Source organism: Pseudomonas sp. ATCC PTA-122608 (assembly GCF_001952855.1).
Lineage (GTDB): Bacteria > Pseudomonadota > Gammaproteobacteria > Pseudomonadales > Pseudomonadaceae > Aquipseudomonas.
On sequence record NZ_LPNO01000002.1, the window covers coordinates 172,346 to 403,031 of the forward strand.

Genomic DNA, 230,686 nt, shown 5'->3' on the forward strand with positions numbered 1-230,686 from the left:
GAGCGCGACAACGCGATACCGGGTTGGAGTGCCGGGTCGAAGCGTGATTGCACCATGAACAGGTAGTTATCGCCGGACTCCGGGAAAATATGCCCGGCCTCACGCTGGATCAAATCCCCGAGGATGTCGTTGGGCACGCGCCCGCACAGGCAGCCGAGCACCCTGCCCTCGCGGGTTAACGGTTGATAGAACATCAGGGTCACTTCGTCATGGAAGCGCGAGGACGAAGGGCCGATCTGCAGGGTCAGCGGGTCGGCGTAGGGACCGTGGAGAAATGGCGCCTTGAGCCCAGCGGCCAGGGCTTGTTGATTGAGTGCGCGGTGACCGGCCTGGCTCCAGGTGGTTGCCAGTAGCTCGCCCTTGGGGTCGACGATAAACAGCTCGGAGAAATCCCCGGCCTGTTGCAGTTTGTCCAGCAGCAGGCTGTTGTCGGTGAGCACGGTGTCGCGGGTCAGCACGCTGGCGAGTTCGCCCAGGTGTTCCCACTGTTCGCGGGTCCAGGTTTGCAGGAGTTTGACCCGGGTTTCGGCGATGGCTTCGAAGGTTTGCTCCATTACCGGGTACACCGCGCGGTTGAGATGGCAGGACCAGCCCATGGCGAACTTGCCGGTCTTGCCCCACCAGGGCAACCAGCTTTTTTCAGTGGAAGATAATTGCATCGTGCTGCTCGACAGGCTGCTCATGGCGCACTCCGGGAGTGATGTCTAATTGCCATATTCCAAGGCAATTAATGCGCCAATTAGCTAGCTTGCTATTGATTAGGTTGCTTGGGCTGCTGTGCGGTCCTACGGGAGGGAGCTTCCTCGCCACAAAAAGCTGCGTGCAATCAAGAACATGCACCAGGGTGTGGCAGTGAGATCGCTTGTTGGGTGAAGCTGCCCCTGTTCACTACGCGGCTTTTTGGCGGCATATCCGTTATTTAGGTAACGGCCGCGTATGGTTCCGCTCTTACAGCGGCTCACTTTGGAAAAGCCCCAAAGTAAGCAAAGGGCTCTGCCCCGCCTGTCGGCACCTCGCCTAGGCTCGGTGTTCCCTCACTCCGGCACCGCGAAGCGGGCCGCCGCGACGGGCCATCCATGGCCCGGCGCGGCTAAACCGGCGTCCTGCCGGTTTACCCGCTCCGCAATACCTACGTTCGGCCTCGGGCTGAATGGGGCAGTAAGATCAAAAGCAGATCAAAAGCAAAAGCACAGCGGCCTCACGGCCGGCTTCCTTCTCTGTAGGAGCGAGCTTGCTCGCGAAAAACCTGAGAACGCCGCGTTCATCCAGAATGCCCACGTCATCGTTAACGACCTTCGCGAGCAAGCCCGCTCCCACATTTGGATCGTGCCCGCTTTAGCTTTTGCTGTTGCTTCACCACACTCAAGCCGGCCTGTAGGCCGCTGTGCCCTTGATCTGCTTTTGATCTTGATCTTAGGCGCCCCGTTAAACCGCGCTGGCCGAACGCAGGCTTTGGAGCGTGGGTAACCCGGCAGGACGCCGGGTTAGCCGTCCTGGGCCAAGGATGGCCCATGACGGCGGCCCACGGTCCAAAGCCGGAGTGCGGGCACACCGAGCCCAAGCGAGGTGCCGAGTGGTGGGGCAAGAGCGTTTTGCTTACTTTTGCGCTGTTCAAAAGTGAGCCGCTGTAAGAGCGGAACCCATAGCAGCCATCACAAAAACAACGGATATGTACACCCCCCGCTAAGGATCCAACACCCCCCCGCTGTAACCCTCAGACAACCGCGTCCCAGTAAACTTGGCCACCACCGAACCCTGTGACACCAACCGCTCCCGATGCCCCGTCACCATCCGCCCGGTTTGCGCCGCATGCAGTACAACTTCAGAAGACGAATCCCCAGGCCGCCGAATAATCCGTGCAAACCGCTCACCCTCTTCAACCTGCTCACCCAACCCTTTTTCAAACACCAACACCCCGGCACACGGCGCCAGAATGGTCTCCATACACCCCATGTCCACAACCTGCCCCTGCCAGTCGGCAATCACCGGCGCCTCATCAATCACCCCACTGGCACAAAGCCAAGCCCAGATCCCATCACCATCCCGCCCGGCCAAGGCATCACTCACATCCGCCTGCCCACGCAACTCAATCGTCGCCGCCAACCGCGGCTTCCCGTGATCAATGATCGTCTCTTCAAACGACCCATCACCGCCCTCATCCCAGACAATCACCACATCCACCTGCAACGCCGCCGCCAACACCTGGCCCTCTGGCCAAAAGCTGCGATGGATATACAGATAAGGCAGCGCCTCATCATCCGTGTGCAGATCCAGCACCAACTCCGCATCAGCCGCCAACTGCACCAGACTTTTCTGCCATTGCGCCAAGTTGCTCGCCGGCCGCTCCATGGCCAACGAATGATCAAACGCCCGGTTAAAATTCTGCCCGGTGGCCTCATGAAACCGCCCCAACAACCGCCCCTGGCGAAACTGCCCAATGCCAAACGGATTAGCCTGAGGCACCACCGTCACCGAGCCCTTGAGTTGCCCCCGGTCCTGGCACGCCTGCAAACGCGGCAGCAGTTGATGCAACACCAGCATCCCGGCAATTTCATCGGCATGCACACCCGCTTGCAGGTGCACCCGAGGCCCGCTGCCGTCACCCTCGAAGCGCCAGGCGCCGATGTGCAGGGTGTTCCCGGAATCCCCGGGGACTTGCCACGAAAGGTCTTTTGCCATGCCGCTGCCCTCCTCTTGTTGGTTCTGCAGGTATATATTGAACACACGTTCAACCATCTGGGATGTGCCTGTGACCGAAGACCGTCGCGACCTGTTGATTGCCGCCACCCTCACCAGCCTCGCCCGAGACGGGCATGCCGGCATTTCCGTGCGGCGCATCTCCGCTGAAGCCGGGGTTTCGGTGGGATTGCTCAATCACCATTTCGGCAGCATCGATGCATTGATCGCCGAGACCTACCACAAGCTGGCCAGCGAATTGACCACCGCCCTCTGGCAGGAAGTCGACCAGGCCGAGGGCCCAGCAGCGCGGCTGGATGCATTCCTCGCCGGTTCGTTTTCCTCACGGGTCATGGACCCGAAACTGTTGGGCGTGTGGGTGGTGTTCTGGAGCCTGATCCGCCACTCCCAGCACGTGAATGACTCCCATGAAAAAAGCTACCGCGCCTACCTTGAACTGATCCGCCAACTGCTCGACGACCTGGCCCAGAGCGAAGGCTTCGTGATCCACGACACGCGCCTGGCCGCCATCGGCTTATCGGCGATGCTCGACGGACTCTGGCTTGAGTGGTGCCTCAACCCCGGCACCTTCAGCCCCGGCAACGGGCTGCACATCTGCCGCTGCTGGATACAGGGGCTGCGTCACGGAGCATTCGGCGCCGACCACGTCTTGTGAAACAGGGTGCCGGGCGCTGAGCATGGCCAGGGTGCCACTGACGGCGATCAGCGCGGCGCCGAAGATCAGCGACACGTCCATCAAGGTGCCCCAGATCAGGCTCGACAACAGGAAGGCCCAGATCAACCCGGTGTATTCAAACGGTGCCAGCAGCGTCGCCGTGGCCCGGCGGAAACTCGCAAACAGCAGGAACTGGCCAATTCCGCCCACCAGCCCGGCACCGAGCATGCCCAGCCACGCCGGGGTCGGCGACGGTGTGTGGGTCCAGGGCAGCGTCACCGCCATGCAGATCACAAACACCACATTGGTGATCAGCATCTGCTCCAGCACCGAGGTGTTGTTGTCCACCTGGCGCAACTGGATATAGGTGAATGCCCAGCACAACGCGGCGGCCAATGTCAGGGCGATCGGCAGCGGGTCGACCATGCTGCTGGGGCGACAGGCGATCACCACGCCGACAAAGCCGATGATCAGCGAAATCCACTGGCCGCGACTGGCGCGTTCCTTGAGGATCAGCGCCGCCAGCAACGTGACCATGATCGGCGCAGAGAAATACAGGGTGGTCATTTCCGCCAGGGTCAGGTCCTTGGCGGCGGTGTAGTACAGCAGCCACGCCAGCAGCGACAGCAGGCCGCGGATGATCAGCAGCTTGCGGCTGACCGAGTTCCAGGCACGCTTGAGCAAGCCCAGGCGCCCGGCAATTACACACGCGGCGACCACCACCAGGCTGCGCCAGAACAGGATGGTGAACACTGAATAGTCGGCCACCAGCCATTTGATCGCGGCGTCCTGCAACGCCAGGAACGCATAGGCCAGCGAGCACAGGGCAATCCCTTGCAACGAGCGATCGGTTTTCATCCGGCAGACCTGCGCAACGGTGTACCGCGTCGCTCGGCAATCGCGTACAGGGCTTCAATCAAAAAGGTCAGGCACAGGTAGACCCCGGCCACCAGCAACAGCGGCTGGTAGATCTGCAACGTCTGGGCGCGCACCACGTTGGCGGCGCCGAGCAGGTCGACCACGGCGATGGTTGAAGCCAGTGCGGTGGACTTGAGCAACATCACCGTCTCCCCCGCCAGGGTCGGTAACAGCAGGCGCATGGCCCGTGGCAAGCGCACTCGCAACAGTGCCTGGCGCGGCGTCATGCCAAACGCCGAGGCGGCTTCCATCTCGCCCTTGGGTACCGCCAGCAGGCCGCCACGAATCACTTCGCCGACATACGCGCCCACCGACAACACCAGGGCAAACACGATGTACCAGTAACCGTCCCGCAGGAACGGCCAGAGGAAACTCCCGCGAATCATCGGGAACTGGGCAAACAGACTGCCCAGGCCGTAGTAGAAGATGTAGATCTGGATCAGCAATGGTGTGCCCCGCAGCACACTGGTGTACCCCAGCGCACAGCGGGCCAGCCACTTGCGCCGGGACAGCCGCGCCAGGGCTACCAGCACCGCCAACGCGAAGCCGAACACTGCCGAAATCACCAGCAACGACAGGGTCGTCTGCAAGCCTTTGACGATCAGTCCTGCGTAATAACTTATCCACTCAGGCATGTGCGGCTCACTCGACAACCGGCATCCAGCGACGAATACGTCGTTCCAGGCGCCCGGACAGGTAGTTGGAGGCCAATGTCACCAGGTAATACAAGGCGGCGGCCGTGAGGTAGAACAACAGGTAATGCCGGGTCGAGCCCGCCGCCTGTTTGGCGGTGTACAGCAGTTCGTTGGTGCCCACCACGCTGATCAACGCGCTGTCCTTGATCAGGTTGATCCACAGGTTGGACATGCCGGCCAGGGCATACGGCGCCATGATCGGCAGGGTTACCCGACGGAACAGGCCAAAGCCGCTCAAGCCAAACGCCCGCGCCGCTTCGATCTGGCCGTGGGGAATCGCGAGGATCGCCGCGCGGAAAATCTCCGAGGCGTACGCGCCTTGCACCAGCCCCAGTACCAGGACGGCTACCAGCGGGCCGCTGATGTTGAACTGCGCAAACCCCAGCCACAGCATCAGCGCGTTGAGGCCCATGGAGCCTGCGTAATACAGCAGCAGGATCAGCAACAACTCGGGCACTGCGCGAAATACCGTGGTGTAGCCGCGCATCAGCAGCGCAATCGGGCGCGGCGCACTGAGCTTGGCGCAGGCCACCACCAGGCCGATCAGCAGCCCCACCGCAAACGAACCGGCGGAGATCTGCAGGGTCATCCATAACCCCTTGAGCAATGCATTGCCCCAGCCTTGCTCGCTGAAGTTGAGTAGATCGAACATCGCGGCTCCCTATTTCGATGACACGCAGTGAACCTGTGGCTAGGGAGCTTGCTGTGGCGAGGGAGCTTGCTCCCGCTGGACTGCGCAGCAGGCCCATTTTTTGGGGGTGCTTCGCACCCCAGCGGGAGCAAGCTCCCTCGCCACAGGCACTCCCTTTCTACCGGGTTAGTTTGTGTAGGGGCTGTCGCAGACTTTGCTCACATACGCCGGTGTGTCGGCGCGTTTGCACGGGCTGACCGATACCCCAAACACGCTCTGGGACAGGTCAGCGTAGTCCTTGCTCACCAGCAACTCTCCAATGGCCTTGTCCAGGCGGGCCTTGAGTTCGGTGTCTTCCTTGCGCAGGCCGGCCCCCACGCCACGGCCGATGATCGGGTCGTAAGGCACTTCGGCGATTTCCGCCAGGCCCTGGGCTTCAGGGGTCTTCACCATCATGGCGATGGCGACACCGTCGGCCATCATCAGGTCGGTGCGCCCGGCTATCAGGTCGGCGTTGGCCGATTCCTGGGTGTCGTAGTACTTCAGGTCAGCAATGTTCTCGTAGTACTTCTTCAGGTAGTTGGCGCTGACCGTGGAGATCTGCACGCCGATGATCTTGCCCTTCAACCCCGCCGGCGTGACCTCGACGGTGGTGCCCTTGGGGCCGGCAATGCCCAGCAGCGAGTCGTAGTAGGCGCGGCTGAAAGCGATCTGTTTTTCGCGCTCGTCGGTGACCGACATCGAGGAGAAGATCACGTCGATTTTCTTCGCCAGCAACGACGGAATAATCCCGTCCCACGCCACTTCCTTGATCTGACACTCAGCCTTCATCAAGCCGCAGAGCTTGTGGATCAGGTCGACTTCAAAGCCTGTCCACTCACCGTTGCCGCCCTTCACCGTGAACGGTGGGTAGGGTTCCGCCGCCACTGCGAACACGATAGGTTTCTCCGCCGCCAACGCCGTACCTGCCGCCAGCATCAACACTGCACTGCTCAACCACTTTGCCAATCGTTTGGATTTCATGATCTTGCCCCGTCTTTTTTGGAGTTAGCGAGTTTGATGCGCGTTGACGAACTGCCGGCAACGCTCACTGCGTGGGTCGATAAACACTGAGTCTGGCGAGCCGGTTTCCTCGATCAGGCCTTGATGCAAGAACGCGACTTTGGATGACACATCCCAGGCGAACGCCATTTCATGGGTTACCAGGATCATGGTGCGGCCCTCTTCCGCGAGGGAGCGGATCACCCGCAGCACTTCGCCCACCAGTTCCGGGTCGAGGGCCGAGGTAGGTTCGTCGAACAGCATGACTTTGGGGCGCATGGCCAGGGCGCGGGCGATGGCCACCCGCTGTTGCTGGCCGCCGGAGAGGAACGCCGGGTATTCGTTGCGCTTGGCGGCCAGGCCAACCCGGTCGAGCAAGGCTTCGGCGCGCTCGATGGCTTCGGCGCGGCTTTCGCGCAGCACCTGGATCGGCGCTTCGATGAGGTTTTCCAGGACCGTGCGATGGGGCCACAGGTTGAAGTTCTGGAACACCATGCCGAGTGTCGAACGAATCCGCACCAGCTGTTTGGCGTCTGCCACCAGTGGTGCGCCGGGGCGACCGTAGTTGAGCTTGATGCTTTCACCGTCGACGTGAATGCTGCCCTGGTCCGGCACTTCGAGCATGTTGATGCAGCGCAGCAAGGTACTTTTGCCCGAGCCGCTGGCGCCGATCAGCGAGATCACTTCGCCTTCGTGGGCCGTCAGGGAGATGCCCTTGAGCACTTCGATATTGCCAAAGCGTTTGTGCAGGTCGAGCACCTCGATCATCTTCTTCGCCGCAACCGGCTGCACGCTGATGATTTTCGCCGCAGGCGCTATGCGTGGTTCACCGGCGAGCTTGGCGACGAAGCGGCTGATACGTTCACAAGCTTCGGCCAGCCGCGTTTCACCCAAGGTGAACGACAGCCGCACAAAGCCCTGGGCCGGCTCACCGAAAGCTGCGGCATCCAACACGGAAACCCCCGCTTCGCGAAACAGGCGCCAGGCGAAATCCAGGGAGCTGAGGCCGGTGTCCCGCACGTCCACCAACACGAACATGCCGGCTTGCGGAGCGCGTACGTGGATGCCCGGGCAACCGCTGAGACCCGCCACCACCAGGTCACGGCGCCGACGGTAAGTTTCACGCATGCCGTGGGTGACTTCATCGTGGGCCAACACGGCGGCAGTCGCGGCTTCCATCACAAACCCTGGCAAGCCGTAGAGCATGCTCAACACCAGGGTTTCAGCGTGGGCCACCATGGCAGGCTCGGCGACGATCCAGCCGATTCGCCAGCCGGTCATGGCGTGGGATTTGGACAGGCTGCCAATCACGATGCAACGCTCGGCCATGCCCGGCAGCGCCGCCAGGCTGTGGTATTCGCCATCGAACACCAGGCTTTCGTAGACCTCGTCCACCACGACCCACAGTTCATGCTCGATCGCCAGGTCAGCAATCGCTTGCAGCTCCTGGGGATTAAGCACCACGCCGGTGGGGTTGTTGGGGTTGGAAAAGAAAATCGCCCGGGTTCGGGGCGTGATCGCGGCAGCGAGTAACACCGGATCAAGGCGAAAACCCGAGTCGGCCGAACACGGCACGCGCACCAGCGTCGCGCCGCTGGCCTTGAGCGTGGCTTCGTAGGTGACGTACATCGGGTCGAGGACGATCACTTCATCACCGGCTTGTAACAGGCACAGCGAAGTGACGAACAAGGCGTTCTGCGCACCGGCCACGGTGATCACGTTTTCAGCGTTCAGCGGGCGATCCAGGGATTGGCTGTAGCGGGCGGCGATGGCATCGCGCAGTGCCGGGCGGCCGGGGATTTCGGTGTAGTGGGTGTCGCCCTTGCGCAGCGCCTCGACGGCGGCGTCGGTGATGAACGAGGGTGTGGTGAAATCCGGATCGCCCACACTCAGGATAATGATGTCTTCGCCTTTGCTGCTGGCCTGGAAGGCGGCGTGGTGAATGTCCCAGGCGGCTACGCCCTGCCCTGCAATTCGCTCAACAAAGGGTGAAAACCGCATGCCAGTGCCTCTCGTTCAATCAGAAAAAGCGCAAGCCCGCCTGTTACCAGGCAGGGGGTGCAGCCAACATAATTGAAACTGAACACTCGTTCAACGGCAAATTTCACCGGATGTCGTTAACAGCTAAAACAGGTCGTTGTGGTGGTTTGCCCATCAGGTTGCACTGGTGGTCTTGCAGCTCTTCGGCAGACGCCAGGTTCCATTCCTTGAGCGTCAACCGCGTCGTCAACAGCACGAAGTTGCCGTTCGCACCCGGTGTCAGCAGCAAGCTGTAGCTGGCCATGGCGTCGCCCTGGGCCTGCGCGTACTCATTCAAGATCGCCAGCGGGTCGCGCAGGTCGAAGTCCGCCGCCGACAAGGTGCGGGCACTGTAGGTATGTCCCAATAGTTTTACCGGCAGGGTTTGCCATTGCTCGTTGAGGGTCGCGGCACGTTCGTTGAGGGCGTTGAACACGTCGGGCCGCAGGCAGGCGATATGGATGTGCAACTGGTTTTGCGAGCGGCCATAACGCGAGTTGATCGCCAGCGACACAAAGCGGTCGGCAATCGGCGTTTGCAGGCCGGCGGAGAGAACATCGTGGTTTTTCCAGGCCTGGGCAAAGTAATGCGGCAGCAGGTTTCGGGTCAGCGCGATGTCTTCGATGCCGGTGACTTTATCGGTGGGAATCAGCAAGTCCTGATACGGGCCGTTGAGGTCCTTGAGCAGTGCAAAGCCTTTCTCCGGGTCGACCTTGAGGCACGGGCTGGGGTTGTGGTGCTGGTTCTGATCAGGCACGCATTGGCGGCTGACGATCTGCCACAGCACATCAGGATTGCCCCGCCATTTCCAGGCGCCCGCCAATGCCACCACACACAACACACCACCGACAGTCTTGAATACGGTACCGCGCTTCATGCCAAAAACCTCAACGCCAAAGGGATGTCTTCTGTTGTTTTGCAACCGCAGACATCCCTGTCGCAAAGGCTAACGCTTGCCAGGGGCCATGAATTCCGGCCCTACCGGATCTTTTATCGTGCTGGCGAGAATACGGTCGATATGTTGCAAGTCGTCGGCGCTCAGTTGCCAGCCGAATGCGTCCTCGATGCCTTTCAGTTGCTCCGGGCGCCGGGCGCCCCACAGCGCAATCGTCGGGCCCTGGTCCAGCACCCAGCGTAATGCCAGGGCCAGCACCGACTTGCCGTGGCATTCGCGGGCGTACACGTCCAATGCCGCCACCGCTGCCAGGTATTGCTCAAAGCGCGGCGCCTTGAATTTCGGGTCGAGCTTGCGCACATCGTCACCGTTAAAGCGCGTGGCGGCGTGCATGCTGCCGGTCAGCAGGCCCCGGCACAGCGAACCGTAGGCCAATACCACCAAGGCGTTTTGCTTGGCGTAGGGCAGGATGTCGCTGTCGATCGCCCGCTCGAACAGGTTATAGGGTGGCTGCACCGTATCCAGGTGAGTGTACTGACGGAAATCGTCCATTTGCGCGGGTGAATAATTGCTTACGCCCACCGCGAGGATCTTGCCTTCGCGGCGCAGTTTTTCCAGCTCACAAGCCGTCTCTTCCTGGGCCACCAGCGGGTCAGGCCAGTGAATCTGGTAGAGGTCGATGTAGTCGGTTTCCAGGCGCAGCAGCGAGTCTTCGATTTCCTTGCGGATGCGTTGGGCCGTGGCGTTGCGGCGCACGGTGCCGTCGTCCCATTGCAGCCCGGCCTTGGTGGCGATCACGGCGTTATGGCGCACACCGTGCAGGGCGCGGCCGATCAGTTCTTCAGACAGCCCGAGGCCGTAGACCGGCGCGCTGTCGATAAAGTTGATGCCGCTGTCCAGCGCATGGCGAATGGTCTTGATCGAGACCTCATTATCGGCACCGCCCCACATCGAGCCGCCCATGGACCAAGTGCCCAGGGCAATCCGCGAGACGGCCTTGTCGATGCCCGGGATCTTGATGGTTTCGATACTCATGAAAAAAGCCTCCGCCAGAAACAATCAGTAAAAAAACGATTACTCTAGATCATCCGAGGTTGAATCGGGCTCAACGGCGCGTGCAACCCAAACCCCACAAAAGGTGCTTGATATGGCTGCGTTCAACCGTTCCGAATTGGCCGACCTGAATGTGTTCATGGCGATCATCCGCCGCCGCAGTTTCCGGCATGCCGCTCATGAACTGGGCGTCACCACTTCGGCCTTGAGCCACGCCATGCGCAACCTGGAAACCCGCCTGGGGGTCAAGTTGCTCTACCGCACCAGCCGTGCGGTGGAGCCCACCGACGCGGGCGTGGTGCTCGCGGAAAAACTCAGTGCCGGCTTCGCGACGATTCAGGACGGCCTCGATACCCTTGAACTGTACCGCGAGGCGCCGATTGGCCGGCTGCGCCTGAACGTGCCCCGGGATGCGGCGGTGTTGCTTGTCTCGCCAATCCTGGGTGAGTTCACCCGCGCTTACCCGCAATTGCGCCTGGACGTGATGATTGATGACCGCATGCTCGACATCGTTGCAGAAGGCTACGACGCGGGTATCCGCTATGGCGCCACGGTGCCCCAGGACATGGTGGCCGTGCCGCTGACGGGCGAGCTGCGCTGGATCATGGTCGCTTCCCCCGCGTATCTCAAGCAGGCCGGAACGCCTTCGGTACCCAAGGACTTGCTCGCGCACTCCTGCGTGCGCATGTACCTGGGCGACAAGACCACCTACAAGTGGGAGCTGGGCAACGGCACTCGCCAGCAGCGCCTCGACGTGCCTGGCCACTTCAGTGCGGCTGACACCCAGACCATCGTCGACGCAGCGCTGCAAGGCGTGGGCATCGCCTACTGCCTGGAGAATCGCGTGCTGTCGGAACTGGCAGACGGCCGCCTGGTACAGGTGTTGCCCGATTGGGTCTGCATCGGCGCGCCGCTGTGCATGTACTACCCCAGCCGGCGCCAGTCGCAGCCGGGGTTACGGCAATTGATCGACATGATCCGCCTGAAAACCACCGGCTCGCCGTGGCTGGAATCACATTGAACCTGTGCCTGGCCGTGGTCCTCAAACCGGGATAGACCACGGCCTGGTGCACCCGCAATGACTTTTATTTTATGGATGGCCGTACTCGGCGCAGTGTTGCTCATCCTCGCCCTCACCTCCTCCTACCTGCGCTGGATGCCCGTCACCACCTCGGCTGTCTGCCTGCTGCTGGGTATCTGCATTGGCCCGCTGGGCATGGACCTGCTGCACCTGGACATCAAGGGCTCAGCCCGTTGGATGGAACACCTGACGGAAGTCGCGGTGCTGTTTTCGCTGTTTGTCAGCGGGCTGAAGCTGCGCCTGCCACTGAAGCACCGAACCTGGCGCATTGCGTTTGGCATGGCCGGGCCGGTGATGCTCTTGACCATCCTCGGCACGTGCCTGGTGCTGCATTGGCTGCTGGATTTGTCGTGGGGCGTTTCGCTGTTGGTGGGGGCGATTCTGGCACCGACCGACCCGGTGCTCGCGGGCTTGGTTCAGGTGAATAACGCTCAGGACTATGACTCGCTGCGTTTCGGCCTTTCAGGCGAGGCAGGACTGAACGACGGCACGGCCTTCCCGTTCGTGATCTTTGCGCTGATCTTCATGCAGCACGGCGGCTTCGACGGTGACTGGCTGGGCGGCTGGGTCCTGAAAAACCTGCTCTGGGCCGTACCTGCCGGGCTGCTTGTGGGGTACTGGATGGGACGGGGCATCGGTCGCATCACCCTGAAGATGCGGATCACCAATGCCGACAGCACCCTGTCTCCCAATGACTACCTGACGCTGGCCCTGATCGCCCTGGCCTACGTGGTGGCTGAAGCCATCGGCGGCTATGGTTTTCTGTCGGTGTTTGCCGCCGGCCTCGGGCTGCGCCAGGCCGAGTTCAAGTCCACCGGCAACTCACAAACTCCGGCTGAACATTTGGCGCAACCGGTGGTTGGCCACATGGAAGTGGAGCCGGAGCATGCGTTGCACGGTGACGTCGGGCAACTCCAAGACACGCAGATCGCCGCCGGGGTAATGATGGGCGACATGCTCGCCTTTGGCGGCCTGGTGGAGCGTTCGATGGAAGTCTTCCTGGTGACCCTGCTGGGCGTGGTGCTGGTCAGCCATTGGGACTGGCGGGCACTGGCGGKGGGCGCGTTGCTGTTTTGCGTGATCCGACCCCTCAGCGTGCTGTCGATACCCTGGGGCACCTTGCTGAATCGCCATCAGCGCGGGTTGGTAGGCTGGTTCGGAATTCGCGGGATCGGCAGCATCTACTACCTGTTCTATGCCATCAACCATGGACTGGTGGGCACCAGCAGTGCGGTGGCGGTGAACCTGACGCTGTCAGTCATTGCCCTGAGCATCGTCGTTCATGGTCTCAGCACCCAGCCGATGCTGGCGTGGTATGAACGACGTGCCCAGGCACAACAATGACGTCTACTCCTGATTTTCGGTGTTGTCGACGTCGGCGGCATCATCCAGGTCGTTAAGCGGTACTTCGGCATCATCCATCAATGAACCCGGGTCTTCATTGCCCGGGTCATTGAGTTCATCGTCTTCGTCTATTTCAACTGACATGACCGTCTCCTCTAACCGCCTTGGGTATCGATATCGGCATCGGTTTCAGGCTTGGGCTCGCGCTCGGGCTTGAAGTCAGGACTGTAGTCGTTTTCCTTGGCCTTTGGGTCGCTGGCAGGCTTCGGGTCTTTCGGCGCGTCGGCTGCGGTGCCTGGGGCCGGTTCGCCACCGTCGATGGCGGGATCGTTACGGTTGCTGGTTTGCGGGTCGTTGTCTGTGCTCATGGCTCACCTCTGTTGGAAAACGCAGACTGCGTAAAGCTAAGGTCCTGTGCGGGTGGGTGAAGTTCCAATTGCTTATGAGCCGGGATTGTCCACCTGGATATAGAACGCATAGGCCCCCAGGATCACCCAGAACACCATGAACAGCCACGGCGCCCGCATCGAGAACAACAGCGACTTGCGATAGCCCTTGTGGGACGACTCCATCTCGGAAAACAGCGGCGACTCATCATAGGCCATGCCCATCACCGGCTCGCTGCGCAGCAGTTCGCTCTGCTTGTAGTGCCAGTGATCAATGATGTCGTAGGCCGCCCGAATACCCGGCCAGGCGTTCAGGGAGCTGAGGATGCCCAGCAGCGCGAGGAACACCGGCACCACCAAGGTGAACAGCTTGCCCCATTCCGGGTTGAGGTTGCCCATGCCGGAAACGAAGGCGATCACCAGGAACGACTGCGCCGTGAGGTAGGCGTCGGTACGGTTGGCCAGGATGCTGGTTTCGTACTGGATCTCGCGCCGGTAGAAATCGAGACGGTCCTTGGGCGAACCGAAAATCTTCGCGTTGTGTTCGCTGTGGTCCGTCAGGCTCGATTCCGGGGTGTCGGGTGAAATGATTCTGGGCACATCCGTGCTCCGTGCTGGACTGAGACCCTTTAGAAGAATCAGGCCGGCGCGAAGTTCAAGTTTGTTCATGCGCCAATTTGGAGCACGCCCCGCCCCCTGTAGGAGCGAGCTTGCTCGCGAAGGGCGTCAACGATACCGCCGGCATCCTGACTGAATGGGGTGTTCTCAGGTTTTTCGCGAGCAAGCTCGCTCCTACAGGGGTTTCGGCACAGGCATTGCTTTATGCATTCATCTGCCCAAATCCAGGAGCAATCGTTACCCCCCGACCCAGAGCCCACCCCAAAAGAAAGTAAGGACCAGGTCTGCTGGCACCATCAGCCACGGGCTCATAAAAAAATGCGTTTTTTAAAGCGGCAGTGCCACCGCCCAGCAGTTTCCCGGGGCACTGACAAGGTACTGGAATGGCTCGATCTTTCTTTGATGAAATGAATGACGCACAAGGCGTTTGCCGTGCGCACTATCAGGAATTCTCCCGCTGGCTGGCCAATACGCCGCCAGAACTGCTGGCCCAGCGCCGCCGTGAAGCCGATCTGCTGTTTCACCGCGCCGGGATCACCTTCACCCTCTATGGCGACGAGCAAGACACCGAGCGCCTGATCCCCTTCGACATCATTCCCCGCAGCATTCCCGCCAGTGAGTGGAGCGTCATTGAACGCGGCTGTATCCAGCGGGTGAATGCGCTGAACATGTTCCTCGCCGATATCTACCATGACCAGCGCATCATCAAGGCCGGGATCATTCCCGCCGAGCAAGTCCTCGGCAACGAGGGTTACCAGAAAGCCATGGTCGGCCTCGACCTGCACCGCGATATCTACTCGCACATCTCCGGGGTCGACCTGGTGCGCGATGGCGACGGCACCTACTACGTGCTTGAAGACAACCTGCGCACTCCCAGCGGTGTGAGCTACATGCTCGAAGACCGCAAGATGATGATGCGCCTGTTCCCGGAGGTGTTCGCCAAGCAACGCATCGCTCCGGTGGACCACTACCCCAACCTGCTGCTCAAGACCCTGAAAAGCGCCAGCCGCCTGGACAACCCCAACGTGGTGGTGCTGACGCCAGGCCGCTTTAACAGCGCGTTTTTTGAACATGCGTTCCTGGCCCGGGAAATGGGCGTGGAACTGGTGGAAGGCGCCGACCTGTTCGTGCATGACCTCAAGGTATTCATGCGCACCACCGATGGGCCCAAGGCCGTTGATGTGATCTACCGTCGTATCGACGACGCCTTCCTCGACCCGCAAGCCTTCAACCCCGACTCGATGCTCGGCGTGCCTGGCCTGGTCGCGGCCTACTGCGCGGGCAACGTAGTCCTGGCGAATGCCATCGGCACCGGCGTGGCGGATGACAAGTCGATCTACCCGTATGTGCCGGAAATGATCCGGTTCTACCTGGATGAAGAGCCGATCCTGCAAAACGTGCCGACCTTCCAGTGCCGCAAGCCGGATGAACTGTCCCACGTGCTGGCCCACCTGCCGGAACTGGTGGTCAAGGAAACCCAGGGTTCCGGCGGCTACGGCATGCTGGTGGGCCCCGCTTCCAGCGCGGCCGAGATCGAGGACTTCCGCCAGCGCATCAAGGCCCGGCCCCACGCCTACATCGCCCAACCGACCCTGAGCCTGTCCACCTGCCCGACCTTTGTCGAAAACGGCATCGCGCCGCGACATATCGACCTGCGGCCCTTCGTGCTCTCGGGCAAGGAAACCCGGCTGGTGCCCGGTGGCTTGACCCGCGTGGCACTGCGCGAAGGCTCATTGATCGTCAACTCGTCGCAAGGCGGCGGAACCAAGGACACCTGGGTGGTGGAGGGCTGAATATGCTGAGTAGAACCGCCGCAGATCTGTATTGGATGTCCCGTTACCTGGAGCGTGCCGAGAACCTGGCCCGCATGCTCGAAGTCAGTTATTCACTGTCGTTGATGCCCCAGGCCGGGCGCAGTGACGGGCTCGACGAGTTGGCCATGTCGCTGCTCAGCAGCGGCACCCTGGAAAGCTACCTCGAGCGCCATAAGCAGTTGGACGCCGAGCGCATGTTGCACTTCTTTGCCCTCGACGAAGAAAACCCGGCCAGCATCTACAACTGCCTGCGGGCTGCGCGGGGGAATGCCCATGCCGTACGCGGACGGATCACCGCCGACATGTGGGAAAACCTCAACGCCACCTGGCTGGAGATGCGCAGCATTGCCGCCGGCGGCCTGGCGCGCCATGGCATCAGCCACTTTTGCGACTGGGTGAAGCAGCGTTCGCACCTGTTTCGTGGGGCGACCTCCGGGACGATCATGCGTAATGACGCGTATCGGTTTATCCGGCTCGGCACCTTTGTCGAGCGGGCGGATAACACCTTGCGCCTGCTGGATGCGCGGTACGAGATGTTTGGCGAAGAGTCCGAAGAGGTCAGCGACCTGTCGGCGCGCGGCTATTACCAGTGGAGCGCGCTGCTGCGGGCGTTGTCGTCGTTCGAGGCGTATACCGAGCTGTACCCGAATGCGTTGAACGCGCGGTCGGTGTCGGAGTTATTGCTGTTGCGCAGCGATGTGCCGCGCTCGTTGCATGCGTGTATTGAAGAATTGAGCCATATCCTGGCGGACTTGCCGGGAAGTTATGGGCGTACGGCCCAGCGTTTGGCGGCCGAGTTTGAGGCGCGACTGAGGTATACCGGGATTGATGAGATTCTGGAGGACGGGTTGCACAGCCGCCTGACGGAATTTATCGATACCGTGCGGGAGTTGGCGCGGGCGATTCATAGCTCGTACCTGGAAGTCGTCTGATGTGCGACTCAATCATATAACTGTCATTTTGGATCATTGATCCGGCCTTGGTGCCGCTCTTATGTTGGTGGGGTGCAACGCCCCGCCAATCATAAGAACAGGTGCAGATGATGTCCGACGAATTGAAGTTATCTCCGCAAGCTGCCCACAGCCTCAAGCGCTGGCACGCCATGCTCGTTGCCGGTGACCTCAAGGCCCTTCCCGAATTGCTGGCCCCCGACGCGGTATTCCGCTCGCCCATGGCCCACACGCCCTACCCCGGCGCGCCTGTGGTGTCGATGATCCTCAACACCGTGTTCAATGTATTTGAAGACTTCACCTATCACCGTGAGCTGGCGACCGCCGACGGCCAAAGCGTGGTGCTGGAATTCAGCGCGCGGGTAGGTGACAAACAGCTCAAGGGCATCGACTTGATACTCTTTAACGAACAAGGGCAGATCATCGAGTTTGAAGTGATGATCCGCCCCTTGAGCGGGTTGCAAGCCCTGGGTGAGGAAATGGGCCGACGCCTGGCGCCCTACCTGGCGAAACTGTAGGAGCGAGCTTGCTCGCGAAAAATCCGCAGGCGCCGCTCCCATCCAGACAGCAAGCGTTATCGTTAACGACCTTCGCGAGCAAGCTCGCTCCTACTGTTTTTTTACCAGCACCGGTTCTGCGCGGTATTGTTCGGGGAACAGTTTTTTCAACTGTGCCACCTTGGGCAGGTCGTTGATCACGATGTACGGGTAGGACGGGTTTTCCGTCAGGAAATCCTGATGATAAGACTCCGCCGGGTAGAAGGCCTTGCCCGCTTCGATCTGGGTCACGATGGGCTTGTCGAAGGCCTTGGCGGCGTCGAGTTGGGCGATGTAGGCCTGGGCGACTTTTTGCTGTTCGGCGTTCTGGGCAAAGATCGCCGAGCGGTACTGGGTGCCGCTGTCCGGGCCCTGGCGGTTGAGTTCCGTGGGGTTGTGGGCCACCGAGAAGTAGATCTGCAGCAGCTTGCCGTAGCTGACCTTGCTCGGGTCGTAGGTCACAGAGACGGATTCCGCGTGGCCGGTATCGCCGCCGCTGACGCTGTCGTATTGGGCGGTGCTGGCCGCGCCGCCGTCATAGCCGGAGACGGCGTTTTTCACCCCTTGCACGTGCTGGAACACGCCCTGCACACCCCAGAAGCAGCCGCCGGCGAAGACTGCGGTTTGCAGGTTGTTGGAGTCTGCGGGCAGGTCCATGGCCGGTGGCGCAATCACCACCGCGTCGTCGGACGGGCCGAAGGAGAATGCCGAGCTGTGGCCAACAAAGGCGGCGAATGCCAGGGCCGGTAAGTACTTAAGCAGTTTCATCTCATTCACTCCGAAACATCAGAATAAACACGGTCAATTGTGGGAGCTGGCTTGCCTGCGATGGCGGTGGTGAATTCAACAACGCTATCGCAGGCAAGCCAGCTCCCGCATTGATCGGGTTAACCATTCAAAATTTCGCTATGGGTTAGCCGAACGTGAAGGCGTAGGCCGCCACTTGCGGATCAAGAAACTCAATGGTGAAGGTCCGGTCCTTGACCGCGCCCGGCTGACGCACAAGCTGGTACAAGCGCTGTTCGGTCACCGTGCCACTGCCATCCGGTGCGATGTCGGTACCGTGGGCATCCCCCGGCGCCTGGCCGTCAATAGTCACTTTGAAGCGCACCGGCTTGCCGTCGGCGCCAGGGCCCAGCACCAGATGCAGGTCACGGGCATGGAAGCGGTAGACGATCTTGCCGTTGGCCGCCGCGAGGGTGGCTTGCTGGCCGCCGACGTTCCATTGGCCTTCGAGAGTCCAGTTATTCAGCGCGAGATTGCCGGCTACCGGGTAGTGGGCGACCTTGTCGGTAGCCAATGTGCCCGTTGAGACAAAATGCTCGGCACGCTGGAAGCCCAGGTAGGTTTCCGGCGATTGCACTTCGTTCATGTCCGGTGCGGCCTGGATGCCCTTGGCGTCGGCTTCGATCAAGCCGCCTGCGACCTTGGTGGCGCCGGCTTCACGCAGCAGTTGCTGGATAACCCGCTCGGACTCGGCGTAATCACCCTCGCCAAAATGGTGGTAGCGAATCTGGCCCTTGGCATCGGCAAAGTAGTGCGCCGGCCAGTACTGGTTGTTGAAGGCGCGCCAGATCTTGTAGTTGTTGTCGATGACCACCGGGTAGGTGATGCCCAAGTCCTTCATGGCCTTGGTGACGTTGTTCACATCGCGCTCGAAGGCGAATTCCGGGGCGTGCACACCGATCACCACCAGGCCCTGGTCGCGGTACTTCTCGGCCCAGGCCTTGACGTACGGCAAGGTGCGCAGGCAGTTGATGCAGGAGTAGGTCCAGAAATCCACCAGCACCACCTTGCCCTTCAACGCCTCGGCGGTCAGTGGCTCGGAGTTGAGCCATTGCACGGCGCCGTCCAGCGCCGGCAACTGGCCTTCCACCGGCAGCGTGTCGCTGTGGTTGGCAGCCATCATCGCGCCGCCGGCCATCATCGTTCCGCTCTTCTGTTCAGGCTTGGCGCTGAGTTTTTCCACCAGGCTTTGCTCCAGGCCACCGGTCGACGCCGTCGACAAGCGTGCAAGGATGCCAGTGTCCAGGCCCAGGGCAATCGCCGCCACACCCGCCAGCATCAACGCACCCAGGCCACGGCGCAGCCATTCACCGGCGCCCAGCGAACGCTTCATGAAGCCAAAGACTTTACCGCCGACCAGCAGCGCCAAGGCCAGGGAGGTGGCAGCGCCTGCCGCGTAGGCCAGCAAGAGCAAGGTAGTGCCGATACTGGCGCCTTGCAGCGCGGCGCCCGTCAGCACCAACCCCAGGATGGGCCCGGCGCACGGCGCCCACAGCAGCCCGGTGGCCACGCCGATCAGGAACGAAGCGCCCGGCCGTGGCCGCGAATCGGCCCCGGCGGCTTCCGACAGGCGACTGCCCGCCGCCACCAGTGGCCGGGTCAGTCGTTCCGACAGACTTGGCAGCAGCAAGGTCAGCCCGAATAGCGCAACAAACAGCAACGCGAGCCAGCGACCGTACTGATTGACTTGCACCACCCAACCGCCGCCCACCGCCGCGAGCGAGGCGACCAGGGCGAACGTCATCGCCATCCCCAGCAGCAGCGGCAAGCCACTGCGCAAAAACGGCTGCCCGGTGCGAGCGAAGACAAAAGGCAGAACCGGCAGGATGCACGGGCTGACAATCGTCAGCACGCCGCCCAGGTACGCGAGAACCAAAAGCCACATGGGGTATTCCTTTATAAGAAGACATCGAATTAAGCCGCGGTGAACGTCATGGCTGCGCCGTTCATGCAATAGCGCAGGCCGGTGGGAGCCGGGCCGTCATCGAACACATGGCCCTGATGACCGCCGCAGCGCCGGCAATGGATTTCCTTGCGTTCCACACCGAAGGAAGTGTCGACGTGGCTGGCCACAGCGTTTTCCAGGGGTTGCCAGAAACTCGGCCAGCCGGTGTGGCTTTCAAATTTGGTGGTTGAGGCATACAGCGGCAATGCACAACCGGCGCAGGCGAAAATGCCGTTGCGGTGTTCACTGTTGAGGGCACTGCTGTAGGGGCGTTCGGTGCCCTGCTCCCGCAGGATCGCGTATTGCTCGGCGGTCAGCAGGGTGCGCCATTCGGCGTCGGTGTGGCTGACGTCGAAGTGTTCGGCGGCTTCGGCTTCGGCGATCAGGGCGGGCCCGGCGTTGATTTTTTGCAGCAGGCCACCGGCGATTACCGCAAGCCCGAGGCCGCCGCCGGCCAGCAGCATTTGTCGACGCGTATACATGACTTTCTCCTCACACGAGTGCTGATGGCTGGCGAACCCCCTATGGCTGACAAACAGTCTGTGGCGAGGGAGCKTGCTCCCGCTGGAGTGCGCAGCGCTCCCGGTTTTTTAGGGCCGCTTCGCGACCCAGCGGGAGCAAGCTCCCTCGCCACAATGGGGTTGCGTGCTTTTTTGCCATTGCGATGTGTGAAGGTTAGGCCCCGGCTGGTCGCGGAATCCTCACGCAGAGTTAAACAATTCGTGATAACTACACTGTTGCAAAACCCGCACAATGCGCGAATCACGAGAAAAGGTTTTGCCAATGGATCAGCCCAAACGTGTCCTGGTGGTCGAGGACGATGCGCACATTGCCGATTTGATCTGCCTGCACCTGCGGGACGAGCAGTTCGAGGTGGTGCACAGCGCCGACGGTAACGAGGCCGTGCAACTGCTGGAGCAAGGCGGTTGGGATGCGTTGATCCTCGACCTGATGCTGCCCGGTGTCGACGGCCTGGAGATCTGCCGCCGCGCCCGTGCCATGACGCGCTACACGCCGATCATCATCACCAGCGCCCGCTCCAGTGAATTGCACCGCATCCTTGGCCTGGAGCTGGGGGCCGACGACTACCTGTCCAAACCGTTCTCGATGCCCGAACTGGTGGCACGGGTCAAAGCCTTGCTGCGCCGGGTAGATGCCATGGCCCGCAACCTCAAGATGGACGCCGGCAGCCTCGACCTCGGCCAGTTGTTCATCAACCCCCTGACCCGCGAAGCCACCCTGCAAAGCCAGCGCCTGGACCTCACGCCACGGGAGTTCGACCTGCTGTATTTCTTCGCGCGCCAGCCGGGCAAAGTGTTCTCGCGCATGGACCTGCTCAATGCCGTGTGGGGCTACAGCCACGAGGGCTACGAACACACGGTCAACACCCATATCAACCGCCTGCGGGCCAAGGTCGAGACCGACCCGGCCAACCCGGCGCGCATCCTCACGGTGTGGGGCCGTGGCTACAAGTTCGCCGAGCAAGCGTCATGAAACTGACCCTCACACAGCGCCTGTCGCTGGTGTTTGCGTTGTTGCTGCTGATTTGCAGCGGCACCTCGGCCTGGTTGCAAGTGCGCTCCAACCACATGCACGAACTGGAGGTGGTACAAGGCCTGTCCCGCGACCTAGCGGCACACATCGCCCGCGACACCCAATTGATGGACGCCGACGGCCTCAAGCCCGATGCAGTGCGCAACCTGTTCAGCCAGTTGATGCTGGTGAACCCGAGTGTCGAGGTGTACCTGCTGGACATCAATGGCCGAGTGGTGGGCAATGCCGCGCCCAGCGGGCACTTGCGCCGTGACCAGGTGAACCTGGAACCGATCCGCCGATTCCTCAGCGGCGCCCGGTTGCCGATCGTGGGCGATGACCCGCGCAGCGTCGACGGGCTCAAGGTCTTCAGCGCCGCGCCGCTCAAGGTCAATGGCCAGCAAACCGGCTACCTGTACGTGGTGCTGCTGGGCGAGGCCCACGACCTGTTCGACGCCCAGGACGCCACCAGCGTGGCCCTGAATATCGCGCTGTGGTCCATCGCCCTGGTAGCGCTCCTGTGTCTGCTGGCCGGGTTGACCGCCTTCGCCTGGATCACCCGGCCCCTGCGCCTGCTGACCGAGAAAGTCGGCCAGTTCGACATCAACGGCGCGCCAAAAGTCGAGCAGCCCGTGGCCACTGCCCCGTCGAGCCAGGACGAAATTGCCGTGCTCGACCAGGCCTTCAACCAGATGGAAAACCGCCTTGGCGAACAATGGCGCGCCCTCACCCACCAGGACCAGGAACGTCGCGAGATGGTCGCCAACATCTCCCACGACCTGCGCACACCGCTGGCTTCGCTGCATGGCTACCTGGAAACCCTGTCGCTGAAAGATGCGAGCCTGAGCCCGGAAGACCGCCGACGTTACCTGGGCATTGCACTGGACCAGAGCCGTAAAGTTGGCGGCCTGGCGCAATCGCTGCTGGAACTGGTGCGCCTGGAGCACGGGTTTGTGCAGCCGGTGATCGAAGGGTTTTCCCTGCCGGATTTGGTGCAAGACATCTTTCAGAAATTCGAACTGACGGCTGAGGCGCGCGGCATCACCTTGAGTGCCAGCTTGCCACCGCAGGTACCGACGGTGTTTGCGGATCTGGGGTTGATTGAGCGGGTGCTGACCAACCTGCTGGATAACGCGTTGCGGCATACGCCGGTTAAGGGGGATATCGAAGTGACACTAATTCCCAAAGGAGACGGTGTTGAAGTCACCATCAGCGACAGCGGGCCGGGGATTGATGCGGAATTGCGCGAAGGTTTGTTTTTGCGGGCATTTACAATTGGTGGTGCCCGCCGTGATGGCGGGCTAGGGCTGCGGATTGTGCATCGGATATTACAGTTGCACGGACGCGACATTCGGTTGGTGGATGTGGCTGGGCGTGGGGCGACGTTTAGGTTTTCTCTTTCACGCCAAAGTTAAAGCGGCCTGGACCAGGCCGCTTTTCACTTACGTCACAAAGGAGTTAAACACCATGCGGGTAAATATTGATCTCGAGCCATACCGAAATAAAACTGACCTCTGTGCAGGAACGCAAAGTGCTCAGGCAACCAGCCAATAGAGCATAACCAATAAAAGTGCTCTCGAAACGGAAGTGGCTGATAAACGCGTCCAACATCATAGCCAACCGTATAAAAAATAGCATCATATATGGAAGTCCCTCCTATTGATTCCATCCATTCGATCGACTCGGGGGCGGTCATCAGTGTTTCATTAATATTTAAACGCCATACGTTACTCACCTCCACCGAGTACGTTAGTTCAGCCGCATTACTATCACTTACCGTCACAATAACCGACCCATTTCTATTACCCGTTACTTTTCCTGTCACGGAGTCGACAGACGCAATAAAAGTATCGCTTGATGAATACTGATAAGGCGGCACTCCCCCGCTGGCAGTACGTGTTCGTGTGTTGTTAATAGAGTCCTCCCCTGTTTTCGGCCAATCAGGCACTTTCAGCGAGAAACCATTCAAGTGCATTTGCGTTTGCTCGATGACCAACTCAGTCCCTGCCACCTGCACTTCCAGACGCAGCGACTCCTGGGGGAGTTCATTTGGCCTGGTGAGGACGTAATACACCTGTGTGAGGTAGCCATCAAACCGCCGTAGCTCAGCGGTGTACACCGTGAAGAGCATATCCCCGTCGCCAGTGGGCGGGATATCGTTGACCTGGCGCCCCAACCGATGTTCGATCGTTCCATCAGGCCCGCCCGCCAGAAACACCACTTCAAGCAACGCCTCGTCCGGCCAGCTTTCCTGAAACGGAAAACGCACAGTAGCTTCCGCCAAGTACGGGTCGAGTTGCTCGTCAATGGCTTCATCAATCGTGGGCGCCGGCCATTTGACAGACTCCCCCTTAACCTCCAAGTGCAAATTATCCGAACGCTTGTCCGGCACCCCTGCGCCTTGCAGCAGGTAGTGCACAACAACCGTTCCCTGGGCAATGGCCGCGACCAGCGCATGGGGAATATCGAAATCATAGGTCCGGTTGGAACCTGCCACGATCGTGATGCTGGGGGTATGTGGAACCGAGACGCCATCACGGTCTGTACCGGCCCAGATCAGGGTTAGCACGCTATAAGCAGAGGCGTTGGCGCGGCCCACATGGGTTGAAATGATGACGTCCCGACCTCCCAGTTGCTCCAGGTCGATCTCCCGTTCAGTAACGGGAAACTTAACCCAGGGAGGGTCAAGCCGGTCACTGTCGGCATGCACATCCACCCATTGCGCCGCCGACCAGCGCGCCCATTCGTCCGGGTAGTTTCCGGTAGGCCCCATGACTTGGAAGGCCACAGGTAGCACATCGCTGTTGCCGGCGAGGGCAATGGTTGTAGGGTCAACAATGATCCGAATGTCGTTGCCTACTTCGTCTGGCTGAACCCAACGCGTAATGATCTGGGAGCCCCAGGCAAGCGTGATGCGGTCGTAGGCCGCCATGTTCTCCCAATACCGGAAAGTAGCAATAACGCCTTGCGTGGCACGTGTTTCGTCAATCCCGTCCAGCAGCACATCGGGTGGCAGTTCAAATACCAGCCCCTGATGGCCCGGCACCTTATCGTCAGGATCGCGCCCACCGGGGCGTTGCAGGTTCACCCGAACCCGCAACGGCAAGGTCTCGGAAAGATTGCCGCCGTCACGGATCACCCTGGCGAACACAGGGTCGGCCCAGAACTCTTGAATACGGTCCTGGGTGACGGTAAACGGGATGCGTGTCAGCCCAGCGTCCCCCTCCCCCAGAAAATTGAACGCTGCTGGCTGGGTGAGACTGCCCCAGAAAAGCTGAAAGAAGGTGCCTGGTGGCGTGGCATCAGGACGGTCGATATACACCACCAACGGATGTTCGACGTGCCGCAAGCCGATACCGCAATCGGCGTTGTCCGCATCACCGGGAATGGGTGGCTGACTCAGCGAAATCTCAACGGGGGGTAACAGGTTGGTGGTTACGCCGGACTGGGGCATGGCAAAGGTCCTCGATGGAGCACTCGGTATGGTGACTCCAAGCAAATACCCAAATGCAGCCTTTGCCTACTGTCAGAATTAACAGGTGGCGTCGCTACCTGTTAATTCTGACAGTAGGCAAACCTGTGCTGCAGGTGTCTGATAACGCTCACGGACGCCACCGTATTCCGACGAAGCGCCAAGGCCCGATCAGGAGATACACCATGCCCAGCAAAAGCACGACAGAGAACCCCAACGCTCTCAGCGAGAAGCAACCCAAGAACCTCGACCGGCTGATTATTCCCGGTATGTCCCAAGGCGTCTCGGGTTACGACGGCGGGGTGCCCGCGTGGTTGCTGGCCAGTGGTCTGACAGTACAGGTCGATAAAAACTGGGCGGCAGTTGAAGGCGACATCATTACTGTGGCCGATATCAGTGATCCATCGAACACCAAGCCCCTGGCGATCAAAAAACTGCAGCCCGGAGAGCAGGAACAGAACCGCTATTTCCTTACACTGCATAAAGCGGACCTGCCTGACGGCGACATACAATTGGGTTACGCGGTGTACTACGGCGGCGGCAAGGAATACGACGTTTCCTCCCCACTGCATGTCTTGATCAAGACCGACATTCCCGCAGGGGACGACAGTGGCTTTCCTCCAGAAGGGCATCCTGCGCTCAAGTTCAGTTTGTCGACGTATGAAGTCTTTCCCCCGACCGCTCCCCTTGGTGTGACAGCGACCATTGAGCCTTATCCGAATATGCACGCAGACGATAAGCTCCATTTGAATTGGGGCCAGACAAGGATCACCCAACAGGTCGCAGGCATAGGGCAACCCACAGAAATCACCGTCAGCCACGAGCAGATTATCGACGCCGGTGACGGCTACGACTTGCTGGTGGATTTCTACGTCGTCGATGTGGTTGGCAACCGTTCGCATCGCCGGTCGAAGTACCTGAAAGTACTGGTAAGCCTCGATGAATCCACGCCCGACGGACCGGGCATCATTACCGATGACCCTGTCGGATATATCGACCTGGAACGGCTCGCGGGGACAGATCTGAAAACCGGGTTGTTCACGGATCGCAATACCGGCTTGGTCGGCGATATGTACGACTTCACCTTCCGCGCGTACCCGCAGTTAGGTGGGGTGATTGTGTACCGCGCTTTCGAACCCGTCGTGCAGCGAGGGGTTCCGGTGAATATCTATGTTCCTTACGGCGTTGTACGTGCCGCTGCGGGCGGGAGGATAGAGACCCGGTTTATCTTGAGGAAACTGCAAGCGCCCTTTGAAGTGCCTTCGAAGAAAACTTCGGCCCAGGTGGTGGGTTCGATCGTACGCCTCGACGCTCCCTACTTCGAAAATTACCCTGACCATGTGATAGACCCGATTCCGGATTTTGCGGTGATGGTGGTGCCCTGGTACGAATGGCGTAGGCCGGACGATGAAATCACCATAATCGTGCGTTTCGTGAAATCTTCCAACGACACTATCGTCTTCGCCGAGCCCCGAGTGGTGGGTAGTTCGTGGCCCGCCGGCTCGCCCGTCAAGCGGCTCATCTACCGCAAGGATCTTGAGCAGTTCGCGGGCTACACCCCGGAGGTCTATTACGTGTACCGGGCCTCAGGTGTTCTGGCCAGTTCAGCAGACCTGAATGAGTCCTTGCGCCAAGTCGTGCGGATCGGCTGAAGCACTCATGTCGGATTCGTCCGCTCGCGATATTCCCGGGGAGAACAGGCCATCACACGCTTGAAAGCATTGCTGAAGGCGCTGTCTGACTGATAACCCAGGGACTGGCCGATCGTGGACACGCTGTTGTCGCTGGCCTTCAAGGCCTGCACTGCCAGGTGCATGCGCCATCGGGTCAGGTATTCCTGTGGCGCCAACCCCACCCGTTGTTTGAAGTGCAAGGCAAAGGTGGAGCGGGATTGGCTCGCAAGCCCGGCCATTTCACTCAACGTCCAGCGCCGGGCTGGTGCTGCGTGAATTTCCCGCAGCACCGGCGCCAACCTTGGGTCGTTTAACGCTCCCAACCAGCCCGTGGTATGCGCGCCTATGGAAGATTGATAAAGCCGCAGGATCTGCACCAACATCATTTGCGCCAAATGCTCGGTCATCAGCGCCGCGCCCTGTAACGGACTCGCGTATTCCCTGGCCAGGCGGTCCAGGCACCAGCGCAATACCGCGGCCTGTTCGGAGTTGGCGCTCACCCGCAGCACCGGCGGCAGGCTATCCAGCAACAGTCGGGCGTCGTCCCCGTAGATAAATCGTCCGCCGATCAGGAACAGATCCACCGTGGCACCCACCGTGGCGATGCCTCCCACCGCATCGGCATACACCTCACGTGCATCGAGCCCTTCAGGGGACAGATTGCTGGACAGCCTCCACGGGCGTGCCTGGGTCAACAGGAAACAATCCCCCTCATACAAGCGTATCGGTACTGCCAGCCCTTCCACTTCCAGCCAGCAACTGCCCTCCACCACCGCGTTGAACTTGATGCCATCCGGCGCCGCAAAGTTGATGGCCCAGGTGCCTCCAGCCTTCAGGCCGGCGAAGGTCGAGCGATGGCTTTTTAACAGTGCCAGCACATCGGAAAGGGTATCCATAAAAAAGCTCCGGACGATCGCGACAGAAACACGGACTCTAGGGCATTCCGCGTCCGGGCTCCAGCGAGAGACTCTAGGCCTCCCATAAGGAGATCTTTCATGGCTGACAAACAAACCCCAATTGGCAGCGGCTTCGATGCCGGCGCTACCGCCCAGCAAGCCTTGGCGGGCAGCGATTTGCGGGGCAAGACGGTGATTGTCACCGGTGGCTACTCCGGCATTGGCCTGGAAACAGTGCGCGTGTTGGTCGACGCGGGTGCGCAGGTGATCGTTCCCGCGCGGGATCCTGAAAAGGCCGAACGCAACCTCTCGGGCATCATCGGTGTTGAACACGCCAGCCTGGATTTACTCGACCCGATTTCCATCGACCGTTTTGCCGAAAACTTCCTCGCCAGCGACCGGGCATTGAACCTTCTGATCAATAGCGCCGGAATCATGGCCACACCACTGCAACGGGATGCGCGAGGTCTCGAAGCGCAGTTCGCCACCAACCACCTGGGCCACTTCCAGCTAACCGCCCGGTTGTGGCCGGCGCTGCGTGAGGCTAATGGCGCACGCGTGGTTTCGGTATCGTCCCTCGGCCATCGTCTCAGCCCCGTGCATTTCGATGACCCGCAATTTGAACGCCGCCCCTATGACAAGTGGCTCGCTTACGGCCAATCAAAAACCGCCAATGCACTGTTCGCGGTAGCACTGGACCGACGAGGTAAAGCCGAGGGGGTGCGCGCATTTTCCGTGCACCCGGGAGAAATCCTCACCGACTTGATCCGTTACCTGAACAAGGACGACCTGGCATTCGTCGGCGCACTGGATGAGCACGGCAATATCCGCCGCGCCAGTCACTACAAGAGCCCCGAGCAAGGCGCCGCGACGTCGGTGTGGTGCGCTGTCAGCCCGCAACTGGAGGGCATGGGCGGACTCTACTGCGAAGATTGCGATGTGGCCGCTTGGTCGCAGGATGACACCAGCCGTAACGGCGTATGGCCCTGGGCTGTCGACTCGGAGCAGGCCGAACGCTTATGGGCACTGAGTCAGCAGTTGTGCAATGTCACGTTGTAGTCCGGGACCCCAGCGTTCATATTTGGCAGTCATGCACTGCCAATGAGCGACCTGAACCATGCAGCCTCCTGCCAGATACCTCGTGCCCCTTGCCGCCTCCCTTTGCGCCACCCTCGCCTGCGCCGACAGCCACGACCCGCTGCTCGCCAAGCGCGTGGATGCGGTGGTCGACAGCGCCATTGCCGACAATCGCCTGGTGGGCACCGTGGTGCTGGTGCTGCGGGACGGGCAGCTGGTTTATCACCGTGCTGCCGGCCTGGCGGACCGCGAAGCCGGGCGCCCGATGACAGAGGACACGATCTTTCGCCTGGCATCGGTGACCAAACCGCTGGTCTCCGCCGCCGCGATGCACCTGGTGGAACAAGGTCGCTTGGGCCTGGACGATCCGGTCAGCCGCTGGCTTCCCGACTTCAATCCCAAGCTGGCGGATGGCACTACCCCGGTGATCACCGTCAGCCAGTTGCTTAACCACACCGCTGGCCTGAGCTATGGATTCCTGGAAAGTACACGAGGCCCCTACCGTACCGCCGGGGTTTCCGATGGTTTGGGCGAGCCCGAGATCAGCTTTGCCGAGAATCTGAAGCGCATCGCCAGCGTGCCCCTGAGTTACCCACCGGGCAAGGGCTGGCAGTACTCGATGGCCACCGATGTGCTGGGCGCGGTACTGGAAAAGGCGTCAGGCCAGAGCCTGCCGGTATTGGTCCGCGAGTCAGTGACCGGACCGCTCGGGCTAATCGATACCGAGTTTTCGGTGACGGATATCAAACGCCTCTCTGCGGCGTATCAGGACGGATCACCGCAGCCGCTGCGCATGGTCGACAAGGCCACCATCACCTCGGGCAACAGCACTGCGCTGTTTGATGTGCGGCGAATTCTCGATCCGCATGCCTACCCTTCCGGCGGCGCCGGCATGGCCGGGACGGCAGGTGATGTTGCGCGGTTCCTGGAAACCATTCGCCAGGGCGGCGCACCGATACTGTCTGCACAAAGCGTGCAGTTGATGGTCACCGATCACGTCGGCGCCAAGGTGCAAACCCAGGACCCGGGTTGGGGCTTCGGTTATGGCTGGGCCGTGCTGAATGCCCCCGCGCTGACCGGCACACCGCAATCCCGGGGCACCTTCGAATGGGGCGGCGCCTACGGTCACAGCTGGTTCGTCGACCCGCTGCAAAAGCTCACGGTGGTTGCACTGACCAATACGGCTTATGAAGGCATGTCCGGTCTGTTCACCCACCAACTGCGGGATGCGGTGTATCCGCCGCAGTGATCGACCACCAGCGCGGCAACAGCTGCCGCACCCGTGCCTCGCCAAAACGGTCATCGATCAGCATCACCACGCCCCGGTCCTGCTGGCTGCGAATCACCCGCCCCGCGGCCTGAACTACCTTCTGGATACCCGGGTACAAATAGGTGTAGTCGTAACCGGCACCGAAAATCGCGCCCATCCGCAGTTTGAGCTGCTCATTCACCGGGTTCAGTTGCGCCAGGCCCAGGGTGGCGATAAACGCGCCGATCAGCCGGCTTCCCGGCAGGTCGATGCCTTCGCCGAATGCGCCGCCCAGCACGGCAAAACCGATGCCCTGGCTGTGCTGGGTGAACTGCTCGAGAAACGCCTGTCGTTCGGCCTCGGGCATGCCCCGGGACTGCTGCCACAGCGGAATATGCGGGTGTCGCTCAGCGAGCAATTGCGCCACTTGCTGCAAGTAATCGAAGCTGCTGAAGAACGCCAGGTAGTTGCCCGGCTGCTGCGCAAACTGCCCAGCGATCAGCTCGACGATAGGTTCCAGGGACGCCTGGCGATGCACAAACCGGGTGGAGATCCGGTCGACGATATGCACCTGCAACTGCTCGGCCTTGAACGGCGATTCCACATCGACCCACGCGGTGTCGGGCGGCATTCCCAGTAAGTCCGCGTAGTAATGCCGTGGGCTCAAGGTCGCGGAAAACAGCACGCTGCTGCGGGCCGCCGTCAGCCGGGGCCGAATGAATTCGGCAGGCACCACGTTGCGCAGGCACAGGTTCGATGCGCTGCGTTTGCCACTGAGCTCGCGTTTGCTGATGTCGAAGATGAAGTGTTCGTTGAACAGCTCGGCGACCTTGGCAAACTGCAAGGCCTCGAAATAGAACGCCTGCAGCTCACCATTGAGCGCTTCGGGATGTTCGTTGAAATATTCGCCCATGGCGCTGGTGCACAGGCTCAGCGCGTGCAGCAGTTTGTCGGGCTTTTGCGCGTACGCCTGATACGGCGCGACTTGTTCCTTGTGCAGGGCGTTCCACTCACGATTCAGGCGTTGCAGGGACTTTTTCAGCGGCTCGGGCGCAATCTCCCGCAGGGTCTTGAGCGTGTACTGGTCGAGGGCCGCGCTGTACATCGAACGGCCGCGCTCCACCAGGTTATGGGCTTCGTCCACCAGCACCGCGATCCGCCACTGGTTGAGCTGCGCCAAGCCGAACAGCATCGCGCCAAAATCAAAGTAATAGTTGTAGTCGGCGACCACCACGTCGGTCCAGCGCGCCATTTCCTGGCTGAGGTAATAGGGGCAGACGTCATGGGCCAGGGCGACTTCCCGCAGGTTGCGCTGGTCGAGCAGGCGCACCTTGGATGCGGCTTCACGGGCAGCCGGCAAGCGGTCATAAAAACCCTTGGCCAGTGGGCACGAGTCGCCGTGACAGGCTTTGTCGAGATGCTCGCAGGCCTTGACCCGCGCCACCAGTTCCAGCACCCGCAGCGGCAAGTCCGGGCTGCTGTCGTACAGCACTTGCGCGGCGTCCAGCGCCAATTTGCGGCCCGGGGTCTTGGCCGTGAGGAAGAACACCTTGTCCAGTTGCTGGGGCGCCAGGGCCTTGAGCATCGGGAAAATCGTGCCAACGGTCTTGCCGATACCGGTGGGCGCCTGGGCCATCAGGCAGCGGCCGGTGCTGACGGCCTTGTAGACGGTTTCCGCGAGGGAACGCTGGCCGGGGCGAAACGCTGCATGAGGAAAGCCCAGGGCCGTTGCCGCCGCGTTGCGGGCTTCGCGCTGGTGCATTTCCTGTTCGGCCCAGCCGAGGAACAGTGTGCATTGCTGGTTGAAGAAATCCTGCAGCTCAGCAGCCTGAAAGCGTTGGCTAAGCAGCGTTTCGTGCTCGCCAACAATGTCGAAATACACCAGCGCCAGGACAATCTCCGACAACCCGAGTTTCTGGCACATCAACCAGCCGTAGACCTTGACCTGGGCCCAGTGCAGTTGCCGATGGTTGGCCGGCTGCTTGTCGAGGTCGCCACGATAGGTTTTCACCTCTTCCAGCTGGTTGCGGTCCGGGTCGTAGCCATCCGCCCTGCCCCGCACTTTCAACTGCTGGTATTCACCTTCCAGCGCGACTTCATTCTGGTAGTGGGCGCTGCGCCGCGAAGCCACCGTGCGGTGGCCGACGATCCCTTCCTGGGCGCTGGGAGACGGGGTAAAACGCAGGTCGAGGTCGCCGACCTTGGCTGTGAATTCACACAGCGCACGCACCGCGACGCTGTAGCTCAAGCCGCCTGCTCCGTCCAGCGCACATAACACACGGTCACGGGCATCTGGTGTTCGCCGCAGAACTCCAGCCAGCGCAGCTGGTTGTCTTGCAGGCGATCGCCGGGGCCTTTGACTTCGATCATGCGGTAGGTTTTTTCCTCAGGCCAGAACTGGATCAGGTCGGGCATGCCGGCGCGGTTGGCGCGGATATCCAGCAACAAGCGCTCGAACCAATGGCGCAGGTGTGCGGCGGGCAGGCAGTCGAGGGCCTGGTCGAGCAGTTCTTCGCTGAGTACGTTCCAGAACACGAAGGGCGACTGAATACCCCATTTGTCCACGTACCGCTGGCGGATGGTGCGCTTGTAGCGCTCATCGCCCAGTTGATCCAGGCACTCGGCAAACAGCTCGGCGCGCCGCTGATGAAAGTCTTCGCTGTGCAGGTCCACGGGGCCGCGCTGGAACGGGTGGAAAAACGACCCCGGCAACGGCGCGAAAATCGCCGGCCAGCACAGCAGTCCAAACAACGAATTGATCAGCGTGTTCTCGACGTAATGCACCGGCGCACCGTGGTCGCTCAAGTGGGCCTGCACGCAATACTCCACCGACATCAGCGGGTCCGGGGCCGGCAGCTCAAGGTCCAGGCGCACGATAGCCCGGGGTTTTACCTTGGGCATCGCCGGCTCGCCAAGTTTGCGCCGCAGCCTGGGTATCACACGCAACAGGTGCTGCTGCTCGGCTGCGCTCTCCGGAGCCAGCTGTGCTTCACGGGCCAGGCGCATCGCCTGGGCGAAGTTTTCCTGGCGCTCCAGCACCCGGATCAGGCGTGCGCGTGCGCCGGGATAGGTGCAGCCTCGGTAGATCGCCTCGGCAATGGCAAGCTCGGCGCTGCGCTCGCAGTACTGGCCCACTTGGAACAATAGCTTGGCCCGACGTTTTTCCAGCCAGGGGTTATCGGTGTGCAGAGTAGCGATTTGTTCCAGCACGGCATCCAGTGCCTCGCCCGCTTCAAAAGCCTGTTGGCACTGGTGCAGAAACAGAAAGCCGTGCACGTCGTCACGGCTGCGCAATCCACGGGATTCGGCGCAGAACTCGACCTTTTCGTAAGTAAAAATCCCCAGGTCCGCCAGCACAAACTCCGACCAGTCCTGATAGAGATTGCCGAAAAACATCAGCCGCAGGCGGTCGCACAGGTCCATCACGGTGAGGCTGTAAAGCTGATCGGCCAGGTCCGGGCACCAGTGCTGGAAGTGACGCGGTTCACAAAACTGCGTTGACAGCGACTCCAGCCAATCTGCCTTTTTGGCCCTGGGTTGCTCGATCCAGGGTTTGAACGCCGCCAGAATTTCCGCCTTCTGCAACAGGCCAAACAGCTCGCCAAACGACAACAGGCATTGATCCGTCACCCAACCCTGCTCCAGCAACGGCAGCACCGCCTCGTGCACCGCGCCGATTTCGACATAATTGAGCTTGCCTGCCCGGAAATGCTCGCCCTTGCGCATCACCATGCGCACCAGCAAGGCCTGGGACGGCTGGGGCAAGCTGTCAAATTGCTGAATGAAATGCTCTTCGTCCGGGGCCAGTAAATCGGCATACCGCTGCCCCAGCCAATCGAGTACTTGGCGGAAGTTATGCAGGTAATAGAGCGGGTCTTCAAGGGGATTGGACATGTCAGGCACGGGATCAAACACTGGTTATGCATACAGAGTGCCGTCCCTGGCCGGCTGTTGCAATCAGTAATAGATCAAAGGCACACGCAACTTTTTGCGTAATAATGATCAGATGGCTGTCAGCCACATAAAATATGTTTCCCCCGACCGCTCAGGCGCGGGGTTTTCGAAGGATCAAGGTAAGGGTTATGAGCATGAAGAATTTGGGTCTGGCGGTGGGTATGTTCACGTTGCTGGCATTGGCCGGTTGCTCCACACAGACCGTGGTGACCTTGCAGAACGGTACCCAATATTTGACCAAGGACGTGCCCAACGCGAAAACGGCCGATGGTTTCTACGAATTCACCGACATCGCCGGCAAGCGTATTCGCGTCAAGGCCGATGACGTCGCGACCGTTATGAAGGAGAAATAAAAAGTGGGAGCCAATTGGCTCCCACCTTTCTTTGCAATGCACTGCCCTGTGGGAGCCGGGCTTGCCCGCGATGCAGGCAACTCGGTCTGCCAGGTACACTGTAGCGATCCCATCGCAGCCTCGCCAAGGCTCGACAGCTCCCACAGAAGCAGCGCTACTTAGCTGATGGAAATGCCATCGCCCCCAACCCCGGCTAATCCAACTCCGACCAGCGTCACCGAATCCGCGCCAAAACTCAGCACCGTATCGCCCCCCACCACCTTGGCATGGTCACGCCAGTCCGCACTGCCCTCCACGTCCCGGAACACCAGCTTGTCGGTAGACTGGTAACCGATCACCCGGTCCTGCCCAAACTGCCCGCCGAACAGAAAGGTGTTATGCCCACTGTTGTCGCGGATCGTGTCATTGCCCTTGCCGCCTTCAATAAAGTCCACACCCTTGCCACCCTGAATCAGGTCATTACCGTCGCTGCCAATGATGAACGTGTTGCCCTTGTGGGGCTCGGCGTTGCGGTTGAGGTCCTGCACCCAGGTATTGGCCCGTGCCGGGTCCGACAGGTTGGCCACGATAATCGTCGAGTCCCGGCTGGTCAGGTCGTAGAACTTCGAGTCCAGGACACGGGTCAAGCCATCGCCATAGCCAGTGGGCAAGTGAGAAAGCCAGGTGGGGACATTGACGATGGAAAACGGCAGGACATTCCACAGTGTCGACGCGTAGTGATCGTTGAAGCTGACGATATTGTCGGTGGTCGACTCATGAGGCTTGTCGTGCACGCCCAGGGACGAGAAGTTGAACGACGAGCCGTCCAGCGCGCGAAACACCGGGTCGTTTTCATAACCGATGTTCAGCACCTTGTCGCCGCTGCTTTGGGTTGGCGAGGCATACGCCACATAGTTGGAGTCCTTGTAGAACCCCGACCATTTATTACCGCTCAAATCCGCCATGCTGTTGACCGCCAGGCCACCCAGGCTATGACCGCTGACCACCACGTCCTTGCCCGTCAAGCCATGACTGCCGGCATACGCCGCGACATCCTTGAGCAAGGTGCCAAAGGCTTCGCCCGCGTAGTTTTTCGCATAATCCTTGGGCCCCAGCGCTGCCAGCAAATCACTGACCAAATCGCCAATGGAGTCGGTGATCAAGGTTTCCCGAGGCCCCGAAGTCCCGCGAAAACCAATGCCGATTTCCAGCAGTTTGCCGTCGCCATCGTACTTGCCCAGCACCTCCACCTGCGCGGTGGTGTAGCCGGCCTTTTCACCGAAGAACGTGCCCCGGGCATCCACCTTGCCGCCATAGCCCAGGGTACTGGCGCTGATGGGCGTCCAGCCGGCCTTGTTGACCGCTTCGAGGGCTGCCTTTTCCGAGTCCGGGTTCCAGGGAATTCCCGGAATTACCCCTTGGGAATCTGTACTGCCCAGCAGTGCACCCACCAGGGTTGCCGGCAGCCCCAGGCCAAAGCCGTTGTGCTGATACCCCACGGCAAAGCCGTTATCCAGGTTGTGATAAGAGTACAAGGTGATCGCCATGGCATCGGCGAACAACGCTTTGGAGCCCTCGGTCCCGAGGTTTTTATAGTCGAAAACACCCATGGTATTGCCTCTCTTTTGTTGGAATTGTCGAGAAAGCCAAATCTGCACAAATGGACGATTGGAACCGGATCAATGTGGGAGCGGGCTTGCTCGCGAAAGCGGTGGTTCAGTCAACCCATCCACCGACTGGCACACCGCCTTCGCGAGCAAGCCCGCTCCCACATTTCGAACTGCAGTGTTTAGAAAGCCCAGTCCAGGCTCAAACCCACCCCATGGACTTTCTCTTTGCTGGCCAGCAGGCCGTTGTAATCCAGGTTCACCTTCGCATCCTTGCTCAGCGCCAGACTCACCCGCGCGCCCACCAATGCCGCATCACGCACCATCGACGAACTCTCCACCGAGAACGACGTACCGCCCGACGCAAACGCCAGGTGCCGCTCGGAATCGACGCTGCTCAGGTTGTGCTGCCAGCCCAGGGTGCCGGAAAGCTCCAGTTGCTGATGGTCGTTGATATTCAAGGTTTTCAGCGCTCGAGCACCCAGGGTACTCAACACAACATCGCGGCTGTCATCCCGGCCCTTCAAGGCCGCCGCATCGCCCTTCTCGGTAAACCCATCGGCGTCCAGATGCACATACGCCAGGTTGGCGAACGGTTCCAGGGCCAGGGGTTGCAGGTTCAAGCGATAGGCCGCTTCGGTAAACACCTGGGTGCTGCGGGCATCCACCTTGGCTTTCTGTTTGCCAGCGACTTCACCGTATTGCAGCTCGCGTTTCACATCGGCGCGGTGCCAGCTGTAGGTCGCCCCGCCGCTCAAACGCAAGGCACCGATCTCGTGCCCGGCATAGGCACCCAAGTGATAGCTGTCTACCGACGCCCGGGAATGGGTGTCGCTGCCCATGTTCAGTGACGTGTCGCTGTACCCCGCTACCAGGCCCACACGAGTGTCGTCATCCAGCGCGCCGTCCACACCCGCCAGCATGCCGCCGATGGAGGTGGTGTAGCCCGCCGTATCACTGCCGCTGTTGGTCTTGCCCCAGGCGCCCAGCGCCTTGACCCAGACGTTGCCACGGCTGTCGACGGTCTGGCTCGATGCGCCCATTTCCCCTTGCTGCAAACGCTCGCCCACGGCTTCGCGCAGGTAGCGGTTGTCATTGACCAATGCGGTTTCCAGCGCCGGGTAGATTTCCCCGGACAACTGCTGGAACGCACCTTGGGCCGAGGCCGCATTCGGCGCCAGCAACAGGCTTTCATAGACGGCGTTGCCCGCACCCAATTGCTCGGCGGCGGCTGCCACCGAACGTTGGTTCGGGGTGGCGGCCACACTGGCAAAGGTGTTGGCGTTGCGCCCCACATCCAGTTGCACGCCGTTGGCGGCGTAGTTCAAGGTGCCGCCGATAAACAGGTAGTCAGGCAGTACCGAACCGAAGCTGCCGGTGATCCCGCCTGCGGCCTGCAGGATGTTGTATTGGCGACCGATCAGGCTTTCGGCCTGGGTCTGGGTCAGCAGCGTCGGGCTGTTTTCCAGGGCCAGGGTCACCGTGCCGCCGCTGAGGGTGGCCTTGCCACCGGCGACGATGCGGTCACTGCTGGTTTCCGACAGTTCCACCGCGTAAGTGGAGCCCGCCGCAAAGCTCACGTCGCCGGCCACGTTCAGCGTGCCGATGGAGTTACCCGGCGCCACGGTACCGCCGCTGTTCGCCGTCAGCGAACCAATGCGTCCGGAACCGCCCACTACACCGCTGTTGCTGACGGTGACGTCGGAGGTGATCGAGCCATTGATTGCCAGCAACCCCTGGTTGACCAGGGTCGGGCCACTGTAGGTGTTGGTGCCGGTCAGCACCAATGCACCAATCCCCTGCTTGGTCAGGCCGCCGTGCCCGGAGATGTCGTTGCTCCATACATCCAGGCCGCAATGCACGTCGGTGCAAATGCGCTGGGTCGGTTTGCCGGCATCCACCACGGCGCCAATCCCTGGCAGGTCCGCGACGAATTGACCGGAGCCGTAGGCACCGTCGATACGAAACTCGGCCGGGATATCCTCAGCCGTCACAAACATCCCCGGGCCGTTGATCGCCTTGCCCAGGTTGATCATGCCCCAGCCGTACAGCGAGTCGATGCCCGGTGCGCCGAGGTCGGTCGCGGTGGTTTTCAGCAGCGTGGAAATCTGGTCGCCACTCATGTACGGGAAGCGCTCCATCAACACCGCCGCACTGCCCGCCACATGGGGCGCGGCCATGGAGGTGCCGTTGAAGTTGGCGTAGTCGGTGGTCAGGTTTTCCAGGGTGGTGCCGTTGATCACCGAGCTGTAGATCTTGGTCCCGGGCGCCGCCACGCAAAAGCTGGCGGCATAACCGCAACGTGAAGAGAAGGTGCTGATCACGTACGGATCGGAACTGGCGGTGTCGGGGTTCTGTTGCAACGCCGCCACCGACAGCCAGTTGGGTGCAATCTCCGGCACGAAGTACGCCAGGCCCGAGATCGCATCCGGGTTGTTGCGGTTGTAGTCGTTGCCGGCGGCAAAGATCGTCAACACGCCGCTGCGGGCCGCATCGATGGCGCCTTGATAAGCGCCGCCGGCGATGGTGCCAAGGATCGGCCGGATGTTATTGAACTGCGCCTGGGCTTCATTGACCGTGAAGTTGGGAAACGCCGGATCGCGCCCGCCCTTGGCGTACTGGTCACCGATACCGATGCCCCAGCTGTTGTTGATGATGCGTGCACCGCTGGCCACCAGCGCGTCCCAACCGGCTTTGTACACCGCGCCGTCGTTGCCCAGGATGATCCCGTCTTCGGGGCCCGGGTCACCGTTTTCGGCGCTGATGATCTGCGCATCGAACGCCACGCCATGCATCGGCCCGCCGTCGCGGTTACCGGCGGCAATCCCGCCCACGTGGGTGCCGTGATTGCCGAGTTTGCCGTTGGAGCCCAGGGAGGGCGTGCCGTCATAGCGAAACGCATCCCCGGCCTTCACCGGGATGTACGGGTCGGTGTATTGGCGAATGCCTTCGGTCACGATCGTGACCACTTTGCCGGGGCTGGCGAATTCCGGATGCTGGGCATACACCGGCTGATCGAAGATCCCCAGCTTGACGCCCTTGCCGGTGTAGCCGGCGGCGTAAGCAGCGTCTGCATGCACCGCGCCCAGGCCCCAATCGGCCTTGAACTCATTGCTGCGCCAGCTGGCAGCATCCCCCAGTTTTCCGCTTTCCACGTAGGGTGCGGCCTGGGCGGTACCCAAGCTGGCCAGGCAACACAGCAACGCGCCATATGGCACGCAGCTCAAGGCCTTGAGCGGGTAGCCCGGGCCTGTTGGGATGGCGGAGTGAAACCCTCGTTTTGTTTTTTTCACGGTGGACTTCCTTGTAGGAGCGAGCTTGCTCGCGATGGTCGTTAACGATGACTCGGGCTTTCTGGATAAATGCGGTGCCTTCACGTTTTTCGCGAGCAAGCTCGCTCCTACATGAAGAGGGCACCGTTTAGAACTGCCAGTTCAGGCTCAACCCCACGCCCTGGACTTTTTCCCGTCCAGCCAATTGGCCCGTGTAGTCGAGGTTGACCCGTGTGCTTTTGCTCAACGCCAGGCTGGCCTGTACACCCACCAGTGCCGCATCGCGCATCAACGGCGAGCTTTGCACCGCGAACGACGGCCCACCGGCGACAAACGCCAGGTGCTCTTCGGATTCAACGGCACTCAGGCTGTGCTGCCAGCCCAACGAGCCGGAAACGTCCAGTTGCTGGCGGTCATTGAGAGGGAAGGTTTTCGATGCCCGAAGGCCCAGGGTGCTCAGCACTGCATCGCGGCTGTCACTGCCACGCTGAAGTGCAGCGGCGTCGCCTTTCTCGTGAAAGCGTTCGTTGTCCAGGTGCACGTAAGCCAGGTTGGCGAACGGCTCCAACGCCATCGATTGCAGGCTTAAACGGTAGGCCGCTTCGGTAAATACCTGGGCACTGCGCGCATCCAGTTTGGTCTTCTGCTTGCCGCTGACTTCGCCGTACTGCAAGTCACGTTTCACGTCGCCGCGATGCCAGCTGTACGCGCCTCCGACGCTCAAGCGCCAGTTGCCCAGCTCGTGCCCGGCATAGGCGCCGAGGTGGTAGCTGTCGATAGACGCCGAGGAGTGAGTGCCGCTGCCCATGTTCAGTGAGCTGTCGCTGTAACCGGCCACCAGACCGGCGCGGGTCTGCTCATCCAGCGCACCGTCGACACCCGCCAGCATGCCGCCCAGTGAGGTGGTGTAGCCCGCCGTTTCGCTGCGGCTGTCGGTCTGGCCCCAGCTGCCGAGCGCCTTGACCCACACATTGCTTTCACCAGCGACCGGCGTATGGCGCAGGCGCTCGCCGACGGCATCACGTAGTTGGCGACTATCGTTGATCAGCATCGTGTCGATGGCCGGATAGATTTCTCCCGACAGTTGCTGGAAGCCTTGTTGCGCACTGGCCACGGAGTCTGAACGCAGGATGCTTTCGTACACCGGGTTGCCCGCGCCCAACTGCTCGGCGGCCGCCGCCACCGAGCGCTGGTTACGGTTGGCGCCGACACTGGCAAAGCTTGCATCACTGCGGGCAATGTCCAGCTGCACGCCGTTGGCGGCATAGTCGAGGGTGCCGCCGAGGAACAGGTAGTTGGGCAACACCGCACCGAACTGCCCCTGAATCCCGCCCGCCGCCTGGAGGATGTTGTACTGACGCCCCAGCAGGCTCTCGGCCTGTTGCTGGCTGAGCAAAGTCGGGCTGTTTTCCAGGGCCAGGGTCACGGTACCTCCGCCGAGGATTACCTTGCCGGTGGCGACAATCTGGTCGCTGCTGGTGGAGGTGAGTTCGACCGCATAGGTTGAGCCGGCAGCGAGGTTCACGTCCCCAGCCACCTGCAAGGTACCCACGGAGTTGCCCGGCGCCACGGTGCCGCCGCTGTTCACTTGCAATGCCGCGATACGGCCGGAACCGCCCAGTGTGCCGCTGTCATTGACCGTCACTGCCGACGTCAGTGAGCCATTCACCGCCAACCGACCGCCATTCACGGTGGTCGGGCCACGGTAGGTGTTGTCACCCGTGAGGATCAGGCTGCCCGCGCCGGATTTGATCAGGCTGCCTTCGTAGATACGCTGGGCCGCCGCTGCCGCCCGGGCGGTGCCAACGGCATAGTCCGTCTGGTCCTGCTGGCTCGCGCCGGCGCCCACGCCGTTTTCCCAGCCCTTGTCGCGCAGGGTTTGCTGCCAGGCCAGGGTTTCGGCGCTGTCTTCGGCCTGGCGCTGGATCAGCGCCTTGTCGGAGATCGCGTTGCTCCACACATCGCCCTGCCCGGCCGCCAACGTGACATTCATCGGCCCAAGCAGTTGCCCGGGCCCGTGCATCGCCCGGCCAAGGTCCGGCACGCCCCAGCCAACTTGCGTGGTCGGTGCATCGGTAACCGCGCCATTGAGTTGAGTGGCCGTGGTCAACAACACCTGCAAGGCCTGCTCGTTGTTCAGGTACGGGTAGCGCTCCATCACCAGCGCCAGTGCGCCCGTGGCATGGGGCGCCGACATCGAGGTGCCGGACTTCACCCCATAACCGCCGTCGGGAATGGTGCTGTTGATCAACGCCCCAGGGGTGGAAATGCACCAGTACTTGGCGATGCCGCACTGGTTGTATTTCTGGTTATTCGCCTTGTCCAGACCCGACACCGCCAGCCAGTGGCCTTCCAGTTCCGGCTGGAAATACGGCAAGGCCGAACGCACGCTGGCGTTGGCGTAGCCGCTGTTCCCGGCACTGAACACGTTGATCACCCCGGCCTTGGCCACATCCGCAGCAGCATCTAGCCAGGTGTTCTGGTTGTAGTGCTGGGCATAGGCCGCGTGCAGGTCGCCCAGGGTCTGGTAGCTGACGTCCTTGGGCTGGCTGCCCCAACTGTTGTTGATCGCGCGCACGCCGGAATCCACCAGGGCGCTGTACACCGCCTTGAAGTACTTGGGATCCGGCGTGGGGCCAAACAGGAAGCTGTCATTGGCGTTGGTGTTACCGACGTAGATCTGCGCGTTGTACGCCACGCCGTGCATGCCCACGCCATCACGGGCCGCGCCCATGGTGCCGGTGACGTGGGTGCCGTGGGAGTCGTTGCTGAGGTTGAGCGCGCCGGTGGTGCTGAACGTGCTGCCGTCGACGTAGGTGCCGCTGGCGGTGACCGCGTGATAGCGGTCCTTGGAGGCTTCGGGATGGTTGGGGTCGAAACCCGAGTCGAGGGCGCCGATCTTCACGCCACTGCCGGTGATGCCGCTCGCGTAGGCCTCGTTGGCTTTCATCCGGTCCAGGCCCCAGTCACTCTGGAACTCGGCGGAGCGCCAACTGGCGGGATCGCCCGCTTTGCCGGTTTCGATGTACTGCCCGTGGGCTGCCACGGACAGCAGCAACAAGGAGCCTGCGGTGAAGGGTTTGAAGCGAGGTGAATCAGTGATCATGAAGAGTCCTTTTTCTTATTGTTGAAATACCAGTGGCGAGGGCAATTGCTGTGGCTTGGGAGCTAGCTGTGTCTTGAAAGCTCGCTGTGGCTTGGGAGCTTGCTGTGGCGAGGGAGCTTGCTCCCGCTGGAGTGCGCAGCGCTCCCAAGGTATTGGGGCCGCTACGCAGCCCAGCGGGAGCAAGCTCCCTCGCCACAGCAAGCTCCCCCCCACCACAGCAAGCTCCTTAGCCCCACCATCAGCGGCTCATAGGACCAAATGCCTCATCCACCTTGGCCAGGTCGGTGTCGCGCAAGTTGCCCGCGTAGTAATGCAATTTGGTCCAGGCCATCAGGTAGTCGTACCGCGCCTGGGCCAGGTCGCGACGAGTGCTGTACAGCTGCTGCTCGGCGTTCAGCGCATCGAGGTTGACCCGCTCGCCGCCGAGGATGCTTTGCTTGGTGGAGACCACCAGCGCTTCGGCGGAGGTCAGCGCCTTTTGGTAGGCGCGCAGCTTGCTCACCCCCGACAGGCAAGCGCTGAACTGGCGCCGCAGTTCGATCAGGGTTTCGCGGGTCTTGCCTTCCAGTTCGTACTCGGCCTGCTCCATGGCCCGGCTGGCCTGGCGGGTGGACGCCGAGACGCCGCCACCGGCATACAACGGCATGCTGACTTCGATGCCGATGGTGTTGGTGTCGTAGCGCTGGTTGTAGGTGTTGCCGCTGTCGGACTCCTGCTGGCGCGAGCTGGCATAGGCCGTGACCCGTGGCAGGTGCCCGGAACGGTTGCGCTCCACTTCATAACGCGCCACTTCCACGGACTGGCGCTGCGAGGCCAGGTTGGGGTTGTTGGTCAGCGCGAGTTCGTGCCAGGTGTCGTAGTTGGCTGGGGTCAGGGTGAAGGCGGCAAATCCCGGGTTCAGCGGCGCCAGGTCATTGATGTTGACGCTCTGCACACCGATCAATGCGCCAAGCTCTCGCAGCGACGCGTCTTGCTCATCCAGCGCCTGGATTTCCTCGGCGGTAGCCAGCTCATAGCGCGATTCCGCTTCCAGAATGTCGGTGCGGGTGCCTTCGCCCTGCTGGAACAGATGCTGGTTCTGCTGGAACTGCTGCTCGTAGGCCTTTTTCTTGGCGCGGGCAATGTCGATCTGGTCCTGGGCAAACAACGCCTGGGTGTAATAGGTCAGCACCCGCACCAGCAGCGCCTGACTCTTGTCGCGAAAACTCTCGTCGGCAAACAGCGCCTGAGCCACGCCCTTGCGATAGTTGGCATAGGCTTCATAGTCGAACAAAGGCTGTTGCAGGGTGAAGGTGGAGCCGTAGCTGTTGTAGTTGCGGTCATCGTGATAATTACCGCCGCGCCCGTCGGGCAAGGTGGCCTGGGAGTTGTTGCGGCCCTTGTTGTAGTTGTACGACAGCTTGGGCAGCAGGCCGGCGCGGCCAATGGTGCGGTTTTCCAGGCCGGCGTCACGCTCCTTGATGGCGCCGAGGAATACCGGGTCGTTGCGCAGGGCCTGTTCGTAAACATCGAACGGCCCCATGGCAGCCTGGGCGCTGCTGCAGGCGAGTAACAAGGCGATGAACATCGGCTTCATGCTCATTCCTCGGTCAACGCCGAGCCGGCGCGGTCCAGCAGCGGCTTGAACAGGTAATTGAGCAAGGAGCGCTCGCCGGTACGGATGAACATCTCGGCGGGCATCCCCGGCTTGATCACCAGGCCATGGAGTTTTTCCAGGGCGTTGCTGCTGACGACGGTGCGCAACACGTAGTACGGCATGCCGGTTTTTTCGTCGAGCATCTGGTCGGCGGAGATCAGGCTCACCTCCCCTGGCACCCGCGGCGTGCGGCTCTGGTTGAAGGCGGTGAAGAGGATGTCCACCGGCAAGTGGGCGCCGACCTTGTCCACCAGATGCACCGGCAAGCGCCCTTCCACTTCCAGGCGGGTGTCCTGGGGCACGATTTCCAACAGGGTTTCACCGGCACGCACCACAGCGCCTTCGGTGTGCACGCCCAGGTTGACCGCGATGCCATCGGCAGGCGCATTGATTTCGCTGTGCTGCAGGTCGAAACCAGCGGAAGTCAGTTGCTGCTCCAGGGTCAGGCTGCGCAGTTGCGCATCGGCCAATTGGCTGCGGACTTCCTTCTGATATTCCTCGCTGTGCTGCTGCAACTTGAGGCGCGATTCAAGGATGCCCTGCTCCACCCGGCCGCTTTCGCCGGTGTTCTGCGCCAGGTCCTGTTGCACCTGGGACAGTTGGCGCTGGTACTCCATCAGCCGGTTGCGCGGGATGTAGCCGTTGTCGGCCAGGGGTTGCAGGTTGTTCAGTTGGTCACGCAGGGATTGCGCCTGGGCGGTCAGGTCGCTGCGGGCGCGGCGCATGCCGTTCAGCTGTGCGGTGGCGCCTTCGATACTCGCGCGAATCCCGGCCTGTTCCCGGGCAAAGGCTTCACGGCGGCTGCTGAACAGTTGGCGCTGGCCTTCAAGGACCAATGCCAGGGCTTGATCGGGGTTGGTGCTCAGCTCCGGCGGAAAGGTGATGGTTGGCTGGTTGTCGCGCTCGCTCTGCCACCGCGCCACGCTGGCCCAGGCCATGCGGTATTGGGCTTGCAGGGAGTGCACGTCGGCCTGGTTCTGTGTCTGGTCAAGACGGAACAGCGGCTGGCCCTGCTTCACCGCCTCGCCTTCACGCACCAGAATCCGGCTGACCACGCCGGGGCTCAAGGTTTGCACGGCCTTGCGCTTGCCCGACACCACCACCGTGCCTTGTACCGGAATCCCTTGGTCCAGCGGTGCCAGGCTGGCCCACAGGAAAAACCCGCCGGCGCCGACCACTGTCAGCAGCCAGCCCATGCGGGCAAAGAAGCGCGCATCGTGTTCGGGGTGAGTCTGTTCGTAATCGCGGTTGATTTGAATGCTGCTGTCGCTGCTCATGCGCCTGATCCTTGCGGCTTGTTAAAAAACTGTAGGAGCGAGCTTGCTCGCGAAAAACCTGAGACCGCCGCGTTCATTCAGGATGCCCGCGTCATCGTTAACGACCTTCGCGAGCAAGCTCGCTCCTACAGTTGGGCTGTTCCCGCTGGCCGGACAGTGCCCTCAGCACGTCCTGGCTCGGACCAAATGCCTGCAACCGGCCTTCGTTCAGCACCAGCAGCTTGTCGGCCTGGGCCAGCGCGGAGGAACGGTGAGTCACCAGCACCACCGTGCTGCCCTGGGCTTTCATCTGCATGATCGCGCTGGCCAGGGCGGCTTCACCCACGGTGTCGAGGTTGGAGTTGGGCTCGTCGAGCACGATCAGGCGCGGCCCGCCGTACAGCGCGCGGGCCAGGGCGACCCGTTGTTTCTGGCCACCGGACAGGCCGCTGCCTTCGTCACCGAGCACGGTGTCGTAGCCGTGGGGCAAGCGCAGGATCAATTCGTGCACGCCCGCTTGTTGGGCGGCCTGCACCACGAGTTGGGGATCGGCTTCGCGAAAGCGTGCGATGTTGTCGGCGATGCTGCCGCTGAACAGTTCGATGTCTTGGGGCAGGTAGCCAATATGCGGGCCGAGGTCGTCGCGGTCCCAGCGATGAATATCGGCCCCGTCCAGACGCACGGTGCCCGCCAGGGTTGGCCACACGCCTACCAGTACGCGGGCCAGGGTCGATTTGCCGGAGCCGGAAGCACCCAGCACGCCGAGCACTTCACCCGCAGTCAGGTTGAAACTGACCTGATGCAAGGTGGGCACACGCCGCCCCGGCGGGCCCGCGCTGACCTGCTCGAAACTCACATTGCCCCTGGGCGCCGGCAAGGCCATCTGCTCGCCCTGGGGCGGAAACTCACGCATCAGGCCGTCCAGGCGCTGATAAGCCAGCTTGGCCGAACTCCATTGCTTCCACACGGCGATCAACTGGTCGATGGGGCTCAACACCCGGCCCATCAGGATCGAACCGGCGATCATCATGCCCGCCGTCATGTCGCCCTTGATCACCAGCAACGCCCCCAGGCCGAGCACCAACGATTGCAGGCACAGGCGCAGGGATTTACTCAGGGAACTGATGATCGAGCCGGTATCGCTGGCCTTGTTCTGCAAGCCCAGAAACTGCGAATGCACCTTGAACCAGCGCTTGCGCAATGCGCCGAGCATGCCCATGGCCTGGATGGTTTCGGCGTTGTGCAGGTGGCTGGTGGCCAACTGGGTGGATTGCTGGGAAAACCCGCTGGCTTCACCCAGGGGCTTTTTGGTCAGGTATTCATTGAGGCACGCCAGGGCAATCAGCAGCACTGCACCGGCGCTGGCCAAGACACCCAGCCAGACGTTGAACAGGAAGATCACAAACAGGTAGATCGGAAACCACGGCGCATCGAAAAACGCGAACAGCGCCGGCCCGGTGATGAATTGGCGGATGTGGGTCAGATCCCCCAGGGATTGCCCGCCATGGCCTTCGCCCCGTTGCAGGTTGCGCTCGAAGGCGGCCTTGTACACCCGCAGGTTGAAGCGGCGCTCCAACTGGCTGCCGATGCGAATCACGATAAAGCTGCGGATCACCTCCAGCACGCCGATAAAGGCGAAGAACCCCACCACCATCAGCGTCAACATCACTAGGGTGGTTTCGTTCTGTGAAGACAGCACGCGGTCGTAGACTTGCAACATATAAATCGACGGCACCAGCATCAATACGTTAATCAATGCCGTGAAGCAGCCAATACTGATCAGAATACTTTTGTAGTCGCCGAGTGCCTTGAACAGTGGTGCAACGGGAGTGGTCTTCGCCATGTTGCCTGATCTTCCCTGAGCCGAATGACGCGCAATAGTTTGCCAGGCGCCCCATTAAGAGGCGGGCAAACATTAAAATCGGGTTATATCGTTATAACGAACTATTAGGGTGCACGTTGTAATATCAATACCGCGCCAGATTTTACGCGGCCTTCATATTCGCCTTCTTTCTGGCGATTCAAATGGGTAATGCCGGTGCCTTCGGCATTCATCAACCAAATACCGTCGGGAGTTGGCGTCCAACTAACAGGGGCTTCACCCAGCCATTGTCCCGCGCACTCCACATCGCCCCCCAGAGCGTTGGCGTGTTCAACCAGATCCAGCGCACACACCTGCTCTTGCTGGTGCAGCGTCCAATGCCCGGCCAACTGCGCGGACGTGGGTAAAACCAGACTGCTTGCCATTGCTGTGGCTCCTGCCGACATAAGCAACGCCTGGAGACACCAGGCAACTGTACTGCGAAATAGCGTCATCACCTTCGCCCGTTCAAAGGGTGGATGCAAGGGCAGAGGGCGGCGCGTGTGCGCCACCCTCCTTTACACCTGAATCAAGCCACGATGTCGCTGACCGCTGCCTGGCCCACGGTGGTGACGAGGAAATCCGCCACGCCGTGACCGGAGAAGTCCACTGCCAATGTGCCCAGGTTGGTACCCGAAGCGTAGGACAGCACCGCGTCGCCGGCGTGACCGGTAAACGCGTTGACGAAGGTCAGGCCTGCACCTTTGGTGATGCCGGTGAGGTCGATCTTGTCCGAACCCGAGGTGAAGTCGAAGATCTTGTCGGCCGCCCCTGGCTTGGAGTCCGAGCTGGCGCCGAACACGAAGGTGTCGTTGCCTGAACCGCCCCACAGCTGGTCTGCACCGCCGCCGCCGAAGAGGATGTCGTTGCCGGCACCGCCTTTGAGGACGTTGGCTGCTGCGTTACCGATCAACAGGTCGTTACCCGAACCGCCGATGGCGTTCTCTACGGTCACGCCCTTGGCGATGGAAACGTTGCCCACCAGGCCACCCACGTCGGAGAACGAGGTCTCATTGAGGTTGATCTTCTGGTTCTGGGTAAAGCCGGAGAAGTCCAGGGTGTCGTTACCGCCACCGTCCCACACCGAGAACACCAGCTTGTCAGCCGATGAAGTGGCGCTGAGGAAATCACGCCCGGTGTTGGAGTTGAAACCGTAGGTGGTGTCGCCGGCGCGGGTGTTGTAGTTGGCGCCGTAGAGCTTCTGGATCGCGGCGATGTCGTCGATCAGCGGGCCGGACGAGTAAGCCTCTACCCCGCCTTTGCTGAAGTTCTGGTTGGTGTTGCTCTCGCTCCAGTAACTCATGACGCTGTAGCCGCGCGTGTCCTGTCCATAGTCCGCGTCTTTGTACGAAGGGTTGCCGGTCCCGGCGTTGTAGTCGCCAGGGTGGTCCAGGCCCAGGGTGTGGCCGATTTCGTGGGTCAGGGTCTGCCGGCCATAGTTGTTCAGGTCCGGCGTTTTGTTCGGCGTGTAGCTGTTGTTGGTCAGGTACCAGGAAGTGCCGTCAAGCCCGCTTTCGTTGTACTTGGCGTTGGTGCCTGGCAGGTAGGCAAAGGCCGCTGCGCCGTCCTGGCCGCCGCTGTAGTTGCCGAAGGTCATGTGGAAGTCACCGCCCGAGGCTTTCTCGGTGAAGGTGACATTGGCCACATCAGCCCAGGATTGCATGGCCAGTACGGCCTGTGCTTTCTGCTGGGTGTTGAACTGGCTGAACCCGGTGATCCCATGTTTGTTCATGGTCGAGTTGGAAGCCGACGTCAGGAAGGTGTAGGTAAGATCGATCTTGCCATTGCCGTCCACGTCGCGGTACGCGGCGTTCTCACGCAGCAGGTGGTCAGCGGCCTGGTCAACGGTGAACGAAGGTTTGCCATTGACCGTGAGGTTGCCGCCGCGGTCGTATTGATGGCTAAAGCTATCGATTTGCGTATAAGCGGTACTTGCTTGAGCCGCCGATACAATAGCTTTGTCTTTTACTTTTGACATAAACGTACTTCCTTGTTTGCAAGTGGAACAGTTTTTGTCCGACCGGACCCACTCTGGCGAGTAAGTTCGATCACTCGCCCCTTTTGAAGGCGAAAGAAAACTGACACAACCTGAAATCATTCGTCCAGCGGTTTTTATCCAAGGAAAAAGTTGGGCTGACGAACAAAACCTGCAAACATTGGCAAATAGCGCCTTATAAAATTCCAGCTATTTAAATATTAAATACTCCTAAAGACATTTAATGAGGAATGGATCCAAAGTATTGCTTGAGGTGCACTAAGAAAGTGTCACCGTGTCATTGTTAGTATTGAATGGCCACTACTTAAGTGCTTGTCCCGTATTACCGGGACAAGACTTAGTTTATTTATTGCGCGCGCCAGCCTGTTTGACGCAATGCTTGCAGGAGTGTTTGCGAATCCAGCCCCGGCACTCGCACACCGTCGTCGGTGAGCATATCTTCCCCGGCCACTATCGCATTAATGATCGCTTCCTCGACCGCCTCCGCCGCCGCGCTGAACAAGGGCGAAATATGGTCGTTATTGACCATGTGCAGCGACGTGCTAAGGGGCAAGCCCTTGCGCCCGTAGTCGGCCACCGGCAAATCCTGATTGCCGGTGGCAAACGCGAGGAACAGGTCCCCGCTGGAGTCCTCGGTACCGCCGCCCGTGCGCGCAATGCCGATGGACGCCCGTTGGGCCAGGCGCTGGCACTGATGGGGCAACAATGGCGCATCGGTGGCGATGATCACCACGATGGAGCCCATGCCGGGCGTACCGCGGTCAGCAAACGGTGACGGGATTTCCATCAGTTGCCGACCTACGGGGTAGCCGTCCACCCGCAATTCCTGCCGCTTGCCATGGTTGGCCTGCACCAGCACACCGACGGTCCAGCCACCCTGCTCCGCCGACAAGCGCCGCGAGGCCGTGCCAATCCCGCCCTTGAACTCATGGCAGATCATTCCGGTGCCGCCGCCCACGGCGCCCTCCGCCACGGGGCCGGATTCGGCGTTGGCCAACGCCTCGCGCACATGCTCCGGGCCGACATGCTGGCCCCAGATGTCGTTGAGTAACCCGTCGTAGGTCTCCATCACCACCGGCATGCACCAGTACACCGCCGGGTCTGCCAGGCTTTCGCGCTCCAGGGCGATCAGGGTGTCGCGTACCACGCCGATGCTGTGAGTGTTGGTGATCGCCAGTGGCGTGGTCAGCAGGCCCGATTCACTGATCCACTCAAGCCCCGTGGCGTCGCCATTGCCGTTGAGTACGTGGTAGCCGGCAAAACACGGCTGATACCGCGCGGCACCGGCCCGGGGCTGGATCGCCGTGACGCCGGTCCGTACCTGTTTGCCATTGATGCGGGTCTTGATCGTGCTGTGGCCGACCCGAACCCCTGGAACGTCGGTGATGGCATTCAACTCACCGGGCGTGCCCAGCCCCAACGTGATGCCCAATTGACGTGCGCGCATAACCACTCCTTACAATTTCTGAAACGCCGGACTCAACCGGCCACTGATGCAATACAGGATCACCGACAGTGCCAACAGGCCGATGATAATCATGATGTCCCGAACCGAAGCGGCCATCGCCAGGGTTACCAACAGGTAGCCGGCCCCGAGTACCGCCAGCAATGCCGGCACTGGCCACAACGGCATGCGATACGGATGCTCGCGGTCACGCAGCAACACCCGGCTCATCAACGCGCTCAACGCCACGATCAGGTACACCAGCATGATCAGCAGCACGCTGAAGGACGTCAGGTCCGCCAGGTTCGAGCTGAAGCTGAGCAACGCCGAAGGGATTGCCAGGAACAGCGTAGCCAACCACGGTGAATCCCAGCGCGGATGAATCCGGGTGAAGAGTTTATTGATGGTTGGCGTCCACAGCGCGTCGCGGCCGCTGCTGAACACTACCCGACCAATCTGAATAACGATGGCGACAATCGCATTGAACACTGACAGGAAAATCCCGGCACTCACCAACCGTGACAGGGTTTCATTGCCGTGGCTGGTCAGCAGGTAGCCGATCGGGTCGGGGCTGCTGATCATCGCGCTGAGGGATGGCGCACCGATCAACAACGCGGTGATCGGCACCAGTTCGATAACCACCACCAGGCCCAGGGACCACAACACCGCCTTGTGCACGCCCTTGCCGCCGCACTTCATGTCTTCCGCCAGCAACACTGCAGGGCCATAGCCATTGAAGGAGAACAGGCCAATGCCCACTGCGCCGATCACCAGCGCCCAGGGCGCCAGGTGCAGCACGCCGTTTTCGACGATTTGCGGTTGCAGCAGCACGCTGACCGGCTGCACCGGGTTGCCGAAGCCGATAAACACGATCACCAGCAACGCCGCCACTTCCAACAGCAGGCAGGTGCCGGTGATCCAGGCATTCAGCTTGATATTCAGAATGCCCAGGGCGTAGCTGCACACCACGATGACCAGGGCCACGGTTTGCGAGTCGAATTTTGTGCCGAGGGCGTTATTCAGGTAAGTCGCCGCCCCGGTGGCCAGCACCGGCGGGATAAACAGCAACATCACCAATACCGTGAGGAACGTCGCATAACCGGCCATGCCGCCGAACACCCGCTTGGCGTACACGTACTCACCGCCAGCACTGTTGTGGGCGCGGCCGAGTTCGGCGTAGCAAAAGGCGAACATCAGCGCGAGCAACGCGGCCATCACAAAGGCCAGGAACACCCCGCTGCCGGCCTGCTGGATGGCAAAGGGCGCAATCACGAACACTGAACTGGCTGGGGTCACCGCCGAGACGGTGATGGCCACCACGTCGAACACACTCAAGGTGGGTTTCAGCACGCCGTCGGGCGTGGAAGGAGCACTCATATCGTTATCCTCTTGATTGTTCTTGGTTTGAGGCAGAAACGAAAAGGTGGAGCGGCGCGGGGTATGTTCCCCGCTGACTGACGGCAAACTTAAACGCTGCGGGTAAGGCGGCCAATTCCCCTATTGGAGTACTCCCCTTGACGGCAACCGGCAAAAGTCGAACCCTTGCGGCCTGAATCCTTTGCGTGGAGCTGCACATGAGCCTGTTCAGTGAAGTCGGCATGCACGCAGGCCTGGGCCGCACCGTCGCACAAATCGGCACCGGGCGTTTCTGGAAACAACTGGTGCTGTTGTTGCACCAATGCGTGCCCTTCGACAATGCCCTGGCGATCTTCTACCCCGCCGACGGCCCGCCCCAGGCGCTGGAGGAGTACGACGCGCAACCGAGTAGCAAGCCAGCGTCGATGCTGGTTTACCTCAATGGCTTGTACTTGCTGGACCCGTTTTTCCAGGCCTGCCGAGAAGGCTATGCCAGTGGCGTGTACCGCCTTGAAGAAGTGGCGCCGGATCATTTTCGCCAGAGTGAGTACTTCCTCAACTACTTCCACGACAACGTGCTGGAAGACGAGGTGCAGTTCATCCTGCAATTACCGGGTACGGGGACGTTGTCGCTGTCGTTGGGGATGCAGCGGTTGTTTACCGGCGAGGAAACCGGGTTGATGACCACGCTGGCGGCCTGGGTGTTGCCGTTGATGCAGCAGCATTGGCAGCAGAGCACACAGCGGGTGGCCGCGCCTGCCGAGATGGCCAGCCAGATCCGGGATGCGCTGAGTCATTTTGGCTGTGGGGTGTTGTCGGAGCGGGAGTTGGAAATTGCGCGGTTGGTGTTGCGTGGGTTTTCGTCAAAAGCCATGGCTGAACGGCTGAATATCTCGCCGGATACGGTCAAGGTTCATCGTCGGCACCTGTATGCCAAGCTTGATATCTCGTCGCAACCGGAGTTGTTTTCGTTGTTTATCCAGTCGTTGGGGCATGACTTGGAGAATCCTTAATTCCGCGGTGTGGCTACGCAGCCTCGCTGGGGCTCGACAGCTGCTACGGAGGTGAGATCGCGGCGTAGCCACCAAACATCCCAAAGCGAATCACGCCCCCACCTCACGGCGTAGCAGCTGTCGAGCCCCAGCGAGGCTGCGTGAGGCCCTCAAAGCCACCAAACATCCCAAAGCGGATAATCATGCACGCGCCTCACCAACCCCGCGCGAATCGGATTACACACCACGTAACGGGCGAAATCCTTCAAATCCTCCTCACGCCGAACACCCCTATCGTGATACCCCTTCTGCCAAAGCCGGCCCCTGCGCCCAAGCGTACGATTGACCGTCAAACTGCTGCGGGATTTTATCCGGCACATCAACTCGGCCAACGACTTGTCACGCAGTTGAACCAGCCAGTGAAGATGATCCGGCATCACCACAAACGCGAGTGAGTTCGCCCATTGATCTTCATGGGCCTGCCGAAATTCCCTTACGAGCAACCGCCCGAGCCGCCAATCACTGAAGATCGGCAAACGCCGGTCGACCACAGCGGTCAACAGGTACACCCCGCCAACCTCTGAGGCCCTTCCAATCCGCAATCGTCCAGACTTGTTTGATACAGGCATTCCTTGCCTCCAAATCAACATTAGGAGGCGAGGAATTTAGAAGGAGCAGGGCCTGAAAGCAGTCATTGATGAGCCACCAAATATTACCCATCAACGCCCGGTACGAATGGTGTTCCACACCCGCGTACGAATCCGGTCGATGTTCAGCGGCATCGCTTCCAGGGCAAACAACTTGCCCATCATTTCCGGGCTTGGGTACACCTTGGTGTCGCTCTTGATCGCCGGGTCCACCAGACTATCGGCCGCAGAGTTGCCGTTGGCGTAGTGCACGTAGTTGGTGATGCTGGCCATGACTTCCGGGCGCAGCAGGTAGTTCATGAACGCATAGCCGGCTTTTTCATCCGGGGCATCAGCGGGCATGGCGACCATGTCGAACCAGATGGCGGCGCCTTCCTTGGGAATGTTGTAGCCGATGTTCACACCGTTCTTGGCTTCCTTGGCACGGCTTTCGGCCTGGAGGATGTCGCCGGAGAAGCCGACGGCCACGCAGATGTCGCCGTTGGCCAGGTCGGCGGTGTATTTCGATGAGTGGAAGTACGCCACATACGGCCGTACTTTCATCAGCAGGTCCTCGGCCTTTTTGTAGTCTTCCGCCTTCTTGCTGTGGTGCGGCAGGCCCAGGTAGTTGAGCGCCGCTGGCAGCAGCTCCGGGCCGTTGTCGAGGATCGCCACGCCGCATTTCTGCAGTTTCTGCATGTTCTCGGGCTTGAAGATCAGGTCCCAGGAATCCACCGGGGCGTTGTCGCCGAGTACCGCCTTGACCTTGTCGATGTTGTAGCCGATGCCGGTGCTGCCCCACAGGTACGGGAAACCGTGGGCGTTGCCCGGGTCGTTGTTTTCCAGGGCCTTGAGCAGCACCGGGTTGAGGTTCTTCCAGTTGGGCAACTGGCTCTTGTCGAGCTTCTTCAACGCCCCGCCCTGGATCTGCCGGGCCATGAAGTGGTTGGAGGGGAACACCACGTCGTAGCCGGATTTGCCGGTCATCAACTTGCCGTCGAGGGTTTCGTTGCTGTCGTACACGTCGTAGGTGAAGCCGATCCCGGTTTCTTTCTGGAAATTCTTGGTGGTGTCGGGGGCGATATAGTCCGACCAGTTGTAGATCTTCACCGTCTCGGCGGCTTGGCTGAGGGTGGCGACAAATACCAGCGGCAACAGGGCAATGGGTCTCATGGTTCGATTTCCTGGCGGTTTTAGGGCTGTTTTTATGGCAGGCGATCAAAGATCAAAGAATCAGAGGATCAGTACATAGGTCTTGCGCACGGTTTCCTGGATATCCCAGATACCCGTGCTGTTGGCCGGCAACATCAGTGCGTCGCCGGCTTCTATGTGGAGCATTTCTCCGTTGTCGGGGGTGAAGGTGCAGCGTCCCTGGATAAAGTGGCAAAACTCCTGGGCTTTGATCTGCCGGCGCCAGCGCCCGGGCGTGCATTCCCAGATGCCGGTTTCGACGCCGTCGCTACGCTCCACGCTCAAGGTCGAGGCCACCGCCACCGGTGTGCCCAGTGGCGCGGCAACGGGGGAAGAGTCCGGTAAATGGGCGCTGAGTGTGTCTTTGAACTGGGTAATGCTCATGTTCATACCTGTGGTGATTGAAACGACTTAGTGCATGAAACCTTCCATGAACCCGGCAACCCCGCTGGCCAGCTTGCGGCGCCACGGCGCGGTGTTAGGGTTCGCCAGCACCTGGTCTTCGTGGACGAAGCTGCGAATGATCGCGTTGTAGCCCAGCCAGCGGCAGGGTTCCGGTTCCCAGGCCTTGAGCCCGTCCAGCCGGCCCGGCTGAATGACCCATGGCTGCGTGACCAGCGGCGTGTCGAGCCCCAGGATCAAGTCGGCCAAGGTACGCCCGCCGAGGTTGCTGGCCCCTACTCCCTCGCCGCCATAACCACCGGCCAGGGCGATGCCCGCCGCGTGATCGCACAGCATGTGCGGCTTGAAGCGCCGGGACATGCCGAGGTTGCCGCCCCAGGCGTGGGTGATCCGGACTTTCTTGAGTTGCGGGAACAGTTCACCGAACAGGTAGCGACGCAGTTCGACTTCGCTGTGGGTGAGGTCGAAGTTGTGCCGCAGCTTGCCGGCAAACTGATAACCACCACGGGCGCCGAACACCAGGCGATTGTCCACCGAGCGCTGGCCGTAGGTGACCTGTCGACTGCTTTCGCCGAATGCCTGGCCACGGTTCAGGCCGATTTCGTCCCAGGTGCTGGCGGGCAACGGTTCGGTGGCGACAATCAGGCTTTGTACCGGCAACTGATAGCGGCCCAAAGGCGCCAATGTGGTGGCATACCCTTCCACCGCCGGCACCACCCATGACGCGCGTACTGAAGCTTTAGCCGTGCGCAGGCTGCCGGACTGCCAATGGGTGACGGGGCTGTTTTCATAGATCGTGACGCCCATCTGCTCCACCACCCGCGCCAGGCCACGCACCAGCTTGGCCGGGTGAATCGTGGCAACGTGAGGTGCATAGATGCCGCCATAAGGCTTGGCAATGCGGATTTGCTCGGCCAACTGCTGCGGGCCGAGCCAACGGTAGTCGTCGTCGGTCAGGCCCTGAGCGTGGAGTTTGGCCAGGTAGGCCCGCAGGCTGGTTTCCTGCTCGGGATAACGCGCGGCGCAGTACAGCACGCCACCCTTGCGGTAGTCACAGTCGATGCCTTCGCGCTCGATCACCTGGGCCACTTCATCGGGAATGGCGTGCAGCAGGTCGAACGAGGCCCGGCGCTGCTCCGGGGACAAGCCGGCCAGCAGCCGGTCTTCCCCCAGCAGGTTACCCATCAGCCAGCCGCCGTTACGGCCCGAGGCGCCGAACCCGGCGGTTTGCGCCTCGATGATGGCGATTTTCAGCTCGGGCGCCTGGCGCTTCAGGTAGTACGCAGTCCACAGCCCGGTGTAGCCGGCGCCGATAATGGCCACGTTGACGTCCAGGTCGTGCTCCAGGGACGCACGCGCCACCAGCGGCTCGTCCAGCTGGTCCATCCATAAACTGATATTGCGCCATGCAGGCATGCCAAGCTCCACCACCACACTTCGATGGCGGTGATCCTAGAGCCTGGCCTCAGGGGCTGTCTTGCGCGCGTGCACGCAGGGAAATTTGTTTGACGTAGGCCTTGGGCGACTGGCCGGTGTGCTGGCGGAAGCAGCTGTAGAAGGCCGACGTCGAATTGAAGCCCGCGGCAAACGCCAGTTCGTCTATGCGGATCGGCGGCGTGGCCTTGTCCAGTGCGGCCAGCAAATGCTGGAGCCGCGCCTGGTTGACGTAGCGGTAAAAGCTTTGGCCCAGCACCTGGTTCAGCAGGTAGGAGATCTGGTTGCGGCTGTACCCGCACTCCTTCGCCACCCGTTGCAGATCCAGTTCGGGGTCCAGATAGGGTTGCTGGCGCTCGAAGTACTGCTGCAGGTCCTTGGCCATGTAACTCAGTTGCTGGGGCGACAGGCCCAGGCGGCTGACGGTTGGGCGCGTGGTCTCGCTGCGGCTGGCAGATTGCTCGTGCACCAGCGAGGCGTATTCGTTGACCCGCCAGATCAGGCCGTCACGCACGGTGATGGCTTCGCTGGTGCGAAACGACACCAGGCCCTGGCCGCCGCGCAAGGTAATGCGGTACTGGATGAACGCGGTGTCGCCGTCGGCGCGGATGCGGTCGGTGTGCTCGATGGCCTCGTCGGCGCCACGGGGCATGCTGGCTTGCAGATACTCGCGCAGATCGTCTGCGCCTACTACGCGGTTCTGGAAGAAATCGTGGTACTGGATGTCCGGGTGGTAGTACGACATCACGCCGTCCAGGTCCCGGTGTTTCCAGCATAGATGGTGACGCAGCACCAAGTCTCCGGTGGCCTGGGTTTGCTGGGAGTCATCCGGGATGAAGTCGGGCATGGAGCGCTCTAAGGCTGGGGCAGCCTGCGAGCTTGCCCAACTTTCCGGGTGGGTTCAATGGCCATTTGACAGTTATGCCTAATGGCCTTTCGCCCATTTCCACGTAGTACATGACCTACGTCAAACTTCCTGAAAACAACCGCCGAACGGAGCGAAAAAACTCCCATGCAGGATGCGAACGAATGCTATTTTTAAAGCTCACGACGGCCAGGACCAGTGACGGTCATGGCGCCCCTGCAGCGAGCTAAAGGAAGTGCTCAATGAACAAGGTGGGCAAGATGAACAAAGTGACATTCCCCAACGCCTGCCAGCTGATGCGCTGGCATTTTCATCCACTGGGCTTTGAGGCGAGCATGGATGCTCCCGGCAGCATGATCGCCCGCCTGTTCGACCGCGCCAGCGGAGAAACCCTGATTGCGATTGCCGGCATCCCTTGTGCCACGGTGATGAATGCCGCTGATGTGGAGCGGATCATCGAGGCCGTAGAGGATGAGCTGGAGTCGTTTGTGCCGCCGCTGTCGCTGCGGGCTTGATCTGGTGTGGCGAGGGAGCTTGCTCCCGCTGGGCTGCGTAGCAGCCCCAAAATTCTAGGAGCGCTGCGCACTCCAGCGGGAGCAAGCTCCCTCGCCACAGGATTCAACGTCACCCCTTATGATTTGCTGATGCGCTGATCATCAAAAAACGGCTTGTCCCCGGCAACCCGATCCGAGGCCTTCGGCACATTCACCCCTTGGCCATCCTGCGCGTCGACATACCAGTAGCAATGACTCACTGCCCGGGTAATCCCCACATAGGCCAGGCGCAGTACTTCGTCTTTTTGCGCGCTGTCGTAAGCGTCGGTATCGCCATCCTTGCCCAGGCCCGCCATGCGGTAGACCTGGTTCTTGTACGGCGAACTGGTCAAGTGCTGGCAGTCGCCCAACAGGAATACCGCATCCGCTTGCAGGCCCTTGGCGCTGTGATAAGTCAGTTGCTTCAGACGGCGATCGTCATACGGCAAGCTAGAATCCAGATTAACTACAGCCTGAATATGCTCTTGCATCAATGACTTATCGCTACTTTTTCGATACAGCATTAATACCGAATCACCTTTTTGATAGTGCGCCAGCAGTTGCTGGCCCAGCGCCGCATCGTCACGATCACGCACGCTGACCGGCACCAGTTCCTTCGCGGTTCCACTGGCCTTGGCTTTCTTGCCGCTGATGGCCGGAGCAGCACGCACGATGTGCTCGGCAGCATCGATCACGTGCTGATGGCTACGGTAGTTCTCGCCCAGCATCACCCGCGTGGTGGTGGGTGACGGGAATTCCTTGTTGAACTCCATGAAGTACTTTGGCGAACTGCCCCGCCAGCCATAGATCGACTGCCAGTCATCCCCCACGCACAACAGCGAAGAACGCTGGGCGCCACGACCTACGTGCATGGCCGGGCCACGACTGCGAATTTCCCGCAGGCTGGCACGGATCCACGAGACGATCTGCGGCGACACGTCCTGAAACTCGTCGATCATCAGGTGCGACATCGGCCGCAGCAGGCCGTCGCTCAGGAGCTTGAGGTTTTCCGGGGTGTTTTCGCCAAACAGCGAGAACATCCGGTTGTAGGTCATGACCGGTGGCGACTGATCCAGCAAGTGATCTTCGAGGGCTTTCCAGAAAATGCTCAGCGCCTCGAAGTAAAAACGGTCTGGATCGTCCTTGGCAAAGCTCATCTTGCCCACGGCGGTGGGCACATCCAGCCCCAGGTTCTCGATAAACCCGGCGGCGGCGACAAAGCTGTCCAGCAGTGGCGCCGAAGCCAGCTCGCCCTTGACCTTGTAATCGAAGCCCGGGCCCGCTGTTGCATCGCCGGCCAAGCTGCTCAGAAGACGCCTGGATGACTCGTAGTTATCCAGCCATATCAGTGGCTTACGGCAGAAAGCTTGAAACAGGGTGCGCTTTACCGCCCACTCTGCACGCACGGACAGCTTGGCGCCGGGACGACTGGTTTGGGCATTTTCCCGAGGGTCGAAGCCCAGCACTACCCAGGCATCCAGCTCGGCAATGTAGCCATGGCAGTGAAACTGCGCACCGTTGATATCGAAGGTCTGGCGATTGGGCTCGATGCCCTTGATCGGCCAGGCGCCGGCGCGAAACCACAGGTCTTCGATCACATCACAGAGTTCTTCATCGCGCTTGGCGGCCAGCTCGGTAACGGCCACGCGTTTCTGCACGTCAGGGTGATCCCGCTCCAGCTCCTTGAGTTGCAGGGCGTGGCGCGCCAACGGGGCAATCAGTTCGCGGAAGCGTTCGTGACGACCATGCAACTGGTGGTAGCAGGCATTCAGTTGCTGGCGCTGGACGTCGTTGATGCGCAATTCAAAGGGGTTGCTGTCGGCTTCATCAAAACCCGCTTCGGTGCGCGCGTTGAGGTTCTCAAACGCTTGCAGCCGCTCCAGGCCCGGCAGGCTGCGGACCATCGGCAGAATGCGCGAGTGAAAGGTGCGCACCACGGCTTGGGCTTCTTTCATACCAAGGGGTTGACCCCACAAGGCGAGAATTTCCATGAGCTTGTTGATGAAGTCCTTGCGCGATTCGCGGGTGAAGGTCACCACCGTCATCGAGCTCAGCTCAAAGCCCAGGTAATGGGTCAGCAGCAGGATACGCAGCACCAGCGAGGTGGATTTACCGGCGCCGGCGCCGGCAATTACCGAGGTGGACGGCGTGTCGCTGAAGATCATCTTCCACTGGGCCGTGCTCGGCTGGGCATGGGCTGGCAGCAGGCGCGCGACGTCGGCCTTGATACGTTTTTTCAGCTCGGCGGTCAGCGGCAGGCGCCAATCGTCGAACAAGCTGTCGTCGACACCCGGCGCGGTGTGTTCATCCGGCCGGAAGTCACGGATCAGCAAGACCTGGCGGCCTTCTTCGATACCCTCTGCCTTGCCTTCCTTATAGCCATACTCCAAGCCGGCCGTGTGGCCACTTCGAAAGCCATCGGCCTGGCCATGCAACCAGGAAAACCGGTGCTGGGCACGCAAGCGCGTCAGGCCATGTCCGAATAATCGGGCGGCGAGCCGTTTCAACAGGGGCATTTCGGCCAGTGGCCGCAGTTCGGGAGGCAGATCGGGGGTGTGTTGCGGCACGCGGACTCCTGCGAGGCTTTAACTCGGACTAGAGCGCTATGTTCGCCGCAAATGCCCCTCAGTTCCAGCCAATTGCTTTGGGCTCATGCAGTTAGGCGATGAGGTGAAGATACGTCTTGAGCATCGGCATCGAAGCATTCGATAGGAATCCTGCATTTTTTACGCTTTTTATCGAATGGGTGCTGCTGGATCATGGCTCCCATCCACAGGAGACGATCATGCTTGAACTTCGACCTTTCAACACCCTGGGCGGCGCCAATCACGGTTGGCTGGACGCTCACCACCACTTTTCCTTCGCCGAATACCACGACCCCAAGCGCATGCACTGGGGCAACCTGCGGGTATGGAACGATGATCTCATTGCACCGGGCACCGGCTTCCCGCAACACGCGCACCGGGACATGGAAATCATCACCTATGTGCGTGAAGGCGCCATCAGCCATGCCGACAACCTGGGCAATAAGGGCCGTACCGAGGCCGGCGACGTACAGGTGATGAGCGCCGGCACCGGGATTGCCCACAGCGAATACAACCTGGAAGCCACGCCGACCAAGATTTTCCAGATATGGATTATTCCCAATGAGGCGGGGTTGCCGCCGTCATGGGGCGCCAAGCCGTTTCCGAAGGGTGACCGCGAAGGTTTTGTGACCCTGGCCAGTGGCAAGGCTGGCGACAGCGAAAGCCTGCGCATTCGTGCGGATGCACGCCTGGTGGCAGCCAACTTGAAAGCCGGTGAAAGCGCGGAGTATCGCCTGGACAGCGGACGCCGGGCGTACCTGGTGCCGGCGACCGGAGTGATTGAAGTCAACGGCTTGCGTGCACAAGCTCGAGACGGTGTTGCGGTTGAGGATGAGCAGGTATTGCGGGTGACGGCGGTCGAGGACAGCGAGATCGTGTTGGTCGACCTCGCCTGACGCTAAACACCCCTGTAGGAGCGAGCTTGCTCGCGAAAAACTAAAGAGCGCCGCGTGTTTTCAGAAAGCCCGCGTCATCGTTAAAGTCCTTCGCGAGCAAGCTCGCTCCTACAGTTGTTACAGCTCTAGTTAGCCGAGATCGCCCCGTCCACCAACACCTGCGCCTCTTCCACCAGTTGCTTGAGGTGATCCTCGCCAATAAAGCTCTCGGCATAGATCTTGTAGATGTCCTCAGTACCCGATGGCCGTGCGGCAAACCAGCCGTTTTCAGTCATCACTTTCAGCCCGCCAATCGCCTGGTCGTTACCCGGCGCGTGGCTGAGGATCTGCTGGATGCTTTCCCCCGCCAACTGCGTGGACGTCACCTGGTCCGGCGACAGCTTGCCCAGCAAGGCTTTCTGCACGGGGGTGGCCTTGGCGTCCACACGAATGGCGAACGGTTCGCCCAACGCGTCAGTCAGCCCACGGTAGATCTGGCTCGGGTCCTGGCCTTTGCGGGAAGTCATCTCTGCGGCCAGCAGCGCCGGGATCAAGCCATCCTTGTCGGTGCTCCACACGCTGCCGTCCTTACGCAGGAACGAAGCCCCAGCGCTTTCTTCACCGCCAAAACCGAGGGAGCCGTCGAACAGGCCGTCGGCAAACCACTTGAAGCCCACCGGCACTTCGTACAGGCGACGGCCAATGCGATTGGCCACGCGATCAATCAGGCCGCTGCTGACCACGGTCTTGCCCACGGCAGCATCAGCACGCCACTCAGGGCGATTCTGGAACAGGTAATCGATAGACACCGCGAGGTAGTTGTTCGGCGCGAGCAAGCCACCGGATGGCGTCACGATGCCGTGGCGGTCGTGGTCCGGGTCGCAGGCGAAGGCCACGTCGTAACGGTCCTTGAGGCCGATCAAGCCTTGCATGGCGTAGCTGGAGGACGGGTCCATGCGGATCTGGCCGTCCCAGTCGACGCTCATGAAGCGGAAGGTGGAATCGACTTCGGTGTTCACCACGTCCAGGTTCAGGCGATGGTGCTCGGCAATGGCCGACCAGTAGCGCACCCCTGCTCCGCCCAGCGGATCGACGCCCAGTCGCAGGCCTGAACTGCGGATCGCATCAAAGTTGATGACGTTGACCAAGTCGGCCACGTAGGTGTTGAGGTAGTCGTGACGATGGGTCGTGTCGGCCTTCAAGGCCTGGGCGTGGGTGATGCGCTTGACCCCGGACAGTTTATTGGCCAGCAATTCATTGGCCTTGGCTTCGATCCACTTGGTGATGTGAGTGTCGGCCGGGCCGCCATTCGGCGGGTTGTACTTGTAGCCGCCGCTTTGCGGCGGGTTGTGGGACGGCGTGATCACGATGCCGTCGGCCAGGCCGCTGGTGCGGCCACGGTTGTAGCAAATAATGGCGTGGGAAATCGCCGGTGTCGGGGTGTACTCGTCGCCCTCGGCCAACATCACCTGTACGCCATTGGCGGCCAACACTTCCAGGGCGCTGGCGCCGGCTGGGGTGGACAGCGCGTGGGTGTCCAGGCCGACAAATAACGGGCCGTTGATGCCTTGGGCTTCACGGTAAAGGCAAATAGCCTGGCTGATGGCAAGCACGTGCCATTCGTTGAAGCTCAAGTCGAACGAGCTGCCGCGATGCCCGGAGGTTCCAAAGGCGACGCGCTGGGTGGAGATCGCTGCATCAGGCTGGCCGGTGTAATAGGCCGTTACCAGTCGCGGGATGTCTACCAGCAGTTGAGCTGGTGCCGGCTTGCCCGCAAAAGGACTGAGAGTCATGCATAAACCTCTGAAAGAGAAGGATTCGGAAAAAAGTGCAGTTTACTGAGAGTTGGACTGCTCCGCGACGTTATAAATCCTACAACAATCAGGGAAATTTCATTCGGCGCTGGTCTGTGTCTGCCTCAGCGCCTGAGCCAGCTCACCCAGGGCGTTCTCCAGGTTATGCGCCCCGTCGAAGGTATGGCTCAGCCGCAAATGCTGGCGGTGCAGGCCACTGACGCTGAACAACTCACCCGGCGCGATCACCACCTGCCGGCCGAGCAGGCGCTGGAACACCTGGCGCATGTCCACCGCCGCCGTTGAGCGCAACCAGAAGGTGGCGCCAGCGGCAGGCATTTGGTAGCTCACTTGATCCCCCAGATGCTCGTCCAGGCGCAGGCTCATCAGCCGGGCCTGCTCTTTGAGTTGCGGGCGTAACTCCCGCAGATGCTGGTCGATCCGCCCGCTCAGGTAGAGCCGCGCAATCGCCCGCTGGCGGATAGAGGACAACCGGAACTCGCGGAGCAGGAACAGGCGTTGCAGCTCGCCGCTCAAGTGCCGGGACAGCAAATAACCAAACGGCGCTTCAGGCCCGAGCACTTTCTCGAAGGTGGAAAACACCATCAGCCGCTCGGGGTTCGCCAGGTCCCGCAAGGCAGTGGTTGGCTGCTCGAAGCCCAGTTCGCCATGGCTGTCATTTTCTAACAACCAACAGCCATGCTGGTTCAGCAACCGTACCAAGTGCAGGCGGTCATGAGTGGACAGGACGATGCCTGACGGCTGGCTGATGCCCGAGGAGAGCAACGCCAGTTGAACCGGTTCATTGCTGAGCAATTGCTCGAGCAACCCTTGATCCAGGCCGCCGTCCGCCGTGAACGGTAGTTCCAGGACCTTCACGCCTGCGCCCTGCAACAACCGCAGAATCAACCAGTCACAGGGTGATTCCACAATAACGGCAGCGCCCTTGAGCCCCAGCACCTCAATCAGGATTTCCAGCACTCCGCGCAGATCGGCGCCGATGTACACCTCATCCGCCTGCCAGCAGCGGGTTGGAGACGAGGTGTAGCGTGCCGCGAGTGCCGCGCGCAATTCCCAGACGCCGCACGGCTGCGACCATGGCTGCAAATGGCGCGGGTAGTGACGCAACAGTTCGCGCTCCAGCAACAACAACGCACCGTCCAGAGACGCCCCCAGTGCCGGTTCATCGGCGCTGAGCACCAGCATGCCGGGGCGTCGTGCACTGGCATAGAGGCGCTCCAGCAGGTCACCACTGCTACTGGGCGGCTTATTCAACACCGGCCAGGCGTAATAGCCCGACTTGGCCACCGAATAGACCCGCCCTTCCTTCTCCAGCAACGAGTAAGCGTATTGGATGGTCGAGATCGACACATTCAGGCGCTGAGACAATTGCCGCAATGACGGCAATTTTACCCGGGCGTCGGTGCCGACCTCACTGATGAGGTTGATCATGTAGCGATAAACCGCCTGGTAAGCGAAGTCGGTTTGGCTGTCGTCCTTGAGGTTCATCGCTGTTTACCCGTCGTCACCCCCTCAACGCCCTGCCAGTTGGCAGGTTGCCAGGGCGGGCGCTTCTTGCTGCGGCCCTGCGGCCACACACGCAGCCGCTATGGCAGGCCGCTTGCGATACAGATGTTGCAACAGGTCGATCGGCAATCCGCTGATGTCGATCGCCCATTGCATGAGCATCTCGGCCACCGGCTTGCCTTGCAGCGCCTTGTGCAGCTCGGGCAGTGCCACCAACATGCCGGGGTGGCACTGGCGCAAAAAGCTTTCGAGGCGCTCGCCATGACGGATGAACGGCGAAAACATCAGGCAGTTCAGTTGGTTTTCATCCAGCCCGAACAGCGCCTGGGCGTAGTCGGCCGACAAGGCGCGGCCATCCTGGCTGCCGGCCTGGGCTATCAGCTGCTCGGGAATCTGCTTGCGCCGCATAAACAACGTGGCCTGCTGCACAAAGCCCAAGGCGCCCTCTTCATAGCTCAGTTCCCGCAGGCACTCTGCCTGCAAGCCGCGCAGATGGGCCATCAGCAATGGGTTCGCGTAGGCTGGATGACTGAAGTGAAAGCCAAACTCTTCCGGCTGATAAGCCAGGAACTGCCGCAACAACGGGCCGGACGGGTATTCGACGGCTTCCATCAGGTCCGCAATGCCGATGTAGGCCAGGGGACGGTCGGTGTCCTTGTCGGACGCATCGACGGCGACATAGTGCTCGCCGTAGACATCGGAGTAATAAGCGCTGCTCCACTCGTCCATGCGCGCGAACAATCCGCTGAGCACCATAGGCTGCCGCGCCGGAACCGCTGCACCCGCCGCCAGCGCAGCCTTTTTCAACCACGCCAGGTACTCGCGTTGCTTGCGTGGGGAATCACCGCTGACCATCGCGTGCACGCCGCCATCCCACGTGCTCACACGCTGATAGAAGTCGCCAAGTGCCAGGTAGGCGTCGTTGCACAGGGTTTGGCGCAGGTCTCCCGAGGTCAGGTGCCCCACCATCAGCATGTTGCGCCGACTGGTATCGCGCGCCGTGGCGGAGGCCGGCCGCAGGTGGTTGAACGGCAACACTTCCTGGTTTTCCACCATCAGCAGTTCCACACGCGGGTCGTCATGCACAAACAGCGCGCTGTAGCCGCGATGCAATGTATCCAGCGCCGTTTGCGTCATGCCTGCGTGGCGCAGTGTGGCGACGCGTAATTGAAAGGTGCGAGGCGCCCGGCCCGCGAGTGTCAGCTGCGCCGCACGCAGCAAGGTCAAGGCGTAGCTGCTGCCAGCGCCAGCGCCGTGAGCGACCAGCACCCTGTATTCACCGATCCGTTCCATGCCGCCTGCCGCCACCACGATTCGTTGAATCAATAATTGAAGCGAGGTGCGTTCTGTTCGAGAAAAATGTCCAACCAAGCGTTGTAATACTTGTTGATAGACATAGTTCATGGCTTGTTCGTGAATAGCGCTCATAGTTCTACTACCTGAGTTGAAATATCAGTGTCGGGCAACCGTTAACTAACGGTGTTTGCTTGACTGTTGTTTCTGTAGGGGCGTTGCAACATGTGACATTCAATGGAGATTAGCACCGCACCCTGCCTGCCAATGGGCGCTTCGGGGCTTCCAGTCCCGGAAACGCGGCACGCTTCGAGTCGGCGGTGCTAACACCGGCGGTCTTAGGATTGTTCTGACAACTTCCTACACCGTCTTAACTTACAAACTAAAGAAGCATCTGACGCAACCAACTTAAATAATGGTTTTTCGCCTGAGCGGGCATACAGCGCTTTATTGGATTTAATGAACGCATGGGGTGACTTCAGATATTCAATCATTGCTCAATCCTTGAGATGAAAGTGAGGGAGCAATTATCAGCGCTTGAATCCTGATTAACAGATACAGAACCGGGCCTGAAACCAGTTCAGATGAGCGCAGGCATCGGGTATCGACCCCCCAGACACGACAACGCCGCACTGGGATTCAGGGCGGCTTGAGGGGCAGCAAGGTGATTTATCGGGCTAAAACGCTGAAGTCCCGATTAAAACGGTGGGCAGGTTAAATCCTGTCAAATGGCGCATTTGCCCCATGCGCCCGGGGGAAGGAATACTCGCTTGAGAATATTCCCACAGATCAAACAGCTTCTACCTGCAAGGCGACGCGCTCACGGCACGGACATTCGTCCATATAACGGTGCGCTTCAACGAACTGGCTGAACGGAAACACCGTGGTCTTCAGCGGTACCAGCACCTTGTCGGCGGTCAGTTGGTTGATGTCACGCAAGGCTCGCTGCAAGGCCACCTGGTCCTGGATGATGCCCAGTTCCGGTTTGCCGGTGAAGTTGCCGATGCAGTGCACAAAGAACTGAATGTTCTTCTGGAACGCCGCGCAGGCCGGAAATGGCGTCTGGTTGCCACCTTGCAGGCCGTACAGCACCAGGCTGCCACGGGGCGCCAACACATCGCCCAGCAGCGACATCTGCGGGCCACCCAAACCATCGAACACCACGTCAACGCCGCGGTTGTCGGTGAACTTGTTGATTTGCATCAGCAGGTCCTGCTCTTCGGTGACGATGACCTTTTCTGCCCCGAGGGACAGCAGGTATTCGCGCTCATCACTGGTCTTGGTGGCGGCAATCACCCGCACACCGAGGGCTTTACCCAGTTGCACAAACGATGGGCCGGCACAGTGGCTGGCGTCCGTCACCAGGGCAAACTGCCCGGGTTTGACCCGCGCCAAGTCCATGTACGCAAAGTACGCAATCAGCAGCGGCGTGTAGTGCACGCTGGCTTCAATCGGGCTCAAGACGTCCGGGTAACGGGTCAAGGCCGAACGGGGCAGGACGATTTGTTCGCCATACACCGGGTAATCATTCGGGCTCTCGGCCGGGAAGCTGGCGACCTTGTCACCCACCGCCAGGTCGTCGACACCCTCGCCTACGGCCACAACCACACCGGCCATTTCATGGCCCAGGCCTGATGGCAGACGGGCATGGGACGACGCCAGGTTCTGGCGCCACAGAATGTCGTACCAACTGATGCCAATCGCTTCGACGCGCACCTGCACTTCGCCCGATGCGGGCTTAGCGGCTGCATGCTCTTCGCATTTGAGCACCTCGGCCGGACCAAACTTGTGAAAACGGATCGTGCGGGACATCGCAAACCTCGTCAAAGTAACCTCTATTGCCATGAACTCTATCTGGGCTTTCGGAGCAAGGCCACCGGTCGCCATTAATAGTCGACATGCCTGTCATTGATTCCGCACATACGGAAAACGCACCAAGCCATGTAGGAAAACTGAATTAGCCGGTGCAGAGTACCAGCCTTTCCCCGTAAGATTCATGCCGGTCATTGTTCTTATATGACCGCTCCCGTCAAGTTTACTGACGCCGCCTGGGACACAAGATGAACCGTAACGACCTGCGTCGTGTCGACCTCAACCTGTTGATCGTATTCGAAACCTTGATGCATGAGCGCAGTGTGACCCGCGCTGCCGAGAAATTGTTCCTTGGCCAACCGGCCATCAGCGCGGCGTTGTCACGCCTGCGCGGCCTGTTCGACGACCCGTTGTTCGTGCGTACCGGGCGCAGCATGGAGCCTTCGGCCCGTGCGGTCGAAATCTTCGCCCTGCTCTCCCCGGCCCTGGACTCGATTTCCACGGCCGTCAGCCGCGCATCGGAGTTCGACCCGGCCACCAGCACCGCCGTATTCCGCATCGGCCTGTCGGACGACGTCGAATTCGCCCTGCTGCCACTGCTGCTCAAGCGCCTGCGGGCCGAAGCCCCCGGCATCGTGCTGGTGGTGCGCCGCGTCAACTACATCCTGATGCCCGGCCTGCTGGCCTCCGGGGAAATCTCCATCGGCGTGAGCTACACCACCGATTTGCCGGCCAACGCCAAGCGCAAGGTCCTGCGCCGCAGCAAGCCGATGCTGCTGCGGGCCGACAGCATGCCGGGTTCCATGAGCCTGGATGACTTCTGCGCCCGGCCCCATGCCCTGGTGTCGTTTGCCGGGGATTTGAGCGGGTTTCTGGATGAAGAGCTGGAGAAGCTTGGCCGCAAGCGCCATGTGGTACTGGCTGTGCCGCAGTTCAATGGACTGGGGACGTTGCTGGCGGGTACCGATATTGTCGCGACCGTGCCGGACTATGCGGCTGAGGCGTTGACTTCAGCGGGTGGCTTGCGGGCGGAAGAGCCGCCGTTGCCAGTGCGTACGTTTGAATTGCACATGGCGTGGCGTGGGTCTCAGGACAATGATCCGGGGGAACGGTGGTTGCGGTCGCGGATTCAGATGTTTTTTGGCGACCCTGAGAGTCTTTAGGCGTCGTCTGGCAGGCTGTTCATCTGATCATTTCTGCCTTTCCACAAACCATGGAGCTCCATTCACTTCCAGTGGATTGCTACATTGGGGGCACATCTGAGGGCATGCTTTGGATGGTTTGAAAAGGATGCCCCCAGCCTGAGGACGAGTGGACTATTGATGAGGAGAACTCCGAGCGGGCCGGACTTGGAAATCTTTAAAATGGTACAAACGCGCCCCTCGGCACATAGCTTTGAACTTGCATCGAGAGATGAGTCACCTCCGCTTTAACGGCAAAGTGATGCTTGACCATAAACGGTATTTAATCTTCACCAGCTTCGACTCTCCGGGGATAGCGTAGCGCTTCCACTAAAAGGCTGAACGCAGGTGAAGATTGAAGGCGACTGGGGTAATACAGGTGAAACCCGGCGAACGGCGGGCACCAATCCTGCAACACTCGAATCAAGTCACCACTGTCGATGTGCTGTTGAACAAGTGTTTCTGGTAAATATCCCAACCCTGCCCCGCTCCGGCAAGCATCGAGCGTTTGATAAACTCCATTGACGACGAGTTGTCCACTTACCTGCATATTCTTGGTGATACCTTCTTTTTCGAACTCCCAAGCGTAGATTCCGCCATGGGTGGGGAATCGCATGTTGATGCAGTTGTGGCTGCCTAGCTCGTGGAGTTCTCTAGGCGGCACATGCAACCTAAAGTAGTCTGGCGTTGCTACGACGGCCATCCGCATGTCAGGGGCAATTTTTGTCGCGATCATCCCCTCCCCCACAGTGTCACCGTATCGCACACCTGCGTCGTAACGTTCCGCTACGATGTCGACCAGTCGATAGTCACAGTTGACCTCCACGTTGATGTCCGGGTATTTCGCCAAAAAGCTTTCCAGCACTGGCCATAACACAGTGTGAAAGCTGAAATCTGCTGCGCTGATCCGTATCGTACCGGCGGGTTTATCTCGAAGGCCCAGCAGTGTCTGAAAATTGGCTTCCATTGCCTCGAAGTGCGGGCTCATGCTGTCGTAAAGCGCCTGCCCGGCATCAGTCAATGTGACGCTTCGCGTGGTGCGGGTCAAAAGCCTGAGGCCTAACCTTTCCTCGAATGCCTTGATGGTATGACTCATCGCAGATTGAGAGACACGAAGCTGTGAAGCCGCTTTCGTAAAACTTCTTTCCCGCGCTACTGCAATGAAGACCAGCAGATCGTTCGCATTCTCGCGCAGCATTTGTCGACTCCCTGACTATTGCGCCGATACGCCCTCAATCAAATAGACGTCTGTCTTGGCTGAACGCTGGCGGACTTTTCTCAGTTCGGTGTACTCCGCAGAGTTGTACCAAGCCTGAGCTTTTTCGACACTCGCAAACTCAATGACAACACTTCGACGCTTAGGCGCTTCACCTTCAAGCGAAATGGTCTTGCCACCACGCACAATGAAATGCCCTCCATAGGGTTTGAAAGTTGCCTCTACCTTTGCACTGTAAGGCTTCATTCCTTCGGGATCAGTGACCTCAAACTCGGCGACATAGTAGGCCGGGGGCGTTGCCGAAGGAGCCTCGGATGCAATTACCCGGCAGCTGCCTGCCCCGAAAAACGCCAGACCCATCATCGCAAACGCCAACACCTTCACATTTTTCATCACTTTCCTCCATTGAAAAACCAATCTGTTCAGCACGCATACCTGGCAATGACTAGCCCTCACAGAAAATCGTGTCATCGACCACGCTGAGTGCTGAGTTGAACCGGTTCGGTTTCGGTTAATACTCTGGACAGGATCATCGACTGCGTCGTTTTCACGTACTTTCGAAAATGCGCAGACGCAATATGGCTTCGATACGCCGCCTCATCCGCATAGATTTCGAAGAAGTGCAGCCGATTCGGATGATCTTTTTCTGCAACCGAATAGATCGCTATTACACCCGGCTCAAGGCGGACGGAATCGGCCATTTCCTCTTTGACCGCAGCTTGATAGGCCGCCAGTTGCGCCGGATCAATCACAAGCTGCGCAATACGCACGACTTGCTCTGCTGGTGGCACAGCAAACACTGCCCCCACCCAGAAACAGCCCATGACAACAGTGGCCAGCAGAGCTGATATCCGCATACTTAGTTCTCTCAGGGTTATTGGCGAAGTCATGCTACAGCCCACATTCGATGAGCACTCATGAGTAAATCAGATAACTGTTATGAGTGCATGCAACCTCGCTAGCGAGCTTGTCCAACTTGGGAGGGTGATCCCTGCCCACACGGGGTAATTCCTTAGATTGCTGAACACCGCTCATGGATTCATTCTGAAAACGCCAGTTATCAGCAACAACACAGTGCCATAGGCTCCCATGATGGACAGTCCGGCAACATTGCTTCTTCAAGCCGCGCACTCGCCGTGAGAGATGTGCAACGCAAAGGAATCATCTAGGAGCACCCGGCCTCAGCCACCCACACTGCGAATGGAGACGTTGATGAACCCTGGAAACCCCACCGCACCCGGAGCTGGAATAGAACTGTCGCGACGACAAGTGCTGATCGGCACCGCAGGTACTGCAGTCACAGCCGTTTTAGCGAAGACCGATGATGCCCAAGCCACTGCCAACACCAAAACAGCAGTGCAGAGCCCGCCAGGAAGTCATGTGACGTTCACCCTCAATGGGCGGCGAGTTGCCTTGGACGTCGATAACCGCACCACGCTCCTGGACGCACTTCGAGAAAGGCTGCATCTGACAGGAAGCAAGAAGGGCTGTGACCATGGCCAGTGCGGAGCATGTACGGTGATCGTGGAAGGCCGACGAATAAACTCATGCCTCACGCTTGCGGTCATGCACGAAGGTGACAGCATCACCACCATTGAGGGGCTCGGTACGCCGGACAACCTGCACCCAATGCAATCAGCGTTCATCAAGCATGACGGCTATCAATGCGGTTACTGCACACCCGGGCAAATTTGCTCGGCAGTCGCGATGCTTGACGAGATAAAGGCCGGCATACCCAGCCACGTCAGTAGCGACTTGATCGCCAGCAGTACGGTCACAGCCGCTGAAATCCGCGAGCGCATGAGCGGAAATATCTGCCGTTGCGGGGCGTACTCCAACATCGTTGATGCCATTCAAGAGATAGCCGGGGGTGAGGCATGAAATCCTTTACGTACGAGCGTGTCACCTCTCTAAAGCAAGCGGTTGACGCCGCTGCCCAAAATCCAGGCGCCCGATTCATCGCCGGCGGCACCAATTTGCTGGACTTGATGAAACTGGAAATAGAAATCCCCCAGCACCTGATAGATGTGAACGGACTGGCGCTCGATGAAATCACCCCGACCAAGGACGGCGGGCTAAGGATCGGCGCCATGGTGCGTAATACTGACTTGGCCGCTGCGCCTCAGGTGCGTCAAGACTACGCCGTACTATCCAAGGCACTGCTCGCGGGAGCGTCAGGGCAATTGCGCAACAAAGCCACAACGGCAGGCAATCTATTGCAACGCACCCGGTGCGCCTACTTTTACGATACCAATCAGCCTTGCAATAAGCGCCGTCCGGGTGCTGGCTGCTCTGCAATCGGTGGAGCCAGTCGGCAACAAGCAATCATCGGGGTCAGCGATGCCTGCATTGCCAGCCATCCCAGTGACATGGCTGTAGCGATGCGAGCATTGGGCGCAAGGGTAGAAACACTCAACTCGAACGGCCAGGTCAGAACGATTGATCTCGCCGATCTTTACAGCGCACCGGGGGCCACCCCCCATATCGAGAACATCCTGAACAACGGCGAACTGATTACCGCCGTGACGCTACCTAAACCTTTAGGGGGCGAGCATATCTACTACAAGGTTCGTGACCGCGCCTCCTACGCTTTCGCGCTGGTGTCTGTCGCTGCGATCGTGCAGCCAGACCGTACGGGGCAACTCGCCCTGGGAGGCGTGGCGTACAAGCCTTGGCGAAGTGAAGAGGCCGAAGCTTATTTGCCTGACGGCGCGAAGGCCGTAGCCACTCGTTTACTGGCTGGCGCTAATCCTACCGCGCAGAACGCCTTCAAGATCAAACTAGCGCAACGGACGATTGGCCTTGCTCTTTCCACTGCATCTTCCTAAGCAACATCACCGGTATTGCACGGTAGCGGTCGATTGACCAGGAGTAAGCCTCATGAAGTTTGATACGCCTGCGAGCACCAACCCCATCGATCAAATGAAGGTGATTGGTCAACCCAAAGATCGAGTTGAAGGCAAACTGAAAACAACCGGCACGGCCACCTATGCTTACGAACAACAGGCCGCTGTGAGTTCCCCCGCCTACGGCTATGTAGTCGGTTCAGCAATCGGCAAAGGCCGAATTTCCTCAATTGATTCGAGCGAAGCACGCCAAGCCAACGGCGTGATTACAATCGTCACCTATGAGAATGCGGGCCAACTGGACAGGGGCGAATTTTACGTTGATCGCGCACTTGCCGGCCCAAAAATCGATCACTATCACCAGGCCGTAGCCATTGTCGTCGCACAGACGTTTGAACAAGCCAGGGCCGCTTCGGCTCTGCTTCGGGTCTACTACGTAAGAGAGCCTGGCGCCTACGACCTCGCCGCACAAAAAGCGTCAGCCATGACGCCCGCGCCGGGTGCGTTCGGCCCTCCTCCGCATACAGCAATCGGGGATTTCGAAGGCGCGTTCAAGCTGGCAGCGGTCACCCTCGACGGTCATTACACGACCCCGGATCATGCCCACGCGATGATGGAGCCTCACGCTACCATCGCTCAGTGGCAGGGAGACAAACTGACGCTATGGACATCCATTCAGCAGATGAACTGGGGTGTCAGAGACCTTGCAAAAACACTGGGTATATCCAAAGACAACATTCACCTGATCTCGCCCTACATCGGCGGTGGTTTTGGGGGAAAAGGCACCATCCTGTGCGACGCCGTATTGGCGTCTCTTGCCGCTAGAGCGGCCGGCCGGCCGGTGAAAGTCGCACTCCCCCGCCCGCTCATGTTTAACAACCTGACCCATAGACCCGCGACGATTCAGAGAATCCGGCTCGGTGCAAATGCGGATGGCACCCTCACTGCCATCGGCCACGAGAGCTGGTCGGGCAATCTGCGCGGTGGTCGCACAGAAGCCGCCACCGCATCGACCCGAACCTTGTATGCCGGCGCAAACCGCATGACTCGCTTGTATCTTGCCGAACTTGACCTTGCCGAAGGTAGCGCCATGCGCGCGCCTGGTGAAGCACCAGGCATGATGGCACTGGAAATTGCCATGGATGAACTGGCTGAGAAGCTGGCGATGGATCCTGTGAAGTTTCGCGTCATCAACGACACCCAGGTAGACCCGGAGCAGCCGGATCGCCGGTTCTCTCAGCGCCAGTTAGTCGAATGCTTGAATACGGGAGCCGATCATTTCGGCTGGGCTCGACGTAATACCCATCCGGCTAAAGAACTGCATGACGGCTGGTGGATCGGGTTGGGGATGGCGTCCGCGATTCGAGGTGCACCCACGACGAAGTCAGCTGCTCGCGTACGGCTTGATCGCAAAGGCATGGTCACCGTCGAAACCGACATGACCGATATTGGCACCGGTTCTTACACAATCATTGCTCAAACGGCTGCGGAAATGATGGGCGTGGACATGGACAAGGTGAACGTCTACCTGGGCGACTCAAGACTTCCGGAGTCATCGGGTTCAGGCGGCCAATGGGGCGCAGCCTCATCCACGGCGGGCGTCTATGCTGCTTGTGTGAAACTTAGAGAAGCGGTCGCAACCAAGTTAGGCCTCGATCCGACAAAAGCCGAATTTATCGATGGCCACGTCCGTGAAGGGTCGAAAAACCTACCATTGGCACAAGCGACAAGAGACGGCGACTTGCAGGCCGAAGACGTCATGGAGTTTGGCGACTTGGCTAAGCAGTATGCCCAACAAACCTTTGGCGCTCACTTCGTAGAGGTTGGTGTAAACGCGGCCACAGGAGAAATTCGCATTCGTCGCCAGTTGGCAGTGTGCGCAGCAGGCAGAATACTCAACCCCAAAACAGCACGTAGTCAGATCATCGGGGGAATGACCATGGGCGCGGGTGCAGCACTTATGGAAGAAATGATTGTGGATCACCGCTTGGGCTATTTTGTTAATCACGATCTGGCTGGCTACGAAGTACCGGTGCATGCCGACATCCCCCACCAGGAGGTTATTTTCCTGGATGAAGTTGACTCCTATGCGACTCCGCTGAAGGCTAAAGGTGTAGGCGAACTCGGTATTTCAGGAGCGGCAGCGGCGATTGCCAACGCTGTTTATAACGCTACCGGCATAAGGGTTCGTGATTACCCCATTACGCTCGACAAGTTGATTGACCACTTGCCCGCTGTGGGCTGACCTTACCGCTTTTGCTTCGGAGTCATCAATGCAACTGAGCCGCACGAACCTGGCAGATATTGTTTATTTCCTTGCCATCGCTCGGCATCAAAGCTTCAGAAAGGCGGGGCTGGACGTGGGCATCAGCGCGTCTGCGCTGAGCCATGCCATGAAAGGTCTGGAGACACGGCTTGGCGTTCGACTGCTCAATCGCACCACCCGAAGCGTGACACTCACGGCGGCTGGCGAGGAACTGCAAAGCCTCATCAGCACTCCCGTAAATGATATCGGGCAGGCGCTGGAGACACTGAACCGGCTACGCGATGAGCCCGCCGGGCGTATCCGCCTGAACGTGTTGAGCGACGGAGCAAAACTACTGCTCGGCCCCGTTCTTCCGGTTTTCATTGATCGCTATCCGGACATCGAGGTTGACCTCACCGTAACTAACCGTATGGTCGACGTTATCGGCGATGGCCATGATGCAGGGATTCGATTCGGTGGGACGGTGCCCGAAGACATGATCGCTCAACGACTCTCTCCCGATGTGGCATGGGCCGTCGTTGGAGCGCCTGATTACCTAGAGCGATTCGGTACCCCACTACATCCGGAAGAGCTGTACCAACATCGTTGTTTACGCGTGCGCCTGGGGAATGCACGAATCTACCACTGGCAATTCTCGAATGAGGACCAACAGATGGAGATAGACGCGCCGGGCGCCATCACTATCGATGAGACCCGGGTCGGTGTAGCGATGGCAATGCGCGGCGCCGGCTTAATGTATGTGCCTGCGAAGGTAGTCGAACGACAGATCGCGGAAGGCTCCCTGCGGCGAGTCCTTGAGGACTGGACTCACCATGACCCAGGTTTTCACATCTATTACTCAAGCTTCAGACAGGTTCCCGTAGGCATTCGCCTACTGATTGACCTTATCCGCGAGCTCGAACCCATGGGGCCACTCCCCTAGCGATTTCAGCTCGCCTGCCGCTTCGTGAAGACATCACTAAATACCGGCACGGCTGAGAAGGCGTTAGGCCAGCCAGCATAGAACGCTAGATGCGAAAGCAACTCGGAAGCCTCGGTCTGCGTCAGGCCATTGTCCATAGCACGATTGAGGTGGTAACCGATCTGCGCAACCTGACCGTTTGCCACTAACGTCGTAACAGTAATCAGACTACGGTCTCTGGGCGCAAGGCCCGGCCGCAGCCACAGATCGTTGAATAACGCACTGGTGGTGAATTTCACTAACCCAGGCGAAACCGGGCCAACAGATTTGTCGACGGCCGCGACGCGTGCGTCTTCGGCAACCTGATCGATAGGCAGTAGCACGGGCGACACCGGCGCCAGTTGGTCAGAGGTTATGCTGTGCTTGCTAAACACCTCTTTGGCAATCGGCGCTGCTCCAGCAGCGTTACCCCAACCTGAATAAAACGCGAGATGGTTGATGGTTTCGGACAACTCCAAAGGCGTCACCCCATTCTTCAATGCCAGATCCAGGTAAGCCGACAGCTCCGCTGTCTGACCTCGTGCAATCAAGACGGCGACCGTTGCCAGGCTCCGGTCGCGCGGAGACAACTCTGGGCGTTTCCAGACCTCACCGAGCAGTAATGTGTTGACGTTGTGAGCCATTACCGGTGATGCGGCTTGTATATCCGCTGAAGTTGGCATGTGCGAAATCTCCTTGGTCAGCGCTCCCTCGGGGGTGGCGCATGCAGACAAACACATCGCCAGGCTTGCTGCTGAAAATGTGCGAATAATCATAATGAAGCACCGAACTGGGCTTCGGTAACGGGCTCGAGCCACTGGACATTTTTGCCGTCAAGCGCTTCTTGAATGGCCATGTGGGTCACGCTTGTTGTACTCGTTGCGCCGTGCCAATGCTTGACGCCAGGCGGCGTCCATATCACGTCTCCAGGCTTGATGACCTGTTTCTGGGCTCCCTCTTGTTGAACCCATCCGGTGCCCATCGTGACCACCAACATCTGCCCCAGCGGATGGGTATGCCACATCGAGCGCGCCCCTGGTTCAAACGTCACATACCCTGCCGATACGTTCGACGGCGCCGGTACGGCGAAGAGAGGGTCAATGCGTGCATGGCCGACGAAATTTTGGGGCGCTCCGATTACTGATGCCCGCTCACCATTTCTCACGATAGTCATGGATTGTGCAGAGCGCGCATCAGCAGCACAGACATCAAATGCGACGGTGGCCAACAGGGCGACTCCTGGCATGGCTGCTCTTGGGCGCATCGGTAGCTCCTTGCTGAATGAGTAGAGTTGCGACCAACCTAATGGATGTCTCTACGTGCAACTACCGGCTGTTGGGTTTATGAACCGATGAGCAAAACTCAGCAATACCCCAGTGCCACCTCAACAATTCTGCTCAGTTAGCATGTTGCCGATTCATGAGCACAGCTCAGTGGTACGTCCTGATCGGCCATATTTTTCTCTGGCAGCCATTGCATTAGGCTGAACGTCCAACTAACGCACCTGAATGAGAGCTTCAATTTTTCTCCATGAATCAACTGGACGTAACATCCCAAAATCCCGGGCAACTGGAATCACAAGAGTCGGATACACACCAGGATCACGGTCTGAGTATCTTGTTGATTCTGAGCCTGTTGATGGCGTTCGCCTCCATCTCCACCGACTTATACCTGCCAGCCATGCCGCAAATGGCAAAGGCACTAAATGTAAGTGGCGGTACTCTGCAATTTACCGTCACGGGCTACCTCATCGGGTTCAGCACGGGGCAGCTATTCTGGGGGCCAATCAGTGATCGCTTCGGCCGAAAACTACCCGTTGCTATCGGGCTGATTCTTTTCATCATTGGCTCGGCAGGTTGCGCACTGGCCACGGATGGCAGCCATATTATTTTCTGGCGCGTCGTGCAAGCGCTGGGGGCATGCGCAAATGTCGTGCTGGCGCGTGCGATGGTACGAGACCTTTATCAAGGCCGCAAAGCGGCTCAGAAAATGTCTACGCTCATGACGATCATGGCCGTAGCCCCGCTCGCGGGGCCGACAGTGGGTGGCCAAATTTTACGGTTCGGCTCATGGCAAGCCATTTTTTGGAGCCTGGTGTTCATCGCCATGGTGACATTGATCAGCCTCTTCAAGCTGCCGGAAACCCTGCCACATCAGCGACGCAGCCCTGCCTCGCTCAAGCAAATTATCAAACGGTATGGCAGTTTCTTTCGTGACAGTCGCTTCTTGGGCTACACAGCAGCCGGCGCGTTTTTTTACGCGGGAACATTCGCATACATCGCCGCCTCTCCCTTTGCGTACATCACCTATTACCACGTTTCACCGCAATTTTACGGCCTGCTATTTGCAGCAGGGATTATCGGTATGATGGTCACCGCCCAAATAAACGCGAGGCTCCTGAAGCGCTACGACACAGAAACGATGATGCTGGTAGGGGCATCACTGTCAGCCTGTGCCGGCTTGATACTGTTGGTTAATACCTGGGCAAATTGGGGTGGGCTGCCGTTGATGATCTTCGCTTGCCTGCTCTTCGTTGCAGCGACAGGGGTGGTGTTGGCCAACTCGGTGTCGGGAGCCCTGAATTGCTTTCCAGACGCCAGTGGTTCCGCATCTGCATTGATTGGTGCATTGCAATACGGCTGTGCCATGCTCGGATCAGCAGCAGTGGCGTTTTTTGCCAATGGCACGCCTCTACCGCTGGGTTCTGTAATGGCTGTCTGCGGTGCAGGTTGTTTGCTTTGCGCATTCTGGGTGTCAAGAACCCGAGCCTCGCGCTTTGACTAAGCTGACTGTCAAACCTTCCATGACTGGATAGTAAGTCCACGTTGAAGAAGAACTGCCCAAAAAGGCAGTTCATAGGCTGAGTTTAATTACGCGTATTCATAAGCTCAAACATAGCGTCTCCCATTTGACGCGTTTTTACCGAAACCCCGACCAGAACCTCATCTTTACCCGCCCCGAGTTGGGCAAAGGTTTCACTGACGAAATCATCCGCTGACATCATCATATGGCTGGCTGCGCCGGCACTGCGAGTACCGCCACCGAGTCCGGTATCGACCAATGGCGGAGCAATTTCAATGACGCGGATGTTAGATGACTTCAGTTGGTGCCTCAGGCTCAGCGTGAAAGAGTGAATAGCCGCCTTGGTTGCGCAGTACACCGGTACGTCAGCCATAGGCGAGTAAGCAAGACCCGAGCTAATGTTGAGAATGTAAGCCTTGTGTTGCCGTTTGAGGCTTGGCAGCAGCTCTGCAATCAGATGGATAGGCGCAGTGAAGTTAACGGCGACCTCTGCATCAAGCGAATCCATATGCGGGTCGCTGTTGAAGTCACGTTGGCTCTGAACACCTGCATTGTTGATCACAACGTTAAGGTCTGGATGGGTGGATTTAAGCCATTTAACCATCGCACGGCGACTGTCAACGTCGGCCACATCGCATGCATAGGTGATTAACGTTGAAACATCATCTTTAGCCCGCTGCAACATGGCCTCATTACGGCCGCAAATGATCACCGTATTGTTTTCGGCGAAGCGTTTGGCGAGGGAGAAGCCGATGCCGGTGGCACCGCCAGTGATCAGAATTGTATTGCCATCAAGTTTCATGAGCGCGTGTCCTACATTAGTAAGAAGGTGCGCTGCAATAGAAGAATATCCGCAGGCACACCTTTGCAACCGGCATGCCGGGCTAGGTGTCGCGGATACCCATTAGGGAGGAGTTGGCGTTCTGGGGAACGATGACCGGGCTACCATCCGGCCTGCACTCTTTCGACTTACAATTTTTACCAAGCTTTTATGCGGATCACAACCGGTGTCGCTAGATACTACTAATAAATATCATGGCGAAATATCGGGTCAGATTTCGCTCGGGCTTGATCCGGCACTCCAAGTCATCCAACTGCCGTGACATCTAGCTCATCGGCTGCTGGCTTTCCAAGCTTCTTGGAAGCTCAAGTGCCAGCAAATCGATTGCAAGGCGAGATCTTAATGGAAGGTGCTGAGCGTCAGGCCACACAACATTACATTCCATCGCCGCCCGAGGTCGGTCGCCCCAAATCTCGATGAGCTCACCGCGTTGAATACGTGCTCGAATCAGCCAATACGGAAGCCACGCAATACCCATGTCAGCGGCAGCAGCATCCGCGACCATTTCGAGATCATCCAAACGTATTCGGGAAGAAATAGGAACCTCGACCAATACCCCATTTTCCTCGGGTAGCCGCCAAGGAAGGGCCTGTCCGTTCCGGCAGTAAGGCAGTAGCTCATGACTCGACAGATCTATCAATGAGTCCGGCGTCCCATGTTGATTAAGGTATGAAGGGGAAGCACACAATAACTTGGGTTGGCTGACCAGTCGGCGTGCACGCAGGGTGGCGCCATTCCCTAAAGAGCCACTGCGCACAGCGAGATCGAACCCGTCAGATACCAAATCTATCTGACGATCGCTAAAACTGAGTTCGATCTCCAAGCCAGGATGCTCGCGAGCAAACCTGAGCAGAATCGGCGCAACGCAGTACCTACCAAATAGTACCGGAAGCGAAACGCGCAACCTTCCGACCACTTCACGGCGCCCCGTCTCCAGCATGATCTCGCCGGCGCGGAGCTCCTCAACAGCTCGCAGACAACGCTCATAATATTGCTGACCGTCTTCAGTAATGCATTGTGTCCTTGTCGTGCGCTTAAAAAGCTGGACACCCAACCGCTCCTCCAGACGCGCGATTGACTTTCCGACTGCAGAACGCGTGAGTGATAAACGCTCGCCAGCCTTGGCAAAGCCACCCGACTCCACCACCTCAACAAACAGTTGCACACCATCGAACATATCCCGCATAGCACGTCCTCAAAACTTCGAAACTGTAGAATTTTTGGAACCACTAATGAGACCAACCGCCACCAATGAGTATCAAAATTCTACTTTATAGTAAGTAGGAGATGAGCAAGAAATGCTTTTAAATTTAATGTGCTGCGTGCCGGTATCACGTTGCTGAGCCAGGCGCGTCGTGCAATCAAGGGCGGCAGATGATTATTACAATCGTATATGACAGTGGCTATGGACACACCGAACGCGTTGCTAAGTACGTAGCTCAAGGTGCGTCTGAGGTTGCAGGAACAGATGTAAAGGCTATTTGCGTCAATGAAGGATTCACGGATTGGGAGCGCCTTGAAAATAGCGATGCGATTATTTTCGGCTCGCCTACGTACAACGGTCTTATCAGCGCGAAGCTGAAGCAGTTTTTCGAAGACTCCACCAAGGCAGCCTGGACTCAGCAGAAGTGGCGCAACAAGATCGCAGCCGGCTTCACGAACTCCGGTGCCCAACACGGAGACAAACTGAACTCCCTTATGTCGATGGCCTTGTTCGCAGCACAGCACGGAATGATTTGGGTCGGGCTCGACTTGATGCCCGGCAACAGCAGTAGCACTGGATCAGCCACCGATCTGAACCGTCTAGGAAGTTGGCTAGGCGTGATGACGCAAGCAAACACTGACGAGGCCCCAGAACTCTCGCCGCCAGACAGCGACCTGCGCACAGCCGAATACTTTGGGCATCGCGTGGCTCAAATTGCGGCTCGATTCTTACCAGTTTGACGCTCATACCATCAATTAAGGAGACATATCATGAAGCTGCTTTGCTTAGACATCCCTCAGCCTGGCGCCACCTTTGCTCAGTATGAGCCACACATGAAGGATGAAGTCCGTCATAGCTGGGAGCTTTACAAGGAAGGTGCGATCCGTGACATCTACTTCCGTCAAGACCGGCCAGGAGTTGCCATCATCGCCGAGTTTGAGTCTGTTGAGGCAGCCAGGAAGTCTCTTGCCGAGTTCCCTCTTACCTTGGCTGGTTTGATTGGTTGGGAAGTAATCCCATTGGGGCCATTTACAAACTGGGAATCGCTGTTTTCCTCCGAGAACGATTGAGTATCTCTCAACTGCGCTTGAAACCCTCTTCCACACAGATGGAGCACCAAGCGCTTTAACAGGATCATCAGCATGAAAGTATTGGGCTTCGCAGCGCACTCGGCAACGGCCTCACTCGAGCCGTTTTCATTTACAAGGCAAGACACACGAGATGACGATGTCGTCATCGACATATTGTATTGCGGCGTCTGCCACACAGACTTGCACCTTGCTCGTAACCATGGAGGCTATACAACGTATCCAATCGTCCCAGGACACGAGATCATCGGCAGAGTGCGGCAAGTTGGAGCACAGGTATCACGCTTCCAAGTGGGCCAGTTAGTCGGCGTAGGCTGCATGGTTGACTCTTGCCAGCAATGCCAGCCGTGTCAACACGGATGGGAACAGAACTGCCTGGAGGGATCGACCTTTACCTACAACAGTAAAGACAGACGCGACGGCAGTGTTACCTTTGGTGGTTATTCTCAATCCATCGTAGTCCGGGAAGCGTTCGTGCTATCCGTACCCGCCGGACTCGACCCTGCTGGTGCTGCCCCCTTATTGTGTGCGGGCGTCACTACATGGTCACCACTGCTGCACTGGAATGTTGGCGCCGGCAGCAAGGTCGCGGTTATTGGCCTTGGCGGGCTTGGTCACATGGCCTTGAAGCTGGCAAAGGCATTGGGTGCAGATGTCAGCCTGTTCACTCGAACTGAGGGCAAATCAGAGGATGCATTTCGATTGGGCGCCGATCATGTGGTGGTGTCGAGCGATCCAGAACAGATGAGCGCGGTGAAGGGCCAATTCGATGTGATTATCGATACCGTGCCCTACGATCACGACATCAATCCGTACCTACCCATCCTTGCCTTAGAAGGAGTATTGGTTCTTGTGGGCTACATGGGCCCACTGTCTACAGCGGTCAACGCGGGCATGCTGGTCAGCGGCCGCAAGGCTGTAACCGGCTCTTTTATCGGAGGGCTGAAAGAAACGCAGCAAATGCTGGATTTCTGCGGCGAGAAAGGGATCGTCTCTGACATCGAAATAATCCCGATTCAAAAGATAAATGAGGCCTACGATCGGATGTCGCGGAGCGCTGTAAAATACCGGTTCGTCATCGACATGGCATCCTTGAACATCTAACGCAGATGCTCCTGGGAAATGCCAAGCGCATCCCCAGGTAGCTAAGACACGGTGCGGCCGACAGCGGCCGCCTCGTCAGATTGAATCCAGGCGGAATGGCTTCGTTGCAAGCGCCACAACGTCCAGATCGATCAACTCTAGAGACTGGACGATACCTGCGACCTCCGCCTTGTAGTGTCTGAACGACTCCGTCTCAAGATGTGCCTTATACGCCTCATCATCGCGATAAATTTCGACAACGAAGAAGCTGCCTGGCACATCGCTTTGCTCCAATGCGTAAAAAGCCAGAACGCCAGGCTCTTGGGCTACCGACTCCTCCACAATACGCCTGGAGGCATCCCGGTATTGCTCCAACTGCTTTTGGTCTACCTGGATCTGGGCAATACGAATAAGGGGCGCACATCCCTTGTGACCAGGTTCAGTTTGAGCAATTAGTTCTGTGGCATCAGGTTTGGCAGACATCTTAAAACCTCGATGATTTCTGGCGCGGGGTTACGTATAGACAATCCCGGACTCAAAGCCTGAATAGCTTCTCGGCATTGCCGTGGGCGATCAGCGCTTTCTCCGTCTCGCTGATTGGAAGATTCTCAATAAATGCGCGGGCGCCGTCCAAACTCTGGTAGGGGTAATCGATGGAGTAGAGGATGCGTTCTGCCCCCATCAACGAGTATACAAACTGAAAATGCGGCAGGGTGAGCATACCGCTGGGCGAAACATAGACATGTTCACGATAGGTCTGAACGATTGGGCGGTTAAGCCCCGAGGCTTCTTGTGGAATCGAATCCTCCAAGCGCTGCAGGAAAAAGGGCACCATTTCCCCCCAGTGACCACTGATGACTTGCAGTGAGGGATAGCGGTCAAATACACCCGCCAAGAGCATACGGATTACCTGGATCCCCGCTTCGTTGTGCCAACCCCACGCAAACATGGAAAGCCGAGCACTCAGCTCACGATCAAAGCCACCATAGTACGGCGCTTGTACGGCGGGCAGAGGCAAACCTGGATGCACGTACAACGCAACATTCAACTCATTGAGAGCACTCAGTATCGGTGCATATTGCGGGTCGTCCAGGAAGGATTCGCCTGGTCGACCGTTAATCAATGCGCCTTTGAGGCCCAACTGCGTAACCGCCCTCTCCAGCTCAATCGCTGCCGCCTCTGGAGCCTGCCATGGAAGTGTGGCAAAGCCTGAAAAGTGAGCGGGATTGGCATGCGCCGCCTTGGCCAGTTTATCGTTCGCGGCACGGCACACATCAACAGCCTTTTCCGCTGATAGCATTTGAGGGAAGCCACCATAGGAGAGCACTTGCATACCGATGCCTGCGGCATTCATGTCGGCAAGCCTTGATGCTCCCATGTCTAGGCCTTTGCGCGCTGATTCGGCAGGTGCAATTACATGAGGCCGACTTGTATCAGTGCTTGAGTTTACGCCATCCACAACTCGGCTGCCCCAACCCGAAAGATAAGGAGCCTCTGCACCGACAAGCGCCTGGCAGGCAGCACCTGTTGCTGGATCCAGAACGTGTTCTTCTACACAAATCAGCTTCATATGCCCTGTCCTTTGTCTGAAGTTAATGCTTATGACGCCAGCAATGCGTCTCTTAGCGCTTCTCCCAGGCTCGAAGCAGACTGCGGGTTCTGACCGGTGATAAGTCGACCGTCGACAACGACATTATCTGCCCAGTTAGCTGCATGTTGATGAAGAGCCCCGCGCGATGTGAGCGTCGCAGCGAGCAAGAAAGGAACCACGTGAGTGGACTCCACCTCCTCTTCCTCTTCGTCGGTAAAAGCAGCCAGATGTTTGCCCGCAATCAAAAGGGTTCCGTCTGTGCGGCGAGCATTGACGAAGGCCGCCGGGCCATGACACACAGCAGAAACAATTCCACCTGCGGCATCAATCTCTCGGATTGCTCTTTGCACGGAAACGTTTTCAGGAAAGTCCCACATAGTGCCGTGGCCACCGGCGAAAAAAATGGCAGAATAGTGTGAGGGATCAATCTCATCGATTCTCAAGGTATTGGCCAATGCCTGACGAAAATCGCTATCCGCCCAAAAATGAGCAATTACCGGATCCGCCATATCTTCCATGCCGTCGAGAGGTGCAGCGCCTCCTAATATCGAAGCAAGTTCAACGCGAATACCCGCCGCCTGTAGCTTTTCAAGTGGGTGAGTGACCTCCGCCAAATTGAATCCAGTAGGAATACCTGTTTCCCCCTTCACCGCGTTACTGGTCACCACGAAAAGTACGGGTTTTACTTCTGATACCTGATGGTTCATGTTATCTAAACCTTTGAACTAAGATTGAGGATAGATGGAGTGCTCGACACTTAGACATCGCAGAGCACCAACCTGCAATAAAGTAGAAACCACTTATAGACCAGTCCGATCTCAAACTATGAGCAGCCTTCCGCGCCTCATAGATATTTCTGCAATTCGCTAGGAATGACTTTAAAATAGAAATCGATTCAGTATTGGAGAAATATCCTCCTATCTCTGTAGACCGTCAGTAGCCAATCGCACCGTGTATCCGTATGAAAGACCAATAATTAATACTGGAAAGGTGAGTTCGACATAAAATGCCTCTAGAAAAATGGCAACTCGATCGAATGGTGACAAAAACTGTCCACATAGCCTTATAGAGTCGTCTCCGTGACTACCTCAGTCATTTTTGGAGCTTGGAGACGCATGATGAAACGCATTCAGTACGAAAACTACGGCGGGCCGGAGGTAATGCGGATTGCCGACTTTAACCTACCCACCCCGGGCAAAGGTGAGGTAGGAGTAAGGGTCAAATTTGCAGCGATAAATCCGATTGACTGGAAGTTGCGCGCCGGGCAAATGAAGATCGTCACCGGCAAGGCATTCCCTCGCGCTATGGGTATGGATTTCTCTGGCACAGTTATATCGGTCGGCCCAGGCGTCACCCGCCTGAAGGTAGGTGATCCCGTCTTCGGACTTGCCCGTTTCAAGGAGAGCGGTGCGTTTGGCCAAGCCGTCATCACAAAAGAAGCATTCCTAGCACATAAGCCTGAGGATGTTTCTTTCGAGGATGCCGCGTGCCTGGGCACACCGGGTATAACCGCATGGAACGGACTAATAGACAAAGCGAAGCTGCAAGCTGATCAGCATGTCTTCGTAATCGGTTGTGCTGGTGCTGTCGGCGAAGCCGCCGTTCAAATAGCGCTGATGCATGGCGCTGTCGTCTCGGGAAGCTGCAGTGCAAACGACATACCCCGAGCAAAATCGCTAGGGGTGCAGACAGTCTATGATTATAGGAACACACAGGTATCGAGTATCACCACCCGATTCGATGTGGTTTACGACACTGCCGCGACGCTACCGGTTTCGACAGGCGTTGCAATGTTGCGAGCCGGAGGCGTATTTCTAGATCTGAATCCAGATCTCGGCAAGTTTATTCGAGCTATTTTTGATCGCAGACTTAAACCAATTATCGGGTCGCCGCGCGCTGACATTCTGGATAAGCTTGCAAAAGCTGCCAGTGAAAGGATCTTCAGGATCCCGGTAGGAAAAACCGTTTCCCTAATCGATGCAATTCAACTGATCGGGGAGCTCGAAAAAGGTCAAAAACTCGGCGGTAAGGCCGTTATTGAGATGGAATAGGCATGGCCAGAAGTGACCGGTTGTTTGAGCTAATGCAAGTGCTCCGCCGACATCGCAGAACGGTATCGGGGCGAACGCTTGCTCAGGAGCTTGGGGTGTCACTTCGCACCATACGTCGCGACGTTTTGACGCTACAGGGGATGGGCGCTGACATCGACGGTGAGCCAGGGCTCGGTTATATTTTGAAGCCTGGCTTTCTTTTACCCCCACTGTCGTTCACAGAAGAAGAAATACAGGCGCTTGTAGTAGGAGCCCAGTGGGTCAGTCGACAGACAGACGATAAATTTGCCTTCGCAGTGAAGAACGCGCTGGCCAAAATTAACGCCGTTTTGCCTTTGGATATGCGTAACACCTTCGAAGATGAGACATTCTACGTAGGCGCCCACTCCCCACCCTCCATTTCAATCGATCTAAGTGAAGTCCGGTTTGCATTACGAGAACAACGTAAACTTTCGATCAATTTGTCGATGGCCCATGCACCTTCGGATAAACAATTTATATGGCCGATTATGTTGGGTTTTATTGATTCAAAACGCTTTCTAGCGGCTTGGTGCGAGGCAGACGATCAATTTAGAGTAATTTCCTTGGAAGACATCGCACAGCTAGAGGTGCTCGACGAGCGCTACTTTCGTAACCGGCGCCAGCTTATTAAAGAATGGCGTGCTCAGGAGATCTTACCTTGTAATGGCCGTGGTGAGATTTGCTAATGGGGGTAACGGATTTAGTTTCAGCCATAAGAGAGGTCGCGTCTGGACGAGCGCCTTATTTTACTGTTTTTCAATGAAGAATATCTAAGCCTTGTCGACCAACGCTTGCGCTGATCGCGAATGAGCCGACTCAACCGCATCTCGCGAATGAAATGCAAAAAGGGCCCCGTCAGGGCCCTTTTGTGCTCAAACACAAATCACTTGGCAGCCAGGACTCGACATTATCGGAGCCGTATTTCGCTTTCCCCTTCAGTCATCTAAATTGCACTCCAAGTGCCGGAGAAATCATATTGACTTCAGAAAAGCCATTTAAAATACATATAAACGGCTGGGGTTTTCGACAAGAATTCGCCGGCGCAGGGATTCGGTCGGTGCGACTGGGGGCAAAATTGGGGGCATGCAAGATAAATTTAAGGCTAAAAACCTTGTTCTAGAGCCAAGTCAAAATGTTTTTTGGGGATCCGGACAGCCTCTGACCCATGACTTAACCATCCGTAGAACGCGTCAGCGCCTCCCACTGATCGATATCCCGCAGGGATTGCCGCAGTTTTTCCCGCACATAACCCAGCGCATCACTGCCCAGCAGCAAATGCGCCGGTGGGTGGTCGCTGGCAATCAGCGTCAACATCGCCTGCGCGGCTTTTTGTGGGTCACCCAATTGATGGCCGCTTTTTTCTTCCCGCGCCTTGCGCACCGGATCAAAGCTCGCATCGTAGTCGGCAATGCTGCGTGGCGTACGCTGCATGGACCGCCCGGCCCAATCGGTACGAAACGAACCCGGCGCCACGGCCGTGACAAAGATGTTGAACGGCCGGAGTTCTTTGCTCAGGGTGTCGGAGATGCCTTCCAGCGCGAACTTGCTCCCGCAGTAGTAGGCGATACCCGGCATGGTGATCGTGCCGCCCATGGACGTGATGTTGATGATGTGCCCACGGCGGCGCTGGCGGAAGTACGGCACGAAGGCCTTGGTCACGGCAACGGCGCCGAACACGTTGACGTCGAACTGACGGCGCATGTCCTCCAGCGGCGACTCTTCAAAAATCCCCTCATGGCCGTAACCCGCATTGTTCACCAGGACGTCCACCGGGCCGAAGCGGGTCTCTACCGCGGCGACGACGCTGTCGATCCGCTCAAAGTCCGTGACGTCCAGAATTACGCCATGGGCGCGTTCCGCCGATAACGCTTCGAACGCCTGCAGGGCTGTCTCATTGCGCACAGTCCCGATGACTCGGTGGCCGGCAGCCAACGCCTCTGCTGCCAGCGCTTTGCCAAAGCCGCTGCTGATGCCGGTGATGAACAGTGTTTTTTGAGTACTCATGAAAAATGGCTCTCGGTGGATGTGCCCCCATGGTAGTCAGGTAAGCACTGTCGACCTATGCCGGTAACTCTATGAGGTTTGCCTATTCCTATTAGCCTCGGGGAGCCTCAATCACGTTCACCTGCTCCGCCAGCAACACCGGCAATTGCAGCTGCAAAAACGCGACCCACGTGCGCACCTTGGCATCCAAAAAACGCCTCGACGGATACACCGCGAAAATGCTGCGCTCCCTTAGCCGATAGTCGGGCAACAGCCGTACCAGCGAACCTTCCCGCAGTGCCGCGCTTGCACTGAAAAACGGCAACAAACTGACGCCCATTCCTTCCTGCGTCGCCTTGACCATCGCATCCGCCACGTTGGTCCTGAAGGTGTCCCCCGGCGCAATCGCAACCTCGCCCTCTTCACCTTTGAACACCCAGGCATCCTCCTGGAAATCCTGAAGGTGCAGGCGTCGGTGCTGCATCAGTTGCTGCGGACTCTCGGGCACGCCGTATCTGGCCAGATACCCCGGCGCCGCACACAGGACGCTGAACAACTGCCCCACCGTCTGGCTCACCAGCGCTGAATCCGGCAGTGAATGGGCGATGGAGATCACCACGTCGTGGCCCTCTTCAAGCGGGTCCGGGTTGTGCTGTGACAGGGTCAGCTCGATGGACACGTCCGGGTATTGCTCGCTGTAGCGGGCAATCAACGGGGTGATCAGCACGCCAAGCCCGCTCATACAATGCAGCCGCAACCGCCCGCGCGGGTTGAGGTGTGCGCCGCTGGCCTCCGCGGTGGCTTCCCTCACGTCCTCAAGAATGTCGCGACAGCGCAGCAGGAACCGCTCGCCTGAGTCGGTAAGGCTCAGGCGTCGGGTGGTGCGTTGCAACAGGCGGGTCTCAAGGTGTTTTTCCAGCTCGGCGATCAACCGCGACACGTGTGCGCCGGACATGTCCAGAGCCTCGGCCGCCGCAGCAAAGCTGCCTGTGTCGACAACCCGGGCAAACACCTGCATGCCATTGAGCAGATCCATCAGTGTTGCCCCTCGATTGCTACCTGATACGTACGAGTCATTCACCTGTTCCTGTCTTTATCCCGCTGTGGCGATCACTAAAATGAACCCTACTCACAGAGGGACTCATCATGAATATCAAATGGCTCAGCTTGATCCTGCTCTTCAGCGCCACCGGCGCCATGGCGGCCGGCAGCAGTGAAGCGCCGGATATCCAGCGCGTTGTTTCACTCACACCCGTGCCCGGCAGTTGCCAGGTAGAACCGGCGACGATGGTTTATCTCGACAGCCAGGGCGTCAGCCACACCGTCAACTACCAGGTCATGGGTACTTGCCAGGGCGGGGTTTAAAGCAGCTTCCAGGTGTAACTGAGGATCAGCCGGTTCTCGTCGATATCGCTGCGATAGTTTGAACGGGCCATGACGTTACGCACCCGGATGCCCAGGCCGCTCAGCGTGCCGCTTTGCACCACATAGCCGATATCCAGGTCGCGCTCACGATCCTTGCCTTCGTAACCGGCGCCGGTCGTCACGTTATTACCGGAGATATAGCGCACGGTGGTGGTCAGCCCCGGAATGCCCAACGCCGCGAAGTCGTAGTCGTACCGCGCTTGCCAGGAGCGTTCGTCGGTGTAGGCGAACTCGTAGGTGGGCACCTCGTTGCCCAGTGGCGAAATGTTGGCGAAGACCCGTGGGAACGCACTGTCGCCGTACATGGCTTGATAGCCGACGTAGAAGATATGGCCGCCATGCTTGGCCGACAGCAGCGAGAAAAACGCCTGGTTGTCGATCTTGCCGAGCAGTTTGTCGCCGTCTTCCCGGGCATCGTAGTAGCCGAGGTTGGCGCCGAGTATCCAGTTGCCCATCGGCTGGCTGTGTTTGAGGCCGACAAAGTCCTGGCGGTAGATGTCCTTGAGTTGGCCATGCCAGTAGCTGACGCTGGTGCGGTTGGTGTTGAAGGTGTAGTCGCCGCCGACATAGTTGAACGCATCACTTTCTGCCCCGCGTTGCGGCACATGGCCGAGCATGGCGATCATCTTCTCGTCGCCGGCTTCGTTGCGCAGGCTGGTGGTGGTCAAATGCCCGGCCTGTAGCGTCAGGCCCGCGATTTCGCCGGAGCTGACACTCACGCCCTGGTAGCTGGGCGGCAACAGGCGAATGTCACTGAAGGCCAATACCGGCAGGTTGGGTTGCAGTTCGCCAACCTTCAATTCGGTTTTGGAGAGTTTCGCCTTGAAGGTCAGGCCCAAACGGCTGTAGTCGTCCGGGGCACTGCCATCGCCCTTGACCGGGAGCAAGCCGGTATTGGTCCGGTCCGGGCTGCTGTCGAGTTTGAGCCCCAGGGTGCCTAGGGCATCCAAACCAAAACCCACGGGCCCCGGGGTATAGCCGGATTTGTAGGTCAGGATAAAACCCTGGCCCCACTCCTGCGCCTTTGATTGCTTGTTGGCGCCCACGATGTCCGAAAAGTCGCGGCTGAAATAGTAATTGCGGGCCTGCAAGGTGGCTGTGGAGTCTGCGAAAAAACCACCCTCAGCCGCCGTCGCCGCAAGGGGCATGCCCAACAGGGACAGCCAGATACGTTGTGTATTCATGTCGTTGCTCTTAGTTATTGTTATCGACAGTTATTGCGCCGGGGCGGCGACCACCTCTGGCCGGCCTCGACGTTCATTCAGGGCGTACCCCGTCATCGCCAGCACAGCGATAGCCCCAGGAATGGCAAAGGCCATGAAGTTCAGGTGCAGGGGCAACTCAATGCCCATCAGTGCGCCGCCCAACAGCGGACCTACGATGGCGCCCGTGCGGCCAATACCGGAAGCCCAGCCGAGGCCAGTGGCTCGAATGTTCAAGCCATAGAGTTGTGCGGCACCGGCGTACAGCAGGATCTGTGTGCCGATGGTGGTGGCGCCCGCAAAAAAGATCAGCAGATACAAGACCGGCATCGGGCTATTGATCCCCAGCAGGCTGATGGAAACCAGCGCGGCGATGAAGAAGCCGATCACCACCTTCACCAGGTTAAGCCGGTCACACAGCCAGCCGCCGACGAGCGCCCCGGCAATGCCACCAAAGTTCAGCGCCAGCAGGAAGGACAGGCTCGACCCCAAGCTGTAACCGGCACCCGCCATCAGCTTGGGCAGCCAGGAACTCAAGGCGTAAACCATCAACAGGCAGCAGAAAAACGCGACCCAGATCGCCGCCGTCCTCAGGCCCAGTCCATGGCGGAACAACTCCAACACGGAGGCACCTTTGCCTTTTCCGGTGCTGATGTGCAGCTCATCTTCCGGGTTGATCGAAATGTGCGGCGACAGGCGCTTGAGCAGCGCACGCGCCTGCTCCTGTCGGCCCTGACGGATAAGGAACCCGATGGATTCGGGCAGCCAATACACAATCAATGGCATGAGCAGCAGCGGGATGGCCGCCGCGAAGAACATGGACGGCCAACCGAAACGCGGCAACATGAAAATCCCGACCCCGGCCGAGAGCATGCCGCCCAGCGAATAACCGCCGAACATCACTGCCATCAGGATGCTGCGCATTTTCTTCGGCGCGTATTCAGTAATCAGTGCGGCCGCGTTGGGCATCAGCCCGCCGCAGCCAAGCCCGGCGATAAACCGGCAAATACCAAATTCAGTCGGGCTGCTGGCAAAACCGTTAATCACGGTGGCGACGCTGAACAACGCAAAGCAGATGGCGATGCCTTTGCGGCGACCAAACTTGTCCGCCAGGCTACCGAAGATCAGCGCTCCGAACATCATGCCAAACAGGGCGTAACTGCCCAGCGCGCCGGCCTGTAAGGGCGTCAGCCCCCATTCCGTCATGATCGATGGCAAGACCACGCCATAGATAAACAAGTCATACCCGTCAAAGATCAACAGCAAGGCACACAGGCTGACTACCAACCAGTGGAAACGGTTGAAACGGGCGTTGTCGATAATCGAATTAACGTCATGGGTACGCATGGCAATGCTCTCTTTATTGTTGTTGTGAGTCAGTGTCTGCAGGTACAGCGATGGGTCAGCCGAGGTCGCCGCCTCCTACCGGCAAGGTGACGCCCGTGATGTAAGAAGCCTCATCGGAGGCGAGAAACAGAATCGCGCCGGCTTGTTCGTCGATGCTGCCGTAGCGCTTCATCGGGCTGCTGTCGAGGGTCTGGTCGACAATCTGTTGGTACCAGACGCGCTCTTGGTCGCTCTGGGGCTGTCTGTTGCGCGGGATCCGGCGCGGTGGTGCTTCGGTGCCACCCGGCGCGGTGGCATTGACCCGAATGCCGCTGCCGGCGGTCTCCAGGGCCAGGCATGCGGTCAGGGCGTTCACGCCGCCCTTGGCCGCGCCATACGGCACGCGGTTCACCCCACGGGTGGCGACGGACGAGACATTGACGATGGCGCCGCTGCCCTGCTCCAGCATGTAGGGCAGCACGCAATGGCAGCACCACAGCGTCGGAAACAGCGAACGACGCACTTCAGCCTCGATTTCGTTCTCGGCGTAATGTTCGAACGGCTTGGCCCAGATGGTCCCGCCGACGTTGTTGACCAGAATGTCGATACGCCCGAATCGCGCCTTTGCGGCGGCCATCACGCGCGCGCATTCGGCGTGCTGTTCAAGGTCGGCAGTGAGGACCAGCGCCCGCTCATGCTGCAACTCATGCACGAGCTCCGAGCGGTCGACCGCCACCAACCAGGCGCCCTCTTCCAGCAAACGCTCGGCGACACGCCGGCCGATCCCCTGGGCGGCGCCGGTCACCAGCGCGACCTTGGTGTTGAAACGTGGGTTCATGGGGCTTTCCTCAGGCGGCGTCGCCGGTGACGATGGCGTTGGGTGTGAACTTCTCGTAATGGAAGCTGGCGGGCGTTACGCCCTGGTTCTTGAAGTGCTGGCGTACTGCATCGACCATCGGCGGCGGCCCGCACAGGTACACATCCACGTCGCCGTCGTTCAGCACGTCGTCGGCCATGTGTTGGGTGACATAGCCCTGCTGCGGATGCGCTGTCTGTGGGTCGGCCACGCAGCTGACAAAACTGAAATTGGGCAGGCGTTTGGCGAAGGCTTCCAGCACGTCGACCATCACCAAATCCTGATCCCGCGTCACGCCGTAGATCAGCCTGACCGGCCGGGTTTCCCCACGTTCGGCCAGCACTTCGAGCATCGACAGGAACGGCGCCAACCCGGTGCCGCCCGCCAGCAACAACAACGGCCGCGCCACTTCACGCAGGTAGAAACTGCCCAGTGGTCCGGTCATCGGTACGGCGTCGCCCGGCCGGGCGCGGTCCAGCCAGCCACTCATCAGCCCGCCGGGCACATGCTTGATCAGGAAGCTGGCGCGTTTGTCACCGGGCTTGCTGCTGAAGGAATAAGAGCGGGTCTGCCCGCTGTCGGGCACGCCGATATTCACGTATTGGCCCGGCAGGAACACCGGCGCCTGGTCCAGCTCGAAACTCACCTCCAGGGCGGCATCGGCATGCCGGGTAATGCTCGCCACCGTCGCGGCAAACTGCGCGGTGCCGGTCTTGCACGCACCGGACGGCACCGGCACGGCAATCACGCAATCGGATTGCGGCACCATTTGGCAGGTCAGCACCTGGCGCTCGCCGGCTTCATCCTCGCTCAGGGCGTCTTCGATATAGTCGTCGCCCAAGTCATAGGCGCCGGTTTCACAGCGGCATTTGCAGGTGCCGCACACACCGTCCGAGCAGTCCATGGGCAGGTTGATACGTTGGCGAAAGGCCGCGTCGAGGACCTTTTCACCCACCTTGCAGTCGATGAAACGGGTCACTCCGTCCTCGAAGTTCAGGGCAATGGAGTACGTCATGGGCGTGTCCTCAGATGTGGTAGATATCGATGACCTGATGGATGTAGTCGTTTTTCAGCACCACCTTCTTGCGCGTGATCAGCGGCTGTTCGGCGCGGATGTCCAGGCGATAGAACGAGGTGCCGAAGTACGTATCCGTGGTCTTGTAGCGATGGCTGAGGGTTTGCCAGTTGAAACGCAGCTCCACGTGTTGCCCGTCATCGGCCAGCACTTCGAGGTTGGTGATCAGGTGCGCGGTGCGCGGCTCCGGGGTGCTGGCGCTGGAGCGCTCGGTCTTGATCCGGAACACGCGGTCTTCCAGGCCGTCGCGGCTGGGGTAATAGATCAGCGAAATTTCGCTCTGGGGGTCTTCGGTCAGGGTGTCTTGGTCATCCCAGGCCGGCATCCAGTACTCGACCTTGGGTGAATAGCATTCGAGCCATTCGTCCCACTGGCGGTCATCCAGCAGGCGCGCTTCGCGGTACAGAAAGTCCAGCAGGCGGTCGCGGGAAGCACTCATGACAGCACCTCCTTGTCCGTGGCGATCAAGCCTTGCTGCTCACGCTCGATAGCGCGTTGCAGGCTCTGGGCCCAATGGGCGTGCTGGCGGACGAACAGCCCTTCGTCCTCAGTTTTGACGCCACTGAGCTGCGGGTTCATGCCCATGGCCTTGGCGTTTTCGTCGGCGCCTTCCACCCACTGTTTGGCGCCGCGGCTTAGGTCATTCCACAAGGTGGTCGCGCCCTGGTAGCCGGTCTGGCAGGCGCGGAACTCTTCCAGGTCGTCCGGCGTACCCATGCCGCTGACGTTGAAGAAGTCTTCGTACTGGCGAATGCGCGTGGTGCGTTCCTGGGCACTTTCGCCCTTGGGCGCCATGCAGTAAATCGTGACTTCGGTCTTGTCCACCGCAATCGGCCGCACCACGCGGATCTGCGTGGAGAACTGGTCCATCAGGTACACATTCGGATAGAGGCACAGGTTGCGGGTTTGATCGACGATAAAGTCCGCACGTTCCTGGCCCAGACGCTCGGCCAGCGCTTCACGGTGAGCATGCACCGGGCGCACTTCAGGGTTGAGCAGCCGCGTCCAGAGCAGAATATGCCCGTGCTCGAAGGCGTAGACGCCGCCCAGGCTTTTCGACCAGCCATTGGCGTCGACGGTGCGCGTACCTTCGGCTTCGTAGTTGCGGCGGCCCATGGTCGCCGAGTAGTTCCAGTGCACGGAGCTGACATGATAACCGTCGGCGCCGTTTTCGATCTGCAGCTTCCAGTTGCCGTCATACACATACGACGAACTGCCCCGCAACACTTCCAGGCCCAGCGGTGCCTGGTCGACCATCTGGTCGATGACCACCCGGGTTTCGCCCAGGTAGTCGCTGAGTTCCGGTACCGTCTCGCTGAGGCTGCCGAACAGAAAGCCGCGATAGTTTTCGAAACGGCCAAGGCGCTTCAGGTCGTGGGAGCCGTCACAGTCGAAGCTGTCGGGATACGCGCCGGTCTTGGCGTCTTTCACTTTGAGCAGTTTGCCGGCGTTGCTGAAGGTCCAGCCGTGGAACGGGCAGGTAAACGAGCCTTTGTTGCCTTGTTTACGGCGGCAGAGCATGGCGCCACGGTGGGCGCAGGCGTTGACCAGGCCGTGCAGCGTGCCTTGCTTGTCGCGGGTGATGACCACGGGCTGGCGGCCAATCCAGGTGGTGAAGTAGTCGTTGATCTCTGGCACCTGGCTTTCATGCGCCAGGTAGATCCAACCGCCTTCGAAAATGTGCTTCATCTCCAGGGCAAACAGGTCGGGGTCGGTGAAGATGTCGCGGCGGCAGCGGAACACCCCGGTGGCGGGATCTTCCTGGACGGAGTCGCGCAGTTGTCGGGCGAGTCGGTCGAATGTGCTGATCATGGGGTAGGCCCTCGGTTGTTCTTGTATCAGGCCCCACCACCTTATGTGCTTGCCCTACCCCTCAATATCCGCTGACTGCAATTCGCTATCCGCCTGGCGCAAGCCGACGCTTCCATGTCTGCGAGGGCAACTCGCCGAAGCGTTTGCGATAGGCTTCGGAGAACCGCCCGAGGTGTACAAACCCGTGATCCAGCGCCACCTCGGTGACGCTGCGCGCCGTGGCCAGTTGCAGCATGGTGTGCACCCGCTCCAGCTTGCGTTGGCGCATGTAGTCCCGGGGCGACAGGCCGACCTGGCGTTCAAACAAGGTATACAGCGACCGCTCGCTGACCCTGGCGATGGCCATCAGTTGTTCGACGCTGATGTCGTCCGTCAGGTGCTCCTCGATAAACTGGCGCACCGCTTCAAAGCCGCCGCCTTGATCGGGCCGCGGGATCACCCGCAGGACGTTACTGGCCAGCAGCGCCAATAACTTATTGGCGACGATGCGCTCGTACAGGCCCTGCACTTCCGGTTCGGCAGCGTTTTCGGCCTCATGGCAGATCAGCCCCAGCAGTTGCAGGAACCCGCCCATTTCAGTGAGTGCATGGCGCGGCGCCGCGAAACGGATGCCCGGCTGCGGTAACGTCCAGTGCTGTTCAAGGCAGGCGTTTTCCAGCAGGCGAACCGGCACTTTGACGATGAATTTTTCGCAGTCGGCGGAATAGGTCAGGTCCACCGGGTCATCCGGGTTGATCAGCAGCACTTCCCCCGGGCCCAGCACCTGCTCTTCGCCACGGGAGTTCGAGCGGCAGTGGCCGTGCAGCAGGATTTGCAGGTGGTAGATGGTTTCCAGCGCCACCGACGTCACCCGCACCGGCGCACCGTAGCTGATGCGGCACAGGTCCAGGCTGGAGAAGGTCCGGTGACTGATGCTCGCCTGCGGGCGGCCCTTGGGGGGCAGGCGGATGCAGTGGCTGCCTACGTGCTGGTTGACGTAGTCGGACACGGCATAGGCATCTGCACGATCGAAAATCTGGCTGCGCTCACTCAATAGCACGGTCATGGTTGCGCCTTTTATTGTTATGGGCCCTGCGTGTGTACTTCACCGCAGAGTGATGCGGGGGACGCAAACCGTCCAATATTCAATAGGTGTTGCTTCATACCCCGAAGGTATCGTGGGTTCACTTGCGTTGCAGTACCGACTCCCCGGCCTGAGGCGGCAAGCGCAGGTTATCCAGCAACGCCACGCCGGCAATCACCGCTACCAACAGAAACGTCAGCTGGAAATCGGCGGTTGCGGCCTGCCCGGTATTGCCGTGAAAAATCATGGCAAAACGTAACAACAGCGCGCCAATCGCCACGCCCATGGCCATGCTCAGCTGGAAAAACATACTGAACAAGGTTGAAGCATCGCTCATCTGCGCCTTGGGTATATCGGCAAACCCGAGGGTGTTGAACAAGGTGAACTGCATGGAGCGTGACAGGCCGCCCACGAACAGAATGAACAGGATCAGCGCCCAGCTCATGCGCTCATCCAGCAACGCACAGGCGGCAATCGCCAGTACGCCAAGGATGCCGTTGATCATCAACACCGGACGAAAACCCCAACGTTGCATCACCCAGGTGGTGAACGGTTTCATCGCCAGATTGCCGGCAAATACCGCGAGCACCAGCAATCCGGCATCGAAGGCCGAGAGACCGAACGCCAGTTGAAACATCAACGGCAGCAGGAACGGCAGCGTGCTGATGGCCACCCGGAAAATCGACCCGCCACACAGGCACACACTGAAGGTGCGCACGCTCACCACACCCAACGCCAGTAACGGCTGGGCATGCCGGCGCATATGGCGCCAGGCAAACGCACCGAGCATCACGCCTGCGCCACTGAGCAACAGGCCCTGCAACAAGCTGCCACGGCTTTGCCCGAGCAGTTCGACACCGTACAACAGCGCCGCGCTGGCGACGCCCACCAGCAAGAAACCGCTGAAATCGAAGGTGCGGGCAGTGACCTCGTCGTGCTTGGGGATCAATACCAGCGTGGCAATCAACGCCAGCAGGCCCAGCGGCAGGTTGAGGTAGAAAATCCACGGCCAGGACGCGTGGGTGACGATAAACCCGCCCACCGGCGGCCCGAGTATCGGCGCCACCAGGCCGGGCCAGGTGATAAATGAAATCGCCCGCACCAGGTCTTTTTTCTCGGTGCTACGCAGCACCGCCAGGCGCCCCACCGGCACCATCATGGCCCCGCTGATGCCCTGCAACACGCGCGCGGCAACGAAGGTTTCGAGGCTGTCACTCCAGCCGCACAGCAATGACGACACGCTGAACAGCACAATCGCCGAACCGAATACCCGCCGCGAACCAAAGCGGTCGGCCAGCCAGCCGCTGATGGGAATAAACACCGCAACGGCGAGCATGTAGGCGCTCATGCCGATATTCACGTCCACCGCCCCCACCCCGAAGGTTTTGGCGATGTCCGGCAACGCAGTAGCGATCACCGTGGCGTCCAGGTTCTCCATGAAAAAGGTGACGGCGACCAACAAGGCAATCAAGGTTGAGCGGCGTTGGGAGATCGACGTCATTGCTGTTCACTCAGGGTTTCGTAGCGGCACTTTATCAATAAGTGCGCGCGTGATGCCCCGCAATATTCCCGCCCCACAACGTAGCGCGTGGTAACGAATCGCCCCGATTTGGTGTGCGCGCCTACAAAAAAAGCCCTCGCCACCCATCAAAACTCATCAAAAAACCCTTAACCAATCTACTTGGCACGATAAACGCGTACCCACTAATACAGGATTGTTGAACAATCATGACTACCCCCTGAATCCAGCAACCGAGGCGACGAACATGCAAAAAGGTCTGAAGGGCAAGAACACCAAGCGCACCCTGGGGCTAGCGATCACCCTGGCGTGTGTGGCACCGCTACTGTCGGCTGCCGAGGTCAAGGGCACCCTCAAGCAGGGCGAGCTGTCGATCGGCTCCGACCTCACCTACCCGCCTTACACCTACCTTGAGCAAAAGACCCCCGCCGGTTTCGACCCGGAGTTCATGCAGTTGATGGGCAAGCAACTGGGGCTGAAACCGCGCTTTCTCGACACCCGTTTCGCCAACCTGATCCTCGGCGTCAACGCGCAGCGTTTCGACGTGGTGGCCTCGGCGCTGTATGTCACGCCCGAGCGCGCCAAACAGGTGGATTTCCTCAGCTACCTGAAGACCGGCTCTTCGCTGATGGTGCTCAGCGCCGGTGACTTCAAACCCCAACGCCCGGAAGACCTGTGCGGCAAGCGCGTCGGGTCGATCAAGGGCGCGTCGTGGGTGCCGAAGCTGAACAAGGTTTCGGCGGACTACTGCCTCCCTGCGGGCAAGCCGGCGATCGAGTCGCGTGAGTTCCCGACGTCTCCGGAAGCCGCCCAGGCCCTGCTCGCCCAAGCGGTCGACGTGCAGATGGAAGACGCGGCGGTCGCCAAGATCACTGTGGAAAAACTGCAAGGCAAAACCGTGATCAGCTCAAACGAATTGATCTACCCGGTGGTGGTCGGCCTGGCAGTGCGTAAAGAAAACCCGGCACTGCTCCAGGAACTGACCAGTGCCCTGAGCCAGATCAAGCAGGACGGCAGCTACGGCAAGCTGCTTGCGCGCTACAACCTGGCCGAGCCGAACGCCGCCGAAATCACTGCGGCACTGGGTAACTGAAACGCGGAGCACCTTTATGCAATTCGATTGGCACTACACCCTGGGCCTGTTGTGGAACGGCGACTTCTGGCGCGCCGTCGGCACTGTGGTCGAACTGAGCCTGGAAACCTGGCTGCTGGGCATTGTGCTGGGGTTTTTCCTGGCCCTGGCCCGGCAGTCTGAACGGCGCTGGCTGCGGGATTGCGCCGGGGTCTACATCTGGTTCTTCCGCAGCCTGCCGTTACTGGTCCTGTTGATCTTTGTCTACAACCTGCCCCAGGTGTTTCCGTCCACCAGCGTGGTGTTGTCCAACCCTTACTCCGCGGGCCTGATCGCCCTGGTATTGAGTGAGGCGGCCTACATCGCCGAGATTCATCGGGGCGGCTTGCTGGCGGTGGTCAAGGGGCAGCGCGAAGCCGGCAAGGCGTTGGGCGTGGGTTATCGCGGCGTGCAGCGCCTGATCGTGGTGCCCCAGGCGCTGCGGGTGGCATTGCCGACACTGGCCAACGAATACATCACCATCGTCAAGCTGACCTCGCTGGTGTCGGTGATTTCGCTCTCGGAAATCCTGCTGGTGGGCCAACAGCTCTACACCCAGAACTTCCTGGTGATGGAGACCATGCTGGCCGTGGCATTCTATTACGTGTTCATCGTGACGGTGTTCAGCTGGCTGCTGCGGGTGCTTGAAAACCACTTGGACGTGACCCGCCGCAAACCCAAGGCAATCGCGCCCGCTGAACTCGACCAGGTGGCGACGCGTCGTGCCTCCGGCCAGGCCGAGCCCGGCGAGTTTGCGTTGCAGGCCCGCGCAGTGCGCAAGGCCTATGGCGAGCTGGAAGTGCTCAAGGGTGTCGAACTGAATGTGCGCTGGGGCGAGGTGGTGTCGATCATCGGCCCGTCGGGCTCGGGCAAGACTACGTTGATTCGCACCATGAACGGCCTCGAAAGCCTGGACCGTGGCGAAATCACCCTGCAAGGCCAGCCGTTCCTGCGTGGCACTCAGGAGCCCCAGGGTGCGCTGGGTCACAAGGTGCATATGCGCGGCATCGTGCATGTCGGCATGGTGTTCCAGGGGTTCAACCTGTTCCCGCATAAAACCGCCCTTGAGAACGTGATGCTCGCGCCCGTCTACCATGCCCATGGGGGCGGCGAAGAACTGCGCCTGTTGAGCCTGGCCCTGCTGCGCAAGGTCGGCATGCTGGAGCACGCCGGCAAGTACCCGCATCAATTGTCCGGCGGCCAACAGCAGCGTGTGGCAATTGCGCGCGCCTTGGCGATGCGGCCGTCGGTGATGCTGTTTGACGAACCCACCTCAGCCCTCGACCCGGAGCTGGTGGGCGACGTACTCGCGGTGATCGAAGAGCTGGCTCGCGAAGGTATGACCATGGTCATCGTGACCCATGAAATGAACTTCGCGTTCAAGCTCTCCGATCGTGTGGTGTTCATGGAAGGCGGCGAGATTATTCAGGACGCCCCGCCGCGTGAAATGCTCGAACAACGCAGCGAACGCATGACCAAGTTCCTCAAAGACGTCCAACTGGCGTGAGCCCAAGGAGCCCCAACGTGAGTCAAGCCAAGGAACCCAGCCTGTCGCTGGCCGACCAGGTTGCCATCGAGCTGCGTGAAGACATCATCGGCGGCCGCCTGCTGCCCGGCATGCCGCTGGTGGAGAGCGAGCTGGTCAACGCCTATAACGCCTCGCGCAACACCGTGCGCGAAGCCCTGCATCACCTGGGCCGCGAAGGCCTGACCAGTTACGTGCGCAACAAAGGCGTGATCGTGCGCCGGCTCGGGGTGGATGAAGTGCGTGACCTCTTCAAGGTGCGTCGCACCCTGGAGCTGCAGGCCATCGCCGCCAGCAAGCCGTTGCGCGAGTACCAGTCCGACTTGATGCTCGAGTCCATCGAGGCCGCGCAATTGGCCCAGGATCGCGAGAACTGGCAGGCCTTCGGTACTCACAGCCTGCGCTTTCACCAACACATCGTCGGGCTGATGCGCAGCCCGTTGCTGGACGAATTCTTTACCCATATTGCAGCCCAGATGCGCCTGGTGTTTTCCAACGCCCCCAGCGAGGAAACCTTCCAGAAACCCTGGCTGGAACGCGACCGGCAGATTCACGACCTGCTGGTTGACGGCCACAAGCAAGCCGCCGGGGAAGCCCTGGGCAGCTACCTCAACGACTCCGAATCGGTGCTGCTGGACATTCTGAGCAGCATCCCCAAACCCTGAAGCGAGGACCTACCATGTACAAGGACTATCCAGCGGCCTACCAAGTCAGCAAAGGCGCTGCCTTGCAGGTCGACAAAGCCTTTTATGACCGCGTGCGCGAGTCCCGGGACGGCCGCACCCTGATCGAACAATTTGAAGTGCCGATCCGCACCGGCCGCGCCTGGAAAGTACCGGCCGGCCATGTGTTCCGTGTGACCACGCCGGTGGGCCCGCAGGTGGGCGACTTCAACGTGTGGAGTGCCAACGACCCTCGCGAACGCATGTGGGCGGCCCGCACCCGCCAACTGCAAGGCGCCCATGTCACGACCTATGACCGCCTGTGGTCGAATTTGCCGTTTTTGCGGCCGATGGTCACCATCACCGACGACAGCCTGGCCGACTACGGCATCGACGAACACGGCGGGCGCCTGCACGATTTGCTCGGCACGCGCTGCGACCCATACGTGAACAAGATGCTCACCGGCGAAGACTTCCACCACCACTGCCACTCCAACCTGACTCGCGCCGTGTTGCCCCATGGTCTGACCGAGTTCGACGTGCATGACGTACTGAACATCTTCCAGTGCACCGGCCTGAATCACGACGACATGTACTTCATGAAAGCCTGCCCGGCCAAGCAGGGCGACTACCTGGAGTTCTTTGCCGAAATCGATCTGCTGTGCGCCCTCTCCACCTGCCCAGGTGGCGACCTGTCGCTGCCGATGTGGGGCCCGGATGCGGAAGACCCGCTGAAGGTCTGCCGTCCCTTGGGGGTTGAGATCTACCGCCTCGACGACGCGCTGCTGGAAGGCTGGAAACAGCCCGAACGCGCCGCCTATAACGGCAACCATGGCCTGTTGATCCCCAAGGCTGACTGGGAAAAGTAACCGCCAGATTGACACCTGGGGCGCCGCGCCTCAGGTGTTCTGCGCGATCCTGCGACTGATAAAACTGAAGGCCAGCACCACAAAAATCAGCACGCCGGTGGCCACCTGCTGCCAGTAAAAATTCCAGCCGATCAACAGCAAGCCATTGGCAATGACGTTGATAAACAGCACACCCAGCAGCGTGCCCGGAATATTCGCCCGGCCCTGGCGATTCAACGTGGTGCCAATAAATACCGCGCCAATCGCATTCAGCAGGAACGCATTGCCCGACAGCGGCACATAAGCGCTCACCGTAGAACTGAGCAGAATCCCCGCCACCCCACACGCTAGCGCAGCGGCCAATACTGTGGTGGTGACAATGCGCCGTACCGATAACCCTGAGTAATACGCCAGCAGCGGCTGGGTGCCTTGGGCCAGCAGTTCGCGCCCCAGGCGTCCACGGGCCAGCAACAGGCCGTAGACCACTGCCAATACCAGCACGATCAACAACGGCAACGGCACACCCAACGGGCTGAAGCTCGCCAGTTCCGGCTTGAAGCCCTGGGCGATGTAGATCGGCTGGCCACCGTCCGAGAGCAACTGCTGGGCACTGGTGCCGATAAACAAGGTGCCGAGGGTCGCCAGGAACGGGCTGATCCGCAAACCCGCGATCAAGCCGGCGTTGAACAGTCCTACCAGCAACCCGGCGGCCAACGCACCAGCGATCGCCACACCCAACCCGTGCCCGGCGTTCAGTAACACTACAAAGCTGAAACTGGCGAAATCCAGCGCGGTGCCCACCGACAGGTCGATGCCACCGGCCGCCACCGCGTAGGTCATGCCGATGGCGACAATCGCCAGCAGCACGAAGTTGTTCAGCACCAGGCTTTTGAGATTACCGCCACTGAGGAACCCGGGTGCCTGCCAGGCAAACACCATGACGATGGCCACGAACACCAACGGTAACGTCAGGGGTAACAGTGAACGCCACCCACCGCCATGTGCTTGTAGCGTCGATACCTGACTCATGAAGGCTCTCCCCGGTTCAATGCACTGGAAGCCGCGACCACCAGCAAAATCAGCACGCCCTGCACACCGTTGACCCAGAAGCTCGACAGGTTCAGCAGTTGAAACCCGTTGATCAAAAAGCCGATCAGCAAGGTCGCCAGCAAGGTGCCGGGGATGCTCGCCACCAGTCGCCGGGAAAACACCACGCCGAGAAAGGCAATCGCCACCACCGATAGCAGCATGTCGCCGGAGCCGGTGGTGCTGCCGCTGAAAAATGCCGCTGAACACAAAGCCGCCACGGCGGCACACAACCCCGACAACAGATAGCTGGAAAGCACATACGCTGGCACCCGAATGCCCGCAGCCTCAGCGGCGTGCGGGTATTCCCCGACGGCATGCAGGCGCAGGCCATACGCCGTGTGCTGGATCAACAGCGTCAGCACGAAGGCCGTCACCAGCAACACCCAGGCGAGTGCCGGCACTGCCAGCCAGGTCCCGCCGCTGAGCAGGTCGAGCAACGGTGAGTCGGTGGAGACCACGGTGTTTTCGGTCAGGACCAACTCCAGGCCGGCCAGAACATTCATGCTTGCCAGGGTCGCGAGCAACGGTGGCAAACGCAGTACCACCACAGCCAGGCCATTGAGCAGGCCGACCGCCAGGCCACAGCCCAAGGTCAGCAGCAGGCTGGCCCAAAGGTCGAGACCGGCATTGTTGAGTCGGCTGAACAGTGCAGCGCACAACCCCAGATTGGCCGCCAGCGACAGGTCCAGCCCGCCAGCGACGACATTGGAACCGCCGCCGATGATCACGCAGGTCAGGCCGAAGGCAAGCACCCCCAGGATGGCCGACTGGCTGAACACATTGGCGATATTACCCACCGACAAAAAGTTTGGCGCGGCCACGGCAAACCCCAGCAGGATCGCCAGGAACACCCCCACCGAACCGCGCCGCAACACCAGTACCCACAACCGTTGGGACAAGCCCGGCGCAGCCGTCTCAAGCAGGGACATGCGCCACCTCCCGATTCACCGGCACGGATACCGTGGGCGGCACAGCCCCCGTGGCACACGCCAGCAATTGATCACTGTCCGCCTCACCGGCCAGGAACTCACCGGCAATCTCGCCTCGATGCAACACCAGGATGCGGTCGCAAATTCCCAGCAGCTCGGGCAAGTCCGAAGACAGCACCAGCACCGCAGCCCCCTCTTCCACCAGGCGCCCGATCAGGCGATAAATCTCGACTTTGGCGCCGACATCCACCCCCACGCACGGCTCATCCAACAGGTACACCGCCGAGCGTCGACTCAGCCATTTGCCCAAGGCAACCTTTTGCTGGTTGCCCCCGCTGAGTTGGCTGACCGCGGCCTGCGGACCTGGTGCCTTGATTGCCAGTTCGTCGATCAGGCGCAGGCTTTCGGCCTGTTCCTGGCGTTTGTTCAGCACCCCCCAACGGCTGAACCGCGCCAGCCCGGCCAGCGTGAGGTTTTCCAGCACCGAGAGCAGCGGTGAAATCCCTTGGCTGCGGCGCTCTTCCGGCACCAGGGCAATCCCTTGGGCGATGGCGTCGCCGGGTGAACGCAGGCGCAACAAACGGCCTTCCAGGTGGATGCTGCCGCTGTCGGCACGCGCTACGCCAAACAGGGTCTTGAGCAAGTCTTTAGCGCCCGACCCGACCAGCCCGGTCAGTCCGACGATTTCGCCTCGGCGCAGCTCCAGGTCGATCTCCCGATAGCGCCGGGCCAGGCTCAACGAGCGCACCTGCAGCAACGGTTCACCCAGTTCGACCTGAGCCTTGGGATACATGTCCTGCACCTCACGATTGACCATCAACCGCGCAATCTGCGCGCTGGAGGTATGCCGTGGCTCCACCACCGCCACATCACGACCATTGCGCAACACCGTCACCTCATCGCACAGGCTGTCGATTTCCTGCAGGTAATGGGAGATATAGAGGATTGATAAACCCTGGTCCCGCAGGCGCTTGACGATCCGCAGCAACTGGTCGACCTCGCGCTTGACCAACGCCACGCTGGGCTCGTCGAACACCAGGATTTTCGGCTGGCGAATCAACGCCCGGGTGATTTGCAGCACCTGGCGCTCGGCGCTGTTCAGCTCGCCTACCAACGCGTCGGCCGGCAGTTGCAGCTCAAAATATTCCGCCAGCAAGCGCTCGGCCTCACGCTGCTGCCGACGCCGATCCACAAACGGGCCACGGCGTAATTCATGCCCGAAAAACAACGCCTCGCCCACGGTAAAACTCGCCGGCAACAGGCGCTCCTGATGGATGAACTGCACGCCCAGGGCATCCACCTGGCGCGGCGATAGCGCGGCATACGCCTGGCCGTCAATGCTCACCTGCCCCGAGTCCGCCTTGTGGATCCCCGCCAACACCTTGATCAAGGTCGACTTGCCGGCACCGTTCTCACCCACCAGGCCGTGAATGGTGCCGCGCTCGACTTTCAGGCTCGCATCATCCAGCGCCAGGGTGGCGCCGAAACGTTTGTGCAGGTGCTGCAAGTGCAATGCAGCCATTAATCACCCCGCAGTTGCTGAACCTGCGCCAGGTTGGCAGCCGTGGTCAGCAGCGTCGCGACGTGAGTTTCCTTGGGCAGGTCGCGCTGCCCGGCCAGGTAGCGGGCCACGTTCTGCACCGCGGTCTTGCCGATCAGCGCCGGCTGCTGGGCGACCACTGCGCCCACCGGTGAATTGGCCTGGCCGAGCAGCTGCAGCACTTCAGGCGTGCCGTCCACACCATAAGTCTTGATCTCGGTGCGCTTGGCATCGATCAACGCCTTGCTCGCCCCCAGTTGCGGAATGTCCCACGCCGCCCAGATCGCCGAGACGCTGCCGGCCGGGTACTTGTTGAGCAGCGCGGACACTTGGGAATACGCATCCTGCACGGTGTTGGGGATCACATCCCGCAACTCCGGCTCGATGATTTCCAGTTGCGGGTGATCCTTGAGCGCCAGCTTCAACTGGTCATAGCGAATCGCGCACACCGGCACGCCGTAGAAGCCATTGAACACCAGGATTTTGCCCTTGCCGCCGGCGTCCTTGATCAGTTGATCGGCCAGGGCCTTGCCGGTGGCGACGTTATCAGAGGTGGTGTTGTTGAGGCTGTACTGCGAAGGCGCGTCGATGGTGAACAGCGGGATGCCGGCCTTGCTGATGCGCTTGAGCCACGGGTCGATCACGCTGAGGGTGCCAAGGGTCTGGATCACCGCATCGGGTTTCTGGGTGACCACGGTTTGCAGTTGGGTCACCAGGTTCTTGTCATTGCGCCCGGCGTCGAGGGTGATCGGCGTGCCGCCGAGGCGCTTGATCTCGTCGACCTGGGCCTGGAACGCTTTGATATCAAAATAGTGACTGGTGCCGGTCATGCTCACGGCAATGCGCTTGCCGGCCAGGGACGGCACCGCGTCGTCGCCCTCGGCGGCCTGGGACAGCGCGGCGTGGCCCAGCAACAGCGCTGCGCCAAGCCAGATGAAACGGAAACGTGAGAAAAAAGTGCAAGGCATACAAGGCTCCGCTGAGCGACGGGTGAAAGGGTTCACCTGTGTGCATTGCAGAGCCCATGCCATAAATTATTGCTAATAAAATCAATCAGATAAAAACAACGGCTGGCATCACGCTGTCCCACGTAAACCATAAGTGTCCGACTGGTGTTGCCCAGCCAACAGTTGCACACACCCAAGACCGCCGCCTACTGCACGATCATTCAATATCCATGGGGCCGTTGGGCCTAACGTAAGGCTCCGATCTGCTGAAACCCTGGAACCTCCGATGCCTGCCACCTCCGCTTCGACGCATTACACTTCGATCAACTTCGCGCAAAAATACGCCCTGTTCAGCGAGCAATGGGCGCCCAAGGTCGTCGCGCAAATGAACGACTACCAGTTCAAGGTGGTAAAGATTGAAGGTGACTTTATCTGGCACGACCATGCCGACACCGATGAAACCTTTATCGTCCTCGAAGGCACCCTGCGCATCGACTTCCGCGACGGCGCCGTGACCATCGGCCAAGGAGAAATGTATGTGGTGCCCAAAGGCGTCGAGCACAAGCCGCACGCATTGGGTGAGGTGAAGCTGCTGTTGATCGAGCCCTGCGGCGTGCTGAACACCGGCAGTGAGGGTGGCGAGCGTACGGCAATCAACGACGTGTGGATTTAGCACCTTCCGGCGTTGCCTGTTTGGGCTAGTCTTTACCTCACAGTTACTCCAGATCAGGAGCACGCGTGATGAACAGGCAGCTCAAGAAAACCTCAGCCCTCGTGATTACCCTGATGGCGTTGATGGGCAACGTCTACGCCGGCACTGCCGCCTGCCCGCCCACCCATGCCCTTAAAGATACGTACAAAAAGACGCCGACCGGCGAAGTGGTTGCCTACTCCGCGTCCGGCCCGGACGGTCAGCAATGGACCGGGCAAAACCCGATGACAGAGCAGAAGGACCTGCACCAGGTCCACTTTGAAAAGGCGGTGATCCAAAGCGGCCAGGGTCAGTCGTCGGTGGCATGCCACTACCTGGATCAGAACCACGAACCGGTGAGCATGACCCTGAAAAACCCGGTCAATGCCAAGCCGGTTGGCAACGCATGGGCCGGCAACGAATGCACGGCAACCAACCCGGCGCTCTGCACCTTTGAATAGCCAGCACGCCCGACAGTTTATAGGGCGCGCTGTTCCTTGCATCTTGCGCAACAGTCCTTTGTCATCAACAGCATTGATAGCTCCCTAACGAAACCTGCATGCTAGAGGGCTCGCTTTACGCTTATATCATTCCGAATGATAGTTACCTTTGTTTCATTCGATTCGTGAGATAGCACCCTGCCGAGCATGATCCGCCCATCTTAAATACATTGGCGGATGCACTTCATGGAACAGTCTCTCAAACATTTGCGCTATCCCTTGGCCATTTTGGCCGTGATGGTGATGAGCGCCTGCGGCAAAGCGCCGGAACAAGCAGCCGCCATGCCACCCAGCCATGTCAGCGTGGCCAAGGTGCTGGAACAACCGGTCAACGAGTGGGACGAATTCACCGGCCGCCTCGAAGCGCCGGAAACCGTACAGATCCGTCCGCGCGTGTCGGGCCAGATCGATCAGGTAGCCTTCACCGAAGGCGCGCTGGTCAAGAAAGGCGACCTGCTGTTCCAGATCGACCCACGCCCATTCCAGGCTGAAGTGCGCCGCCTCGAAGCCCAACTGCAGCAAACCAAAGCTGCTGCCTCCCGCAGTGATAACGAAGCCCAGCGCGGCGAACGCCTGCGCCAGAGCAATGCGATCTCCGCCGAACTGGCCGACTCGCGCACCACCGCCGCCCAGGAAGCCCGCGCCGCCGTCGCCGGGATCCAGGCGCAGTTGGACCTGGCCAAGTTGAACCTGAGTTTCACCCGCGTGACTTCGCCCATCAGCGGCCGTGTCAGCCGTGCCGAAATCACCGCCGGCAACCTGGTGACCGCCGATGTCACCGCGCTGACCAGCGTGGTCTCCACCGACAAGGTCTACGCCTACTTTGACGCCGATGAGCGCGTGTACCTCAAGTACACCGAACTCGCGCGCCAGGGTCGCCGTGGCGCTACCACCCCGGTGTACCTGGGCCTGTCGAATGAAACCGGCAACCCGCACCTGGGCCAGATGAACTTCGTCGACAACCAGGTCAACCCGGCCACCGGCACCATTCGCGGTCGCGCCGTGTTCGATAACAGCAAGGGCGAATACACCCCTGGCCTGTATGCCCGCTTGAAGCTGGTGGGCAGCGGCACCTACTCCGCCGTGCTGATCAGCGACGAAGCCGTGGGCACCGACCTGGGCAAGAAATTCGTACTGGTGATGGACGGCGACAAGCCTGCCTATCGCGCCGTGGAACTGGGGCCGAAGATCGAAGGCTTGCGCATTGTGCGCAGCGGCCTGACCAAGGACGACACGATCATCGTCAAGGGCTTGCAGCGCGTTCGCCCGGGATCGCCGGTTGCTCCGGAAACCATCCCGATGGCCAGCAAGGAAACCCTCGCCGCCTTGGCACAACAACGACAAGCGCTTGAAGCCAGCAACCTGGAGCAAGTGGCGCCGGATAAAGCCGCGCCCAAGCTCGCCAGTGTCGCGACTCCACGCGGTTAAGGGATACGACTCAAGATGAATTTTTCCAAGTTCTTCATTTCGCGGCCGATCTTCGCAGCGGTGTTGTCGCTGTTGATCCTGATCGCCGGCGCGATTTCACTGTTCCAGCTACCCATCAGTGAATACCCGGAAGTGGTGCCGCCGACTGTAGTGGTACGCGCCAACTTCCCGGGCGCCAACCCCAAGGTCATCGGTGAAACCGTGGCCGCGCCTCTGGAGCAAGCCATCACCGGCGTCGAGAACATGCTGTACATGTCCTCGCAATCGACCGCCGACGGCAAGCTGACCCTGACCATCACCTTCGCCCTGGGCACCGACCTGGACAACGCGCAGGTGCAGGTCCAGAACCGGGTAACCCGGACTCAGCCAAAACTGCCTGAGGAAGTGACACGCATCGGCATCACCGTGGACAAGGCCTCTCCCGACCTGACCATGGTGGTGCACATCACCTCCCCCGATCAGCGCTACAACATGCTGTACCTGTCCAACTACGCGATCCTGAATATCAAGGATGAGCTGGCACGGCTGGGCGGCGTGGGCGATGTGCAGCTGTTCGGCATGGGCGACTACTCCCTGCGGGTGTGGCTCGATCCGAACAAGACCGCCTCGCGCAACCTGACCGCCACTGATGTGGTGACAGCCATTCGCGAACAGAACCGCCAGGTAGCGGCCGGTGCACTGGGTGCGCAGCCTGCGCCGACTGACACCAGTTTCCAGCTGTCGGTGAATACCCAGGGCCGTCTGGTCACTGAGGAAGAGTTCGAGAACATCGTCATTCGTGCCGGTGACAACGGCGAAATCACGCGCCTGAAGGACATCGCGCGGGTTGAGCTGGGTTCCAGCCAATATGCCCTGCGCTCGTTGATCGACAACCAGCCGGCGGTGGCGATTCCGATCTTCCAGCGCCCTGGCTCCAACGCCATCGACATCTCCAATGAAGTGCGCGCCGAAATGGCGGAGCTGAAAAAGAGCTTCCCGGAAGGCATGGACTACCGAATCGCCTACGACCCGACCGTCTTCGTGCGCGGTTCCATCGAGGCCGTGGTTCACACCTTGTTCGAAGCACTGATTCTGGTGGTGCTGGTGGTGATCCTGTTCCTGCAAACCTGGCGTGCGTCGATCATTCCGTTGGTGGCGGTGCCGGTTTCGTTGATCGGTACCTTTGCGGTGATGCACCTGTTTGGCTTCTCGCTCAATGCGCTGTCGCTGTTCGGACTGGTGTTGGCGATTGGTATCGTGGTGGACGACGCCATCGTGGTGGTGGAGAACGTCGAGCGGAACATCGAGCTTGGACTGGAACCGTTCCCGGCCACCGAAAAGGCCATGAGCGAAGTGACCGGCCCGATCATCGCGACCGCGCTGGTACTGTGTGCGGTGTTCATTCCAGCGGCCTTTATCAGCGGCTTGACCGGGCAGTTCTATAAGCAGTTCGCCTTGACCATTGCGATCTCGACGGTAATTTCGGCGTTCAACTCGCTGACCCTGTCGCCCGCACTGGCAGCGGTATTGCTCAAAGGCCACAACGCACCGAAAGACGGCTTCTCCAGGTTCCTCGACAAGATGCTGGGCGGTTGGTTGTTCAAGCCGTTCAACCGTTTCTTCGAGAAGGCCAGCCATGGTTACGTCGGCACTGTGCGCCGGGTGATTCGCGGCAGTGGCATCGCGCTGTTCCTGTACGCCGGCCTGATGGTCCTGACCTGGCTGGGCTTTGCCCACACGCCGACCGGTTTCGTACCGGCCCAGGACAAGCAATACCTGGTGGCCTTCGCGCAATTGCCGGACGCCGCGAGCCTGGATCGCACCGAAGACGTGATCAAGCGCATGTCGGACATTGCGATGAAACAGCCGGGCGTGGAAAGCGCGATTGCCTTCCCTGGTTTGTCGATCAACGGTTTTACCAACAGCCCGAACAACGGCATCGTGTTCGTGACCTTGAAGCCGTTCGATGAGCGTAAAGACCCAAGCCTGTCGGCCGGTGCGATTGCCGGTGCACTGAATGGCAAATACAGCAGCATCCAGGAAGCCTACATGGCGATCTTCCCACCGCCGCCGGTACAGGGCCTGGGTACGATCGGCGGGTTCCGCCTGCAGGTCGAAGACCGTGGCAACCTGGGTTACGACGAGCTGTACAAAGAAGTGCAGAACATCATTACCAAGAGCCGTGGCGTGCCTGAGTTGTTCGGCCTGTTCACCAGCTACACGGTCAACGTGCCCCAAGTCGATGCTGCCATCGACCGTGAAAAGGCCAAGACCCATGGCGTGGCGATCAGTGACATCTTCGACACCCTGCAGATCTACCTGGGTTCGTTGTATGCCAACGACTTCAACCGCTTCGGGCGCACCTATCAGGTCAACGTGCAGGCTGAGCAACAGTTCCGCCAGGATGAAGACCAGATCGGTCAGCTGAAAGTGCGTAACAACAAAGGCGAGATGATTCCCCTGGCGACCTTCATCAAGGTCAGCGACACCTCGGGTCCGGACCGCGTGATGCACTACAACGGCTTCATCACCGCCGAGATCAACGGCAACGCCGCACCGGGCTACAGCTCCGGCCAGGCCCAGGTGGCGATCGAGAAACTGTTGAAAGACGAACTGCCCAACGGCATGACCTACGAGTGGACCGACCTGACCTATCAGCAAATCCTCTCGGGCAACACTGCGCTGTTCGTGTTCCCGCTCTGCGTACTGCTGGCGTTCCTGGTACTCGCCGCCCAATACGAAAGCTGGAGCCTGCCATTGGCGGTGATCCTGATCGTACCGATGACCCTGCTGTCGGCCATCACCGGGGTGATTATCTCTGGCGGCGACAACAACATCTTTACCCAGATCGGCCTGATCGTACTGGTGGGCCTGGCCTGTAAGAACGCGATTCTGATCGTCGAGTTCGCCAAGGATAAACAGCAGGAAGGCCTCGACCCGCTCGCCGCGGTACTGGAAGCCTGCCGTCTGCGTCTGCGGCCGATCCTGATGACCTCGTTCGCCTTCATCATGGGTGTGGTGCCTCTGGTGTTGTCCAGCGGTGCCGGTGCCGAGATGCGTCATGCCATGGGTGTGGCGGTGTTCTCCGGGATGATCGGCGTGACCTTCTTCGGTCTGCTGCTGACCCCAGTGTTCTATGTACTGATCCGCCGGTTTGTTGAACGCGGTGAGGCGCGCAAAGCGGCCAAGGCCTTGAAGCTGGAGACACAGCAATGAGCGTGAAAGTATTTTTGCCGAGCTTGCTGGTACTGGCGCTGAGCGCCTGTGCCGTGGGCCCGGACTATAAAACCCAGCCACTGGAGGCGGCCAACGTAACGGCCGCCGCCGACGCCAAGCAGTACGACCACGCGAAGTTCGAAGGCATCTGGTGGCAGCAGTTCGAGGACCCGACCCTTAACCAGTTGGTGACTCAGTCCCTGAACGGTAACCGTGACCTGCGGGTGGCATTTGCCCGCCTGCGGGCGGCCCGGGCGATTCGTGATGACGCGGCCAATGACGTGATGCCGGTGATCACCAGCCGCGCCAGCAGCGACGTGGGCAAAGGCCAGATTCCGGGCCAGACCACCAAACGCGTCAACAGTGAGCGTTATGACCTGGGCCTGGACATGGCCTGGGAAGTGGACTTGTTCGGGCGCATCCGCCGCAACCTCGAGGCCAGCGACGCTGACCAACAGGTTGCCGAGGCCGACCTGTATCAACTGCAAGTCACGATGATTGCCGAGCTGGTGGATGCTTACGGTCAACTGCGAGGCGCGCAACTGCGTGAGAAGATCGCGGTGGCCAACCTGAAGAATCAGGAGGATTCGCGCGGCATTACGGTCAGCCTGCGGGATGCCGGTGTGGGCGATCAGCTCGATGTAGTGCGTGCCGATGCGCGGCTGGCGGCTGTAGAAGCCAGTGTGCCGCAACTGCAGGCCGAGGAAGTTCGCGAGCGTAATCGCATCGCTACCCTGCTCGGTGAGCGTCCGGACAAGTTGAGCGTGGATTTGAGCCCGAAAGATTTGCCGGCGATTGCCAAGGCGTTGCCGATTGGTGATCCGGGGCAACTGTTGCAGCGTCGTCCGGACATTCTCAGTGCCGAGCGTAAGTTGGCAGCCGCCACGGCGCGGATTGGGGTGGCCAAGGCTGATCTGTTTCCGCGGGTGAGCCTCAGTGGGTTCCTCGGGTTTACCGCTGGGCGGGGTTCGCAGATTGGGTCGGCGGCGGCGAATGCCTGGTCGCTGGGTCCGAGCATTACCTGGGCGGCGTTTGACTTGGGTAGCGTGCGGGCGCGGTTGCGCGGCGCGGATGCCGAGGCGGATGGCGCTCTGGCGAGCTATGAACAGCAGGTGTTGCTGGCGCTGGAAGAATCGGAAAATGCCTTCAGTGATTACGGTAAACGCCAGCAGCGGTTGGTTTCGCTGATTCGTCAGAGTGAGTCGAGCCGGGCTGCTGCGGATCTGGCGGAGATTCGTTACCGCGAAGGGACGGTGGATTTCCTGGTGTTGCTGGACGCGCAACGTGAGCGTTTGGCTGCCGAGGATTCGCAGGCTCAGGCCGAGGTGGATCTGTATCGTGGGATTGTCGCGATTTACAAGGCGTTGGGGGGTGGGTGGCAGCCGAGTACCACCATCGCCAGTGCCAAGTGATGTGATTTAAAGAGCTCCTTTGGTTGGTCGCATCCAGCCAATTTTTAGCCCCGTGCCGTCATTCGGTCGCGGGGCTTTTTTTGGGCTGAGGTTTTGTGTGTATATCCGTTATTTGGGTGATGGCTGATATGGGTTCCGCTCTTACAGCGGCTCACTTTTGAACAGCGCAAAAGTAAGCAAAACGCTCTTGCCCCACCACTCGGCACCTCGCTTAGGCTCGGTGTGCCCTCACTCCGGCTTTGGACCGTGGGCCGCCGCGATGGGCCATCCTTGGCCCAGCACGGCTAACCCGGCGTCCTGCCGGGTTACCCACGCTCCAAAGCCTGCGTTCGGCCAGCGTGGTTTAACGGGGCGCCTAAGATCAAGATCAAAAGCAAGAGCACAGCGGCCTACCGGCCGGCTTGAGTGTGGAAGAGCAAAATCAGAAACTAAAGCGGGCACGGTCAAATGTGGGAGCGGGCTTGCTCGCGAAGGTCGTTAACGATGACGCTGGCATTCTGGATGAACGCGGCGCCCTCAAGTTTTTCGCGAGCAAGCTCGCTCCTACAGGTTCGGCGTTTCGTTAAGTATCAGGCTGCGATAGTGCCCGGGGTTGGAGCCCGACCACTTGCGGAAGGCTTTGTAGAACGAGCTGGCATCGGCAAACCCCAGGCGGGTGGCGATTTCGGTAAAGCTGATGTCGGAGTCCGCCAACCACACGATCGCCAGTTCTTTGCGCACGCTGTCCTTGAGACCTTGGTAGGTCTGCCCTTCTTCCGCCAGGCGCCGGCGCAGGGTGGAGGCGGAGATGCACAGCGACGCGGCCAGGCCTTCGGTTTCCGGCCAGGTATCGGCGGGCATTTGCCGAAGGTCAGTCTTGATGCGGGTGGCGAGGCTGTCGGGGTCGCGGTATTTGACGAGGATGTTGGCGGGGGCATGGGCCAGGAAGCGCTTGAGTTCTTCCGGGCTGCGTTTGATTGGCAGGTCGAGGCAGTCGGCGGAGAAAATCATTCGGGTGCGCGGCCGGTCGAAGCGCAGGTTGTCGGAGAACATCACTTGGTAGTCGTCGCAGAAGTCTGGCTGCGGGCAGCGCAGTTCGATCGCCAGGATCGGGATGCGCCGCCCCGCCAGCCAGCAGGCGACGCCGTGGACGATCATCCAGTAGGCGAAGTAGGTGAAGGCTCGCTTGGGTTCAGGCTCCGGTTCCAACAGTACGATTTCCGCCAGGCTCTGCTGGTGCACCAGTTGCGCCGGCATGCGCTCGAACATCAGCGACAGGAAGCCCAGGCCGGTTTCCAGCGCGGTGGCCAGGGTCGGTTGGGCCATCGAGGCGCGGCACAGGAATTCCAGGCTGCCGGATTTGAGCTTGCGCGGGTCCATGCCGAAAAATTCGTCGTCCATCCGCCGTGCCAGCAGGCGCCATAAACGCGCGTAAGCCGTTGCCGGGACGCGTGCGGTTGGCTGGCCGAGCAGCGCGGGATCGATTCCGACTTTATTCAATACTTCATCGGTCGCCGCACCCGGCGCGCAGCTCTGCAACAGGGCTTCGCGGACCAGTTGGATGGAAATGGTGTCTTTTTCCGACATGGGGAATGGAGCGATCCGGTGGCTTGGGCAATGCCGCGCATTCTAGTGGGGGTTGCGGTTTGCCACCACCGTTCAGTCAAGGTTCAGTAAAGGTCAAGATTCACTGTTTAGTAATGAGTATCATTATGTTACAACTTAGCTTCCTATCTAGTGACGATTCGGTGCCGAATGCTTGTTCCTTTTTTAATCATGCTGCGCGAAGGCATAGAAGCCGCCTTGATCGTTGGCATTATTGCCAGCTACCTCAAGCAAACTGGCCGTGGCCAGTACATGCCCGCAGTGTGGATCGGCGTATTTCTGGCAGCAGCCCTGGCACTGCTGGTCGGCGGTGGCCTGGAACTGGTGAGTGCCGAATTCCCGCAGAAACAACAGGAACTGTTCGAAGGCCTCGTCGGCCTGGTGGCCGTGGGCATTCTCAGCTCCATGGTGTTCTGGATGCGCAAGGTGGCGCGCTCCATCAAGCATTCCCTGCATGAATCCCTCGATCATGCCCTCGCCGGCTCCAAACACCAGGTCACGGCGCTGATCGCCATGGTGTTTTTTGCCGTGGCCCGTGAAGGTCTCGAAACCGTGTTCTTCCTGCTGGCCGTGTTCCAGCAAAGCGAAGGCCCGGGCGCGCCGATTGGCGCCCTGCTCGGCCTGATCCTGGCGATCATCGTCGGCTTCCTGATCTACACCGGCAGCATGCGCCTGAACCTCGGCGCATTCTTCCGCTGGACCGGCCTGTTTATCCTGGTGGTCGCCGCCGGCATCCTCGCCAACTCGGTACAAGCCCTGCACGAAGCCGGGGTGTGGAACCACCTGCAAACCGTCTTGTTCGATTTCAGCGCGACGCTGCCGATGGATGGCCCGCTGGGCTCGGTGCTGGCCGGCATGTTCGGCTATCAGGACGCCCCGACCATCAGCACCCTCGGCGCCTACCTGATTTACCTGGTGGTGGCCCTGGTGATGTTCTTCCTGCCCGCGCCGCCGAGCAAGCCGGCTACCCGCACAACTTCTTCCGTTTCCAGCCAGTAAGGACCGCCTCTTGTCCAACCCAACCCCTCAACCGGCTCCGCCGTCCCGCGCCTTGCGCTGGGCGGTGGGCGGCTCGGTGGTCGTGATGATCGCCGCCGGTGGCCTGTTCTACTACGCCTCGCAACTGGCCGCCTCCAAGCGCCAGGCCAACCACAATGAAATTGCCGTCACCATCCACGCCCACAGCTGCGAGCCGAATGCGCTGACAGTGCCGGCAGGACGCGCCAGTTTCCGCATCATCAACCGCTCGGACCGTGCCGTGGAGTGGGAAATCCTCGACGGCGTGCTGGTGGTCGAAGAGCGCGAAAATATCGCCCCGGGCCTGAGCCAGGTGATCAACGCCAACCTGCTGCCCGGCGACTACCAGATCACCTGCGGCCTGCTGAGCAACCCGCGTGGCACCTTGAAGGTGACACCGACTGCCGAGTCGGACGCCCAAGCCAAGGCCAAGCCGTCTATGGTGGCGTTTATCGGCCCGCTGTCGGAGTTCCGCGTGTACCTGAGCAGTCAGGGCGGCGCGCTGGTCAAGGCCGTTACGGCACTTGACCAGGCCATCGAAGCCGGCGACCTCGCCCAGGCCCAGGCACTTTACGTACCGGCCCGCGAGGCCTACCAGCGTCTGGCCCCGGCCTCCCAACGCCTGGCGGAACTGGACAACGCGATCAACGCCCGCGCCGACTACTTTGAAAAGCGCGAGCAGGACCCGGCCTTCAGCGGCTTCCACCGTCTCGAATACGGCCTGTTCCAGCAACGCAATCTCGATGGCCTGGCGCCGATTGCCCAGCGCCTGGTCACCGACGTCACCAGCCTCAAGCAACAGCTGCTGGCCCAGTCGCTGCCGCCGGAGCAACTGGTGAGCATCGTGGTGCGCAACCTCAACAGCCTGGCTGACGTACGCGCCGCCAGCGGCGAGGAAGAGCGCTACAGCCATACCGATCTCAACGGCTTCGCCGCCAACCTGGATGCCGCCCGCAAAGTGGTGGACCTGATGCGCCCGCTGTTGACCAAATCTGCCGCGCAATTGCTGCCGGGGATCGACAGCGCGATCAGCGCCCTCGACGCCGAACTCAACGGTTTGAAAGTCGATGGCCGCTACGCCACGTATGACAGCGTTACCGCCGATCAGCGCAAGCAGATCGCCGACAAGGCCAAGGCTCTGGCCGTTGCACTCGATGGAATCGACCCCGCCCTTGGCCTTTCCGGCCTGAAGTGAAGACGACCGTAGACATGAGTGATTCAGAACAGTTTTCATCCCAGCGTCGTCGTGTATTGCTGGGCATGGCCGCCACCGGCGCTGCGATTGCCGGCAGCAGCCTGAGCTGCCCGGCGATGGCTGCCAACGCTGCCGCGCAAGTCACCACCGCACCGAGCAGTGAAAAGACCCAGGACCATCACGATTACCACGGCAAGCACCAGACCGGCATCGTCACCCCGCGCCCGGCCTGCGGCATGCTGGTGGCGTTCGACGTGTTGGCCAGCGACCGCGAAGACCTGGAGCGGCTGTTCCGCACCTTGAACGAGCGCATCGCGTTCCTGATGACCGGCGGCACTGTGGTGCAAGTCGATCCAAAACTGCCCCCCACCGACTCCGGCATCCTCGGCCCGGTGGTGACCCCGGACAACCTGACCATCACCGTGTCGGTGGGCGAGTCGCTGTTCGACGAGCGCTTCGGCCTGGCCGCTGCCAAGCCCAAGCGCCTGATCCGCATGGTCGGTTTCCCCAACGATGCGCTGGAACCGGCGCAGTGCCACGGCGACCTGAGCCTGCAGTTCAGCTCCAACACCCCGGACACCAACATCCATGCCCTGCGCGACATCGTGAAAAACCTGCCGGACCTGCTGCTGGTGCGCTGGAAGCAGGAAGGCAGCGTGCCGCCCCAGGCCCCTGCCCGCCCTGGCGAGCCGGCGCAGAGTGCGCGCAACTTCCTCGGTTTTCGCGACGGCTCGGCCAACCCGAACTCCAACGACAATAAGGCGATGGACCAGATTGTGTGGGTACAGCCGGGCAGCGACGAACCGGCCTGGGCCGTCAATGGCAGCTACCAGGCGGTGCGGATCATCCGCAACTTCGTCGAGCGCTGGGACCGCACGCCCCTGCAAGAGCAAGAAAGCATCATTGGCCGGATCAAGACCAGTGGCGCGCCCATGGATGGCCAGAAAGAAACCCAGGTGCCGGACTACAGCAAGGACCCGGAAGGCAAGTTGACCAAGCTCGATGCCCACATCCGCCTGGCCAACCCACGCACCCCGCAGACCCAGGCCAACCTGATCCTGCGCCGGCCGTTCAACTACTCCAACGGCGTCAACAAAAACGGTCAGCTCGACATGGGGCTGTTGTTCATCTGCTACCAGGCTGACCTGGAGAAAGGCTTTATCAGCGTGCAAACCCGGCTCAACGGCGAGCCCCTGGAGGAATACCTGAAGCCGGTCGGCGGCGGTTATTTCTTCACCTTGCCGGGCGTCACCGGTGCCCAGGATTTCATCGGGCGCTCGCTGCTTGATGCGACACATCCTCAAACTACTGCCAATACCTAAAACAAACCCCAGAGCGGAAATCGTCCCATGAAGAAGTCGTCTCTCGCATTGTCGTTGTTAATGAGCCTTTCGCCGCTGGCCGCCTTCGCCGCCACCGCGCCGCTGGACCTGGTAGGGCCGGTGTCGGACTACAAGATCTACGTCACCGAAGAAATCGGCGAACTGGTCACCCAGACCCAGGCGTTCACCGACGCCGTAAAAAAAGGCGACCTGGCCACCGCCAAGAAGCTATACGCGCCAACCCGCGTTCACTATGAGTCGATCGAGCCGATCGCCGAGCTGTTCAGCGACCTCGACGCCTCCATCGACTCCCGTGTCGACGACCACGAAAAAGGCGTGAAAGCCGAAGACTTCACCGGCTTCCACCGCATCGAGTACAGCCTGTTCTCCGAGAACACCACCAAAGGCCTGGACGCCCTGGCGGACAAGCTCAGCAGCGACGTACTGGACCTGAAAACCCGGGTTGACGGCCTGACCTTCCCGCCGGAAAAAGTCGTCGGTGGTGCTGCTGCCCTGCTTGAAGAAGTGGCCGCGACCAAGATCTCCGGTGAAGAAGACCGCTACAGCCACACCGACCTGTATGACTTCCAGGGCAACATCGACGGTGCGAAGAAAATCGTCGACCTGTTCCGTCCGCAGATCGAGAAGCAAGACAAGGCGTTCGTCGCCAAAGTCGACAAGAACTTCGCGGCCGTGGACAAGATCCTGGCCAAGTACAAAACCAAGGATGGCGGTTTTGAAACCTACGACAAGGTCAAGGAAGCGGACCGTAAAGCCCTGGTTGGCCCGGTCAATACCCTGGCGGAAGACCTGTCCACCTTGCGTGGCAAGCTCGGCTTGAACTGATTGGCATGCTGCCTGCTTCTCCCGCGCCCTGACGCAGGGGAAGCAGGTCGGTACCTGTTAACTTTGACAGTAGACAGCCCATACAAAATCAACCTTCATGACAGTAGACGCTTCCGTCTAACGCCAGGGAGTTCGTGATGAACACTAAACTGATTGATGAGACAACATTTGACGAAGAAGAATGGAATGGCTGGTACGCCGACTCGGCCTACCCAATGGAAATCGTGAAGCAGGGGTCGCGTTATTACGCACAGCCGGGACCAACGTCACCATCAGCGATTGCCGTCCTGACCAAACATTTTTCACTGAAGCATGGCGAAGAACACCTATTCCAACTGAGATACAAAGCCACAGTCGATGCCTGGTATACACTTTATTTTGATCAGCGAACGCTGACGTCTGTAGAATTGAAAAAAACATCTGAGGCAACAATCAGCGTCCCCTTCAAACTCGTTGAATCAGAAGGCGGCCCTGGCTCTCTCAGGATCCAGATTCAACCGCCGCCTGACAGCAGAAATGACGCCGTCGCAATTGACACGTTGTACCTTGCGGCTGTTTCTCGCTGAAGTGGAAAACGCCGGGTAAGAGGCCTTCCTCTACAAAATCCGATACAACAACCGCTCGATCCGCACCCGGCTGACCCGACGCAAAAACTTGCCGACGGCCGCCGGGTACTCCACCAGGGTTTCCAGTTGCTGGTAGCGTTCAATACGCGAGGTGTGCTGGAAAATCTCCGCAAGCTCGGTGCGCCGAAGCCCTACCCATTCACCCTTCGGATCATCGATCAACAAGGCATTTTCCAGGTCGAGGCGAAATGCTCGTGGGTTGATGTTGTTGCCCGTCAGCAAGGTGTAGCGCTGGTCGACCCACATGCCCTTGAGGTGGTAGGTGTTGTCGCCGTCGCGCCACAGGTGCAGGTTCAACTGGCCGCTGTCGATCATGCGTTGATGGCGCTTGGCAAAGCGTCGCAGGCTGATTTCGTAGAGATACGGTAGCGCGGCGATGACCTTGAACGGCTCGCTCGGCGGGATGTAGAAGTCGTTGGCGGTCTTGTCACCGACGATGATGTCGATCTTCACCCCGCGCGCCAGGGCGCGGTTGATTTCCCGGGTCACTGGCAGCGGCAGGTTGAAGTACGGCGTGCAGATGGTCAACTGATGCTGGGCGCTGGCAATCAGCTCGCAGATCACCCGGCTCAGGGGGTTGTTCTTGCACACGCCCAGCAACGGGCTGACCGTCAGGTTGCCGTTTGGCAACTGCCCGGCCGTGGTGTCATACACCGCGTGCTTCAGCCGGCTGCGCAGGTCGCCGATGTCGTTACGCAGGCTGCGGGTGGTCGGCGGGTTGGGCAGGTCCAGCCGATGCACGGCCTTGGAGGCCACCAGGCCGTGCTCCACCAGGTGCTGCATCGAGTCGGCCAGCGCCTTGTTGTGGATCAGGTGGTAACGGTCATAACGGTATTTGTCAAACTTGTGCAGGTACACGTTGTTCAGGCTGGCGCCGCTGTACAGCACGCTGTCATCGATCACGAAGCCCTTGAGGTGCAGCACGCCGAACAGTTCGCGGGTTTGCACCGGCACGCCGTACACCGGCACTTCGGTGCTGTGGGACTGGGTCATGGCCTGGTACCAGGCGCTGTTGCCCGGTTGCTTGCCAGCCCCGATCAAACCGCGCTGGGCGCGCAGCGAGTCGACCATCACCACGATATCCAGCCCGGGCCGTGCAGCCTTGGCGGCATGCAACGCGTCATAGATCTCTTGCCCGGCCTCGTCCTGTTGCAGGTACAACGCCACGATGTAGATGCGCTGGGTGGCCTGGGAGATTTTCTCCAACAGGCAACGGCGGTACTGCGCAGCGCCGGACAGCACCTCGATCGCGTCAGGGGTGAGGGGAAAACCGCGCAGCTTGGGCAACAGGGAGCGTTTGAATAACGACGGCATAGGGCTCGCAATGGGTCGAATCCGAAGGACTCGAGAGCTTACACCATGGGGTGGCTCAGGTCTTCCCGCCCGGGGTTAAAAATAATTAATTGACCAAGGAGAACGATCGTTCTACTGTAGATTGCATGAACGATATCACTCGCGACATTATCCTCGACGTTACCGAAAAGTTGATCTACCGAAATGGCATCGCTGCCACCGGCATGGATCTTCTGGTGAAAACCGCCGGCGTCTCCAGAAAGAGCGTCTACCGCTACTTCGCCAACAAGGACGAACTGGTGATTGCCGCCCTGCAACGCCGCGACGAGCGCTGGATGCACTGGCTGCGCAACGAAGTTGAACACCACGCCACCACGGGCGAGCGCCTGCTGGGTGTGTTCAGCGCGTTGAAAACCTGGTTCGGCTCCGATGACTTTCGCGGCTGCGCCTTCATCAACACCAGCGGCGAGACCGGCGACCCGCAAGACCCGGTGCGCCTGCTGGCCAAGGCCCATAAACAGAAGCTGTTCGAATATGCCCTCGAACTGTGTCAAGCACATGGCACCCCCAACCCGGAACGCCAGGCCGCGCACCTGCTGATCCTGATTGATGGCGCCATTACCGTAGCCCTGGTCATGGGCGACTCAACCGCTGCCGATAACGCGCAATCCATGGCGCGAACTTTATTGCAACTTTGACCTGACTTTTAAACCTGTTAAGGAGCCGTCCCATGTCATCTAACGCAGAAATACGCCCGCCGTTGCCGCCATTCACCCGTGAATCGGCCATTGAAAAAGTTCGCCTGGCCGAGGACGGCTGGAACTCCCGCGACCCGCAACGGGTATCCCTGGCGTATACCTTGGATACCCAATGGCGTAACCGCGCCGAGTTCGCCCATAACCGCGAGGAAGCCAAGGGTTTCCTGACCCGCAAATGGGCCAAGGAACTGGATTATCGGTTGATCAAGGAGTTGTGGGCGTTTACCGGCAATCGCATCGCGGTGCGTTATGCCTATGAATGGCATGACGACTCCGGCAACTGGTTCCGCTCCTACGGCAACGAGAACTGGGAGTTTGATGAGAATGGCTTGATGGCGAACCGGTTTGCCTGCATCAACGACATGCCGATCAAGGAAAGCGAGCGCAAGTTCCACTGGCCGCTGGGACGGCGTCCGGATGAGCATCCGGGGTTGTCAGAGCTTGGGTTGTAAACAACAACCTGTAGGAGCGAGCTTGCTCGCGAGGGACGTTAACGATAACGCGGGAAGCCTGGCACCCCGCGTCGTCCTCAGGTTTTTCGCGAGCAAGCTCGCTCCTACAGTTGAACGGTTGTCAGTCCTGGTTCAGGCCTACCCGGTACAACACGCCGTTATCTTCATCCGTCAGCACATACAGGTAGCCATCCGGTCCCTGACGCACATCGCGGATCCGCGCTTTCAAACCGCCCAGCAGCCGCTCTTCGTGGATGACCTTGTCACCGTCGAACTGCAATCGAATCAACTCCTGGCTCACCAGTGCGCCAATAAACACGTTGTGCTGCCAAGCCTTGAAGCGGTCGGCATCGTAGAACGCCATGCCGGTCACGCCTGGTGATTTCTCCCATACGTGATGCGGTGCAACGGTGCCTTCGGCGGTCTTGCCCTTGGCCTCGGGAATCGGCGTCAGGGAATAGTTGATGCCGTGGGTCGCCAGCGGCCAGCCGTAGTTTTTCCCACGCTCGATGATGTTGATCTCATCCCCACCACGCGGGCCGTGCTCGTTTTCCCAGAGAGTGCCGCTCCACGGGTTAAGCGCCGCGCCCTGAGGATTACGCTGGCCGTAGGACCAGATTTCCGGCCTCACACCTTCCTGGCCGACGAAGGGGTTGTCTTCGGGTATACGACCATCCGGGAAGATCCGCACGACTTTGCCTTGCAGCTTGTCGAGGTCCTGGGCGGTGGGTCGGTCGTTGTTTTCCCCCAGGGTCACGAACAGGTAACCATCGCGGTCAAACACCAGCCGTGAGCCGAAGTGGTTGCCCGTGGACAGCTTGGGCTCCTGGCGCAGGATCACCTTGAAGTCCTGCAGGCCACTCAGGTCATCGCTCAAGCGTCCGCGCCCGACGGCGGTGCCGGCAGTGCCGTTCTTGCCCCCGCCTTCGGCGTAGGACAGGTACACCAGGCGGTCCTCCTTGAAGTCGGGTGACAGGACCACGTCCAGCAAACCGCCCTGCCCTTTTGCAAACACTTCAGGCACGCCCGTCAGGGGCGCGGACAGTTTGCCGTCCGGGCTGACAAACCGCAGGTTGCCGGGACGCTCGGTGACCAGGAAGCCTTTTTTGTCCGGCAGGAAGGCCACGGCCCAGGGATGATCCAGGCCCTTGGCAATCGGGGTGACGGTGATACTCCCCTGCTCGCTGGGGAACTGTTGGGTGTCGGCCGCCGAAACGGGCAGCGTCAGGGGCAGCAAGGCAGCGGCGCAGAAGGTCGCCAGGAGGGTTTTGCGTAGAAACATACGGTGGGTGTCCTTGTCGTTTTTACACACTCAATCGCCGCGATTGCCATTGGCGTCGCGAGTGGGAGCTTTGGGCTGGATGGCCGGCGGGGTCTGTCGGCTGTCGCGGCGCTGGACGCTATTGCCGATGCCGCCGTTTTGCAGGGTTGGTGGCCGCTGCGCCGGTGGAATGTAGGTACCCCGCGCAGCTGGCGCGTTGGGCTGGGTACCCTGCATGCTGTTGGGGTTGGCCTGGTGAATCGGGCCGTTGTAGGGGTTGTTGCTGCTGCCAGGCAGGTTTTGTGCCTGTGCCAACGAACTCAAGGCCAGGCCCATCGCCAATACCGCAAGGTGACGCAAACGGGTGTTCATGACAAAGCCTCTCTGGGCGCGAGTAATACGTGCTTTCGATAACACGCTACGCCTTGGGTTCGGCTTTGGTAACTAAATAGTTTCTCATCAGGTGTAACACGATCTGTCTGAAACCCCGGTGCCAGCCGGCTGGCCAGGGAAACTTTTGCCGAAACCGGCGTGTCACCTGAAGACCTCTACATCTTCAGGAAAACCGACATGCCACGGGCTATCTGGAAAGGCGCAATCAGTTTTGGCTTGGTACACATCCCTGTATCGCTGGTATCGGCCACGTCCTCCCAGGGCGTCGACTTCGACTGGCTGGACAAGCGCAGCATGGACCCGGTGGGTTACAAGCGCATCAACAAGGCCACCGGCAAGGAAGTCACCAAGGACAATATCGTCAAGGGCGTGGCCTATGAGAAAGGCCGCTACGTGATCCTCAGCGAAGACGAAATCCGCTCGGCCCACCCCAAGTCCACCCAGACCATTGAAATCATCGCGTTTGTGGCCAGCGACCAGATCCCGTTGCAGAACATCGACACGCCCTACTTCCTGGCGCCCGACAAGCGCGGCGGCAAGGTCTATGCGCTGCTGCGGGAAACCCTGAAAAAAACCCGCAAGGTCGCCCTGGCCAACGTGGTGCTGCACACCAAGCAGCACCTGGCGGCGCTGATGCCGCTGGAGTCGGCACTGGTGCTGGTGATGCTGCGCTGGCCCGCAGAAGTTCGCGGGCTGGATGAGCTTGAGCTGGGCAGCGACGTGACCAAGCCCACCCTGGCCAAGGGCGAGCTCGACATGGCCAAGCGCTTGGTGGAAGACATGAGCGCCGACTGGAAGCCCGAAGAATATCGCGACAGCTTCCAGGAAAAGATCATGGCGCTGGTGGCGAAGAAGGCCAAGGCCGGCAAGATCGAAGACGTGGAATCCAGCGAGGGTGAAGAGGAGCGCAAATCAGCCGATGTGATCGACCTGACGGAACTGCTCAAGCGCAGCCTGGCAGGCAAGAGCCCGGCGAAGAAACCTGCCGCGAAAAAAACCCGTAAGGCTTCATGAGGTAGACCGCCATGGCCAAGCCCCTGAGTGAATACAACGCCAAGCGCGACTTCGATGTAACCGCCGAACCTGCAGGCAGTGCGCCTCGCGGCAGGAGCCGGGCCCAGGCCTTGACCTTCGTGATTCAAAAGCACGATGCGCGCAACCTGCATTACGACTTTCGCCTGGAGCTGGATGGCGTGCTCAAAAGCTGGGCGGTGCCCAAGGGCCCGAGCCTGGACCCGAGCCAGAAGCGCCTCGCAGTGCATGTGGAAGACCACCCATTGGGCTACGGCAGTTTCGAGGGCAGCATTCCCGCTGGCCAATACGGCGCGGGTGACGTGATCGTCTGGGATCGCGGCGTGTGGCAGCCCCACGACGACCCGCGCAAAGCCTACGCGGCCGGCAAGCTGAAATTCACCCTGATCGGCGAAAAGCTCGCTGGCGACTGGACGCTGGTGCGCACGCGGCTCAAGGGCAGCGGCGACAAGGAGCAGTGGCTATTGATCAAGGAAAACGATCAGCAGGCGCGCCCGGCGGCAGATTACGACGTGGTCCAGGCCGAGCCGAAAAGCGTGCTGAGTGATGCAACGGTGGGACGCCCGAAAAAAACCGCCGCACCGAAAAAAACCACGCGCAAATCCTCAACCGCCCTGCCCGATCAGTTCACCCCACAATTGGCGACGCTGGTGGACCGCGCACCGGACGGCGACTGGGTGTACGAGATCAAATTCGACGGTTACCGCATCCTCACGCGTATTCGTGACGGTGAAGTGCGGCTGTTCACCCGCAATGGCCATGACTGGACCGACCGGCTACCGCGCCAGGCCAAGGCCCTGGAGGCGCTTAAACTCAAAGACAGTTGGCTCGATGGCGAGGTGGTCAGCCTGAACGCTGATGGGTTGCCGGACTTCCAGGCGTTGCAGAACGCCTTTGATATCGGCCGCAGCCTCGACATCGTCTACTACCTGTTTGATGCGCCGTTTCTGGATGGTCGCGACCAACGGGAAACGGCTGTTGAAGCACGCCGCGCCGCGCTGAAGAAAGTACTGCCTCGTAGCAAGAGCAAGCTGCTGCGCTTCTCCGAGTCGTTTGCCGCCAACCAGCGGGACATCTTCGAAAGCGCCTGTGATCTGGCGCTGGAGGGCGTGATCGGTAAACGTGCGGGCAGCCTGTACGTCTCCAAGCGCAGCCCGGACTGGATCAAGCTCAAGTGCCGGCTGCGCCAGGAATTCGTGATCGTCGGTTTCACCCGTCCGCAAGGTTCACGCAGCGGTTTTGGTGCGCTGTTGCTGGCGGTCAATGACGACACCGGGCTGGTGTATGCCGGGCGCGTGGGCACCGGCTTTGATCAGGCCGCATTAAAGAAGATCAGTGAGCAGTTGAAAGCCTTGGAGCGCGATGCGTCGCCGCTGGCCAAACCGCTGACCAGCGCCCAGGCACGTGGCGTGCATTGGGTCGAACCTCAATTAGTGGGCGAAGTGCAATTCGCCGAATGGACCCGCGAAGGCGTGGTGCGCCAGTCGGCCTTTGTCGGATTGCGCACCGATAAGCCGGTGGAGCAGATTGTTCATGAACAGCCGCGAGCAGCCAAGTCGCTGAAGGAAAAGCCGCTGAAGGAAAAACCGCGCAAAAAAACAACGGAGGCCGGTGCTGTGGCCGGGGTCAAGATCACCCATCCCGACCGAGTCATCGACACCCAAAGTGGTACACAGAAACTGCAACTGGCGCAGTTCTACGAGGGCATCAGCGAATGGATCCTGCCCTTCCTGCGTAACCGTCCTGTGTCTTTGCTAAGAGCACCGGAAGGCATTGCCGGTGAACAGTTTTTCCAGAAGCACTCCGAGCACCTGGCGATCCCGAATATCAAGCAACTGGACCAGACCCTGGATCCAGGCCATGCGCGGCTGATGGAAATCGACAGCCCGGCCGCGCTGATCGGCGCGGTGCAAATGGGCACCGTCGAGTTGCACACTTGGGGCGCCACCGCAGACAAGATCGAAACCCCGGACCTGTTTGTGCTCGACCTTGACCCGGACCCGGCCCTGCCCTGGAAAAGCATGCTCGAAGCAGCGCAACTGACCCTGTCGGTGCTGGATGAGTTGGGGCTGGAAGCGTTCGTCAAGACCAGCGGTGGCAAAGGCCTGCACTTGGTGGTGCCGCTGGCGCGCCGGGACGACTGGGAAACGGTAAAAGCCTTCGCCAAGGCGATTGCCCAGTTCATGACGCAGCAGTTGCCGGAGCGTTTTACCGCGACCTCAGGCCCGAAAAATCGCATCGGCAAAATCTTTATCGATTACCTGCGTAACGCCCGTGGCGCCAGCACAGTGGCGGCCTACTCGGTGCGCGCACGCCCTGGCCTGCCGGTCTCGGTACCCGTGAGTCGTGATGAGTTGAAGGGTTTGCACGGTGCCCAGCAATGGACCGTCGCCAACTTGCACGAGCGTTTGCAGGGTTTGAAGAAGGACCCGTGGGCGGGCTATGCCAATCGGCAGAAGATCAGCAAGAAGATGTGGGACAAGCTGGGCGCGCATCCGCCAGGCTGATGCGCGCTCCAGCCAGGTTCAGATCAGGATGAAGATCAACGCCAAACCGGCGAAGATCGCCCACTTCTCCAGGTAGTAACGGGTGCGATTGCGCTTTTTCAGCTCTTTGCCCCGCAGGCGAATCTTGTACAGACGGGTAAAGGCACGGTTCAAGCCACCGGTCTTGTCCCCGGCATCGTTGGGCGAGCCGGCCGCAGCCATTACGTTGCGGCTGAACCAACGGTTGAACGCAGCCGCCCAGCGGTACTTCATCGGGCGTTCGATATCGCAGAACAGAATGATCCGGTTCTGCTCCGTGGTGTTTTCGGCGTAGTGGATGAATGTCTCGTCAAACATCACCGGCTCGCCGTCGCGCCAATAGTAGTTTTCACCGTCCACGTTGATGTAGCAGCCCGGGGAGTTCGGCGTGTCCAGCCCCAGGTGGTAGCGGTAGGAACCGGCGTACGGGTCACGGTGGCGTACCAGCTTGGAGCCCGGTGGCAATTCGGCAAACATCGCCGCCTTGATCGAGCCAATGCTTTGCACCAGCTCAGTGGTTCGCGGGCACAGCTTCATCGCGGACGGATGGCTGTCGCCGTACCACTTCAAGTAAAAGCGCTTCCAGCCCGACTTGAAAAACGAGTTAAAGCCCACGTCGTTGTATTGGTCAGAGCGCTTGATCTCGCCTGCGCGCAGCAGGTTCTGGCCTTCCAGGCGAATTTCTTCCCAGTGTTCCTGAAGCGGGCTCAGGTCTGGAAAGTCGCTGGGGGACAGGTACGGTCGGCTGGGCAGTTTGGAGAAGAGGTACAGAAAGCAGTTCACCGGAGCCAGGAAGGTCGAGTGATCGCTGAGCTGGCGGCCCAACTTGTGACGCACCCGGCCACGCAGGTGAACGTACGCAATGGAGGCAACGTAGAGAGCAACAATGATGAGTTTCAAGGTATTCGTCACAAGTCAGAAGAGAACAGGCTGCTCCTGCGTGCCCACGACGGCCGAGGATTGAAGATGCAGCACCTGAAATCACAATTCACAAATAGGCAACACGACGGTCTGGGCGACAATCCCGTCATGGCCATTAGCAGCTATTTTAGCCACACTTTGTAACCAAAGGTTAATCAAGAATTGTGAAAAGGTGTCCACTGAGTGTGCTGCGAAGGGGCGGGAGCGGGCTTGCCAGGCGGCAAGCCCGAGGGCTGTCGGGGTTAAACTTGCGGTTCGTCATCCTTGCGTGGGCGCAGGGAAAGCCGTTGTTCATCCAACTGCGAATAAGGCACAGACTCGCGCCGCGCCAAGACAAAATGGCGGCCCAGCGCAATCAGCACACCCAGCACCACTCCTCCAACCAGACTCAGCGCAATAACCAAGCCTTTTTTAGGCTTGATCGGGCTCAGCGGCTCCTGGGCACGGCGGTCAATGGTGACCAGTTTCAGGCCACTCATGTCGATGTTAAGGCTCTTCAGTCGCGCGACTTCAGCTCGCAACGGTTCAACATCCTGCAAGAAGATGTCTTCATTCCCACGCTTTTTCAGCACTTCCACTTCACGGTTGACCTGCAGCATCTGCAATTCTTTGCCAATCTCTGCAATGCGGCTGTTGGTGAAGTCGTCGTTGGTACGCGCCTGCAGGGCCGTACGCTCTGCCTCTAGCGCTTCGGTACCAAGGAAGTACAGCGGGATTTTCTGGTTATTGACCTCGGTGCGCATGACTTGATTCGAGCCGCTGCGCGATGCATCCGCCATAGAGGAAGGCGTCGTCGGCGTCTTGATGCCCATCGACTTGGCGATGGAAATGGCCTCGGCCAGCTCCGCCAACCGATCCGTTCGCTCCATTTTCATTTGCAGGCGCAGGGCACCCAGCTCGTCTTCCAATTGGGCCCGCTTCAGCCTGTCGGCCTCAAGCAGCTTGGCAATCTTCGATTCCTTATCGGTTTCGTAGTTGGAACGAGCCGCGTCAATCTTGCCCTTGAGTTCGTTCTGGCGGTTATTGACGATCACTTTCAGGTCCGCGCCGACCTGGGCACGTTCCATATCAATGGCGTAGTCCACAAAGCCGTTAAGAATGGCAACGCCATCGATGTCTTTCGGGTACTGCAACTCGAGCCGGATATAGCTGCTTAGGGAGTCGGCTTTTTTCGGGTCAGGCAGGATCAGGTTGATGGAGTTTCGGTTGAACTCCTCAAAACTCTGTTCAAGGCTTTGTCCGGATTTCTGAAACGCCTTGAACAAATCTTCATGGGACTTGAAGAATCCGAGGCGAGCTTCGTAGGAATCGAGTTGCGCCCCTACTTTGTTCAGGGCATCGGCCGGAGGCAGCTTATAGACTTCGGAACGGTTCAGTGCATCGAGTTCGTTGATGGCGGCAGGACGCAGCACGCTGCTGACCTGATACTCTCGTGGCGCCAGAAATGCATAGCCTACCCCCAGGACACCCGCCAGAAGCGTGCATCCCAACACCAACTTTTTTTGCCGCCAGATACCGTTAAACAGTTCAAACAGATCAATTTCGTCCGATGCCGGATGAGCTTGGAACCGAGGAGTTTTATTCAAAACTGGAGCACCTTAAAAAGTCGACGTCAACGGCCGCACATATTCATGAAAGACTGAATAACCACTTGAAACCAGGGACAACGCCCTGTGCGCAAGAAACACACGATCTATCGATGGTTATCGGACCACTGAGAACCCAGAAAAGTCCCACACACATGAAGGTTGTTTCCATTCAGATACCTGGATGTCATTGCCGATGCGCTGAGCGTAGACGAACTTGTAAAGAACCGTGTCTGAAACAGCGCATAAAATAGCGCTAAACACCCGGCATTATTAGGAAAATTCGTACGCAGTCATGTGAAACAAGACATTTCTCACAAAATCGATTCAGTTAATCCGTCAGGCCTCGGAAATCCGCCGCATTGTCTGGTCATTTTTTAATCAAAAAAAGGAATTTGTATGACATCTGTTTCAAAGGACGACTTTCAGGCGCTTCAGGGAGCCTGGGAACAAACGGCGCTAGAAGACAGCGGCGTGCTCAACCCTGCCGATGAGCACAGCGCTCCAGGCGCTATTACGACGATCGCGGGTGATCAATTCCAGGTGGTGACCGTCGACGGTGAGGTGTTACTGGCAGGCAGCTTTACGCTCGATGCCAGCACGGCACCCAAAAGCATTACCTGGGTTGATTCAATGGGTGAAGATGCTGGCAAGCAATTGCTTGCGAGTTACCAGCTGGAAGGTGATCACTTCATGTTCATCGCAGCAGATGAAGGCATGCCCCGCCCTACCCGTTTCAGTACTGGCCCGGGACAAACCATGCGGACCTTTGTGCGCAGAAGCTGAAGAGGCTGAACGTCCGTTCTTGCGACATGGTTTTCACATGGCCTTCACTTATCGGCCTATAGGGTGAAGGCTACCTACTCCAGTGAACACCTTGGCCCGCCGTCCTCGCGGGCTTTTTTTTGCCTGTTCGGCAGCCAGTCAGGCCGGACGCTTGATGGCGGTGAGGGTGTAGCACATCGGCAATTGCGCAGGCTGGTTTTCGTACTGGTCGTAGAGCTCCTCGCGATTGGAGTGCGCGAACTCCTGCAGATGGCTGATCTGCAACCCGGCAGCGATGGCCCCGTTGACGATTTCTCCCAGGGTGTGCACGAACCAGTAAGAAGCAGCCGCAACGCCTTCCGTCTCACCTTCGTAGACGATGGCCTCCTGCTGCACAAAAGGCTCGCGCTGAAAGTACGAGCTGACGGGCAACATTGGGTTGGGCGCCGTCGGGTCGAATACTTCCAGGAACGGATGGGTCTCGTAAATCACCAGGCTGCCGCCTGGCTTCAGGGTGCTGGCGACGTGGGCCATGAACAGCGCGATGTCCGGCATCCAGTTCAGCACGCCGATGGTAATCAAGGCGAGATCAAAGCGTTGGGCCAATCCACGGGGCAAATGGTGAATGTCGGCCTCGATGAATTCCGCCTTGTACGGGGACGCGTCGGCCAACTCACGAGCTTGCTGCAGAAAGGCCTCGGACTGATCGATCCCCACCACCGTGCGCGCGCCCAACCCGAACAGCGACAGGCTTTCGCGGCCATTGTTGCAGCCCAGTTGCACCACATCCTTGCCCTCGACACCGACCTTGCGCAGCAATGCGGTCAACGTCGGGTCCAAACGCGAAAAGCCGGGCTTGGCGACATCCTCAAGCAAGGCCTTCCAGTTGGCGGTGTTTTTATGCAGCCTGGCGGATTCGTTCCAAGCGTCCTTGTTGCTGGATATAGCCTCTTGGGCTGACAGCATGTCCATTGCGTCTCCAAAACGTTCTAGTCATTGCGACAAAAGAAGTCCGCCCTACACCAAAAGCCTCGCCATCCTTGAACCGGTAAAGAGCCTTCACTGTAGGGCGAACGTGCGGAAAATAAGCCAGGCTTATGGGATGTTCAACTGTTAACAATAAAAATCCCTGAAAAAACCTCCTCCGGCGCTATTTTTCGATACACATGGCTCCACTTTGTAAATGTTTGTGCTTGTACGACGCTTGCGTCAGAAACTATCAACACGTGCCATGGGTCATTATCGCTACCGACCTCTCGCTTGAAGACCGTGCCATGGCCACTCGCTCTGACCTGCGCAACACCCTGTCCCTGGACGGCCTGAACTTCTTCCTGGCGGATGTCCGTGACGGGCTGGGACCTTACCTGGCGATTTATCTGCTGGCCGTGCACCACTGGGACTCCGCCAGTATTGGCGTGGTTATGACCGTCGCCGGCATCGCGGCACTGCTCACTCAGACGCCCGCCGGAGCGCTGATTGACCGCACCCGCAGCAAGCGGGCCGTGATCGCGGTCGCCGCCCTGTTGGTGACCGCCAGTTGCCTGCTCCTGCCTTTTGTCAGCTCCTTCAGCCTGGTGGCGCTGACCCAGGCGGCCAGTGCTGCGGCGGCCTCGGTGTTCGCGCCGGCCATCTCGGCGATTTCCCTTGGCATCACCGGCCCGCGCGCCTTTACCCGCCGCACCGGCCGCAACGAAACCTTTAACCATGCCGGTAACGCGGTTGCAGCCCTGCTCGCCGGTGGGTTCGCCTATCTGTTTGGCCCCGTGGCGGTGTTTTACCTGATGGCGGTCATGGCGGTGGCCAGCGTAATTGCGGTCAGTTGCGTGTCAGCCGAAGCAATCGATCACGAAGTCGCGCGGGGTTTCGACCCTGCCCACGGTGCCGAACACGAACAGCCGTCGGGGATGACCGTGCTTCTGGCGAACAAGCCATTAATGCTGTTCGCGATCTGCTGCGCACTGTTTCACTTGGCCAATGCAGCCATGTTGCCGCTGGTCAGCCAGAAGCTGTCGCAGATCAACCTGCAAATGGCCACGCCACTGACCTCGGCCTGCATTGTCGCGGCGCAACTGGTGATGGTGCCGGTGGCCTGGCTGGTGGGCGTAAAAGCCGACGTGTGGGGGCGCAAACCGCTGTTGCTCGCGGGGTTCATGATCCTGCCGCTGCGGGGCGTGCTGTATACGCTGTCCAGTGATCCTTATTGGCTGGTGGCGGTACAGATGCTCGACGGCGTCGGCGCCGGGGTGTTCGGCGCGCTGTTTCCGGTGATTGTCAAAGACCTCACCCAAGGCACCGGGCGCTTCAATGTCAGCCTGGGGGCGCTGTCCACGGTATTCGGACTGGGCGCAGCACTGAGCAGCAGCCTGGCGGGTTTTGTCGTGCAGTGGGCGGGTTACAACGCCGCGTTCCTGACACTGGCGTGTGTGGCTGCCGTCGCGTTGGGGCTGGTGTGGGTGGCGATGCCCGAGACTCAGGCGAATCCATCCGTGCAGCGCCATACAACTCCCGCCTGACATATGCGACAATGCGCGCCAAATTCCAACATGCACCCATTTTTCTGCTCAGCGACTGGGCCTCAAGCCTTGATGTCGCTGCCGACGTATGCCCGTTGGCCCGGGCCACAAAATGGGCCCGGCTCAAATTAGCGCACTCCAAGCTATTGATAGGTAAAGTAATTGATCTCCACAGCTAACATCACCATGCAGTTCGGCGCCAAGCCGCTATTTGAGAACGTTTCGGTCAAGTTCGGCGCAGGCAACCGTTATGGCCTGATCGGTGCCAACGGTTGCGGCAAGTCGACCTTCATGAAAATCCTCGGTGGTGACCTCGACCCGTCCGGCGGCCAGGTCATGCTGGAGCCGAACGTGCGCCTGGGTAAACTGCGCCAGGACCAGTTCGCCTACGAAGAATTCACCGTACTCGACACCGTGATCATGGGTCACGAAGAGCTGTGGAAGGTCAAGGCCGAGCGCGACCGCATCTACTCGCTGCCGGAAATGACCGAAGACGACGGCATGGCCGTTGCCGAGCTGGAAACCGACTTCGCCGAGATGGACGGCTACACCGCCGAATCCCGCGCCGGCGAATTGCTGCTGGGCCTGGGTATCGGCATCGAGCAGCACAATGGCCCGATGAGCGAAGTGTCGCCAGGCTGGAAACTGCGCGTATTGCTGGCCCAGGCGCTGTTTTCCGATCCGGAAGTGTTGCTGCTCGACGAGCCAACCAACCACCTGGACATCAACACCATCCGCTGGCTGGAAAACATCCTGACCCAACGTTCGAGCCTGATGATCATCATCTCTCACGACCGTCACTTCCTGAACAGCGTCTGCACCCACATGGCGGACCTGGACTACGGCGAGCTGCGCCTGTTCCCGGGCAACTACGACGAATACATGACCGTGGCGACCCAGTCCCGCGAGCAGTTGCTGTCGGACAACGCCAAGAAGAAGGCCCAGATCTCCGAGCTGCAATCCTTCGTCAGCCGCTTCTCGGCCAACGCCTCGAAAGCCAAGCAGGCCACTTCCCGCGCCAAGGCGATCGACAAGATCCAACTGGCCGAAGTCAAGCCATCGAGCCGCGTCAGCCCGTTCATCCGCTTTGACCAGACCAAGAAGCTGCACCGCCAGGCGGTCATCGTTGATCGCATGGCCAAAGGCTTTGACGGCAAGACGCTGTTCAAGGACTTCAGCTTCCAGGTTGAAGCCGGCGAGCGCGTGGCGATCATCGGCCCGAACGGTATCGGCAAGACCACCCTGCTGCGCACCCTGGTCAACGAACTGTCCCCGGACGCCGGTACCGTCAAATGGACCGAAGCCGCCGAACTGGGCTACTACGCCCAGGACCACGCTTCGGACTTCGAAGACGAGTCCAACCTGTTCGACTGGATGGGCCGCTGGACCAAGGAAGGCGAACAAGTGGTTCGTGGCACCCTGGGCCGCATGCTGTTCTCCAACGATGAGATCCTGAAGTCGGTGAAGGTGATTTCCGGTGGTGAGCAAGGCCGTATGTTGTTCGGCAAGCTGATCCTGCAAAAGCCGAACGTGCTGATCATGGACGAACCGACCAACCACTTGGACATGGAATCCATCGAGGCGCTGAACCTGGCGCTCGAGAACTATCCGGGCACGCTGATTTTCGTCAGCCATGACCGTGAGTTTGTGTCGTCCCTGGCCACTCGCATTATCGAGCTGAGCCCGAGTGGTGTGATCGACTTCAGCGGTACTTATGATGATTACCTGCGTAGTCAGGGTGTGGTTTTCTAAGCACTGCTAGTTGTTTGAAATGCAAAAAGCCCCGTCCCATGTGATGGGGCTTTTTTTTGGGGTTGGGGTTGGGGTTGGGGTTGGGGACATATCCGTTGCTTCGGTAACGGCTGCTTAGGGTTCCGCTCTTACAGCGGCTCACTTTTGAACAGCGCAAAAGTAAGCAAAACGCTCTTGCCCCACCACTCGGTGCCTCGCCCAGGCTCGGCATGCCCGCACTCCGGCTCGGCTCCGCGGGCCGCCGCGACGGCCCGTCCCTGGCCCGTCGCGGCTAAACCGGCGTCCTGCCGGTTTACCCGCTCCACCGTGCCTACTTGCGGCCATCGTGGTTTAACGGGGCGCCTAAGATCAAAATCAAAAGCCAGATCAACAGCACGGCGGCCTGAAAGCCGACCTGAGTGGTAGAAGCAAGAGCAAGGGCCACAAACAGTCGATTCGCGCTGCGATCACACACACAACTCCCAGACTTCCCCCGCCCCCCTGTGGGAGCCGTCGAGCCCCAGCGAGGCCGCGATAGCGGTGTGTCAGGCAAACTCTTTATCGACTGTGCCGCCGCCTTCGCAGCCTCGCCAGGGCTCGACAGCTCCCACATTCGATTTGCGCAACCCAAGTACTTGCGACCGAACACACAACCCCCAGACTTCCCCCGGCCCCTGTGGGAGCCGTCGAGCCCCAGCGAGGCCGCGATAGCGGTGTGTCAGACAACCTCTTTATCGACCATGCCGCCGCCTTCGCAGCCACGCTAAAGCTCGACAGCTCCCACATTTGATTCGCACAACCCGAGTGCTTGCGACCGAACACACAATCACCAAACTTCCACCGCCCCCTGTGGGAGCCGTCGAGCCCCAGCGAGGCCGCGATGGCGGTGTGTCAGGCAACCTATTTATCGACTATGCCACCGCCTTCGCAGCCTCGCTAAAGCTCGACAGCTCCCACATTCGATTTGCGCAACCCGAGTGCTTGCGACCGAACACACAATCACCAAACTTCCACCGCCCCCTGTGGGAGCCGTCGAGCCCCAGCGAGGCCGCGATGGCGGTGTGTCAGGCAACCTCTTTATCAACTGTTCCGCCGCCTTCGCAGCCTCGCCAGGGCTCGACAGCTCCCACATTCGATTTGCGCAACCCAAGTACTTGCGACTGAACACACAACTCCCAGTCTTCCCCCAAACCCTGTGGGAGCCGTCGAGCCCCAGCGAGGCCGCGATGGCGGCGTATCAGGCAACCTCTTTATCAACCATGCCGCCGCCTTCGCAGCCTCGCTAAAGCTCGACAGCTCCCACATTTGCCCGTGCCCGCTCTGATCTTGCTGTTGCTGTTGCTGTTGCTTCACCACACTCAAGCCGGCCTGTAGGCCGCTGTGCCCTTGATCTGCTGTTGATCTTGATCTTAGGCGCCCCGTTAAACCACGCTGGCCGAACGCAGGCTTTGGAGCGTGGGTAACCCGGCAGGACGCCGGGTTAGCCGCGCTGGGCCAAGGATGGCCCATCGCGGCGGCCCACGGTCCAAAGCCGGAGTGAGGGCACACCGAGCATTAGCGAGGTGCCGAGTGGTGGGGCAAGAGCCCTTTTGGTTACTTTTGGGGCTCTTTTCCAAAAGTGACCCGCTGTAAGAGCCAGCCCTTTCAAGGTCTTTGGAAAAAGCCTCAAAACATGATCATTTTTTGACCAAAAGAGATGCTAACTGAACCAAATTCAACTCGTTTTTTTCTTAATTTCAGCCCGGAATAGGCGTAGGACGCGATTTAGGCAAAGACCTTGAAAGGGCTGGCTGTAAGAGCGGAACCCCTATCAGCCATCACAAAAACAACGGATATACACCCCCACCTCAAACACACCAAATATAGTTAGCCTGCTTCCTTTTACCCCAAGCCCTTGCCATGATGCGCTCACCGCCCGCCCGCGAACGAGTTCACATGCCTGCCACACAGCCCGCCGCGCCCAGCTCCTTGTCGATCACCCTGCAGATCGTCTCCATCGTGTTCTACACCTTTATCGCGTTTATCTGTATCGGCCTGCCGATTGCGGTGATCCCCGGCTACGTCCACGGCGAACTGGGCTTCAGCGCAGTAATCGCCGGGATAACCATCGGCTCGCAATACCTGGCCACGCTGCTCAGCCGCCCGATGGCCGGACGCATGTCTGACAACGTAGGCACCAAGCGCGCCATCGTGCTGGGCTTGAGCGGAATCCTGCTGAGCGGCGTGCTGACATTTATCGCCACGCTGATGCAAAGCCTGCCCCTGCTGAGCCTCGGCATATTGATTGTCAGCCGCCTGTTGCTGGGGGTGGCTCAGGGCCTGATCGGCGTCGGCACCATCAGTTGGTGCATGGGCGCAGTCGGCGCCGAACACACAGCACGCTCGATCTCGTGGAACGGCATCGCCTCCTACGGCGCAATCGCAATCGGCGCGCCGCTGGGCGTGGTGATGGTTGCCGACTACGGCTACACCAGCCTTGGCATCGCCCTCACGGTACTTTCCGCCATGGGCCTGTTGCTGATCCGCAACAAGCCTTCAGTGCCCGTGGTGCGCGGCGAGCGTCTGCCGTTCTGGGCGGTGTTCGGACGTATCGCGCCGTTTGGCACCAGCCTGTGTCTCGCATCGATTGGCTACGGCACCCTCACCACCTTCGTCACCCTCTACTACCTGAGCCTCGGCTGGACCGGCGCCGCCTGGTGCCTGACGGTATTTGGCGTGTGCTTTATCCTGTCGCGCCTGGTGTTCATCTCCGCCATCAACCGCTTCGGCGGCTTCACGGCAGCGATTGCCTGCATGACCATCGAAACCCTCGGGCTCACGCTGCTCTGGCTGGCACCGTCCCCCGGCGTGGCCTTGATCGGCGCAGGGCTGACCGGCTTTGGCTTGTCGCTGGTCTACCCGGCGCTGGGCGTGGAGGCGATCAAGCAGGTGCCCAACAGCAGCCGGGGCGCCGGGTTGAGTGCGTATGCGGTGTTTTTTGACCTGGCGCTGGCGATTGCTGGCCCGGTGATGGGCGCCGTGGCGTTGAACCTGGGCTATTCGTGGATCTTCTTTTGCGCCGCCCTGCTCTCGGTCACCGGCCTGGGCCTGACGTTGATGCTCAAGCGTCGCGCTTACTGATCTGCCGTCTGCAAACCCGCCCGGGTGGATTGCCCGAGGGTGTGATTGAAAAACCGCCCGGCCTCGGAAATCAGGTCGCGGTGGATGCTTTCACGGTCAACCCCGTCGGCATCAGTGCACATGGCGGGCATCGCGGCCAACTGGCTCTCGTCGCAGGGCGCCATGAACACAAAGTGCCCTGCCCCGGCCAACAGTTTGAAGTTCGGCGGCTCCGGCAGTTTGCGCGCCAGGGCCTCGGCGTTCTTGTCCACGGCCACCAGCTTGTCGCCGTCGCCGCTGTAGAGCAGCACCGGCACATGCACGTCGGCGAGGGTGTGACGGCCAAACATCAGGCTCAACGGCGCCATCAACATCAGCGCGTGGATGCGCGGGTCGGCCTGGGGCTGCAAATCGTCACGGTCGACGATCAGTTCGCCCTTGGTGGTGCAGGCGTCGCGATCTTCGGGGCGTTGTTGGCAGTAGCGGCGCAGGCGGTCCAGGTCCGGCTTGGCGCCGGCGAGGATCAACGCGGTTTCGCCACCGGCCGAATAACCGATGACACCCACCTGATCGACGTTGACGAACGGCGACAGCATCGGGTCGCCGAGGGTGGCGGTGATGGCTTCGGAAATCTGGATCGGGCGCCCATACAGGTTGCTCAAGGTGCCCAGGCGGCTGTGATCCTTGTAGTTGTCGCCGGGGTGCAGCACCGCCACCACGACAAACCCCTTGCGTGCCAGGGAGGTGGCAAGGTCGTGCAGGGCCAGGGGTGTGCCGGTATTGCCGTGGGACAGCATCAACATCGGAAAGCGGCCGATGGCGATTTTCGAGTCTTCAGTGGCCGCGATGTGATAAGTGCCCACTTGGGTAACGTGTTCCTGGTCGGTGGACGGATAGAACGCAACGGCCTTCATCGGCTGCAAATCCAGCGGATCAAGAAAAGTCATGCGATGGAAGCCCACACTCCAATGAGGGTGCGGTGCGGGCGCGGCTTGCACTGAAATCAGGCCGCCGAGCAGAGAAAGAACCAGGATTGCACAAAGACGCATCATGGGGATGTCCACCTTTGCTGCGTAAGCCCGCGTAGCTGTTGAAATATCCATGGTTCAGGCGCTCGGACGGGCAGGGTTTACCCATGCGTGCATAACCTGGGCCAAAGTAGTGACAGCGGGTAAACGAAAAAACTCCGTACTCCGATCGCTTTTCAGGCGAGCAGAATACAGAGTTTAGGCGCCTCGAATCAGATTGATATCGAGGAACAGCAAAATTTACACAAGTCTTACGCTGCGGCGAACAACTGGTCGCTGATCAATACATGGGCGTCGCTGAGCGCCTTGGTACGGGCCTCGTCACCGTAAGCCAAGCCGTGGGCACGGACGAACTCGATGTCGGTGATCCCGAGGAAACCCAACAGCACGGTCAAGTAGTCTTCGTGGGCTGCGCCAGTCGGCTGACCTACATGCAAGCCGCCGGAGGTGGAGACAATGATGACTTTCTTGCCGCCACACAGGCCTTCCGGGCCGGCTTCGGTGTAACGGAACGTCTGGCCGGCGACGGCAATGCGGTCGATCCAGGCTTTCAGTTGGGTCGGGATGGTGAAGTTGTACATCGGCGCAGCCAGCACTACGGCGTCTGCTGCCAGGAATTCGGCCAGGGTGGAAGCGCTCAGGTCGGCTTCGTGCTTTTGCACGGCATCGCGCAATTCGGCGGCAGTGCCCAGGGCGCCCAGGGTGACACCGGAGAAGTGACTGATGGCGTCAGCGGCCAAGTCACGATAAACCACTTCGACACCCGGCTCTGCTGCCTGCCAGGCTTTGACTACACCTGCGCTCAACTGACGGGAAACCGAGTTGTCGCCGAGGATGCTGGAATCGATATGCAATAGTTTCATGGTTCATCTCCAAGTAAGTATCGCCAAGGGCGACTGAATGGAAATAAGCCTACAGATGAAACCAATCGGCGATTAGTCGGGCAAAATGCGATTGTTCGTCCCACTTACAGGACAGTGCTTTTAGTGGGATGACACATAGATGGACGCAGTGGTCGGCGCCGGCAGCGCATAGGTGCGCTTCATCCAGTCAATTTCTTCATGGGGCGTGCGACCAAAGAATCGCTTGAACTCACGACTGAACTGCGAGGCGCTCTCGTACCCGACCTTGGCACAGGCAGTGGCGGCAGTGATGTCGCTTCTAAGCATCAGCAATCGCGCCTGGTGCAAGCGCGTCGACTTCAGGTACTGCATGGGCGAAGTGTCAGTCACCGTACGAAAGTGCGCGTGAAAACTCGGCACACTCATCATCGCTTCCTTGGCCAGCTCCTCCACGTCCAGGCGCTGAGCATAACAAGCGTGAATCTTGCGAATCGCCCGGGCCACCTTGCCAAACTGGCCCTGGCGATTCAGCGCCGCGCGCATCGAACCGCCCTGCTCCCCGGTGATGATGCGGTAGTAGATTTCCCGCATAAGGGTCGGCCCAAGCACCTGCGCCTCCACCGGCACGCTCATCACTTGCAGAAAGCGCAGCAACGACTCACTGAGCTTGTCGTCCATTGGCGAGGAGTACATGCCCTTTGGCCTGGCTTCGGGCTGCGGCGCCAACGCGTCAAGCTCCAGCATCAGTTCGGCGGCCAGGTTGAAATCCAGGCGCAAATACACGGCGAGCATCGGCTCTGCTTCACTGGCCTCGGTTTCCATGGTGAACGGCACCGGCACCGACACCACCAGGTAGTGCTGGGCGTCGTAGACATAAATGTCTTCACCCAGGTAACCGCGCTTGCGGCCCTGGCACACGATCACAATACCCGGGTCGTAAAGCACCGGAATTCGCGTCAGCGGCCGGTTGGAACGCAGGAAACGCACGTCATCCAGCGGCGTCAGGTTGTAACCCTCAACGGGCGCCAACTGTCCCATCAGCTCGATGATTCGGCGGGTACGCGGATGTTCAAGGCTCATTGGAATGCACTGGACGGGAAAACCAAAAGGTAACCCGCCGGTACCTTACTGGCCAGCCCTGCTTCCCCCTGTAGGAGCGAGCTTGCTCGCGAAAAACGTCAACGATAACGCGGGTATCCTGAATGCACGCGGTATCCGCGGTTTTTTCGCGAGCAAGCTCGCTCCTACATTTTAGGGTGGATTTGCCTGCGCGGGACGCGGATAGTTCGTCCCACAGACAGGACAATAGGCCAACCATGCAAGATCTGAATGACCTCTACTATTTCGCCAAAGTAGTGGAAGCCGGCGGTTTCGCCGCCGCCGGCCGGCTGCTGGGGATTCCCAAGTCGCGGCTGTCGCGGCGCATTGCCGAACTGGAAGAGCGCCTCGGCGCCCGCTTGCTACAACGCACCACCCGCCAACTGACCCTGACTGCCGTGGGTGAACGCTACCTGCGCCACTGCCAGGCAATGTTGCTGGAGGCGGAAATGGCCGATGAGGCGGTGGCCAGCATGTCCAGCGAGCCCCGTGGCCGGCTGCGCGTCAGCAGCCCGGTGGGCCTGGCTCACCAATTCCTGCAGACCGTGGTGGCGGAGTTTCTCACCGCCAACCCACTGGTGCAGTTGGAGATGAGCCTGGTCAATCGCCGCGTCGACCTGGTGGCCGAAGGCATCGATGTGGCCTTGCGCGTGCGGGAACTGGGGGATGAAGACCCGTTGCTGGTGACCAAACGCCTGCGCCAAGCCCAGACGGCGATTGTCGCCAGCCCCGGCTTTGTGCGTGAGCGGCAGATCAACAGCCTGGACGACCTCAAACAATTGCCGGTGCTGGGCGCCCTGGAAGCAGACCGCATGGTGCACTTCCGCATGCTCAGCCCGGAAGGCAACAGCCACGACCTAGTCATGGAAGCCCGGCTGGGCATCGATGATTTCCTGGTACGCAAGGCCTGCGCCCTCGCCGGCCTGGGGTTCACCGTGCTGCCGATGATGTATTGCGAGGAGGAATTGGCCAGCGGCCAGTTGGTGCAGTTGCTGCCCGAATGGTCATTGCCCGGCGGCTGGTTGCAGGCGGTTTACCCACATCGACGTGGCGTATTACCGGCTGTGCGCGCCTGGATCGACCACCTGGATAACGCCTTCAAAGGGTGTGGAGACCGTTTGCTATGAGACTGACCGAAGAACAAGTCGCCACGTTTTGCCTGGGCTTGCCCGGTGCGCGGGAAGATTACAAATGGGGCGGCGTGCGGGTGTTTTCGATTGCCGGCAACAAGATGTTTGCCTTGCAGAACCTGCGGGGTGACTCGCTGGCGTTCAAGGTCGACAAGGAGCTGTTCCTGGGCCACGTAGACCGCCCGGGCATCCATCCGGCGCCGTACCTGGCGCGGGCGCAGTGGATCATCATGGAAACGCCCTACCCGCTGGGCGCTGAAGAACTGCGTGGCCTGTTGCAGCGTTCCCACCAATTGGTGGTGAGCAAGCTGCCCAAGCGCACGCAGGTCGGCTTGTTGCTAGAAAATCGAGAGTAGCGTGCCGCCGAGGAACAACCGGTCAATCCAGAACACCTGGTGCAGCAACACGATCAACCAGAACACCACCTGATAAGACACCTTGCGCGTCTTGTGGCGGAACACCTGCTGGGCAATCAACGCCCCCGGCCAACCGCCTGCCAGCTCCACCGCGTGCAGGACGTTTTCCGGGGTGCGCCAACTGTTTTCACGGGCCTTGCGCTTGTCGCTCCAGTACAGCAGGAACGCCACCACACTGACCCCGCCATAGGCCACCAGCGGGATCAGCGAAACCCCGCGATACCCCAGCAACGCCGAACCAAACAGCGGCGCGGCGCACAACAGCACCAACACCAGCGCCTTCAAGCGCGGATGCTGGATGTTCATGGCTTGACGGCTGACCAGTCGATCCAGCCGAACTGCCAAGTGGCCAGAATTACCAGGCCGAAGGCGATCCGGTACCAGGCAAACGCCGCGTAGCTGTGGCTGGCGATGAACTTGAGCAGCGCCTTGACCGCGATCATCGCGAAGATGAACGAGGTGACGAACCCGATGGCAAACACCGGCAGGTCATCGGGCTGGAACAGGTGGCGGTACTTGTAGCCCGAATACACCGCAGCGCCGACCATAGTCGGCATCGCCAGGAAGAACGAGAACTCGGTGGCCGTCTTGCGCGACAGGCCGAACAACAGGCCGCCAATGATGGTGGCACCGGAGCGCGAGGTACCCGGGATCATCGCCAGGCACTGGGCGAAGCCGACTTTGATGGCGTCCTTCCAGGTGATGTCGTCGACGGTTTCGGCGTGCACTTCATGTTGGCGACGCTCGGCCCACAACATGATGATGCCGCCCACTACCAATGCCGCCGCAACGGTGATCGGGTTGAACAGGTAGTGCTTGATCAGGTCGGCGAAAATCACCCCCAACACCACCGCCGGCAATACGGCGATGATCAGGTTGATGGTAAAACGCTGGGCATTGCGTTGGGTCGGCAAGCCGATCACCACATCCAGGATCTTGCGTCGAAACTCCCACACCACCGCCAGGATCGCGCCGAGCTGGATGATGATGTTGAACGCTTCAAAGCGCTCGCCACCGAAGTTGATCAGGTCGGCGACGATAATCTGGTGCCCGGTACTGGAGATCGGCAAAAACTCCGTCAGCCCTTCTACAACGCCGAGTATCAGTGCCTGTACGGCGGTCCAAAGATCCATCGATTCCCCCAAAGGTCATGCCCACGGCATGCCTCGTTCATATTTTTTAGACGTTCACTAACGAAGAATGCGCTGCAAGCACAGCGCAAATAATCAAGGCCGAACTGCGAAAATTCCGTGAAAAATCAGGCAGGACTCAGGTTTTTTGATTCTGGGCCGAAAGCCTATCAGACAAGCCGGAAATGTCGAAGCAGCGCCCAAAATTATAAGAACACGGAGTGCCAGGACCATGAACAGTTTGCGCAGTATGTCCATCAGCCGGCGTCTCTGGCTGATCCTGATCGTCGCCGTGCTGATGCTGCTAACCCTCGGCCTGCTTATGCTCAAGCAGATTCATGGTGACCTTTACCAGGCCAAGAGTGAGCAGACTCAGCGTGTGGTGCAAACCGCCAGCGGGATCCTGACTTATTATCACAGCCTCGAAACCAGCGGTGTCCTGACCCGTGAGGCGGCGCAGAAGCAAGCCCTGAGCGCAGTGCGCGGGCTGCGGTATGGGAAGGATGATTACTTCTGGATCAACGACCTCACGCCCGTGATGATCATGCATGCGGCCAACCCCAAGCTCGACGGCCAGAACCTGTCGGCGATCCGCGACCCGGACGGCTTTGCGGTGTTCAACGAGTTCGTGATCCTGGCCAAGGCCAAGGGCGCCGGGATGGTGAATTACCGCTGGCCCAAACCCGGGGCCGATGCGCCGGTGGCCAAGACCTCCTATATACAGCTGTTCGAACCCTGGGGCTGGATCATCGGCTCCGGCGTGTATGTCGATGACGTGCAAGGCGAGTTCCGGGGCCAGGTGTGGAAAGCCTCAATGGTCGGCCTGGTGATTGCCGTGATTATGGCCCTGCTGGTGGTGTTGATTGCCCGCAGCATCGTGCGCCCATTGCAGCAAGCAGTGAACGCCATGGCCAATATCGCCAGTGGCGAAAGCGACCTGACCCGCACCCTCGACACCCACGGTCAGGACGAGGTCACTCAACTGTCCCGGCACTTCAACAGCTTTACCGCCAAGTTGCGGCAGGTGGTCGGCCAGTTGCAGACCTGCGCCAATGCGTTGGGCCAGTCATCCACTGAACTGGGCAGCAACGCCAGTGACGCCCATGACCGCAGCCAGCAGCAATCACAGCAGATGGAATTGGTCGCAACCGCGATCAACGAAGTCACCTATGGCGTACAGGACGTGGCCAAGAATGCCGAGCACGCTGCCAGTGAAATGCGCGATGCCCAGGTACAGGCCGAACAGGGCCAGCTCAATATCGACGGCAGCCTGCAACGGATCGACCAGCTCTCCAGCACCATCAGCCAGGCGGTGGAGGTGATTCGTACGCTGTCGACTGAAAGCACGCAGATTGGCGGGGTACTGGAAGTGATCCGCTCCATCGCCGACCAGACCAACCTGCTGGCCCTCAACGCCGCCATCGAAGCAGCCCGCGCCGGGGAGCAAGGCCGTGGTTTCGCGGTGGTGGCCGACGAAGTACGGCTGCTGGCCCAGCGCACGCAAAAATCCACGGCTGAAATCCAGGCGATGATCGAGCGCCTGCAAGGCCATTCGGAAGCGGCGGTCAAGGTCATCAGCGACAGCCACCAGGCGTCGCAACTGACCATCGAACAAGCGGGCCAGGCCGGCGCGAGCCTCACCGCCATCGGCCAGGCTTTGCGTAATCTCAATGGTTTGAACGCTTCGATTGCCAGCGCCACGTTGCAGCAGGCGCATGTGGTGGAAGACATCAACCAGAACGTCACCCAGGCAGCTGGCTTGTCCCACAGCACGGCACTGGCGGCGCAGCAGTCCAGCGTCGCGAGTGCACACTTGAAAGGCCTGAGCGAACAACTCGACGGACTGCTCCGCCAGTTCAAGGTCTAACCCGGATCTCTGCTGAAGGTGGCTTCTGTGGCGAGGGGGCTTGTCCCCCGTTGCGCTGCGAAGCGGCGCCAAACCCTGCCACTCGGTTTTCCTGAAAAAACGCGTTTACCTTATTAGGGCTGCTGCGCAGCCCAACGGGGGACAAGCTCCCTCGCCACAGGTGAGCTCTACCCCCGCGCCCACCACTCTGGTTACAATCACCGCCCTCTTCGACTCCCCCAAGGAACCGCCATGTCCGGGCTTGAACTGTTTGCCGCCGCCCTGGGGGTGATCGCTGTCTGGTTGACGGTTAAACAGAACCCGTGGTGCTGGCCCATCGGCCTGGTGATGGTGCTGCTGTACACCTGGATCTTCTTCGATGTGAAGCTCTACTCCGACATGCTCCTGCAAGTCATCTACGCCGGCCTGCAGCTCTACGGCTGGTGGCAGTGGACCCGTGCCGGCGAGGTCAAGCAAGGCCGGCAAGTCACCAGCCTGGGCCTGCAACCGATCCTGCAAGGCCTGGCCGTGGGTGCCCTGGGCAGCCTGTTGCTGGGCGCCGCCATGGCCCACTGGACCGACGCCGCACAACCCTGGCTGGACGCGGCCCTGACCGGTTTCAGCCTGGTGGCGCAAATGTGGATGGCGCAAAAGCGTGTGCAGTGCTGGCCATTGTGGGTTGCCCTGGATGTGATCTTTGTCGGGCTGTTCCTCTATAAAGGCCTGTACCTCACCGCCGCACTCTATGCCTTGTTCACCGTGATCGCCGTGCAAGGCTGGCGCGAATGGCGCGCCGACCCGGCGCTGCACGCATGAAAGTCGTGGTATTGGCCGGCCCGGAATCCAGCGGTAAAAGCTGGCTGGCCGCGCAATTGCAGGCGCATTTTGGCGGTGTGATGGTGGGCGAATACGTGCGCCATTTCATCGACCACCACCAGCGCGATACCACCCTGGCCGATATCCCCGACATCGCCCGTGGCCAACTGGCCTGGGAAGACGCCGCCCGCGCCCGGCAGCCAGACTTGCTGATCCTGGATACCAACCTGCTGACCAATAAGCTGTGGAGCCAGACCCTGTTTGGCGACTGCCCGGCCTGGCTCGACAGCGAACTGCTCGCCCGCCACTACGACCTGCACCTGTTGCTGTCTCCGGAGGACGTGGAATGGACTGCTGACGGCCAGCGCTGCCAGCCGGAGTTTGCCGACCGCTTGGCATTTTTCCAGGCCAGCCTTGACTGGCTGGAGCAACATCATCAGCCGTTACGGATCATCCGTGGGGATTGGCAAGCACGTCAGGACCAAGCGTTTTCAGCGGTGGAACAATTATTGGATTGACCGGCGAGGACAGTTTTCATGAATAGCTCATTACGCGTCGCCATAGTCGGAGGCGGCCCCGCCGGGCTGACCCTGGCACGGATTCTCACGATCAACGGCTTTACCGCCAGCGTGTTCGAGCGCGAGCGCGGGCCACTGGAACGACCCCAGGGTGGCACCCTGGATTTACACGTTGAATCCGGCCAACTGGCGCTCAAAAAAGCCGGCCTTGAAGATGCCTTCCACACCATCGCCCGTTATGAAGACCAAGGCTCGCGCCTGATGGATAAACACGCGCGACTGCTGTTTGAAGACCCCAGTCCGGCCGCCGGCGACCGTCCGGAAGTCGACCGCACCGCCTTGCGGCAAATCCTCCTGGATTCATTGCCTGCTGATTGCGTGAAATGGGACGTCAACGTCAGCGAGATCCGCCAGGCCGGGGACGCGTGCTGGACCGTGCTTCAGGGCGACACCGTCCACGGCCCGTTTGACCTGGTCGTCGGCGCCGACGGTGCCTGGTCGAAAGTGCGCCCCTTGCTGTCGCGCTATCAGCCTCAATACAGCGGGCTGACGTTTATCGAGTTCGGGGTTGATGACGTCGACCGCCGCCACCCGGCCCTGGCCACGCTCGTCGGCCAGGGCAAACTGGACGTTTCGGGCGACGCCAGGTTGCTGGTCGTGCAACGCAACGCCAACGCGCATCTGCGCGGCTATGGAATCTTTCGCGTTCCCACTGACTGGGCAGCGCAGCAGCTGGACTGGTCTTCGCCACAGGCGACCCGGCAATCGCTGCTGGCGCAGTTCGAAGGTTGGCACCCGGACATCCTGGCGCTGCTGCACGCCTCAAACGAGCGCTTTCTGTCCCGGGCCATTTACGCGCTGCCCGTCGGGCATCACTGGGCACACCGCCCAGGCCTGACCCTGATCGGCGATGCCGCACACCTGATGTCACCGTTTGGTGGTGAAGGCGTCAATGCGGCGATGCTCGACGCCGCAGAGTTGGCCCGGCACCTGATCGGAAACAGCACATGCTCCGAGTCGGTAAAGGCCTATGAAGCCGAGATGTTCGAGCGCATAGAGCCGATCGCCCGCGAGAGCGCCGACGCAGCGGCTACCCAGTTGTCCCATGACGATATCGCGCTCTCCCTGGCTCACTTTCACAGCCACAGCGCGCACGGCTGAAGACCGGTTATCGGGTCAACGCAGCTCTCCACCCAGGGCACAGGTCAATCCTTAAAAGGAGATTGGCCTATGAACATGCGCATTGTTGCCCGCTTGATCAACTTGCCCGAAGACCGTGGCGTTCGTGTTGAAACCGCCGCCCACAAGCTCCTGCTGGTGCGGTCGGGCAACCAGGTGCGGGCCTATCAGGCGGAGTGTCCCCACGCCGGGGCGCCTTTGGAGCAAGGCGTAATCTGTGACGGGAGGATCATTTGCCCATGGCACAAGGCGGCCTTCCGGGTAGAGGACGGCCAGGTCTGCGAGCCGCCCGCATTGGTGCAGCTCACGCAGTACCCGGTGGAGATTCACGATGGCGTGGTCAGTGTGGGCGACAAAGCGCTGCCCTCTTCATCCGCCCCACAGGCCAGTGATTCCCGCTGCTTTATCGTGATTGGCGCCGGCGCAGCGGGCTCGGCGGCCGTCGCCACCCTGCGCCGCGAGGGCTTCAGCGGCCGCCTGCTGTGGATCGACCAGGAGCAAAATCCTGCTTACGACCGAACCGCCTTGAGCAAATTCGTCATCGCAGGCGAGATGCCGCCCGACGAAACCCCACCGTTGCTGGATGAAGCCAGCTACCGCGACATCCAGATCCACGGCGAAGTCCAAAACCTTGACCCTCACGCCAAATGCCTCCAACTCGTAGACGGTCGCCGCTTCGACTACGACGCGGCGCTGCTGGCCACTGGCGGCGAGGCCAAACCGCTGGATATTCCGGGCACCGTACTCAATAACGTCTTTGTGCTGCGCTCACGAGACGATGCGGCGCGCATCGTTGAGGCTGCGCAACCGGGCAAATGCGCGGTGGTCATCGGCGACAGCTTTATTGGCCTGGAGGCCGCGTCAGCGTTGCGCAAGCGTGGGTTGACGGTGCAGGTCGTGGGCCGTCACGAGATTCCGCTGGCAGCGCAACTGGGCAAGCGCATTGGCGCCTCACTGCGCCAGTTGCATGAAGCCAACGGCGTGATATTCCACAGCGCCAGTGAGCCCGCGCGCCTCGAAGGACATGGTGACGTCACGACGGTCGTACTGAAAAACGGCCATAGACTGGCCGCAGACCTGGTGCTGATGGGAGTCGGTGTAACACCCGCCACCGGGTTCGTCCGCGGGCTGGAAACCGCCGATGACCAATCGTTGAAAGCAGACGCGAATTTGCGCGTCGCGCCTGGTTTATGGGCAGCCGGCGACATGGTGACCTTCCCATGGAACGACCACCCCGTGCGTATCGAACACTGGCGCGTGGCGCAGCAACTCGGGGTGCTGGCGGCGCGCAACATGCTGGGGGCCGAGCAGGCGTTTGCCGATGTGCCGTTCTTCTGGACCTATCACTTCGGCAAGACCTTCGAACTGCTGGGCCATCCCCGCCACTGGAATCAACTCCACGTGGAAGGTGACCTGCAGCACCACCACTTCATCGCCCTGCTCTGCCGTGGCGATGAAGTGGAAGCAGTGGTTGCCTGTGAACATCAGCGGGCGATGGCGCTGCTCTCGCAACGCATGAAGCACCCGCTGAAAAAGGCCGAGGTGCTTGAGCTGATCCGCGGGCTCTAACGATTCTTGCGGGTGCCGAGCTGAATCCAGGTCGGCGCATGGTCGCTGGCGTGGGGCTCGTTGCGCACCCACGCATCCACGCCGGCGCCTTTCAGATAAGGCTTGAGCGCCGGATTGAGCAGCAAGTGGTCAATTCGCAGGCCGGCGTTTTTCTGCCAGTGCTGGCGGAAATAATCCCAGAAGGTATAAACCCGCTCATCGGGATACAGATGGCGCAAGGCGTCCGTCCAGCCTTGCTCCAGCAGGCGCTGGTAACAGTCACGAGTTTGCGGTTGCAGCAATGCGCCCTTGAGCCAGGAGCGCGGGTTGTAGATATCGAGGTCAGTGGGCACCACATTGAAATCCCCGGCCAGCAACACTGGGTGTTCACTGGATTGCAGGTGCCTGGCGTAGTCGATCAGCCGTTCAAACCACGCCAGCTTGTAGTCGAATTTCGGCCCCGGCTGGGGGTTTCCGTTGGGCAAGTACAGGCAGCCCACCAGAACGCCGTGCACAGCGGCTTCGAGGTAGCGGCTTTGATGGTCGGCGTCATCGCCGGGCAAACCCCGGCGGCTTTCCAGCGGTTGCGCGTCGCGGGCCAGAATCGCCACGCCGTTCCACGAGGCCTGGCCCAGGCACAACGCACCGTAGCCGGCTGCGTCAAAGTCGTTGAAAGGAAACAGGCTGTCGGGCGCCTTGAGTTCTTGCAGGCAGACAATGTCGGGCTGTTCCCGCGCCAGCCATTCCAGCAGATTGGGCAGGCGGGCGCGGATGCCATTGATGTTGAAGGTCGCGATCTTCAGCGCTTTCATGGGAAGGGTCCTTCCAGGGCTCTTGGAGTAGAGCCCGGAAGGTGTTCGGTCGTTCCGTTTTCAGGCGCGATTGACTTCAGTAGCCCAACGACAACCCGGTATTGCGCCGTGGGTCATTGGCCCCATAGAAACGGTTATTGCCGACCGGCTTGCCGTCCAGGGACGGTGCGCCCACCAGGATGGCGGCCAGGTGGTTGGCATCCTGCGGGCCGGCGAACTTGTGGCCCCAGCCTTCGAGGATTTTCTGGGTGTCGGGGCTCAGGGCAAAGCGCTCGATATTGGTCGCCTCAGGCAGCCATTGCTGGTGGAAACGCGGGGCGTCCACGGCTTCCTGGATGTTCATCTTGTAGTCGATCACATTGAGGATGGTCAGCAAAGTAGCCGTGATGATACGGCTGCCCCCCGGCGTACCCACCACCATCACCGCCTTGCCGTCCTTGGTGACGATGGTCGGGCTCATGGACGACAGCGGCGTCTTGCCCGGCGCGATGGCGTTGGCTTCACCCTGGACCAGGCCGTACATGTTCGGCACGCCGATCTTGGAGGTGAAGTCGTCCATTTCGTCGTTGAGGATTACCCCGGTCTTGCTCGCCATTACACCGGCGCCGAACCAGTCGTTGAGGGTGTAGGTCACCGAGACGGCGTTGCCCCACTTGTCGACGATGGAGTAGTGGGTGGTGTTATTGCCTTCGTGAGGCGAAACCCCGGGCTTGATGTCCTGAGAGATCCCGGCCTTCTGCGGGTCGATGGCGGCGCGCAGTTTGGCGGCGTAGTCCTTGTCCAGCAGGTGCTCGACCGGGTTCTGCACAAAGTCCGGGTCGCCGAGGTAGCTGTTGCGGTCGACGTAGGCGTGGCGCATGGCCTCGATCTGGTAGTGCAAGCCTTGGGCGGAGTGATAGCCGAGGTCGGCCATCGGGTAGCCTTCGAGGATGTTCATGATCTCGCAGATCACCACGCCGCCGGAACTCGGTGGTGGCGCGGAGACCACGTGGTAGCCACGGTAGTCACATTCAATGGGCGCCAGTTCGCGGGTCTTGTATTTGTCCAGGTCGGCCTGGGTGATAATGCCTTTGCCCGATTGGCTGGAATCGACAATCGCCTTGGCTACCCAGCCTTTGTAGAAGCCGTCGGTGCCCTTGGCGGAGATTTCCCGCAGGGTTTTCGCCAGGTCTTTCTGCACCAGTTTCTGGCCCACCAGCATCGGCTCGCCACCGTGGAGGAAGATGCCGCGCAGGTCCTTGTCTTTCTTGAATTCGTCGGTGGCAGTGTGCAGCAGGTCAATATCGCCCTGCTCCAGGGCAAAACCGTCTTCGGCCAGCTTGATTGCCGGGGCGATCACCTGGGCGCGCTTGAGGGTGCCGTATTTGCTCAACGCCAGCTCCATGCCCGACACGGTGCCGGGTACGCCGACGGCCAGGTGACCTTTGGAACTGAGGTCGGGGACGACGTTGCCGTCCTTGTCCAGGTACATGTCGGCAGTGGCTGCCAGCGGGGCTTTTTCGCGGAAGTCGAGGAAGGTCTTGCGCCCGTCGGCCAGTTGCACGGTCATGAAGCCGCCGCCGCCCAGGTTGCCGGCCGCCGGGTACACCACGGCCAGGGCGTAACCCACTGCGACCGCCGCATCCACGGCATTGCCACCGGCCTTGAGCACGTCCACGCCCACATGGGTAGCGAGGTGCTGAGCCGTGACCACCATGCCATTTTCGCCAGCCACCGGCGCCTGGGAGGCCGCCTGTACACCGCTGACGGTCAGCACCCACGCGGTGGCAATCAAAGTTCGGGTAAACGGTTGGTATTTCATCCCTGCATACTCTGTTTATTAGAAGAACTAGAAAGTAATACGTTTCCGATCCAAGCCCCAGCGTTATGCCGCGTTTGTGACAGAGCCTGTCGGTAACGGAATAATGCCCATGCTATATTCCGGGCCTTTACGCTGCGCAGCAGAGGCTTTCGATGGTGATCAAGAAGACCGGTATCCGCGCCCAGCAAGCCGACCAGACCCGCGCGCGGATTCTCCAGGCGGCGGTCAAGGTCTTCACCCGCGACGGCTATTCCGGCGGGCGTGTGGAAAGCATTTCCCGGGAGGCCGACTCCAACGACCGCATGCTGTATTACTACTTCGGCAGCAAGGAGCACCTGTTTGTGTGTGTGCTGGAGCACACCTATGAACAGTTCAACAAGGCCGAAAGCAAACTCAAGCTCGACCTGACTGCGCCGGTGCAAGCGTTGCAGGCGCTGGTGGGGTTTATCTGGAATTACTACGTCAAGCATCCCGAGTTTGTGGCGATCCTGAGTATCGAGAACCTGCATAAGGGCAAGCATGCGAAGCAGTCCGGGGAGCTGCGGCGGTTGTCTGGGGAGGCAGTTGGGGTATTGCGGCCGATCATTGAAGCGGGCCAGGCCCAGGGGCTGTTTCGTGAGGATGTGGACATCAAGCACGTGTATTTGATGATTGCTTCGTTGTGCTACTTCTATAACTCCAACCAGCACACGCTGAGTTCGTTTCTGGGGGAGGATTTGGCGGATAAGACACAGCAGCAGGATTGGCTGGGGTTTATCAGTGATCTGGTGTTGCGTGGGGTATGCCTGACACCGCCTGTCCAACGGTAGAACCGGGATCTAAATGTGGGAGCGGGCTTGCTCGCGAATGCGGTTCGTCAGTCGCCAAATGCATTGACTGATATACCGCATTCGCGAGCAAGCCCGCTCCCACATTTTTGACCGTGTGAATCAATGGGTGCCGGGGTTGGCTCGCAGGTGCGCCACGGTTTGCTCGAGGCCTTCCCACTGCGGTGCATTGGGCGCGAAGCGGGTACGCAGGTATGACGCCAGCTCTGCCACTTGGGTATTGGACAGACTGTCCTTGAACGCCGGCATGTACCCCAGATCCTTGGTCGCCGGGGTGCTGATCCCTTGCAAAATCACCTTGATCAGATTATCCGGTTGATCGCTGTGCACGTTGGTATTGGTCGCCAGTGACGGGCTGACCCCGAACAGTTTCGGCCCCTGCCCGTCGGCATGGCAGGCTTTGCACGAACCTTCAAATACCCTTCGCCCATTGGCATTGGGCACCGTCGCGGCCGCCACCACCTGCGCTTCTGCCGCCGCGCTGTCATTCAGCGAAGCCAGGTACACCGCCATCGCGCGGATGTCGGTCTTGGGCAATTTCGCCAGTTCTGTCACCACCGGCCCCATCGGTCCTGTCGCTACACCGTGGGCATCGGAATAACCGGTGCTCAAATAGGTGAACAATTGGTCCTCGGTCCACGGCGTCGGCGCCTTGGACAAGCCATTCAACGCCGGCGCGTCCCAACCATCCACCCTGCCGCCCGCGAGGAACGCTTTACCGCCCTTCTCCGCCCCCATCAGGTTGCGCGGCGAGTGGCACGCCGCGCAGTGGCCCAGTCCGTTGACCAGATAGGCGCCGCGATTCCATTGCTCACTTCTTTGGGGTTGCACGCTGATTTCCCCTCGGCGCAAAAACAGTGCATTCCACCCGGCCATCAACGGCCGGATATTGAACGGAAACTTCATCGCATTCTGTACCGGTGCCTGGCTGACCGGCGCCTGGGACATCAGGTAGGCGTACAGCGCCTGCATGTCCGCATCGTTGATATTGCGAAACGCGGTATAGGGAAACGCCGGGTACAGGTTACGCCCGTCGCGGGCGATGCCGTCGCGCATTGCCCGCTCAAACGCCGGGTAGGACCAGTTGCCAATCCCGGTCTTCTCGTCCGGGGTGATGTTGCTGCTGTACAGCGTGCCGAACGGCGTATGCATGGCCAGCCCGCCGGCATTGGTGGCGCCACCCGGCGCCGTGTGACACACCGCGCAATCCCCTACGGCCGCGAGCAAACGCCCGCGCTCCAGGGTGGCCTTGGACCAGGTGCCGGCGCTGGGCGGGGCGATCGGGGCGATCTCACTGTGAAACGGCCACGCGGTGGCGGCCATGCCCAGTACCGCGCCAAAAGCGGCGAACAATGAACCGAACAGCCATTTGCGGCGCTTCTCCGGGGACTTCGCCGGCTCGCCCAGCGTGCCTGCATTCAGCGCAGCCAGCACGCGCTCGGGGGTAATCGGCAGCTCGCGAAAACGAATCCCGGTGGCGTCGTAGATCGCATTGGCGATCGCCGCCGCGCTGGGTACCGAGGCGGACTCCCCGGCGCCCATCGGCGGCTGGTCCTGGCGCGGCATCATCAGTACGTCGATCTGCGGTACTTCAGGAAAGGTCAGGATCGGATAACCGCCCCACTCCTTGCTCGCCACGGTGGACTCTTCAAAGGTCACACGTTCCTTGAGCACGCGGCTGGTGGACTGGATCACATTGCCGTGGATCTGATGCTGCACCCCCGCCGGGTTGATCATCATCCCCGAGTCGTGCCCGATCACCACGCGGGTCACCGAGACATCGCCGGTCTGCTTGTCGATGGCCACATCCGCCACCCAGGCCGCCCACGCCGCGCCGAAGCCGGGGAATTTGCTGTGGATGTAACGCGCGTAGGCAAAGCCTCGGCCTCGCAGCAGGTGGTCTTCGTTGGCGGTTTGCATCGGCGCAGTGCGCGGTGCCCAGTTGGCCCGCTCGGCGGTGGATTTCACCAGGTCGATGGCGCGCTCATCCTTCAGGTAACGCAGGCGGTATTCCACCGGATCGACGCCGGCGGCAAAGGCCAGTTCGTCGATATAGGATTCATGGGCGAAGGTGTTGGGCAGCGCCGACACACCGCGCATCCACGAGGCACGCACGATCGGCGCCATGTCGTTGATGGTGACGCGCATGTTGTCGATGTCGTAGGGCGGGATTGAGGTGCGGTCGCCCATTTCGAACATCGCCGCCACCGGCTCGACCCGGCCGGTCAGCAGCAGCGCCAGGGTGGGCGCGCCGTTGGACGGGTAGCTGGTTTCAAAGTCATAGCCGGCGATGCTGCCGTCGGCGTTCAGGCCGCCGTCGACATCCATCAATTGCGCGGTGCCCTTGGGTTCCCACAGGTGCTCCTGTTCGCGGGTCAGTTGCACCCGCACCGGCTTGCCCACGGCGCGGGACAGCAGCAACGCGTCAGCGCACACGTCATCCGCGCAATTGCGGCCGTAGCAGCCGGCCGCCTCCATGCGGATCACGTCGATGGATTCTTCCGGGCACTCCAGCAGCCACGCAAGATCAGCCCGCAGCAGGTGCGGGTTCTGGCTGCCGGACCAGACCCGGCTGACCCCGGGCTGATAATCCGCCACGCCGCAGGACGGGCCGATGGAACCGTGCATCTGGTACGGCCACAGGTAGGTGCGCGGCATGCGCTGGCTGGCGGCGGCCAGGGCTTCGTCGACGCGGCCCTGGTCGAGCACGGTTCGGCGTACCCGTGGGTTATCGCGAATCGCCTGCTCCACATCGCTCATGTCCGGCAGTTGGTTATTCCAGGGTTTCCAGTGAACCCGCAGTTCCTGGGCGGCCTTGATTGCCTGTTCTTCACGCAGGGCGACCACACCGACAAAATCGCGAATCACCACCACGGCAATAATGCCCGGGATATGGGCAATGGATGATTCGTCGACGTTCAGCAGGCTATTGCCGACAAAATCACCGCAATCCAGCCCCGCATAAGGTGGGCGGATCACCCGGCCGTGGAGCATGTCCGGCACGCGCATGTCGTGCACGTACGTCAGCTCTCCGGTGGCCTTGCCCGGGATATCCACCCGGGCTGCGCCCTTGCCCACCAGGCGGTAATCGGCGATGGCTTTAAGCGGTGCGTCGCCGCTGATGCGCAGTTCGTCATGCTCGCCCGTGACCAGTTCGCCATAGGTGATGGTGCGTCCGTCCTCGGTGCTAATCACACCCGCGTCGACTTTCAGGCTCTGTGCATTGACCGACCAACGTTGCGCCGCCCGCATCAGCAGGAAACGCCGGGCTTCGGCGGCGGCATTGCGCAACGGGATCGCGGAGATCTGCAAGGTTGCGCTGGCGATGGTCGCACCCTGGTTCGGCGCCCGTTCGGTGTCGCCCAGCACCATGCGCACCTGTTCCATGGTCAGGTCCAGTTCCTCGGCGACGATTTGCGCCAGGGACGTGCGAATGCCGGTGCCCAGGTCGACATGCCCGTTGAAGGCGTACACCAGCCCGTCATCGTTCACCGCGATAAACAGCCCCAGTTCCTTGGGCTTGACCGTCGGTGTACCGCCCTTGGCCACCGGCCCCGAAGGCGGCAGCACGTCGTCGACGATCAGCAGGACGCCGGCCTTGGCCAGCCATTGGTCGCGGGAAGGGATTGTGTCAGTCATGGTCATCGATCCACGTTCAAGGCGTTTGGCGGGCGGCACGCAGCACCGCGCGGAGGATTTCGATATGGGTGCCGCAACGGCAGAGGTTGCCCGACAGTTCGCTGCGCACCTCGGCTTCGCTGGGGTTGGGGTTGCGGTCGAGCAAGGCCTTGGCGGTCATGATCATGCCGTTGAGGCAGTAGCCGCACTGCGCGGCCTGCTCGTCGATAAAGGCCTGTTGCACCGGGTGCGGGGTTTCGCGGGTGCCGAGGCCTTCCAGGGTGACGATGTCGCGGCCCACGGCGCCCGACAGTGGGAAGACGCAGGAGCGTGCAGCCACACCGTCGATGATTACCGTGCAGGCGCCGCACTCCCCCAGGCCGCAGCCGTATTTGGGGCCGTTGAGTTGCAGGTCATTGCGCAGGATCAGCAATAGCGGGGTGTCGGCCATCGCGCTGACTTCGCTGGTGTGACCGTTGACCTCAAGCGTTACCGTGATGTGCTGGCTGATCATTCGCTTCGCCCGTTGGGTTTGGTGAAGTGTCCACTACATCAAACAGTCAAAAAAAACGTCGCGTACCTGGGGTCTCGCGACACACTTGACTGGTGAAGTGGTTACTACATCAAAGCAGAGCAAAAACGGTGCCAGCCCTTTGTAGGAGCGAGCTTGCTCGCGAAAAACTCAGGGACACCGCGGGGAACCAGACTAAGCGCGTTATCGTTAACGCCCTTCGCGAGCAAGCTCCTACATAGGTTGGCGGGGCTTTCAGGTTTGGGGGTCGTCGATCATTTTGCGTAGCAGGAACAGTACGGCGACACGTTCGGCGGGGTTGAGGTTGCTCAGGGTCAGTTCGGTGATGGTGGCGGCGCAGGGTACGGTTTGCTGCACCAGGACGGCGCCGGAGTCGGACAGGTTGACTACGACTTTGCGTTTGTCCTGGGGATCGGGTTCGAGGGTGATCAGTTCGCGGGCCTTGAGGCGTTCGACGATGCCGCGGATGGTCGCCTGGTCGACGGCGGTGGCCTTGACGAGTTCAGTGAGCGAGCTTGCACCGTGATCGCGCAGGGCGCACAGGGTGACGAACTGCACGGCGGTGAGCTGGGAGTCGCCGACGTTCTGCTGGAAGATCGCCAGGTGGCGCTGGTAGGCCTTGCGCAACAGGTGGCCGACTTGCTCGGAGAAAACGTAGGAATCAGGCACGGCGGGCTCGGGGAGGCGGTGGTCGATGGGGTGGCATCTTACATCTGTAGGAGCGAGCTTGCTCGCGAAGGTCGTCAACGATGACGCGGGGGGTCTGGTTTCCCTCGGTGTCCTTGAGTTTTTCGCGAACAAGCTCGCTCCTACAGGTGGAGGTGTCAGGGGGCCAGGGAGGCCTTGGGGGCTACGACGTCGCCGGCGATGACGACGGCTTGGTCATCAAGGTAGACGTCGCAATTGCGCAGCGGGATGTCCATGTGGCACGGAGTTTTGCGGGTGCCGCCGACTTCGGTGTTCGGGCCGGTGGAGAACAGGAAGTTGCCGTAGAACGCCCGGGCGTCCATGCACATGCCGTCGTTCTTGTCGTGCAGGCCCATGGCGGTCCATTGCGCCCGTGGCTGCAGGCCCCAGCCGATGTGGGAGATGCCGTAAACCTCAGGGTCGTTGAAGTATTTCATGTAGTCGCGCAGGTATTCGGCTTCGAAACCGCCATGGATTTTGGTGATGAAGCCCTTCTCGATCTCCAGGGTGATTTTCTCGCGGGTGTAGGTCTTGAACGGCAGCAGGATGTCGCCGATATCCAGCACCAGCACGCCTTCGGCGGTTTCTTCATTGGGCCAGGAGAACAGGAAGCCGCTGGGCCAGTGATCCCAGCGCCCGGGCTCGTCAGCAAAGCCGTATTCGGTGACGGACGGGTATTGCCCCAACGCTGCACGAAAATCACTGCCGGCGCGGGATTTGACGTGGATCGAGCGGGCCTTTTTCAGCAGCTCTTCAGCAGCCAGCACCCGCACCTTGTCTTCTTCGGTAGGCAGCATGCGCGCCAGTACTTCCGGGGGTTCTACCGCCAGCAGGATGCGTGTGCCGGTCTTGAGGATCTGTTCCTGCTCCGGCGAGTGCAACAGCATCATGGTGTCGACGATCAGGTCCGCCGCCTCCAGCGCCCGCTGGGCTGCGATGTTGCCGGTCAGCGCGGTGTCGCCGCAGTAGGCGGTCATGTCATTGCCCATCGCCCGGGGGTGGTTGAACGACGGTAATTCCACCGCATACACCTTGGCCCCCAGGCGCTGCGCCGCATCCATCGCCGCGCGCACGGTGCGCGGGTCGGAGTAATGGCTCTTGAGCACGGCAACGCTCTGGGTCGGGTCGACCTTAGAGAGCTTCAACACGTGCTCAAACATCTGGGTCAGTTCGCAATCACTTACCGGCATTTCCTGTCTCCTCAGCTGCTGCACCAAGATCTTGCAGTGCGCTTCACTCTAGTGCGTTTTTATAGCGTATACGCCAATTAATCACGATAAGAACTGATTTTAGGATGGACTGCAAGCGCCACGCCAAAACGTTACCAATCCACCCAAACCCAATGTTATAGGGCGACAATCGGTTACAGGGGATCGATCCGGCCAAAAAAACAATTTTTCAGGCGCGGGCTTTTCATTTGAAAAAATGAGCGTATACACTTTAAAAACCTTGCGGACTGACGCCGCCGGCCATCATTCGAAAAGAGGACCACGCCCCATGGGAAGCACACAAAAAATCGCAATCGTCGGCGCCGGCCTTGGCGGTGCCGCCGCTGCCACCCTGCTGCAACAGGCAGGGTTCGACGTGGACATCTACGAGCAGGCGCCGGAGTTTTCCCGTCTCGGTGCCGGGATCCACATGGGCCCCAACATCATGAAAATCTTCCGGCGCATGGGCATTGAAAAGCAGCTGGACCTGATGGGCTCTCACCCCGAGCACTGGTTCAGCCGCGACGGTGAAACCGGCGACTACCTGTCCCGCATCCCCCTGACCGGCTACGGCGCGTCCTACATCACCGTGCACCGCGGCGACCTGCACGCGCTGCAGATGTCTACCCTCAAGCCCGGCACCCTGCACTTCAACAAACGCCTGGAAACCCTCGAGGAAACCGACACCCAGGTGCGCCTGACCTTCGCCGACGGTGAAGTGACCTACGCCGACATCGTGATCGGTGCCGACGGCATCAACTCGCGCATTCGTGAAGAGCTGCTGGGCGCGGAAAAGCCGCTGTACAGCGGCTGGGTCGCCCACCGCGCGCTGATCCGGGGCGATCAACTGGCCAAGTACGACCTGAAGTTTGAAGACTGCATCAAGTGGTGGACCGAGGACCGGCACATGATGGTCTACTACACCACCGGCAAGCGCGACGAGTACTACTACGTCACCGGCGTGCCGCACCCGGAATGGGACTTCCAGGGCGCCTTCGTCGACAGCAGTCGCGAAGAGATGTTCGACGCCTTCAAGGGCTACCACCCCACCGTCCAGGCCCTGATCGAATCCACTGAAAGCGTGACCAAATGGCCGCTGCGTAACCGCAACCCGCTGCCGCTGTGGAGCCGCGGCCGCCTGGTATTGCTGGGCGATGCCTGCCACCCGATGAAGCCGCACATGGCCCAGGGCGCCGGCATGGCCATCGAAGACGCGGCGATGCTCACCCGTTGCCTGCAGGAAACCGGCATCGGCGACTACCGCACCGCTTTCGAACTGTATGAAGCCAACCGCAAGGAGCGCGCGTCCCGGGTACAGGCCGTGTCCAACGCCAACACCTGGCTGCGCACCCAGGAAGATCCGGACTGGGTCTACGGCTATGACCTCTATGCCCAGCAGCTGAAGTCGGGGGTGGCCGCGTGAGCAGCTTTCTCTACGGTGGCAACGTCCAGGCCAACGGTATTCGCCAGCATTACTTGCGTTATGGCGGCAAAGGCCCGGCGCTGATCCTGATTCCCGGCATCACCAGCCCGGCGATTACCTGGGGTTTTGTTGCGGAACGCCTGGGCCTGCATTTCGATACTTATGTGCTGGATGTGCGCGGGCGTGGCCTGTCGTCCACCGGCCCGGAACTGGACTACAGCGCCGACACCTGCGCCGATGATATCGGCGCCTTTGCCGACGCCCTCAAGCTCAAGAGCTATCACCTGGTGGGCCACTCCATGGGCGCGCGGTTTGCGGTGCGCAGTGCGGTGCGCCATCCACAGGGCGTCAACCGTTTGGTGCTCATCGACCCGCCGATGTCCGGCCCGGGTCGCCGGGAATACCCGAGCAAGCTGCCGTGGTACGTCGATTCGATTCGTCAGTCCCTGGTCGGCATGGATGCGGAGGCGATGCGCGCCTTCTGCGCCACCTGGACCGACGAACAACTGCAACTGCGCGCCGAATGGCTGCACACCTGCTACGAGCCAGCCATCGTTCGCGCCTTCAACGACTTCCACACCGTCGACTTCCATCAGGACCTGCCGCACCTGGAGGCCCCTGCCCTGTTAATTGTTGCCGGACGCGGCGGTGTTATTCAGCCCGAAGATGTCGCGCAAGTCCGACAGTTACAGCCAACCCTGCAGGTCGCCCATGTGCCAAATGCAGGACACATGATCCCCTGGGACGACCTTGAAGGCTTTTTCGCTGCCTTCGGCGACTTCCTCGGCCAGCCCCTGACTGCATAACGGAGACCATCATGCTCAAGCCTTACCGTATCGGCCAGATCGTGCCGAGTTCCAACACCACCATGGAGACCGAGATCCCGGCGATGCTCAACGCGCGCCAGGCGATCCGCCCGGAACGTTTCACCTTTCACTCCAGCCGCATGCGCATGAAGCAAGTGCGCAAGGAAGAACTGGCGGCGATGGACGGCGAGTCCGACCGTTGCGCCATCGAACTGTCCGACGCCAAGGTCGACGTGCTGGGCTACGCCTGCCTGGTGGCGATCATGGCCATGGGGTTGGGTTACCACCGTAACTCCGAGCAACGCCTGCGCAAGGCCACCGCCGACAACGACGCCAACGCCCCGGTGATCACCAGTGCCGGCGCCTTGATCGAAGGCCTGAAAGTCATGGGTGCCAAGCGCATCGCCATCGTCGCGCCGTACATGAAACCGCTGACCGAACTGGTGGTGAACTACATTCGCGAAGAAGGCTTTGAAGTGGTGGACTGGCACGCCCTGGAGATCCCCGACAACCTCGAAGTGGCCCGCCACGACCCGGCCAACCTGCCGGCCATCGTTGCCGGGATGAACCTGGAAGGCGTCGACGTGATCGTGCTGTCGGCCTGCGTGCAAATGCAGTCGTTGCCGGTGGTGGCCAAGGTCGAAGCGCAAACCGGCCTGCCGGTACTCACCGCCGCCATCGCCACCACCTACGCCATGCTCAAGGCCCTGGACCTGGAACCCATCGTCCCCGGCGCCGGCGCCCTGCTCTCCGGCGCCTACTAACCCTGAGTTGACAACACCTTTGTGGCAAAGGGGCTTGTTGTGGCGAGGGGGCTTGTCCCCCGTTGGGCTGCGCAGCGGCCCCAAAAAAGCCGGGAGCGCTTCGCACTCCAACGGGGGACAAGCCCCCTCGCCACAGCAAGCTCCCTCGCCACAAGGTATGTGCACTGTCCATTACCGAGGACTGAAAGATGACCGAACAATCCGCCGACGCCAACTACCAGGGCGTCTGGGGCAACCGAATCGGCTTCGGCAAAAAATCCGCCCTGCTGATGATCGACTTCATGCAAGGCTATACCACCGAAGGCGCGCCGCTGTTTGCCCCCGAAGTGCGCATCGCCGTGGCCGAAAGTGTCGAACTGCTGGCGTGCGCCAGGCGTCACGGGATTAGCGTGGTCCACACCAATATCCGTTACCATCCCGGCCATTTCGCCGACGGCGGTATTTGGGTAAAAAAGGCCCCGGTGATGAAAGACATGGTCGAAGGCAACCCCATGGCAGCCTTCTGCCCCGAAGTCCTGCCCCTGGCCAATGAAGTGGTGATCACCAAACAATACGCCAGCGCGTTTTTCGGCAGCAGCCTGGCCCCGATGCTGCACGCCCAGGGCATCGACACCGTGGTGCTCGCCGGCTGCTCCACCAGCGGCTGCATCCGCGCCACCGCAGTCGATGCAGTGCAACATGGCTTTCGTACCATCGTCGTGCGCGAATGCGTCGGCGACCGTCACCCGGCGCCCCATGAAGCCAACTTGTTTGATATCGACAGCAAGTACGGCGACGTGGTCAGCAAGCAGGAGGCGATGAACAAGTTCAAGGAGCAATAATGTTTCATTAAGAACCGCGCCACAGAGCGCGGTCTTGCACTCTTCTGACACTGCCTTTGGACGTCGCTTTCTCAGCACTCCGAAGTGCTGAAAAAAAAGCGGCTGTATAAAAACCATAAGTCACCGCCAGGAGACACCCCAATGCCCATTGCGAATGCAGCGCCCGCGACTACGGTCGCCGATCCGGTCAACACGCTCTACCACAAGATCACCTGGAAGCTGATTCCGTTCCTGTGTTTCTGCTACCTCGCAGCCTACCTGGACCGCATCAATATCGGCTTTGCCAAACTGCAAATGCTCGACCAGTTGCACTTCAGCGAAACCGCGTTCGGCCTCGGCGCCGGGCTGTTTTTTGTCGGCTATATCCTCTTCGAAGTCCCGAGCAACCTGATCCTGGAAAAGGTCGGTGCGAAGATCTGGATCGCCCGCATCATGATCACCTGGGGCCTGCTCTCGGCCTGCACCATGCTGGTCACTTCCACCACCCAGTTCTACATCCTGCGATTCCTGCTGGGCGCCGCCGAAGCCGGGTTCCTGCCTGGCGTCCTGTATTACCTGACCACCTGGTTTCCCACCCATCGCCGAGGGCGAATCATCGCCCTGTTCATGATCGGCCTGCCGCTGTCCAGCGTGATCGGCGGCCCATTGTCCGGCTGGATCATGAGCCATTTCGACAACACGGGCGGCCTGCGTGGCTGGCAGTGGCTGTTCCTGATCGAGGCGGTACCCAGCGTGCTGCTCGGTATCTGGACCTTCTGGGCACTGCCCAACTCCTACCAGCAAGCCAAATGGCTCTCGCCGCAAGAAAAGACCCTGCTGGAAAGCGAGTTGCGCAAGGACGACGCCGACGGTGCCGACAGCAAGCACAGCTTCCGCGACGGTTTCTTCAACCTCAAGGTATGGATGCTCGGCGGAATCGACTTCTCGATCCTGCTCAGCGCCTACGCCATGGGCTTCTGGATGCCGACGTTCATCCGCAACGCGGGCATCACCGACACCTTCCACATCGGCATCCTCACCGCGTTGCCCAGCGTGGCCGCACTGTTGGGCATGCTGCTGATCGGCGCCAGCTCCGACAAACACCGCGAACGCCGCTGGCACATCATCGTGCCGTTTTTCATCGGCGCGGCAGCGATGGCCGCCAGCACCTTCTTCACCCATAACGTGGTCGCCACCGTGGCCCTGTTTGCGATTGCCTCGGCGGCGATCATTGGTGCGGTGCCGGTGTTTTTCAGCCTGCCGGCGACCTTTCTCAAAGGCACCGCAGCCGCCACCGGGTTCGCCCTGGCCTGCTCGCTGGCGAACATCGCAGGCCTGGTGAGCAACTCGTTGATGGGGGTGGCGATTGACGTCACCGGCAGCAGCGCAGGCGCCTTGTGGTTTTTCGCCGGCTGCCTGATTCTCAGCAGCTTCCTGGTCATCGCCTTGCCGGCGAAACTGGTGAACCGTTAATAACAACAATTCCTGGGGTGAGTCTCCATGCAAGGTTTCATCAAGCGCTGTGCCCTGCTTGTCGCCTTCGGCCTGTGTGCCGGTACGGCGCAGGCCGCAGAAAAGGTCATCTTCGACACCGACTTCAACGTGCTCAACGATGACGGCCAGGCCTTTATCATGCTTGCCCAGCTACATGGGCAAAAACGCGTCGACCTGCTGGGCATGACCCTGGTCAGCGGCAATGCCTGGGTCGACCAGGAACAGGTGGATGCCCTCAAGGCCGTAGAGCGCATGGGCGTGGAAAAGGAGGTCGGCGTCTATTCCGGCGCCGCCTACCCGCTGCTGCATGACTACGCCACCTATGAGGCGGAAAAATCCCTGTTCGGCTCCGGCTGGCCAGGCGCATTCAAGAACCCGCGGCCAACCAGCGCATCACAGCGGGTAGCACCGCCGGACGGGCTGGCGACCCACACCACGCTGCGCAAGGAAACCGCCGTGCAGTTCATCGTCGACAGCGTGCGGGCCAATCCCCACGAGGTGACGATTCTGGCGGTCGGCCCACTGACCAACATTGCCCTGGCGATTCGTTCGGCGCCGGACATCGTGCCGTTGATCAAGCGCATCGTGTACATGGGCGGTGCCCTTGAGATTCCGGGCAACACCACGCCGGCGGCGGAGTTCAACTGGTGGTTCGACCCGGAGGCCGCGAAGATCGTGTTGCGCTCGCCGATCGAACACGTGATTTTTCCCAACGATGTCTGTGAGAAAGTCACCTTCGACAAGACGGTGTACGAGCGGGTGATTGCCCACAAAGGCGCGATTGCCGACCTGTACAAACACGAGTTCGGCCCACTGTTCGACAAAGACCACACCTACCACAGCTTCACCTGGGACAGCCTGCCGGCGCTGTTTCTCGTGAGCCCCGAGATCGTCACCGAATCCCGTGAACTGTGGGTGGACGTAGACACCACCTTCGGCGCCGATTACGGCCGGGCACTGGGCTACAAGAAAGGTGCTCCGGTGGGCACGCAGAAGGCCAAGGTGGTGTTTGCCGTGGACCAGAAGAAGTTCTGGGATGGCTACGTCAACCTCGTCACCTTGCCGACGCCAGTGAAAGCTCCCCGCTAAGCGCTTAAGCCGCGCAACAAAGTCATCGAGGCTTGTTGCGCGCCGCCTCGCAACACCCGTTCAAGCTTCATTCCCGTTTTATTGGAATCACCCCTTCGGATTTCACCACATAGGTGACACCACAGACCGCTATCAGCGGCCTGTGCCAAGTCTGAAAACCTATTCGGGAACTCATTGATGACACTCTCCAACGCCAGCCTGACCACCGGGCGCACCCCGAACTCTTACCCTGCGCCCCTCGAGAGCTTGGCGCCAGTCCTCAACCCAACCACCCCTCCGCTAACCAGCGACAATACCCGTGCAGCGGGCGACAGGGCCTTGGCGCAAAATCTGTGCAGTGCCTTCGCAAATGGATTCAAGGGGCAAACGAATATCGTGGTCCCGCCTCACTCGACCCTGGGCGAGTGGCAGGCCCAGTTGAACAATGCATTGAAGAACCCGGAATTTCAGCAATGGGCAAAAGCCCAGGGCATTCGACCCTGGGGGATCGTCCTTTACCCGGATACCAATCAGCTGATGGCCACCGTCAACAATCAGACAAAGGTCTTCAACCTGAACGATCAATCCGGATGGCGAGAGGTTGCAGGCCCGGTGCTGGCAGCAGCGAAGATCTTTGCCGGCGGTATTAACGGACCTGTCGCACTGCACCACATCGACGCAACCGCCGTTCCGCATTGGCTGGTGGCACACTTCTACGGGCAGGACCTTGACCCGACAAGCCTCGCGCAGTTGGCCAGCACTTATAGTTTTGCCCCGCCGACCGAACGCCTGGCCGCCTCACGCAGTGAGCAGGCCCTGCAAAATCAGCGTGAGGTACTGGGTGACATCAATGACCGTAATACCCTGAAGCGCAAACTGCATAACCACCTCGTAGGTATGCGCCTGGCCGGCTTCGAAGTTGACCCCAACTCCTCCCATCAACCCAAGGGTTTTACCAGAGCCGAAGACTTTATCACCGGCAAAGGCTGGACGCTGCCGACCACCGACGAGGGATTCGGTAACCTGCTGGACGTATTGCGCACGCCTGTTCCGCAAAGCCCGCCCCTGGCCAACTTTTGGGGATTTCTGTCCACACCGGCGTCATTGAGCACTGCTCAGCGCAGGCAACTGAGCGCTGCAGCACAAGCAGAAATAGCCCCCGGCCAAACACTGTTTTCCACCTTGATGGGACCCACCCACACTGCGACGCCCGCGTCCCCTCGGGAGCAACTCGAACAGATGCTCACGCACCCCAAGGCCTTGGCGCTTGGGCAAACGCTGGAGGCCGAGCTGGGCATCTTGCCCACCCCCACAAGCCGTCGCGAATTGGTGCTATCGGCCCTGGTACTGAGCCTGGACGCCAATGCCGGAGCCACCCGTAACAAAATTGCGCACTATCAACTTGATCAGCCAGGCAACTGGGGAAAGAAACCGGCGGACATTGTCCAGTCTGTCGGCGACCACCTGATGACCCAGAGTCGCGTGCAACCCGCGCACAAGGATGTTGCCGCCTACCTGATGTTGTCTCACGCCGCGCCAGCACTGCTGGCCCAGGGGTTGCCCGACGACCTGCGTTATGGCACCCATCAATGGGCCTCGCTGAGCAGCGCCATATCGAAAATAGAGCACCTGGCACCCGGCGCAAGCGCCACCATGAGTTACCCGCAAATCACCGATTTCGCAGAACTGGAGCCGATTACCGATGATGAAGAATGGCTCAACCTGTACACCCTGCGCGAATCAATGATCGATTGGGCGATTACCAACGGCGCCCTGCCGAAAAAAGATGACGGCAATTACTCGTCGAGCGACATCGCCACCGCTAAATCGGCCTACAAAAAAGAGATTTCGGACTTGGGGTTTGCCGGCCAACATTTGCTCAAGCCCATACCCACCCGCAGGCAAATGGCGCTTGATGAACTGAAGCGCGTTTATGGAGAGTCGATCAATTTTGAAAGACCCGTATTGCAAAGCATCGACGGCGACCAGAATGCCTTTTACAGCCTGCTGGACGCACACATGTCGGGCGAACTGGTCAAGGGGCGTTGGCGTTCCATCAACAGCCAGGTCTCCATGCACGACCTTGAGCAAAAATTCTCACGGCTCAACAATATTCCAAGGGTGTTCAAGTCCGATGCCGACTTTCATCACTACAATCTTCAGAGGTCCGAGGCCTATTTGGTCCGGCACCTGCTATCGCAGTTGCCTGAAACAGATCAGCAACATCTCAACCTCGGTACGCAGAAGTTCTACTCGCTGAGGAAGGCTATTTCCGGCGCGTCACACCTGGTCAGCCAGGAGGCGATCGAAAATGGCAAAGGTCGTCATGGCATCATTATTCGCTCAGAGCTCGGCTCGGACGTGCGCTACTACGAGGTGTTCCCCGGGCTGAAAAAAATCGTCGTACGCACCGATCTGCCGGCGGACCTGCCGGCGGGCAGAAATGTGGTGCCCTATAGTAATTATGAAACCGACAAACGCCAGGCTTTCGACTGGGACGCCTATAGCAGCGGTACAGAACCGGTACGCAATACACGTTCGGAACTGATTATTGAAGAGCTCATACCCGAGACTCCCTGGGTACCACAGCACCGCGATAAGACGCCCGGCCTGTCTTACTCCAACAGCAAGACCGTCTATCTGGCCTCTGTCGCCGCAAAAGAACATCTTGTCGTGCCCAAAAAGATGTTCATGAGCATGGCCGCAGGCGAAAGCGCCGTCGAGCTGCAGCAGCGTTACGCCGAGGCCGGTGCCGCCGCAGCACTCAGCCTTCTGCCTTTTGGCACCACCCTGAAATATGCAATTGAGGGCAACGCGGCAGAAGCGATCGGCAGCTTTTTGATCGATGCCACCATGATGCTGATACCGGGCCCCAAAGGCTTGGGCACGGCACTGCGCCATAGCGCCAAATCGCTGAACACCCTGAGAGTCATGCTGACCAAAGCCACATCAAACGCCGATGACTTGATGGGACTGGTGGCGGCAACCCACAAAAACGCCAAGTCGTTTTACTCGACCATTCCCTCCTTCGGGCACAAATTTGCTGCGTCCAACAACTTGCTCAAGGAAGCCAGCATCGCCAAAGGGATCATCAGTTCGATAGCCAACGGCGCGGAAAGAACTGAGTTGCTGGCGAAATACGAGGGCGATAAATGGTATGCGGTCAACCCCAATACCGGCAGCGCCTACGGTGCGCCGCTGGTGGGCTTTCGCAGCGACGCTTCGGTACCTCTACTGCAGGAAACCTTGGCCGACGGCACAACGGTGCAGTTTTCAGAAAAGACCCTTTCCAAAGATGCACACATCATTAATAGGTCAAAAGGCTACGATCTTGTTGATGGCGAGAAGGTTTACCGCTACGACCCTGCCCGTCCAGATCGATTAACCGATCTGCAATCTGCCGAGCACTATAAGGAACTGGATAACTTCGAAGCGTACTGCCCCGCTCCAGCCGTTGGAGGACGAGTGAGGCGTGGGCTCAATGATCTTTGCTTTCCAAAAATCATTGAACCGAAACTCTCCAAATCTGCGCAGGTATCCCAAGCATTGGAGCACCAACGCTTATTCCCTGCTCCGATCAGATACAACGGCACCCGAACCGTGGTCTACGAGGGCCGCCTTTTTAATGTTGTGAACGACAAACTGGTCCCGCATCCGTTCAACACCCCAATACAGTATAAGCCGTTCATATCGGGAACTATTGTCAATGATAAATTTTTCGGGTTCGCTGAAAAGAACTTCTCCAATGAGCTAAACGCTGAAAGCCGAGTCATCAAATTTGACGCGATCTCTGACATTAGTAACGACAAGCGAGAGTTAAGAGGACTGATCGTACCTTCCGGAAGTAAAAAATACCTCGTCGTAGAAGTTGATCCAGGACGTTTCTATTATCGTGATCTTGATCGTGACACAGACCTGTTTACCCACATAGAGTTTGGAAAAAGCCCCAGCGACCACTTAATTTACGACTACGAAAACATCAAAGAAAAATTCCAATTAAGCCGTCCAGCCTTACCCGGCAACTTTATAAACTTGCCACCCATCGACTCCATTTACGTAAGCCTGAAACGGAAGGGACACTCTCTCGAAACGTTGAATAAACTGAAGGCCGGAGTTGCGACACTGACGCCTGAGAAGCAACGTGAATTTGTATTCAACATCTGGAACAAGGGAACTACTCGCGACATTGATATCGCAATGGAGCCAGTGCGGCTTCCCACCTTAAACAAACCGGCAAACTTCAATGCACTGGTCCCATCGGAGAAAAATAATTTTTTTGCTCGCGAAGCCAAAAACGAAGTGGATAAACAAATTTCTACAACCGGCGTAGGCCCCGCCAACTTACGTATAGCGGGTAATAGTTTGGATGTGCAAAGGATCAATACTTCCAAACCTCTCACGGCATGGTTATATGAGAAGTTTGACGCTTCAAATGATGCCTATTTTAATACCATCCTCAAAACGGGCGCAGGTAACTGCGACCATATGGCCCATACTGCGGCAAGAATCATTCAAATGAACGGGGGTAAAGCACGGGTAATGGGAATGCCTGACAAACATGCGTTTACCGTTGTAGGGGATATTAGCCCCACTGTGAAAACGGTTGATTTCTCGGAACCTGTTTGGAAGGACATCTGGATTTCTGACCCATGGGCAGAAATAGAATGCCCAGCACCCGAATACATGAAGAAATTCAAAGAAAAAATGCTCGAGTGGAAAGCAAAAGGCCAAGCTATCCGTAGCAACGACGGTGATTGGATCAATGCAGATGACCCAGACTGGCTAAAGGGTACCGTCGACGCGAAGAAAAAATTTGATTGAGAGAATCACGTCAGCCATGACGTGCTGAATATCTGAGCGGTGCCTGCATATGCCCAGCCGTGATTAAATCGCCTTTTTTCTGCCTACAGGAACATGTTGCTCATGAGCCCATCCGCCATCCAAGTTCTGATCATCGGCTACGTCTGGCCAGAACCTCGCTCTTCGGCTGCGGGTGGGCACATGATGCAGATCCTCGAAAACTTCCTGGCCCAAGGCTGGGCGCTGACCTTCGCCAGCCCCGCCGCGGCCGGCGAGCACAAGGCCGACTTGCCCGCCCTGGGCATTCGCGAATGTGCGATTGAATTGAACAACAGCAGCTTCGATGACTTTATCCGGGAACTGGCCCCCGACATCGTGCTGTTCGACCGTTTCATGATGGAAGAACAGTTCGGCTGGCGCGTAGAAAAATGCTGCCCGAATGCCCTTCGCGTACTGGAAAGCTCGGACCTGCAGAGCCTGCGGGATGCCCGGCACCAGCGCCTCAAGGATTTCCTGAAGACGCAACCCGAGGCTGACGACTTCAGCCCTTTGTTCAGCCAGGACCTGGCCGCCGAATTCGCTTACATGGCCGACACTGACCTGGCCAAGCGCGAGATCGCCGCGATCTACCGCTGCGATATCAGCCTGATGATCTCCGATGTGGAAATCCAGTTGCTGACCGAGCACTTCAAGGTGCCCGCCGCCCTGCTCCACTGGTGCCCGCTGATGCTGACGCCGCCCACCGTAGCCTTCGCGCCGTTTGAAGACCGCGCGCACTTCCTGAGCATTGGCAACTTTCGCCATGCGCCGAACTGGGATGCGGTGTTGTGGATGAAGAACAGCGTGTGGCCGCTGATCCGCCAGCAACTGCCGGGTGCTCAACTGCACGTTTATGGCGCCTACACACCGCCCAAGGCCGCTGCCCTGCACAACCCGGCCCAAGGCTTCCATGTGATGAATTGGGCCGAGGATGCGTTGCAGGTGATGACTGCTGCGCGTATCTGCCTGGCGCCGTTGCGGTTTGGCGCCGGGATCAAGGGCAAGCTGGCCGATGCGATGCTCTGTGGCACACCGAGCGTCACCACGCCAGTAGGTGCCGAAGCCATGGGTGAACCCTGGCCCGGCGTGGTCGAGCACAGCGCCACTGCGCTGGCGGCGCAAGCGGTTGCGTTGTATCAAGACCAGGAGCGCTGGACCCAGGCCCAGGAAGACGGCCGGCAATTACTCGCCCGCCGTTACGCCCAGGACCTGCACGGCCCGGCACTGGTGGCGCGCCTGGAGCAGTGCCGCAATGAGCTGAGCGAGCATCGCCGCAACAACTTCACCGGCAGCATGTTGCGCCATCACCTGCACAAAAGTACCCAGTACATGGCGCAGTGGATCGAGGCGAAAAACCGCAGCCTATAACACAGGCGCTGGCGGGGCGCGCCGCGAGCGGGCCGCACTTTATCTTGAAATACACCGACAAACTCCCGCGGGCATTCTTCGGAACGCCTGCAGAGCGCGAAGCGACATAGTTGGATAAGTCGGTCGTATCGTCCGGCCTGCACAGAACGTGTCGATTAATTCAAGGTGGTTCCATGAGCAGTGTTGAGTCCCGTTTCCTTGCCTCCAACGGATACATCCTCACCCAAGACAATGGCGATACCCTTCGGACCCGCCGCTCAACCGACACTCCACCGCCAACCAGCCCGCCGCCGACGCTGACACAAACCCGTAGTGCACTGGTCGAACAAGGTGACAAGGAAATGGCCCTGGGGTATGCCGAGGCCCTGAGTGCGCGCTCGCTTGCCATCAGAACCACCCAGAGCCTCCCGCTCAAGGAAGCCGTGCGCGTCGCGCCTTACTCAACGTTTAGCCAGCCCTGGTCACGGCTGGACAGGGCGTTGAGTTCAGAGCCCTTTGCCAGTTTTGCCAAAGCAAAGAACATCGACCTTTCCACACTATTACTGTATCCCGACTCCCAAACCATCCGGCTCAGTGGCCAGGCCTCTGAGTTCAACGCCCACAATACGCCCGGCTGGAACACGCTGACCGGCGACGTTTTTGCCGCCTTGGCCGAGTTGTCCGTCGACAGGCAGCACGGCCCGATTCAATATTTCAGCAAAGACAGTGCGCCTGCCAATGTGGTTGCTGCGTTCTATGGTGAAACGGATAGATACCCTGCCGCAGCCTTGCTTGGTCGCGTTGGCCAGCTACTGAACCAGGGGGATTTTGACGCCCTGCAACCGCAGACTTCAAGCAATTCACACGTCGATGCTATTCGCCAGCGCCAGGAAAGTGCCAAGCAACACCTTGTCGGTTTATCGCCTGAGCAGTTCAGCGCACTCGCCCCCGTCAATGAAGCATTGATACCTTCAGCGCGGACAGAACTGGCTGATCAACAACTGGCCCGAATCTGCGCACGGGAGTTGCTCTACCTTCGCCCTGAAATCCGTCCCTATGGCCAAACGGCAACGAACGAGCTGATCGACCTACCGGAATACTCGGGCTTCGGGCAAGCGCGCGAAGCGTTGAAAACCGCACTGTCCTCTGATGCGGTCGTGCAATTTGTCAGGAAGCACAGCATTTCGATGTCCAGTGTCAGTATTGATCCAGCCACAGGTGAGCTGAGCGGCCTGGTCAATGGCACACACAAAACGTTCAGCCTCCATGACCTTTCAGGATGGTCAGAAGTAGGTGAGGCGATCCAGCAGGCCGCCAAACGCATGGTGGGTGGTTCAACGGCGCGGGTACATCACCCTGCTCATAAGCCGGCCACGCTTGAACAAGTGCTGGGCTTCTACGCCCAGCCGACACTGGGCACTGACCTGCTGGACATACTCAAACAGAGCGCCGCCCTGCAAAACGGCTTCCCGCGACCCGCCTCGCAACCATCTCATAGCCCGCCCCTGGCCACGACAGTGGCCGTTGTTGACGAAGCTCGCGCCAAGGCCGACGCCGAGGTGGGGCAAACCCTGGCAAAAGCCACCGATCAACAGCCCGACGCATCGATGCAGGTGCCTCCCTTGTCGATGCTGGGGCGATGGTTAACCCAATTGCGCAGCGCACTGAGCAGCCCTGCTTTTCAGGACTTTATCCGAGACAACCGCTTTGTAGCCTCCAGCATCCAGTTTCATCCTGGCGACTCAAGCGTCAGCGGGTTGGTCGACGGGGAATTGGTGAAGATCCCCTTCAGCAATGGAAGTATCTCGAATGCCGCGATCCTGACCCTGGCAATCGCCGAAGCCGTCGTCATCGGCGGCGGACAGCCTACGCCGTTGTCTTACCCTGAGGTAATGAGCGGTACGCTGAAAACATCGATGGTAAAAGCGTTCTACGACGCCAGTTTCAAATCCATTCTCAAATCGGAGAAAGCCCGCGGTCCACAGGCGCTGGCCTCTCATCGTCGAGTCGTTGGCGATATCTATGATCGGGACAATCTTGGGAAGGAACTAAAACTGATTCGTGCTCGCCTGGACGCGAGCCGAATCACGCTAAACACACTCCCCCATGTATTGGCCAGCTCCCTTGTGAATATCCATCCCGGTTCAACCTACAGTCAACTGCACACTACCGAGCCTGGGGCCACTGCCAGCGTCGAAAGCGTCCTGAAAACCTTGGGCAAGCGACTGCCGGAGAACCGGGAACAAGTCGACGCGCTTGTGACATTCCTGACAGGTGGTGCCGAGCTTTTTTCCGAAGAAACGCTCTTGGTAACCGGCTATTCCCGCGCGCTGAGACGAGCGTCCGAAGGTTTATCAGAGGAAACAGCCACCGTTCCAAGTCACTCCTCGCTGGGCCGCTGGCTCGAAGCCTACCGTGGTTTGTTTAACCACGTAGCGGTCCAGGAATGGTTGGTCCGGCAAAACGTTGATCCAGGTACCGTCAAGGTTGTTCCCTCTACCGGTCAGGCGACAGCCATGGTGGACGGCTCCCCGAAAACCTTTGAGCTGACAGATGATTCAGGCTGGGCGTCTATCGCCGGCCCGATCCTGACGATAGGCAAAGTAATCGTGCCAGGCTCGGAACAGTCACTACAAATGCCCCGCTTGAGCCGTTTCATTGACGTGCCATTAGGTATCGTCGCCGGTTTTTACAATGAGCCTCCGAGCAGCACTGTCGCTCAAGCCCGGGAAAGGGCCGACTACCTGGTAGAAAGGGGTGCATTCGACTCCGTGCTGGCCTCCCCTGAGCATTCGATCCCTTCCCTTAAAAAACATGAAGTGCAAGCTGCTATCTATTACGACAGACTTGTCCGCGCCACGGCTGAAAAAGCCACCTTTGAAAACATCGCCGACACGACCGGCAAGGCACTGCCAAACCCACGTGCCGAAGCAAAGAAATTGGCCGAGGCAATCATACTGAAGCTCACGGGCAAAACCGTGGATGCAGATTCGATTTACCACAACCGTTTTGGCGCAGTCCGGAGGTCCGAAGAGTTTAATCACCCCCGTATTATCAGTTCTCTGCGCTTGCCGGATGCATTACTGAAAAACTTCAGTGAGGCCGACGGGGTGCCTGGCATGCTCGATGCGACATCGGGCCTGTACACGGATGCCGCAGGTTACGGTGAACACCACAAGTTTGCCCTCGCCCCTTCGAGCGTCATGAAGGAAAGCTGGAAAACCGATATGCAGAGTAACTTTACTGCCAAGCTCGGCGACTTCTGGGGCAAGCACCGTGACGACTATCGCACCGTCGTTAAGGGCGAGTTTATTGCCCAGGCCCGCCAGCAATTAAAGGCCTATGAGGCGAAAACCCCTGCGGAAAAATCAAAACTTGCGGATGAACATAAATTCACTGTCGATGACTACCGTCTGGTGATAACCGCAGCATCGAACATTTCGGTAGCGCAGGATGCCCCTGTCACCGTAGAGCAGTTGAAAGCTTCAACATCGACCCGTGGCCTTGTCCGTGCCCACGCCCTGGATATTAACGGCTATGGCTCCAGCGATATCGTGCGTTTTACGGCCCAGGATGACGGGCAGTACCTGTTCCTCAATGGTCGGCGTGACGGCAGACAGGTACTCTACGTGCCGGGTGGTGATCCGGCCTTCGTGCGCTTCGACTCTCTGGAAAAAATGGATCAGTGGATCGTCGACCAGGCCAAAGATCCGGACAAACGCAAGGCCCTGGCCTCTCACTTTTCGCTGTACGACCGGCAAGACGGCATCAGTTATTACGGTGTCGATAACTCCTTGGCAACGTTGGGGACAGACGCCTGGGATCCGCTGGAAGGCATCACCATTGATCGCGGCAACATCATTATTCACGGCGATGTGTTCAAGCACATCACTGATGCAACCGAAAAACGCATGAGCAGTGACGCAGACACGGTGATCAAGTCAAACAGCGAGGTGATTCGCGACACATGGCTCAACGACATCTCTGTGGCTGCGGGACTCTTGGCAAAGTTTGCGCCAGCAGGCGCCATCGTCGCTGGGGTTGCTACAAGCGCCGCGATCGCTGAAACAGCTCTTGGCATAGAAAAATCGGTATCGGGCGACACCTTGGCTGAGCGCAAAGATGGCGCTGTAAAGGCCGTAGATGGCGCACTCAACAGCCTGTTTTCCGTGGGTGCAAGCAGCGTACCTGAAGACCCCTTTATCCAGCCAAGCACTCGCGCGCCATCAACCCTCCCGCTGCAAACTGAAACCTTCTTTGACGGCACCAAGGCGTTGGTCACCGAGCAATCATTGGCAGAAGATGCCTATGTCATCTCCCGCTCCGACGGCTTTGATGTGGTGGATGGCGAGAAAGTCTATCGCTATAACGCCAAACGGCCTGGCAAACTGACGGACGTGGAATCAGCCGGGCACGAGGCGCAGTTGGAGAACTTCGAAGCCGTTTGCCCAGTGCCACCCGCGCCGGGCGCGAGGGTAAGACGCGGCACCAACGATGAGTGCTTCTCCAGGATCATCGTCAGCACCGGCAACGAGTTGCAGCTGGAGTTGCAGGCATTGGAGCATGAGCGTCTTTTTCCTTCCCCGCGCAAACTATTCAACAGCGACCGGTTCGTTGTCAGGGAAAGGCGCATACATAAAATGGTCGACACTGAAATGGGCACCAAGCTTGTACCTTTGCCCGTCAACCAACCCATCGAATACAAAATGCATATCGATGGAAAAATAATCAACGATCCAGGTTTCGGCCTCCCCTTTGAGAAAACCAATCCGTTTCTTGAAAAAGAAACGCGTGTGGTGAAGCTCGGCAGCATAACCCGCAGCGTCAACGATCAACGTGAGATGAGGGGCATAGTGGTGTCCAGCCCTAAAGCGGGTGATCCATCGAAATATCTGGTGATTGAGGCTGATACTGCTGAGTTCTATTACGTGAAGCTCACTACGCCACCCGCAACGGATGTGTCATTCCTCAAATGCAACGCTACAGAATTTGAGTTGGCGTTAGCACAAAAATATCGATCAAAATTTTATATACGGCAGGGCAATTCAGCACATCCGAACGACGCCAACTTCATCGCGCTGCCGAAACTGACCGACGCGTATAAGTCACTGGAAAAAAATGGCTACTCAAAAGCTCAAATCAATGACCTGAAAAACAAGACCGCCACGATGACCCCTGAGCAGCAGCGTGAGGCCGTGTTCCAGTTGCAAACGCGAGGCGCGCTCGGCAAAACCAATGTTTCAATGATGCCGAACAAGATTTCCGTCCTGACAAAACCCAATGACTTTGCCAGCATGACCACTGAACAAAAAAACCGGTTTTATGCGCTGAGTGCAAAGGAATCGGTGGACCGAGCGATGAAAGCCACAGGGTTGGGTCCCAGCAACCAGATACGCTCACTTTCCGACATAAAACGCGCCGATGCCGCGAACGAGGCCCTTGCATGGTTGCGTAAAACAGCGAATCCCCGCACCAATGACCTTGGAGCCCAGGCCTTGAAAAGTGGCGCCGGGAACTGTGGGGAAATGAGCCTGCTCGCCCAGGACATCATCAACGAAAGTGGGGGTCGCGCTTATACTTGGTCAGCGGGCGACGCTCACGCGTTTACCGTGGTTGGCGGCCCGTCTATCTTGCCTGGCGGTACTGCCGACTTTTCGCAGGCCCAATGGGCTGATGCCTGGGTCGTTGACCCCTGGGCCGAAATAGCCTGCCCCGCCAGGCAATACACCGCCGAGCTGGAGGCCACCATGAAAAGATGGGACGCATTGGGGTGGAAGATCCGGGAAATTGGAAACCCAAACATGAGCCCCCTCGATAACCACTGGACTAACACGCTGTTCAATTTGCCGAAAACCCCGGATGACCATGGGTACAGCCAACCCGCCTTGAGCGCCTGACCCGCCGATACCCAGTCAAAAGACGGCGCGATGCCTGGCCAGTTATGGATGATCGCGCCGTTTTTTGCGAGGCGAAAAACCGCAGCCTATAAACACCGACGCTGGCGAGCTGGCGCACAAGGGGGCATTATCCTTTTTGCGACCCCACAATAAAGCGACTGCAGCATGACCCGAGCAGCGAGAATCACCGATCCTTCCTACGAGCTGATGGACGATCACAATGGTCTGTCCATCATCTATCGCCAACACGGCTTCCCGTGCCCCTTAGTGCGCTGGCATTTCCACAAGGAATACGAGCTGCATTTGATCGTCGCCAGCTCCGGCAAGGTGTTCATCGGCGACTACATCGGCAACTTCTACCCGGAAAGCCTGTTCCTCACTGGCCCCAACCTGCCCCACAACTGGATCAGCCAGGTGGCCGAGGACGAAGTGGTGCCCAAGCGCGACATGCTGGTGAACTTCACAGACGACCTGTTTGAAGGCGGCGGTCAGATATTCGCCGAACTCAAGACCCTGACGCCACTGCTGGAACGAGCACAATACGGCATCGAATTTCGCTGCAAAAAAACCATCGCCCAGGCCATGAACCTGATGCAGCGCATCGAGGACGCCCAGGGCATGGCGCGCCTCGGGCACTTCTTCATCCTGCTGGAGGTGCTCAGTGCCTGTGAGGATTACCAACTGCTTTCGGGCGTGACCACCCCGCAACTGGCCGATGAACACAGCATCGACCGCACCAACCGCGCGGTGGACTACATTTTTGCCCACTACGCCCGGGAGTTGTCCCTGGAAGAAGTGGCTGAATACCTCGGCATGAAGCCCACCTACTTCTCCCGCGTATTCAAACAAGCCACCGGGCGCACCTTCATCGAGTTCGTCAATCGCCTGCGTATCAGCAAGTCCTGCGAGCTATTGGCCGATGGCGATAAGGCCGTGACGGATGTGTGCTTTGAGTCGGGTTTCAACAACATCTCCAACTTCAACCGCCGGTTCCAGCAGCTCAAAGGCATGACGCCCTCGCACTACCGGCGTTTGGCGGTGCAGCGCCTGACCGAGCAAAACCTCGCTTAATCAATTCAACGCCCCCCCCCTGTAGGAGCGAGCTTGCTCGCGAAAGTATTCCAGGCGCATCGCTGCGGTGGATGTACCTTTTTCGCGAGCAAGCTCGCTCCTACAGTAAAGCCCTGCGCGGTAAACCGTTTCAGCGCATTTCCGACCGAGTGCAAAAAAGTATCAGTAAAAGTGCTCCCAAGGATTTGTCAGCACGCCAATTGAAGGCTGTAATCAACGCACACTCTTCCAGCAGTCGTGGAAGACACAACAACAATAACTGTCCTTCTGTAGCCCCTGGGCGCAGAAATGGAGTGCGCGATGAAGTTCACAGCTAAAGCTCTGCTTGCCTGTACCTGCATGACCCTGAGCGCCGTCAGTCTTGGCGCGCAAACCCTGACCATTGCCACCGTCAACAACAGCGACATGATCCGCATGCAGAAGCTCTCGAAAACCTTCGAGACCGAGCATCCGGAGATCAAGCTGAACTGGGTGGTACTCGAAGAAAACGTCCTGCGCCAACGCCTCACTACCGACATCGCCACCCAAGGCGGACAGTTCGACGTGTTGACCATCGGCATGTACGAAGCTGCACTCTGGGGCGCCAAGGGCTGGCTGGAACCGATGAAGGACCTGCCTGCCTCCTACGACCTGGACGACGTTTTCCCGTCTGTGCGTGACGGCCTTTCCGTCAAAGGCTCGCTGTACGCCCTGCCGTTCTATGCCGAAAGCTCCATCACCTATTACCGCACCGACCTGTTCAAGGACGCCGGGCTGACCATGCCTGAGCACCCCACCTGGACGCAGATCGGCGAGTTCGCCGCCAAACTCACCAATAAAGACAAGGAACAGTACGGCCTGTGCCTGCGGGGCAAAGCCGGCTGGGGCGAGAACATGGCGCTGATCACCACCCTGGCCAACGGCTACGGTGCGCGCTGGTTCGATGAGAAATGGCAGCCGGAATTCAACGGGCCGGAGTGGAAAGACGCGCTGAACTTCTACGTCGACAACATGAAGAAGTCCGGCCCGCCGGGTGCTTCCAGCAACGGTTTCAACGAAAACCTGGCGCTGTTCAACAGCGGCAAGTGCGCGATCTGGGTCGACGCCAGCGTCGCCGGCTCGTTCGTGACCGACAAGACCCAAAGCAAGGTGGCTGACCACGTCGGCTTTACCTTTGCACCGCACGAGAAAACCGAAAAAGGTACTTCGTGGCTGTACTCCTGGTCCCTGGGGATTCCAACCAGCTCCAAAGCCAAGGACGCCGCCAAGGTCTTCACCACCTGGGCCACTTCCAAGGAATACAGCCAGTTGGTCGCCAAGACCGACGGGATTGCCAACGTACCGCCAGGTACCCGCACGTCGACCTACAGCGACGAATACATGAAGGCTGCACCGTTCGCCAAGGTGACGCTGGAATCGCTGAAAGTCGCGAACCCGAAAGACCCGTCGGCCAAGCCGGTGCCGTATGTGGGCATCCAGCTGGTGACCATTCCTGAATTCCAGGCGATTGGTACCCAGGTCGGCAAGTTCTTCTCCAGTGCACTGACCGGTGGCTCCACTGTGGACAAAGCCCTGGCAGATTCACAGACCTTCACCGAACGCGAAATGAAGCGGGCTGGTTATCCCAAGTAACCCCCAACACCTGTAGGAGCGAGCTTGCTCGCGAAAAAGGTACATCCACCGCAGCGATGCGCCTGGAATCCCTTCGCGAGCAAGCCTCGCTCCTACAGGGGCTTTGCGTACCTGTCTCTACTCGGTCCTGATCACCATGAATACCACCACTGCCCAAGTGCAAACCGCTTCGCCGGACAAGCCGCATAAAAGCCGCTTGATCAACCCCGGCTGGTTCCTCGTCAGCCCCTCGGTGGCTTTGTTGCTGCTGTGGATGATCGTGCCGCTGGGCATGACCCTGTACTTCTCGCTGATTCGCTACAACCTGCTCTACCCCGGCGAAAACCAATTCGTGGGGCTGGAGAACTTCACCTACTTCATCACCGACTCGGGCTTCTTGCCCGGCGCCACCAACACCCTGTTGCTGGTGGGCAGCGTATTGCTGATCAGCGTGGTGTTTGGCGTACTGATCAGCGCCCTGCTGGAAGCCAGCGAGTTCTTCGGTCGCGGCCTGGTGCGGGTGTTGCTGATTTCACCGTTCTTCATCATGCCCACCGTCGGTGCGCTGATCTGGAAGAACCTGATTTTCCATCCGGTGTCGGGGATTCTCGCCTACGTGTGGAAGCTGTTCGGTGCCCAGCCGGTGGACTGGCTGGCCCATTACCCGTTGCTGTCGATCATTATCATCGTGTCCTGGCAATGGCTGCCCTTCGCGATCCTTCTGCTGATGACCGCCATGCAGTCCCTCGATCAGGAACAAAAGGAAGCCGCTCGCCTCGACGGTGCCGGCGCCATTGCGATCTTCTGGCACCTGACCCTGCCGCACCTGGCGCGCCCGATTGCCGTGGTGGTGATGATCGAAACCATCTTCCTGCTCTCGGTGTTCGCGGAAATCTTCACCACCACCAACGGTGGCCCCGGCTACGCCTCGACCAACCTCGCCTACCTGATCTACAACCAGGCGCTGGTGCAGTTCGATGTGGGCATGGCCTCGGCCGGCGGCTTGATTGCCGTGGTCATCGCCAATATCGCGGCGATCATCCTGGTGCGGATGATCGGCAAAAACCTGACTGACAAGCCTTGAGGGCCGCGCCATGACGCTTCAACAATCCCGCCGCCTGCAAAGCGTGCTGCTCGGCACCCTGGCCTGGGCCATCGCGATCCTGATTTTCTTCCCGATCTTCTGGATGGTGCTGACCAGCTTCAAGACCGAAATCGACGCGTTCGCCACGCCGCCGCAGTTCATCTTCACGCCGACGCTGGAGAACTACCTGCACATCAACGAGCGCAGCAACTACTTCAGCTACGCCTGGAACTCGGTGCTGATTTCCTTCAGTGCCACCGCGTTGTGCCTGCTGATCTCGGTACCGGCCGCCTACTCCATGGCCTTCTATGAGACCAAGCGCACCAAGGGCACGTTGCTGTGGATGCTCTCCACCAAGATGCTGCCGCCGGTGGGCGTGCTGATGCCGATCTACCTGCTGGCCAAGAGCTTCGGCCTGCTGGACACGCGCATTGCGCTGATCATCATCTACACCCTGATCAACCTGCCGATCGTGGTCTGGATGGTTTACACCTACTTCAAGGACATCCCCAAGGACATCCTCGAAGCCGCCCGCCTCGACGGCGCCACCCTGTGGCAGGAAATGGTCCGGGTGCTGCTGCCGATCGCCAAGGGCGGCCTGGCTTCCACGGTGTTGCTGTCGCTGATCCTGTGCTGGAACGAGGCGTTCTGGTCGCTGAACCTGACCTCGTCCAACGCCGCGCCGCTCACCGCGTTGATCGCCTCCTACTCAAGCCCTGAAGGCTTGTTCTGGGCCAAATTGTCTGCCGTGTCGACCCTGGCCTGTGCGCCGATCCTGATCTTTGGCTGGATCAGCCAGAAACAGCTGGTCCGCGGTTTGTCCTTCGGCGCCGTGAAGTAACGGCTCCTTCAAAAATATTTAGAAGCGGAGGCCCATCATGGCCAACCTGAAAATCAAGAATCTGCAAAAAGGCTTCGAAGGTTTCTCCATCATCAAGGGCATCGACCTTGAAGTGAACGACAAGGAATTCGTGGTGTTCGTCGGCCCGTCGGGCTGCGGTAAATCCACCCTGCTGCGCCTGATTGCCGGCCTGGAAGAAGTCACCGAAGGCACCATCGAACTGGATGGCCGCGACATCACCGAAGTCACCCCGGCCAAGCGCGACCTGGCGATGGTGTTCCAGACCTACGCCCTGTACCCGCACATGAGCGTGCGCAAGAACATGTCGTTTGCCCTGGACCTGGCCGGCGTCGACAAGAAGATTGTCGAGAGCAAGGTCAACGAAGCGGCGCGGATCCTGGAGCTGGGCCCTCTGCTTGAGCGCAAGCCCAAGCAGTTGTCCGGCGGCCAGCGTCAGCGTGTCGCCATCGGCCGTGCGATTGTGCGTAACCCGAAGATCTTTTTGTTCGACGAACCGCTGTCCAACCTCGATGCCGCCCTGCGGGTGCAGATGCGCCTGGAGCTGTCGCGCCTGCATAAAGAACTGCAAGCCACCATGATCTACGTGACCCACGACCAGGTCGAAGCCATGACCCTGGCCGACAAGGTGGTGGTGCTCAACAGCGGCCGTGTGGAACAGGTGGGCTCGCCGCTGGAGCTGTATCACCAGCCGGCCAACCTGTTTGTCGCAGGCTTTTTGGGCACGCCGAAAATGGGCTTCCTCAAGGGCAAGGTCAGCCGCGTGGATGCCCAGAGCTGCGAAGTCGAACTGGACGCCGGCGGTCGCATCAGCCTACCCCTGAGCAGCGCAACCTTGAGCGCTGGCAGCGCGGTGACCCTGGGCATTCGTCCGGAACACCTGGAAATTGCCGCCCCTGGCCAAGCCACCCTGACCGTGACCGCCGATGTCGGTGAGCGCCTGGGCAGCGACACCTTCTGCCACGTCATTACCGCCAGCAAGGAGCCGTTGACCTTGCGGATCCGTGGCGACATGGCCAGCCAGTATGGCGAAACCCTGCAGCTGTACCTGGACCCGACCCAATGCCACCTGTTCGACGCTGACGGCGTTGCGGTCGCCCGCCCACTGCGCGCCGCCGCCTGATTTCGCGAGAATTTCCTGATGAAACTGAATAAGCAAAACCTCACGCAACTGGCCCCTGAAGTGCAACTGCCAGCCTATGCGATTGCCAACACCCGCCAGGGCATCGCGCACATTGGCGTCGGCGGCTTCCACCGCGCGCACCAGGCGTATTACACCGACGCCTTGATGAATACCGGCGTGGGCCTGGACTGGAGCATTTGCGGGGTCGGCCTGCGCGCCGAAGACCGCAAGGCACGGGACGACCTGGCCGGCCAGGACTACCTGTTTACCCTGTATGAACTGGGCGACACCGACGATACCGAAGTGCGTGTGATCGGTTCCATCAGCGACATGCTCCTGGCCGAAGACGGCGCCCAGGCGCTGATCGACAAGCTGGCCAGTCCAGAGATTCGCATTGTCTCGCTGACCATCACCGAAGGCGGCTACTGCATCGACGACAGCAACGGCGAGTTCATGGCTAACCTGCCGCAGATCCAGCATGACCTGGCCAACCCGGGCGCGCCGAAAACCGTGTTCGGCTTTATCTGCGCTGCGTTGACCCAGCGCCGGGCGGCCGGAGTGCCGGCGTTTACCGTGATGTCCTGCGATAACCTGCCCCACAACGGCGCCGTGACTCGCAAGGCCCTGCTGGCCTTCGCCGCGTTGCATGACGCTGAACTGCATGAGTGGATCAAGGCCAACGTGAGTTTCCCGAATGCCATGGTCGACCGCATTACACCGATGACCAGCACTGCGCATCGCCTGCAACTGCATGACGAGCACGGCATTGACGACGCCTGGCCGGTGGTCTGCGAGCCGTTTGTGCAATGGGTACTGGAAGACAAGTTCGTCAACGGCCGCCCGGCGTGGGAAACGGTAGGCGTGCAGTTCACCGATGACGTGACGCCGTACGAAGAGATGAAGATCGGCCTGCTCAACGGCAGCCACCTGGCGCTGACGTACCTGGGTTTCCTGAAGGGCTACCGCTTCGTCCACGAGACCATGAATGACCCGTTGTTCGTGGCCTATATGCGCGCCTACATGGACCTGGATGTCACGCCCAACCTGGCACCGGTCCCGGGGATCGACTTGACCGAATACAAGCAGACCCTGGTGGACCGCTTTTCCAACCAGGCGATCGCCGATCAGCTGGAGCGCGTGTGCTCCGACGGCTCGTCGAAGTTTCCCAAGTTCACCGTACCGACCATCAACCGCCTGATTGCTGACGGGCGCGAGACCGAGCGTGCCGCACTGGTGGTGGCCGCGTGGGCGCTGTACTTGAAAGGCGTGGATGAGAATGGCGTGATCTACCGCATCCCGGATCCCCGCGCCGAGTTTTGCCAGGGGCTGGTGACGGAAGATGCGTTGATCAGCAAGCGGCTGCTGGGGGTGGAGGAGATTTTTGGTACAGCTATTCCCAACTCGCCCGAGTTTGTGGCAGCGTTTGAGCGGTGTTTCGAGAGCCTGCAGGATGTGGGTGTGAGCAAAACGCTGGAGCGGCTGCTCGCCAATCTCAACTGACGGAACCGAATCAAAAATGTGGGAGCGGGCTTGCTCGCGAAAGCGGTGGATCAGTCAATATTTGCGTTAACTGACACACCGTATTCGCGAGCAAGCCCGCTCCCACATCGACCGAGTTCTCCATAAAAATAGGCTGAGCGACCCACCATGACCCAGCAAAACCTCTATCTCGGTATCGACTGCGGCACCCAGGGCACCAAGGCCATCGTGCTGGACGCCAGCAGCGGCAACGTCCTGGGCCTGGGCGCTGCCAGCCATACGCTGATCAGCGGCGCCAATGGCCGCCGCGAACAACACACCCAGGAGTGGCTCGACGCCTTTACCGAAGCCACCCACCGCGCCTTGCAACAAGCCGGTGTGGACGGCCAGGACATCCTCGCCATCGGCGTCTCCGGCCAGCAACATGGCCTGGTGCTGCTCGACGACCAAGGCCACGTGCTGCGCCCGGCCAAGCTGTGGTGCGACACCGAAACTGCGCCCGAAAACGATCGCCTGCTGCAACACCTGGGCGGTGAAAGCGGTTCCCTGGAGCGCCTCGGCGTGGCCATCGCTCCCGGCTACACCGTGTCCAAACTGCTATGGACCCGCGAACAACACCCGGAGGTGTTCGCGCGCATCGCGCATATCCTGCTGCCCCACGACTACCTGAACTACTGGCTCACCGGCCGCGCCTGCGCTGAATACGGTGATGCCTCGGGCACCGGTTATTTCAACGTACGCACCCGGGAGTGGGACCTGGCACTGCTGCGCCACATTGACCCCGAAGGACGCCTGGAAGCCGCACTGCCCGAATTGATCGAAGCCAATCAGCCAGTGGGCACCATCCTGCCCGCCATCGCCGAGCGCCTGGGCATCAACCCGAATGCGCAAGTCTCCAGCGGCGGCGGCGACAACATGATGGGCGCCATCGGCACCGGCAATATCGCCCCCGGTGTGATCACCATGAGCCTGGGCTCGTCCGGCACCGTGTATGCCTTTGCCGATCAGGCCAACGTCAGCCCGCAGGCATCGGTCGCGACGTTCTGCTCCTCCAGCGGCGGCTGGCTGCCGTTGATCTGCACCATGAACCTGACCAACGCCACCGGCGTCATCCGCGAGCTGTTCGACCTGGACCTGGCGGCGTTCAACGCGCGGGTGGCCGAGGCACCGATTGGCGCCGACGGCGTGAGCATGCTGCCGTTCCTCAATGGCGAACGGGTGCCCGCCCTGCCCCACGCCACCGGCAGCCTGCACGGCCTGACCATGACCAACCTGACCCGCGCCAACCTGTGCCGCGCCGTGGTCGAAGGCACCACCTTCGGCCTGCGCTACGGCCTCGACCTGTTGCGCCAGACCGGCCTGCAAAGCCAGAGCATCCGGCTGATTGGCGGCGGTTCGAAAAGCCCGGTGTGGCGGCAGATGGTCGCGGATATCATGAACACCGAAGTGATCTGCACCGAACAAAGCGAAGCCGCTGCCCTGGGCGCTTCGATCCAGGCGGCGTGGTGCCAGTCCGGTGAAAGCCTGGCGCAGCTGTGCCAGCGTTGCGTCAGCGTCGACGCGGCCAGCCGCACGCTGCCGGACGCCGACAGCGTCAGCGCCTACCAGCAGGCTTATGAGCGTTATCAACAGCACGTGGCATCCCTTTAAGAGCGAACGAATATGTATTTGGTATGTGGCGAAGCGCTGTTTGATTTTTTCAGCGAGGACGATGCCAGCGGCAAGGCGTCCAGAGTCAATTACAAGGCGATTGCCGGCGGCTCGCCGTTCAACGTCGCGGTAGGTTTGCGTCGATTGGGAATCGACGCGGGCTTTTTCGCCGGGATCTCCGACGACTACCTCGGCCGGCGCCTGTTGCAGGTGCTCAAGGACGAAGGTGTGCGCGAGGATTTCCTGCTGGAATTCGCCGCGCCTACCACCCTGGCAATGGTCGCCGTGGGTGCCAATGGCTCACCGCAGTACAGCTTTCGTGGTGAAGGTTGCGCCGACCGTCAGTTGCAGCTCGAACATTTGCCCGTATTGGGCGATGAAGTACGTGGCGTACACATCGGCTCTTTTTCGCTGGTGGTACAGCCGATTGCCGACACCCTGCTGGCCCTGGTCCGCCGGGAAAGCGGCAAGCGCATGATCAGTCTCGACCCCAACGTACGCCTGAACCCCGAGCCGAACATCGAGCTATGGCGCGCCCGCGTGGCCGAGTTGGTCAAGCATGCCGACCTGATCAAGGTCAGTGACGAAGACCTGCACCTGCTCTACCCCGGCCAGGCTGCAGAAAGCATCCTGCAAGGCTGGTTGCAACACCGTTGCCAACTGGTATTCCTGACCCGTGGCGGCGATGGCGCGACGGTGTTCAGCCGTCAACACGGCACCTGGTCGGCACCGGCGATTAAGGTCGTCATGGCCGATACCGTCGGCGCTGGCGATACGTTCCAGGCGGCACTGATCACCTGGCTCACCGAGCAGCAACTGGACTCGGTCGAGGGCCTGCAACAGCTGTCCCGCGAACAGATCAGCAGCATGCTCACCTTCGCCACCCGCGCTGCGGCTCTCACCTGCAGCAAGACCGGTCCGGACCTGCCCTATCGTCATCAGTTGGACTGACAAATACACGATAGAAATCAATATGCCACCATGTAAGCCACGTATTACGTGGCTTACAGCCCTGCGGTTATCTGTCAGAAAATCCTGCACTGTGTCAAAAACTGTACTAAACCCAAAAAACATGTGCAGTTTTTATAACAAACACAGGGCAGATAAATGCGCAATAAACGGACTTTTCATCCTCGCGCCGTTTTGGCTGTCGGCATCCTCTCACTGCATTACCTGGCCCCCCAACAAGCCTTGGCGGCTTGCGTACTCACCCCGGGCCCCGGCAACGACACTTTCACCTGCGACAGCGGCACCAGCGCCACCGGCCTGACCGACCTTGCCGGCAATAACACCCTGGCCCTGCCCGCCGGCGGCACCGGCACCATCAACGGCAATATCACCTTCGGCGCCGGCACCGACTTCGTCGATATGAATTCCGGACGCATCGTGGGGAGCATCACCCAGGGTGACGGCGCCGATCGTTTCCAGATCAGCTCGGGGACCGTGACCGGCGCAGTTTTCCAGGGCAACGGCATTGATGATTTCGTGATGAGCGGCGGACAGATCCAGTCCCTGGCCCAGGGCGATGGACGCGATACGTTCCTGATGACTGGCGGCACCATCGTCGGCGCCTTCGAAGATGGCGACGTGGCCAGGCAAACCGGCGGCACCATCGGCCGGGTCGACATGAAGCTCGACAACAACATCTATGACATGTCCGGCGGGTCAATTCTCGGCAACCTGGTGACTGCTTTCGGGACCGATACGATCATCGTCTCCGGCGGCAGCATCGGCGGCAATATCAGCACCAGTGGCGGCAACGACAGCATTACCGTCAGTGGCGGGGKCATCAATGGCGAGATCCGCGCCAGTGTCGGCAATGACACACTCAACTGGCTCAATGGCGGCCAGATCAAATCCGCGGTGCTGATGGGCGATGGCGACGATACCGCACTGCTCAGCGGCCTCAACGAAACCCTGCTTGGCACCACGCCTTCGATTGACGGCGGCCTGGGCAACGACCAACTGACCTTCGACAACACCACCTCCAGCACCGCTGCACGCTACATCGGCTGGGAGACGGTCAACCTCAACCACAACTCGCGCTTCGACCTGGCCGGCGACTTTTTCCTCGGCGACAGTGCCAGCAATACCGGCACCTTCAACATCGATGGCAGCAGTACCCTCGGCGTGACTCAAGGCAGCATCCGCCCCTACACCGCGGGCGCCCTGGCCACCCTGAACAACGCGGGCACCCTCGACATGACCACCCGCAGCAACAGCGCCACGGATACGTTGACCGTGTATGGCAACTACGTCGGCAACAATGGCCAACTGTGGTTGCAATCGGTACTCGGTGACGACAGTTCCGCCAGTGACAAACTGGTGGTTTCAGATGGGTCCATCAGCGGCAATACCCAACTGGCCGTGACCAACCTCGGCGGCGCCGGGGGCTTTACGCAGAACAACGGGATCGAGGTGGTGCAAGCGCTCAACGGCGCCACCAGCAGCACCGACGCCTTTGCCCTGAAAGGCTCGGTATCCGCCGGGGCCTATGAGTATCTTCTATTCAAAGGTGGTGTAACCGCTGGCACGGAAAACAACTGGTACCTGCGCTCGTCGGTGGTCGCTGTGCAGCCGCCGGTGGTGCCGCCAACGCCGCCCACACCACCGGTGATCGTGCCGGTGCCGCCCATTCCCCCGGTGCCGCCCGTGGTAGCGCCGGATGAACCGCCGGTGGAACCGCCCACCTCGCAACCCGTCGCGCCGGTTGAGCCGCCTGCTCCTGCGCCCAGCCAGGTAGCGGCGGCAACCTCACCGGAGTCGGCAGCGAGCAACCCGGTGTTGCCTACCGCCATCGCCGGGGCCGAGCCAATTCCGTTGTATCGCCTGGAGGTGCCGGTGTACTCGGTGGTCGTGCCGGCCGCGCAACTAATGACGCTGCAAGCCCTGGGTACCTTCCATGACCGCCAGGGCGAGCAAAGCCTGCTCAGTGAAACCGGGCCGGTACCGGCGGGCTGGGGCCGTGCCTATGGCAGTGACTTCAACAAAAGTTGGTCGGGCACGGTGTCGCCGAGTTTCGACGGTTCCATCAAGGGCTATCAAGTCGGCCACGACCTTTACGCCTCCGAGACCAGCGGCGGGCAGATCCAGCGTTTCGGCCTGTTCATCGGCCAAAGCCGCCTGCAAGGTGACATCAAGGGCTTTTCAATGGGCTTCCAGGACAACCGCTCCGGGCGCGTAAAGCTGGACGGTGATAACTTCGGCGCCTACTGGACCCTCACCGACCCCAAAGGCTGGTACGTGGACCTGGTGGCCATGGGCACGCGTCTCGACGGTGACAGCAAATCCGACCGTGACGTGAAGATCGACAACAAGGGCCACGCCCTGGCCCTGTCGGCAGAAGCCGGTTACCCGATTACTGTTTCCGAACATTGGGTGGTGGAACCCCAGGTCCAGGTGATCAACCAGCAGATTGACATGGACAGCCAGCACGACGGCATCTCCAAGGTCTCATTCGACTCCCAGGATTACTGGACTGGCCGCCTCGGTGCACGCTTGAAGGGCCGCTACCTGGTGCAGAACACGCCAATCGAGCCGTATGTGCGGGCCAACGCCTGGCGCACGTTCGGTGGCAGTGACACGGTGACCTACGATGACGTGGACCGGATTAAAACCGATCACACATCATCCACCGCCGACCTCGGTGTGGGCGTTGTGGCCAAGCTGTCGTCCACCGTCAGCGTGTACCTGGCGGCGGACTACAACACTCAACTGGATAGCAACACCCTGGAAGGATTCAGCGGCAACGCGGGGGTACGCATGAGCTGGTAGGCTCACGCCTGCCTGGGGCAGGTGACCCCTCGCGCGACGATGGCGCCGATCACCGCGCCCACGATCGGCGCCACCCAGAACAGCCACAGTTGCATCACGTATTCCCCCCCGGCAAACAATGCCGGCCCCGTGCTGCGGGCCGGGTTGACCGAGGTATTGGTGACGGGCATGGTCACCAGGTGAATGAGGGTCAGCGCCAGGCCGATCGCGATGGGCGCAAATCCCGCTGCCGAACCAGGACCGGTGACGCGCATGATGATGAACACAAAAAAGAACGTCGCTACGGCTTCCACCACCACTGCCGCCAGCAGGTTGTATTGCCCCGGGCTCAACTGACCATAGCCATTGGCTGCGAATGCACCTATCTCGAAATCCGGACGGCCGCTGGCGATCAGCGCCAATACGGCGGCAGCGACCATCGCACCGGCCACCTGGGCAATAATGTAGGGGACTACATCGATACCCGCCATCCGGCGGCCGACCCACAGGCCGATGGTCACCGCGGGGTTGAAGTGCGCACCGGAAATGCCGCCCACTGCGTAGGCCATGGTCAGCACCGTCAAACCAGCGGCCAGGGCCACACCGGCAAAGCCAATACCCAACTCTGGAAAGGCCGCCGCCAGTATCGCGCTGCCGCAGCCGCCGAAGGTCAGCCAGAACGTTCCGAGAAACTCTGCTGCGATTTTCTTTTGCAAACCCGACTCCGCCTTTTACACACGCCATCCGATTGATGGACTCGCGAGCGACGGTAGCAAGCGCGTTGTCCGGGCCTGTATCGGAGTTTTCCGGATTGTGTGCGTGAGGTTACGACTACGCTGAAGATGAAGCTTTTGTCAGTAAAGCCTCACTTAATCGATGGTTAATCCCCCGGGACGATCGTCGAATCGACCGCACTCGCACGGCTCCGGCCGATGCCCAGGGCGGCCGCGGCTCATCACCTCGAGAGCCTGCGAACGGCTTGCGGAGAAACACCATGAAACTGCGTACGTTAATGCTCGGTAGCGCATTTGCCCTGACGGCTGTAACGGGGATGGCACAGGCTGATAGCGCCCCTGTCATCACGCCTTATCACTACGGCGAGAAGATGGATGTGCAGAAGGTGCTTGCCATGCACGAAACCGATACCAATGAATGCAAAGTGATCAAGGCCGATATCAAGTTCGTGGACAGCGCCGGCAAAATCCAGGACGTGGGTTATCACAAACTGTCAGAAGCCTGTGATTTCCAGAACTGATCCAATGTGCGCTCTGAGCACGCAAACGGCATCGGGCCTGGTGTTTATCCAGGCCCGTAAATCTTCACTGACTGAAGCTCAACCGTCCGTTTAATAGAAGGGACGTGCGCCAGCTCTCTTGAGGGCCGGGGCATGGGTGTGGGTGTGCTTGAGGTCTTCGCGCAACTCGGTAATCAAGTTGCAGATCGCCCGACTGCTGTCGAGCTTGTTCGCGCAAATGCCGGTGACCACCAGGTCGACCCGGTCATGGTCGATCTCGTGATAGACCTTCACCGTCAGCGAGGCGTCTGGCGCCTTAGTGACTTCACAGCGCTTGGGCAGGAAACTTCCTTCAATGATGCCGCGTAATTCCAGATCCGAAAGCATGGCCGACCTCTCCTTTTATGAGATTGCCAATCGATTGTTATCAATCTTCGTACTGCTGGCGAACGCGGTGACACGCTCGCCGTTTGCGCCTTACCAGCCTTGGCAGACGGCTTCACTGACCCAGCGTACTAGGCTCGTTTGAAACGCGTTGGATCCTTTCCTCATAAGCAAGAGCGTTACTTATATAAGTTACGTGGCAGACCGCCATTAACTCACCCGTTCGAGGTGTTAGCCGCTGTGTTTGTTGCTCATTCAGAGTTGTAACAGGATCTTATAAAGCATTAAACATGCCGTCAGGCCCACGGCGGAGCGCCCCAGACAAACCGCAGCTTTCGGACAAAAAACCGCCTGCCGGTTCATGCGTCTTGCAATGCACCTGCCCTGGCATCATGCAAAATGAAAGACCGCTCGTTATAAGTGCACCTAAAGAACTTTTTTCTACTTTGATAACCGACATCCAAACGGGTGAATGTAACTAAATTAAACATTCGTTAGATTAAACGTTTAACCTGCCTGAGCTGCCACTCGTTCAGCAACATGCCGCAAACTATCGAAGTTAATATTGGCCCCCGAGTTGATCGCCACCCATGTTTGCCCCTGGATGCCGGTCTTCGCGACATGCTTGCGGATACCGGCAACAGCCAAGGCACCTGAAGGCTCAGTGATCGAGCGCGTATCGTCGTAGATCAGCTTGATGGCACTGCACAGTTCGTCATTGCTGACGGTGATCACTTCATCCACGTGGTGCCGACAGATTTCAAAACCATAGGCGCCGATCTGGGCCACGGCGGTGCCATCGGCAAAGCTGTCGACGCTCGGCAGCACCACCCTGCTCCCTGCGCGCAGTGCTGCCAGCAGGCAACTGGAGCCTTCAGGCTCGACGCCGATGATGCGCACGTCAGGGCGCAGGTATTTGACGTAGGCGGCGATACCCGCGATCAGGCCGCCGCCGCCCACCGGGACGAAGATCGCGTCCAGCGGCCCTAGCTGTTGGCGCAGCACTTCCATACCCACGGTGCCCTGCCCGGCAATCACATCCGGGTCGTCGAACGGCGAGACAAACGTGCTGCCGGTGGCCTCGGCCAACTGCAACGCATGAGCGAGGGCGAACGGAAAGCTGGCCCCATGCAACACCGCCTCGCCGCCTCGGGAGCGCACGCCCAACACCTTCAGCTCCGGGGTGCTGCACGGCATGACGATCGTTGCCTTGATCCCCAACTCCCGCGCCGCCAATGCCACGCCCTGGGCATGGTTGCCGGCCGACGCCGTGATCACACCCCGGGCCTTTTGTGCCTCAGTGAGTTGCACCAGCTTGTTGTAGGCGCCGCGAATCTTGAAGGAAAAGGTCGGTTGCAGGTCTTCACGCTTGAGCAGGATCTGATTGCCCAGCAACGCCGAAAGCGCCGGCGCCGCCTGCAACGGCGTACGCACCGCGAGGTCGTAGACCGGGGCGGCCAGGATCTTTTTCACGTAGTGCTCAAGCAATCCCGAATCTTCGGTCTGGCTCGCCGCCGGGTGGGTACTCATAGGTGTCTCCTGGGAATTTACAGAGCCCTGGAGACGRAAAAACAAAACCCGCCTCTAGGGCGGGTTTGGGTACAGCCGTGCGCTATCCCGCCAAATGAGGAATGGCGGTAATAATGCTTGGCTGGCAATGATAGGTTTGAAATGTCATGAATTGAAATTAACCGGCGGTGCCGGGCAAGTCAATGGCGAAACGCCAGGCTTTACGTAGAGCATACGAAACGTATACGCTTTGTATATCAACCCTGCACAGTGAAGCTCATGGGCATCGTCAAGATCACCGACCAATTGCACGAACAACTCCGTCTGGCCAGCGCCACCATGGACCGTTCCATCAACGCCCAGGCCGAGTTCTGGATCAAGATCGGCCTGCTCGCCGAGCTCAATCCGCACCTGGCCTATAACGACCTGATCAACAAACTGTTGCTGGACAAACCCGACCTGATCCGGGGGCGCGCGCAATGATCAAGACTGCGGAACAACTCGCCGTGATGCGCGAAGCCGGCCGCCTGTTGGCCCAGGTGTTTACCATGCTCGACGGCTTTGTCGCCGCCGGCCAGTCAACCCTGGAGATCGACAGCGCCGTAGAAGCCTACATCCGCAGCGACCTGCAATCACGGCCTGCGAGCCTGGGCCAATACGACTACCCCTTCTGCATCAACACCTCGATCAACGAGGTGGTGTGCCATGGCATGCCGAGCGCCAAGGCGGTGCTCAAGGACGGCGACATCGTCAATATCGACATCACCCTGGAAAAAGGCGGTTTCATTGCCGACTCCAGCAAGATGTACATGATCGGCAACGTCGCCCCCAAGGCCCGGCGCCTGGTGGAAATGACCTTTGAAGCGATGTGGGCCGGAATTCGCCAGGTCAAGCCCGGCGCACGCCTGGGGGATATCGGCTACGCCATCCAGAGCCATGCCCAGAGCAACGGCTACAGCGTGGTGCGTGAATATTGCGGGCACGGCATCGGCCGCGAGATGCACGAAGAGCCGCAGATCCTGCACTTTGGCCGTCCCGGCACCGGGCTGGAACTGCGTGAAGGCATGGTGTTTACCATTGAACCGATGCTCAACCAGGGCAGCGCCAAGGTGCGCAGCTTGAAAGACGGCTGGACGGTGGTGACGCGGGATAACAGCCTGTCGGCACAGTGGGAACATACCGTGGCGGTGACGCGGGATGGGTTTGAGGTGTTGACGTTGCAGCCGGACGTCTGAATGGCGCAAATCCCCTGTGGGAGCGGGCTTGCTCGCGAAAGCGGTGGATCAGTCGCTGTAGATGGCGACTGTCACACCGCTTTCGCGAGCAAGCCCGCTCCCACATTTAGAACTGAGTGATACTCAGGATTTTAGTCAAACCGCTTTATCACCGCTCCCCGCAATCCGCTTCAACCCCAACACCATCAACCCCGCCCCCAGCCCCATCGCTGCCAAAAACAACGGATACGAAATCCACCACGGCGTCCCCGCCGTCATCATGCTGAATTCCGACATCCCGCCCACACTCGCAATCAGGTTCAGCGGCAGGAACACCACGTTGATCAACGTCAGCTTGCGCAGCAGGTTGTTCATGCTGTTGTTCATCAGGTTGCCCCGGGCATCGATCAGCCCGGAGAACACGTTGGAGTAAATCTCTGCCTGCTTGTAGCACTGGTTGTTCTCGATGATCAGGTCATCGATCAGGCCCAGGGTCTCAGCGCTGAAATGCTCCTTTTCCCCATGGTTACGCAGGCGCGTCAGCACCGCGCCGTTGCTGTGCAAGGCGTTGATGTAATAGATCAGGCTTTCGCTGAGGTTGAACATCTGCATCAGGTGGCGGTTGCTCATCGATGCGTTGAACTGCTGCTGCAACTCCCGGGCGACCATCTTGATCACCTTGAGGTGGCCCAGGTAGTGGTGGATGTTGTTGAGCAGCAGGTCCAGCAACACATCCAGTGGCGTGCGTAACGGCCGGCGTGAGCCCAGCCCGGAGAGTTGGCTGTCGTCGGTGGCGATCACCAAGAGTTGGTCCCCGGAAAACAGCAGGCCGCAGGACGACACTTCAAACACCAGGTTGCCGCCGCCGGAATAGTTTTCCGGGCGCTTCCAGATCAGGAACAGGTTATCGGGGTGGAACTCGATGCGGGACACTTCGTCCGGGTCGAGCGCCGAGGCCAGGGCGTGCTCATCAAGCTTGTAGCAGTCGCGCAGGTACTTGCGCTCGTGGGGGTCCGGATTGCTGAACAGCAAGACATCCCCGCCGTCCCCCAGGCTGTTGTACAACTTGCCATCGGTTAATTCAAAGCGCTGGATCATCGCACGTCACCACACCTGGCCTTGACGCTTCAACTCCAGGCGTCGTACGAACTCTTCCAGTACCAGGGAATACAAGTCGTCTTGCAGGTAGGCATCTTCGATACCGGCGTCCATGTTGGGGTTGTCGTTGACCTCGATCACCACCACCTTGTCGCCGGATTGCTTGAGGTCGACGCCGTACAGGCCATCGCCGATCAGGTTGGCGGTTTTTACCGCCAGTTCCACCACGGCCTTGGGTGCTTCGTGAACCGCCAGGGTGCGGCACTCGCCATTGATGTCCTGGCCGATGGCCTTGTGGTTGTAGATCTGCCAATGGCCCTTGGACATGAAGTACTGGCAGGCAAAGATCGGTTTGCGGTTGAGGACGCCGATGCGCCAGTCGTACTCGGTGTAGAAAAATTCCTGGGCCAGCAGCAACACTGAATGCTCGAACAGTTCGGCGGTGGCGGTCAGCAGCGCTTGCTGGCTTTCGACCTTGATCACGCCACGGGAGAAACACCCGTCGGGGATCTTCAGCACCAGCGGGAAGCCAAGGCGCTCGCCCACCCGTTCAAAGTCTTCGGGTCGTTCCTTGTAGAGAATTTCGGTGGCGGGCATGCCCAACTGGTGGCTTTTCAGCAGGTCGGTGAGGTAGACCTTGTTGGTGCAGCGCAGGATCGACGCAGGGTCGTCCATCACCACCAGCCCTTCGCTCTCGGCCTTTTTGGCGAAGCGGTAGGTGTGGTTGTCGACGCTGGTGGTCTCGCGGATCAGCAAGGCGTCGTATTCGGCCAGGCGGGCGTAGTCCTTGCGTTCGATCAGTTCCACATCGATGCCCAGGCCCTTGCCGACGCGTACAAAGTTCTCGAGAGCGCGGGCGTTGGATGGCGGCAATTGTTCCTGCGGGTCATGCAGGATCGCCAGGTCGTAGCGGGCCAAACGTCGGGAGCGCGGTTGGCGCCAAATCTTGCGGCTGAAGTTGTCCAGCGCGTTGGCAAACTGATCTTCCTGGTCATCGCGCAACTTGTGCAATACGCCAGACTTGATGCCTTCGATGTGCCAGCCGTTATTCTTGCGAAACTCAACTAACAGGATTGGACAAGGGAACGCTTCAAACAACTGACGGGCCAAATCCTGCAAGGGTTCAATATTGGTTCGGCCAAAGTAAAGTGTCAGGGTGAAGCCTTCGGTGTTGCTGTAGAGATGGTGACTCAAGGCTTTGTCGAGGGTTTTATCCAGGTCATCCAGGGCCAGGCCATACAGTGATTTTTTGGTCAACTCGCTGATGGTGCGCACCGACGGAATCACCTTGTGGCCCCGCGCCTCGGCCAGCAGCGAGCAATAGTAACCGTGCCCCAGGTACTTGTAGCTGCGGCACAGGTTGATCACCTGGACCCGCTTGCCCGTCTCGCTTTCCCGGGTTTGCTCAAGGTATTCCTGGGCGGTGACGATGTCTTCGCTGGGAAAGTACGACGCCCAGTCTTCCTTGCGCTCGACAATGATCACGACTTGACTTGCACTCTTGGGAGGGCTGGAAAAATAACCGTTGGAAGTTATTGTCGCCGCCACTGTTTGCTCGGATACTTCACGCCAATGACCTTGTACCGCTGACATATTGATTGATCCGCTTTAGAGAACTAGACCTTTTCTATTAAGCACGATCTTTTAGAGAAGTCCCGTTTCGTTACGCAACTTTTACGGCGGTCACATGGCTCTTTCCTTTCGCGTTGCAACACCCGATGACGTGCCTGCATTGGTGGCATTGGAACAGCACTGTTTCACCACGGACCGGCTCTCCACCCGCAGCTTCCAGTGGATGGTCAGCCGCGCCCACGGGCAACTGCTGGTGGCAGAAAAAGATGACGATTTGCTGGGCTACGCCCTGGTGCTGTTCCACCGGGGCACCTCCTTGGCGCGCCTGTATTCCATCGCCATCGCCGAGTCCTCCCGGGGCCTGGGACTGGGCAAGCAACTGCTGACGCGCATCGAAGCCTGCGCCGTAGAACATGACTGCGCCTACCTGCGCCTGGAAGTGCGCACCGACAACCCCAGCGCCATCGCCCTGTACGAGCGCAACGGCTACCGGCGCTTTGCCCTGATCAACGACTACTACGAAGACCACGCCCCGGCACTGCGCCTGGAGAAACGCATCCTCCAGCACCAGGATGCGCGAGCCTTGAGCGTGCCCTATTACCAACAGACCACCGACTTCACCTGTGGCGCCGCCAGCCTGCTGATGGCCATGGGTGCCCTGGAACCTGCGCGTGTGGCCCAGCGCCGGGAAGAACTGCAAATCTGGCGCGAAGCAACCACCGTGTTCATGACCGCCGGCCATGGCGGTTGCAGCCCCCAAGGCCTGGCACTTGCCGCCTGGCGCCGGGGCTTTCGGGTACGCATGCAGGTCAACGTCAGCGGGCCGTTGTTTCTCGACGGAGTGCGTGATGCGCATAAAAAAGACGTCATGCGCTTGGTGCATGACGCCTTCGAGGAAGAGTTGGCCTTGAGTGACGTTGAGCGAGTACTCGGCGGCCCGCTGGATCTACCCCAGGTACTGCGCGACGGTGGACAGCCGCTGGTGTTGATCAGCAGCTACCGGCTGACCCGCTCCAAGTCGCCCCATTGGGTGATCGTCACCGACTGCGACGAAGACTTCGTCTACCTGCATGACCCGGACGTCGACCACAGCCAGCACCGCCAACCCATGGACTGTCAGCACTTGCCGGTCAGCCACGGGGAGTTCGAGCGAATGTGCCGGTTCGGCAACAACAAGTTGCGTGCGGCGGTGGTGGTGTTCAGGCGACTTGCTTGATCCCGGCCTTGGCTTCCAGCTCGCGCACCAGCGGCAACACGCGCTGGCCGAAGTACTCGACTTCTTCCTGGAAATGCAGGAAACCCGCCAGCACCAGGTCCACGCCGACCGCTTTCAAGGCGACGATGCGCTCGGCGATCTGTTGCGGGGTGCCGATCAGGTTGGTCTTGAAGCCGTCGTTGTATTGCACCAGATCTTCAAAGGTCGACTTGGCCCAGTTGCCCTCGCCTTCCGGCGATGCCTTGCCCGCCTGCTTCGCCGCATCGCCGAACGCATTGACGGCTTCCGGGTCGGCCTGCTCGATGATTTGCGCGAGCACGGCGCGGGCCTCTTCCTCGGTGTCGCGGGCGATCACAAAGGCGTTGACCCCGACTTTCACCGAATGGTGGTTGGCAGCGGCCTTGGCGCGAATGTCGTCCACCTGGGCCTTGATGCCTTCCGGGGTATTGCCGTTGGTGAAGTACCAGTCCGATACCCGAGCGGCCATGTCACGCGCGGCCCGTGAACTGCCGCCCTGGAAGATTTCCGGGTGCGGTTCGCCCAGTGGCTTGGGCTTGAGGCTGTAGTTGTCGAAGCGGTAGAAATCACCGCGGAAGGTGAAGTTGTCCTGGGTCCAGATGCCTTTCAGGGCGCGAATGAATTCCTCGGAGCGGCGATAACGCTCGTCGTGCTCCAGCCAGTGTTCGCCGATGGCCTGGAACTCACCCTTGAACCAGCCGCTGACGATATTCACGGCGACGCGGCCGTTGGTGAGTTGGTCGATGGTTGCCAGTTGCTTGGCCGCCAGCGCCGGTTGCCAAGGGCCGGGCAGGATTGCCGCGATTACCTTGAGCTTGGTGGTGGCCGCCAGCAACGCGTGGCTGAACGCGACGGACTCATGCTGGTATTCAGCGCCATAGCCGGCGGTGAAGCGAATCTGCGTCAGGGCGTATTCGAAGCCGGCTTCTTCGGCCAATTGCGCCAGCTTGCGGTTGTAGTCGATGCCCCAGTGGGTGCGCTGTTCGATCTTGCTGACCACCAGCCCCCCACTGACGTTGGGCACCCAGTAGGCAAATTTAACGGCTTGCTGACTCATCGGACTGTACCTCGCGGATTGGCATGTACAGCGTAGGGAGCAGCAACTGTGCCAGTGACCGTGAGAAGCCCGGCCCAAGTGGCCTGGCGCGCGGAAATGGGCGAAAAGCAACCTGCGGGAAGGTGTCATGGATTGCAGTGGTTTGTCGTTTTGCTGTTGCCGCAGCAACAGTTAAATCCGCCCCGCGCCCGCAAACACGGTCGTTGGCACCCGGCATGGACCGTGCAATAGCTCCATTGTCCAACTGCCCAGGAACCGTCCCCATGACCGAACACCACGTGATCAATCCACTGTCCACCGGCGTCGATTATCACGCCCTGGCCGAACGCTTCCGCCCGATTTTCCAGCGCATCGCCGAGGGTGCCGTAGAACGCGAACACACCCGCGCCCTGCCCTACGAGCCGATCCAATGGCTCAAGCAAGCCGGCTTTGGCGCCGTGCGCGTTCCGGTGGAATACGGCGGTGGCGGCGCTTCCCTGCCCCAGCTGTTTGAACTGCTGATCGAGCTCGCCGAAGCCGACTCCAACGTGCCCCAGGCCCTGCGTGGGCATTTCGCGTTTGCCGAAGACCGCCTGAACACCGCACCTGGCGCAGCGCGGGACATCTGGTTCAAACGCTTTGTCGACGGCGACATCGTCGGCTGCGCCTGGACCGAAATCGGCAGCGTGGCCATCGGCGATGTCGTCACTCAAGTCAGCCCCGACGGCGATAAATGGAAACTCAACGGTGAGAAGTTCTACAGCACCGGCAGCCTGTTTTCCGACTGGATCGATGTCTACGCCCAACGCAGCGACACCGGCGGCGACGTGATTGCCGCCACCCGCACCCGCCAGCCCGGCGTGGTGCAAAGCGATGACTGGGACGGCTTTGGCCAACGCACCACCGGCAGCGGTACCTCGCGTTTTACCGATGCGGTGGTGGAGGCAGAAAACGTCATCGACTTTGCTACCCGCTTTAAATACCAGACTGCGTTCTACCAGTTGGTACTGCTCGCCACCCTGGCCGGTATCGGCCGCGCGGCCCTCAAGGATGTGGCGCATCAGGTGCGCAGCCGCAAGCGGATCTACAGCCACGGCAATGCGGCCCATGTGAGCCAGGATTCGCAGATACAGCAGGTGGTGGGCGAAGTCGCAGCACTGGTGTATGCCGCCGAAGCCAGCGCGCTGAAGGCCGCGGTTCCGGCGCAGCGGGCTTATGTGGCGCGGTTTGGTGGGGACGATGCCGTCGAGCGCGAAGCCAACGTGGCGGCCGAGATTGAGTCAGCCACGGCGCAGGTGGTGGTCTCGGAACTGATCCAGCGCGCCACCACTGAACTGTTCAACGCGCTGGGGGCTTCGGATGTGCGCCAGGGCAAAGCCCTCGATCGGCATTGGCGCAACGCACGGACGGTGTCGTCCCACAACCCGGTGATCTACAAGGCGCGGATTGTCGGCGACTGGGTGATCAATGGCACCGAGCCGCCGTTTGTATGGCAGATCGGCAATGGGCCAGCGCGTTAAAGCGCCAGCTTGAAGCCAATCATCACCAGCATGAACGCCAGGCAAGGACGCAATATCCCGTCCGGGACCTTGCCGGCCATGTGGCTGCCGACATAAATCCCCGGCAGCGAGCCCAGCAACAGGAAGCCCAGCAGGGTCCAGTCCATGTTACCCATGCTCGCGTGGCCGAGGCCTGCGACCAGGGTCAGCGGCACGGCGTGGGCGATTTCAGTGCCCACCAGGCGCTTAGTAGCCAGGAACGGGTACAGGATAAACAGCGCCACGGTGCCCAGGGCGCCGGCGCCGATGGAGGTCAGGGCAACCATGGTGCCGAGGATCGCGCCGGTAACGATGGTCAGCGCATTGAGGTTGCGCGGCGCCATCTTGTAGTCGTCGCCGGCATGCCGCTGGGCGAAGGCCAACAGCTTGTTCTTGAACAGGATCGCCGTGGCCGTCAGCAGCAACACCACGCCCAGGGATTGCTTGATGACCGCGTTCAAGGCCGCCGGATCAGTGTCCAGGCTCTTGAGGAACCACAAGGTCAGCAATACCGCAGGCACGCTGCCCAGGGTCAACCAGCCGGTGATGGTCCAGTCGATGTTGCGATTCTTGCTGTGGACCAGCACACCACCCGACTTGGTGATGGCGGCATACAACAGGTCGGTGCCCACGGCGGTGGCCGGGTTGATGCCGAACCAGAGCAGGATCGGCGTCATCAACGAGCCACCGCCGACACCGGTCATACCCACGATAAATCCAACAATCAGGCCAGCAATCGAGAAACCAAAATTACCTACATCCATTACAACTACCTGCGGCCTTATAAAATTCTGGCCGCAGCATAGCGATTTTTCTTATAACCACTTATATCAAAACGTTCTGACTTTATGCCTTTCTGGCCAGTCGCTGGCTGCGGTAGGCCTGGGTCTGATACGGGAAGGCGACCGTCTCACGACCGCGCAACGCCGGATGCGTATTGATCAGCGCCTGCAACTGCTCGGTGACCCGTGCTTTTTCCGCCGGCGGTAGCGCTGCAATAAAGCTCACGGAGAGGAAGCGATCCATGATCACTTCCTGGGGGCTGCCCACATGGCTGTAGGGGAAGCAGGTCATTTCGGGGGCGGAGAAATATTCACCGGTGAACGCCTCACGCCATCGCCCGGTGTGAAAACGCGGGGTGTCACCCTCGTAGGGCGTGATGATCTCGGTGATCGCCGCGACCCAGTCCACCGACTCATCCCGCACATTCCAGATCAACCCAAGGCGGCCGTCCGGCTTGAGCACCCGGTGAATTTCCGCCAGGGCCGCTTCCGTGGAGAACCAGTGGAATGCCTGGGCGCACACCAGCGCATCGGCGGTGGCCGCTTCAAGGGGAATGGCTTCGGCGGTGCCCGACAGCAGGCGCACATCCGGCAGCAGTTTCTTCAACTGCGCGCCCATCGCCTCCACCGGCTCGACCGCGATCAACGTCGGGGCCACGGTATTGAGCAAGCGGGTGAACTTGCCAGTGCCGGCCCCCAGGTCGATGACTGTGGAATGGGGATTGATCTGCAGGGCCTCCGTCAGCCAGCCCGTGAGTTGCCGTGGATAGTCCGGTCGGCCTTGGGCGTAGGTGACGGCTTGAGTAGAGAAACCCTGTTGAGCAGACGTGTGAACACCGGTCATTGCCAATCGCTCCTCTGGTAGTGCGGGGGCCACAGTGTGCGCCCTTGCTGATTTATTTTCTAATCGCTGCATCCGTTTTTGCGTGTCGTGGGTAGTACAGGTAGCAGCGCCTTGCTGCCCCTACGGAGAGACACTGATGAACGCCAAAGCCCTGTTCTGCGTGACCTGCCTGCTTGCCGCTGCACCGACCGCCTTTGCCCAGACCGGTTTACCCGACAGCATCAAGGTGCCGGACGGTCACAAGGTGGCAATGGAAACCACTGGAGTCGGCGAAATCACTTACGAGTGCCGCGACAAGGCCAACGCTGCCGGCCAGACCGAATGGTTTTTCGTCGGGCCCAAGGCCGTGCTCAATGACCGCAATGGCCAGCAGGTCGGCAGCTACTTCGGCCCACCGGCCACCTGGCAGGCCAAGGACGGTTCGAAAGTCACCGGCACCCAGTTGGCGGTGGCGCCGTCCAGCCCCGGCAACCTGCCCTATCAACTGGTCAAGGCCAACCCCGCCGAAGGCAAGGGCGCGATGAGTGGCGTCGCCTACATTCAGCGGGTCGCCCTCAAGGGTGGCGTGGCTCCGAGCACCGAATGCACCGCGGCCAACAAGGGCAAGCAGGCAGTGGTGAAGTACCAGGCTGACTACATCTTCTGGGCGGCCAATTAACCAAACTCGTCTACGCTGCTGCGAAAGCGCCCCGGGCTTACCGCCGGGGCATCCACCAGGAAGCCCTGTCTTTGCCTGAAGCCGATTTTGATTATGAAGCCTGCCTGCTGGCCTGCGCCGGTGGCGAACAACCGGCCTTGCGCCGACTGTACCAACAGGAAAGCAGCCGGCTGCTGGGAGTCGCATTGCGCATCGTGCGCGACAAGACGGTCGCCGAAGACATCGTGCATGACGCCTTTATCAAGATCTGGAAGGGCGCCGCCAGCTTTGACCCGCACAAGGGCTCGGCCCGCGGCTGGGTGTACAGCGTGACCCGGCACCTGGCGCTGAATGCCGTGCGCAGCAATGGACGCGAAGTGCCCCTCAGCGAAGAGCATGAAAGCGCAGAGCACACCGACACCTTCGACTATCAGGCGCGCTCGGGGCGGATCTACAGTTGCCTCGAACAACTCGACCCGGCCCGCCGCAACTGCATCCTGCATGCGTATGTAGACGGTTATTCCCACAGCGAAATCGCGCACAAACTCGGCACCCCATTGGGCACCGTGAAAGCGTGGATCAAACGCAGCCTCGCGGCATTGCGTGAGTGCATGGCATGAACAGCATCGATGAACTGGCCAGCGAATATGTGCTCGGCACCTTGCCCGCCGAGCAGCGTGCCGAGGTAGAACAACGCCTGGCAACCGACACCGCGTTGCGCGCAGCGGTGGACGCCTGGGAGCAGCGCCTGCTGCCATTGACGGAGCAGGCAGCGCCCGCAACGCCGTCGGTGTACTTATGGCGACGCATCGAGCGCAGCCTGGGGCATTCAGCCACTCACGATTCGCCCGTCTCGTGGTGGAACCGGCTGGCCCTGTGGCGCGGGCTGGCCGGTGCCGGCATCGCGGCAAGCCTGGTGTTGGCGACGCTGCTACTGACCCGCACGGCTGCCATCAACCCGACCGCTTATGTGGTGGTGCTGGTAGCCCCGCAAAACCAGGCGCCGGGCTGGGTGATCCAGGCGAGTAACACTCAGGAAATCCAGCTGATTCCACTGGGCGTCATGGAAGTGCCGGCGGACAAGACCTTGCAGTTCTGGACCAAGGGCGAAGACTGGCAAGGCCCCGTGTCGCTGGGCTTGGTCAAGCCCGGGCAGACGTTGTCGGTGCCGCTGGACAAACTCCCGCCACTGGCGCCGAACCAGCTGTTTGAGCTGACCCTGGAAAATCCGGGCGGATCGAAAACCGGCAAGCCGACAGGTCCGATTCAGGCAATTGGCCGGGCGGTTAAAGTAATCTGAACGTAATGCAATGTTGTGGAAGGCCAGCTCGCGCAGTTGCATTACATCTCGGGGCTATGGCGTCACCATTGCGCTATAGAATCGGGCTCGAAAACCCGGCTCCCTGGACCCTTCATGCCCTCAAAAACCCGTTCGCTGCTGATTCTTGCCCTCGTCGTCATCTTCACCGGCATCGGCGCCGGCCTGGGCGGCATGCTCCTCGCCTTGCTGCTGCACGGCATCCAGCACCTGGCCTACGGCTACAGCCTCGACAGCCTGATCAGCCATGAGACCTTTTTGCTCGGCGTCACCGCCGCCGCGCCCGAACGCCGGGTGTTGGTGCTGATCACCTGCGGCCTGGTGGCCGGCGTGGGTTGGTGGTTGATCTACCGTTATGGCCGCCCCTTGGTGAGCATCAAGCAAGCGGTCTCGGCCGACGCGCCGATCATGCCGCCCAAGACCACCCTCGCCCACGCCGTGCTGCAAATCGTCACCGTGGCCCTCGGCTCACCCTTGGGCCGTGAAGTGGCGCCACGGGAAGTCGGCGCACTGGCCGCCACCTGGTTATCACAACGGGCGCGCCTGACGCCGGACATGCATCGGTTGATTGTTGCCTGCGGCGCGGGTGCCGGGCTGGCGGCGGTGTACAACGTGCCGCTGGGGGGCGCGGTGTTTGTGCTCGAAGTGTTGGTGGGCGTGTTCAGCTGGCCGGCGGCGGTGATCGCGTTGGCCACCTCGGCCATCGGCGCGTCAGTGGCCTGGATCGGCCTGGGGGCTGAGGCGCAATACGTGGTGCCGCACTTTGTGCTCAGCCCGGGTCTGATCGCTTGGGCCTTGATCTGCGGCCCGGTGTTTGGCCTCGCCGCCTACGGATTCACCCGCCTGACCGGCGCAGCCCGCAGCAACGCCGCCCGGGGCTGGCGGCTGCCGGTGCTGTCGCTGATCAACTTCACCATCATTGGCGGCCTGGCGATTTTCCTGCCGCAAATCCTCGGCAACGGCAAGGGCCCGGCGCAGTTGGGCTTCGACAACGAGCTGACCATCGCCCTGGCCGCCGTGCTGCTGGTGGTCAAGGTGCTGATCACCGCCAGCAGCCTGCGCGCCGGTGCCGAAGGTGGCCTGTTGACCCCGGCGCTGGCCAACGGCGCGTTGCTCGCGATCATCCTCGGTGGCGCCTGGAACCTGCTGTGGCCCGGCGTGCCCCTGGGGGCGTTCGCGATCATCGGTGCGGCGGCGTTCCTGGCATCGAGCATGAGCATGCCGTTGACGGCGATTGTACTGGTGGCGGAATTCACCCGCATCGACCATGACTTCCTGGTGCCGATCATCCTCGCGGTGGCGGGTTCGATGTGCATGAGCAAGCTGTGCGTCATGTGGGAAAAGCGTTGAAGAAGCTGGATTAAAACCCCGACACGCGCCATCCTCCGCGCTTTAAGCCGCCCCATCAGCGGCGTTCTACGCACAAAGGATATGCCCATGCACGACCAACCCCTCGCCCCCGCCGATTTCGAGTTCATCGACGAAACCCTGCTCAAGTACGGCGACGACCATTCGGTGCTGAACCTGGCCGAGCTTGACGGCTACTTCACCGCACTGGTTTCAAGCCCTGCCCAAGTGGACGTTGCCGAATGGTTCCCGGGGATCTTTGGTGGGCAGAACCCGGATTGGGAAAGCTCGGAAGAAGCCGGGCAGTTCCTTGAACTGTGCGTGCGGCATATGAACGCGATTGCCACGCAACTGGCGACCGATGCCCAAGGCTTCAAGGCGCGTTTCGAACAAACCGAGCATCAGGACCAGCCACTGACCCTGGCGGAAGAATGGTGCTTTGGCTATATCCGTGGTGCCGCCATTGGCAACTGGCCAGAGCTGCCCGCCGAACAGGCCGGGCAACTGGAGAAGATTTCCTGGTGCGCCGAGCAGGACAACTTCGAACTGCCGGCAGACCTGGATGTTGATGCCCATCAGCAACGAGTAGCCGCTATCGAACCGGCCGCCCGCGCGTTGCACGACTACTGGTTGGCCCAGCGCTGATTGATCTTGTGCTGAACGCAACACCTGTGGCGAGGGAGCTTGCTCCCGCTGGGGTGCGAAGCGCCCCTAATTTTTTGGGGCTGCTCCGCAGCCCAGCGGGAGCAAGCTCCCTCGCCACGTTATGTTTTGCCTCCAGGTTCAGTTGCCGCTATTTGAAATCGACGTCAAACGCCTGATAGAACGCATTGCCGGTATTGGCCACGATCCACATCAACACCAGCACATGCCGGCCCTTCTTGCCCTTGGGCAATGTCACTTGATGTTCAACCTTGGCCTTCAATTCTGCCGAGTGCTGGTAATACGGCACCTGGGTGTAGAAGTCCTCAAAGAAAGGCTTGGCCTCCAGTTGAGCGCGGCTGATGCGCTGCTTGGGGTCCCAACCGTCCTTGGTGATCAACCAGCGATAGCCTCGGGTTACGTGCGCGGCGGTGTAAGCCCACTGCACCTTGAACACCTGGCCGGCTTCAACATTCAGTAACGGCCAGTTAAACGGGGTGTTGAGCTTTTTACCCATTTCTTCGTCGGTGAAGTTGACGCAGTCGCGGGCGTCGGTTTTGCCGCCGCTGAGGATGTGCCCGTCAGCGGGTGGCGTGACACTTTGATCGTCGGTTTCGTAAGGCGCCGGAAACGGGCCTGCGTTGAGGGCCGGGAAGTTCTTGCCGCCTTCCATTTCGTTGACTTGCCAGCCTTCCAGCAGCCCACGTTCTACCGCTACCGCGCCACGGCTGGCCGGGGTCACGACGCGACCATGCTTGAGTTGAGTCTGGGGTTTGTTCATTTCAGTCACTCCTTGATTGAAGACCTCCCGTCATGGGAAGCGCCTTGAACTTAGCCCACCCCGCCGGGTTGTCTACCCGACGGTTCTGTCAGACAAATCGCGTCATGTCCTTGTTTTGCGGAGTTTTCGTACTGGTCTTGCACCGCAGGTGTCGTCGGTCCTACCCTGCATCAGGCGATCGGACTACAGCTGCCGTCCGTTAACACCTGGCCTCAAGTGTTGAGGATCATCTCAAACCCGCCATAGATCATCCGCTGCCCATCAAACGGCATCGGATTGACGTCCGCCTTCAGGCGCGGGTCTTCCATCACCTTACTCATCCCGGCATCACGCACCTGGCGTGACGGCCACACAATCCAGGAAAACACCACGGTCTCATCGTCCTTGAGCTTGACCGCCATCGGGAACGAGGTCACCTGCCCTTGGGGCACATCATCGCCCCAGCACTCGATGATATTCAGCGCACCGTGTTCCTTGAACACCACGGCGGCGGCTTTGGCGTGCTGGATGAATTGTTCGCGCTTTGCGGTGGGCACCGCGATGACACAGCCATCTACGTAAGACATGATCACTCTCCTGATTCGACGGGTTGTTGTGCTTGTAGTCGATCCATCAGGCGCTTAATCGACATCAACATGGGAAATGTCGACCAGTGGTGGTTTAACCAGTGCGATGCCGGGCTAAGGCGCTCCACGCACCAACGGCATATTCGCAACAATAAACTCGATAAACACCCGCAGCTTGGGCGGCACCTGTCGCCCCGACGGCCACAGCAGGTTGAATTGGCCACCCTCCCAGGTGTAATCCCCGAGCACCTCCACCAGACGCCCGTCTGCCAACGCGTCGCGCACCACGAAGTCCGCTGCATAAGTCAGGCCCTGGCCTTGCACGGCGAGCTCCATGCGCCCTTCCACCGAATTGCAGATCATCGAGCGCGGCAGCTCAAGTTCAAGCGCGCGCTCGTCACGGCGCATCTGCCAGGCCTGGAGTTTGCCGGAGGCAGGAAAGCGGAAATGGATGCAGCGATGTGCGTGCAGGTCTTCCGGGCAACGCGGCGTTCCGTTCCGAGCCAGATAATCCGGGGAGCCAACGACCAACATTCGATAAGTGCCCAGTGGGCGTGCCGACAACCCCGAATCCTTCGGCGCCCCGCTGCGGATCACTGCATCGAAACCTTCGGCGATCACGTCCGCCAAGCGATCGTTGAAATCCAGGTCCAGCTGGATCTGCGGGTACAACGCCTGGAACTCACCGAACATCCCCAGGAACGGCCGGGCAATCATCGGCAGGCCAACCCGCAGCGGTCCCTGGGGCGCGGTAAGGGTTTGCGACAGTTCTTCACCCGCCACTTCCAGTTCCGCGAGTACCCGCCGGCAGCGCTCGACAAACTGCGTGCCCTGGGCCGTGAGGGTGATGCTGCGGGTGCTGCGATGGAACAGCCGCACACCAAACTTTGCCTCCAGCCGGGCAATGCTCTTGCTCACCGCCGACGCCGAGATGCCCAGCGCCCTGCCCGCGCCGACAAAGCTGCGGGCTTCAGCCGCCGCCACAAATACGCCGATGGCATTCAGGCTTTCCATACGCTCACTCATTAAGGACTCTGGAGTCCATTCTAAACAGAACTGAGGCCTGTTTTTCCGCTAATTGTTCACGCCTATGGTGGTGGCTCGTTCCCCATCGACAGGCTTTTACCCATGAAGATTTTCCTTACCGGTGCCAATGGTTTCGTTGGCGGCAGCGTCGCCCATCACTTGATTGCCCAAGGGCACAGCGTGCGCGGCCTGCTGCGGGACCCGCAGAAAGCCGAACGCCTGCAAGCCAAGGGCATCACTCCAGTGATCGGCAGCCTGGATGACCGCCAATTACTGATCGACGAAGCTCGACAGGCCGATGCCGTGATCGATGCCGCCAACAGCGACCACGCCGGCGCCGTCGACGCGTTTATCGAGGCGCTGCGTGGCTCAGGCAAACTGCTGATCCACACCAGCGGCTCCAGCATCATCGGCGATGATGCGTTGGGTAATACGCTGTCCGAACACATCTTCGACGAAGACACGCCGTTTATCATCGAGGCCCCCAAGCAAGCCCGCTACGACATCGACCTGCGCATGATGGCCGCCGCCAACCTGGGCATTCGCAGCGTTGTGATCTGCCCGAGCAATATCTATGGCGTGGGCCATGGCCTGACCGATCACAGCTTCCAGCTGCCATTCCTGATGGCCCGCGCTCGGGAAACCGGGGTGATGCGTATCGTTGGGCGCGGGGTCAATCGCTGGTCAAACGTGCACATTGATGACGTTGCGCAACTGTTCCTGTTGGCCATGGAAAAAGCCCCGGCCGGCGCGTTTTATTTTCTGGAGAACGGTGAAGCGTCGTTTATCGATATGGCCGCCGCACTGGCCAAGCGCATGAACCTCGGCGCGGTGCAGTCATGGCCGGCCGAAGACGCCGAGCAACATTGGGACCCGATGCACGTGCATTACACCTTCGGCACCAATAGCCGGGTCAAGGCCAAGCGTGCGCGTGCCGAGCTGGGTTGGGCGCCGCGTCATAGCTCGATCCTCGACTGGATCAGCAGCGAGATGCCGCTATGAGCCGAGTCTGGATGATTACCGGCAGCGCTGGCGGCCTGGGTGCCGGCATCGCCCGCGCGGCGCTGGACCACGGCGACCAGGTGGTGGTCACCGACCTGGACCTGGCCCGCCTGGATCAAACCTACAGCGGCGACCAAGTGATGACCGCCGCCCTGGACATCCGCGATGAGCAACAGGCCCAAACGGTGGTGGCCGCAGCCATCGCACGATTCGGACGCATCGATGTGCTGGTCAATAACGCCGGCTACGGACAGTTCGGGCCTTTCGAGGAAGTCGAACCCGAGGCCATCGAGCGCCAGTTCGCCACCAACGTGTTCGGCACCTTCAACGTCACCCGCGCGGTGCTGCCGGTGATGCGCCGCCAGCGCAGCGGCCACCTGGTGATGATGTCGTCCAATGGCGGCTTCAAGGGCGTGCGTGGGGCCTCGATGTATTCGGCGTCGAAGTTTGCGATTGAAGGGTTTTCCGAAGCCCTGGCCGAGGAAGTCGCCGAGTTCGGCATCCGCCTGACGCTGTTGGAGCCCGGGGCGTTTCGTACTGACTTTCTCGACAGCCGAATGCTCAAGCTCGGCACCCGGGCACTTGAGGATTACGCCGAACTTCGTGCGCGCACGCTGGCGGTCTTCGAGGCTCGCAATCACCGGCAAATCGGTGACCCGGACCGGCTAGGCCTGGCGGTTGTGCAATTGGCGGCTCTGGCAGCGCCGCCCTTGCGCTTCGTCGCCGGCAGCGATGCAGTCAGCGTTGTCGAGGCAAAACTGGGCCAGGTCCACGCCGATCTTGAACACTGGCGCTCGCTGTCCCTCTCCACCGATTTCCCTCAGTAAAGGCCCCTGTCATGACCGACCTCAACACCCGCGTGGAATACCTGGAAACCCGCTTCGCCCTTGAGCGCCTGATCAGTGAGTACGCCCACGCCTTCGACTCCCGCGACGAAACGCTGCTGCGCAGCATCTGGCACGACGACGCACGGCTGGACCTCGGTGCCGCGTTCGGCTGCCATGACGGCGTCGCAGCGATCATTGCTTCAGCCCACCTCAACTGGGCAGCCATGCCGCATATGCATCACTGGATGGCCAACCCGCTGATCGACATCAGCGGCGATACCGCCGTCGCGAGGGTTGCGGTGGATTGCCTGTGCACCCATAACGAACTGGGGCAGGTGCAGATCAGCGGTCTTTATCACGACCGTTTCGAACGCCGGCAAGGGCGCTGGGCGTTCAGCGAGCGGCGCTTTGAGCTGCATTTCCTGACGCCATTGGCCGGCTGGAAGCCGGTGGCAGGGCTGGAGGCGTAGATCCACCCTCGACAAGGGTGGCGTGTTTGGCCGATTATTCGTGTCCGCCAAACGCCACCCGCCTTGAAGCAGGAGCCTTGTACCTTGAGTTCGCAGAAAACCGTGACCGTTACACCGCCCAACTTTCCATTGAACGGCAAGGTAGCGCCCCCCGGCTCCAAATCCATTACCAACCGTGCCTTGCTGCTGGCGGCCCTGGCCAAGGGCACCAGTCGCTTGAGCGGCGCGTTGAAAAGCGATGACACCCGCCACATGTCGGTGGCCCTGCGGCAGATGGGCGTGGTGATCGATGAACCGGATGACACCACGTTCGTCGTCACCAGCGTTGGCACGCTGCAATTGCCGGCACAACCGCTGTTCCTTGGCAACGCCGGTACCGCGATGCGCTTCCTCACTGCCGCCGTGGCCACCGTACAAGGCACCGTGGTGCTGGATGGCGACGCCTACATGCAAAAACGCCCGATCGGCCCGCTGCTGGCGACCCTCGGCCAGAATGGCATCAAGGTCGACAGCCCAACTGGTTGCCCGCCCGTGACCGTCCATGGCACTGGCCGTGTGCAAGCCAAGCGTTTCGAGATCGACGGCGGGCTGTCGAGCCAGTACGTGTCGGCGCTGTTGATGTTGGCGGCGTGCGGCGAAGCGCCGATTGAAGTGGCGTTGACCGGCAAGGACATCGGCGCCCGTGGCTACGTCGACCTGACCCTGGACTGCATGCGCGCCTTCGGTGCTCAGGTGGACATCGTTGATGAAAGCACCTGGCGCGTGGCCCCAACCGGCTACACCGCCCACGACTACCTGATCGAGCCTGACGCTTCCGCCGCCACCTACTTGTGGGCTGCCGAAGTGTTGACCGGTGGCCGCATCGACCTCGGTGTCGCCCCGCAGGATTTCACCCAGCCCGATGCCAAGGCCCAGGCAGTGATCGCGCAGTTCCCGCAGATGCAGCCGGTGGTCATTGGCTCGCAGATGCAGGACGCAATCCCGACCCTCGCCGTACTGGCCGCGTTCAACAACACGCCGGTACGTTTCACGGAACTGGCCAACCTGCGGGTCAAGGAATGTGATCGGGTGCAGGCACTGCATGACGGCCTGAATGAAATCCGTCCGGGGCTGGCGACCATTGAAGGTGATGACTTGCTGGTGGCCAGCGATCCGGCCCTGGCGGGCACTACGTGCAACGCGCTGATCGACACCCACGCCGACCACCGCATCGCGATGTGCTTTGCCTTGGCGGGCCTGAAGGTTTCAGGCATCAGGATTCAAGACCCGGACTGCGTCGGCAAGACCTATCCTGAGTACTGGAAAGAGCTGGAAAGCCTTGGGGTCCATCTGACCTGGTAAGCCGCCGGCGCCGGTAACGGGAGGGAGACTGCATGACGATTCGCCAACCCTGCCCACCCGGCGTCTGCGACTGCAATCGTGAGCAACTGCTCGACCTTCCCGGCGCCGATGCACGCATCCTGCACCTGACGCGCCAGGAAGAAAAACGCCTGCTCGAACGCCTCGAAAACCTGCAAAGCCTGCCCGACCTGGAGCGCATGCAACAGCTGATGCACCAGCAACTGGGGATTCGCGTGCATGTCGCGCCGGGCCATACGGAAGTGAAGACAATGCGCGGGATTCAGATCGTTATCGATGACTTGCCGGGGTTGTGTCGCAAGACCCGGCAGTCGATCCCGGCAGCAATTCGCAAGGGCATGGAGAAACGGCCGGAGATTGCGTATCGGTTGCTGGATGCCCATGACTTGTTTCGCGAGGGTTGAGTCAGTTCCCTCTGCCCCCCGCAAACGACCACTCATCCGCCGCGGTCGTCGTAATCACCACCATCACATCCTCAGGGCTCAGCCCAATCGCGACCTCCAGCCGCTCCACCAACACCTGGTAAAACCGCCGTTTGGTCTCGGTATCACGAGGTTTCCCGCCCGTGATCGCGATGAGTACATAGTCGTGGCTGCGCGGGCCGCCCAAATAGTTGGGGTCGATGATCATCTCGCCAATTTCGTGCTGGTGGATCACGTGGAAGCGATCCGCGTCAGGAATCTTGAAGCTTTCAACCAGGGCATCATGCAATCCCTGTGAAAGCGCTTGCAGATACTCAGGGGATTTCCCGCGGTGCAGGGAGATTCGAGCGTAAGGCATGGGGTTACTCCGCAGGATGGATGGCTGCCAACAGGTTCAGCGCCGACGCCGCTGTCGGCCAGCCGGAGTAAAACGCCAGGTGAGTGATGACTTCACCCAGTTCCTCTACGCTCAAGCCATTGCCAACCGCCCGCTGCAAGTGAAACGGTAGTTGCTCCAGACGGTACATCGCCACCAGCGCCGCCACGGTGATCAGGCTGCGCTCCCTGGGCGACAGGCCCTCGCGCTCCCAGATATCGGCGAACAGCACGTCGCGGGTCAGCTCGGTAAATTTGTTGCTCATGGACGCTCGCTCCGACAATTCAGTTGACGGGCAAAAACTAGCAAGCCAGGATCATTCCGAATATCAGATTTAATGGCATCCACCATCCCGTTTTAATGGACCATTCAATGCGCCGCCCCACCTTCGACCTTGATGTACTGCGCACCTTCGTCACCGGCGTCGAGCTGAACAGCTTTGCCAAGGCGGCGGATCGCCTGGGCCGTTCGACCTCAGCCGTCAGCGCGCAATTAAAGAAACTCGAAGAACAGGTCGGCACGCCGGTGCTGAGCAAATCCGGGCGCGGGCTGGTGTTGACGCCGGTGGGTGAAGCGCTGCTCGGCCACGCCAGGCGGTTGCTGGACCTCAATGACACTGTCTTCAGCAGCCTTAACGAAACCCAAACCGCCGGCACCTTGCGCCTCGGCTTGCAGGAGGATTTTGGCGAGCATGTGCTCAGTGACATCTTGCGGCGCTTCGCCAGGCTGTATCCGATGATCAGCCTTGAAGTGCGGATTGGCCGCAATGCCGAGTTGCTGACCCTGATCAACAGCGCGAGCCTGGACCTGGCGCTGACCTGGGAAACCGGTCAAACATCGTCCTGCCGCACCCGCCTGGGGCAAACACCCATGCATTGGATCGGGCCCCGGGACAAACCCCAACTACCGCGTGCCGAAGATGCGCCGCTGCCCCTGGTGATGTTCGAGGCGCCCTGCGTATTGCGCAGCGCGGCCACTGAAGCCCTGGACCGCGCCGGCATTGCCTGGCGTATTGCATTGACCAGCCCCAGCGTGGGTGGGATCTGGGCGGCGGTCGATGCCGGGTTGGGCGTGACCTTGCGCACCCGCATCGGTTTGCCCGCGCACCTGCGGGTGCTCGACGGCCTGCCGCCGGTGCCGTCCCTTGGCTATGAATTGCATTGCAGCCATCCAGCGCCAGGCCCTGCGGTAGCACAGCTGGCAGCGCTCATACAGAGCAGCCTGGTTTAGGCGGTTTCGCAGGGTTCCAGGGTGACGAACAGTTGTCGCCCCAACTTCGCCACCGTTTCCAAGTGCTGTTCGGCAGCGCCGCTTTCCGAGTCCAGTAGCAGCTCGGATGTCAGCACTTTCGCTCCGCAGTAATCAAAGATCCCGTGGTCGATTTGCGTACGCATGGCGTTGGCATAGCCGTGGCGTTCAAACACACCTTCGTCCGCCCCGCCGACGCCCAGCAAGTGAACCTGCAAATGGCCGAGCTTTTTCACCACCTTCGTCTCAAGGCTGTAGTCGATCGCCCAACCGTTGACGAATACCCTGTCGATCCAGCCCTTGAGCAAGGCCGGCATCGACCACCAGAAGATCGGGAACACCAGCACCAAGGCGTCGGCGCGGTCGAGTCGGGCCTGTTCGGCCATTACGTCGGCCGGCGGCGTGGCGCGGGTGCGGTGCACTTTATGGTCGGCGGCGCTGTAGCGCGGGTCAAAACCTTCGGCGGCGAGGTCGGCAATTTCAAAGGTGTGGCCGGCGGCGGTTATGCCGGCGGCGGCCTGTTTGGCAAGGCTGTGGGTCAGGGAGTGTGAGTCGTGATGAGCAACAACGATCAGCGCGTGCATGGCAGTGACTCCTTCGGGGTAGCGATGAGAAGGCAAATTGAGTAGGCTTGAGCTAAGTTACCGTTGGTAAGTTACTTTTGGTATATAAGCATGTCAAGCGATCAATCCCCTGCCCCTCGCCGTCGACTGTCCCGGGATGACCGGTTGCGCCAGCTGCTCGACGTGGCCTGGCAACTGGTGCGAGAAGAAGGCACCGATGCCCTGACACTGGGGCATCTGGCTGAGTTGGCCGGCGTTACAAAGCCGGTGGTGTATGACCATTTTGGCGATCGCGCGGGGCTGTTGGCCGCGCTGTATGAAGATTTCGACGCCCGTCAGAACCAGGTATTTGCCGCCGCAATCGAGGCCAGCGAACCCACCCTGGACGACCGCGCCTGGGTGATCGCCTCGTGCTACGTCGACTGTGTGTTGCTGCAGGGACGTGAAATTCCGGGGGTGATTGCGGCCTTGGCCGGCAGCCCGGAACTGGAGAGCATCAAGCGTGAGTACGACGTGATTTTCCTCGGCAAGTGCCGCGATGCCCTCGCCCCCTTTGCCGTGGACGGCGTGATTACCCAGGCCGGTTTGAGGGGAATGTTGGGCGCGGCGGAAGCCTTGTCCCATGCCGCAGCGAGCGAGGAAATCAGCGCGCTGGAGGCACAGGAGGAACTGTTTGCGAGCATCAAGTCGATGGTGAGTCGAGGCGTACGTTAACCCAGCCTTGCGTGCACAAACATCCGGGCCTTGTGGGTCATCTGGTCGAAGTGACGATCACGCTGTTTTTCGGCATCGACCATCGCCCGCTTGCCGTGCTTTTGCAGCAGGTAGGTGTGGATCTGCCGCACCTCCAGCGAGCTGTAGATCGACGCCACATCCAGCAAACCCATCAGACCGTCAGTGCTGTAGTCGCGGGTGTTCATCATCACCTGGGTACCGCGCACGCCGCGCAGTTGAAAGCCCATGGACTCGAACGCCGGCACCTTCTCCACCGCGCAGGTCAGTTCGGCATGGGGGTAGCGAGCGAGCATGTCCTGCATCATCGCCCGCGCCACGCCTTTGCGCCGATGGCTGGCGTGCACCGCCATGTAGGCAACGCCGCAGGCTTCTGGATCATCCTTCACCGGCAGGTACAGCAGAAAGCCGATCACCTGCTCCTGTGTGTCCAGCGCGACGATCAATTCAACCGCAATGCCCTTGGAGCCGCCCAGCGCTTCGAGGTACAGGTGCACTTCGTAGCCGATCGCGTACTGGTAGACGTTGTACAGCAGGTTGCTCGGCGGGATGGCGACCATGCTGATGTCCGTCAGGTAGTCGACCACCATCTGCAGGATCTGCGCGTTGATAGGCTCGGGGCATGGGGTTTCATAATGGGTAAGGCTGAACATTTGAATTCCTGGTGTTTCATTTTAAGGCCCGGCGGATTGTACCTGCTCAAGGGCCGCCGTGGACCCGGAAGCACCCATTGTGGCGAGGGAGCTTGCTCCCGCTGGGCTGCGTAGCAGCCCCATTAAGCGCACCGCGTTCTTTCAGCGGGAAACAGGATGCAGGTTTTGGGGCCGCTTCGCAGCCCAGCGGGAGCAAGCTCCCTCGCCACAGGGGGGTTGGTGCTTTCCAAAGCGATGGGCCAGGTCGCCGCCCTGTCACGTCTTTGCGCACGTTTCAGGTGACCTCGCCACGGCCACTCCCGCCGACGTGGGAAGTGGGATGCAAGCCACGTTCGGCGTGGCATTGGCACTGATTGGTGTAAGCCTTTTCCTGGGCCTACACGCCCGGTTCCGCGTAACAGCTGTCTTGACAAGGTAAAATCGTAACGACTATTGTCTGACAACCTGATTACCAAGGTTTTCCCATGCTTGAGCTCCAGCGCCCTGATTCGCTCGTTATGCGTGTTGTCAGCGCCATTCGTGCAGAAATCGATTCCGGCCAACTGGCGCCCGAAGCGCGCCTGCCCACCGAACAGCAACTGGCAGAACAACTCAACGTCAGCCGTTCGGTGGTGCGTGAAGCGATCGCCCAGCTCAAGGCCGACGGCGTACTGACTGCGCGGCGTGGCCTGGGCTCATTTATTTCCCAGACCCCGGCCGGCACCGTGTTCCGTTTCCCGGAAAAAAACGGCCGCCGTCCGGACCTGGCGCAGATGTTCGAAGTACGCCTGTGGATCGAAACCCAGGCCGCCTCGATTGCCGCCCAGCGCCGCGATGCCGCTGACCTGCACCGCATGAAAACCGCCCTGCAGGAAATGCACGACAAACGCGCCGACTTCGAAGCCGCCGCCTTGGCCGATGTGGAATTCCACCGCGCCATCGCCGAGGCCAGCAAGAACGACTATTTCGTGGCCTTCCATGACTTCCTCCGCAGCCAGCTGGCCAGTGCGCGCAAGACCGCCTGGGAAAACTCTGCCACCCGTTTTGTCAGTGGTTCAGCCGACGCCACCCAGGAACACACCGCGCTGTACCAGGCCATCGTCGACGGTGACGCCCAAGGCGCCGCTGCCTGTGCCGAAGCCCATTTGCGCGCGGCAGCACGGCGTTTGCACCTGGAATTGCCCGCCATCAATTAAACGATCCAGACCCGTTTGAAGCGTGCCTTCGGGCGCGCCGGTTTTTTAACAAAATCATTAGTCTGACAACCTGATAAGCAGACTGAAATGCGTAGGTACCTAAAACAATGATTTATGACTTTTGCATCATCGGCGGCGGCATCGTCGGTTTGGCCACCGCGATGGAGTTGCTCAAGCGCCAGCCGAACGCTTCCCTGGTAATCCTGGAAAAGGAAAGCCTACTGGCCAAGCACCAGACCGGCCATAACAGCGGCGTGATCCATGCCGGCATCTACTACGCGCCGGGCAGCCTCAAAGCCGATTTGTGTAAACGCGGCGCCGAGGCCACCAAGCAGTTCTGCACCGAGCACGGGATCAAGTTTGAGGTGTGCGGCAAGTTGCTGGTGGCCTCGACCCCGCTGGAAGTGCAGCGGATGGAAGCGCTGTACGCCCGCTCGCAGCTCAACGGCATGAAAGTCGAACGCCTGGACGCCGACCAGTTGCGCCAGCGCGAACCGAACATCGTCGGGCTGGGCGGGTTGTTTCTCGACGCCACCGGCATCGTCGACTACCGCGAAGTCTGCGAAACCATGGCCCGGGTCATCCGCCGTGCCGGTGGAGAAATCTGCCTGGAACGCACGGTGACCTCGATCGTTGAAGACACCGACAAAGTCACCGTCAACACCCGTGGCGAAAGCTGGCAGGCCAAGCACCTGGTGGTCTGCGCCGGCTTGCAATCGGACCGTTTGGCGAAGATGGCCGGGGTCAAGATCGACCACCAGATCATCCCGTTTCGCGGCGAGTACTTCCGCCTACCGGAATCGAAAAACAACATCGTCAACCACCTGATCTACCCGATCCCTGATCCGGAGTTGCCGTTCCTCGGCGTGCACCTGACCCGCATGATCGACGGCAGCGTCACCGTCGGCCCGAATGCCGTACTCGGCCTGGGCCGTGAAAACTACCGCAAGTTCTCGGTCAACTGGCGCGATGTGGCGCAGTACGCGAGCTTCCCGGGCTTCTGGAAAACCCTCTGGCAGAACCTCGGTTCCGGCAGCGTCGAGATGAAGAACTCGCTGTTCAAATCCGGCTACCTGGAGCAATGCCGCAAGTACTGTCCGTCGCTGAACATCGAAGACCTGTTGCCTTACGAAGCCGGCATCCGCGCCCAGGCCGTGATGCGCGACGGCACCCTGGTGCACGACTTCCTGTTCGCCCAGACCGCACGAATGCTCCACGTGTGCAATGCGCCCTCACCCGCTGCCACCTCCGCAATTCCCATCGGCGCGATGATCGCCGACCGCATGTTCAAGCCCGACTGACACTCGCAACACGCCTCACTTTGACAATAAATATAATGACCAGGAAGGAACTCCAGAATGACGGCAACCGCCCACACCCCGGACGTTGAAACGCCCGAGCAAACCAAGAAACGCCTGCGCAAAGTCGCGGCCGCGACGATCTTCGGCTCGATGCTGGAGTGGTATGACTTTTACCTGTACGCCACCATGGCGGCGATTGTGTTTTCGAAGATCTTCTTCGATAACAGCGACCCGAAAGCCGCCACGCTGATGGCGTTTTCCACCTTTGCCATCGGCTTTATCGCCCGCCCGTTCGGCGGCATTCTGTTTGGCTACCTGGGCGACAAGTTCGGACGTAAACAAGTGCTGGTGCTGACCTTCTGCATGATGGGCGTGTGCACCACGCTGATCGGCCTGATCCCCAGCTACGCCTCCATCGGCATCTGGGCGCCGATCGTGCTGGTGTTTATCCGCATCATCCAGGGCCTGGGCGCCGGTGCCGAATTGTCCGGCGCGGCGGTTACGTCCTACGAGCACGCCTCGGAAGGCAAGCGCGGCAGCCAGGGTGCGTGGCCGGCGCTGGGCTTGAACCTGGGCTTGCTGCTGTCGTCCCTGACCGTGTACCTGCTGACCATCAACGGCAACGAGTTCCTGCTGGCCGGCGGCTGGCGGATTCCGTTCATTTGCAGCATCGCGCTGGTGGGTGTGGGCCTGTGGGTGCGCAACAGCATCCCGGAAACCCCGGAGTTCAAAGAGCTGAGCAAGGAAACCGCGAAAGCCAAGGCCTCGCCGCTCAAGGCGCTGTTCAAGAACGACCTCAAGGGTTTGGCCGTGGTGTTCTTCGTGGCGATTGGCTACAACGCCCTGAGCTACATCTTCAAGACGTTTTCCCTGGCGTACCTGACCCAGTTCAAGGGCGTTGATGTGCACGTCACGTCGCTGTCGGTGACCATCGCCAGCCTGATCGCCATCGTCGCCGTGCCGTGCTTCGGCTGGTTGTGCGACAAGTGGAGCAGCAAGACCGTGCTGATGCTCGGTGGCGTGTTCTCGCTGTTGTTTGCCTATCCGTTCCTGGCGCTGCTCAACACCGGTGAAAGCCTGATGATCTACGTTGCAATCGGCGTAGGCACCGGCATCCTCGCACCGATGATGTTCGCGCCGCAGGGTTCGTTCCTGAGCCGACAGTTTCCGACTCAGACCCGCTCTTCAGGCTTTGGCACCGGGCGTGAAATCGGCACCGCGATCGCGGGTGGCCTCGCGCCATTAGGCGCCTTGTCGATGGTCGCGGCATCGGCCACCCACTCCACTGATGGCGTTGTGATAATTCTCGCCATCTCGTCACTGCTGGTGGTGGTGTTTGCCTTGTGCGATCAGGGCCGTAAACACTCGGCATTCAAGAACTGAGGTAAAAAGTTCGGACCAACGGGTGCATGGATGCCCCTTCATCACGCATCATGGGCACTTTCAAGCTCAAGGGAAACGTCCATGCGCGTTCTGTCATTGATGATGGGTCTTACGACGCTGGCCGCCAGTCTGGTGTTTACCGCCCAGGCGCAGGCGGGTGAAGAAAGCCTGTTGGTCGACTCGATCAATCAATACCGCAGCCAGGTCCAGCGCTGCGGCAACCAGGGTTCCCAGGAATTGCCACCACTGGCCAGCGACACGCGGCTGGTGTTGCCGGTCAACAGCGTCGGCGACCTGCAACAGGCGCTGGCGCGCGCGGCCTACCCGATGGTCAACGTCCAGGCCATCAGCCTGTCCGGGCCCAAGAACGCTGAAGCCGCGATGAAAGCCGTGCGCGAAAGTTTTTGCCGGGTGGTGCTCGACCCGCAATTCATTGATATCGGTGTGAGCAACAGCGGCCAGGACTGGCGCATTGTGCTGGCCCGTCCGCTGTTGACCAGCGGCCTGGGCGAGAGCCAGACCGAAGGTAAAAAGGTCCTCGACCTCATCAACACCGCCCGCCAGCAACCACGCCAATGTGGCGGCCAGGCCTTTGCCGCCACCACGCCGCTGAGCTGGAACGAAGCACTCGCCAACGCCGCCGCCGGCCACGCCCGCAACATGGCCAACGGCAACTTCTTCGATCACCTCGACCACGACGGCCGCACGCCGGGGGACCGGGCTGAGCTGGCGGGCTACATCGGCCAGCAGATCGGCGAAAACATCGCCGCCGGCATGGACACCCCGCGCAAGGTGGTCGACGGCTGGCTCGCCAGCCCCGGGCATTGCGCCAACCTGATGAACCCGCAGTTCCGCGAAATGGGCGCCGCCTATGCCATGGACCCGAAAAGTGATGCCGGCATCTACTGGACGGGGCTGTTTGGGGTGCAGCAGTAGCGGTTTGTATCCCAACGTATCTTCGCGCCAAGGCGACACACTGCGAGGCGCGCAGCCACTGGCGATGACACATTGCGGATACGCCAGCACGGTTTCCTGTGCACACCGGCCCACCCCGGGCCACTCACAAGGAAACCGTCATGTCCCAGAACAGCACCGTGCTCTACACCGGCAAAACCCACACCACTGGCGGCCGTGAAGGCGCGTCCCACAGCGATGACCTGCAACTGGACATCAAGCTGTCGCCACCCGGTTCCAAGGCGGCCGGCACCAACCCCGAGCAACTGTTTGGCGCCGGCTGGTCCGCGTGCTTTATCGGCGCGATGGGCAAGGCCGCTCAAACCCTGCAAATCCGCCTGCCGGCCGACACTGCGATAAGCGCCGAAGTGGACTTGGTGAACAGCCCGGAAAACGGCTATTACCTGCAAGCGCGGCTGCGGGTCAGCCTGCCGGGTATCGAGCACTCTGCCGCCCAGGCGCTGGTGGATCGTGCCCACCAGACGTGCCCGTATTCCAAGGCAACTCGTGGCAATATCGATGTGCTGATCACCGTGGTTTGAAGGCGGTTAGCGGGGTCATTATTTGGCGGAGGTATTAAATTGCCATCTAGCGGATAATCCCGCTGAACTGGCGGGGTCCAGGGGTGTCTGTTGCTTGGCACCCCTACTCAGCAAACCGTGGCAAAGAAGGCGTTCAGCGAATGACAAACTGGCTGCAAGGCGGCGGCGAAATGGCCGAGCGAGTCCGGCATCACGACTGGGCAAGTACGCCGCTGGGGCCGCTGGATCAATGGCCGGACGTGTTGAAGACCACTGTCGCGCTGTGCCTTGCCTCCAGTTTCCCCCAGGCGATCGTCTGGGGACCTTCGCTGATCACCCTTTATAACGACGGTTTTATCCCGATTCTTGGCGACAAACCCGATGCACTCGGGCGGCCCTTCAGCCAGATCTGGCAGGAAGCCTGGAGCGAAATCAGCCCGATCGCAGATGCCGCTTTCGCCGGTGACGCCACCTTTATCGAAAATTTTCCGTTAATCGTCGAACGCGGCGGCGCGCCGGAACAGGCGTACTTCACCTTCTGCTACAGCCCGATTCGCGACGTGCAAGGCAAGGTTGTCGGCATGCTCGACACCGTCACCGAAACCACCGCCACCGTCGTTTTGTCCCGGCGATTGACCGAGTTGAATGCGAGCCTGGAGCAGCGCGTCAACGAAAGAACCACCCTGTTGACCGAGACAGAAGCGGCATTGCGTCAATCCCAAAAGCTCGAAGCCATCGGCCAGTTGACCGGCGGCGTGGCCCACGACTTCAATAACCTGCTGACCATCATTCGCTCATCTGTCGACTTCCTGCGCATGCCCACCCTGTCCGAAGAACGTCGCCAGCGCTACATGAGCGCCGTCACCGACACCGTGGAGCGGGCGAGTAAATTGACCAGCCAGTTGCTCGCGTTCGCCCGCCGCCAGCCGCTTAACCCGGAAGTGTTTGATGCGGCCCAGCGGGTCAAGAACATCGGCGAGATGCTCGAGACGGTCACCGGCGCGCGGATTCAGGTGCGGATCGAACTGCCTGGCCAGCCATGTTATATCCGCGCCGACTCCAGCCAGTTTGAAACCGCCTTGATCAACATCGCCCTCAACGCCCGGGACGCCATGAACGGCCAGGGCACCCTGACCCTGCGCCTGGATGCTGACCAACCGCTGCCGAGCATCCGTGGCGATGCCGGCTCGCGCCAGGCGTTTATTGCGATTTCACTGACCGACACCGGTAGCGGTATTCCCGGCGAGACGTTCGAGCGCATCTTCGAACCCTTCTTCACCACCAAGGAAGTCGGCAAGGGCACCGGGCTTGGGCTGTCCCAAGTGTTCGGCTTCGCCAAGCAGTCGGGCGGCAACGTCGATGTGGCGAGCAGGGTCGGCCAAGGCACGGTGTTTACCCTGTACCTGCCGCAAGTGGTGCCTGAAGAAGGCTTCGAGCATTGCCCGCAGGACACTTGTGGCCTGATCGCGGACTGCGCCCAGCGCCATATCCTGGTGGTGGAAGACAACCTGGAAGTGGGCCGTTTTGCCAATCAGATCCTCCAGGACCTGGGCTACCAGACCACCTGGGCGACCAATGCTGAGCAGGCGCTGGAGCTGGCCGGCTCAGACGTGATGGGGTTCGACGCGGTGTTTTCCGATGTGATGATGCCCGGCATCACCGGCGTGGCGCTGGCCAGGGAATTGCGCCGGCGCAGGCCGGGCCTGCCGGTGGTGCTGACCTCGGGCTACAGCGAAGAACTGGCTGAGAGCGGCTATGAAGGCCTGGCGTTCCTGCCCAAGCCCTACTCCGCCGACCAAATCTCTCAGGTGCTGGCCAAGGCGCTGTTCAAGGGCTGAGCCCTACTCCGCCACGGCCACCTGGTTGCGCCCGAGGGCCTTGGCGCGGTACAGGGCCTTGTCTGCGGTGTTCATCAAGCCGTGCAGGTCTTGGTCCACCGCCCGGGCCCAGGCCACGCCGAGGCTCGCGGTCAACCCATGGACCGGCTCGCTGGCCAGCCCCGCGATGGCCTTGATCAACTGCTCGGCGATGTGCCGCCCGGTCTCCAGCGACGTATCCGGCAGCAGCACCGCAAACTCCTCGCCACCTAACCGCCCGTAGACATCGGCCTGGCGAAACGACGTGCTGATTACCCCGCCGATCTGCCGCAGCACCTCGTCCCCAGCTTGGTGGCCATAGGTGTCGTTGATGTTTTTGAAGTGGTCCATGTCCATCATCAGCGCGCACAACGGCTGCTGGTTATGCCGACACTGTTCGTAGAGCAACTGCGCGTGCTCGAAGAACGCCCGGCGGTTCATCAGGCCAGTGAGTTCGTCGGTTTGTGCGGCGCGGGTGGAGATGTTGTGGGCACGTTCCATTTGCCGGGTCAGGCGAAAGGCCTTCTCCAGGGCGTCGGACAGCTTGCGCGTGGCGCCACCGACAAACGAGGAGAACACCAGAACCGCCAGGGCCATGCCGACTTGCATCGAGGACGGTTGAAACAGCAGCCACAGGGTGCACGGCAGCAAGACCAGTCCCATGGAAACCAGGGTCATGTAGCGATAGGCCGAGTAACACGAGACTGCGCTGACCGACATGCCCACGGTGAACAACATCACCAGGGCCTGGGACAGCCGGTCGTCGGTGGGCATCAGCGCGAGTGCGCCTGCGCCCCAGACCCCGGCAGACAACATCAGCGTCACCCAGTAGCGCCGTTCCCAGCGTGCGGGGGTGCGATCACTGTTGGGGCAGCGAAACCAGGCCATGAACATCGAGACTCGCAGCAATGACGTGCCCGTCAACACCACCAGCCAGACCAGCATTACCGAGTGATCAAAACGTTCCCAGCACAGCCAGCAGAGCATGGCGGCTGCCATATAACTGCCGAACACAGCCGAAAATGATTGGCGAAACAGCTGATGCAAGCGATCGGTTCGTACCTGCTCCTCGATGAAGCAATCCTGGTCCTGCCCACGTCCAAGGCCATTCATTGGGTCCGCCTGATCTTACTGCCGCGACAAAGTGCCATTGTGGCATCCTGCCAGTACCCCTAACAACTGAATCAAGCGTGCTAGAGCATCGAAAGCAGGATAAATATAGGTGATCACCTTCTCTTTCGCTCCAGGGATCAGAGCCTATCCATGAATACCCACCCAATAAGCACCCAACGATTGATCCTCAGGCCCCCAACGGTCGACGATGCGCCCAGTGTATTCGCCATCTATGGCGATCCCGAGACCAACCGCTACAACCCGTCAGGCCCCCTCGCCGACATGGATCAAGCAAAAGCCGTGCTGGATCGCTGGCTGGAACATTGGGCAGAACATGGCTTTGGCCAATGGGCGATCGTGACCCAAGAGGCGCCGCAACGCGTGATCGGCTTTGGGGGCATCACGCTGTACCACTACAACGAGGTTGAGCGGATCAACCTGGGTTACCGCTTCGCCGTCAGCGCCTGGGGCCAGGGTTATGCGACAGAGCTTGCCAGGGCCGCGTTGCAATTTGGTTTTGTGCAGCTGGATCAGCCAGAGGTATACGGCGTGGTGCGCCCGGCGCACCAGGCATCAATCAACGTGCTGGAAAAAATCGGCATGCAACGCATCGATGAGTTGGACGATGTGCCCGGGCAGGCGCCGAGCCTCGTATACCGGGCGACCCGGCCTCTCTGAGCTATGTATCGCAGTGTGTCCAGACCACCCTGCGATACAAAACGTTTAACCCGATGGTTTTCTCGAAACAGGCCGGATACACAACTGCGTTCAACTGTGAGCCAGGCACACAACCCGCCGCTGGAGACTCACCATGCACCCACAGTTGAACACCTCACCCGGTTTCACACCCCGCCGCCTGATGGGCGCGTCGCTGCTGGCCCTTGCGCTGTTGCAGTTCGGTGCCCCCGGCGTTGCCAGTGCACAGGACACCCAGCCGCCAGCGGCTGCCAGCGCAAGCAGCCACACCACGCTTGGCCCGTTGAAGCATGTGAAGACCGGCTTGCTGGACGTGGCCTACGCCGAAGTCGGCCCGGCCGAAGGCCCGGTGGTGATCCTGCTGCACGGCTGGCCCTACGACATTGACAGCTACTCCGAGGTAGCGCCGCTGCTGGCCGCCCAAGGCTATCGGGTGCTGGTGCCCTACGCCCGCGGCTACGGCGACACGCACTTCCTGTCGGCAAAGACCCTGCGCAACGGCCAGCCGGCCGCACTCGCCGTCGACCTGATCGACTTCATGGATGCACTGAACATCAAACAAGCCGTGCTCGGCGGCTACGACTGGGGCGCACGCACCGCCGACATCGTCTCCGCGCTGTGGCCGGAGCGGGTCAAGGCGCTGGTGTCGGTCAGCGGCTACCTGATCGGCAACCAGGCTGCCGGCAAGAACCCGCTGCCGCCCAAGGCCGAGTTGCAATGGTGGTACCAGTTCTACTTCGCCACCGACCGCGGCGCCGCCGGCTATGCAAAAAACACCCACGACTTCGCCAAGCTGATCTGGCAGATCGCCTCGCCGAAATGGGCGTTTGACGACGCCACCTTCGACCGCAGCGCCAAAGGCCTGGACAACCCCGACCACGTCGCCGTGTCGATCTTCAACTACCGCTGGCGCCTGGGCCTGGTGCAGGGCGAGAAGAAATACGCTGCGCTGGAGCAGAAACTCGCCACCGCCCCGTCCATCGGCGTGCCCACCATCACCCTGGAAGGCGACGCCAACGGCGCACCGCACCCGGCGGCGGAAGACTACGCCAAGCGTTTCACCGGCAAGTACGAATACCGGTTGATCAGCGGCGGCATCGGCCACAACCTGCCGCAGGAAGCCCCGCAAGCCTTTGCCAAGGCTGTGATTGATGCGGACCATTTGTGATGAAGCGCCTGCATCTTGCGGCACTCGTCGCAGCGACAGCGGCCATTGTGGCCACGGCTACCGGATTCGCCTTTGGCGGCTCACCCACCAGCGAACCGTCACCGATCTACGGCGTGACCATTCCCGACGGCTACCGCCAATGGGAGCTGATCGCACCGGCCCAGGAAGCCGACCCGCTGAATGAACTGCGGGTGGTGCTGGGCAACAAGATCGCGCTCAAGGCCTACCGCGACGGCACGCTGCCCTTCCCGGACGGCACCGTGCTGGCGAAGCTGGCCTGGAAACATGTGCAGTCGTCCGAGTTCAAGACGGCATCGATTCCCGGTGCGGCCACCACCGTGCAATTCATGGTCAAGGACTCGAAGAAATACGCGGCGACGGGAGGCTGGGGCTTTGGACGGTTCATCAACGGCAAGCCAGCGGATCAGGCGCAGCATGAAACGTGCTTTGCCTGCCATCAGGCGTTGGTGAAGAACCATGATTACGTGTTTACCCGGCTGGCGCCTTAGCGCAATAACCCGCTCCCCCAACAAACGCCGCCGCAACCGGCCCCCCGTAGCAGCCTCGCTTGGGCTCGACAGCTGCTACGTTGCTGGTGTTTTATCAGGCCCTGGCCCTGCCACCGCATCGCGGGTCGCAAAAAAAGGGCCGCCCAGTAGGCGGCCCTCTTTTAGAGCATTTACCGGCGTCTTATTAAAAGATCGCGTAGGTGTAGTTGAGGATCAGGCGGGTTTGATCCTGGTCAGCAGTGCCGGTGTTATGGCCGTGGTAGCTACCGGTACGGAAGGTGGTACCGAAGCCTTTCAGCGGGCCTGCTTGCACGACGTAATCCAGACGGAAATCGGTTTCGCGTTCCGACTGATCGCTGCCGCCGGCAACCTTGGACTTGATGTCGCTACCGTTGAGGTAGGCAATCGAGGCTTTCAAGCCAGGCACCAGGGTTCTGAAGTCATACAGGTACTGACCGAAATTGACCTGCTCTCCCGCACGGGAGAACTGCCCAACCACCGCGTCGGTGAACAGGTAGAAGTCTGAGCCCGCCGCGCCTTGTGCGGTGGGGTCGGCGATGCTGCCCTGGTTGACCCAGACGAAGCCGCCGTCATCGCTTACGCCAATGTGGCCGAGCATCAACTGGCTGCCACCCAACTGGTAGGTGAATGCAGCACTGTAGGTTTTGTTGTCGACTTCACCGGCGTGCTTGGCATAGCCACCGTTGTTGTTGAACGCGTAGCCAGCCGAACCGTTTTTGCCGTCGCTGGTGCTGTCGAAATAGCGCAGGTCGGTCTTGAACGATTGGTCATTGCCCAACGGCAGTACGTGCACCAGGCCGAAATAGTTCTGTTTGTAGAAGTCTTCAAGGTCGGCGTAGTAGTACTGCAACGTCAGGTTTTTAGCGATGACGTTGTCAGAAGACCCAAACGGCTGGTAGTCAACGCCGCCGAAACGGAAGCTGTCGCTGTCACGCGTCGCACCGGCGACGCTCAGGCCAGTGGAGTTACTCGATGCACGGCCTTCAGCCTTGTTCAGCTCGCCACCGGTGAAGGTGACGTTAGGAATGTCCTTGGAGGTCAGGATACCGCCGTCGAATGTTTGCGGTGCGGCACGGCTATCGTTGGACACCAGGATCGGCAGGATCGGCGCCAAACCACCGCCCACGTGCAATTCAGTCTGGGAAATACGGAATTTAACGTTGCCGGCTGCGCGACCGAAGCTGTCAGCAGGCTCGGTGCCGTTGTTCTTGACCGGGAAGAAGCTGTTGCCGTTACCCGACAGGCCGGCACCCGCTGCGTGGCCATCACCACCGTCAAGACGCAACGCGCCGAAAGCCATCACGTCGAACCCGACGCCTACGGTGCCTTGGGTATAGCCGGATTTGTAGTCGAAACGCAGTACTTGAGCCGCCTCGCGCAGGTCGTTCGCGGTGCCGGAGTGAACGTCGGCGTTGTAGTACATGGTGCGCGAACTGATCGACGAGTGACTGTCTTCGAGAAAGCCGCTATGACCGTTGCCCGTGCCGAGTGAACCAAGCCCAAAGTCATCTGCGCAGGCCTGTTGTGCGAGGACAGCCGCGGTGATAGCCAAAGCTAATGTAGAGAGTTTCATTTACTGCGCCCCTGTGAACA

At 60.1% G+C, this 230,686-nt stretch carries 198 protein-coding genes and 3 pseudogenes (1 of these 201 only partly in view); 102 read left to right on the forward strand and 99 right to left on the reverse strand.

Annotated elements, in window-relative coordinates; genetic code table 11:
- Window positions 1–683 carry the beginning of a methyl-accepting chemotaxis protein gene (locus AU074_RS03325; protein ID WP_076013484.1) on the reverse strand. 1,468 nt of this gene lie to the left of the window's left edge, so 683 of the gene's 2,151 nt are visible here — the first part of the coding sequence; its start codon is at window positions 681–683; its stop codon lies off the left edge, out of view.
- Between the two features lie 1,000 nt (window positions 684–1,683).
- Window positions 1,684–2,679 carry a succinylglutamate desuccinylase/aspartoacylase family protein gene (locus AU074_RS03335; protein WP_076013709.1) on the reverse strand — a complete coding sequence of 332 codons (996 nt, stop codon included), beginning with the start codon at window positions 2,677–2,679 and terminating at the stop codon, window positions 1,684–1,686.
- Between AU074_RS03335 and AU074_RS03340 the strand changes: the two are divergent.
- Window positions 2,678–3,256, forward strand: a pseudogene (locus AU074_RS03340) (TetR family transcriptional regulator C-terminal domain-containing protein); the annotation flags it as partial. The gene AU074_RS03335 and the pseudogene AU074_RS03340 sit on opposite strands and share 2 nt — an antisense overlap.
- Here the strand turns inward: AU074_RS03340 and AU074_RS34335 are convergent.
- The 7 genes from AU074_RS34335 to AU074_RS03375 form a co-directional block, all read right to left on the reverse strand.
- Window positions 3,212–4,210: a DMT family transporter gene (locus AU074_RS34335; RefSeq protein ID WP_083676620.1), complete on the reverse strand. Its 999-nt coding sequence runs from the start codon at window positions 4,208–4,210 to the stop codon at window positions 3,212–3,214. The pseudogene AU074_RS03340 and the gene AU074_RS34335 overlap by 45 nt on opposite strands.
- Window positions 4,207–4,905: an ABC transporter permease gene (locus AU074_RS03350; RefSeq protein ID WP_076013486.1), complete on the reverse strand. Its 699-nt coding sequence runs from the start codon at window positions 4,903–4,905 to the stop codon at window positions 4,207–4,209. Before AU074_RS03350 ends, AU074_RS34335 begins: the two co-directional genes overlap by 4 nt.
- Window positions 4,906–4,912: 7 nt before the next feature.
- Entirely contained in the window at window positions 4,913–5,617 is a 705-nt protein-coding gene (locus AU074_RS03355) for an ABC transporter permease (RefSeq protein WP_063030286.1), read from the reverse strand.
- 165 nt (window positions 5,618–5,782) lie between these two features.
- Window positions 5,783–6,619 (reverse strand): transporter substrate-binding domain-containing protein, encoded by an 837-nt coding sequence (locus AU074_RS03360; protein ID WP_076013487.1) that lies wholly within the window; start codon window positions 6,617–6,619, stop codon window positions 5,783–5,785.
- A 24-nt stretch (window positions 6,620–6,643) separates the two neighbouring features.
- Window positions 6,644–8,638, reverse strand: coding sequence for an aminotransferase class I/II-fold pyridoxal phosphate-dependent enzyme (locus AU074_RS34735; RefSeq protein WP_076013488.1), 1,995 nt, complete (start codon window positions 8,636–8,638; stop codon window positions 6,644–6,646).
- Between the two features lie 103 nt (window positions 8,639–8,741).
- Entirely contained in the window at window positions 8,742–9,533 is a 792-nt protein-coding gene (locus AU074_RS03370) for a CDP-diacylglycerol diphosphatase (RefSeq protein ID WP_076013489.1), read from the reverse strand.
- Window positions 9,534–9,602: 69 nt separating this feature from the next.
- The gene (locus AU074_RS03375; RefSeq protein WP_076013490.1) at window positions 9,603–10,586 is read right to left on the reverse strand and encodes an aldo/keto reductase; all 984 of its coding nucleotides are present in this window, start codon (window positions 10,584–10,586) and stop codon (window positions 9,603–9,605) included.
- Between the two features lie 112 nt (window positions 10,587–10,698).
- Between AU074_RS03375 and AU074_RS03380 the strand changes: the two genes are divergently transcribed.
- Both AU074_RS03380 and AU074_RS03385 read left to right on the forward strand, forming a co-directional pair.
- Window positions 10,699–11,625 carry a LysR family transcriptional regulator gene (locus tag AU074_RS03380; protein WP_076013491.1) on the forward strand — a complete coding sequence of 309 codons (927 nt, stop codon included), beginning with the start codon at window positions 10,699–10,701 and terminating at the stop codon, window positions 11,623–11,625.
- A gap of 57 nt (window positions 11,626–11,682) precedes the next feature.
- On the forward strand, window positions 11,683–13,029 hold the full coding sequence (locus AU074_RS03385) for a sodium:proton antiporter (RefSeq protein WP_076013492.1): 1,347 nt from the start codon (window positions 11,683–11,685) through the stop codon (window positions 13,027–13,029).
- A gap of 3 nt (window positions 13,030–13,032) precedes the next feature.
- On the opposite strand, the gene AU074_RS34120 is transcribed toward AU074_RS03385, so the two are convergent.
- The 3 genes from AU074_RS34120 to AU074_RS03395 form a co-directional block, all read right to left on the reverse strand.
- Window positions 13,033–13,173, reverse strand: a complete 141-nt coding sequence (locus AU074_RS34120) for a hypothetical protein (RefSeq protein ID WP_173860315.1) — start codon at window positions 13,171–13,173, stop codon at window positions 13,033–13,035.
- An 11-nt stretch (window positions 13,174–13,184) separates the two neighbouring features.
- Window positions 13,185–13,397 carry a hypothetical protein gene (locus AU074_RS03390; RefSeq protein WP_076013493.1) on the reverse strand — a complete coding sequence of 71 codons (213 nt, stop codon included), beginning with the start codon at window positions 13,395–13,397 and terminating at the stop codon, window positions 13,185–13,187.
- Window positions 13,398–13,469: 72 nt separating this feature from the next.
- Window positions 13,470–14,015, reverse strand: coding sequence for a hypothetical protein (locus AU074_RS03395; protein ID WP_063030302.1), 546 nt, complete (start codon window positions 14,013–14,015; stop codon window positions 13,470–13,472).
- Window positions 14,016–14,416: 401 nt separating this feature from the next.
- Between AU074_RS03395 and AU074_RS03405 the strand changes: the two genes are divergently transcribed.
- From AU074_RS03405 to AU074_RS03415, 3 genes are all read left to right on the forward strand, one after another.
- A complete protein-coding gene (locus AU074_RS03405; RefSeq protein ID WP_076013495.1) occupies window positions 14,417–15,826 on the forward strand; it encodes a circularly permuted type 2 ATP-grasp protein in 1,410 nt (469 codons plus the stop codon).
- Window positions 15,827–15,828: 2 nt separating this feature from the next.
- A complete protein-coding gene (locus AU074_RS03410) occupies window positions 15,829–16,779 on the forward strand; it encodes an alpha-E domain-containing protein (RefSeq protein ID WP_076013496.1) in 951 nt (316 codons plus the stop codon).
- Window positions 16,780–16,889: 110 nt separating this feature from the next.
- Complete coding sequence (locus tag AU074_RS03415) at window positions 16,890–17,315, forward strand: nuclear transport factor 2 family protein (RefSeq protein WP_076013710.1); 426 nt, start codon at window positions 16,890–16,892, stop codon at window positions 17,313–17,315.
- A gap of 90 nt (window positions 17,316–17,405) precedes the next feature.
- Here the strand turns inward: AU074_RS03415 and msrA are convergent, their stop codons facing one another.
- From msrA to msrB, 3 genes are all read right to left on the reverse strand, one after another.
- Window positions 17,406–18,101, reverse strand: coding sequence for a peptide-methionine (S)-S-oxide reductase MsrA (msrA, locus tag AU074_RS03420; protein ID WP_076013497.1), 696 nt, complete (start codon window positions 18,099–18,101; stop codon window positions 17,406–17,408).
- A gap of 145 nt (window positions 18,102–18,246) precedes the next feature.
- Window positions 18,247–20,004 carry a cytochrome c biogenesis protein DipZ gene (locus tag AU074_RS03425; protein ID WP_076013498.1) on the reverse strand — a complete coding sequence of 586 codons (1,758 nt, stop codon included), beginning with the start codon at window positions 20,002–20,004 and terminating at the stop codon, window positions 18,247–18,249.
- Between the two features lie 29 nt (window positions 20,005–20,033).
- Window positions 20,034–20,546, reverse strand: a complete 513-nt coding sequence (gene msrB, locus AU074_RS03430) for a peptide-methionine (R)-S-oxide reductase MsrB (RefSeq protein WP_076013499.1) — start codon at window positions 20,544–20,546, stop codon at window positions 20,034–20,036.
- A 301-nt stretch (window positions 20,547–20,847) separates the two neighbouring features.
- On the opposite strand from msrB, the gene AU074_RS03435 reads away from it, so the two are divergent.
- On the forward strand, window positions 20,848–21,558 hold the full coding sequence (locus AU074_RS03435; protein WP_017479736.1) for a response regulator transcription factor: 711 nt from the start codon (window positions 20,848–20,850) through the stop codon (window positions 21,556–21,558).
- Window positions 21,555–23,012 carry a sensor histidine kinase KdpD gene (locus AU074_RS03440; RefSeq protein WP_076013500.1) on the forward strand — a complete coding sequence of 486 codons (1,458 nt, stop codon included), beginning with the start codon at window positions 21,555–21,557 and terminating at the stop codon, window positions 23,010–23,012. The genes AU074_RS03435 and AU074_RS03440 overlap by 4 nt, the downstream gene beginning before the upstream one ends.
- A 32-nt stretch (window positions 23,013–23,044) precedes the next feature.
- On the opposite strand, the gene AU074_RS03445 is transcribed toward AU074_RS03440, so the two are convergent.
- Window positions 23,045–25,051, reverse strand: a complete 2,007-nt coding sequence (locus tag AU074_RS03445) for an Ig-like domain-containing protein (RefSeq protein ID WP_076013501.1) — start codon at window positions 25,049–25,051, stop codon at window positions 23,045–23,047.
- Window positions 25,052–25,254: 203 nt separating this feature from the next.
- Here AU074_RS03445 and AU074_RS03450 point away from each other — a divergent pair, with 203 nt between their 5' ends.
- On the forward strand, window positions 25,255–26,721 hold the full coding sequence (locus tag AU074_RS03450; protein ID WP_076013502.1) for a hypothetical protein: 1,467 nt from the start codon (window positions 25,255–25,257) through the stop codon (window positions 26,719–26,721).
- A gap of 5 nt (window positions 26,722–26,726) precedes the next feature.
- Here AU074_RS03450 and AU074_RS03455 read toward each other — a convergent pair whose 3' ends face one another.
- The gene (locus AU074_RS03455; RefSeq protein WP_076013503.1) at window positions 26,727–27,638 is read right to left on the reverse strand and encodes an AraC family transcriptional regulator; all 912 of its coding nucleotides are present in this window, start codon (window positions 27,636–27,638) and stop codon (window positions 26,727–26,729) included.
- Between the two features lie 99 nt (window positions 27,639–27,737).
- Here AU074_RS03455 and AU074_RS03460 point away from each other — a divergent pair, with 99 nt between their 5' ends.
- Window positions 27,738–28,697, forward strand: a complete 960-nt coding sequence (locus AU074_RS03460; RefSeq protein ID WP_076013504.1) for an oxidoreductase — start codon at window positions 27,738–27,740, stop codon at window positions 28,695–28,697.
- Window positions 28,698–28,755: 58 nt separating this feature from the next.
- Window positions 28,756–29,964 carry a serine hydrolase gene (locus AU074_RS03465; RefSeq protein ID WP_076013505.1) on the forward strand — a complete coding sequence of 403 codons (1,209 nt, stop codon included), beginning with the start codon at window positions 28,756–28,758 and terminating at the stop codon, window positions 29,962–29,964.
- On the opposite strand, the gene AU074_RS03470 is transcribed toward AU074_RS03465, so the two are convergent.
- Both AU074_RS03470 and AU074_RS03475 read right to left on the reverse strand, forming a co-directional pair.
- A complete protein-coding gene (locus AU074_RS03470; RefSeq protein ID WP_076013506.1) occupies window positions 29,924–32,212 on the reverse strand; it encodes an ATP-dependent DNA helicase in 2,289 nt (762 codons plus the stop codon). The two genes, AU074_RS03465 and AU074_RS03470, sit on opposite strands and share 41 nt — an antisense overlap.
- Window positions 32,209–33,858: a VRR-NUC domain-containing protein gene (locus AU074_RS03475; protein ID WP_076013507.1), complete on the reverse strand. Its 1,650-nt coding sequence runs from the start codon at window positions 33,856–33,858 to the stop codon at window positions 32,209–32,211. Before AU074_RS03475 ends, AU074_RS03470 begins: the two co-directional genes overlap by 4 nt.
- 188 nt (window positions 33,859–34,046) lie before the next feature.
- Here AU074_RS03475 and AU074_RS03480 point away from each other — a divergent pair, with 188 nt between their 5' ends.
- Window positions 34,047–34,271, forward strand: coding sequence for a YgdI/YgdR family lipoprotein (locus AU074_RS03480; protein WP_076013508.1), 225 nt, complete (start codon window positions 34,047–34,049; stop codon window positions 34,269–34,271).
- A gap of 158 nt (window positions 34,272–34,429) precedes the next feature.
- Here the strand turns inward: AU074_RS03480 and AU074_RS03485 are convergent, their stop codons facing one another.
- The 11 genes and pseudogenes from AU074_RS03485 to AU074_RS03530 all read right to left on the reverse strand — a co-directional run bounded on the left by AU074_RS03485 (window position 34,430) and on the right by AU074_RS03530 (window position 51,805).
- Window positions 34,430–35,860, reverse strand: coding sequence for a lipase (locus AU074_RS03485; protein WP_076013509.1), 1,431 nt, complete (start codon window positions 35,858–35,860; stop codon window positions 34,430–34,432).
- Window positions 35,861–36,039: 179 nt separating this feature from the next.
- A complete protein-coding gene (locus tag AU074_RS03490) occupies window positions 36,040–39,117 on the reverse strand; it encodes an autotransporter domain-containing protein (protein ID WP_371916610.1) in 3,078 nt (1,025 codons plus the stop codon).
- Between the two features lie 160 nt (window positions 39,118–39,277).
- Entirely contained in the window at window positions 39,278–42,235 is a 2,958-nt protein-coding gene (locus AU074_RS03495) for an autotransporter serine protease (RefSeq protein WP_076013511.1), read from the reverse strand.
- A 238-nt stretch (window positions 42,236–42,473) separates the two neighbouring features.
- Entirely contained in the window at window positions 42,474–43,811 is a 1,338-nt protein-coding gene (locus tag AU074_RS03500; protein ID WP_076013512.1) for a TolC family outer membrane protein, read from the reverse strand.
- A gap of 2 nt (window positions 43,812–43,813) precedes the next feature.
- Window positions 43,814–45,148 (reverse strand): HlyD family type I secretion periplasmic adaptor subunit, encoded by a 1,335-nt coding sequence (locus AU074_RS03505; RefSeq protein WP_076013513.1) that lies wholly within the window; start codon window positions 45,146–45,148, stop codon window positions 43,814–43,816.
- Between the two features lie 24 nt (window positions 45,149–45,172).
- Window positions 45,173–45,265, reverse strand: a pseudogene (locus AU074_RS34355) (outer membrane lipoprotein carrier protein LolA); the annotation flags it as partial.
- A complete protein-coding gene (locus tag AU074_RS03510) occupies window positions 45,246–46,970 on the reverse strand; it encodes a type I secretion system permease/ATPase (RefSeq protein ID WP_076013514.1) in 1,725 nt (574 codons plus the stop codon). The pseudogene AU074_RS34355 and the gene AU074_RS03510, both read right to left, overlap by 20 nt.
- A gap of 104 nt (window positions 46,971–47,074) precedes the next feature.
- Window positions 47,075–47,443, reverse strand: a complete 369-nt coding sequence (locus tag AU074_RS03515) for an AprI/Inh family metalloprotease inhibitor (RefSeq protein WP_076013711.1) — start codon at window positions 47,441–47,443, stop codon at window positions 47,075–47,077.
- A 74-nt stretch (window positions 47,444–47,517) separates the two neighbouring features.
- Complete coding sequence (locus AU074_RS03520; protein WP_076013515.1) at window positions 47,518–48,966, reverse strand: serralysin family metalloprotease; 1,449 nt, start codon at window positions 48,964–48,966, stop codon at window positions 47,518–47,520.
- Between the two features lie 364 nt (window positions 48,967–49,330).
- Window positions 49,331–50,431 carry a P1 family peptidase gene (locus tag AU074_RS03525; RefSeq protein ID WP_076013516.1) on the reverse strand — a complete coding sequence of 367 codons (1,101 nt, stop codon included), beginning with the start codon at window positions 50,429–50,431 and terminating at the stop codon, window positions 49,331–49,333.
- 9 nt (window positions 50,432–50,440) lie between these two features.
- Window positions 50,441–51,805 carry an APC family permease gene (locus tag AU074_RS03530; protein WP_017479714.1) on the reverse strand — a complete coding sequence of 455 codons (1,365 nt, stop codon included), beginning with the start codon at window positions 51,803–51,805 and terminating at the stop codon, window positions 50,441–50,443.
- A 197-nt stretch (window positions 51,806–52,002) separates the two neighbouring features.
- On the opposite strand from AU074_RS03530, the gene AU074_RS03535 reads away from it, so the two are divergent.
- Window positions 52,003–52,797, forward strand: a complete 795-nt coding sequence (locus tag AU074_RS03535; RefSeq protein WP_076013517.1) for a helix-turn-helix transcriptional regulator — start codon at window positions 52,003–52,005, stop codon at window positions 52,795–52,797.
- Window positions 52,798–52,946: 149 nt separating this feature from the next.
- Here the strand turns inward: AU074_RS03535 and AU074_RS03540 are convergent, their stop codons facing one another.
- From AU074_RS03540 to AU074_RS03560, 5 genes are all read right to left on the reverse strand, one after another.
- Window positions 52,947–53,405 (reverse strand): transposase, encoded by a 459-nt coding sequence (locus AU074_RS03540; RefSeq protein WP_076013518.1) that lies wholly within the window; start codon window positions 53,403–53,405, stop codon window positions 52,947–52,949.
- 90 nt (window positions 53,406–53,495) lie between these two features.
- Complete coding sequence (locus tag AU074_RS03545) at window positions 53,496–54,575, reverse strand: polyamine ABC transporter substrate-binding protein (protein WP_017479712.1); 1,080 nt, start codon at window positions 54,573–54,575, stop codon at window positions 53,496–53,498.
- Between the two features lie 60 nt (window positions 54,576–54,635).
- The gene (locus AU074_RS03550) at window positions 54,636–54,977 is read right to left on the reverse strand and encodes a cupin domain-containing protein (protein WP_076013519.1); all 342 of its coding nucleotides are present in this window, start codon (window positions 54,975–54,977) and stop codon (window positions 54,636–54,638) included.
- Window positions 54,978–55,004: 27 nt separating this feature from the next.
- Window positions 55,005–56,411 carry an FAD-binding oxidoreductase gene (locus tag AU074_RS03555; protein ID WP_076013520.1) on the reverse strand — a complete coding sequence of 469 codons (1,407 nt, stop codon included), beginning with the start codon at window positions 56,409–56,411 and terminating at the stop codon, window positions 55,005–55,007.
- A 49-nt stretch (window positions 56,412–56,460) separates the two neighbouring features.
- Window positions 56,461–57,276: an AraC family transcriptional regulator gene (locus AU074_RS03560; RefSeq protein WP_076013521.1), complete on the reverse strand. Its 816-nt coding sequence runs from the start codon at window positions 57,274–57,276 to the stop codon at window positions 56,461–56,463.
- A gap of 260 nt (window positions 57,277–57,536) precedes the next feature.
- Between AU074_RS03560 and AU074_RS03565 the strand changes: the two genes are divergently transcribed.
- A complete protein-coding gene (locus AU074_RS03565) occupies window positions 57,537–57,809 on the forward strand; it encodes a DUF1652 domain-containing protein (protein WP_076013522.1) in 273 nt (90 codons plus the stop codon).
- Window positions 57,810–57,925: 116 nt separating this feature from the next.
- On the opposite strand, the gene AU074_RS03570 is transcribed toward AU074_RS03565, so the two are convergent.
- Complete coding sequence (locus tag AU074_RS03570; protein WP_076013523.1) at window positions 57,926–60,394, reverse strand: UvrD-helicase domain-containing protein; 2,469 nt, start codon at window positions 60,392–60,394, stop codon at window positions 57,926–57,928.
- Between the two features lie 218 nt (window positions 60,395–60,612).
- Here AU074_RS03570 and AU074_RS03575 point away from each other — a divergent pair, with 218 nt between their 5' ends.
- Window positions 60,613–61,308, forward strand: coding sequence for a pirin family protein (locus tag AU074_RS03575; RefSeq protein ID WP_076013524.1), 696 nt, complete (start codon window positions 60,613–60,615; stop codon window positions 61,306–61,308).
- Between the two features lie 125 nt (window positions 61,309–61,433).
- Here the strand turns inward: AU074_RS03575 and pgm are convergent, their stop codons facing one another.
- From pgm to AU074_RS03595, 4 genes are all read right to left on the reverse strand, one after another.
- Window positions 61,434–63,080, reverse strand: a complete 1,647-nt coding sequence (pgm, locus tag AU074_RS03580; RefSeq protein ID WP_076013525.1) for a phosphoglucomutase (alpha-D-glucose-1,6-bisphosphate-dependent) — start codon at window positions 63,078–63,080, stop codon at window positions 61,434–61,436.
- 99 nt (window positions 63,081–63,179) lie between these two features.
- The gene (locus AU074_RS03585) at window positions 63,180–64,589 is read right to left on the reverse strand and encodes a PLP-dependent aminotransferase family protein (RefSeq protein WP_076013526.1); all 1,410 of its coding nucleotides are present in this window, start codon (window positions 64,587–64,589) and stop codon (window positions 63,180–63,182) included.
- A 24-nt stretch (window positions 64,590–64,613) separates the two neighbouring features.
- Window positions 64,614–66,035, reverse strand: a complete 1,422-nt coding sequence (locus AU074_RS03590) for a hypothetical protein (RefSeq protein WP_076013527.1) — start codon at window positions 66,033–66,035, stop codon at window positions 64,614–64,616.
- A gap of 654 nt (window positions 66,036–66,689) precedes the next feature.
- Entirely contained in the window at window positions 66,690–67,712 is a 1,023-nt protein-coding gene (locus tag AU074_RS03595; protein WP_076013528.1) for a zinc-dependent alcohol dehydrogenase family protein, read from the reverse strand.
- Between the two features lie 248 nt (window positions 67,713–67,960).
- Here AU074_RS03595 and AU074_RS03600 point away from each other — a divergent pair, with 248 nt between their 5' ends.
- On the forward strand, window positions 67,961–68,875 hold the full coding sequence (locus AU074_RS03600) for a LysR family transcriptional regulator (protein WP_008433801.1): 915 nt from the start codon (window positions 67,961–67,963) through the stop codon (window positions 68,873–68,875).
- A gap of 301 nt (window positions 68,876–69,176) precedes the next feature.
- Here the strand turns inward: AU074_RS03600 and AU074_RS03605 are convergent, their stop codons facing one another.
- The 3 genes from AU074_RS03605 to AU074_RS03615 all read right to left on the reverse strand — a co-directional run bounded on the left by AU074_RS03605 (window position 69,177) and on the right by AU074_RS03615 (window position 70,999).
- Window positions 69,177–70,091 carry a LysR family transcriptional regulator gene (locus AU074_RS03605; RefSeq protein ID WP_076013529.1) on the reverse strand — a complete coding sequence of 305 codons (915 nt, stop codon included), beginning with the start codon at window positions 70,089–70,091 and terminating at the stop codon, window positions 69,177–69,179.
- A 15-nt stretch (window positions 70,092–70,106) separates the two neighbouring features.
- The gene (locus AU074_RS03610) at window positions 70,107–70,502 is read right to left on the reverse strand and encodes a DUF1330 domain-containing protein (protein WP_076013530.1); all 396 of its coding nucleotides are present in this window, start codon (window positions 70,500–70,502) and stop codon (window positions 70,107–70,109) included.
- 74 nt (window positions 70,503–70,576) lie between these two features.
- The gene (locus tag AU074_RS03615; protein ID WP_256576827.1) at window positions 70,577–70,999 is read right to left on the reverse strand and encodes a putative quinol monooxygenase; all 423 of its coding nucleotides are present in this window, start codon (window positions 70,997–70,999) and stop codon (window positions 70,577–70,579) included.
- Window positions 71,000–71,321: 322 nt separating this feature from the next.
- On the opposite strand from AU074_RS03615, the gene paoA reads away from it, so the two are divergent.
- From paoA to AU074_RS03635, 4 genes are read left to right on the forward strand one after another with little or no spacing between them, the layout of a single operon-like run.
- Window positions 71,322–71,990 carry an aldehyde dehydrogenase iron-sulfur subunit PaoA gene (gene paoA / locus AU074_RS03620; RefSeq protein ID WP_076013713.1) on the forward strand — a complete coding sequence of 223 codons (669 nt, stop codon included), beginning with the start codon at window positions 71,322–71,324 and terminating at the stop codon, window positions 71,988–71,990.
- Window positions 71,987–72,937 (forward strand): xanthine dehydrogenase family protein subunit M, encoded by a 951-nt coding sequence (locus AU074_RS03625; RefSeq protein WP_076013531.1) that lies wholly within the window; start codon window positions 71,987–71,989, stop codon window positions 72,935–72,937. Before paoA ends, AU074_RS03625 begins: the two co-directional genes overlap by 4 nt.
- A 52-nt stretch (window positions 72,938–72,989) precedes the next feature.
- Complete coding sequence (gene paoC, locus AU074_RS03630) at window positions 72,990–75,200, forward strand: aldehyde oxidoreductase molybdenum-binding subunit PaoC (protein WP_076013532.1); 2,211 nt, start codon at window positions 72,990–72,992, stop codon at window positions 75,198–75,200.
- A gap of 28 nt (window positions 75,201–75,228) precedes the next feature.
- The gene (locus tag AU074_RS03635; RefSeq protein WP_076013533.1) at window positions 75,229–76,143 is read left to right on the forward strand and encodes a LysR family transcriptional regulator; all 915 of its coding nucleotides are present in this window, start codon (window positions 75,229–75,231) and stop codon (window positions 76,141–76,143) included.
- A gap of 5 nt (window positions 76,144–76,148) precedes the next feature.
- Here AU074_RS03635 and AU074_RS03640 read toward each other — a convergent pair whose 3' ends face one another.
- Together AU074_RS03640 and AU074_RS03645 are read right to left on the reverse strand one after the other, a co-directional pair.
- A complete protein-coding gene (locus AU074_RS03640) occupies window positions 76,149–76,937 on the reverse strand; it encodes a carboxymuconolactone decarboxylase family protein (RefSeq protein ID WP_076013534.1) in 789 nt (262 codons plus the stop codon).
- A complete protein-coding gene (locus tag AU074_RS03645; protein WP_076013535.1) occupies window positions 76,934–77,425 on the reverse strand; it encodes a cupin domain-containing protein in 492 nt (163 codons plus the stop codon). The genes AU074_RS03640 and AU074_RS03645 overlap by 4 nt, the downstream gene beginning before the upstream one ends.
- Window positions 77,426–77,691: 266 nt before the next feature.
- On the opposite strand from AU074_RS03645, the gene AU074_RS03650 reads away from it, so the two are divergent.
- Entirely contained in the window at window positions 77,692–78,945 is a 1,254-nt protein-coding gene (locus tag AU074_RS03650) for a Bcr/CflA family multidrug efflux MFS transporter (RefSeq protein ID WP_083676625.1), read from the forward strand.
- Between the two features lie 82 nt (window positions 78,946–79,027).
- Here AU074_RS03650 and AU074_RS03655 read toward each other — a convergent pair whose 3' ends face one another.
- The gene (locus AU074_RS03655) at window positions 79,028–79,765 is read right to left on the reverse strand and encodes an SDR family oxidoreductase (protein ID WP_076013536.1); all 738 of its coding nucleotides are present in this window, start codon (window positions 79,763–79,765) and stop codon (window positions 79,028–79,030) included.
- A 304-nt stretch (window positions 79,766–80,069) separates the two neighbouring features.
- The gene (locus tag AU074_RS03660; protein ID WP_076013537.1) at window positions 80,070–80,990 is read right to left on the reverse strand and encodes a LysR substrate-binding domain-containing protein; all 921 of its coding nucleotides are present in this window, start codon (window positions 80,988–80,990) and stop codon (window positions 80,070–80,072) included.
- A gap of 188 nt (window positions 80,991–81,178) precedes the next feature.
- Here AU074_RS03660 and AU074_RS03665 point away from each other — a divergent pair, with 188 nt between their 5' ends.
- The 3 genes from AU074_RS03665 (at window position 81,179) to AU074_RS03675 (ending at window position 83,200) form a co-directional block, all read left to right on the forward strand.
- Complete coding sequence (locus AU074_RS03665) at window positions 81,179–81,748, forward strand: flavodoxin family protein (protein ID WP_076013538.1); 570 nt, start codon at window positions 81,179–81,181, stop codon at window positions 81,746–81,748.
- Between the two features lie 30 nt (window positions 81,749–81,778).
- Window positions 81,779–82,078, forward strand: a complete 300-nt coding sequence (locus tag AU074_RS03670; RefSeq protein WP_076013539.1) for a superoxide dismutase — start codon at window positions 81,779–81,781, stop codon at window positions 82,076–82,078.
- 72 nt (window positions 82,079–82,150) lie between these two features.
- A complete protein-coding gene (locus AU074_RS03675; protein ID WP_076013540.1) occupies window positions 82,151–83,200 on the forward strand; it encodes an NAD(P)-dependent alcohol dehydrogenase in 1,050 nt (349 codons plus the stop codon).
- Window positions 83,201–83,275: 75 nt separating this feature from the next.
- Here AU074_RS03675 and AU074_RS03680 read toward each other — a convergent pair whose 3' ends face one another.
- From AU074_RS03680 to AU074_RS03690, 3 genes are read right to left on the reverse strand one after another with little or no spacing between them, the layout of a single operon-like run.
- On the reverse strand, window positions 83,276–83,662 hold the full coding sequence (locus tag AU074_RS03680) for a putative quinol monooxygenase (protein ID WP_083676626.1): 387 nt from the start codon (window positions 83,660–83,662) through the stop codon (window positions 83,276–83,278).
- 52 nt (window positions 83,663–83,714) lie between these two features.
- Entirely contained in the window at window positions 83,715–84,749 is a 1,035-nt protein-coding gene (locus AU074_RS03685) for an amidohydrolase family protein (RefSeq protein WP_076013541.1), read from the reverse strand.
- Between the two features lie 29 nt (window positions 84,750–84,778).
- The gene (locus tag AU074_RS03690; RefSeq protein WP_076013542.1) at window positions 84,779–85,477 is read right to left on the reverse strand and encodes a type 1 glutamine amidotransferase domain-containing protein; all 699 of its coding nucleotides are present in this window, start codon (window positions 85,475–85,477) and stop codon (window positions 84,779–84,781) included.
- Window positions 85,478–85,888: 411 nt separating this feature from the next.
- Between AU074_RS03690 and AU074_RS03695 the strand changes: the two genes are divergently transcribed.
- Together AU074_RS03695 and AU074_RS03700 are read left to right on the forward strand one after the other, a co-directional pair.
- Window positions 85,889–86,821, forward strand: coding sequence for an NAD(P)-dependent alcohol dehydrogenase (locus tag AU074_RS03695; RefSeq protein WP_076013716.1), 933 nt, complete (start codon window positions 85,889–85,891; stop codon window positions 86,819–86,821).
- A gap of 2 nt (window positions 86,822–86,823) precedes the next feature.
- Window positions 86,824–87,528: a YafY family protein gene (locus tag AU074_RS03700; RefSeq protein ID WP_076013543.1), complete on the forward strand. Its 705-nt coding sequence runs from the start codon at window positions 86,824–86,826 to the stop codon at window positions 87,526–87,528.
- A 484-nt stretch (window positions 87,529–88,012) separates the two neighbouring features.
- Here the strand turns inward: AU074_RS03700 and AU074_RS03705 are convergent, their stop codons facing one another.
- The gene (locus AU074_RS03705; protein WP_076013544.1) at window positions 88,013–88,846 is read right to left on the reverse strand and encodes an oxidoreductase; all 834 of its coding nucleotides are present in this window, start codon (window positions 88,844–88,846) and stop codon (window positions 88,013–88,015) included.
- A gap of 91 nt (window positions 88,847–88,937) precedes the next feature.
- Window positions 88,938–89,861, reverse strand: coding sequence for a LysR family transcriptional regulator (locus AU074_RS03710; RefSeq protein ID WP_076013545.1), 924 nt, complete (start codon window positions 89,859–89,861; stop codon window positions 88,938–88,940).
- Between the two features lie 110 nt (window positions 89,862–89,971).
- Between AU074_RS03710 and AU074_RS03715 the strand changes: the two genes are divergently transcribed.
- On the forward strand, window positions 89,972–90,190 hold the full coding sequence (locus AU074_RS03715) for a DUF2790 domain-containing protein (protein ID WP_076013546.1): 219 nt from the start codon (window positions 89,972–89,974) through the stop codon (window positions 90,188–90,190).
- On the opposite strand, the gene AU074_RS03720 is transcribed toward AU074_RS03715, so the two are convergent.
- The 8 genes from AU074_RS03720 to AU074_RS03755 all read right to left on the reverse strand — a co-directional run bounded on the left by AU074_RS03720 (window position 90,187) and on the right by AU074_RS03755 (window position 99,085).
- Window positions 90,187–91,434: an OprD family porin gene (locus tag AU074_RS03720; protein ID WP_076013547.1), complete on the reverse strand. Its 1,248-nt coding sequence runs from the start codon at window positions 91,432–91,434 to the stop codon at window positions 90,187–90,189. The two genes, AU074_RS03715 and AU074_RS03720, sit on opposite strands and share 4 nt — an antisense overlap.
- A 30-nt stretch (window positions 91,435–91,464) precedes the next feature.
- Window positions 91,465–92,799, reverse strand: coding sequence for an MFS transporter (locus tag AU074_RS03725; protein WP_076013548.1), 1,335 nt, complete (start codon window positions 92,797–92,799; stop codon window positions 91,465–91,467).
- 55 nt (window positions 92,800–92,854) lie between these two features.
- On the reverse strand, window positions 92,855–93,616 hold the full coding sequence (locus tag AU074_RS03730; protein ID WP_076013549.1) for a 1,6-dihydroxycyclohexa-2,4-diene-1-carboxylate dehydrogenase: 762 nt from the start codon (window positions 93,614–93,616) through the stop codon (window positions 92,855–92,857).
- Window positions 93,617–93,626: 10 nt separating this feature from the next.
- The gene (gene benC / locus AU074_RS03735; RefSeq protein WP_076013550.1) at window positions 93,627–94,649 is read right to left on the reverse strand and encodes a benzoate 1,2-dioxygenase electron transfer component BenC; all 1,023 of its coding nucleotides are present in this window, start codon (window positions 94,647–94,649) and stop codon (window positions 93,627–93,629) included.
- 10 nt (window positions 94,650–94,659) lie between these two features.
- Window positions 94,660–95,148, reverse strand: coding sequence for a benzoate 1,2-dioxygenase small subunit (gene benB / locus AU074_RS03740; RefSeq protein ID WP_076013551.1), 489 nt, complete (start codon window positions 95,146–95,148; stop codon window positions 94,660–94,662).
- A complete protein-coding gene (locus AU074_RS03745; protein WP_076013552.1) occupies window positions 95,145–96,521 on the reverse strand; it encodes a Rieske 2Fe-2S domain-containing protein in 1,377 nt (458 codons plus the stop codon). The genes benB and AU074_RS03745 overlap by 4 nt, the downstream gene beginning before the upstream one ends.
- An 85-nt stretch (window positions 96,522–96,606) precedes the next feature.
- On the reverse strand, window positions 96,607–97,566 hold the full coding sequence (locus tag AU074_RS03750) for an AraC family transcriptional regulator (RefSeq protein ID WP_076013553.1): 960 nt from the start codon (window positions 97,564–97,566) through the stop codon (window positions 96,607–96,609).
- A 118-nt stretch (window positions 97,567–97,684) separates the two neighbouring features.
- Window positions 97,685–99,085, reverse strand: coding sequence for a DHA2 family efflux MFS transporter permease subunit (locus tag AU074_RS03755; protein WP_083676627.1), 1,401 nt, complete (start codon window positions 99,083–99,085; stop codon window positions 97,685–97,687).
- Between the two features lie 265 nt (window positions 99,086–99,350).
- Here AU074_RS03755 and AU074_RS03760 point away from each other — a divergent pair, with 265 nt between their 5' ends.
- From AU074_RS03760 to AU074_RS03775, 4 genes are read left to right on the forward strand one after another with little or no spacing between them, the layout of a single operon-like run.
- A complete protein-coding gene (locus AU074_RS03760) occupies window positions 99,351–100,196 on the forward strand; it encodes an ABC transporter substrate-binding protein (RefSeq protein WP_076013554.1) in 846 nt (281 codons plus the stop codon).
- Window positions 100,197–100,212: 16 nt separating this feature from the next.
- A complete protein-coding gene (locus AU074_RS34740) occupies window positions 100,213–101,721 on the forward strand; it encodes an amino acid ABC transporter permease/ATP-binding protein (RefSeq protein WP_076013555.1) in 1,509 nt (502 codons plus the stop codon).
- Between the two features lie 17 nt (window positions 101,722–101,738).
- Window positions 101,739–102,404 carry a GntR family transcriptional regulator gene (locus AU074_RS03770; RefSeq protein WP_076013556.1) on the forward strand — a complete coding sequence of 222 codons (666 nt, stop codon included), beginning with the start codon at window positions 101,739–101,741 and terminating at the stop codon, window positions 102,402–102,404.
- A 14-nt stretch (window positions 102,405–102,418) separates the two neighbouring features.
- Window positions 102,419–103,270: a DUF1989 domain-containing protein gene (locus AU074_RS03775; protein ID WP_003210853.1), complete on the forward strand. Its 852-nt coding sequence runs from the start codon at window positions 102,419–102,421 to the stop codon at window positions 103,268–103,270.
- Between the two features lie 30 nt (window positions 103,271–103,300).
- Here the strand turns inward: AU074_RS03775 and AU074_RS03780 are convergent, their stop codons facing one another.
- Genes AU074_RS03780 through AU074_RS03795 form a run of 4 tightly spaced genes read right to left on the reverse strand, consistent with a single transcriptional unit; the run spans window position 103,301 to window position 107,775 of the window.
- Complete coding sequence (locus AU074_RS03780) at window positions 103,301–104,278, reverse strand: ABC transporter permease (RefSeq protein ID WP_076013557.1); 978 nt, start codon at window positions 104,276–104,278, stop codon at window positions 103,301–103,303.
- Complete coding sequence (locus AU074_RS03785) at window positions 104,275–105,267, reverse strand: ABC transporter permease (protein WP_076013558.1); 993 nt, start codon at window positions 105,265–105,267, stop codon at window positions 104,275–104,277. Before AU074_RS03785 ends, AU074_RS03780 begins: the two co-directional genes overlap by 4 nt.
- Window positions 105,254–106,789, reverse strand: coding sequence for a sugar ABC transporter ATP-binding protein (locus tag AU074_RS03790; RefSeq protein WP_076013559.1), 1,536 nt, complete (start codon window positions 106,787–106,789; stop codon window positions 105,254–105,256). The genes AU074_RS03785 and AU074_RS03790 overlap by 14 nt, the downstream gene beginning before the upstream one ends.
- Complete coding sequence (locus AU074_RS03795) at window positions 106,789–107,775, reverse strand: sugar ABC transporter substrate-binding protein (protein WP_076013560.1); 987 nt, start codon at window positions 107,773–107,775, stop codon at window positions 106,789–106,791. The genes AU074_RS03790 and AU074_RS03795 overlap by 1 nt, the downstream gene beginning before the upstream one ends.
- Before the next feature lie 265 nt (window positions 107,776–108,040).
- Between AU074_RS03795 and AU074_RS03800 the strand changes: the two genes are divergently transcribed.
- From AU074_RS03800 to AU074_RS34775, 6 genes and pseudogenes are all read left to right on the forward strand, one after another.
- Window positions 108,041–108,427, forward strand: coding sequence for a cupin domain-containing protein (locus AU074_RS03800; protein ID WP_076013561.1), 387 nt, complete (start codon window positions 108,041–108,043; stop codon window positions 108,425–108,427).
- 68 nt (window positions 108,428–108,495) lie between these two features.
- Window positions 108,496–108,906 carry a DUF3757 domain-containing protein gene (locus AU074_RS03805; protein ID WP_076013562.1) on the forward strand — a complete coding sequence of 137 codons (411 nt, stop codon included), beginning with the start codon at window positions 108,496–108,498 and terminating at the stop codon, window positions 108,904–108,906.
- Window positions 108,907–109,131: 225 nt separating this feature from the next.
- On the forward strand, window positions 109,132–110,373 hold the full coding sequence (gene mexE / locus AU074_RS03810) for a multidrug efflux RND transporter periplasmic adaptor subunit MexE (protein ID WP_076013718.1): 1,242 nt from the start codon (window positions 109,132–109,134) through the stop codon (window positions 110,371–110,373).
- Window positions 110,374–110,388: 15 nt separating this feature from the next.
- Window positions 110,389–113,568 (forward strand): efflux RND transporter permease subunit, encoded by a 3,180-nt coding sequence (locus tag AU074_RS03815; RefSeq protein WP_076013563.1) that lies wholly within the window; start codon window positions 110,389–110,391, stop codon window positions 113,566–113,568.
- Window positions 113,565–114,980, forward strand: a complete 1,416-nt coding sequence (locus AU074_RS03820) for an efflux transporter outer membrane subunit (RefSeq protein WP_076013564.1) — start codon at window positions 113,565–113,567, stop codon at window positions 114,978–114,980. Before AU074_RS03815 ends, AU074_RS03820 begins: the two co-directional genes overlap by 4 nt.
- A 461-nt stretch (window positions 114,981–115,441) precedes the next feature.
- Window positions 115,442–115,528: pseudogene (locus tag AU074_RS34775) on the forward strand (outer membrane lipoprotein carrier protein LolA); the annotation flags it as partial.
- Here AU074_RS34775 and AU074_RS03830 read toward each other — a convergent pair.
- A complete protein-coding gene (locus tag AU074_RS03830) occupies window positions 115,524–116,546 on the reverse strand; it encodes an AraC family transcriptional regulator (protein WP_076013565.1) in 1,023 nt (340 codons plus the stop codon). The pseudogene AU074_RS34775 and the gene AU074_RS03830 overlap by 5 nt on opposite strands.
- Before the next feature lie 168 nt (window positions 116,547–116,714).
- Here AU074_RS03830 and efeU point away from each other — a divergent pair, with 168 nt between their 5' ends.
- From efeU to AU074_RS03855, 5 genes are all read left to right on the forward strand, one after another.
- Window positions 116,715–117,563, forward strand: a complete 849-nt coding sequence (efeU, locus tag AU074_RS03835) for an iron uptake transporter permease EfeU (RefSeq protein ID WP_076013566.1) — start codon at window positions 116,715–116,717, stop codon at window positions 117,561–117,563.
- Window positions 117,564–117,573: 10 nt separating this feature from the next.
- Window positions 117,574–118,776: an iron uptake system protein EfeO gene (gene efeO / locus AU074_RS03840; protein WP_076013567.1), complete on the forward strand. Its 1,203-nt coding sequence runs from the start codon at window positions 117,574–117,576 to the stop codon at window positions 118,774–118,776.
- 14 nt (window positions 118,777–118,790) lie between these two features.
- Window positions 118,791–120,098, forward strand: coding sequence for an iron uptake transporter deferrochelatase/peroxidase subunit (efeB, locus tag AU074_RS03845; RefSeq protein ID WP_076013719.1), 1,308 nt, complete (start codon window positions 118,791–118,793; stop codon window positions 120,096–120,098).
- Window positions 120,099–120,125: 27 nt separating this feature from the next.
- Entirely contained in the window at window positions 120,126–120,944 is an 819-nt protein-coding gene (gene efeO, locus AU074_RS03850) for an iron uptake system protein EfeO (RefSeq protein ID WP_076013568.1), read from the forward strand.
- 137 nt (window positions 120,945–121,081) lie between these two features.
- Window positions 121,082–121,510 (forward strand): hypothetical protein, encoded by a 429-nt coding sequence (locus tag AU074_RS03855; protein WP_076013569.1) that lies wholly within the window; start codon window positions 121,082–121,084, stop codon window positions 121,508–121,510.
- A gap of 30 nt (window positions 121,511–121,540) precedes the next feature.
- On the opposite strand, the gene pssA is transcribed toward AU074_RS03855, so the two are convergent.
- A complete protein-coding gene (gene pssA, locus AU074_RS03860) occupies window positions 121,541–122,884 on the reverse strand; it encodes a CDP-diacylglycerol--serine O-phosphatidyltransferase (protein ID WP_076013570.1) in 1,344 nt (447 codons plus the stop codon).
- A gap of 125 nt (window positions 122,885–123,009) precedes the next feature.
- Here pssA and AU074_RS03865 point away from each other — a divergent pair, with 125 nt between their 5' ends.
- Both AU074_RS03865 and AU074_RS03870 read left to right on the forward strand, forming a co-directional pair.
- Window positions 123,010–123,561 carry a TetR/AcrR family transcriptional regulator gene (locus AU074_RS03865; RefSeq protein ID WP_076013571.1) on the forward strand — a complete coding sequence of 184 codons (552 nt, stop codon included), beginning with the start codon at window positions 123,010–123,012 and terminating at the stop codon, window positions 123,559–123,561.
- Between the two features lie 32 nt (window positions 123,562–123,593).
- The gene (locus AU074_RS03870; protein WP_076013572.1) at window positions 123,594–124,073 is read left to right on the forward strand and encodes a nuclear transport factor 2 family protein; all 480 of its coding nucleotides are present in this window, start codon (window positions 123,594–123,596) and stop codon (window positions 124,071–124,073) included.
- 121 nt (window positions 124,074–124,194) lie between these two features.
- Here the strand turns inward: AU074_RS03870 and AU074_RS03875 are convergent, their stop codons facing one another.
- Together AU074_RS03875 and AU074_RS03880 are read right to left on the reverse strand one after the other, a co-directional pair.
- On the reverse strand, window positions 124,195–125,355 hold the full coding sequence (locus AU074_RS03875; RefSeq protein WP_076013573.1) for a PQQ-dependent sugar dehydrogenase: 1,161 nt from the start codon (window positions 125,353–125,355) through the stop codon (window positions 124,195–124,197).
- A 30-nt stretch (window positions 125,356–125,385) separates the two neighbouring features.
- Window positions 125,386–125,706 (reverse strand): hypothetical protein, encoded by a 321-nt coding sequence (locus AU074_RS03880; RefSeq protein WP_076013574.1) that lies wholly within the window; start codon window positions 125,704–125,706, stop codon window positions 125,386–125,388.
- 198 nt (window positions 125,707–125,904) lie between these two features.
- Here AU074_RS03880 and AU074_RS03885 point away from each other — a divergent pair, with 198 nt between their 5' ends.
- Complete coding sequence (locus AU074_RS03885) at window positions 125,905–126,741, forward strand: Ku protein (RefSeq protein WP_076013575.1); 837 nt, start codon at window positions 125,905–125,907, stop codon at window positions 126,739–126,741.
- Between the two features lie 11 nt (window positions 126,742–126,752).
- On the forward strand, window positions 126,753–129,266 hold the full coding sequence (gene ligD / locus AU074_RS03890; RefSeq protein ID WP_076013576.1) for a DNA ligase D: 2,514 nt from the start codon (window positions 126,753–126,755) through the stop codon (window positions 129,264–129,266).
- A gap of 18 nt (window positions 129,267–129,284) precedes the next feature.
- Here the strand turns inward: ligD and lpxO are convergent, their stop codons facing one another.
- Together lpxO and AU074_RS03900 are read right to left on the reverse strand one after the other, a co-directional pair.
- Window positions 129,285–130,184 (reverse strand): lipid A hydroxylase LpxO, encoded by a 900-nt coding sequence (gene lpxO / locus AU074_RS03895; protein WP_076013577.1) that lies wholly within the window; start codon window positions 130,182–130,184, stop codon window positions 129,285–129,287.
- A gap of 263 nt (window positions 130,185–130,447) precedes the next feature.
- Window positions 130,448–131,791 (reverse strand): Wzz/FepE/Etk N-terminal domain-containing protein, encoded by a 1,344-nt coding sequence (locus tag AU074_RS03900; protein ID WP_076013578.1) that lies wholly within the window; start codon window positions 131,789–131,791, stop codon window positions 130,448–130,450.
- Window positions 131,792–132,190: 399 nt separating this feature from the next.
- Here AU074_RS03900 and AU074_RS03905 point away from each other — a divergent pair, with 399 nt between their 5' ends.
- On the forward strand, window positions 132,191–132,577 hold the full coding sequence (locus AU074_RS03905) for a TIGR03067 domain-containing protein (RefSeq protein WP_076013579.1): 387 nt from the start codon (window positions 132,191–132,193) through the stop codon (window positions 132,575–132,577).
- A 138-nt stretch (window positions 132,578–132,715) separates the two neighbouring features.
- Here AU074_RS03905 and AU074_RS03910 read toward each other — a convergent pair whose 3' ends face one another.
- Window positions 132,716–133,528 carry a bifunctional 2-polyprenyl-6-hydroxyphenol methylase/3-demethylubiquinol 3-O-methyltransferase UbiG gene (locus tag AU074_RS03910; protein ID WP_076013580.1) on the reverse strand — a complete coding sequence of 271 codons (813 nt, stop codon included), beginning with the start codon at window positions 133,526–133,528 and terminating at the stop codon, window positions 132,716–132,718.
- 302 nt (window positions 133,529–133,830) lie between these two features.
- Between AU074_RS03910 and AU074_RS03915 the strand changes: the two genes are divergently transcribed.
- The 3 genes from AU074_RS03915 (at window position 133,831) to AU074_RS03930 (ending at window position 139,920) form a co-directional block, all read left to right on the forward strand.
- A complete protein-coding gene (locus tag AU074_RS03915; RefSeq protein WP_076013581.1) occupies window positions 133,831–135,069 on the forward strand; it encodes an MFS transporter in 1,239 nt (412 codons plus the stop codon).
- 162 nt (window positions 135,070–135,231) lie between these two features.
- On the forward strand, window positions 135,232–136,821 hold the full coding sequence (locus tag AU074_RS03920; RefSeq protein WP_076013582.1) for an ABC-F family ATPase: 1,590 nt from the start codon (window positions 135,232–135,234) through the stop codon (window positions 136,819–136,821).
- 1,914 nt (window positions 136,822–138,735) lie between these two features.
- The gene (locus tag AU074_RS03930) at window positions 138,736–139,920 is read left to right on the forward strand and encodes an MFS transporter (RefSeq protein ID WP_076013583.1); all 1,185 of its coding nucleotides are present in this window, start codon (window positions 138,736–138,738) and stop codon (window positions 139,918–139,920) included.
- Here AU074_RS03930 and AU074_RS03935 read toward each other — a convergent pair.
- The 3 genes from AU074_RS03935 to AU074_RS03945 form a co-directional block, all read right to left on the reverse strand.
- Window positions 139,914–140,951 (reverse strand): dienelactone hydrolase, encoded by a 1,038-nt coding sequence (locus AU074_RS03935; protein WP_076013584.1) that lies wholly within the window; start codon window positions 140,949–140,951, stop codon window positions 139,914–139,916. The two genes, AU074_RS03930 and AU074_RS03935, sit on opposite strands and share 7 nt — an antisense overlap.
- A 227-nt stretch (window positions 140,952–141,178) precedes the next feature.
- Window positions 141,179–141,790 carry an FMN-dependent NADH-azoreductase gene (locus tag AU074_RS03940; protein ID WP_076013585.1) on the reverse strand — a complete coding sequence of 204 codons (612 nt, stop codon included), beginning with the start codon at window positions 141,788–141,790 and terminating at the stop codon, window positions 141,179–141,181.
- A gap of 120 nt (window positions 141,791–141,910) precedes the next feature.
- Entirely contained in the window at window positions 141,911–142,849 is a 939-nt protein-coding gene (locus AU074_RS03945; protein WP_076013586.1) for an AraC family transcriptional regulator, read from the reverse strand.
- Between the two features lie 236 nt (window positions 142,850–143,085).
- Between AU074_RS03945 and AU074_RS03950 the strand changes: the two genes are divergently transcribed.
- Together AU074_RS03950 and AU074_RS03955 are read left to right on the forward strand one after the other, a co-directional pair.
- Window positions 143,086–143,994, forward strand: a complete 909-nt coding sequence (locus AU074_RS03950; RefSeq protein WP_076013587.1) for a LysR substrate-binding domain-containing protein — start codon at window positions 143,086–143,088, stop codon at window positions 143,992–143,994.
- Entirely contained in the window at window positions 143,991–144,353 is a 363-nt protein-coding gene (locus tag AU074_RS03955; protein WP_076013588.1) for an MmcQ/YjbR family DNA-binding protein, read from the forward strand. Before AU074_RS03950 ends, AU074_RS03955 begins: the two co-directional genes overlap by 4 nt.
- Here the strand turns inward: AU074_RS03955 and AU074_RS03960 are convergent.
- A complete protein-coding gene (locus AU074_RS03960) occupies window positions 144,336–144,719 on the reverse strand; it encodes a DUF1294 domain-containing protein (RefSeq protein WP_076013589.1) in 384 nt (127 codons plus the stop codon). The two genes, AU074_RS03955 and AU074_RS03960, sit on opposite strands and share 18 nt — an antisense overlap.
- Window positions 144,716–145,546 (reverse strand): undecaprenyl-diphosphate phosphatase, encoded by an 831-nt coding sequence (locus AU074_RS03965; protein WP_076013590.1) that lies wholly within the window; start codon window positions 145,544–145,546, stop codon window positions 144,716–144,718. Before AU074_RS03965 ends, AU074_RS03960 begins: the two co-directional genes overlap by 4 nt.
- Before the next feature lie 229 nt (window positions 145,547–145,775).
- On the opposite strand from AU074_RS03965, the gene AU074_RS03970 reads away from it, so the two are divergent.
- The 5 genes from AU074_RS03970 to AU074_RS03990 all read left to right on the forward strand — a co-directional run bounded on the left by AU074_RS03970 (window position 145,776) and on the right by AU074_RS03990 (window position 151,471).
- Window positions 145,776–147,410, forward strand: a complete 1,635-nt coding sequence (locus AU074_RS03970) for a methyl-accepting chemotaxis protein (RefSeq protein WP_076013591.1) — start codon at window positions 145,776–145,778, stop codon at window positions 147,408–147,410.
- Window positions 147,411–147,641: 231 nt separating this feature from the next.
- Entirely contained in the window at window positions 147,642–148,205 is a 564-nt protein-coding gene (gene pnuC, locus AU074_RS03975; protein ID WP_076013592.1) for a nicotinamide riboside transporter PnuC, read from the forward strand.
- Window positions 148,202–148,723, forward strand: a complete 522-nt coding sequence (locus AU074_RS03980; protein ID WP_076013593.1) for an AAA family ATPase — start codon at window positions 148,202–148,204, stop codon at window positions 148,721–148,723. Before pnuC ends, AU074_RS03980 begins: the two co-directional genes overlap by 4 nt.
- Window positions 148,724–148,741: 18 nt before the next feature.
- The gene (locus AU074_RS03985; protein WP_076013594.1) at window positions 148,742–149,884 is read left to right on the forward strand and encodes an NAD(P)/FAD-dependent oxidoreductase; all 1,143 of its coding nucleotides are present in this window, start codon (window positions 148,742–148,744) and stop codon (window positions 149,882–149,884) included.
- A 69-nt stretch (window positions 149,885–149,953) separates the two neighbouring features.
- Window positions 149,954–151,471 (forward strand): FAD-dependent oxidoreductase, encoded by a 1,518-nt coding sequence (locus AU074_RS03990; RefSeq protein WP_076013595.1) that lies wholly within the window; start codon window positions 149,954–149,956, stop codon window positions 151,469–151,471.
- Here the strand turns inward: AU074_RS03990 and xth are convergent.
- Both xth and ggt read right to left on the reverse strand, forming a co-directional pair.
- A complete protein-coding gene (gene xth, locus AU074_RS03995) occupies window positions 151,468–152,262 on the reverse strand; it encodes an exodeoxyribonuclease III (RefSeq protein WP_076013596.1) in 795 nt (264 codons plus the stop codon). The genes AU074_RS03990 and xth overlap by 4 nt on opposite strands.
- Window positions 152,263–152,338: 76 nt before the next feature.
- Window positions 152,339–154,063 carry a gamma-glutamyltransferase gene (gene ggt, locus AU074_RS04000; protein WP_076013597.1) on the reverse strand — a complete coding sequence of 575 codons (1,725 nt, stop codon included), beginning with the start codon at window positions 154,061–154,063 and terminating at the stop codon, window positions 152,339–152,341.
- Between the two features lie 152 nt (window positions 154,064–154,215).
- Between ggt and AU074_RS04005 the strand changes: the two genes are divergently transcribed.
- The gene (locus AU074_RS04005; RefSeq protein ID WP_076013598.1) at window positions 154,216–154,872 is read left to right on the forward strand and encodes a TetR/AcrR family transcriptional regulator; all 657 of its coding nucleotides are present in this window, start codon (window positions 154,216–154,218) and stop codon (window positions 154,870–154,872) included.
- A 120-nt stretch (window positions 154,873–154,992) separates the two neighbouring features.
- Here the strand turns inward: AU074_RS04005 and AU074_RS04010 are convergent, their stop codons facing one another.
- The 4 genes from AU074_RS04010 to AU074_RS04025 all read right to left on the reverse strand — a co-directional run bounded on the left by AU074_RS04010 (window position 154,993) and on the right by AU074_RS04025 (window position 160,917).
- Window positions 154,993–158,529 carry a molybdopterin cofactor-binding domain-containing protein gene (locus AU074_RS04010; protein WP_076013720.1) on the reverse strand — a complete coding sequence of 1,179 codons (3,537 nt, stop codon included), beginning with the start codon at window positions 158,527–158,529 and terminating at the stop codon, window positions 154,993–154,995.
- 16 nt (window positions 158,530–158,545) lie between these two features.
- Complete coding sequence (locus tag AU074_RS04015) at window positions 158,546–159,022, reverse strand: (2Fe-2S)-binding protein (protein WP_076013599.1); 477 nt, start codon at window positions 159,020–159,022, stop codon at window positions 158,546–158,548.
- Between the two features lie 252 nt (window positions 159,023–159,274).
- Entirely contained in the window at window positions 159,275–159,709 is a 435-nt protein-coding gene (locus tag AU074_RS04020) for a MarR family winged helix-turn-helix transcriptional regulator (RefSeq protein ID WP_076013600.1), read from the reverse strand.
- A 155-nt stretch (window positions 159,710–159,864) separates the two neighbouring features.
- On the reverse strand, window positions 159,865–160,917 hold the full coding sequence (locus AU074_RS04025) for a 2,5-dihydroxypyridine 5,6-dioxygenase (RefSeq protein WP_076013601.1): 1,053 nt from the start codon (window positions 160,915–160,917) through the stop codon (window positions 159,865–159,867).
- 307 nt (window positions 160,918–161,224) lie between these two features.
- On the opposite strand from AU074_RS04025, the gene AU074_RS04030 reads away from it, so the two are divergent.
- The 18 genes from AU074_RS04030 (at window position 161,225) to AU074_RS04115 (ending at window position 192,003) form a co-directional block, all read left to right on the forward strand.
- Window positions 161,225–162,358 (forward strand): FAD-dependent monooxygenase, encoded by a 1,134-nt coding sequence (locus tag AU074_RS04030; protein ID WP_003215332.1) that lies wholly within the window; start codon window positions 161,225–161,227, stop codon window positions 162,356–162,358.
- Entirely contained in the window at window positions 162,355–163,164 is an 810-nt protein-coding gene (locus AU074_RS04035) for an alpha/beta fold hydrolase (RefSeq protein ID WP_076013602.1), read from the forward strand. Before AU074_RS04030 ends, AU074_RS04035 begins: the two co-directional genes overlap by 4 nt.
- An 11-nt stretch (window positions 163,165–163,175) precedes the next feature.
- Window positions 163,176–163,928, forward strand: coding sequence for an Asp/Glu racemase (locus tag AU074_RS04040; RefSeq protein ID WP_076013603.1), 753 nt, complete (start codon window positions 163,176–163,178; stop codon window positions 163,926–163,928).
- A gap of 188 nt (window positions 163,929–164,116) precedes the next feature.
- Window positions 164,117–164,749, forward strand: a complete 633-nt coding sequence (locus AU074_RS04045) for an N-carbamoylsarcosine amidohydrolase (protein ID WP_076013604.1) — start codon at window positions 164,117–164,119, stop codon at window positions 164,747–164,749.
- Between the two features lie 141 nt (window positions 164,750–164,890).
- A complete protein-coding gene (locus AU074_RS04050; protein ID WP_076013605.1) occupies window positions 164,891–166,201 on the forward strand; it encodes an MFS transporter in 1,311 nt (436 codons plus the stop codon).
- A 27-nt stretch (window positions 166,202–166,228) separates the two neighbouring features.
- Window positions 166,229–167,311 (forward strand): nucleoside hydrolase, encoded by a 1,083-nt coding sequence (locus tag AU074_RS04055; RefSeq protein WP_076013606.1) that lies wholly within the window; start codon window positions 166,229–166,231, stop codon window positions 167,309–167,311.
- A gap of 177 nt (window positions 167,312–167,488) precedes the next feature.
- On the forward strand, window positions 167,489–172,111 hold the full coding sequence (locus AU074_RS04060; RefSeq protein WP_076013607.1) for a hypothetical protein: 4,623 nt from the start codon (window positions 167,489–167,491) through the stop codon (window positions 172,109–172,111).
- 102 nt (window positions 172,112–172,213) lie between these two features.
- Window positions 172,214–173,497: a glycosyltransferase gene (locus AU074_RS04065; protein ID WP_076013608.1), complete on the forward strand. Its 1,284-nt coding sequence runs from the start codon at window positions 172,214–172,216 to the stop codon at window positions 173,495–173,497.
- Between the two features lie 173 nt (window positions 173,498–173,670).
- Window positions 173,671–179,373, forward strand: coding sequence for a dermonecrotic toxin domain-containing protein (locus tag AU074_RS04070; protein WP_143503530.1), 5,703 nt, complete (start codon window positions 173,671–173,673; stop codon window positions 179,371–179,373).
- A gap of 165 nt (window positions 179,374–179,538) precedes the next feature.
- Window positions 179,539–180,444: an AraC family transcriptional regulator gene (locus AU074_RS04075; RefSeq protein ID WP_076013610.1), complete on the forward strand. Its 906-nt coding sequence runs from the start codon at window positions 179,539–179,541 to the stop codon at window positions 180,442–180,444.
- A gap of 300 nt (window positions 180,445–180,744) precedes the next feature.
- Complete coding sequence (locus tag AU074_RS04080; RefSeq protein WP_076013611.1) at window positions 180,745–182,055, forward strand: sugar ABC transporter substrate-binding protein; 1,311 nt, start codon at window positions 180,745–180,747, stop codon at window positions 182,053–182,055.
- Window positions 182,056–182,191: 136 nt separating this feature from the next.
- Complete coding sequence (locus AU074_RS04085; RefSeq protein ID WP_076013612.1) at window positions 182,192–183,118, forward strand: carbohydrate ABC transporter permease; 927 nt, start codon at window positions 182,192–182,194, stop codon at window positions 183,116–183,118.
- A gap of 10 nt (window positions 183,119–183,128) precedes the next feature.
- Window positions 183,129–183,959, forward strand: a complete 831-nt coding sequence (locus tag AU074_RS04090) for a carbohydrate ABC transporter permease (RefSeq protein WP_003215312.1) — start codon at window positions 183,129–183,131, stop codon at window positions 183,957–183,959.
- 37 nt (window positions 183,960–183,996) lie between these two features.
- Entirely contained in the window at window positions 183,997–185,100 is a 1,104-nt protein-coding gene (locus AU074_RS04095; RefSeq protein ID WP_076013613.1) for an ABC transporter ATP-binding protein, read from the forward strand.
- Between the two features lie 18 nt (window positions 185,101–185,118).
- Window positions 185,119–186,600 (forward strand): mannitol dehydrogenase family protein, encoded by a 1,482-nt coding sequence (locus tag AU074_RS04100; RefSeq protein WP_076013614.1) that lies wholly within the window; start codon window positions 185,119–185,121, stop codon window positions 186,598–186,600.
- Between the two features lie 147 nt (window positions 186,601–186,747).
- Window positions 186,748–188,229: a xylulokinase gene (gene xylB, locus AU074_RS04105; RefSeq protein ID WP_076013615.1), complete on the forward strand. Its 1,482-nt coding sequence runs from the start codon at window positions 186,748–186,750 to the stop codon at window positions 188,227–188,229.
- Between the two features lie 12 nt (window positions 188,230–188,241).
- Window positions 188,242–189,180, forward strand: coding sequence for a carbohydrate kinase (locus tag AU074_RS04110; protein WP_076013616.1), 939 nt, complete (start codon window positions 188,242–188,244; stop codon window positions 189,178–189,180).
- 156 nt (window positions 189,181–189,336) lie between these two features.
- The gene (locus AU074_RS04115; RefSeq protein WP_076013617.1) at window positions 189,337–192,003 is read left to right on the forward strand and encodes an autotransporter outer membrane beta-barrel domain-containing protein; all 2,667 of its coding nucleotides are present in this window, start codon (window positions 189,337–189,339) and stop codon (window positions 192,001–192,003) included.
- Window positions 192,004–192,005: 2 nt separating this feature from the next.
- Here AU074_RS04115 and aqpZ read toward each other — a convergent pair whose 3' ends face one another.
- Window positions 192,006–192,698, reverse strand: a complete 693-nt coding sequence (aqpZ, locus tag AU074_RS04120; RefSeq protein ID WP_076013618.1) for an aquaporin Z — start codon at window positions 192,696–192,698, stop codon at window positions 192,006–192,008.
- A gap of 278 nt (window positions 192,699–192,976) precedes the next feature.
- Between aqpZ and AU074_RS04125 the strand changes: the two genes are divergently transcribed.
- On the forward strand, window positions 192,977–193,237 hold the full coding sequence (locus AU074_RS04125) for a DUF2790 domain-containing protein (RefSeq protein WP_076013619.1): 261 nt from the start codon (window positions 192,977–192,979) through the stop codon (window positions 193,235–193,237).
- Between the two features lie 90 nt (window positions 193,238–193,327).
- Here AU074_RS04125 and AU074_RS04130 read toward each other — a convergent pair whose 3' ends face one another.
- A complete protein-coding gene (locus AU074_RS04130; RefSeq protein WP_063029815.1) occupies window positions 193,328–193,603 on the reverse strand; it encodes a DUF1652 domain-containing protein in 276 nt (91 codons plus the stop codon).
- A gap of 504 nt (window positions 193,604–194,107) precedes the next feature.
- The gene (gene ilvA, locus AU074_RS04135; RefSeq protein WP_076013620.1) at window positions 194,108–195,130 is read right to left on the reverse strand and encodes a threonine ammonia-lyase, biosynthetic; all 1,023 of its coding nucleotides are present in this window, start codon (window positions 195,128–195,130) and stop codon (window positions 194,108–194,110) included.
- A 258-nt stretch (window positions 195,131–195,388) separates the two neighbouring features.
- Between ilvA and AU074_RS04140 the strand changes: the two genes are divergently transcribed.
- The gene (locus tag AU074_RS04140) at window positions 195,389–195,592 is read left to right on the forward strand and encodes a ParD-like family protein (RefSeq protein WP_017475587.1); all 204 of its coding nucleotides are present in this window, start codon (window positions 195,389–195,391) and stop codon (window positions 195,590–195,592) included.
- Window positions 195,589–196,344 carry a type I methionyl aminopeptidase gene (gene map, locus AU074_RS04145; protein ID WP_076013621.1) on the forward strand — a complete coding sequence of 252 codons (756 nt, stop codon included), beginning with the start codon at window positions 195,589–195,591 and terminating at the stop codon, window positions 196,342–196,344. The genes AU074_RS04140 and map overlap by 4 nt, the downstream gene beginning before the upstream one ends.
- 135 nt (window positions 196,345–196,479) lie before the next feature.
- On the opposite strand, the gene AU074_RS04150 is transcribed toward map, so the two are convergent.
- Both AU074_RS04150 and AU074_RS04155 read right to left on the reverse strand, forming a co-directional pair.
- A complete protein-coding gene (locus tag AU074_RS04150; RefSeq protein ID WP_076013622.1) occupies window positions 196,480–197,421 on the reverse strand; it encodes a magnesium transporter CorA family protein in 942 nt (313 codons plus the stop codon).
- 6 nt (window positions 197,422–197,427) lie between these two features.
- A complete protein-coding gene (locus AU074_RS04155; protein ID WP_076013623.1) occupies window positions 197,428–199,014 on the reverse strand; it encodes a RimK family protein in 1,587 nt (528 codons plus the stop codon).
- Window positions 199,015–199,108: 94 nt separating this feature from the next.
- Here AU074_RS04155 and AU074_RS04160 point away from each other — a divergent pair, with 94 nt between their 5' ends.
- On the forward strand, window positions 199,109–200,209 hold the full coding sequence (locus AU074_RS04160; RefSeq protein WP_076013624.1) for a GNAT family N-acetyltransferase/peptidase C39 family protein: 1,101 nt from the start codon (window positions 199,109–199,111) through the stop codon (window positions 200,207–200,209).
- Here the strand turns inward: AU074_RS04160 and sfnG are convergent.
- The gene (gene sfnG, locus AU074_RS04165) at window positions 200,193–201,284 is read right to left on the reverse strand and encodes a dimethylsulfone monooxygenase SfnG (protein WP_017475582.1); all 1,092 of its coding nucleotides are present in this window, start codon (window positions 201,282–201,284) and stop codon (window positions 200,193–200,195) included. The genes AU074_RS04160 and sfnG overlap by 17 nt on opposite strands.
- A 263-nt stretch (window positions 201,285–201,547) precedes the next feature.
- Between sfnG and AU074_RS04170 the strand changes: the two genes are divergently transcribed.
- A complete protein-coding gene (locus tag AU074_RS04170) occupies window positions 201,548–202,783 on the forward strand; it encodes an acyl-CoA dehydrogenase family protein (protein ID WP_076013625.1) in 1,236 nt (411 codons plus the stop codon).
- Here the strand turns inward: AU074_RS04170 and AU074_RS04175 are convergent.
- Together AU074_RS04175 and AU074_RS04180 are read right to left on the reverse strand one after the other, a co-directional pair.
- Complete coding sequence (locus AU074_RS04175) at window positions 202,780–203,565, reverse strand: sulfite exporter TauE/SafE family protein (protein WP_076013626.1); 786 nt, start codon at window positions 203,563–203,565, stop codon at window positions 202,780–202,782. The genes AU074_RS04170 and AU074_RS04175 overlap by 4 nt on opposite strands.
- An 82-nt stretch (window positions 203,566–203,647) precedes the next feature.
- A complete protein-coding gene (locus AU074_RS04180; protein ID WP_076013627.1) occupies window positions 203,648–204,427 on the reverse strand; it encodes a class I SAM-dependent methyltransferase in 780 nt (259 codons plus the stop codon).
- Window positions 204,428–204,563: 136 nt separating this feature from the next.
- Here AU074_RS04180 and AU074_RS04185 point away from each other — a divergent pair, with 136 nt between their 5' ends.
- The 5 genes from AU074_RS04185 (at window position 204,564) to AU074_RS04205 (ending at window position 208,374) form a co-directional block, all read left to right on the forward strand.
- Window positions 204,564–205,085, forward strand: coding sequence for a DUF3455 domain-containing protein (locus AU074_RS04185; protein ID WP_076013628.1), 522 nt, complete (start codon window positions 204,564–204,566; stop codon window positions 205,083–205,085).
- Window positions 205,086–205,156: 71 nt separating this feature from the next.
- Window positions 205,157–205,684, forward strand: coding sequence for a sigma-70 family RNA polymerase sigma factor (locus AU074_RS04190; protein ID WP_076013629.1), 528 nt, complete (start codon window positions 205,157–205,159; stop codon window positions 205,682–205,684).
- Complete coding sequence (locus AU074_RS04195; RefSeq protein ID WP_076013630.1) at window positions 205,681–206,364, forward strand: anti-sigma factor domain-containing protein; 684 nt, start codon at window positions 205,681–205,683, stop codon at window positions 206,362–206,364. The genes AU074_RS04190 and AU074_RS04195 overlap by 4 nt, the downstream gene beginning before the upstream one ends.
- A 114-nt stretch (window positions 206,365–206,478) precedes the next feature.
- Window positions 206,479–207,732, forward strand: a complete 1,254-nt coding sequence (locus AU074_RS04200) for a chloride channel protein (protein ID WP_076013631.1) — start codon at window positions 206,479–206,481, stop codon at window positions 207,730–207,732.
- A gap of 87 nt (window positions 207,733–207,819) precedes the next feature.
- Window positions 207,820–208,374, forward strand: coding sequence for a UPF0149 family protein (locus tag AU074_RS04205; RefSeq protein ID WP_076013632.1), 555 nt, complete (start codon window positions 207,820–207,822; stop codon window positions 208,372–208,374).
- A gap of 148 nt (window positions 208,375–208,522) precedes the next feature.
- Here AU074_RS04205 and AU074_RS04210 read toward each other — a convergent pair whose 3' ends face one another.
- From AU074_RS04210 to AU074_RS04220, 3 genes are all read right to left on the reverse strand, one after another.
- Window positions 208,523–209,152 (reverse strand): lytic polysaccharide monooxygenase auxiliary activity family 9 protein, encoded by a 630-nt coding sequence (locus AU074_RS04210; RefSeq protein ID WP_076013633.1) that lies wholly within the window; start codon window positions 209,150–209,152, stop codon window positions 208,523–208,525.
- Between the two features lie 212 nt (window positions 209,153–209,364).
- Window positions 209,365–209,718: a DUF1428 domain-containing protein gene (locus tag AU074_RS04215; RefSeq protein WP_076013634.1), complete on the reverse strand. Its 354-nt coding sequence runs from the start codon at window positions 209,716–209,718 to the stop codon at window positions 209,365–209,367.
- Window positions 209,719–209,832: 114 nt separating this feature from the next.
- Window positions 209,833–210,732 carry a LysR family transcriptional regulator gene (locus tag AU074_RS04220; RefSeq protein ID WP_076013635.1) on the reverse strand — a complete coding sequence of 300 codons (900 nt, stop codon included), beginning with the start codon at window positions 210,730–210,732 and terminating at the stop codon, window positions 209,833–209,835.
- Between the two features lie 114 nt (window positions 210,733–210,846).
- Here AU074_RS04220 and AU074_RS04225 point away from each other — a divergent pair, with 114 nt between their 5' ends.
- From AU074_RS04225 to AU074_RS04245, 5 genes are all read left to right on the forward strand, one after another.
- Window positions 210,847–211,746: an NAD-dependent epimerase/dehydratase family protein gene (locus AU074_RS04225; protein WP_076013636.1), complete on the forward strand. Its 900-nt coding sequence runs from the start codon at window positions 210,847–210,849 to the stop codon at window positions 211,744–211,746.
- Complete coding sequence (locus tag AU074_RS04230; RefSeq protein ID WP_076013637.1) at window positions 211,743–212,573, forward strand: SDR family NAD(P)-dependent oxidoreductase; 831 nt, start codon at window positions 211,743–211,745, stop codon at window positions 212,571–212,573. Before AU074_RS04225 ends, AU074_RS04230 begins: the two co-directional genes overlap by 4 nt.
- A gap of 11 nt (window positions 212,574–212,584) precedes the next feature.
- Complete coding sequence (locus tag AU074_RS04235; protein ID WP_076013638.1) at window positions 212,585–213,043, forward strand: nuclear transport factor 2 family protein; 459 nt, start codon at window positions 212,585–212,587, stop codon at window positions 213,041–213,043.
- Between the two features lie 84 nt (window positions 213,044–213,127).
- On the forward strand, window positions 213,128–214,384 hold the full coding sequence (aroA, locus tag AU074_RS04240) for a 3-phosphoshikimate 1-carboxyvinyltransferase (protein ID WP_076013639.1): 1,257 nt from the start codon (window positions 213,128–213,130) through the stop codon (window positions 214,382–214,384).
- Between the two features lie 32 nt (window positions 214,385–214,416).
- Window positions 214,417–214,806 (forward strand): hypothetical protein, encoded by a 390-nt coding sequence (locus AU074_RS04245; RefSeq protein WP_017475570.1) that lies wholly within the window; start codon window positions 214,417–214,419, stop codon window positions 214,804–214,806.
- Window position 214,807: 1 nt separating this feature from the next.
- On the opposite strand, the gene AU074_RS04250 is transcribed toward AU074_RS04245, so the two are convergent.
- The gene (locus AU074_RS04250) at window positions 214,808–215,182 is read right to left on the reverse strand and encodes a tautomerase family protein (RefSeq protein WP_076013640.1); all 375 of its coding nucleotides are present in this window, start codon (window positions 215,180–215,182) and stop codon (window positions 214,808–214,810) included.
- Between the two features lie 4 nt (window positions 215,183–215,186).
- Window positions 215,187–215,465: a carboxymuconolactone decarboxylase family protein gene (locus AU074_RS04255; RefSeq protein WP_008436391.1), complete on the reverse strand. Its 279-nt coding sequence runs from the start codon at window positions 215,463–215,465 to the stop codon at window positions 215,187–215,189.
- Between the two features lie 107 nt (window positions 215,466–215,572).
- Between AU074_RS04255 and AU074_RS04260 the strand changes: the two genes are divergently transcribed.
- The gene (locus tag AU074_RS04260) at window positions 215,573–216,430 is read left to right on the forward strand and encodes a LysR substrate-binding domain-containing protein (RefSeq protein ID WP_076013641.1); all 858 of its coding nucleotides are present in this window, start codon (window positions 215,573–215,575) and stop codon (window positions 216,428–216,430) included.
- On the opposite strand, the gene AU074_RS04265 is transcribed toward AU074_RS04260, so the two are convergent.
- Window positions 216,427–217,032 (reverse strand): NAD(P)H-dependent oxidoreductase, encoded by a 606-nt coding sequence (locus AU074_RS04265; protein WP_076013642.1) that lies wholly within the window; start codon window positions 217,030–217,032, stop codon window positions 216,427–216,429. The genes AU074_RS04260 and AU074_RS04265 overlap by 4 nt on opposite strands.
- Before the next feature lie 90 nt (window positions 217,033–217,122).
- On the opposite strand from AU074_RS04265, the gene AU074_RS04270 reads away from it, so the two are divergent.
- A complete protein-coding gene (locus AU074_RS04270) occupies window positions 217,123–217,725 on the forward strand; it encodes a TetR/AcrR family transcriptional regulator (RefSeq protein ID WP_076013643.1) in 603 nt (200 codons plus the stop codon).
- Here the strand turns inward: AU074_RS04270 and AU074_RS04275 are convergent.
- Window positions 217,722–218,396, reverse strand: coding sequence for a GNAT family N-acetyltransferase (locus AU074_RS04275; RefSeq protein ID WP_076013644.1), 675 nt, complete (start codon window positions 218,394–218,396; stop codon window positions 217,722–217,724). The two genes, AU074_RS04270 and AU074_RS04275, sit on opposite strands and share 4 nt — an antisense overlap.
- 464 nt (window positions 218,397–218,860) lie before the next feature.
- Here AU074_RS04275 and AU074_RS04285 point away from each other — a divergent pair, with 464 nt between their 5' ends.
- The 6 genes from AU074_RS04285 to AU074_RS04310 all read left to right on the forward strand — a co-directional run bounded on the left by AU074_RS04285 (window position 218,861) and on the right by AU074_RS04310 (window position 225,568).
- The gene (locus tag AU074_RS04285; protein ID WP_063029761.1) at window positions 218,861–219,571 is read left to right on the forward strand and encodes a FadR/GntR family transcriptional regulator; all 711 of its coding nucleotides are present in this window, start codon (window positions 218,861–218,863) and stop codon (window positions 219,569–219,571) included.
- 107 nt (window positions 219,572–219,678) lie between these two features.
- Window positions 219,679–220,872: an L-2-hydroxyglutarate oxidase gene (lhgO, locus tag AU074_RS04290; RefSeq protein WP_076013645.1), complete on the forward strand. Its 1,194-nt coding sequence runs from the start codon at window positions 219,679–219,681 to the stop codon at window positions 220,870–220,872.
- 57 nt (window positions 220,873–220,929) lie between these two features.
- Complete coding sequence (locus tag AU074_RS04295) at window positions 220,930–222,255, forward strand: MFS transporter (protein WP_076013646.1); 1,326 nt, start codon at window positions 220,930–220,932, stop codon at window positions 222,253–222,255.
- Between the two features lie 81 nt (window positions 222,256–222,336).
- Complete coding sequence (locus AU074_RS04300) at window positions 222,337–223,191, forward strand: CAP domain-containing protein (protein ID WP_076013647.1); 855 nt, start codon at window positions 222,337–222,339, stop codon at window positions 223,189–223,191.
- 140 nt (window positions 223,192–223,331) lie between these two features.
- On the forward strand, window positions 223,332–223,751 hold the full coding sequence (locus tag AU074_RS04305) for an organic hydroperoxide resistance protein (protein WP_076013648.1): 420 nt from the start codon (window positions 223,332–223,334) through the stop codon (window positions 223,749–223,751).
- Between the two features lie 140 nt (window positions 223,752–223,891).
- On the forward strand, window positions 223,892–225,568 hold the full coding sequence (locus AU074_RS04310; protein ID WP_076013649.1) for an ATP-binding protein: 1,677 nt from the start codon (window positions 223,892–223,894) through the stop codon (window positions 225,566–225,568).
- A 3-nt stretch (window positions 225,569–225,571) separates the two neighbouring features.
- On the opposite strand, the gene AU074_RS04315 is transcribed toward AU074_RS04310, so the two are convergent.
- Window positions 225,572–226,699, reverse strand: coding sequence for a GGDEF domain-containing protein (locus AU074_RS04315; protein ID WP_076013650.1), 1,128 nt, complete (start codon window positions 226,697–226,699; stop codon window positions 225,572–225,574).
- A 150-nt stretch (window positions 226,700–226,849) separates the two neighbouring features.
- On the opposite strand from AU074_RS04315, the gene AU074_RS04320 reads away from it, so the two are divergent.
- The 3 genes from AU074_RS04320 to AU074_RS04330 all read left to right on the forward strand — a co-directional run bounded on the left by AU074_RS04320 (window position 226,850) and on the right by AU074_RS04330 (window position 229,072).
- Window positions 226,850–227,377, forward strand: coding sequence for a GNAT family N-acetyltransferase (locus AU074_RS04320; protein WP_076013651.1), 528 nt, complete (start codon window positions 226,850–226,852; stop codon window positions 227,375–227,377).
- A gap of 133 nt (window positions 227,378–227,510) precedes the next feature.
- Entirely contained in the window at window positions 227,511–228,563 is a 1,053-nt protein-coding gene (locus AU074_RS04325) for an alpha/beta fold hydrolase (RefSeq protein ID WP_076013652.1), read from the forward strand.
- Window positions 228,563–229,072 (forward strand): cytochrome P460 family protein, encoded by a 510-nt coding sequence (locus tag AU074_RS04330; protein WP_076013653.1) that lies wholly within the window; start codon window positions 228,563–228,565, stop codon window positions 229,070–229,072. Before AU074_RS04325 ends, AU074_RS04330 begins: the two co-directional genes overlap by 1 nt.
- 184 nt (window positions 229,073–229,256) lie before the next feature.
- Here AU074_RS04330 and AU074_RS04335 read toward each other — a convergent pair whose 3' ends face one another.
- Complete coding sequence (locus tag AU074_RS04335) at window positions 229,257–230,666, reverse strand: OprD family outer membrane porin (RefSeq protein WP_076013654.1); 1,410 nt, start codon at window positions 230,664–230,666, stop codon at window positions 229,257–229,259.
- Between the last annotated feature and the right edge of the window lie 20 nt (window positions 230,667–230,686).

Excerpts from the sequence above, each read along its gene's own strand:
- AU074_RS03335 (WP_076013709.1), bottom strand. The coding sequence starts at position 2,679 with ATGGCAAAAGACCTTTCGTGGCAAGTCCCCGGGGATTCCGGGAACACC.
- AU074_RS34335 (WP_083676620.1), bottom strand. The coding sequence starts at position 4,210 with ATGAAAACCGATCGCTCGTTGCAAGGGATTGCCCTGTGCTCGCTGGCC.
- AU074_RS03350 (WP_076013486.1), bottom strand. The coding sequence starts at position 4,905 with ATGCCTGAGTGGATAAGTTATTACGCAGGACTGATCGTCAAAGGCTTG.
- AU074_RS03355 (WP_063030286.1), bottom strand. The coding sequence starts at position 5,617 with ATGTTCGATCTACTCAACTTCAGCGAGCAAGGCTGGGGCAATGCATTG.
- AU074_RS03360 (WP_076013487.1), bottom strand. The coding sequence starts at position 6,619 with ATGAAATCCAAACGATTGGCAAAGTGGTTGAGCAGTGCAGTGTTGATG.
- AU074_RS34735 (WP_076013488.1), bottom strand. The coding sequence starts at position 8,638 with ATGCGGTTTTCACCCTTTGTTGAGCGAATTGCAGGGCAGGGCGTAGCC.
- AU074_RS03370 (WP_076013489.1), bottom strand. The coding sequence starts at position 9,533 with ATGAAGCGCGGTACCGTATTCAAGACTGTCGGTGGTGTGTTGTGTGTG.
- AU074_RS03375 (WP_076013490.1), bottom strand. The coding sequence starts at position 10,586 with ATGAGTATCGAAACCATCAAGATCCCGGGCATCGACAAGGCCGTCTCG.
- AU074_RS03380 (WP_076013491.1), top strand. The coding sequence starts at position 10,699 with ATGGCTGCGTTCAACCGTTCCGAATTGGCCGACCTGAATGTGTTCATG.
- AU074_RS34120 (WP_173860315.1), bottom strand. The coding sequence starts at position 13,173 with ATGTCAGTTGAAATAGACGAAGACGATGAACTCAATGACCCGGGCAAT.
- AU074_RS03390 (WP_076013493.1), bottom strand. The coding sequence starts at position 13,397 with ATGAGCACAGACAACGACCCGCAAACCAGCAACCGTAACGATCCCGCC.
- AU074_RS03405 (WP_076013495.1), top strand. The coding sequence starts at position 14,417 with ATGGCTCGATCTTTCTTTGATGAAATGAATGACGCACAAGGCGTTTGC.
- AU074_RS03410 (WP_076013496.1), top strand. The coding sequence starts at position 15,829 with ATGCTGAGTAGAACCGCCGCAGATCTGTATTGGATGTCCCGTTACCTG.
- AU074_RS03415 (WP_076013710.1), top strand. The coding sequence starts at position 16,890 with ATGTCCGACGAATTGAAGTTATCTCCGCAAGCTGCCCACAGCCTCAAG.
- msrA (WP_076013497.1), bottom strand. The coding sequence starts at position 18,101 with ATGAAACTGCTTAAGTACTTACCGGCCCTGGCATTCGCCGCCTTTGTT.
- AU074_RS03425 (WP_076013498.1), bottom strand. The coding sequence starts at position 20,004 with ATGTGGCTTTTGGTTCTCGCGTACCTGGGCGGCGTGCTGACGATTGTC.
- msrB (WP_076013499.1), bottom strand. The coding sequence starts at position 20,546 with ATGTATACGCGTCGACAAATGCTGCTGGCCGGCGGCGGCCTCGGGCTT.
- AU074_RS03435 (WP_017479736.1), top strand. The coding sequence starts at position 20,848 with ATGGATCAGCCCAAACGTGTCCTGGTGGTCGAGGACGATGCGCACATT.
- AU074_RS03440 (WP_076013500.1), top strand. The coding sequence starts at position 21,555 with ATGAAACTGACCCTCACACAGCGCCTGTCGCTGGTGTTTGCGTTGTTG.
- AU074_RS03445 (WP_076013501.1), bottom strand. The coding sequence starts at position 25,051 with ATGCCCCAGTCCGGCGTAACCACCAACCTGTTACCCCCCGTTGAGATT.
- AU074_RS03450 (WP_076013502.1), top strand. The coding sequence starts at position 25,255 with ATGCCCAGCAAAAGCACGACAGAGAACCCCAACGCTCTCAGCGAGAAG.
- AU074_RS03455 (WP_076013503.1), bottom strand. The coding sequence starts at position 27,638 with ATGGATACCCTTTCCGATGTGCTGGCACTGTTAAAAAGCCATCGCTCG.
- AU074_RS03460 (WP_076013504.1), top strand. The coding sequence starts at position 27,738 with ATGGCTGACAAACAAACCCCAATTGGCAGCGGCTTCGATGCCGGCGCT.
- AU074_RS03465 (WP_076013505.1), top strand. The coding sequence starts at position 28,756 with ATGCAGCCTCCTGCCAGATACCTCGTGCCCCTTGCCGCCTCCCTTTGC.
- AU074_RS03475 (WP_076013507.1), bottom strand. The coding sequence starts at position 33,858 with ATGTCCAATCCCCTTGAAGACCCGCTCTATTACCTGCATAACTTCCGC.
- AU074_RS03480 (WP_076013508.1), top strand. The coding sequence starts at position 34,047 with ATGAGCATGAAGAATTTGGGTCTGGCGGTGGGTATGTTCACGTTGCTG.
- AU074_RS03485 (WP_076013509.1), bottom strand. The coding sequence starts at position 35,860 with ATGGGTGTTTTCGACTATAAAAACCTCGGGACCGAGGGCTCCAAAGCG.
- AU074_RS03495 (WP_076013511.1), bottom strand. The coding sequence starts at position 42,235 with ATGATCACTGATTCACCTCGCTTCAAACCCTTCACCGCAGGCTCCTTG.
- AU074_RS03500 (WP_076013512.1), bottom strand. The coding sequence starts at position 43,811 with ATGAAGCCGATGTTCATCGCCTTGTTACTCGCCTGCAGCAGCGCCCAG.
- AU074_RS03505 (WP_076013513.1), bottom strand. The coding sequence starts at position 45,148 with ATGAGCAGCGACAGCAGCATTCAAATCAACCGCGATTACGAACAGACT.
- AU074_RS03510 (WP_076013514.1), bottom strand. The coding sequence starts at position 46,970 with ATGGCGAAGACCACTCCCGTTGCACCACTGTTCAAGGCACTCGGCGAC.
- AU074_RS03515 (WP_076013711.1), bottom strand. The coding sequence starts at position 47,443 with ATGACGCTATTTCGCAGTACAGTTGCCTGGTGTCTCCAGGCGTTGCTT.
- AU074_RS03520 (WP_076013515.1), bottom strand. The coding sequence starts at position 48,966 with ATGTCAAAAGTAAAAGACAAAGCTATTGTATCGGCGGCTCAAGCAAGT.
- AU074_RS03525 (WP_076013516.1), bottom strand. The coding sequence starts at position 50,431 with ATGCGCGCACGTCAATTGGGCATCACGTTGGGGCTGGGCACGCCCGGT.
- AU074_RS03530 (WP_017479714.1), bottom strand. The coding sequence starts at position 51,805 with ATGAGTGCTCCTTCCACGCCCGACGGCGTGCTGAAACCCACCTTGAGT.
- AU074_RS03535 (WP_076013517.1), top strand. The coding sequence starts at position 52,003 with ATGAGCCTGTTCAGTGAAGTCGGCATGCACGCAGGCCTGGGCCGCACC.
- AU074_RS03540 (WP_076013518.1), bottom strand. The coding sequence starts at position 53,405 with ATGCCTGTATCAAACAAGTCTGGACGATTGCGGATTGGAAGGGCCTCA.
- AU074_RS03545 (WP_017479712.1), bottom strand. The coding sequence starts at position 54,575 with ATGAGACCCATTGCCCTGTTGCCGCTGGTATTTGTCGCCACCCTCAGC.
- AU074_RS03550 (WP_076013519.1), bottom strand. The coding sequence starts at position 54,977 with ATGAGCATTACCCAGTTCAAAGACACACTCAGCGCCCATTTACCGGAC.
- AU074_RS03555 (WP_076013520.1), bottom strand. The coding sequence starts at position 56,411 with ATGCCTGCATGGCGCAATATCAGTTTATGGATGGACCAGCTGGACGAG.
- AU074_RS03560 (WP_076013521.1), bottom strand. The coding sequence starts at position 57,276 with ATGCCCGACTTCATCCCGGATGACTCCCAGCAAACCCAGGCCACCGGA.
- AU074_RS03565 (WP_076013522.1), top strand. The coding sequence starts at position 57,537 with ATGAACAAGGTGGGCAAGATGAACAAAGTGACATTCCCCAACGCCTGC.
- AU074_RS03575 (WP_076013524.1), top strand. The coding sequence starts at position 60,613 with ATGCTTGAACTTCGACCTTTCAACACCCTGGGCGGCGCCAATCACGGT.
- pgm (WP_076013525.1), bottom strand. The coding sequence starts at position 63,080 with ATGACTCTCAGTCCTTTTGCGGGCAAGCCGGCACCAGCTCAACTGCTG.
- AU074_RS03585 (WP_076013526.1), bottom strand. The coding sequence starts at position 64,589 with ATGAACCTCAAGGACGACAGCCAAACCGACTTCGCTTACCAGGCGGTT.
- AU074_RS03590 (WP_076013527.1), bottom strand. The coding sequence starts at position 66,035 with ATGAGCGCTATTCACGAACAAGCCATGAACTATGTCTATCAACAAGTA.
- AU074_RS03595 (WP_076013528.1), bottom strand. The coding sequence starts at position 67,712 with ATGTCCCGCACGATCCGTTTTCACAAGTTTGGTCCGGCCGAGGTGCTC.
- AU074_RS03600 (WP_008433801.1), top strand. The coding sequence starts at position 67,961 with ATGAACCGTAACGACCTGCGTCGTGTCGACCTCAACCTGTTGATCGTA.
- AU074_RS03605 (WP_076013529.1), bottom strand. The coding sequence starts at position 70,091 with ATGCTGCGCGAGAATGCGAACGATCTGCTGGTCTTCATTGCAGTAGCG.
- AU074_RS03610 (WP_076013530.1), bottom strand. The coding sequence starts at position 70,502 with ATGAAAAATGTGAAGGTGTTGGCGTTTGCGATGATGGGTCTGGCGTTT.
- AU074_RS03615 (WP_256576827.1), bottom strand. The coding sequence starts at position 70,999 with ATGACTTCGCCAATAACCCTGAGAGAACTAAGTATGCGGATATCAGCT.
- paoA (WP_076013713.1), top strand. The coding sequence starts at position 71,322 with ATGAACCCTGGAAACCCCACCGCACCCGGAGCTGGAATAGAACTGTCG.
- AU074_RS03625 (WP_076013531.1), top strand. The coding sequence starts at position 71,987 with ATGAAATCCTTTACGTACGAGCGTGTCACCTCTCTAAAGCAAGCGGTT.
- paoC (WP_076013532.1), top strand. The coding sequence starts at position 72,990 with ATGAAGTTTGATACGCCTGCGAGCACCAACCCCATCGATCAAATGAAG.
- AU074_RS03635 (WP_076013533.1), top strand. The coding sequence starts at position 75,229 with ATGCAACTGAGCCGCACGAACCTGGCAGATATTGTTTATTTCCTTGCC.
- AU074_RS03640 (WP_076013534.1), bottom strand. The coding sequence starts at position 76,937 with ATGATTATTCGCACATTTTCAGCAGCAAGCCTGGCGATGTGTTTGTCT.
- AU074_RS03645 (WP_076013535.1), bottom strand. The coding sequence starts at position 77,425 with ATGCGCCCAAGAGCAGCCATGCCAGGAGTCGCCCTGTTGGCCACCGTC.
- AU074_RS03650 (WP_083676625.1), top strand. The coding sequence starts at position 77,692 with ATGAATCAACTGGACGTAACATCCCAAAATCCCGGGCAACTGGAATCA.
- AU074_RS03655 (WP_076013536.1), bottom strand. The coding sequence starts at position 79,765 with ATGAAACTTGATGGCAATACAATTCTGATCACTGGCGGTGCCACCGGC.
- AU074_RS03660 (WP_076013537.1), bottom strand. The coding sequence starts at position 80,990 with ATGCGGGATATGTTCGATGGTGTGCAACTGTTTGTTGAGGTGGTGGAG.
- AU074_RS03665 (WP_076013538.1), top strand. The coding sequence starts at position 81,179 with ATGATTATTACAATCGTATATGACAGTGGCTATGGACACACCGAACGC.
- AU074_RS03670 (WP_076013539.1), top strand. The coding sequence starts at position 81,779 with ATGAAGCTGCTTTGCTTAGACATCCCTCAGCCTGGCGCCACCTTTGCT.
- AU074_RS03675 (WP_076013540.1), top strand. The coding sequence starts at position 82,151 with ATGAAAGTATTGGGCTTCGCAGCGCACTCGGCAACGGCCTCACTCGAG.
- AU074_RS03680 (WP_083676626.1), bottom strand. The coding sequence starts at position 83,662 with ATGTCTGCCAAACCTGATGCCACAGAACTAATTGCTCAAACTGAACCT.
- AU074_RS03685 (WP_076013541.1), bottom strand. The coding sequence starts at position 84,749 with ATGAAGCTGATTTGTGTAGAAGAACACGTTCTGGATCCAGCAACAGGT.
- AU074_RS03690 (WP_076013542.1), bottom strand. The coding sequence starts at position 85,477 with ATGAACCATCAGGTATCAGAAGTAAAACCCGTACTTTTCGTGGTGACC.
- AU074_RS03695 (WP_076013716.1), top strand. The coding sequence starts at position 85,889 with ATGAAACGCATTCAGTACGAAAACTACGGCGGGCCGGAGGTAATGCGG.
- AU074_RS03700 (WP_076013543.1), top strand. The coding sequence starts at position 86,824 with ATGGCCAGAAGTGACCGGTTGTTTGAGCTAATGCAAGTGCTCCGCCGA.
- AU074_RS03705 (WP_076013544.1), bottom strand. The coding sequence starts at position 88,846 with ATGAGTACTCAAAAAACACTGTTCATCACCGGCATCAGCAGCGGCTTT.
- AU074_RS03710 (WP_076013545.1), bottom strand. The coding sequence starts at position 89,861 with ATGGATCTGCTCAATGGCATGCAGGTGTTTGCCCGGGTTGTCGACACA.
- AU074_RS03715 (WP_076013546.1), top strand. The coding sequence starts at position 89,972 with ATGAATATCAAATGGCTCAGCTTGATCCTGCTCTTCAGCGCCACCGGC.
- AU074_RS03720 (WP_076013547.1), bottom strand. The coding sequence starts at position 91,434 with ATGAATACACAACGTATCTGGCTGTCCCTGTTGGGCATGCCCCTTGCG.
- AU074_RS03725 (WP_076013548.1), bottom strand. The coding sequence starts at position 92,799 with ATGCGTACCCATGACGTTAATTCGATTATCGACAACGCCCGTTTCAAC.
- AU074_RS03730 (WP_076013549.1), bottom strand. The coding sequence starts at position 93,616 with ATGAACCCACGTTTCAACACCAAGGTCGCGCTGGTGACCGGCGCCGCC.
- benC (WP_076013550.1), bottom strand. The coding sequence starts at position 94,649 with ATGACGTACTCCATTGCCCTGAACTTCGAGGACGGAGTGACCCGTTTC.
- benB (WP_076013551.1), bottom strand. The coding sequence starts at position 95,148 with ATGAGTGCTTCCCGCGACCGCCTGCTGGACTTTCTGTACCGCGAAGCG.
- AU074_RS03745 (WP_076013552.1), bottom strand. The coding sequence starts at position 96,521 with ATGATCAGCACATTCGACCGACTCGCCCGACAACTGCGCGACTCCGTC.
- AU074_RS03750 (WP_076013553.1), bottom strand. The coding sequence starts at position 97,566 with ATGACCGTGCTATTGAGTGAGCGCAGCCAGATTTTCGATCGTGCAGAT.
- AU074_RS03755 (WP_083676627.1), bottom strand. The coding sequence starts at position 99,085 with ATGACGTCGATCTCCCAACGCCGCTCAACCTTGATTGCCTTGTTGGTC.
- AU074_RS03760 (WP_076013554.1), top strand. The coding sequence starts at position 99,351 with ATGCAAAAAGGTCTGAAGGGCAAGAACACCAAGCGCACCCTGGGGCTA.
- AU074_RS34740 (WP_076013555.1), top strand. The coding sequence starts at position 100,213 with ATGCAATTCGATTGGCACTACACCCTGGGCCTGTTGTGGAACGGCGAC.
- AU074_RS03775 (WP_003210853.1), top strand. The coding sequence starts at position 102,419 with ATGTACAAGGACTATCCAGCGGCCTACCAAGTCAGCAAAGGCGCTGCC.
- AU074_RS03780 (WP_076013557.1), bottom strand. The coding sequence starts at position 104,278 with ATGAGTCAGGTATCGACGCTACAAGCACATGGCGGTGGGTGGCGTTCA.
- AU074_RS03785 (WP_076013558.1), bottom strand. The coding sequence starts at position 105,267 with ATGTCCCTGCTTGAGACGGCTGCGCCGGGCTTGTCCCAACGGTTGTGG.
- AU074_RS03790 (WP_076013559.1), bottom strand. The coding sequence starts at position 106,789 with ATGGCTGCATTGCACTTGCAGCACCTGCACAAACGTTTCGGCGCCACC.
- AU074_RS03795 (WP_076013560.1), bottom strand. The coding sequence starts at position 107,775 with ATGCCTTGCACTTTTTTCTCACGTTTCCGTTTCATCTGGCTTGGCGCA.
- AU074_RS03800 (WP_076013561.1), top strand. The coding sequence starts at position 108,041 with ATGCCTGCCACCTCCGCTTCGACGCATTACACTTCGATCAACTTCGCG.
- AU074_RS03805 (WP_076013562.1), top strand. The coding sequence starts at position 108,496 with ATGAACAGGCAGCTCAAGAAAACCTCAGCCCTCGTGATTACCCTGATG.
- mexE (WP_076013718.1), top strand. The coding sequence starts at position 109,132 with ATGGAACAGTCTCTCAAACATTTGCGCTATCCCTTGGCCATTTTGGCC.
- AU074_RS03815 (WP_076013563.1), top strand. The coding sequence starts at position 110,389 with ATGAATTTTTCCAAGTTCTTCATTTCGCGGCCGATCTTCGCAGCGGTG.
- AU074_RS03820 (WP_076013564.1), top strand. The coding sequence starts at position 113,565 with ATGAGCGTGAAAGTATTTTTGCCGAGCTTGCTGGTACTGGCGCTGAGC.
- AU074_RS03830 (WP_076013565.1), bottom strand. The coding sequence starts at position 116,546 with ATGTCGGAAAAAGACACCATTTCCATCCAACTGGTCCGCGAAGCCCTG.
- efeU (WP_076013566.1), top strand. The coding sequence starts at position 116,715 with ATGCTTGTTCCTTTTTTAATCATGCTGCGCGAAGGCATAGAAGCCGCC.
- efeB (WP_076013719.1), top strand. The coding sequence starts at position 118,791 with ATGAGTGATTCAGAACAGTTTTCATCCCAGCGTCGTCGTGTATTGCTG.
- efeO (WP_076013568.1), top strand. The coding sequence starts at position 120,126 with ATGAAGAAGTCGTCTCTCGCATTGTCGTTGTTAATGAGCCTTTCGCCG.
- AU074_RS03855 (WP_076013569.1), top strand. The coding sequence starts at position 121,082 with ATGAACACTAAACTGATTGATGAGACAACATTTGACGAAGAAGAATGG.
- pssA (WP_076013570.1), bottom strand. The coding sequence starts at position 122,884 with ATGCCGTCGTTATTCAAACGCTCCCTGTTGCCCAAGCTGCGCGGTTTT.
- AU074_RS03865 (WP_076013571.1), top strand. The coding sequence starts at position 123,010 with ATGAACGATATCACTCGCGACATTATCCTCGACGTTACCGAAAAGTTG.
- AU074_RS03870 (WP_076013572.1), top strand. The coding sequence starts at position 123,594 with ATGTCATCTAACGCAGAAATACGCCCGCCGTTGCCGCCATTCACCCGT.
- AU074_RS03875 (WP_076013573.1), bottom strand. The coding sequence starts at position 125,355 with ATGTTTCTACGCAAAACCCTCCTGGCGACCTTCTGCGCCGCTGCCTTG.
- AU074_RS03880 (WP_076013574.1), bottom strand. The coding sequence starts at position 125,706 with ATGAACACCCGTTTGCGTCACCTTGCGGTATTGGCGATGGGCCTGGCC.
- AU074_RS03885 (WP_076013575.1), top strand. The coding sequence starts at position 125,905 with ATGCCACGGGCTATCTGGAAAGGCGCAATCAGTTTTGGCTTGGTACAC.
- ligD (WP_076013576.1), top strand. The coding sequence starts at position 126,753 with ATGGCCAAGCCCCTGAGTGAATACAACGCCAAGCGCGACTTCGATGTA.
- AU074_RS03905 (WP_076013579.1), top strand. The coding sequence starts at position 132,191 with ATGACATCTGTTTCAAAGGACGACTTTCAGGCGCTTCAGGGAGCCTGG.
- AU074_RS03910 (WP_076013580.1), bottom strand. The coding sequence starts at position 133,528 with ATGGACATGCTGTCAGCCCAAGAGGCTATATCCAGCAACAAGGACGCT.
- AU074_RS03915 (WP_076013581.1), top strand. The coding sequence starts at position 133,831 with ATGGCCACTCGCTCTGACCTGCGCAACACCCTGTCCCTGGACGGCCTG.
- AU074_RS03930 (WP_076013583.1), top strand. The coding sequence starts at position 138,736 with ATGCCTGCCACACAGCCCGCCGCGCCCAGCTCCTTGTCGATCACCCTG.
- AU074_RS03935 (WP_076013584.1), bottom strand. The coding sequence starts at position 140,951 with ATGATGCGTCTTTGTGCAATCCTGGTTCTTTCTCTGCTCGGCGGCCTG.
- AU074_RS03940 (WP_076013585.1), bottom strand. The coding sequence starts at position 141,790 with ATGAAACTATTGCATATCGATTCCAGCATCCTCGGCGACAACTCGGTT.
- AU074_RS03945 (WP_076013586.1), bottom strand. The coding sequence starts at position 142,849 with ATGAGCCTTGAACATCCGCGTACCCGCCGAATCATCGAGCTGATGGGA.
- AU074_RS03950 (WP_076013587.1), top strand. The coding sequence starts at position 143,086 with ATGCAAGATCTGAATGACCTCTACTATTTCGCCAAAGTAGTGGAAGCC.
- AU074_RS03955 (WP_076013588.1), top strand. The coding sequence starts at position 143,991 with ATGAGACTGACCGAAGAACAAGTCGCCACGTTTTGCCTGGGCTTGCCC.
- AU074_RS03960 (WP_076013589.1), bottom strand. The coding sequence starts at position 144,719 with ATGAACATCCAGCATCCGCGCTTGAAGGCGCTGGTGTTGGTGCTGTTG.
- AU074_RS03965 (WP_076013590.1), bottom strand. The coding sequence starts at position 145,546 with ATGGATCTTTGGACCGCCGTACAGGCACTGATACTCGGCGTTGTAGAA.
- AU074_RS03970 (WP_076013591.1), top strand. The coding sequence starts at position 145,776 with ATGAACAGTTTGCGCAGTATGTCCATCAGCCGGCGTCTCTGGCTGATC.
- pnuC (WP_076013592.1), top strand. The coding sequence starts at position 147,642 with ATGTCCGGGCTTGAACTGTTTGCCGCCGCCCTGGGGGTGATCGCTGTC.
- AU074_RS03980 (WP_076013593.1), top strand. The coding sequence starts at position 148,202 with ATGAAAGTCGTGGTATTGGCCGGCCCGGAATCCAGCGGTAAAAGCTGG.
- AU074_RS03985 (WP_076013594.1), top strand. The coding sequence starts at position 148,742 with ATGAATAGCTCATTACGCGTCGCCATAGTCGGAGGCGGCCCCGCCGGG.
- AU074_RS03990 (WP_076013595.1), top strand. The coding sequence starts at position 149,954 with ATGAACATGCGCATTGTTGCCCGCTTGATCAACTTGCCCGAAGACCGT.
- xth (WP_076013596.1), bottom strand. The coding sequence starts at position 152,262 with ATGAAAGCGCTGAAGATCGCGACCTTCAACATCAATGGCATCCGCGCC.
- ggt (WP_076013597.1), bottom strand. The coding sequence starts at position 154,063 with ATGAAATACCAACCGTTTACCCGAACTTTGATTGCCACCGCGTGGGTG.
- AU074_RS04005 (WP_076013598.1), top strand. The coding sequence starts at position 154,216 with ATGGTGATCAAGAAGACCGGTATCCGCGCCCAGCAAGCCGACCAGACC.
- AU074_RS04010 (WP_076013720.1), bottom strand. The coding sequence starts at position 158,529 with ATGACTGACACAATCCCTTCCCGCGACCAATGGCTGGCCAAGGCCGGC.
- AU074_RS04015 (WP_076013599.1), bottom strand. The coding sequence starts at position 159,022 with ATGATCAGCCAGCACATCACGGTAACGCTTGAGGTCAACGGTCACACC.
- AU074_RS04025 (WP_076013601.1), bottom strand. The coding sequence starts at position 160,917 with ATGCCGGTAAGTGATTGCGAACTGACCCAGATGTTTGAGCACGTGTTG.
- AU074_RS04030 (WP_003215332.1), top strand. The coding sequence starts at position 161,225 with ATGGGAAGCACACAAAAAATCGCAATCGTCGGCGCCGGCCTTGGCGGT.
- AU074_RS04040 (WP_076013603.1), top strand. The coding sequence starts at position 163,176 with ATGCTCAAGCCTTACCGTATCGGCCAGATCGTGCCGAGTTCCAACACC.
- AU074_RS04045 (WP_076013604.1), top strand. The coding sequence starts at position 164,117 with ATGACCGAACAATCCGCCGACGCCAACTACCAGGGCGTCTGGGGCAAC.
- AU074_RS04050 (WP_076013605.1), top strand. The coding sequence starts at position 164,891 with ATGCCCATTGCGAATGCAGCGCCCGCGACTACGGTCGCCGATCCGGTC.
- AU074_RS04055 (WP_076013606.1), top strand. The coding sequence starts at position 166,229 with ATGCAAGGTTTCATCAAGCGCTGTGCCCTGCTTGTCGCCTTCGGCCTG.
- AU074_RS04060 (WP_076013607.1), top strand. The coding sequence starts at position 167,489 with ATGACACTCTCCAACGCCAGCCTGACCACCGGGCGCACCCCGAACTCT.
- AU074_RS04065 (WP_076013608.1), top strand. The coding sequence starts at position 172,214 with ATGAGCCCATCCGCCATCCAAGTTCTGATCATCGGCTACGTCTGGCCA.
- AU074_RS04070 (WP_143503530.1), top strand. The coding sequence starts at position 173,671 with ATGAGCAGTGTTGAGTCCCGTTTCCTTGCCTCCAACGGATACATCCTC.
- AU074_RS04075 (WP_076013610.1), top strand. The coding sequence starts at position 179,539 with ATGACCCGAGCAGCGAGAATCACCGATCCTTCCTACGAGCTGATGGAC.
- AU074_RS04080 (WP_076013611.1), top strand. The coding sequence starts at position 180,745 with ATGAAGTTCACAGCTAAAGCTCTGCTTGCCTGTACCTGCATGACCCTG.
- AU074_RS04085 (WP_076013612.1), top strand. The coding sequence starts at position 182,192 with ATGAATACCACCACTGCCCAAGTGCAAACCGCTTCGCCGGACAAGCCG.
- AU074_RS04090 (WP_003215312.1), top strand. The coding sequence starts at position 183,129 with ATGACGCTTCAACAATCCCGCCGCCTGCAAAGCGTGCTGCTCGGCACC.
- AU074_RS04095 (WP_076013613.1), top strand. The coding sequence starts at position 183,997 with ATGGCCAACCTGAAAATCAAGAATCTGCAAAAAGGCTTCGAAGGTTTC.
- AU074_RS04100 (WP_076013614.1), top strand. The coding sequence starts at position 185,119 with ATGAAACTGAATAAGCAAAACCTCACGCAACTGGCCCCTGAAGTGCAA.
- xylB (WP_076013615.1), top strand. The coding sequence starts at position 186,748 with ATGACCCAGCAAAACCTCTATCTCGGTATCGACTGCGGCACCCAGGGC.
- AU074_RS04110 (WP_076013616.1), top strand. The coding sequence starts at position 188,242 with ATGTATTTGGTATGTGGCGAAGCGCTGTTTGATTTTTTCAGCGAGGAC.
- AU074_RS04125 (WP_076013619.1), top strand. The coding sequence starts at position 192,977 with ATGAAACTGCGTACGTTAATGCTCGGTAGCGCATTTGCCCTGACGGCT.
- AU074_RS04130 (WP_063029815.1), bottom strand. The coding sequence starts at position 193,603 with ATGCTTTCGGATCTGGAATTACGCGGCATCATTGAAGGAAGTTTCCTG.
- ilvA (WP_076013620.1), bottom strand. The coding sequence starts at position 195,130 with ATGAGTACCCACCCGGCGGCGAGCCAGACCGAAGATTCGGGATTGCTT.
- AU074_RS04140 (WP_017475587.1), top strand. The coding sequence starts at position 195,389 with ATGGGCATCGTCAAGATCACCGACCAATTGCACGAACAACTCCGTCTG.
- map (WP_076013621.1), top strand. The coding sequence starts at position 195,589 with ATGATCAAGACTGCGGAACAACTCGCCGTGATGCGCGAAGCCGGCCGC.
- AU074_RS04150 (WP_076013622.1), bottom strand. The coding sequence starts at position 197,421 with ATGATCCAGCGCTTTGAATTAACCGATGGCAAGTTGTACAACAGCCTG.
- AU074_RS04155 (WP_076013623.1), bottom strand. The coding sequence starts at position 199,014 with ATGTCAGCGGTACAAGGTCATTGGCGTGAAGTATCCGAGCAAACAGTG.
- AU074_RS04160 (WP_076013624.1), top strand. The coding sequence starts at position 199,109 with ATGGCTCTTTCCTTTCGCGTTGCAACACCCGATGACGTGCCTGCATTG.
- sfnG (WP_017475582.1), bottom strand. The coding sequence starts at position 201,284 with ATGAGTCAGCAAGCCGTTAAATTTGCCTACTGGGTGCCCAACGTCAGT.
- AU074_RS04170 (WP_076013625.1), top strand. The coding sequence starts at position 201,548 with ATGACCGAACACCACGTGATCAATCCACTGTCCACCGGCGTCGATTAT.
- AU074_RS04175 (WP_076013626.1), bottom strand. The coding sequence starts at position 203,565 with ATGGATGTAGGTAATTTTGGTTTCTCGATTGCTGGCCTGATTGTTGGA.
- AU074_RS04180 (WP_076013627.1), bottom strand. The coding sequence starts at position 204,427 with ATGACCGGTGTTCACACGTCTGCTCAACAGGGTTTCTCTACTCAAGCC.
- AU074_RS04185 (WP_076013628.1), top strand. The coding sequence starts at position 204,564 with ATGAACGCCAAAGCCCTGTTCTGCGTGACCTGCCTGCTTGCCGCTGCA.
- AU074_RS04195 (WP_076013630.1), top strand. The coding sequence starts at position 205,681 with ATGAACAGCATCGATGAACTGGCCAGCGAATATGTGCTCGGCACCTTG.
- AU074_RS04200 (WP_076013631.1), top strand. The coding sequence starts at position 206,479 with ATGCCCTCAAAAACCCGTTCGCTGCTGATTCTTGCCCTCGTCGTCATC.
- AU074_RS04205 (WP_076013632.1), top strand. The coding sequence starts at position 207,820 with ATGCACGACCAACCCCTCGCCCCCGCCGATTTCGAGTTCATCGACGAA.
- AU074_RS04210 (WP_076013633.1), bottom strand. The coding sequence starts at position 209,152 with ATGAACAAACCCCAGACTCAACTCAAGCATGGTCGCGTCGTGACCCCG.
- AU074_RS04215 (WP_076013634.1), bottom strand. The coding sequence starts at position 209,718 with ATGTCTTACGTAGATGGCTGTGTCATCGCGGTGCCCACCGCAAAGCGC.
- AU074_RS04220 (WP_076013635.1), bottom strand. The coding sequence starts at position 210,732 with ATGGAAAGCCTGAATGCCATCGGCGTATTTGTGGCGGCGGCTGAAGCC.
- AU074_RS04225 (WP_076013636.1), top strand. The coding sequence starts at position 210,847 with ATGAAGATTTTCCTTACCGGTGCCAATGGTTTCGTTGGCGGCAGCGTC.
- AU074_RS04230 (WP_076013637.1), top strand. The coding sequence starts at position 211,743 with ATGAGCCGAGTCTGGATGATTACCGGCAGCGCTGGCGGCCTGGGTGCC.
- AU074_RS04235 (WP_076013638.1), top strand. The coding sequence starts at position 212,585 with ATGACCGACCTCAACACCCGCGTGGAATACCTGGAAACCCGCTTCGCC.
- AU074_RS04245 (WP_017475570.1), top strand. The coding sequence starts at position 214,417 with ATGACGATTCGCCAACCCTGCCCACCCGGCGTCTGCGACTGCAATCGT.
- AU074_RS04250 (WP_076013640.1), bottom strand. The coding sequence starts at position 215,182 with ATGCCTTACGCTCGAATCTCCCTGCACCGCGGGAAATCCCCTGAGTAT.
- AU074_RS04255 (WP_008436391.1), bottom strand. The coding sequence starts at position 215,465 with ATGAGCAACAAATTTACCGAGCTGACCCGCGACGTGCTGTTCGCCGAT.
- AU074_RS04260 (WP_076013641.1), top strand. The coding sequence starts at position 215,573 with ATGCGCCGCCCCACCTTCGACCTTGATGTACTGCGCACCTTCGTCACC.
- AU074_RS04265 (WP_076013642.1), bottom strand. The coding sequence starts at position 217,032 with ATGCACGCGCTGATCGTTGTTGCTCATCACGACTCACACTCCCTGACC.
- AU074_RS04270 (WP_076013643.1), top strand. The coding sequence starts at position 217,123 with ATGTCAAGCGATCAATCCCCTGCCCCTCGCCGTCGACTGTCCCGGGAT.
- AU074_RS04275 (WP_076013644.1), bottom strand. The coding sequence starts at position 218,396 with ATGTTCAGCCTTACCCATTATGAAACCCCATGCCCCGAGCCTATCAAC.
- AU074_RS04285 (WP_063029761.1), top strand. The coding sequence starts at position 218,861 with ATGCTTGAGCTCCAGCGCCCTGATTCGCTCGTTATGCGTGTTGTCAGC.
- lhgO (WP_076013645.1), top strand. The coding sequence starts at position 219,679 with ATGATTTATGACTTTTGCATCATCGGCGGCGGCATCGTCGGTTTGGCC.
- AU074_RS04295 (WP_076013646.1), top strand. The coding sequence starts at position 220,930 with ATGACGGCAACCGCCCACACCCCGGACGTTGAAACGCCCGAGCAAACC.
- AU074_RS04300 (WP_076013647.1), top strand. The coding sequence starts at position 222,337 with ATGCGCGTTCTGTCATTGATGATGGGTCTTACGACGCTGGCCGCCAGT.
- AU074_RS04305 (WP_076013648.1), top strand. The coding sequence starts at position 223,332 with ATGTCCCAGAACAGCACCGTGCTCTACACCGGCAAAACCCACACCACT.
- AU074_RS04310 (WP_076013649.1), top strand. The coding sequence starts at position 223,892 with ATGACAAACTGGCTGCAAGGCGGCGGCGAAATGGCCGAGCGAGTCCGG.
- AU074_RS04315 (WP_076013650.1), bottom strand. The coding sequence starts at position 226,699 with ATGAATGGCCTTGGACGTGGGCAGGACCAGGATTGCTTCATCGAGGAG.
- AU074_RS04320 (WP_076013651.1), top strand. The coding sequence starts at position 226,850 with ATGAATACCCACCCAATAAGCACCCAACGATTGATCCTCAGGCCCCCA.
- AU074_RS04325 (WP_076013652.1), top strand. The coding sequence starts at position 227,511 with ATGCACCCACAGTTGAACACCTCACCCGGTTTCACACCCCGCCGCCTG.
- AU074_RS04330 (WP_076013653.1), top strand. The coding sequence starts at position 228,563 with ATGAAGCGCCTGCATCTTGCGGCACTCGTCGCAGCGACAGCGGCCATT.
- AU074_RS04335 (WP_076013654.1), bottom strand. The coding sequence starts at position 230,666 with ATGAAACTCTCTACATTAGCTTTGGCTATCACCGCGGCTGTCCTCGCA.